The sequence below is a fragment of the Stutzerimonas stutzeri genome (assembly GCF_009789555.1).
GTDB lineage: Bacteria > Pseudomonadota > Gammaproteobacteria > Pseudomonadales > Pseudomonadaceae > Stutzerimonas > Stutzerimonas stutzeri_R.
In genome coordinates, this window is the sequence record NZ_CP046902.1 from 2,285,880 (window position 1) to 2,514,332 (window position 228,453).

The 228,453-nt window shown below is 61.9% G+C and carries 203 protein-coding genes, 6 tRNA genes, 1 other RNA gene and 1 pseudogene (2 of these 211 running past the window's edge); 129 read left to right on the forward strand and 82 right to left on the reverse strand.

Annotation, left to right across the window (positions count from 1 at the left end; translation table 11 throughout):
- The 4 genes in view from fliP to flhB are tightly spaced (at most 36 nt apart) and all read left to right on the forward strand, a layout consistent with a single transcriptional unit that may run on beyond the window.
- Positions 1-733, forward strand: the 3' portion of a protein-coding gene (gene fliP, locus GQA94_RS10635; RefSeq protein ID WP_158187992.1) for a flagellar type III secretion system pore protein FliP. 44 nt of this gene lie to the left of the window's left edge; the window shows 733 of its 777 coding nt (coding positions 45-777); the start codon falls outside the window, past its left edge; the stop codon is at positions 731-733.
- Between the two features lie 10 nt (positions 734-743).
- Positions 744-1,013: a flagellar biosynthesis protein FliQ gene (gene fliQ / locus GQA94_RS10640; RefSeq protein ID WP_158187993.1), complete on the forward strand. Its 270-nt coding sequence runs from the start codon at positions 744-746 to the stop codon at positions 1,011-1,013.
- A 36-nt stretch (positions 1,014-1,049) separates the two neighbouring features.
- The gene (fliR, locus tag GQA94_RS10645; RefSeq protein ID WP_158187994.1) at positions 1,050-1,829 is read left to right on the forward strand and encodes a flagellar biosynthetic protein FliR; all 780 of its coding nucleotides are present in this window, start codon (positions 1,050-1,052) and stop codon (positions 1,827-1,829) included.
- Positions 1,830-1,865: 36 nt separating this feature from the next.
- Complete coding sequence (gene flhB, locus GQA94_RS10650; RefSeq protein ID WP_158187995.1) at positions 1,866-3,002, forward strand: flagellar biosynthesis protein FlhB; 1,137 nt, start codon at positions 1,866-1,868, stop codon at positions 3,000-3,002.
- Between the two features lie 86 nt (positions 3,003-3,088).
- On the opposite strand, the gene sodC is transcribed toward flhB, so the two are convergent.
- Positions 3,089-3,610, reverse strand: a complete 522-nt coding sequence (gene sodC / locus GQA94_RS10655; RefSeq protein ID WP_158187996.1) for a superoxide dismutase family protein — start codon at positions 3,608-3,610, stop codon at positions 3,089-3,091.
- Between the two features lie 240 nt (positions 3,611-3,850).
- On the opposite strand from sodC, the gene flhA reads away from it, so the two are divergent.
- The 15 genes from flhA (at position 3,851) to GQA94_RS10730 (ending at position 18,635) form a co-directional block, all read left to right on the forward strand.
- A complete protein-coding gene (gene flhA / locus GQA94_RS10660) occupies positions 3,851-5,971 on the forward strand; it encodes a flagellar biosynthesis protein FlhA (RefSeq protein WP_158187997.1) in 2,121 nt (706 codons plus the stop codon).
- Positions 5,972-5,987: 16 nt separating this feature from the next.
- Positions 5,988-7,268, forward strand: a complete 1,281-nt coding sequence (gene flhF / locus GQA94_RS10665; RefSeq protein ID WP_158187998.1) for a flagellar biosynthesis protein FlhF — start codon at positions 5,988-5,990, stop codon at positions 7,266-7,268.
- An 88-nt stretch (positions 7,269-7,356) separates the two neighbouring features.
- On the forward strand, positions 7,357-8,184 hold the full coding sequence (gene fleN / locus GQA94_RS10670) for a flagellar synthesis regulator FleN (protein WP_158187999.1): 828 nt from the start codon (positions 7,357-7,359) through the stop codon (positions 8,182-8,184).
- Positions 8,181-8,927: an RNA polymerase sigma factor FliA gene (gene fliA, locus GQA94_RS10675; RefSeq protein ID WP_158188000.1), complete on the forward strand. Its 747-nt coding sequence runs from the start codon at positions 8,181-8,183 to the stop codon at positions 8,925-8,927. Before fleN ends, fliA begins: the two co-directional genes overlap by 4 nt.
- Before the next feature lie 116 nt (positions 8,928-9,043).
- Positions 9,044-9,418: a chemotaxis response regulator CheY gene (locus tag GQA94_RS10680; protein ID WP_172830728.1), complete on the forward strand. Its 375-nt coding sequence runs from the start codon at positions 9,044-9,046 to the stop codon at positions 9,416-9,418.
- Between the two features lie 23 nt (positions 9,419-9,441).
- Positions 9,442-10,236: a protein phosphatase CheZ gene (locus GQA94_RS10685; RefSeq protein WP_158188001.1), complete on the forward strand. Its 795-nt coding sequence runs from the start codon at positions 9,442-9,444 to the stop codon at positions 10,234-10,236.
- Positions 10,237-10,248: 12 nt separating this feature from the next.
- Positions 10,249-12,420, forward strand: coding sequence for a chemotaxis protein CheA (locus tag GQA94_RS10690; protein WP_158188002.1), 2,172 nt, complete (start codon positions 10,249-10,251; stop codon positions 12,418-12,420).
- Positions 12,421-12,466: 46 nt separating this feature from the next.
- Positions 12,467-13,564, forward strand: a complete 1,098-nt coding sequence (locus tag GQA94_RS10695) for a protein-glutamate methylesterase/protein-glutamine glutaminase (RefSeq protein WP_158188003.1) — start codon at positions 12,467-12,469, stop codon at positions 13,562-13,564.
- Positions 13,564-14,304 carry a flagellar motor protein gene (locus tag GQA94_RS10700; protein ID WP_158188004.1) on the forward strand — a complete coding sequence of 247 codons (741 nt, stop codon included), beginning with the start codon at positions 13,564-13,566 and terminating at the stop codon, positions 14,302-14,304. The genes GQA94_RS10695 and GQA94_RS10700 overlap by 1 nt, the downstream gene beginning before the upstream one ends.
- A gap of 157 nt (positions 14,305-14,461) precedes the next feature.
- A complete protein-coding gene (gene motD, locus GQA94_RS10705) occupies positions 14,462-15,289 on the forward strand; it encodes a flagellar motor protein MotD (protein WP_158188005.1) in 828 nt (275 codons plus the stop codon).
- A gap of 89 nt (positions 15,290-15,378) precedes the next feature.
- Positions 15,379-16,167: a ParA family protein gene (locus GQA94_RS10710; protein ID WP_158188006.1), complete on the forward strand. Its 789-nt coding sequence runs from the start codon at positions 15,379-15,381 to the stop codon at positions 16,165-16,167.
- A gap of 86 nt (positions 16,168-16,253) precedes the next feature.
- Positions 16,254-17,078, forward strand: a complete 825-nt coding sequence (locus GQA94_RS10715; protein ID WP_158188007.1) for a CheW domain-containing protein — start codon at positions 16,254-16,256, stop codon at positions 17,076-17,078.
- An 85-nt stretch (positions 17,079-17,163) separates the two neighbouring features.
- Positions 17,164-17,643: a chemotaxis protein CheW gene (locus GQA94_RS10720; protein ID WP_158188008.1), complete on the forward strand. Its 480-nt coding sequence runs from the start codon at positions 17,164-17,166 to the stop codon at positions 17,641-17,643.
- Positions 17,644-17,646: 3 nt separating this feature from the next.
- Positions 17,647-18,060, forward strand: a complete 414-nt coding sequence (locus GQA94_RS10725) for a DUF2802 domain-containing protein (RefSeq protein ID WP_158188009.1) — start codon at positions 17,647-17,649, stop codon at positions 18,058-18,060.
- A 134-nt stretch (positions 18,061-18,194) separates the two neighbouring features.
- Positions 18,195-18,635, forward strand: coding sequence for a rhodanese-like domain-containing protein (locus tag GQA94_RS10730; protein WP_158188010.1), 441 nt, complete (start codon positions 18,195-18,197; stop codon positions 18,633-18,635).
- On the opposite strand, the gene GQA94_RS10735 is transcribed toward GQA94_RS10730, so the two are convergent.
- The gene (locus GQA94_RS10735) at positions 18,616-18,939 is read right to left on the reverse strand and encodes an EscU/YscU/HrcU family type III secretion system export apparatus switch protein (protein WP_158188011.1); all 324 of its coding nucleotides are present in this window, start codon (positions 18,937-18,939) and stop codon (positions 18,616-18,618) included. The two genes, GQA94_RS10730 and GQA94_RS10735, sit on opposite strands and share 20 nt — an antisense overlap.
- The gene (locus tag GQA94_RS10740) at positions 18,936-20,456 is read right to left on the reverse strand and encodes a flagellar hook-length control protein FliK (RefSeq protein ID WP_158188012.1); all 1,521 of its coding nucleotides are present in this window, start codon (positions 20,454-20,456) and stop codon (positions 18,936-18,938) included. The genes GQA94_RS10735 and GQA94_RS10740 overlap by 4 nt, the downstream gene beginning before the upstream one ends.
- A 132-nt stretch (positions 20,457-20,588) precedes the next feature.
- Here GQA94_RS10740 and ccmA point away from each other — a divergent pair, with 132 nt between their 5' ends.
- From ccmA to GQA94_RS10815, 15 genes are all read left to right on the forward strand, one after another.
- A complete protein-coding gene (ccmA, locus tag GQA94_RS10745; RefSeq protein ID WP_158188013.1) occupies positions 20,589-21,224 on the forward strand; it encodes a cytochrome c biogenesis heme-transporting ATPase CcmA in 636 nt (211 codons plus the stop codon).
- Complete coding sequence (ccmB, locus tag GQA94_RS10750) at positions 21,221-21,892, forward strand: heme exporter protein CcmB (protein ID WP_158188014.1); 672 nt, start codon at positions 21,221-21,223, stop codon at positions 21,890-21,892. The genes ccmA and ccmB overlap by 4 nt, the downstream gene beginning before the upstream one ends.
- 154 nt (positions 21,893-22,046) lie before the next feature.
- Positions 22,047-22,799, forward strand: a complete 753-nt coding sequence (locus tag GQA94_RS10755; protein WP_158188015.1) for a heme ABC transporter permease — start codon at positions 22,047-22,049, stop codon at positions 22,797-22,799.
- Positions 22,796-22,972: a heme exporter protein CcmD gene (gene ccmD / locus GQA94_RS10760; protein WP_158188016.1), complete on the forward strand. Its 177-nt coding sequence runs from the start codon at positions 22,796-22,798 to the stop codon at positions 22,970-22,972. Before GQA94_RS10755 ends, ccmD begins: the two co-directional genes overlap by 4 nt.
- Entirely contained in the window at positions 22,969-23,436 is a 468-nt protein-coding gene (gene ccmE / locus GQA94_RS10765) for a cytochrome c maturation protein CcmE (protein ID WP_158188017.1), read from the forward strand. The genes ccmD and ccmE overlap by 4 nt, the downstream gene beginning before the upstream one ends.
- Positions 23,433-25,406, forward strand: coding sequence for a heme lyase CcmF/NrfE family subunit (locus GQA94_RS10770; RefSeq protein ID WP_158188018.1), 1,974 nt, complete (start codon positions 23,433-23,435; stop codon positions 25,404-25,406). The genes ccmE and GQA94_RS10770 overlap by 4 nt, the downstream gene beginning before the upstream one ends.
- A 1-nt stretch (position 25,407) precedes the next feature.
- Positions 25,408-25,938, forward strand: coding sequence for a DsbE family thiol:disulfide interchange protein (locus tag GQA94_RS10775; RefSeq protein ID WP_158188019.1), 531 nt, complete (start codon positions 25,408-25,410; stop codon positions 25,936-25,938).
- On the forward strand, positions 25,935-26,405 hold the full coding sequence (locus GQA94_RS10780) for a cytochrome c-type biogenesis protein (protein ID WP_158188020.1): 471 nt from the start codon (positions 25,935-25,937) through the stop codon (positions 26,403-26,405). Before GQA94_RS10775 ends, GQA94_RS10780 begins: the two co-directional genes overlap by 4 nt.
- Positions 26,402-27,619, forward strand: coding sequence for a c-type cytochrome biogenesis protein CcmI (gene ccmI, locus GQA94_RS10785; protein WP_158188021.1), 1,218 nt, complete (start codon positions 26,402-26,404; stop codon positions 27,617-27,619). The genes GQA94_RS10780 and ccmI overlap by 4 nt, the downstream gene beginning before the upstream one ends.
- A gap of 90 nt (positions 27,620-27,709) precedes the next feature.
- Positions 27,710-28,081 (forward strand): hypothetical protein, encoded by a 372-nt coding sequence (locus GQA94_RS10790; RefSeq protein ID WP_158188022.1) that lies wholly within the window; start codon positions 27,710-27,712, stop codon positions 28,079-28,081.
- 140 nt (positions 28,082-28,221) lie between these two features.
- Entirely contained in the window at positions 28,222-28,518 is a 297-nt protein-coding gene (gene fliT, locus GQA94_RS10795) for a flagellar protein FliT (RefSeq protein ID WP_158188023.1), read from the forward strand.
- A gap of 407 nt (positions 28,519-28,925) precedes the next feature.
- Entirely contained in the window at positions 28,926-30,395 is a 1,470-nt protein-coding gene (locus GQA94_RS10800; RefSeq protein WP_158188024.1) for a sigma-54 dependent transcriptional regulator, read from the forward strand.
- 147 nt (positions 30,396-30,542) lie between these two features.
- Positions 30,543-31,718: a sensor histidine kinase gene (locus GQA94_RS10805; RefSeq protein ID WP_272870218.1), complete on the forward strand. Its 1,176-nt coding sequence runs from the start codon at positions 30,543-30,545 to the stop codon at positions 31,716-31,718.
- A 5-nt stretch (positions 31,719-31,723) separates the two neighbouring features.
- Complete coding sequence (locus GQA94_RS10810; RefSeq protein WP_158188026.1) at positions 31,724-33,130, forward strand: sigma-54-dependent transcriptional regulator; 1,407 nt, start codon at positions 31,724-31,726, stop codon at positions 33,128-33,130.
- 70 nt (positions 33,131-33,200) lie between these two features.
- Entirely contained in the window at positions 33,201-33,860 is a 660-nt protein-coding gene (locus GQA94_RS10815) for a thiopurine S-methyltransferase (protein ID WP_158188027.1), read from the forward strand.
- Positions 33,861-33,966: 106 nt separating this feature from the next.
- Here the strand turns inward: GQA94_RS10815 and htpX are convergent, their stop codons facing one another.
- The 3 genes from htpX to GQA94_RS10830 form a co-directional block, all read right to left on the reverse strand.
- A complete protein-coding gene (htpX, locus tag GQA94_RS10820) occupies positions 33,967-34,839 on the reverse strand; it encodes a protease HtpX (RefSeq protein ID WP_158188028.1) in 873 nt (290 codons plus the stop codon).
- Between the two features lie 113 nt (positions 34,840-34,952).
- Entirely contained in the window at positions 34,953-35,396 is a 444-nt protein-coding gene (locus GQA94_RS10825; protein WP_158188029.1) for a hypothetical protein, read from the reverse strand.
- A 6-nt stretch (positions 35,397-35,402) separates the two neighbouring features.
- Positions 35,403-36,614, reverse strand: coding sequence for a pyridoxal phosphate-dependent aminotransferase (locus GQA94_RS10830; RefSeq protein ID WP_158188030.1), 1,212 nt, complete (start codon positions 36,612-36,614; stop codon positions 35,403-35,405).
- Positions 36,615-36,804: 190 nt separating this feature from the next.
- Here GQA94_RS10830 and msrB point away from each other — a divergent pair, with 190 nt between their 5' ends.
- The 3 genes from msrB to GQA94_RS10845 are packed head-to-tail and all read left to right on the forward strand — an operon-like array spanning position 36,805 to position 38,656.
- Entirely contained in the window at positions 36,805-37,203 is a 399-nt protein-coding gene (gene msrB / locus GQA94_RS10835; protein WP_158188031.1) for a peptide-methionine (R)-S-oxide reductase MsrB, read from the forward strand.
- Between the two features lie 33 nt (positions 37,204-37,236).
- Positions 37,237-37,734: a glutathione peroxidase gene (locus GQA94_RS10840; protein WP_158188032.1), complete on the forward strand. Its 498-nt coding sequence runs from the start codon at positions 37,237-37,239 to the stop codon at positions 37,732-37,734.
- A gap of 43 nt (positions 37,735-37,777) precedes the next feature.
- Positions 37,778-38,656 (forward strand): ATP-binding protein, encoded by an 879-nt coding sequence (locus GQA94_RS10845; protein WP_158188033.1) that lies wholly within the window; start codon positions 37,778-37,780, stop codon positions 38,654-38,656.
- Between the two features lie 641 nt (positions 38,657-39,297).
- Here GQA94_RS10845 and GQA94_RS10850 read toward each other — a convergent pair.
- Both GQA94_RS10850 and GQA94_RS10855 read right to left on the reverse strand, forming a co-directional pair.
- Positions 39,298-39,981 (reverse strand): glutathione S-transferase family protein, encoded by a 684-nt coding sequence (locus GQA94_RS10850; RefSeq protein ID WP_158188034.1) that lies wholly within the window; start codon positions 39,979-39,981, stop codon positions 39,298-39,300.
- Positions 39,982-40,102: 121 nt separating this feature from the next.
- A complete protein-coding gene (locus tag GQA94_RS10855) occupies positions 40,103-40,870 on the reverse strand; it encodes a hypothetical protein (RefSeq protein WP_199270128.1) in 768 nt (255 codons plus the stop codon).
- 213 nt (positions 40,871-41,083) lie between these two features.
- On the opposite strand from GQA94_RS10855, the gene GQA94_RS10860 reads away from it, so the two are divergent.
- From GQA94_RS10860 to GQA94_RS10870, 3 genes are all read left to right on the forward strand, one after another.
- A tRNA-Glu gene (locus GQA94_RS10860) sits at positions 41,084-41,159 on the forward strand.
- Positions 41,160-41,176: 17 nt separating this feature from the next.
- Positions 41,177-41,252: transfer RNA gene (locus GQA94_RS10865), tRNA-Gly, on the forward strand.
- A gap of 350 nt (positions 41,253-41,602) precedes the next feature.
- Complete coding sequence (locus GQA94_RS10870; RefSeq protein WP_158188035.1) at positions 41,603-42,532, forward strand: ZIP family metal transporter; 930 nt, start codon at positions 41,603-41,605, stop codon at positions 42,530-42,532.
- Between the two features lie 91 nt (positions 42,533-42,623).
- Here GQA94_RS10870 and GQA94_RS10875 read toward each other — a convergent pair whose 3' ends face one another.
- Positions 42,624-43,610 (reverse strand): NAD(P)/FAD-dependent oxidoreductase, encoded by a 987-nt coding sequence (locus GQA94_RS10875; protein ID WP_158188036.1) that lies wholly within the window; start codon positions 43,608-43,610, stop codon positions 42,624-42,626.
- Positions 43,611-44,112: 502 nt separating this feature from the next.
- Here GQA94_RS10875 and ffs point away from each other — a divergent pair.
- The 3 genes from ffs (at position 44,113) to efp (ending at position 46,181) form a co-directional block, all read left to right on the forward strand.
- Positions 44,113-44,209: signal recognition particle sRNA small type (ffs, locus tag GQA94_RS10880), an RNA gene on the forward strand.
- A gap of 222 nt (positions 44,210-44,431) precedes the next feature.
- On the forward strand, positions 44,432-45,571 hold the full coding sequence (earP, locus tag GQA94_RS10885; RefSeq protein ID WP_158188037.1) for an elongation factor P maturation arginine rhamnosyltransferase EarP: 1,140 nt from the start codon (positions 44,432-44,434) through the stop codon (positions 45,569-45,571).
- A gap of 43 nt (positions 45,572-45,614) precedes the next feature.
- Positions 45,615-46,181, forward strand: coding sequence for an elongation factor P (efp, locus tag GQA94_RS10890; RefSeq protein WP_158188038.1), 567 nt, complete (start codon positions 45,615-45,617; stop codon positions 46,179-46,181).
- 135 nt (positions 46,182-46,316) lie between these two features.
- Here the strand turns inward: efp and GQA94_RS10895 are convergent, their stop codons facing one another.
- Positions 46,317-47,765 carry an SLC13 family permease gene (locus GQA94_RS10895; protein ID WP_158188039.1) on the reverse strand — a complete coding sequence of 483 codons (1,449 nt, stop codon included), beginning with the start codon at positions 47,763-47,765 and terminating at the stop codon, positions 46,317-46,319.
- 308 nt (positions 47,766-48,073) lie between these two features.
- Positions 48,074-49,423, reverse strand: coding sequence for a class II 3-deoxy-7-phosphoheptulonate synthase (locus GQA94_RS10900; RefSeq protein WP_158188040.1), 1,350 nt, complete (start codon positions 49,421-49,423; stop codon positions 48,074-48,076).
- A gap of 117 nt (positions 49,424-49,540) precedes the next feature.
- Between GQA94_RS10900 and GQA94_RS10905 the strand changes: the two genes are divergently transcribed.
- Positions 49,541-50,290 (forward strand): spermidine synthase, encoded by a 750-nt coding sequence (locus GQA94_RS10905; RefSeq protein WP_158188041.1) that lies wholly within the window; start codon positions 49,541-49,543, stop codon positions 50,288-50,290.
- A 1,142-nt stretch (positions 50,291-51,432) separates the two neighbouring features.
- Positions 51,433-53,094 carry a DEAD/DEAH box helicase gene (locus tag GQA94_RS10910; protein WP_158188042.1) on the forward strand — a complete coding sequence of 554 codons (1,662 nt, stop codon included), beginning with the start codon at positions 51,433-51,435 and terminating at the stop codon, positions 53,092-53,094.
- Positions 53,095-53,566: 472 nt separating this feature from the next.
- Here GQA94_RS10910 and GQA94_RS10915 read toward each other — a convergent pair whose 3' ends face one another.
- Positions 53,567-54,013, reverse strand: a complete 447-nt coding sequence (locus GQA94_RS10915; RefSeq protein ID WP_158188043.1) for an REP-associated tyrosine transposase — start codon at positions 54,011-54,013, stop codon at positions 53,567-53,569.
- A gap of 511 nt (positions 54,014-54,524) precedes the next feature.
- On the opposite strand from GQA94_RS10915, the gene ihfB reads away from it, so the two are divergent.
- From ihfB to GQA94_RS11005, 18 genes are all read left to right on the forward strand, one after another.
- On the forward strand, positions 54,525-54,809 hold the full coding sequence (gene ihfB / locus GQA94_RS10920) for an integration host factor subunit beta (protein WP_045164450.1): 285 nt from the start codon (positions 54,525-54,527) through the stop codon (positions 54,807-54,809).
- A 145-nt stretch (positions 54,810-54,954) separates the two neighbouring features.
- Complete coding sequence (locus GQA94_RS10925; protein WP_158188044.1) at positions 54,955-56,232, forward strand: Wzz/FepE/Etk N-terminal domain-containing protein; 1,278 nt, start codon at positions 54,955-54,957, stop codon at positions 56,230-56,232.
- 956 nt (positions 56,233-57,188) lie between these two features.
- Complete coding sequence (locus GQA94_RS10930) at positions 57,189-58,472, forward strand: Wzz/FepE/Etk N-terminal domain-containing protein (RefSeq protein ID WP_158188045.1); 1,284 nt, start codon at positions 57,189-57,191, stop codon at positions 58,470-58,472.
- Between the two features lie 130 nt (positions 58,473-58,602).
- The gene (locus tag GQA94_RS10935; RefSeq protein ID WP_158188046.1) at positions 58,603-60,150 is read left to right on the forward strand and encodes an MBL fold metallo-hydrolase; all 1,548 of its coding nucleotides are present in this window, start codon (positions 58,603-58,605) and stop codon (positions 60,148-60,150) included.
- A 145-nt stretch (positions 60,151-60,295) separates the two neighbouring features.
- On the forward strand, positions 60,296-61,609 hold the full coding sequence (gene wbpA, locus GQA94_RS10940) for a UDP-N-acetyl-D-glucosamine 6-dehydrogenase (protein ID WP_158188047.1): 1,314 nt from the start codon (positions 60,296-60,298) through the stop codon (positions 61,607-61,609).
- Between the two features lie 62 nt (positions 61,610-61,671).
- The gene (gene wbpB / locus GQA94_RS10945) at positions 61,672-62,619 is read left to right on the forward strand and encodes a UDP-N-acetyl-2-amino-2-deoxy-D-glucuronate oxidase (RefSeq protein WP_158188048.1); all 948 of its coding nucleotides are present in this window, start codon (positions 61,672-61,674) and stop codon (positions 62,617-62,619) included.
- A 49-nt stretch (positions 62,620-62,668) separates the two neighbouring features.
- Positions 62,669-63,256: a UDP-2-acetamido-3-amino-2,3-dideoxy-D-glucuronate N-acetyltransferase gene (gene wbpD, locus GQA94_RS10950; protein ID WP_158188049.1), complete on the forward strand. Its 588-nt coding sequence runs from the start codon at positions 62,669-62,671 to the stop codon at positions 63,254-63,256.
- Positions 63,253-64,338: a DegT/DnrJ/EryC1/StrS family aminotransferase gene (locus tag GQA94_RS10955; RefSeq protein WP_158188050.1), complete on the forward strand. Its 1,086-nt coding sequence runs from the start codon at positions 63,253-63,255 to the stop codon at positions 64,336-64,338. The genes wbpD and GQA94_RS10955 overlap by 4 nt, the downstream gene beginning before the upstream one ends.
- Positions 64,328-65,545 (forward strand): glycosyltransferase, encoded by a 1,218-nt coding sequence (locus tag GQA94_RS10960; RefSeq protein ID WP_158188051.1) that lies wholly within the window; start codon positions 64,328-64,330, stop codon positions 65,543-65,545. Before GQA94_RS10955 ends, GQA94_RS10960 begins: the two co-directional genes overlap by 11 nt.
- A complete protein-coding gene (locus tag GQA94_RS10965) occupies positions 65,532-66,950 on the forward strand; it encodes a lipopolysaccharide biosynthesis protein (protein WP_158188052.1) in 1,419 nt (472 codons plus the stop codon). Before GQA94_RS10960 ends, GQA94_RS10965 begins: the two co-directional genes overlap by 14 nt.
- Before the next feature lie 125 nt (positions 66,951-67,075).
- Positions 67,076-68,380, forward strand: coding sequence for an O-antigen polysaccharide polymerase Wzy (wzy, locus tag GQA94_RS10970; RefSeq protein WP_158188053.1), 1,305 nt, complete (start codon positions 67,076-67,078; stop codon positions 68,378-68,380).
- Positions 68,380-69,264, forward strand: a complete 885-nt coding sequence (locus GQA94_RS10975; RefSeq protein ID WP_199270036.1) for a glycosyltransferase family 2 protein — start codon at positions 68,380-68,382, stop codon at positions 69,262-69,264. The genes wzy and GQA94_RS10975 overlap by 1 nt, the downstream gene beginning before the upstream one ends.
- 113 nt (positions 69,265-69,377) lie before the next feature.
- Entirely contained in the window at positions 69,378-70,379 is a 1,002-nt protein-coding gene (locus tag GQA94_RS10980) for a glycosyltransferase (protein ID WP_158188055.1), read from the forward strand.
- Positions 70,379-71,527, forward strand: a complete 1,149-nt coding sequence (locus tag GQA94_RS10985) for a glycosyltransferase family 4 protein (protein WP_158188056.1) — start codon at positions 70,379-70,381, stop codon at positions 71,525-71,527. Before GQA94_RS10980 ends, GQA94_RS10985 begins: the two co-directional genes overlap by 1 nt.
- Positions 71,524-72,114, forward strand: a complete 591-nt coding sequence (locus GQA94_RS10990) for a sugar transferase (RefSeq protein ID WP_158188057.1) — start codon at positions 71,524-71,526, stop codon at positions 72,112-72,114. Before GQA94_RS10985 ends, GQA94_RS10990 begins: the two co-directional genes overlap by 4 nt.
- Positions 72,114-72,734 carry an acetyltransferase gene (locus tag GQA94_RS10995; RefSeq protein WP_158188058.1) on the forward strand — a complete coding sequence of 207 codons (621 nt, stop codon included), beginning with the start codon at positions 72,114-72,116 and terminating at the stop codon, positions 72,732-72,734. Before GQA94_RS10990 ends, GQA94_RS10995 begins: the two co-directional genes overlap by 1 nt.
- Before the next feature lie 8 nt (positions 72,735-72,742).
- The gene (locus tag GQA94_RS11000; protein ID WP_158188059.1) at positions 72,743-73,927 is read left to right on the forward strand and encodes a DegT/DnrJ/EryC1/StrS family aminotransferase; all 1,185 of its coding nucleotides are present in this window, start codon (positions 72,743-72,745) and stop codon (positions 73,925-73,927) included.
- A gap of 25 nt (positions 73,928-73,952) precedes the next feature.
- Positions 73,953-75,965, forward strand: a complete 2,013-nt coding sequence (locus GQA94_RS11005) for a polysaccharide biosynthesis protein (RefSeq protein WP_158188060.1) — start codon at positions 73,953-73,955, stop codon at positions 75,963-75,965.
- Between the two features lie 475 nt (positions 75,966-76,440).
- Here GQA94_RS11005 and GQA94_RS11010 read toward each other — a convergent pair whose 3' ends face one another.
- Together GQA94_RS11010 and GQA94_RS11015 are read right to left on the reverse strand one after the other, a co-directional pair.
- Positions 76,441-77,379 (reverse strand): hydroxymethylglutaryl-CoA lyase, encoded by a 939-nt coding sequence (locus GQA94_RS11010; RefSeq protein ID WP_158188061.1) that lies wholly within the window; start codon positions 77,377-77,379, stop codon positions 76,441-76,443.
- Between the two features lie 206 nt (positions 77,380-77,585).
- On the reverse strand, positions 77,586-78,788 hold the full coding sequence (locus GQA94_RS11015) for a CaiB/BaiF CoA transferase family protein (protein ID WP_158188062.1): 1,203 nt from the start codon (positions 78,786-78,788) through the stop codon (positions 77,586-77,588).
- Positions 78,789-78,966: 178 nt separating this feature from the next.
- Between GQA94_RS11015 and GQA94_RS11020 the strand changes: the two genes are divergently transcribed.
- Positions 78,967-79,866, forward strand: a complete 900-nt coding sequence (locus GQA94_RS11020) for a LysR family transcriptional regulator (protein ID WP_158188063.1) — start codon at positions 78,967-78,969, stop codon at positions 79,864-79,866.
- A 147-nt stretch (positions 79,867-80,013) separates the two neighbouring features.
- Entirely contained in the window at positions 80,014-81,015 is a 1,002-nt protein-coding gene (locus GQA94_RS11025; RefSeq protein ID WP_158188064.1) for a DctP family TRAP transporter solute-binding subunit, read from the forward strand.
- Between the two features lie 1,041 nt (positions 81,016-82,056).
- Here GQA94_RS11025 and GQA94_RS11030 read toward each other — a convergent pair.
- On the reverse strand, positions 82,057-83,376 hold the full coding sequence (locus GQA94_RS11030) for a DUF2254 domain-containing protein (protein ID WP_158188065.1): 1,320 nt from the start codon (positions 83,374-83,376) through the stop codon (positions 82,057-82,059).
- Positions 83,377-83,624: 248 nt separating this feature from the next.
- Between GQA94_RS11030 and acs the strand changes: the two genes are divergently transcribed.
- Positions 83,625-85,580, forward strand: coding sequence for an acetate--CoA ligase (gene acs / locus GQA94_RS11035; RefSeq protein ID WP_158188066.1), 1,956 nt, complete (start codon positions 83,625-83,627; stop codon positions 85,578-85,580).
- Between the two features lie 47 nt (positions 85,581-85,627).
- On the opposite strand, the gene GQA94_RS11040 is transcribed toward acs, so the two are convergent.
- The 3 genes from GQA94_RS11040 to GQA94_RS11050 form a co-directional block, all read right to left on the reverse strand.
- Positions 85,628-86,749, reverse strand: a complete 1,122-nt coding sequence (locus GQA94_RS11040) for a mechanosensitive ion channel family protein (RefSeq protein ID WP_158188067.1) — start codon at positions 86,747-86,749, stop codon at positions 85,628-85,630.
- Between the two features lie 140 nt (positions 86,750-86,889).
- Entirely contained in the window at positions 86,890-87,243 is a 354-nt protein-coding gene (locus GQA94_RS11045; RefSeq protein ID WP_158188068.1) for a rhodanese-like domain-containing protein, read from the reverse strand.
- Between the two features lie 715 nt (positions 87,244-87,958).
- Positions 87,959-88,048, reverse strand: a tRNA-Ser gene (locus GQA94_RS11050).
- 226 nt (positions 88,049-88,274) lie between these two features.
- On the opposite strand from GQA94_RS11050, the gene GQA94_RS11055 reads away from it, so the two are divergent.
- The 5 genes from GQA94_RS11055 to GQA94_RS11075 all read left to right on the forward strand — a co-directional run bounded on the left by GQA94_RS11055 (position 88,275) and on the right by GQA94_RS11075 (position 93,094).
- Positions 88,275-89,579, forward strand: a complete 1,305-nt coding sequence (locus GQA94_RS11055; protein WP_158188069.1) for an HD-GYP domain-containing protein — start codon at positions 88,275-88,277, stop codon at positions 89,577-89,579.
- Positions 89,580-89,708: 129 nt separating this feature from the next.
- A complete protein-coding gene (locus tag GQA94_RS11060) occupies positions 89,709-90,404 on the forward strand; it encodes a crotonase/enoyl-CoA hydratase family protein (protein ID WP_158188070.1) in 696 nt (231 codons plus the stop codon).
- A 118-nt stretch (positions 90,405-90,522) separates the two neighbouring features.
- Complete coding sequence (locus tag GQA94_RS11065; RefSeq protein ID WP_158188071.1) at positions 90,523-91,743, forward strand: aspartate aminotransferase family protein; 1,221 nt, start codon at positions 90,523-90,525, stop codon at positions 91,741-91,743.
- Between the two features lie 69 nt (positions 91,744-91,812).
- Complete coding sequence (locus tag GQA94_RS11070; protein WP_158188072.1) at positions 91,813-92,100, forward strand: topoisomerase II; 288 nt, start codon at positions 91,813-91,815, stop codon at positions 92,098-92,100.
- A complete protein-coding gene (locus tag GQA94_RS11075; protein WP_158188073.1) occupies positions 92,072-93,094 on the forward strand; it encodes a succinylglutamate desuccinylase in 1,023 nt (340 codons plus the stop codon). Before GQA94_RS11070 ends, GQA94_RS11075 begins: the two co-directional genes overlap by 29 nt.
- 557 nt (positions 93,095-93,651) lie before the next feature.
- Here GQA94_RS11075 and GQA94_RS11080 read toward each other — a convergent pair.
- Together GQA94_RS11080 and GQA94_RS11085 are read right to left on the reverse strand one after the other, a co-directional pair.
- Entirely contained in the window at positions 93,652-94,011 is a 360-nt protein-coding gene (locus GQA94_RS11080; RefSeq protein WP_158188074.1) for a YgaP family membrane protein, read from the reverse strand.
- Between the two features lie 131 nt (positions 94,012-94,142).
- Entirely contained in the window at positions 94,143-96,176 is a 2,034-nt protein-coding gene (locus GQA94_RS11085) for a S9 family peptidase (RefSeq protein ID WP_158188075.1), read from the reverse strand.
- A 448-nt stretch (positions 96,177-96,624) separates the two neighbouring features.
- On the opposite strand from GQA94_RS11085, the gene fadB reads away from it, so the two are divergent.
- From fadB to GQA94_RS11110, 5 genes are all read left to right on the forward strand, one after another.
- Positions 96,625-98,772 carry a fatty acid oxidation complex subunit alpha FadB gene (gene fadB / locus GQA94_RS11090; RefSeq protein WP_158188076.1) on the forward strand — a complete coding sequence of 716 codons (2,148 nt, stop codon included), beginning with the start codon at positions 96,625-96,627 and terminating at the stop codon, positions 98,770-98,772.
- A 108-nt stretch (positions 98,773-98,880) separates the two neighbouring features.
- Entirely contained in the window at positions 98,881-100,056 is a 1,176-nt protein-coding gene (gene fadA / locus GQA94_RS11095) for an acetyl-CoA C-acyltransferase FadA (RefSeq protein WP_158188077.1), read from the forward strand.
- Positions 100,057-100,137: 81 nt separating this feature from the next.
- Positions 100,138-100,365, forward strand: a complete 228-nt coding sequence (locus GQA94_RS11100; RefSeq protein ID WP_021210141.1) for a DUF1653 domain-containing protein — start codon at positions 100,138-100,140, stop codon at positions 100,363-100,365.
- Between the two features lie 287 nt (positions 100,366-100,652).
- Complete coding sequence (topA, locus tag GQA94_RS11105; protein WP_158188078.1) at positions 100,653-103,265, forward strand: type I DNA topoisomerase; 2,613 nt, start codon at positions 100,653-100,655, stop codon at positions 103,263-103,265.
- A 71-nt stretch (positions 103,266-103,336) separates the two neighbouring features.
- Positions 103,337-103,855 (forward strand): DUF6586 family protein, encoded by a 519-nt coding sequence (locus GQA94_RS11110; RefSeq protein ID WP_158188079.1) that lies wholly within the window; start codon positions 103,337-103,339, stop codon positions 103,853-103,855.
- Positions 103,856-103,891: 36 nt separating this feature from the next.
- Here GQA94_RS11110 and GQA94_RS11115 read toward each other — a convergent pair whose 3' ends face one another.
- Positions 103,892-104,731: a DMT family transporter gene (locus GQA94_RS11115; RefSeq protein ID WP_158188080.1), complete on the reverse strand. Its 840-nt coding sequence runs from the start codon at positions 104,729-104,731 to the stop codon at positions 103,892-103,894.
- 204 nt (positions 104,732-104,935) lie between these two features.
- Between GQA94_RS11115 and GQA94_RS11120 the strand changes: the two genes are divergently transcribed.
- Positions 104,936-105,172: a hypothetical protein gene (locus GQA94_RS11120; protein ID WP_158188081.1), complete on the forward strand. Its 237-nt coding sequence runs from the start codon at positions 104,936-104,938 to the stop codon at positions 105,170-105,172.
- A gap of 70 nt (positions 105,173-105,242) precedes the next feature.
- On the opposite strand, the gene sulA is transcribed toward GQA94_RS11120, so the two are convergent.
- Together sulA and lexA are read right to left on the reverse strand one after the other, a co-directional pair.
- The gene (sulA, locus tag GQA94_RS11125; protein ID WP_158188082.1) at positions 105,243-105,722 is read right to left on the reverse strand and encodes an SOS-induced cell division inhibitor SulA; all 480 of its coding nucleotides are present in this window, start codon (positions 105,720-105,722) and stop codon (positions 105,243-105,245) included.
- A 60-nt stretch (positions 105,723-105,782) separates the two neighbouring features.
- On the reverse strand, positions 105,783-106,391 hold the full coding sequence (lexA, locus tag GQA94_RS11130) for a transcriptional repressor LexA (protein ID WP_158188083.1): 609 nt from the start codon (positions 106,389-106,391) through the stop codon (positions 105,783-105,785).
- Positions 106,392-106,583: 192 nt separating this feature from the next.
- On the opposite strand from lexA, the gene GQA94_RS11135 reads away from it, so the two are divergent.
- The 8 genes from GQA94_RS11135 (at position 106,584) to GQA94_RS11170 (ending at position 113,552) form a co-directional block, all read left to right on the forward strand.
- Entirely contained in the window at positions 106,584-107,291 is a 708-nt protein-coding gene (locus GQA94_RS11135; RefSeq protein WP_158188084.1) for a TetR/AcrR family transcriptional regulator, read from the forward strand.
- A gap of 39 nt (positions 107,292-107,330) precedes the next feature.
- Entirely contained in the window at positions 107,331-107,855 is a 525-nt protein-coding gene (locus GQA94_RS11140; protein WP_158188085.1) for a L,D-transpeptidase, read from the forward strand.
- 16 nt (positions 107,856-107,871) lie between these two features.
- The gene (gene nagZ, locus GQA94_RS11145; RefSeq protein ID WP_158188086.1) at positions 107,872-108,870 is read left to right on the forward strand and encodes a beta-N-acetylhexosaminidase; all 999 of its coding nucleotides are present in this window, start codon (positions 107,872-107,874) and stop codon (positions 108,868-108,870) included.
- Positions 108,871-108,883: 13 nt separating this feature from the next.
- Positions 108,884-109,621, forward strand: coding sequence for an S-methyl-5'-thioinosine phosphorylase (locus GQA94_RS11150; RefSeq protein ID WP_158188087.1), 738 nt, complete (start codon positions 108,884-108,886; stop codon positions 109,619-109,621).
- Positions 109,622-109,772: 151 nt separating this feature from the next.
- Complete coding sequence (locus tag GQA94_RS11155; RefSeq protein WP_158188088.1) at positions 109,773-110,270, forward strand: LEA type 2 family protein; 498 nt, start codon at positions 109,773-109,775, stop codon at positions 110,268-110,270.
- 8 nt (positions 110,271-110,278) lie between these two features.
- Entirely contained in the window at positions 110,279-110,470 is a 192-nt protein-coding gene (locus GQA94_RS11160; RefSeq protein WP_158188089.1) for an SEC-C metal-binding domain-containing protein, read from the forward strand.
- A gap of 7 nt (positions 110,471-110,477) precedes the next feature.
- Positions 110,478-110,942 (forward strand): DUF2489 domain-containing protein, encoded by a 465-nt coding sequence (locus tag GQA94_RS11165; RefSeq protein WP_158188090.1) that lies wholly within the window; start codon positions 110,478-110,480, stop codon positions 110,940-110,942.
- 72 nt (positions 110,943-111,014) lie between these two features.
- The gene (locus tag GQA94_RS11170; RefSeq protein WP_158188091.1) at positions 111,015-113,552 is read left to right on the forward strand and encodes a penicillin acylase family protein; all 2,538 of its coding nucleotides are present in this window, start codon (positions 111,015-111,017) and stop codon (positions 113,550-113,552) included.
- A gap of 110 nt (positions 113,553-113,662) precedes the next feature.
- Here the strand turns inward: GQA94_RS11170 and tsaA are convergent, their stop codons facing one another.
- The 3 genes from tsaA to GQA94_RS11185 form a co-directional block, all read right to left on the reverse strand.
- Entirely contained in the window at positions 113,663-114,361 is a 699-nt protein-coding gene (gene tsaA, locus GQA94_RS11175; protein ID WP_158188092.1) for a tRNA (N6-threonylcarbamoyladenosine(37)-N6)-methyltransferase TrmO, read from the reverse strand.
- Between the two features lie 135 nt (positions 114,362-114,496).
- The gene (locus tag GQA94_RS11180) at positions 114,497-115,474 is read right to left on the reverse strand and encodes an isopenicillin N synthase family dioxygenase (protein WP_158188093.1); all 978 of its coding nucleotides are present in this window, start codon (positions 115,472-115,474) and stop codon (positions 114,497-114,499) included.
- An 81-nt stretch (positions 115,475-115,555) separates the two neighbouring features.
- A complete protein-coding gene (locus tag GQA94_RS11185) occupies positions 115,556-116,638 on the reverse strand; it encodes a BMP family ABC transporter substrate-binding protein (RefSeq protein ID WP_158188094.1) in 1,083 nt (360 codons plus the stop codon).
- A 416-nt stretch (positions 116,639-117,054) separates the two neighbouring features.
- Here GQA94_RS11185 and GQA94_RS11190 point away from each other — a divergent pair, with 416 nt between their 5' ends.
- Positions 117,055-117,573 carry a nucleoside 2-deoxyribosyltransferase gene (locus GQA94_RS11190; RefSeq protein WP_158188095.1) on the forward strand — a complete coding sequence of 173 codons (519 nt, stop codon included), beginning with the start codon at positions 117,055-117,057 and terminating at the stop codon, positions 117,571-117,573.
- A 63-nt stretch (positions 117,574-117,636) separates the two neighbouring features.
- On the opposite strand, the gene GQA94_RS11195 is transcribed toward GQA94_RS11190, so the two are convergent.
- The 14 genes from GQA94_RS11195 to GQA94_RS11260 all read right to left on the reverse strand — a co-directional run bounded on the left by GQA94_RS11195 (position 117,637) and on the right by GQA94_RS11260 (position 131,179).
- The gene (locus GQA94_RS11195) at positions 117,637-118,563 is read right to left on the reverse strand and encodes an ABC transporter permease (RefSeq protein WP_158188096.1); all 927 of its coding nucleotides are present in this window, start codon (positions 118,561-118,563) and stop codon (positions 117,637-117,639) included.
- 54 nt (positions 118,564-118,617) lie between these two features.
- Positions 118,618-119,721 carry an ABC transporter permease gene (locus tag GQA94_RS11200; RefSeq protein ID WP_158188097.1) on the reverse strand — a complete coding sequence of 368 codons (1,104 nt, stop codon included), beginning with the start codon at positions 119,719-119,721 and terminating at the stop codon, positions 118,618-118,620.
- Positions 119,722-119,731: 10 nt separating this feature from the next.
- Entirely contained in the window at positions 119,732-121,276 is a 1,545-nt protein-coding gene (locus tag GQA94_RS11205) for an ABC transporter ATP-binding protein (protein WP_158188098.1), read from the reverse strand.
- A gap of 261 nt (positions 121,277-121,537) precedes the next feature.
- On the reverse strand, positions 121,538-121,993 hold the full coding sequence (locus GQA94_RS11210; RefSeq protein ID WP_158188099.1) for a carboxymuconolactone decarboxylase family protein: 456 nt from the start codon (positions 121,991-121,993) through the stop codon (positions 121,538-121,540).
- A gap of 9 nt (positions 121,994-122,002) precedes the next feature.
- A complete protein-coding gene (locus tag GQA94_RS11215) occupies positions 122,003-122,740 on the reverse strand; it encodes an SDR family oxidoreductase (RefSeq protein ID WP_158188100.1) in 738 nt (245 codons plus the stop codon).
- A gap of 122 nt (positions 122,741-122,862) precedes the next feature.
- The gene (locus tag GQA94_RS11220) at positions 122,863-123,333 is read right to left on the reverse strand and encodes a nucleoside deaminase (RefSeq protein ID WP_158188101.1); all 471 of its coding nucleotides are present in this window, start codon (positions 123,331-123,333) and stop codon (positions 122,863-122,865) included.
- A 63-nt stretch (positions 123,334-123,396) separates the two neighbouring features.
- Entirely contained in the window at positions 123,397-124,170 is a 774-nt protein-coding gene (locus GQA94_RS11225) for an ABC transporter permease (RefSeq protein ID WP_233270147.1), read from the reverse strand.
- Complete coding sequence (locus GQA94_RS11230) at positions 124,160-124,957, reverse strand: ABC transporter ATP-binding protein (RefSeq protein ID WP_158188103.1); 798 nt, start codon at positions 124,955-124,957, stop codon at positions 124,160-124,162. Before GQA94_RS11230 ends, GQA94_RS11225 begins: the two co-directional genes overlap by 11 nt.
- A 4-nt stretch (positions 124,958-124,961) precedes the next feature.
- A complete protein-coding gene (locus GQA94_RS11235) occupies positions 124,962-125,942 on the reverse strand; it encodes an ABC transporter substrate-binding protein (protein WP_158188104.1) in 981 nt (326 codons plus the stop codon).
- Between the two features lie 42 nt (positions 125,943-125,984).
- The gene (locus tag GQA94_RS11240; RefSeq protein ID WP_158188105.1) at positions 125,985-126,746 is read right to left on the reverse strand and encodes an alpha/beta fold hydrolase; all 762 of its coding nucleotides are present in this window, start codon (positions 126,744-126,746) and stop codon (positions 125,985-125,987) included.
- On the reverse strand, positions 126,739-127,719 hold the full coding sequence (locus GQA94_RS11245; protein WP_158188106.1) for an isopenicillin N synthase family dioxygenase: 981 nt from the start codon (positions 127,717-127,719) through the stop codon (positions 126,739-126,741). Before GQA94_RS11245 ends, GQA94_RS11240 begins: the two co-directional genes overlap by 8 nt.
- Positions 127,720-128,120: 401 nt before the next feature.
- On the reverse strand, positions 128,121-129,059 hold the full coding sequence (locus GQA94_RS11250; RefSeq protein WP_158188107.1) for a LysR family transcriptional regulator: 939 nt from the start codon (positions 129,057-129,059) through the stop codon (positions 128,121-128,123).
- A gap of 46 nt (positions 129,060-129,105) precedes the next feature.
- Positions 129,106-129,771, reverse strand: coding sequence for a TetR family transcriptional regulator C-terminal domain-containing protein (locus GQA94_RS11255; protein WP_158188108.1), 666 nt, complete (start codon positions 129,769-129,771; stop codon positions 129,106-129,108).
- 28 nt (positions 129,772-129,799) lie between these two features.
- A complete protein-coding gene (locus GQA94_RS11260) occupies positions 129,800-131,179 on the reverse strand; it encodes a uracil-xanthine permease family protein (protein ID WP_158188109.1) in 1,380 nt (459 codons plus the stop codon).
- A gap of 710 nt (positions 131,180-131,889) precedes the next feature.
- Here GQA94_RS11260 and GQA94_RS11265 point away from each other — a divergent pair.
- The 7 genes from GQA94_RS11265 (at position 131,890) to GQA94_RS11295 (ending at position 139,322) form a co-directional block, all read left to right on the forward strand.
- Complete coding sequence (locus GQA94_RS11265) at positions 131,890-132,912, forward strand: ABC transporter substrate-binding protein (protein ID WP_158188110.1); 1,023 nt, start codon at positions 131,890-131,892, stop codon at positions 132,910-132,912.
- Positions 132,913-132,979: 67 nt separating this feature from the next.
- The gene (locus GQA94_RS11270; protein WP_158188111.1) at positions 132,980-134,005 is read left to right on the forward strand and encodes an aromatic ring-hydroxylating oxygenase subunit alpha; all 1,026 of its coding nucleotides are present in this window, start codon (positions 132,980-132,982) and stop codon (positions 134,003-134,005) included.
- Positions 134,006-134,119: 114 nt separating this feature from the next.
- Entirely contained in the window at positions 134,120-135,142 is a 1,023-nt protein-coding gene (locus GQA94_RS11275) for an ABC transporter substrate-binding protein (RefSeq protein WP_158188112.1), read from the forward strand.
- A 1-nt stretch (position 135,143) separates the two neighbouring features.
- Positions 135,144-136,166, forward strand: a complete 1,023-nt coding sequence (locus tag GQA94_RS11280; protein ID WP_158188113.1) for an isopenicillin N synthase family dioxygenase — start codon at positions 135,144-135,146, stop codon at positions 136,164-136,166.
- On the forward strand, positions 136,160-136,999 hold the full coding sequence (locus GQA94_RS11285; protein ID WP_158188114.1) for an ABC transporter ATP-binding protein: 840 nt from the start codon (positions 136,160-136,162) through the stop codon (positions 136,997-136,999). The genes GQA94_RS11280 and GQA94_RS11285 overlap by 7 nt, the downstream gene beginning before the upstream one ends.
- Positions 137,000-137,009: 10 nt before the next feature.
- On the forward strand, positions 137,010-137,813 hold the full coding sequence (locus GQA94_RS11290) for an ABC transporter permease (RefSeq protein WP_158188115.1): 804 nt from the start codon (positions 137,010-137,012) through the stop codon (positions 137,811-137,813).
- Positions 137,814-137,885: 72 nt separating this feature from the next.
- Entirely contained in the window at positions 137,886-139,322 is a 1,437-nt protein-coding gene (locus GQA94_RS11295) for an amidohydrolase family protein (protein ID WP_158188116.1), read from the forward strand.
- Between the two features lie 216 nt (positions 139,323-139,538).
- Here GQA94_RS11295 and GQA94_RS11300 read toward each other — a convergent pair whose 3' ends face one another.
- The 28 genes from GQA94_RS11300 to GQA94_RS11435 all read right to left on the reverse strand — a co-directional run bounded on the left by GQA94_RS11300 (position 139,539) and on the right by GQA94_RS11435 (position 168,624).
- Positions 139,539-140,354, reverse strand: a complete 816-nt coding sequence (locus tag GQA94_RS11300; RefSeq protein ID WP_158188117.1) for an outer membrane protein OmpK — start codon at positions 140,352-140,354, stop codon at positions 139,539-139,541.
- A gap of 411 nt (positions 140,355-140,765) precedes the next feature.
- On the reverse strand, positions 140,766-142,091 hold the full coding sequence (rimO, locus tag GQA94_RS11305; RefSeq protein WP_158188118.1) for a 30S ribosomal protein S12 methylthiotransferase RimO: 1,326 nt from the start codon (positions 142,089-142,091) through the stop codon (positions 140,766-140,768).
- Between the two features lie 326 nt (positions 142,092-142,417).
- On the reverse strand, positions 142,418-144,376 hold the full coding sequence (locus GQA94_RS11310; protein WP_158188119.1) for a response regulator: 1,959 nt from the start codon (positions 144,374-144,376) through the stop codon (positions 142,418-142,420).
- Positions 144,366-145,223 (reverse strand): sensor histidine kinase, encoded by an 858-nt coding sequence (locus GQA94_RS11315; RefSeq protein WP_158188120.1) that lies wholly within the window; start codon positions 145,221-145,223, stop codon positions 144,366-144,368. Before GQA94_RS11315 ends, GQA94_RS11310 begins: the two co-directional genes overlap by 11 nt.
- Complete coding sequence (locus GQA94_RS11320; RefSeq protein WP_158188121.1) at positions 145,216-146,226, reverse strand: ATP-binding protein; 1,011 nt, start codon at positions 146,224-146,226, stop codon at positions 145,216-145,218. Before GQA94_RS11320 ends, GQA94_RS11315 begins: the two co-directional genes overlap by 8 nt.
- Entirely contained in the window at positions 146,223-146,627 is a 405-nt protein-coding gene (locus tag GQA94_RS11325) for an anti-sigma regulatory factor (RefSeq protein WP_158188122.1), read from the reverse strand. The genes GQA94_RS11320 and GQA94_RS11325 overlap by 4 nt, the downstream gene beginning before the upstream one ends.
- On the reverse strand, positions 146,624-146,986 hold the full coding sequence (locus GQA94_RS11330; RefSeq protein ID WP_158188123.1) for an STAS domain-containing protein: 363 nt from the start codon (positions 146,984-146,986) through the stop codon (positions 146,624-146,626). The genes GQA94_RS11325 and GQA94_RS11330 overlap by 4 nt, the downstream gene beginning before the upstream one ends.
- Positions 146,986-147,837 carry an STAS domain-containing protein gene (locus tag GQA94_RS11335; protein WP_158188124.1) on the reverse strand — a complete coding sequence of 284 codons (852 nt, stop codon included), beginning with the start codon at positions 147,835-147,837 and terminating at the stop codon, positions 146,986-146,988. Before GQA94_RS11335 ends, GQA94_RS11330 begins: the two co-directional genes overlap by 1 nt.
- Before the next feature lie 465 nt (positions 147,838-148,302).
- Positions 148,303-149,904, reverse strand: coding sequence for a sensor domain-containing diguanylate cyclase (locus tag GQA94_RS11340; RefSeq protein WP_158188125.1), 1,602 nt, complete (start codon positions 149,902-149,904; stop codon positions 148,303-148,305).
- Positions 149,905-150,018: 114 nt separating this feature from the next.
- On the reverse strand, positions 150,019-151,089 hold the full coding sequence (locus GQA94_RS11345; protein ID WP_158188126.1) for an acyltransferase family protein: 1,071 nt from the start codon (positions 151,087-151,089) through the stop codon (positions 150,019-150,021).
- A gap of 46 nt (positions 151,090-151,135) precedes the next feature.
- Entirely contained in the window at positions 151,136-152,134 is a 999-nt protein-coding gene (locus GQA94_RS11350; RefSeq protein WP_158188127.1) for a glycosyltransferase, read from the reverse strand.
- 107 nt (positions 152,135-152,241) lie between these two features.
- Complete coding sequence (locus GQA94_RS11355; RefSeq protein WP_158188128.1) at positions 152,242-152,460, reverse strand: hypothetical protein; 219 nt, start codon at positions 152,458-152,460, stop codon at positions 152,242-152,244.
- A gap of 23 nt (positions 152,461-152,483) precedes the next feature.
- Positions 152,484-152,813, reverse strand: coding sequence for a hypothetical protein (locus GQA94_RS11360; RefSeq protein ID WP_158188129.1), 330 nt, complete (start codon positions 152,811-152,813; stop codon positions 152,484-152,486).
- Between the two features lie 33 nt (positions 152,814-152,846).
- Positions 152,847-154,064: a glycosyltransferase family 4 protein gene (locus GQA94_RS11365; RefSeq protein WP_158188130.1), complete on the reverse strand. Its 1,218-nt coding sequence runs from the start codon at positions 154,062-154,064 to the stop codon at positions 152,847-152,849.
- A gap of 120 nt (positions 154,065-154,184) precedes the next feature.
- On the reverse strand, positions 154,185-155,303 hold the full coding sequence (locus GQA94_RS11370; RefSeq protein WP_158188131.1) for a glycosyltransferase family 4 protein: 1,119 nt from the start codon (positions 155,301-155,303) through the stop codon (positions 154,185-154,187).
- A 44-nt stretch (positions 155,304-155,347) separates the two neighbouring features.
- The gene (locus tag GQA94_RS11375) at positions 155,348-156,670 is read right to left on the reverse strand and encodes a hypothetical protein (RefSeq protein WP_158188132.1); all 1,323 of its coding nucleotides are present in this window, start codon (positions 156,668-156,670) and stop codon (positions 155,348-155,350) included.
- On the reverse strand, positions 156,667-158,001 hold the full coding sequence (locus GQA94_RS11380; RefSeq protein WP_233270149.1) for a hypothetical protein: 1,335 nt from the start codon (positions 157,999-158,001) through the stop codon (positions 156,667-156,669). The genes GQA94_RS11375 and GQA94_RS11380 overlap by 4 nt, the downstream gene beginning before the upstream one ends.
- Positions 157,946-159,205: a glycosyltransferase family 4 protein gene (locus tag GQA94_RS11385; RefSeq protein ID WP_158188133.1), complete on the reverse strand. Its 1,260-nt coding sequence runs from the start codon at positions 159,203-159,205 to the stop codon at positions 157,946-157,948. Before GQA94_RS11385 ends, GQA94_RS11380 begins: the two co-directional genes overlap by 56 nt.
- A 15-nt stretch (positions 159,206-159,220) precedes the next feature.
- Positions 159,221-159,751, reverse strand: coding sequence for a transcription/translation regulatory transformer protein RfaH (gene rfaH, locus GQA94_RS11390; protein WP_158188134.1), 531 nt, complete (start codon positions 159,749-159,751; stop codon positions 159,221-159,223).
- A 52-nt stretch (positions 159,752-159,803) separates the two neighbouring features.
- On the reverse strand, positions 159,804-160,544 hold the full coding sequence (locus tag GQA94_RS11395) for a WbqC family protein (RefSeq protein WP_158188135.1): 741 nt from the start codon (positions 160,542-160,544) through the stop codon (positions 159,804-159,806).
- A 19-nt stretch (positions 160,545-160,563) separates the two neighbouring features.
- The gene (locus GQA94_RS11400; protein WP_158188136.1) at positions 160,564-162,774 is read right to left on the reverse strand and encodes a polysaccharide biosynthesis tyrosine autokinase; all 2,211 of its coding nucleotides are present in this window, start codon (positions 162,772-162,774) and stop codon (positions 160,564-160,566) included.
- Between the two features lie 57 nt (positions 162,775-162,831).
- A complete protein-coding gene (locus GQA94_RS11405; RefSeq protein WP_158188137.1) occupies positions 162,832-163,761 on the reverse strand; it encodes a glycosyltransferase family 2 protein in 930 nt (309 codons plus the stop codon).
- Positions 163,762-165,288 carry a lipopolysaccharide biosynthesis protein gene (locus GQA94_RS11410; protein ID WP_158188138.1) on the reverse strand — a complete coding sequence of 509 codons (1,527 nt, stop codon included), beginning with the start codon at positions 165,286-165,288 and terminating at the stop codon, positions 163,762-163,764.
- 23 nt (positions 165,289-165,311) lie between these two features.
- Complete coding sequence (locus GQA94_RS11415; RefSeq protein ID WP_158188139.1) at positions 165,312-166,493, reverse strand: DegT/DnrJ/EryC1/StrS family aminotransferase; 1,182 nt, start codon at positions 166,491-166,493, stop codon at positions 165,312-165,314.
- Positions 166,494-166,559: 66 nt separating this feature from the next.
- Positions 166,560-167,333: a hypothetical protein gene (locus GQA94_RS11420; RefSeq protein ID WP_199270037.1), complete on the reverse strand. Its 774-nt coding sequence runs from the start codon at positions 167,331-167,333 to the stop codon at positions 166,560-166,562.
- Positions 167,334-168,061: 728 nt separating this feature from the next.
- A tRNA-Met gene (locus GQA94_RS11425) sits at positions 168,062-168,138 on the reverse strand.
- 155 nt (positions 168,139-168,293) lie between these two features.
- Positions 168,294-168,370 (reverse strand) — tRNA-Met (locus GQA94_RS11430).
- A 68-nt stretch (positions 168,371-168,438) separates the two neighbouring features.
- Positions 168,439-168,624 (reverse strand): hypothetical protein, encoded by a 186-nt coding sequence (locus GQA94_RS11435; RefSeq protein WP_158188140.1) that lies wholly within the window; start codon positions 168,622-168,624, stop codon positions 168,439-168,441.
- 155 nt (positions 168,625-168,779) lie between these two features.
- On the opposite strand from GQA94_RS11435, the gene GQA94_RS11440 reads away from it, so the two are divergent.
- The 3 genes from GQA94_RS11440 (at position 168,780) to GQA94_RS11450 (ending at position 170,460) form a co-directional block, all read left to right on the forward strand.
- The gene (locus GQA94_RS11440; protein WP_158188141.1) at positions 168,780-169,082 is read left to right on the forward strand and encodes a hypothetical protein; all 303 of its coding nucleotides are present in this window, start codon (positions 168,780-168,782) and stop codon (positions 169,080-169,082) included.
- A gap of 26 nt (positions 169,083-169,108) precedes the next feature.
- Positions 169,109-169,402, forward strand: a complete 294-nt coding sequence (locus GQA94_RS11445) for a hypothetical protein (protein ID WP_158188142.1) — start codon at positions 169,109-169,111, stop codon at positions 169,400-169,402.
- 83 nt (positions 169,403-169,485) lie between these two features.
- Positions 169,486-170,460, forward strand: coding sequence for a tRNA dihydrouridine synthase (locus GQA94_RS11450; RefSeq protein WP_158188143.1), 975 nt, complete (start codon positions 169,486-169,488; stop codon positions 170,458-170,460).
- 23 nt (positions 170,461-170,483) lie between these two features.
- On the opposite strand, the gene GQA94_RS11455 is transcribed toward GQA94_RS11450, so the two are convergent.
- Positions 170,484-171,230: an SDR family oxidoreductase gene (locus GQA94_RS11455; protein ID WP_158188144.1), complete on the reverse strand. Its 747-nt coding sequence runs from the start codon at positions 171,228-171,230 to the stop codon at positions 170,484-170,486.
- Between the two features lie 116 nt (positions 171,231-171,346).
- Here GQA94_RS11455 and GQA94_RS11460 point away from each other — a divergent pair, with 116 nt between their 5' ends.
- On the forward strand, positions 171,347-171,793 hold the full coding sequence (locus GQA94_RS11460) for an Hsp20 family protein (protein WP_158188145.1): 447 nt from the start codon (positions 171,347-171,349) through the stop codon (positions 171,791-171,793).
- A gap of 89 nt (positions 171,794-171,882) precedes the next feature.
- Here the strand turns inward: GQA94_RS11460 and GQA94_RS11465 are convergent, their stop codons facing one another.
- Both GQA94_RS11465 and GQA94_RS11470 read right to left on the reverse strand, forming a co-directional pair.
- Entirely contained in the window at positions 171,883-174,777 is a 2,895-nt protein-coding gene (locus GQA94_RS11465; protein WP_158188146.1) for a sensor domain-containing protein, read from the reverse strand.
- 129 nt (positions 174,778-174,906) lie between these two features.
- On the reverse strand, positions 174,907-175,773 hold the full coding sequence (locus tag GQA94_RS11470) for a LysR family transcriptional regulator (protein WP_158188147.1): 867 nt from the start codon (positions 175,771-175,773) through the stop codon (positions 174,907-174,909).
- Between the two features lie 181 nt (positions 175,774-175,954).
- On the opposite strand from GQA94_RS11470, the gene leuC reads away from it, so the two are divergent.
- The 13 genes from leuC (at position 175,955) to GQA94_RS11535 (ending at position 191,960) form a co-directional block, all read left to right on the forward strand.
- Positions 175,955-177,382 carry a 3-isopropylmalate dehydratase large subunit gene (leuC, locus tag GQA94_RS11475; protein WP_158188148.1) on the forward strand — a complete coding sequence of 476 codons (1,428 nt, stop codon included), beginning with the start codon at positions 175,955-175,957 and terminating at the stop codon, positions 177,380-177,382.
- 10 nt (positions 177,383-177,392) lie between these two features.
- Complete coding sequence (leuD, locus tag GQA94_RS11480; protein WP_158188149.1) at positions 177,393-178,040, forward strand: 3-isopropylmalate dehydratase small subunit; 648 nt, start codon at positions 177,393-177,395, stop codon at positions 178,038-178,040.
- 74 nt (positions 178,041-178,114) lie between these two features.
- On the forward strand, positions 178,115-179,197 hold the full coding sequence (gene leuB, locus GQA94_RS11485; RefSeq protein ID WP_158188150.1) for a 3-isopropylmalate dehydrogenase: 1,083 nt from the start codon (positions 178,115-178,117) through the stop codon (positions 179,195-179,197).
- A gap of 179 nt (positions 179,198-179,376) precedes the next feature.
- Complete coding sequence (asd, locus tag GQA94_RS11490; RefSeq protein ID WP_158188151.1) at positions 179,377-180,489, forward strand: aspartate-semialdehyde dehydrogenase; 1,113 nt, start codon at positions 179,377-179,379, stop codon at positions 180,487-180,489.
- Positions 180,490-181,069: 580 nt separating this feature from the next.
- Positions 181,070-183,811, forward strand: coding sequence for a FimV/HubP family polar landmark protein (locus GQA94_RS11495; protein ID WP_158188152.1), 2,742 nt, complete (start codon positions 181,070-181,072; stop codon positions 183,809-183,811).
- A gap of 2 nt (positions 183,812-183,813) precedes the next feature.
- A complete protein-coding gene (gene truA / locus GQA94_RS11500) occupies positions 183,814-184,683 on the forward strand; it encodes a tRNA pseudouridine(38-40) synthase TruA (protein ID WP_158188153.1) in 870 nt (289 codons plus the stop codon).
- 131 nt (positions 184,684-184,814) lie between these two features.
- Entirely contained in the window at positions 184,815-185,438 is a 624-nt protein-coding gene (locus tag GQA94_RS11505; protein WP_158188154.1) for a phosphoribosylanthranilate isomerase, read from the forward strand.
- A gap of 222 nt (positions 185,439-185,660) precedes the next feature.
- The gene (accD, locus tag GQA94_RS11510; protein WP_158188155.1) at positions 185,661-186,554 is read left to right on the forward strand and encodes an acetyl-CoA carboxylase, carboxyltransferase subunit beta; all 894 of its coding nucleotides are present in this window, start codon (positions 185,661-185,663) and stop codon (positions 186,552-186,554) included.
- Positions 186,551-187,855, forward strand: coding sequence for a bifunctional tetrahydrofolate synthase/dihydrofolate synthase (folC, locus tag GQA94_RS11515; protein WP_158188156.1), 1,305 nt, complete (start codon positions 186,551-186,553; stop codon positions 187,853-187,855). Before accD ends, folC begins: the two co-directional genes overlap by 4 nt.
- Positions 187,839-188,468 carry an SPOR domain-containing protein gene (locus GQA94_RS11520; RefSeq protein WP_199270038.1) on the forward strand — a complete coding sequence of 210 codons (630 nt, stop codon included), beginning with the start codon at positions 187,839-187,841 and terminating at the stop codon, positions 188,466-188,468. The genes folC and GQA94_RS11520 overlap by 17 nt, the downstream gene beginning before the upstream one ends.
- Before the next feature lie 127 nt (positions 188,469-188,595).
- Positions 188,596-189,108, forward strand: a complete 513-nt coding sequence (locus tag GQA94_RS11525; protein WP_158188158.1) for a CvpA family protein — start codon at positions 188,596-188,598, stop codon at positions 189,106-189,108.
- A gap of 87 nt (positions 189,109-189,195) precedes the next feature.
- Complete coding sequence (gene purF, locus GQA94_RS11530; RefSeq protein ID WP_158188159.1) at positions 189,196-190,701, forward strand: amidophosphoribosyltransferase; 1,506 nt, start codon at positions 189,196-189,198, stop codon at positions 190,699-190,701.
- Between the two features lie 47 nt (positions 190,702-190,748).
- A complete protein-coding gene (locus GQA94_RS11535) occupies positions 190,749-191,960 on the forward strand; it encodes an O-succinylhomoserine sulfhydrylase (RefSeq protein ID WP_158188160.1) in 1,212 nt (403 codons plus the stop codon).
- 46 nt (positions 191,961-192,006) lie between these two features.
- Here GQA94_RS11535 and gspD read toward each other — a convergent pair whose 3' ends face one another.
- Together gspD and GQA94_RS11545 are read right to left on the reverse strand one after the other, a co-directional pair.
- Complete coding sequence (gspD, locus tag GQA94_RS11540) at positions 192,007-194,277, reverse strand: type II secretion system secretin GspD (RefSeq protein WP_158188161.1); 2,271 nt, start codon at positions 194,275-194,277, stop codon at positions 192,007-192,009.
- Positions 194,278-194,280: 3 nt separating this feature from the next.
- Positions 194,281-194,916, reverse strand: coding sequence for a type II secretion system protein N (locus tag GQA94_RS11545; protein WP_233270150.1), 636 nt, complete (start codon positions 194,914-194,916; stop codon positions 194,281-194,283).
- A gap of 358 nt (positions 194,917-195,274) precedes the next feature.
- Between GQA94_RS11545 and GQA94_RS11550 the strand changes: the two genes are divergently transcribed.
- The 5 genes from GQA94_RS11550 (at position 195,275) to GQA94_RS11570 (ending at position 198,660) form a co-directional block, all read left to right on the forward strand.
- Positions 195,275-195,351, forward strand: a tRNA-Asp gene (locus GQA94_RS11550).
- A 364-nt stretch (positions 195,352-195,715) separates the two neighbouring features.
- Positions 195,716-197,155 (forward strand): cytochrome ubiquinol oxidase subunit I, encoded by a 1,440-nt coding sequence (locus GQA94_RS11555; RefSeq protein WP_158188162.1) that lies wholly within the window; start codon positions 195,716-195,718, stop codon positions 197,153-197,155.
- A 2-nt stretch (positions 197,156-197,157) separates the two neighbouring features.
- Entirely contained in the window at positions 197,158-198,165 is a 1,008-nt protein-coding gene (gene cydB, locus GQA94_RS11560; protein WP_158188163.1) for a cytochrome d ubiquinol oxidase subunit II, read from the forward strand.
- 24 nt (positions 198,166-198,189) lie between these two features.
- Positions 198,190-198,348 carry a DUF2474 domain-containing protein gene (locus GQA94_RS11565; RefSeq protein WP_158188164.1) on the forward strand — a complete coding sequence of 53 codons (159 nt, stop codon included), beginning with the start codon at positions 198,190-198,192 and terminating at the stop codon, positions 198,346-198,348.
- 138 nt (positions 198,349-198,486) lie between these two features.
- Positions 198,487-198,660 (forward strand): hypothetical protein, encoded by a 174-nt coding sequence (locus tag GQA94_RS11570; RefSeq protein ID WP_158188165.1) that lies wholly within the window; start codon positions 198,487-198,489, stop codon positions 198,658-198,660.
- A gap of 10 nt (positions 198,661-198,670) precedes the next feature.
- Here the strand turns inward: GQA94_RS11570 and GQA94_RS11575 are convergent, their stop codons facing one another.
- Positions 198,671-199,708 carry an AraC family transcriptional regulator gene (locus GQA94_RS11575; protein ID WP_158188166.1) on the reverse strand — a complete coding sequence of 346 codons (1,038 nt, stop codon included), beginning with the start codon at positions 199,706-199,708 and terminating at the stop codon, positions 198,671-198,673.
- Positions 199,705-200,712 (reverse strand): carbon-nitrogen hydrolase, encoded by a 1,008-nt coding sequence (locus GQA94_RS11580; RefSeq protein ID WP_158188167.1) that lies wholly within the window; start codon positions 200,710-200,712, stop codon positions 199,705-199,707. The genes GQA94_RS11575 and GQA94_RS11580 overlap by 4 nt, the downstream gene beginning before the upstream one ends.
- Before the next feature lie 219 nt (positions 200,713-200,931).
- Here GQA94_RS11580 and GQA94_RS11585 point away from each other — a divergent pair, with 219 nt between their 5' ends.
- The 5 genes from GQA94_RS11585 to GQA94_RS11605 all read left to right on the forward strand — a co-directional run bounded on the left by GQA94_RS11585 (position 200,932) and on the right by GQA94_RS11605 (position 207,085).
- Entirely contained in the window at positions 200,932-202,962 is a 2,031-nt protein-coding gene (locus tag GQA94_RS11585; protein ID WP_158188168.1) for an NADPH-dependent 2,4-dienoyl-CoA reductase, read from the forward strand.
- 48 nt (positions 202,963-203,010) lie between these two features.
- The gene (locus GQA94_RS11590; RefSeq protein WP_158188169.1) at positions 203,011-203,442 is read left to right on the forward strand and encodes a nuclear transport factor 2 family protein; all 432 of its coding nucleotides are present in this window, start codon (positions 203,011-203,013) and stop codon (positions 203,440-203,442) included.
- A 194-nt stretch (positions 203,443-203,636) separates the two neighbouring features.
- Entirely contained in the window at positions 203,637-204,998 is a 1,362-nt protein-coding gene (locus GQA94_RS11595; protein ID WP_158188170.1) for a chromosome partitioning protein ParA, read from the forward strand.
- Positions 204,999-205,003: 5 nt separating this feature from the next.
- Positions 205,004-205,957: a 1-aminocyclopropane-1-carboxylate deaminase/D-cysteine desulfhydrase gene (locus tag GQA94_RS11600; RefSeq protein WP_233270151.1), complete on the forward strand. Its 954-nt coding sequence runs from the start codon at positions 205,004-205,006 to the stop codon at positions 205,955-205,957.
- A 21-nt stretch (positions 205,958-205,978) separates the two neighbouring features.
- Complete coding sequence (locus GQA94_RS11605; RefSeq protein ID WP_158188171.1) at positions 205,979-207,085, forward strand: cyclic nucleotide-binding domain-containing protein; 1,107 nt, start codon at positions 205,979-205,981, stop codon at positions 207,083-207,085.
- Positions 207,086-207,102: 17 nt separating this feature from the next.
- Here the strand turns inward: GQA94_RS11605 and chrA are convergent, their stop codons facing one another.
- On the reverse strand, positions 207,103-208,323 hold the full coding sequence (gene chrA, locus GQA94_RS11610; protein ID WP_158188172.1) for a chromate efflux transporter: 1,221 nt from the start codon (positions 208,321-208,323) through the stop codon (positions 207,103-207,105).
- A gap of 90 nt (positions 208,324-208,413) precedes the next feature.
- Positions 208,414-209,346: a DUF1853 family protein gene (locus GQA94_RS11615; protein ID WP_158188173.1), complete on the reverse strand. Its 933-nt coding sequence runs from the start codon at positions 209,344-209,346 to the stop codon at positions 208,414-208,416.
- A 206-nt stretch (positions 209,347-209,552) separates the two neighbouring features.
- On the opposite strand from GQA94_RS11615, the gene GQA94_RS11620 reads away from it, so the two are divergent.
- The 8 genes from GQA94_RS11620 to GQA94_RS11655 all read left to right on the forward strand — a co-directional run bounded on the left by GQA94_RS11620 (position 209,553) and on the right by GQA94_RS11655 (position 219,960).
- Positions 209,553-210,440, forward strand: a complete 888-nt coding sequence (locus GQA94_RS11620; RefSeq protein WP_158188174.1) for an NAD(+) kinase — start codon at positions 209,553-209,555, stop codon at positions 210,438-210,440.
- Positions 210,440-211,399 carry a metallophosphoesterase gene (locus tag GQA94_RS11625; protein ID WP_158188175.1) on the forward strand — a complete coding sequence of 320 codons (960 nt, stop codon included), beginning with the start codon at positions 210,440-210,442 and terminating at the stop codon, positions 211,397-211,399. Before GQA94_RS11620 ends, GQA94_RS11625 begins: the two co-directional genes overlap by 1 nt.
- Positions 211,400-212,275, forward strand: coding sequence for a rhomboid family intramembrane serine protease (locus GQA94_RS11630; RefSeq protein ID WP_158188176.1), 876 nt, complete (start codon positions 211,400-211,402; stop codon positions 212,273-212,275).
- A 71-nt stretch (positions 212,276-212,346) separates the two neighbouring features.
- A complete protein-coding gene (locus GQA94_RS11635) occupies positions 212,347-212,622 on the forward strand; it encodes a YeaC family protein (protein ID WP_158188177.1) in 276 nt (91 codons plus the stop codon).
- Positions 212,622-213,455 (forward strand): DUF2797 domain-containing protein, encoded by an 834-nt coding sequence (locus GQA94_RS11640; protein ID WP_158188178.1) that lies wholly within the window; start codon positions 212,622-212,624, stop codon positions 213,453-213,455. Before GQA94_RS11635 ends, GQA94_RS11640 begins: the two co-directional genes overlap by 1 nt.
- Positions 213,456-213,560: 105 nt before the next feature.
- Positions 213,561-216,218, forward strand: a complete 2,658-nt coding sequence (pepN, locus tag GQA94_RS11645; protein ID WP_158188179.1) for an aminopeptidase N — start codon at positions 213,561-213,563, stop codon at positions 216,216-216,218.
- 280 nt (positions 216,219-216,498) lie between these two features.
- The gene (locus tag GQA94_RS11650) at positions 216,499-217,593 is read left to right on the forward strand and encodes a WD40/YVTN/BNR-like repeat-containing protein (RefSeq protein ID WP_158188180.1); all 1,095 of its coding nucleotides are present in this window, start codon (positions 216,499-216,501) and stop codon (positions 217,591-217,593) included.
- A 12-nt stretch (positions 217,594-217,605) separates the two neighbouring features.
- Positions 217,606-219,960 (forward strand): efflux RND transporter permease subunit, encoded by a 2,355-nt coding sequence (locus tag GQA94_RS11655; protein WP_158188181.1) that lies wholly within the window; start codon positions 217,606-217,608, stop codon positions 219,958-219,960.
- 133 nt (positions 219,961-220,093) lie between these two features.
- Here GQA94_RS11655 and cobA read toward each other — a convergent pair whose 3' ends face one another.
- From cobA to GQA94_RS11670, 3 genes and pseudogenes are all read right to left on the reverse strand, one after another.
- Positions 220,094-220,831: a uroporphyrinogen-III C-methyltransferase gene (gene cobA / locus GQA94_RS11660; protein ID WP_158188182.1), complete on the reverse strand. Its 738-nt coding sequence runs from the start codon at positions 220,829-220,831 to the stop codon at positions 220,094-220,096.
- Positions 220,832-220,901: 70 nt separating this feature from the next.
- Positions 220,902-223,601 (reverse strand): nitrate reductase, encoded by a 2,700-nt coding sequence (locus GQA94_RS11665; protein WP_158188183.1) that lies wholly within the window; start codon positions 223,599-223,601, stop codon positions 220,902-220,904.
- 74 nt (positions 223,602-223,675) lie between these two features.
- A pseudogene (locus GQA94_RS11670) lies at positions 223,676-225,001 on the reverse strand (NAD(P)/FAD-dependent oxidoreductase); the annotation flags it as partial.
- Positions 225,002-225,485: 484 nt separating this feature from the next.
- Here GQA94_RS11670 and GQA94_RS11675 point away from each other — a divergent pair.
- On the forward strand, positions 225,486-225,797 hold the full coding sequence (locus GQA94_RS11675) for a class I SAM-dependent methyltransferase (protein ID WP_158188185.1): 312 nt from the start codon (positions 225,486-225,488) through the stop codon (positions 225,795-225,797).
- Here the strand turns inward: GQA94_RS11675 and GQA94_RS11680 are convergent.
- Both GQA94_RS11680 and GQA94_RS11685 read right to left on the reverse strand, forming a co-directional pair.
- On the reverse strand, positions 225,794-227,467 hold the full coding sequence (locus tag GQA94_RS11680) for a bifunctional protein-serine/threonine kinase/phosphatase (protein ID WP_158188186.1): 1,674 nt from the start codon (positions 227,465-227,467) through the stop codon (positions 225,794-225,796). The genes GQA94_RS11675 and GQA94_RS11680 overlap by 4 nt on opposite strands.
- A gap of 88 nt (positions 227,468-227,555) precedes the next feature.
- Positions 227,556-228,453: the 3' portion of a nitrate/nitrite transporter gene (locus GQA94_RS11685; RefSeq protein WP_158188187.1), read on the reverse strand. 314 nt of this gene lie beyond the right edge of the window; the window shows 898 of its 1,212 coding nt (coding positions 315-1,212); its start codon lies beyond the right edge, outside the window — the gene reads right to left on this strand; it ends in the stop codon at positions 227,556-227,558.

Here is a 228,453-nt window from a genome sequence, read left to right on the forward strand (position 1 = left end):
GTTTGCCGTGGGCCAGGATGCCGGGGGGCTGATCACTCAGGGCGACAACCCGCTGTCGATACCGGCAATCACCCTGAGTACCGACGCCGAGGGGCAGCAGGAGTATTCGGTCAGCCTGCAGATTCTGCTGATCATGACGGCGCTGAGTTTCATTCCGGCGTTCGTCATGCTGATGACCAGTTTCACCCGGATCATCATCGTCTTTTCGATCCTGCGTCAGGCGCTGGGCCTGCAACAGACGCCGTCGAACCAGATTCTTGTCGGCCTGACGATCTTCCTCACGCTGTTCATCATGGCGCCGGTGTTCGAGCGCATCAACAGCGAGGCGGTGCAGCCCTATCTGAACGAGCAGTTGTCTGCGCCGGAGGCGATCGCGAGGGCCGAGGTGCCGCTTAAGAACTTCATGCTCGCGCAGACCCGCGAAAGCGACCTGGAGCTGTTCGTGCGGCTGTCGCGGCGGACCGATATCCAGACACCGGATGCCGCGCCCTTGACCATTCTGGTGCCGGCCTTCGTGACCTCGGAGCTGAAGACCGCCTTCCAGATCGGCTTCATGATCTTCATTCCGTTTCTGATCATCGACATGGTGGTCGCCAGCGTGCTGATGGCCATGGGCATGATGATGCTCTCGCCACTGATCATTTCGTTGCCGTTCAAGATCATGTTGTTCGTTCTGGTCGATGGCTGGGGGCTGATCATCGGTACGCTCGCCAGCAGTTTCGGCACGCTTTAGGGAGCCCCGCATGACACCCGAAGTCGCGGTTGACCTGTTTCGAGAAGGCCTGTGGATGACCGCGATGATCGTCGGCGTGCTGGTGGTGCCGAGCCTGCTGGTCGGCCTGGTGGTGGCGATGTTCCAGGCCGCGACGCAGATCAACGAGCAGACCCTGAGTTTTCTGCCGCGCCTGCTGGTGATGCTGATGACGCTGATCTGGGCGGGGCCCTGGCTGGTGCGCGAGCTGATGGAGTACACCGAGGGCCTGATCCAGAACATTCCGCTGATCATCGGGTAGCCGTGATGAATCCTGTCTTCGGCATGGTCCGCGCGGATGCTTGAACTCAGCGATGCGCAGATTGGCGCCTGGGTCGGGCAGTTTCTGCTGCCACTGTTTCGTATCGCGGCGCTGCTGATGAGCATGCCGATCATCGGCACCCAGCTGGTGCCGATGCGTGTGCGCTTGTACCTCGCGCTGGCCATCGCGGTCGTGCTGGTACCCGGATTGCCGCCGGTCCCGGTGGTCGAGGCGCTGAGCGCGCAGGCGCTGGTGCTGATCGCCGAGCAGATATTGATCGGCGTGATGCTGGGTTTCGTGCTTCAACTGTTTTTCCAGGTGTTCATCGTCTCCGGGCAGTTGCTGGCAATGCAGATGGGGCTGGGCTTCGCCTCGATGGTCGATCCGGCCAACGGGGTCTCGGTGCCGGTGATCGGGCAGTTTTTCAACATGCTGGTGATCCTGTTGTTCCTGGCGATGAACGGTCATCTGGTGGTGCTGGAAATCCTCACCGAAAGTTTCACCACGCTGCCCATCGGTGGCTGGATGGTGGGCACCCATCATTTCTGGGACGTGGCCGGCAAGCTCGGCTGGGTGCTGGGCGCCGGTCTGCTGTTGGTGCTGCCCGCGATCACCGCGCTGCTGGTGGTCAACCTGGCGTTCGGCCTGATGACGCGCGCGGCACCCCAGCTGAATATCTTCTCGATCGGTTTTCCGCTGACCCTGGTGCTCGGCCTGGTGATCGTCTGGATCGGCATGGCCGATATCCTCGCGCAGTACCAGACCTTCGTCAGCGAAGCGCTGGGCATGCTGCGTGAACTGATCGGGCTACGCTGATGCAGTCCGTTTCCCCGATGCGGTCGGAGTTTGCGCATGGCTGAGAGCGAAAGCGGTGCCGACAAAAGCGAGGAACCCACGGAGAAACGTCTCCGTGAATCCCGAGAGAAAGGACAACTGGCCCGCTCCCGCGAACTGAACACGGTGGCGGTCACGCTGGGCGGCATCGGTGGCTTGCTGGCCTCAGGCGCCGGCCTGGCCGGCAGCCTGATGGCGATGATGCAGGACAGCTTCGAACTCAGTCGCGAAACGCTGCTGGACGAGAGCGCCATGGTGGGCCTGCTGATGAGCAGCGGCATGATCGCGCTCGAAGCCATTATGCCGCTGCTGATCGTGTTGCTGATCGTCTCCATCCTCGGGCCGATTTCGCTGGGCGGCTGGCTGTTTTCGGCCAAGGCGATGGCGCCCAAGTTCAGCCGCATGAACCCCGGTCCCGGCCTCAAGCGAATGTTCTCGACCAAAGCCCTGGTGGAGCTGCTCAAGGCCCTGGGCAAGTTCCTGGTGGTGCTGCTGGTCGCACTGGCAGTCCTTGGCGCCTATCAGGACGACCTGCTGTCCATCGCCAAGCAGCCACTGGATCTCGCCATCATGCACAGCGCCGAGATAGTGGGCTGGTGCGCGCTGTGGATGGCCTGCGGACTGATCCTGATCGCCGCGGTCGACGTGCCATTCCAGCTTTGGGACAACAAGCAGAAGCTGATGATGACCAAGCAGGAAGTGCGCGACGAGTACAAGGACAGCGAAGGCAAGCCCGAAGTCAAGTCGCGGATTCGTCAGTTGCAGCGTGACGCCGCCCAGCGCCGGATGATGCAGGCGGTGCCGGATGCCGATGTGGTCATCACCAACCCGACCCACTTCGCCGTGGCGTTGAAATACGATGGAACCCGCGGTGGGGCGCCGATGCTGGTGGCCAAGGGCGGCGACTTCGTTGCCCTGAAGATTCGCGAGATTGCCCAGGAGCATCAGGTGACGGTGCTCGAATCACCGGCGCTGGCGCGAGCCGTCTTCTACTCCACCGAACTCGATCAGGAAATCCCGGCGGGGCTTTACCTCGCCGTGGCGCAGGTGCTGGCGTATGTCTATCAGTTGCGCCAGTACCGATCCGGCAAGGGGACGCGGCCCGACCCGCTGGGCAGCCTGCCGATCCCGCCGGACCTGCGCCGGGACGAATAGCCTGCGAAGGGCCTGCGCCGGCGTGGCCGGAACACACCGCGCAAGGCGCAGGACGACATCCGACGCCCGCCCGGCTTGGCTTGCCGTTACTCGATCACGCCGCAGGCGACCCGGGCGCCACCACCGCCGAGCGGCTGTGGATGGTCGGAGTGGTTGTCGCCACCCTTGTGAACCATCACTGCCAGGCCCTTGATGTCGCCGAGGCTTTTCAGGCGCGGGGCCAGCACCGGCTGATTGGCCTGGCCTTCACCGTCGACCATCAGTGCCGGTAGGTCGCCCATGTGGCCGTCGCCCCAGGGCTCGCCGTGCTTGCCGGTGTTCTGCGGGTCCCAGTGACCGCCGGCGGCGCCCGCGGCGAGGGTTTCGCCGTCCTTCTCGGCCGGATCGCAGCTGCCCTTGGCGTGAATATGGAACCCATGCGCGCCGGAATCGAGGCCCGAGAGGTCCGGGCGGAATACCAGCCCGTACTCGCTGCTTTCGATCTTGACGGTGCCGATGGACTCGCCGACCCCTTGAGCCGTGACCGCGTTGATCGGCACGCTGAGGGTTTCGGCTTGCAGGCTCACGGCCGTGCAACTGGCGAGGGCCACGATGATCCACTGTTTCATGGCAAAAACTCCTGTGCTGTGTACGACGGCCGTAGCCGCCCGGGGAGTCGTCGTGCGATCGAGCCGCCGCGACGACGCTTCCCGTGAGACTGTCCGCTGCCCGGTCGGTTCGGACCGACCTGCTCCGCAAGCGTCTGGCATAGCGGATACGCACGCTCGACGAAGTTGGACCCCTTCTTGCTATAGCCCCGGCAGGGCGCGTTTTGCGTCAATTCTTTGTTCTGTTCTGACGGGGTCTACGTGGATCGCACGCAACTCATCAATGTTCGCAATGGCCTGACCGGCGCGGGACGCGGCAACCTCGGCGTGCCGCTGCTGCTGCTGGTGATGATGGGCATGATGATGTTGTCGGTGCCGCCGTTCCTGCTGGACTTGCTGTTCACCTTCAACATCGCCCTGTCGATCGTCGTGCTGCTGGTCAGCGTCTACGCGTTGCGGCCGCTGGATTTCGCCGTATTCCCAACGATCCTGCTGGTCGCGACCCTGATGCGTCTGGCGCTGAACGTCGCTTCCACACGGGTGGTCCTGATCAACGGTCACGACGGCGGTGCCGCTGCGGGCCATGTGATCGAGGCGTTCGGCAATGTGGTGATTGGTGGCAACTACGTCGTCGGTATCGTGGTGTTCGCGATCTTGATGATCATCAACTTCGTCGTGGTCACCAAGGGTGCCGGGCGGATCTCGGAAGTCAGTGCGCGCTTCACCCTCGATGCCATGCCCGGCAAGCAGATGGCGATCGACGCCGACCTCAACGCGGGGCTGATCGATCAGTCCGAAGCCAAGCTGCGTCGGGTGGAAGTAGCATCGGAGGCAGACTTCTATGGCTCGATGGACGGTGCCAGCAAGTTTGTCCGGGGCGACGCCATTGCCGGCCTGTTGATCCTGTTCATCAACCTCATCGGCGGCATCGGCATCGGGATGGCCCAGCATGGCATGAGCTTCAGCGAGGCGGGCCAGGTCTATGCGCTGCTGACCATCGGTGACGGCCTCGTTGCCCAGATCCCCTCGCTGCTGCTGTCGACCGCTGCCGCGATCATGGTGACCCGCGTCACCAGCTCCGAAGACATGGGCCAGCAAGTCAACCGGCAAATGTTCGCCTCGCCCAAGGCGCTGGCGGTGGCTGCCGGCATCATGATCGCCATGGGTCTGGTGCCGGGCATGCCGCACCTGTCGTTCCTGGGGCTCGGCGCGGTCGCCGCAGGCGGTGCGTACTGGATCTGGCATCGCCAGAAACAGGCCAGGCAAGAAGCCGAGCAGGACGTCCAGAAACAGCAGGAAATGCTCCCGGCGCAGCGCGCGGCGGAAACCAAGGAGCTGGGCTGGGATGACGTGACCCCGGTGGACATGGTCGGTCTGGAAGTCGGCTACCGGCTGATTCCGTTGGTCGATCGCAACCAGGGAGGGCAACTGCTGGCGCGAATCAAGGGCGTGCGGAAAAAGCTCTCCCAGGACCTCGGCTTCCTCATGCCGTCAGTGCATATCCGCGACAACCTCGACCTGCTGCCCAATGCCTACCGATTGACGCTGATGGGCGTGAGCCTGGCCGAGGCGGAGGTCTACCCGGATCGGGAGCTGGCAATCAATCCGGGCCAGGTGTTCGGACCGCTCAACGGCATCGCCGCCAAGGACCCGGCGTTCGGCCTGGAAGCGGTGTGGATCGAGGCCAGCCAGCGCGACCAGGCGCAGTCGCTCGGCTACACGGTGGTGGACGCCAGTACGGTGGTGGCGACGCACCTCAATCAGGTGCTGCACAAGCATGCCCATGAGCTGCTGGGCCATGAGGAGGTTCAACAACTGTTGCAACTGCTGGCCAAGAGTTCACCGAAGCTCGCCGAGGAGTTGGTGCCGGGCATGATTTCCCTCTCCACGCTGCTCAAGGTCTTGCAGGCACTGCTGCAGGAGCAGGTGCCCGTGCGCGACATCCGCACCATCGCCGAGGCGATCGCCAACGTCGCGGCCAAGAGTCAAGATCCCGCCGCGATGGTGGCGGCAGTGCGGGTCGCGCTCTCTCGCGCAATCGTGCAAAACGTTGTGGGACTAGAGCCGCAGCTGCCTGTGATCACGCTTGAACCCAGGTTGGAACAGATATTGCTCAACAGTCTTCAGAAGGCGGGTCAAGGGTCCGAAGATGGCATTCTTCTGGAGCCGGGCATGGCCGAAAAGTTGCAACGTTCCCTGGTAGAGGCGGCACAGCGTCAAGAAATGTTGGGCAAGCCGGCGATTCTGCTGGTGGCAGGTCCGGTCCGCGCGATGTTGTCGCGATTCGCCCGGCTGGCCGTACCGAACATTCATGTGCTCGCCTATCAGGAAATTCCGGATAACAAGCAGGTCACCATCGTTTCCACGGTGGGTCAGAATTAACCGAGGGTTATAGGCCATGCAGGTCAAACGTTTCTTCGCAGCCGACATGCGTATCGCCATGAAGATGATTCGTGACGAGCTGGGCGCTGACGCCGTGATCACCGGGAACCGTCGGGTTGCCGGTGGCGTCGAGCTGACCGCTGTGCTTGATTATCCGATGGAGACTGTGACCCCCAAGCAGCCGAACCCGGCCCTCGAAGCCGAGCTGCGCAAGACTCAGGCGCGTATCGCCAGTGCCCATGCCGAGCTACAGGCACCGTCGCGTGTGCAGGCGGGCAAGGATCGTCAACTGCTTGACGAGAAGGCGTCGGCGGCCGTTGTTCCAGAGCCTGCCGCCGCACCTGCCGCGGTGGATTCGAGAACGATCCAGGCGATGCAGTCGGAATTGCAGGGGCTGCGTGAGCTGATCGAAGTGCAGCTGGGCTCCATTGCCTGGGGCCATGAGCAAAGCCGCCGGCCGCAACAGGCCGGCCTCTGGCGCCGCCTGCAGCGCATCGGCTTGCCGGCTGAACTGTCACGCGCATTGCTGGAAAAGGTGTCGACGGTATCCGAGCCTCGCCAGGCCTGGCGCATGTTGCTGGCCCACCTGGCGCAATCGATCAAGGTCAGCAAGGTCGAGCCGCTGGAAGAGGGCGGCATCATTGCGCTGGTCGGCCCGGCTGGCGCCGGCAAGACCACCACACTGGCCAAGCTGGCGGCCCGCTACGTGCTCAAGCACGGCGCCCAGAGCATCGCCCTGGCGAGCATGGACAACTATCGCATCGGCGCGCAGGAGCAACTGAAGACGCTGGGGCGCATTCTCGACGTGCCGGTCATTCAGATCGACCCCAGCCAGCCATTGAGCAAGACCCTGGCGCCACTGGCCCGCAAGCGCCTGATCCTCGTCGATACGGCAGGCTTGCCGACCGGTGATCCGATGATGCGTGCCCAGCTCGAAGCGCTGGCTGACCGCGGCGTCAAATCGAAGAACTATCTGGTGCTGCCAGCCACAAGCCAGAGCCAGGTCCTCAAGGCGACCTGGCACAACTACCGTCGCTGCGGGCTGGCGGGCTGCATTCTGACTAAACTGGATGAAGCGGGGAGCCTGGGCGATGTGCTCGGGCTTGCCATCAGCCAGCACCTGCCCATCGCCTATCTCGCCGATGGCGCTCGTATCCCCGATGATCTGCATCTGCCGCGCAGTCACCAGCTGGTCAGCCGTGCGGTCAGCCTGCAATCGGAGGAAAATCCCAGCGAGGAAACCATGGCCGACATGTTCTCCGGTCTGTACAACGGTTCTTCACGGAAGGTCGGATGAACGCGTCGCTCCGTGATACAACACAAGACGCGTTCGGGCTGAACGCATCGATGGCCCTCGGGCTCCAGCAAGAGATAGGCGTGTGAAAATGGGTATTCATCCCGTACAGGTTATTGCAGTGACCGGCGGCAAGGGTGGCGTCGGCAAGACCAACGTGTCGGTCAATCTGTCCCTGGCGCTGGCCGAACTCGGTCGCCGGGTGGTGTTGCTCGATGCCGACCTTGGACTGGCCAACGTCGACGTGTTGCTGGGTCTGACCACCAAGCGCACGCTGGCCGACGTCATCGCCGGAGAGTGCGATCTGCGCGACGTCATGATTCAAGGCCCGGGCGGCATCCGTGTCGTGCCCGCGGCGTCCGGCACCCAGAGCATGGTCCAGTTGTCTACCCTGCAGCATTCGGGGTTGATACAGGCATTCAGCGATATCGGTAACGATATCGATGTGCTGATCATCGACACGGCGGCGGGTATCGGCGACGGCGTGGTGAGCTTCGTTCGTGCGGCGCAGGAAGTGTTGCTGGTGGTGACCGATGAGCCCACCTCGATCACCGATGCCTACGCATTGATCAAACTGCTCAATCGCGATTATGGCATCAGCCGTTTTCGTGTGCTGGCGAACATGGCGCACGCACCGCAGGAAGGCCGCAACCTGTTCGCCAAGCTGACCAAGGTCACCGAGCGCTTTCTGGATGTGGCGCTGCAATACGTCGGGGCGATTCCCTACGACGAAGCGGTGCGCAAGGCGGTACAGAAGCAGCGCGCCGTGTATGAGGCCTACCCGAGGGCCAAGTGCTCGCTGGCGTTCAAGGCCATCGCGCAGAAAGTGGATACCTGGCCGCTGCCGGCAACGCCGCGCGGTCACCTGGAGTTCTTCGTGGAGCGCCTTGTCAGGCCTGCCGCAGACTCTGACGAATGACAGCGGCTGGACTCGGTATGTATTACAGCAAAGCTCAGGCAAAAGACTCGCAGTACCAGCTCATCGATCAATACGCGCCATTGGTCAAACGCATCGCCTATCACCTCCTGGCGCGTTTGCCCGCGAGCGTGCAGGTCGATGATCTCATGCAGGCCGGCATGATCGGTCTGCTCGAAGCGTCCAAGAAATACGACGCGGGGAAAGGCGCGAGTTTCGAAACCTATGCCGGGATTCGAATCCGTGGCGCCATGCTCGATGAGGTTCGCAAGGGCGACTGGGCGCCGCGTTCGGTGCACCGCAATTCGCGCATGGTCAGCGAGGCGATTCGCGCAATCGAGGCCAGAACCGGCCGCGACGCTAAAGATCAGGAAGTTGCGGCCGAACTTAAATTGAGTCTCGATGAGTACTACGGCATTCTGGGCGACACCCTGGGCAGCCGCCTGTTCAGCTTCGACGACCTGTTACAGGAAGGCGAGCACGGGGAGTTCGAGGAAGATGCTGCCAGCACCCATCCGGAACCGTCCCGCGATCTGGAAGACGAGCGTTTTCAACAGGCGCTGGCGGAGGCCATCGGCAACCTGCCTGAACGTGAAAAGCTGGTGCTTTCGCTGTATTACGACGAAGAGTTGAATTTGAAGGAAATCGGCCAGGTGCTGGGTGTCAGCGAATCGCGGGTGAGCCAGCTGCACAGCCAGTGCGCGGCCCGTCTGCGGGCTCGCCTGGGCGAGTGGCGCGCGCGCTGAAGGGTCGTTCGCAAAAAAGCATAGAGGCCGCTTACGAGCTTCATTCATGAGGCCCGCAACAGACCGTGAGCAGGTTCTGGGATTCGGGATTTACGGAGGTGTACTTGGACAAGAATATGAAAATCCTCATCGTCGATGATTTTTCGACCATGAGACGGATCATCAAGAACCTCTTGCGCGATCTGGGTTTTACCAACACCGCCGAGGCGGATGACGGCACCACGGCGCTGCCGATGCTCAAGAGCGGCAGCTTCGACTTCCTCGTCACGGACTGGAACATGCCCGGCATGAGCGGCATCGATCTGCTGCGCGCGGTGCGTGCCGACGAGCGCCTGAAGCACCTTCCGGTATTGATGGTCACCGCCGAAGCGAAGCGCGATCAGATCATCGAGGCCGCGCAGGCGGGCGTAAACGGTTACGTGGTCAAGCCATTCACGGCTCAGGTGCTCAAAGAGAAGATCGAAAAGATCTTCGAGCGCGTCAACGGCTGAAGCAGTAACGCCGCGAGGGCACTATGACGCAAGCTGACCAAAGCCTGGCAGAGTTCGAAGCGACTCTGAGGGCTCATGCACCCCAATTGATCGAAAGTCTGCAGCAGGGTCGCTTCGACGAAGCCACGCAGATGTTCAACGAGCTCAACCAGGTGCGCAACCACGGGCTCTATCAGGAAGTGGGCAAGCTCACCCGTGAGCTGCACAACGCCATCGTCAAACTCGAGATGGATACCTGCGCCACTGGTGGTGATCCGTCACCGATCACCGACGCCACCGACAGGCTTTCCTATGTGGTGGAGATGACCGAGAAAGCGGCCAACCGCACCATGGACCTGGTGGAAGAATCGGCGCCGCTGGTGAATTACGTCAGTTACGAGGCCCAGAGCCTGACCGCCGACTGGCAGCGCTTCATGCGCCGCGAAATGAATGCCGAGCAATTCAGGGATCTGGTCCGTCGCATCGATCAATACCTGCAACGCTCGATGAACGACAGCAGCCAGCTGTCGCAGAACCTCAGCGAGATCATGCTCGCCCAGGACTTTCAGGACCTGACCGGCCAGGTCATCAAGCGGGTGACCCGCCTGATCAGCGAGCTTGAAAGCAACCTGCTCAATCTCGTGCTGATGGCCGGGCAGGTCGATCGTGTGGCGGGCATCCAGCATGACCGTGAAGCGATGCGCGCCGAGCAGGAAAAGAAAAAACAAGAAAAAGAGCCTTCCAACGGTGAAGGTCCGCAGATGCATGCCGATATACGTGAGGATGTCGTATCCGGGCAGGACGATGTCGATGATCTGCTTTCGAGCCTGGGCTTTTAGGGGAAGGTGAATATGAGCTTCGACGCCGATGAAGAAATCCTCCAGGACTTCCTGGTAGAGGCCGGCGAGATTCTCGAACTATTGTCAGAGCAACTGGTGGAGCTGGAAAGCAGCCCCGACGACACAGCCTTGCTCAATGCGATTTTTCGCGGTTTCCATACGGTGAAGGGGGGTGCCGGCTTTCTCCAGCTGCATGAGCTGGTCGAGTGCTGCCACATCGCCGAAAACGTCTTCGACATCCTGCGCAAGGGTGAGCGTCGCGTCGACTCGGAATTGATGGATGTCGTGCTGCAGGCACTGGACGCCGTCAATGAAATGTTCACCCAGGTGCGAGAGCGCACCGTCGTCACGCCGGCCACGGCTGAACTGCTGGCGGCGCTGTCGCGCCTGGCCGAGCCAGCCGGGACGCCGGCACCGGTCGTCGTGCCCACGGCAGAGCCCGAGGCCGCAACGGCGGACAACGAGTTCGAACAGTTTCTCGGTGCCCTGGATCAGTCGGCCGGGACTTCGCCTGCCGAAGCCGCAGACGAGATCACCGACGAGGAATTCGAGTCGCTGCTCGATCAGCTTCATGGCAAGGGCCAGTTTGCGGTGGAGCCGACTGCGGCACCCGCAGCGCCGTCCGCCGAGATGCCGGCCGGCGACGAGATTACCGACGAAGAGTTCGAGGCACTGCTCGATCAGTTGCATGGCAAGGGCGCGTTCGCCGAACCGGCTGCCGCTGCGCCTCGTGCCGAAGCTCCGACCACGCCGGCGGGGTCCGCAGGCGATGAAATCACCGATGACGAATTCGAAGCGCTGCTGGATCAACTGCACGGCAAGGGCAAGTTCGAGCCGGAAGCGGCCGCGCCCGTAGCGCCTGCTTCGGCTGGGGTAGCCAAACCCGAGCCGGCCCCTGCACCGACCGGAAGTGCGCCGGCCAGACCGGCCGCGCCGGCAAGCAAGCTGGTCGCCGCGCCTGGCAAAGCCGAGACCGCGGTCCGGGCCACTCCGGCGCCGGAGAAACCGGCGAGCGAAGCCGAGACGACCGTACGGGTCGACACCGCGCGGCTCGACGAGATCATGAACATGGTCGGCGAGCTGGTGCTGGTGCGTAACCGCCTGGTCCGCCTGGGTTCCAACAGCGGCGACGAGGCCATGGCCAAAGCCGTGTCCAACCTGGATGTGGTGACGGCGGACCTGCAGAGCGCGGTGATGAAAACGCGCATGCAGCCGATCAAGAAGGTGTTCGGCCGTTTTCCGCGGCTGGTCCGGGATCTTGCGCGCAGCCTGAAGAAAGAGATCAACCTGGAACTGGTCGGTGAGGAAACCGATCTGGACAAGAACCTCGTCGAGGCCCTGGCCGACCCGCTGGTGCACCTGGTGCGCAACGCGGTCGATCATGGTATCGAGACGCCGGAAGAGCGCGAGGCAGCCGGTAAACCACGCACCGGCAAGGTCGTGCTGTCGGCCGAGCAGGAAGGCGATCACATCCTGCTGCTGATCACCGATGACGGCAAGGGAATGGACGCCGATATCCTGCGCGCCAAGGCGGTGGAAAAGGGCTTGCTGGAGCGGGATGCCGCCGAGCGTCTGAGCGATCTGGAATGCTACAACCTGATCTTTGCGCCGGGTTTCTCGACCAAGTCGGAGATTTCGGACGTGTCCGGCCGCGGTGTCGGCATGGACGTGGTCAAGACCAAGATTTCGCAGCTCAACGGCACGGTCAACGTGTTTTCCACCAAGGGCCAGGGCTCGCGCGTGGTCATCAAGGTGCCGCTCACGCTGGCAATCATGCCCACCCTGATGGTGATGCTGGGCAACCAGGCCTTTGCCTTCCCGCTGGTCAGCGTCAACGAAATCTTCCACCTCGACCTCTCGCGCACCAACGTGGTTGACGGCCAGGAAGTGGTGATCGTGCGCGACAAGGCGCTGCCGCTGTTCTACCTCAAGCGCTGGCTGGTGCGCGGTGCCGAGCACGAAGAGCAGCGCGAGGGGCATGTGGTCATTCTGAACGTCGGCAACCAGAGCATCGGCTTTGTCGTCGATCAATTGGTTGGGCAGGAGGAAGTGGTCATCAAGCCGTTGGGCAAGATGCTCCAGGGCACGGCGGGCATGTCCGGTGCGACCATCACAGGGGACGGTCGTATCGCCTTGATCCTGGATGTCCCCAGCATGCTCAAGCGCTACGCGCGCCGGGTCTGATCTGTAGGCAGCGGTTTTGACCGACCGCTGCCGCTAGGAGTGTTTTATGGCAGTCAAGGTCCTGGTGGTCGATGATTCCGGTTTCTTCCGCCGCCGTGTTTCGGAGATCCTTTCCTCAGACCCGAATATCCAGGTGATCGGCACCGCCACCAACGGGCGGGAGGCGATCGATCAGGCACTGGCATTGAAGCCCGACGTCATCACGATGGATTACGAAATGCCGATGATGGACGGCATCACTGCCGTACGGCAGATCATGCAACGTTGTCCGACGCCGGTGCTAATGTTCTCCTCGCTTACCCACGAAGGCGCGCGGGTCACCCTCGATGCGCTGGACGCCGGGGCGGTGGACTTCCTGCCGAAAAATTTCGAGGACATTTCCCGCAACCCGGATAAGGTCAAGCAACTGCTCTGCGAAAAGATCAACACGATCTCGCGCAGCAATCGGCGCTACAGCAGCACCGCCAGCGTTGCGGCCCCCCTGGCCACGGTCAGTCGTGGCGCCTATGCGCCTGCCGTTACGTCTCCCGCCGCATCCCGTGCAGGGCAGCCCACGGTGGTGACCGCCGCGCCCCGGCGCAAGTCGTACCGGCTGGTGGCCATCGGTACCTCGACCGGTGGGCCGGTCGCGCTTCAGCGCGTCCTGACGCAACTGCCGGGGACTTTTCCCGCACCCATCGTGCTGGTCCAGCACATGCCCGCCGCGTTCACCAAGGCCTTCGCCGAGCGGCTGGACAAGCTCTGCAAGATTCGCGTCAAAGAGGCCGAGGACGGCGACCTGCTGCGCCCCGGTCTTGCGCTGCTGGCGCCGGGTGGCAAGCAGATGATGGTCGACGGGCGCGGAGCGGTGCGCATCCTGCCTGGCGACGAGCGACTGCATTACCGCCCCTGTGTCGACGTCACCTTCGGCTCTGCCGCCAAGGCATTCGGCGACAAAGTACTGGCGGTGGTGCTCACCGGGATGGGCGCCGATGGCCGGGAAGGCGCGCGCATGCTCAAACAGAGCGGCAGCCAGGTGTGGACGCAGGACGAGGCCAGCTGTGTGATCTATGGCATGCCGATGGCGGTGGTCAAGGCCAACCTCAGCGACGCCGTCTATGGCCTCGATGATATGGGCCGTCACCTGAGCGAGGCGTGCCTCTGATGGATGTGCTCAGCCTCATCGGGCTGGTCCTTGCGTTCGTCGCCATCGTCGGCGGCAATTTTCTCGAGGGCGGTCACCTCTCGGCACTGCTCAATGGGCCGGCGGCCTTGATCGTGCTGGGCGGAACGCTCGGCGCCGTGCTGCTGCAGACGCCCATGGCGGTGTTCATGCGCGCCATGTCGATCGTCGGTTGGATCCTGTTTCCGCCTCGGATCGATATGGCGCACGGGATCAGCCTGGTCACGGGTTGGAGTGCCACGGCGCGCAAGGAAGGGTTGCTGGGCCTCGAACCGATCGCCGAGACCGAGCCCGATCCGTACGCTCGCAAAGGCTTGCAACTGCTGGTGGATGGCGCTGAGCCCGAAGTGATCCGCAGTATTCTCGAGGTCGACCTGTACACCCAGGAAACCCGCGATCTACGCGCAGCCAAGGTGTTCGAGAGCATGGGCGGCTATTCGCCGACGGTCGGCATCATCGGTGCGGTGATGGGATTGATACACGTGATGGGCAACCTTGCCGATCCCGGCCAGCTGGGCAGCGGAATTGCCGTTGCGTTCGTCGCCACTATTTACGGCGTGGCCTTCGCCAACCTGCTGGTCCTGCCGATGGGCAACAAACTCAAGAGCGTGGTGCAGACGCAGACCGCCTACCGCGAGATGTTGCTCGAAGGCGTCCTGTCGATTGCCGAAGGCGAGAACCCACGCTCGATCGAAATGAAGCTGCAAGGTTTCATGGATTGAGCGACACGAGATCGGCGGCGCGCCTGTGCGCCGCCGAGGATACGGGAACGAACATGGCCAACCTTCAAATGACCGCCGCACTCCGCCACAGCGCCGCCGCCTTGCGTGCGTGCGTGCAGGCGATCGTTCGCGCGCCTGTGCCGGCAAGGGGCTGATCATGGGCCGCCGCAGAGTTCACGAGGAGCCGGAGAACCACGAGCGCTGGCTGGTTTCCTACGCGGACTTCATCACCTTGCTGTTCGCTTTTTTCGTGGTGATGTACTCGATTTCCTCGCTCAACGAAGGCAAGTACAAAATCCTTTCCGATTCGCTGGTGGGCGTGTTCAACCAGGCGGATCGCGCGGTCAAGCCGATTCCGGTCGGCGATGAGCGGCCTCGCACCACGCAGCCGGACGTGTCGCACGTGGACGAGCCGCACGCCGCGCAAGAAATCATCGATCCGCTGCAAAGCATCATGCAGAGCATGCACGAGGCCTTCGCCGATCTGATCGATGCGAAACAGCTGACGGTCCGGGGCAACGAACTCTGGGTCGAAATCGAGTTGAATTCGAGCTTGTTGTTCCCTAGCGGGGACGCGCTGCCCAATGACCACGCCTTTGACTTGCTGGAGAAGGTCGCCAGGATTCTGGCGCCCTTCGACAATCCGATTCATGTCGAAGGCTTTACCGACAACCTGCCCATCAATACCTCGAAATTCCCGACCAACTGGGAGTTGTCTGCTGCGCGGGCCGGCAGTGTCGTGCGGATGCTGGCGGCCGATGGCGTCGACCCGGCGCGCCTGGCCGCTGTCGGCTATGGTGAATTCCAACCCATCGCTGACAACTCGACGGTCGAAGGCAGGGCGCGCAATCGTCGGGTGATCCTGGTCATTTCGCGTAATCTCGATGTTCGCCGCAGCGTCAGTGGGGTGGGGAGCGGTAACGCGCAGGCGGTTGGCGCGGCGCTGGTCCCTGGCACGCAACGTGCTATCCCTTCAGGTCGTTAGGTGCCGCGCGCGGTGCCGTCAATTGTCCGTCGTCGGTCGTCCCGGCACGGCCGTTCCCGGTCGGGTTCGATCCGGATGGAAAGAGAGTTATGAGAGTCTGGGCTGTAGCCAATCAAAAAGGCGGAGTGGGCAAGACCACCACCTCAATCGCACTTGCCGGATTGCTGGCCGATTCGGGCAAGCGGGTCGTGGCGCTGGATCTCGATCCTCACGGTTCGATGACGAGCTATTTCGGACACGATCCGGACAACCTCGAGCACAGCGTATTCGATCTGTTCCAGCATCAGGGCACTGTGCCTGAAGGGCTGCCGTGGCAATTGCTGCTGCCGACCAGTCACGAGCGTGTGTCGCTGCTGCCTTCCAGTACGGTGCTGGCGACCCTGGAACGCCAGTCGCCCGGGCAGAACGGCCTTGGCCTGGTGATTGCGAAGAGCCTTTCGCAGCTCTGGCAGGATTTCGATTACGCCATCATCGACAGCCCGCCCTTGCTGGGCGTATTGATGGTCAATGCGCTGGCCGCCAGCCAGCAACTGGTCATCCCGGTACAGACGGAGTTCCTGGCGATGAAAGGCCTGGAGCGGATGGTCAGTACGCTTTCCATGATCAACCGTTCGCGCAAGCAGGCGTTGCCGTACACGATCGTGCCGACCATGTTCGACCGGCGTACCCAGGCCTCGATGAACACGCTCAAGGTCTTGCGTAACGGCTATCAGGCCAATCTCTGGCAGGCCTTCATTCCGATCGACACGCGCTTGCGCGATGCCAGTCGCGCAGGCGTTACGCCTTCGCAGTACGATCCCAACAGCCGGGCGGTGCTCGCCTACCGGGCCTTGCTCAAAACTCTGCTGGCAGCCCAGGCTTCGCCACAGGTTGCCTGAATGACGACGTACGGGCGCGATCGCGGTTCAAGTTCGCGGCGGTTGCGGCCGATAGCCTATCCAGTGGGTTCGCACGAGTTGGTGTCATGAGTCGTACCGTTCTTAAAGAAAGCCGATCGCAACAGACGCTGCAGTCCTATCTCGATGCGCTCTTGCAGGATGCCGTCATGGAGTTGACCGAATCGGTCAGCCATGACGAGTTCCAGGCCGCCGTGCTCGAGGAGCAACAGCGTGATACCCAGCGGGTGGTTCCGCTGCGGCAGGTGGCGGTGCCGGATACCGTGGCCGAACCCGTACCGGCTCTGCTATCGGTCATCGCCGAGCCGGAGGCGTTGCTGGAGCTGCAACCCGAAGCGCCGAGCCAGCCAGCCGCTGCCCGGGTCGAGCCGATTGCCGATTTCCAGCTGCCAGGCGGTCCGCCTGCGCGCCATACGGGCCAGCCGGAGTGGGGCGAGGAGCCGTTCGAATGCCTGCTGTTCGACGTCGCCGGGCTGACGCTGGCGGTGCCGCTGGTCAGCCTTGGGTCGATCTACCCGCTCGCCGGGCATGACCTGACGCCGCTGTTTGGTCAGCCCGCATGGTTCCTCGGCATATTGCCGAGCCAGGCCGGCAACCTGAAGGTGCTCGATACCGCGCGCTGGGTCATGGCTGATCGCTATCGTGATGACTATCGCGAAGGGCTCCAGTACGTGATTTCGGTTCAGGGCTATGAATGGGGGCTGGCGGTGCATCAGGTCAGTCGCTCGATCCGCCTGGACCCGAAGGAAGTCAAATGGCGTTCGCAGCGGACCCAGCGTCCGTGGTTGGCCGGGACGGTGATCGACCATATGTGCGCGCTGGTGGATGTCACCGCCCTCGCCGAGCTGATTGCCACCGGCGCGACCCGTCATCTGAAGGGCGTGCCGTCGTAAGTGAAATGAACAACCATGGGTGCGCGCAAGCGTCCCGAGTACCGATAGAATCGACCGCCACAGCGGTATATGAAGAGGTGGGGCTATGAAGATGACTTCCGCGCAGGGTTCCGATGATCCGGTTCTGCAGTGGGTAACCTTCCGTCTGGATAACGAGACCTATGGCATCAATGTGATGCAGGTCCAGGAAGTGTTGCGCTATACCGAAATTGCGCCTGTGCCGGGTGCGCCGAGCTACGTGCTTGGCATCATCAACCTGCGCGGTAACGTGGTCACCGTGATCGATACGCGCCAGCGCTTCGGTCTGGACGCGGCGCCTGTGTCGGACAACACCCGTATCGTCATCATCGAGGCCGACCGCCAGGTGGTCGGGATTCTGGTCGACAGCGTTGCCGAGGTGGTCTATCTGCGCCAGTCGGAAATCGAAACCGCACCCAATGTCGGGAATGACGAGTCGGCGAAGTTCATCCAGGGCGTGTGCAACAAGAACAACGAATTGCTGATTCTGGTCGAGCTGGACAAGATGATGAGCGAAGAGGAATGGGCTGAACTTGAGAGCATCTGATTCATGATCGCATCGCTGGTCGCGGCGGTCGTCGCGCTTGCCCTGTGTTGCCTTGCCTTGCTCGGCTGCTGCATCTGGCTGTTCCGGCGCCAGCGGCAGCTGGCCGAATCGCTGGCCAGCGAAAATGCCGTCCGGGACAAACAGATCAAAGCCCTGGGGGCTCGCCTGGATACCTATCTGCAAGGCAGCGTGCGCATGGGCAAGGACCTGCAGGAGCTGTCGCGCCTGGTGGCGCCGTTGCCTGAAAAGCTGAGCCAGCTGGAGCAACGCGACCCGAACAATATTTCCTTTTCCCAGGCCGCCAAGCTGGTCGGCATGGGCGCCAGTGTCGATGACCTGACGCAATCGTGCGGCCTTTCCCAATCGGAAGCCGAACTGATGCGCAAGCTGCATCAGGCTCGACGCAACCCGGAGTAGCGACACCTCCTGGCGGCCGTGCACTGCCGCCAGGCCGGCGCACTGAACGATCTGACCATTGCTTCCTCCAATCTGGACAAGGCCTTGCCGTGTCTGGTGCAGGCCCGTGCCCGTCGTCGGGCGAGGAGGATGTGATGCTGCGCATTCTGATGCTGTGCCTGCTCTGCGGCCCGACCTGGCTTTACGCGGGGGAAGCACCGGCCGAGGTGGAAGGCGCGATGACCGTCAATGTGTACCAGGCCAGGCAGCTTCACGAGCTTGGCGCGGTGTTCGTGGATGTGCGTCCGAGCCGTGAGTGGAGCTGGGGGCATATCCAGGGCGCGGTGCATATGGACCTGGCGCGAGATTTTCTGGGGCTGTCACAGAACGAGTTGCCCAGAAGCGTTCCGCTGGTGGTCTATTGCGACAGCGAAGTATGCCCGGCCAGTGCCGAGGCGGTTCGCCTCGCGGTGGCGTGGGGCTACGAGCAGGTGTTCTATTTCCGCCAGGGCTACTTTGCCTGGGTGCTGGCTGATTTCCCCCAGGAGAAGGGCCACTTCAACGCCGTCACGACCCTCAACGCTCAGGCCCATTGAGGCGCGGCAACCCCGCATCGGCGTGTTGCTCGGTAAAACCCGGCGGACATTTGCCTTTCAGATACCAGGCAAACGCGATGATCTCGGCGAGGGTGCGATACAGCGCTTCGGGGATGGCATCGCCCAGCTCCAGGCGCGCCAGCAGCTTCACCAGCTCGGCATTCTCATAGATCGGCACCTCGTGTTCACGGGCGATCGCCAGTATGGCTTCGGCCAGCTCATCGTCCCCCTTGGCTGATAGGGTGGGGGCATTCGTACCGTCATAGGTGAGCGCAATGGCTTGACGCGGTGTGCTGGCGGTCATGCGGTTTCATCCACGAAACGTTGTTCAACTGAGGTTCGAGGACCTTGGGGCGGGGTGCCTTGCCGACAGGCGAGGTCGCCGACAGTGAGCCCGGCTGTGACCAGGCGCTGACGCAGATGATCGAGCTCGGCGGCAATCAGGTCGGCGGTACGGCTGCGTTCTGCCCATATCTGGCTCGACAGGCTGCCCCGCATCAATTGCGCCTGAACCTGCAGCGGGCCGAGAGGCGATACATCGAACGCGAGTTCGACTTTCCAGAGCACATCGGGCGTTTCGCTTCGGCTGTGCTGGGAGGCTTCTTCGCGCTGGAACTTAACCTGCAGCGCAAGGATGTCCCGTTGATCGCGCATCGGTACCTCGATCTGCCAGGTCGTCACCTGGGTGCCGTCCGGGTTGGTCTGGGTCTGCGCGAGGCTGGACAGCTGATGCGTTTGCAGGCGCGATACCGCCGCCGCTGCGAGTTTCAACAGCAATTCCAGGTCAGCCTCGTCGTCGCTGTTGGGCAACAGGCGGCTCGGCAACGGAAAATGCTGCGCCAACTGGCGCGCGTTCGGTTGTCCCGACGCGCCAAGCGCATTGCGGGCGAAGGCGGGCAGTGCCTGACCGAGGCCCGTACCGGCCTGCGCGCTGGCCAGCGCGCCGCCCGGCAAACCGGGTAGCTGTGCAATCAGGCGGAGCAGAGCGGCTTTCATATCGTTCGGCAGACTGTCGTTCGGATCGCTCAACAGGCCGCTTTCAAGGAAGACGCCGCTGCGCGCGAGCGCTTTAGCCAGCGTCCTGGTATCGCCCAACTGCTGCATGTCCGGAACCAGGCCGAGCAGACGCTCGGCCGCGCCACGCAGTTGGTCGGGGAGGGCCAGGCCGGATCCGAGCGCACCCAGCAGCCCTTCGATCGATCCCTGGCGCCCATGCTGGGCGGTCAGTTGCTGGCCGAGCATCAGCTCATCGAGACGACCGCTCAATGGCATGAACGACAGTGATTGGTCTCCCTGGACGCGCGCGGTGATCAGGCTGCCCAGCGCAAGCGGCAGGCTGGATTCGACATTCAGCTTCTGTCCGGCCAGCGGTGAGCCAAGCAAGCTGATCACCGCCTTGAAGAGGACTTTTCCGTCCTGCTGAATCTGCTGACTGGTTACCACTTTTCCCTGGATCACCGAGCCCACCGGAAGCCGCTCGAGATCGATGCTGCTGTGCGGCTGACGGTTGCCGGGTTGCAGAGCGGCAATCAGGCGGGTGTCTGAGACGGCCGTGATGAGCAGGGCCGTGCCAGGTGCTGCGGCTTTCTGGCTGCCGGCCTCGACGGTGGCCTGCCGTCCATTGCTCAGGGTCAGGCGCAGCGTCAGCTGAAAGGCCTGCAGCGCTTCCTTGATGCTGACGACTTCGGCCTCGGCGCTTTCTCCGGCCAGCAGCAGTCCCTGCATCGGTTGCAGCAGTTTCAACGCCATCTCGGTGGGGCTTGTCGTCGGGCGAGACGGGCCGGAGGCGGGGATTGCCTGGGTACTCTTGATCTCGGTCATTCTTACTTAAATGCTCTTACAACCTTTCGCCGTTGTGGCCTTTGGTGCGGGGGCTCGGCATGTATAATTCCGGCCGCCCGGCTCGCTATCGGTGTAGCGGCCGGGCTCCTTCCATCTTGAGGTAGCCCTAGCGTGTCCAGTCCCTTTCTAGAAGCTGTGGCGCTTTCCTGTGAACGGGACTGGCGTCTTCTGTTCGAGAGGTTAGACCTGCGGATCGCAAAAGGGGAAATGTTGCAGATCGCCGGCCCCAACGGCAGTGGCAAGACCAGCCTGCTGCGGTTGCTGTCCGGGCTGATGCAACCGACCGCGGGCAAGGTTCTGCTCAATGATCGCGACCTCGAAAGCCAGCGCGATGAACTGGCCCGCAATCTGTTGTGGATCGGCCATGCCGCGGGTATCAAGGGGCTGCTAACCGCCGAGGAAAACCTGACCTGGCTGTGCGCGCTGCATCAACCGGCACCGCGCGAGGATATCTGGCGTGCACTCGAAGCGGTGGGGCTGCGCGGTTTCGAAGATGTGCCCTGCCATACGCTTTCCGCCGGCCAGCAGCGGCGTGTCGCGCTGGCCAGGCTGTTTCTGTCGCCTCCGCCCCTGTGGATTCTCGATGAACCCTTCACCGCGCTGGACAAGCACGGCGTGGCCCAGCTCGAACGGCACCTGGCGAGTCATTGCGAGCAAGGCGGCATGGTCATACTGACGACCCATCATTCGCTCGCCGAAAAACCGGCGGGCTACCGTGAAATCGATCTGGGGCAGCGGGCCGCATGAGTAACGTCTTTACGCTGCTGCTGGCTCGGGAAACCCGCCTGCTTTTCCGCCGCCCGGCAGAACTGGCCAACCCGCTGGTGTTCTTCGCCATCGTCATCGCCCTGTTTCCGCTGGCGGTGGGGCCCGAATCGCAATTGCTGCAGACCCTCTCACCGGGGCTGATCTGGGTGGCTGCGCTATTGGCTGTACTGCTTTCGCTGGATGGCTTGTTCCGCAGCGATTTCGAGGACGGCTCACTCGAACAGTGGGTCGTTTCGCCGCACCCCCTGGCACTTCTGGTTCTCGCCAAGGTACTGGCACACTGGCTGTTCTCGGGCCTGGCGCTGGTTCTGTTGGCCCCTTTGCTGGGGCTCATGCTGGGGATGCCGGCCAGCACGCTTCCGGTGCTGCTGGTCTCGCTGTTGCTGGGCACGCCGGTGCTCAGCCTGCTGGGTGCGGTGGGGGCGGCGCTGACCGTTGGCCTCAAGCGCGGCGGGCTGCTGCTGGCCCTGCTGATCCTGCCGCTGTATATCCCCGTACTGATCCTGGGCAGCGGGGCGTTGCAGGCGGCGCTGCAGGGGCTGCCTGCGCTTGGTCATCTATTATGGCTTTCCAGCCTGACTGCCCTGGCAGTTACCCTGTCACCCTTTGCGATAGCGGCCGGCCTGAAGATCAGCGTCGGCGAATGACGGATAGCACGATGTTTCTACCCGATAGCGAAACCCGAATCGCCACTACGAGACGAGCGGCGTCGACAATGAGCCGGTTACCGATCGCCAAAAAGACCCGTTGGTCCGGTTTCGGCTTGATATCGGCTTGCGTGGGTGAAGTGAGGCAGGTGCCATGAACTGGACATGGTTCCACAAACTAGGTTCGCCCAAATGGTTCTACGAGATCAGCGGCCGCTGGCTGCCCTGGTTGGCCTGGGCTGCGCTGGTTCTGCTGGGTGTCGGTCTCGTCTGGGGCCTGGCATTCGCGCCGCCGGATTACCAGCAGGGCAATAGCTTCCGGATCATCTACATACACGTGCCGGCTGCATTTCTGGCGCAGTCCATCTACGTGATGCTGGCCGCGGCTGGAATCGTCGGGCTGGTGTGGAAGATGAAGCTGGCCGATGTCGCGTTGCAGCAAGCCGCGCCCATTGGCGCCTGGATGACATTCATCGCGCTGCTTACCGGTGCGGTATGGGGCAAGCCGACCTGGGGCGCGTGGTGGGTGTGGGACGCACGCCTGACATCGATGCTGATTCTGCTGTTCCTGTACTTCGGGATCATTGCGCTGGGGCAGGCCATCAGCAACCGGGACAGCGCCGCCAAGGCCTGCGCGGTGTTGTCCATCGTTGGCGTGGTCAACATCCCGATCATCAAGTATTCGGTGGAGTGGTGGAACACCCTTCACCAGCCCGCCACCTTCACCGTGACGGAAAAGCCCGCCATGCCGGTGGAGATGTGGTTGCCGTTGCTGGTCATGGTGCTGGGTTTCTATTGTTTCTTCAGCGTCGTGCTGCTGATGCGCATGCGCCTGGAAGTGCTGCGCCGTGAGTCACGCAGCAGTTGGGTCAAGACTGAAGTGAAGGCGCGGATGGGCAAGGCATGAATTTTTCGTCTTTTTCCGAATTCATCGCCATGGGCAACCATGGTGTGTATGTCTGGACTTCCTATGGCGTCAGCCTGGCGGTCCTGATTCTGAACGTGGCGCTGCCGATCATGGCACGCCGGCGTTACCTGCAAGACGAGGCGCGTCGTTTGCGCCGGGAGGAAATGAAGTGAATCCTGTGCGCAAGAAGCGTCTGTTCATCATATTGGCCATTCTGGCGGGCGTAGGCGTTGCGGTCAGCTTGGCGCTGTCAGCCCTGCAAGAGAACATCAATCTGTTCTACACGCCGACGCAGATTGCCGCGGGCGAAGCGCCGGAAGGGACTAGGATTCGTGCCGGTGGGCTGGTCGAAGCCGGGTCGGTGACGCGCAGCAGCGACTCGCTCACCGTCTCGTTTCGCGTCACCGACAACAACGAAACGGTGACCATCAGTTACCAGGGCATCCTCCCTGACCTGTTCCGTGAAGGGCAGGGCATCGTGGCGCTGGGTCGCGTCAATGCGCAGGGCGTTCTGGTGGCGGACGAAGTGCTGGCCAAGCACGACGAAAACTACATGCCCCCGGAAGTCACCCAGGCACTGGAGAAAAGCGGAATGATGAAGCATTACGAAGGCGACAAGCAGGAGTATGCGAAATGATTCCAGAACTGGGCCATCTGGCGATGATTCTGGCGCTGTGCCTGGCGGTCGTTCAGGGCACGCTTCCGCTGATCGGCGCCTGGCGGGGCGACCGGCAATGGATGGGGCTGGCACAGCCGGCCGCCTGGGGTCAGTTCAGCTTCCTGGCGTTTTCCTTCGCCTGCCTGACCTACGCCTTCATGGTGGATGATTTCTCCGTCGCTTATGTGGCGCAGAATTCCAACAGTGCGTTGCCCTGGTATTACAAATTCAGCGCCGTGTGGGGCGCGCACGAAGGGTCGCTGCTGTTGTGGGCCTTCATCCTGTCGGCCTGGACCTTCGCGGTCGCGATCTTCTCCAGGCAGTTGCCGGAGGACATGCTCGCCCGGGTGTTGGGCGTGATGGGCCTGATCAGTATCGGTTTCCTCCTGTTCCTGATCGTCACTTCGAATCCATTCGAACGTCTTCTGCCGCAGGCACCGATGGATGGGCGTGACCTCAACCCCTTGCTTCAGGATTTCGGCCTGGTCGTTCATCCGCCGATGCTCTACATGGGCTACGTCGGATTCTCGGTCGCCTTCGCATTCGCCATCGCCGCGCTGCTGGGCGGTCGCCTCGACGCGGCTTGGGCACGCTGGTCGCGGCCCTGGACGCTGATCGCCTGGGCCTTTCTAGGCATTGGTATCGCGCTGGGCTCGTGGTGGGCCTATTACGAGTTGGGCTGGGGAGGCTGGTGGTTCTGGGACCCGGTCGAAAATGCCTCCTTCATGCCCTGGCTGGTAGGGACCGCGTTGATTCATTCGCTGGCGGTGACGGAAAAGCGGGGCGTATTCAAAAGTTGGACGGTATTGCTCGCCATTGCCGCCTTCTCGCTCAGCCTGTTGGGCACCTTCCTGGTTCGTTCCGGCGTGCTGACATCGGTCCATGCCTTCGCCACCGATCCGGAGCGCGGTGTCTTCATCCTGGCGTTCCTGCTGTTGGTCGTCGGTGGCTCACTGACCCTGTTCGCGCTGCGCGCACCGGTTGTGAAAAGCCAGATCGGCTTCGGCCTGTGGTCGCGTGAGACGCTGCTGCTGGTCAATAACCTGCTGCTGGTGGTCGCCACGTCGATGATCCTGCTCGGTACGCTGTATCCGTTGCTGCTCGATGCGCTGTCGGACACCAAGCTTTCGGTCGGGCCTCCCTACTTCAACGCGATGTTCCTGCCGCTCGTTGGCGCGTTGATGCTGGCGCTAGCCGTGGGTGTCCTGGTGCGCTGGAAGGACACTCCGGTGAAATGGTTGATGGGCATGCTGACCCCGGTGTTGATCACCAGCGCCGTTCTGGGCGGATTGGGCTCGATGCTGTTCGGCGATTTCCACTGGGCCGTGCTGGCGGTGTGCCTGCTGGCCGCCTGGGTGGTAACGGCCGGTGTGCGCGACGTGCTGGACAAGACCCGCCACAAGGGCCTGATAAAGGGCGTGCGAAGCCTCGCGCCGAGCTACTGGGGCATGCAGCTCGCGCATTTCGGCCTGGTGGTCTGTGCGCTGGGTGTGGTGCTGACGAGCCAGCAGAGCGCCGAACGCGACCTGCGTCTTGCTCCTGGGGAGTCGCTGGAATTGGGCGGCTACAGCTTTGTCTTCGAGGGCGCGAAGCATTTCGATGGCCCTAACTTCACCTCCGACAAAGCCACCATTCGCGTGTTCGAGGGCGACAAGCAGATCGCGATGCTGCATCCCGAGAAGCGCCTCTACACCGTGCAACAGATGCCAATGACCGAAGCGGGCATCGACGCGGGCTTTACCCGCGACCTCTACGTCGCCCTGGGCGAGCCGCTGGAAAATGGAGCCTGGGCGGTGAGGGTGCACATCAAGCCTTTCGTGCGCTGGATCTGGCTGGGCGCATTGCTGATGTCCCTGGGCGGTGTGGTTTCGGTCTGTGACAAGCGCTACCGGGTGAAGGTCAGGACCCGGGTCCGCGATGCGCTCGGTTTGGCCCAGCAAGGAGCCTGAGATGAAACGAATATTGATGCTGCTTCCGCTGGCCATCTTCCTGCTGGTCGCCGTGTTCCTCTATCGCGGCCTGTTTCTGGACCCGACCGAGCTGCCCTCGGCCTTGATCGGTAAGCCACTGCCGTCGTTCTCTCTGCCCTCGGTAGAAGATTCGCAGCGACTGATCAGTGCCGAGGACATCAAGGGCAAGCCGGCGCTGGTCAACGTATGGGCCACCTGGTGCGTGGCCTGCAAGGTCGAACACCCGGTACTCAACAAGCTCGCGGCGCAGGGCGTGAACATTCATGGCGTGAACTACAAGGACGACAACGCCGCTGCCCAGAAGTGGCTCAAGGATTTCCACGACCCCTACGAACTGAACATTCGTGACGAGCAGGGCAGCCTGGGGCTGGATCTGGGTGTCTATGGCGCGCCCGAGACGTTCATCGTCGACAAGCAAGGCGTCATTCGCCACAAGTACGTCGGGGTGATCGATGAGCGCGTATGGCGCGAGCAACTCGCCGCCCTTTATCAGGAACTGGTGGACGAATGAAACAGCTGGTCCAGGTATTTCTGCTGACCCTGTGCCTGGTGGGTGGCGCACGGGCGGCGATCGACGCCTATGAGTTCAAGGACGAAGCCGAGCGGGAGCGATACCGTACGCTGGTCGAAGAGCTGCGTTGCCCCAAGTGCCAGAATCAGAACATCGCCGATTCCAACGCGCCGATCGCGATGGATCTGCGCCGCGAAATCTACCGCATGCTGGAGGAGGGGCAGAGCAACGATCAGATCGTCGACTACCTCGTCGCCCGTTACGGTGATTTCGTGCGCTACAAGCCGCCGGTCAACACCAAGACGCTGGTGCTCTGGTACGGCCCGTTCGCCTTGCTGGTGCTCGGGTTCGGCGTGTTGGCGTTCATCCTGATCCGTCGTCGCCGGGCCACCGACCCTGCGTCGAACACCCTTTCCGAGGCCGAGCGCGCGCGCCTCGCCACGTTGCTGGATAAAAAAGAGCCATGATCGATTTCTGGATAGGTGCGGGCCTGCTGTTACTGGCCGCCCTGGGGTTCCTGCTGCTCCCATTGTTGCGCGGGCGCCGCGTACAGGCCGAAGAGGACCGGACGGCGCTGAATGTCGCCCTTTACGAGGAGCGACTCGGTGAGCTGGCGGCGCAGCACGCGGCTGGCACCCTGACCACCGAGCAGTTCGAGACGGGGCGCGCCGATGCCGCGCGCGAACTGCTCGACGACACCGAGGGCGGCGAAACCCATCGCAGCAGCAACCTGGGGCGTGCCGTTCCGCTGATCGCGGCGATCCTCGTGCCGTTGGTCGGCTGCGGCCTGTATCTGCACTGGGGAGCAAGCGACAAAGTGCAGCTGACGCGCGAATTCGCCGTGCAGCCGGGGTCCATGGAAGAGATGACCGCAAGGCTGGAGCGCGCGGTACAAGCCCAGCCGGAGTCCACCGAAGCGTGGTATTTCCTCGCCAGGACCTACATGAGCCAGGAGCGACCCGCCGATGCGGCCGCCGCGTACGAGCAGCTCATTGAACTGGCTGGCCGCCAGCCGGAGCTTCTCGGTCAATGGGCGCAGGCGCTTTATTTTGCGGATGATCGAAAATGGTCGGCGCAAATGCAGCAACTCACCGACGAGGCGCTGGGCGGTGACCCCCATGAAGTCACCAGTCTCGGCCTGTTAGGCATTGCCGCATACGAAGAGGGCCAGTTCGAGCAAGCGATCGGATACTGGGAGCGCTTGGTGGCGACCCTGCCTGCCGAGGATCCGTCGCGAGAGGCCATCCAGGGCGGCATCGCCCGCGCCCGCGAACAAATGGGCGAATCGGCTTCGAGCGCGGCAGAACCCATCGAACCGGCAGCGACGGCGTCGCAAGAAGCGGGGCTGACCGTTGTTGTGCGGCTGGACGCAGCCCTGGGCGAGCAGGTGCAACCCACCGACACGGTGTTCGTGTTTGCCCGTGCGGTCTCCGGACCGCCAATGCCATTGGCGGTCAAGCGGCTGACCGTCGCCGATCTGCCTGCTACGGTCAGTTTGAGCGATGCCGATGCAATGACTCCGCAGCTTCGCTTGTCCAACTTCGAACAGGTCAGGCTGTTCGCTCGTATTTCCAGGGACGGGAACGCCACTCGCGGCGAGTGGCAGGGCAGCAGTGAGCCGCTGGCGTTGGACAACGACGGCGCGGTCAAACTGACTATCGACCAACCTGTGACGCCCTGATCGTAGAGGGCGCTGAGGAGGCCAGTGATAATGGTGACGGACCCGGTTTCGACGGTTGTATTCCGCCTGTCCAGAGCAGGCGGTGCAACAATGCTGGCGCTGCTGCTGGGCGCCTGTGCAGGCAACCCCTATCAATCGTCGGAACCGGCACCGCCGCCAACGCCGCCCGTGGTGACGGAGCCTCGCGAGCCGGTCACCACTCCGCCGCCGGTCCGCACCCCGCCGGCACCACGACCACCGGCCACGCAAAAAAGTCACCCGCGCTACGCGCCACCGCCGCATGCCGCCGCGCATTGGGACAATCGGCTGGGCGTGTATGTCGTGGAAGGCAAGAACATGTTCTATCGAGAGCGCCTGTACTACCGCTGGGATGGTGACTGGTATTGCGCGGGCCGTCCGGAAGGTCCGTGGGAGCCGGTCGCACCGCCGAGTGTTCCGACCGGCCTGCGGGGTCTGCATTGAACGCCTAGGCCTGGCTGCGATTTTTACCGGGTACGCTAAAGGCCGGTCCGCCATGGCCGATAAAGACTTCAGGTGCGGCTCGCCGTACCGGGGAAGTCGTCCAGGCCTGGCCTTTGTAAGCGTTCATCCGGAGTGGATTCATGAGTGCGGCAGTCAAATACCTCGAGGAAACCGGCAATGCATTGCGCCATGCGCTGATGCAGCAGGACTGGACGGCCATCAGCGTTCTGGATCTGCAATGCCGAAACGTCGTCGAAGCCGCCATGCAGGAGCCGCGGGAGGACGAGCAGGCGATTCGTCAGCGCCTGCAGGAACTGGTGGCGCTTTATCGCGAACTGGTCATGACGTGCCAGGCCGAGCAGCGGCGGGTCGCCGATGAGCTGGTCCAGCTCAACCACTCGCAGCGCGGTACCAATGTTTATAAGCTCTTCGGCTGACGTACAGGCGCGGGGTCTGCGCTACCATTGGTCAGACTGACCCCAATGATCGATCAGCCCTCAGTTCAGAGTCACCGATCCCGCCTGGCCACATTGTAAAGTCGATTAAAAAAGACAGGCCCGCCGCCATTCCTCGCTCGATGTAATACCAATCGCATCTTTTCCCCGCACACTCTGCCCCGTGTCGCGACAGCGCCTGTATGGACGCTCAACGGGTTGCGCCTCTCGCCTTTTTGCTCGCAAATTCAAGGCCAGGGACATTCTCCGATGTTTTGTCGTTGAATCACGTCATAAATTTGACTCAAGGCCTTTTTTTTAATTAACTACTGGCTATCTGCCGGTGACATTGCCGTTTCTGCCAGGGAACGGGTGCAGGCCTTCTTTCAGCCAATAGAGCTATAAACAAGATGTGGCGTGAAACCAAGATTTTGTTGATAGATGATGATCAGGATCGTCGCCGGGATTTAGCGGTCATCCTCAGTTTCCTGAGCGAGGATCATCTGGCCTGCGCCAGCGGCGATTGGCGGGCGGTTGTGGACGGCCTGGAGTCGAGCCGCAGCATTCTTGGCGTGATGCTTGGCGATGTTTCTGCCAAGGGCGGCGCGGTGGAGTTGCTCAAGCAGCTCAGCAAATGGGATGAGAACCTGCCGCTCATGTTGATTGGCGAACCGGTGCCGGGCGACTGGCCGGACGAGATCCGGCGACGGGTACTGACCAGCCTCGAGATGCCGCCGAGCTATAACAAACTGCTCGATTCGCTTCACCGGGCTCAGGTCTATCGAGAAATGTACGACCAGGCAAAGGCACGCGGCCGGCAGCGCGAGCCCAACCTGTTCCGCAGCCTGGTCGGTACTAGCCGCGCCGTGCAGCACGTGCGACAGATGATGCAACAGGTCGCCGACACCGAGGCGAGCGTCCTGATTCTCGGGGAGTCCGGGACGGGCAAGGAGGTTGTCGCACGCAACCTGCACTACCATTCCAAGCGCCGTGGCGGCCCCTTCGTTCCGGTCAACTGCGGGGCTATCCCGGCCGAGCTGCTGGAAAGCGAATTGTTCGGCCATGAAAAGGGCGCTTTTACCGGAGCAATTTCTTCGCGCGCCGGCCGTTTCGAACTGGCCGAAGGCGGAACCCTGTTCCTCGACGAGATCGGCGACATGCCGCTGCCCATGCAGGTCAAGCTGCTACGCGTGTTGCAGGAGCGCACCTTCGAGCGCGTCGGCAGCAACCGCACGCAGAATGCCGATGTCCGGATCATCGCGGCGACCCACAAGGATCTGGAAAAGATGATCGTGGACGGCAGCTTTCGCGAAGACCTGTATTACCGCCTCAATGTTTTCCCCATCGAAATGGCCCCGCTGCGCGAGCGCATCGAGGACATTCCGTTGCTGATGAACGAACTCATCTCGCGCATGGAGCATGAGAAGCGCGGCTCCATTCGCTTCAACTCGGCGGCCATCATGTCACTCTGTCGCCATGACTGGCCGGGCAACGTTCGTGAGCTGGCGAATCTCGTCGAGCGTATGGCGATCATGCACCCCTACGGGGTGATCGGCGTGATGGAGTTGCCGAAGAAGTTCCGCCATGTCGACGATGACGACGAGCAGTACGCGATCAGCGTGCATGACGAGATGGAAGAGCGGGCCGCCATCAATGCACCCATCGTCGCTGCCGACGCGCATGCGATGCTGCCGGTGGAGGGCCTCGATCTGAAGGATTACCTGGGTAATCTTGAGCAGGGGCTCATCCAGCAGGCGCTCGAAGATGCTGGCGGTGTCGTCGCGCGTGCCGCCGAACGGCTGCGTATCCGCCGAACGACGCTTGTCGAGAAAATGCGCAAATACGGGATGAATCGTCGCGACGACGACCTGGACGAGTGAGTCCTCGCGCTCGCCGCTTCAGCAGCGGCGAGCCCTCTTGTGCGTTTCTTTCATTGCCGCCAGGCATGATCCTTGCTGATGTCCACTTCACCGACCATCTTTTGACGGATACGTGTGCCAGTGACTTCAGCGCTTTCTTCATCGGCCTTGACCCAGCGGCCTGCCGAGACTCCGACCAGCCGTGAGCTTGAGCAGTCGCTTGAACGCTTTACCCGCATCTCCGGCCGACTGAACGAATCCCAGCAGTTGCTGCACAGCCGTGTGGCCGAGCTGAAAGACCAGTTGGCTGAGACAAGCGCACAGCGCAGGCGTGAGCTTGAGGAGAACGAGCGCCTGGCCAATCGCCTGCAAAGCCTGCTGGACTTGTTGCCTGGCGGCGTCATCGTGATCGACGGTCAGGGTGTGGTTCGCGAAGCCAATCCGGTGGCGCTGGAGTTGCTCGGCGGACCGCTCGACGGCGTCCTCTGGCGCGAGGTGATCGCTCGCAGCTTCGCCCCGCGCAAGGACGATGGCCATGAAATCTCGCTGAAGGACGGACGCCGCGTATCCATCGCTACGCGCTCGCTGAATGGCGAGCCGGGGCAACTGGTATTGCTGACCGATCTGACCGAGACGCGGCGGCTGCAGGCGCAGCTGGCGCGTCACGAGCGCCTCTCCGCGCTGGGACGGATGGTCGCTTCGTTGGCTCACCAGATACGGACACCGCTTTCCACGGCACTGCTTTATGCCAGTCATCTGGAGCAGGGCGGGTTGTCGGTCGAGCATCAGCAACGCTTTGCCGGGCGCCTTAAGGATCGTCTGAATGAGCTGGAGCACCAGGTTCGCGACATGCTGGTATTTGCCCGTGGCGACTTGCCGCTGGAGGATAGGCTGACGCCCGCCGAGTTGCTGGCCGCGTTGCGGGCTGCTGCCGAAGCGAAACTGCAGGGCGTCGCCGTTCGCTGGCAGTGCGACGTGCCGGCCGGCGCGCTGCTGTGCAACCGTGACACGCTGGTCGGCGCACTGCTCAACCTGATCGAGAACGCGCTACAGGCGGCGAACGGCGAACCACGACTGAAAATTCATTTCTACGCACGAGACGCTGGGCTGCGCATCAGCATCAGCGACAACGGTGCCGGGATCGATGCCGCGACTCTGGCTCGCCTCGCAGAGCCGTTCTTCACCACGCGTGCGACGGGCACCGGCCTGGGCCTCGCCGTTGTCAAGTCGGTGGCGCGCGCGCACTCAGGCGAGCTCGCGTTGCGCTCCAGGCCAGGCCGAGGCACCTGTGCCACTGTTCTGCTTCCGCTGCTCACGGCTTCCGCGCCGGGTCTGAAGGAGTGATGCGCATGGTTGCCAAGATCCTGCTGGTCGAAGACGACCGCGCCTTGCGCGAGGCATTGGGCGATACCCTCGAACTGGGCGGTTACGCCTACCGAGCGGTCGATTGTGCCGAAGCCGCCCTGCTGGCGTTGCAGCACGAGGCCTTCGGCTTGGTGATCAGTGATGTGAACATGCCAGGCATGGACGGTCATGCCCTGCAGGCGCTTATCCGTCAACGTTACCCGCACGTGCCGGTGCTGCTGATGACCGCATACGGCGCCGTTGAGCGCGCGGTCGAGGCGATGCGTCAGGGCGCCGTGGATTATCTGGTCAAGCCGTTCGAGCCGAAGGTCTTGCTTGGTCTGGTCGCGCGGCATGCCTGCGGTCAGCTTGATCCTGCCGAGGGAGACGGCCCTGTAGCGGTCGAGCCGGCCAGCCAGCAACTGTTGGCATTGGCCGCTCGCGTCGCGCGCAGCGATTCGACCGTGCTGGTTTCCGGTGAGTCCGGTACCGGCAAGGAAGTGTTGGCGCGTTACATCCATCAGCAATCATCCCGCGCGACAAGGCCGTTCGTTGCGATCAACTGCGCGGCCATCCCCGACAACATGCTCGAGGCGACCTTGTTCGGGCATGAGAAGGGGGCCTTCACCGGGGCCATTGCGACGCAGCCCGGCAAGTTCGAACTGGCCGAAGGCGGCACCCTGCTGCTCGACGAAATCTCTGAAATGCCGTTGGCCCTGCAGGCCAAGTTACTGCGCGTACTGCAGGAACGCGAAGTCGAGCGTGTCGGCGGACGCAAGCCCATCGCGCTCGACATCCGCATCATCGCGACCACCAACCGCGACCTGGCTGACGAGGTCCGCAACGGGCGGTTTCGAGAAGACCTGTTCTATCGCCTTTCCGTGTTTCCGCTCGCCTGGCCGGCGTTGCGCGATCGACCTGCGGACATCGTGCCGCTTGCCGAACGCCTGCTCGCCCAGCATGCGCTGAAGATGCGCCAACCAGGCGTCAGGCTCACGGCACAGGCCCGCCAGCACCTGCTCGGCCATCCCTGGCCCGGCAACGTTCGCGAGCTGGATAATGCCATTCAACGCGCATTGATTCTGCAACAGGGCGGTTCGATCCGCCCTGAGGATCTTTGCCTGACCGGTAGCGCGGGTTTCGCATCCTTGGCACGCGACCCGGCCGGTCGCAGCGAGCCGGCAGGTGCATCGCCTGACGCCCTTGCAGCGCCCGCCGAGGCGGTTGGAGCGTTGGGTGACGACCTGCGCCGTCGCGAGTTCCAGGTAATTCTCGACACCTTGCGTGCGGAGCGTGGCCGTCGCAAGGAAACCGCCGACCGGTTAGGGATCAGCGCTCGCACCCTGCGTTACAAACTGGCACAGATGCGTGATGCCGGCCTGGACCCCGAAGCTGCCCTGCACGCCGGCTGATTCGCAGCAGGGCAATAGGCGCGGGCGCCTCTGATAAGCTCCGAGCCTCATCGTGCATGAGGGTTTGGCTATGGATGAAGGCTTCTGGAAACGACGTTGGGCACGCAATGAAATCGGGTTTCACCTGAACGAGGTCAACCCTTATCTGCGCCGGCACTGGTCACGGATGAACCTGACCGAGGGCGCGCGCGTCCTGGTGCCCCTGTGCGGCAAAAGCCTCGATATGGCGTGGCTGGTCGAGCAGGGCTTCGCCGTGCTCGGCGTCGAGCTGAGCGAGCGTGCGGTGGAAGATTTCTTCTCCGAGCAGGGGCTGATAGCCGACGTCAGCCAGCAGGGTGGATTCAAAATCTACCGTGCCGGCAGCCTGGAAATCCGCTGTGGCGACTTCTTCGCGCTTAGCCGCGACGAGGTGGGTGACTGCCAGGGATTGTACGACCGCGCTGCGTTGATCGCGTTACCGGTGGAAATGCGCCAGCGTTACGTCGAGCATCTGACCCACATCCTCGTGCCCGGCTGCCAGGGGCTGCTGGTCACCCTCGATTACGAGCAGCAAGAGATGCCCGGTCCGCCGTTCGCGGTGAGTGATGCAGAGGTTCGGCAGCGCCTTGGGCGCTGCTGGGATCTCGAATTGCTGGAGCGAGCGGACGTGCTGGAGGGTAACTGGAAGTTCCTGCAGCGAGGATTGTCCCGGCTGGAGGAAAGCTGCTACCGACTCACCGTACGCGGTTAGCGGAGCAAGACGGACGCTTCGCGGGTCACCGGGACAGTTGCCGGTTGGATCAGCCCTGAACGGTTATGGGCGAGGGCGGCGCTACCGCCCTCGTCGGTCCTTACGCTCAGGCGCGCTGGCGAAGGGCCTCGATGCGGTCTTCCAGCGAAGGGTGGGTCATCAGCAGCCCGGCAAGGCCATTGCGCAGGGCGCCGTTGATGCTGAAGGCCTTGAGGCTGTCCGGCATGTCCACCGGCACGCCCTGTTCCGCCCGCAGACGCTGGAGGGCGCCGATCATGGCGCTGGTGCCGGCCAGTTGCGCGCCAGCCTCGTCAGCGCGGAATTCACGTTTACGCGAGAACCACATCACGATGATGCTGGCGAGAATGCCGAGCACCAGTTCGGCAAAGATGGTAGCCACGAAATAGCCGATGCCGTGGCCGTCTTCATTCTTGAGAATCGCCCGATCGACGAAGCTGCCGAAGATCCGCGCGAAGAACATGACGAAGGTGTTCACCACGCCTTGAATCAGCGCAAGGGTGACCATGTCGCCATTGGACACGTGGCCGATCTCATGGGCCAGCACCGCCTTGACTTCGTCCGGCGAAAAACGCTCCAGCAGGCCCTGGCTGACGGCGACCAGCGCGTCATTCTTGTTCCAGCCAGTGGCGAAGGCGTTGGCTTCGTAAGCGGGGAAAATACCCACTTCGGGCATCTTGATGCCGGCATCGCGAGACAGTTGCTCGACGGTTTGCAGCAGCCATTGTTCGTGACGCGTGCGGGGCTGACTGATGATCTCGGTGCGGGTGCTCATCTTCGCCATCCATTTCGAGATGAACAGCGAGATCAGCGCACCGGCGAAGCCGAACACCGCGCAGAACGCCAGCAGGCTACCGTAGTTCTGACCGGTGTAGCGATCCACTCCGAGTAGCTTGAGGGTGATGCTGGCAACGACCAATACAGCCAGGTTGGTGGCCAGGAACAAGAAAATGCGCATCATGTTGCGGCAGACTCCAGAGGGAACAATAAGGAACGATAGGCTATATAAGGTGCGGGCCGGCGCTATTCAACCGGGCGACTATTTCAAGCTATGTCGCTTGCGCGCCGATTCGTTCAGGCTTCGCTCGACAGGCTGCAGCCGAACAGCGGGCGGGTCAGTTGCGCGAGTCGTTCGCCGTGCCCCTGGTTGAGTGCCTGGCGAAGCTGGTGAGCCAGGCTCGAGCGGACTCGGCGCACGCTGGCGGGCAGGGTTTGGATGTCGTCTGCGCTCTGGTCGAGCGTGCGGGTCAAGCGCAGGAAGGCTTTCTCGGTCAGTACCGCCTGGTCGATGGCCAGGAACTGAAGGGTGCTGTCGAAGCGCAGATAGCCTTCCTCGGCCAACCACAGCAGCGCGCCGAGGCAGCTCTGGTGCCGCTTGCTGGGAAGGCCGAACTCGTCGGGTTCTTCGTGGCCGATAAGGTCTTCGACGTACAGCGTGATCTTTCTCGGGAACGCCTGGTAGAGCATCAGCAGGCCGGCTGCGGCGTCCCGGTAGAAGTCGTCGATCTGCAGGTCCATCGAAGGCTACTGGCTGTAGGTCTTGAGGAAGCTGCCGATCCGACCGATCGCCTGTTCCAGGTCGTCCACGCGGGGCAGGGTGACCACGCGGAAATGATCCGGCCACGGCCAGTTGAAGGCGGTGCCCTGGACGATCAGCAGTTTCTCGGACAGCAACAGGTCGAGCACGAACTTTTCGTCGTTGTGGATCGGGCAGATCTTCGGATCGATGCGTGGGAAGGCGTAGAGCGCGCCCATTGGCTTCACGCAACTGACGCCGGGAATGTCATTGAGCAGTTCCCAGGTCCGGTTGCGTTGCTCGAGCAGGCGACCCGGTGGCAGCACCAGGTCGTTGATGCTCTGGTAGCCGCCGAGGGCCGTCTGGATGGCATGCTGTGAAGGCACGTTGGCACACAGGCGCATGTTGGCGAGGATGTCGATGCCCTCGATGTAACTCTGTGCCTTGTGCTTGGGCCCTGAAATCACCACCCAGCCGGAGCGGAAACCCGCGACCCGATAGGACTTGGACAGGCCGTTGAACGTCAGGCAGAGCACGTCCGGGGCCAGGGATGCGGTGCAGATGTGCACGGCATCGTCATAGAGAATCTTGTCGTAGATTTCATCGGAGAACAGCACCAGCTTGTGCTGACGCGCCAGCTCGACCATGCCTTCCAGCACTTCACGCGGGTAGACCGCACCGGTCGGGTTGTTCGGGTTGATCAGCACCAGTGCCTTGGTGTTCGGCGTGATCTTGGCCTTGATATCGGCCAGGTCAGGCCACCAGTTGGCCTGTTCGTCGCACAGGTAATGCACGGGTTTGCCGCCCGCGAGGCTGACAGCGGCCGTCCACAGTGGATAGTCCGGCGCCGGAATCAGCACCTCGTCGCCGTTGTTGAGCAGCGCCTGCATGGACATCACGATCAGTTCGGAGACGCCATTGCCGAGGTAGATGTCCTCGATGGTCACGCCTTCTACCTGCTTCTGCTGGTAGTACTGCATGATCGCCTTGCGCGCGCTGAACAGGCCTTTGGAGTCGCTGTAACCTTGCGCGGTGGGCAGGTTGCGGATCACGTCCTGGAGGATTTCCTCCGGGGCTTCGAAACCGAACGGCGCCGGGTTGCCAATGTTCAGCTTGAGGATGCGATGGCCTTCCTCTTCCAGGCGTTTGGCGTGCTTGAGCACTGGCCCACGGATGTCGTAGCAGACATTGGCGAGCTTGTTCGATTTGCTGACCTGCATGATCCTGAGTGTCCCGAAGTGAAGACGCGCCCGGCTTGTCGAGGCTGGCGGCGTTTGGCATGAACCCGGGCGCCTTGGCAGCCTGAAACCTCGCTGCCAGACTAGGCGTCTAAGAGCAACGCATCATACGTGCGGCCCGACCACCGGAAAAGGTACAGATCCGCCTTTTTTGAAACCATGAGGTGTACCGATGGACAAGCTTGAAAAACCGCTCGAGACCTGGCGCGAAGAGCTCTCTGACGAGCAGTTTCAGGTCTGTCGGCTGGGTGCGACCGAGCGCCCGTTCTCCGGCAAGTACAACGCGACCAAGACGCCCGGCATCTATCATTGCGCCTGTTGCGACGCACCCCTGTTCGATTCCGACGCCAAGTTCGATTCCGGCTGTGGCTGGCCGAGCTACTTCCAGCCGGTCAACGACACGGCCATCGCCAGCGTCGACGACTTCAGTCATGGCATGCACCGTATCGAGGTCAAATGCGCCCGCTGCGATGCCCACCTTGGCCATGTGTTTCCCGACGGCCCGGCGCCGACCGGTCTGCGCTACTGCATCAATTCGGCATCACTCAACCACAAGCCGCGCGCCGCCTGAGGGCGTTTCGCAAGGCCCCTGCGAGATACCGCCATGCGCGATCCGCTGTTGGAAATTCCCTGCGTGACCATCGATGGCCAGGAAAAGACCCTGGCCGAATTCGATGCGAAGGTTCTGCTGGTGGTCAACACGGCCAGCGAGTGCGGCTTCACACCCCAGTACAAAGGGCTCGAGGCGCTCTGGCAGCGTTATGGTCCGCAGGGGCTGGTCGTGCTCGGGTTTCCCTGTGATCAGTTCGGTCACCAGGAACCGGGTGACGAGGCGCAGATCGCGGCGTTCTGCGAGCGCAACTTCGGCGTCAGCTTTCCTCTGTTTGCCAAGGTCCAGGTCAACGGCGGAGACGCCCATCCGTTGTTCGTTCTGTTGAAGAAGCGCGCACCGGGCCTGCTCGGCAGCAAAGCGATCAAATGGAATTTCACCAAGTTCCTGATCGCCGATGGCGGTCGGTCGGTCGAGCGCTTCTCGTCGCGTACCGAGCCGCAAAAGCTGGCCGCGCATATCGAAGCTCACCTTAATCGCGGCACGGCCTGAGGGCCTGTCGCGCCTGTTGATCCGAACATCTGGAGTCGTTTGAGTGGATGCTGAGCTGAAAGCCTTTTTGCAGCGCGCCGATGCGCTGATGATGCGCCTGGAACCCTTGCTGCCGGCGCCCCGTGCGCCAATCGACTGGGCCGACAGCCTGGCCGCGCGCTGGCATCGTGAGGGGCAGGGCGGCTACCTCCAGCCGCTGAGCGTGTCGCTCGATCTGAAGCTGGACGACCTCATCGGGATCGACCGGCAGCGCGAACTGTTGGCGAACAATACCCGCCAGTTCGTTTCGGGGCTGCCGGCGAACCATGTCCTGCTCTGGGGCGCGCGCGGCACAGGCAAATCATCATTGATCCGGGCGCTGTTGGCCGAGCATGCGCCCGCCGGCCTGCGCCTGATCGAAATCGAACGCGATCACCTGGCAGACTTGCCCAAGGTGGTGGAGCTGCTCGCGGGTCAGACGCAGCATTTCGTGGTGTTCTGCGATGACCTGTCGTTCGAGGCGGGCGAGGGCGACTACCGCGTGCTCAAAAGCGTGCTGGACGGCTCCCTGGAACGCGCGCCGGAAAACGTCCTGTTGTACGCCACATCGAATCGCCGGCATCTGGTGCCCGAGCGGCAGAGCGACAACGAGAACTGGCAGATGATCGACGGCGAGCTGCATCCCAACGAAGCGGTGGAAGACAAGATCGCCCTGTCGGACCGGTTTGGCCTCTGGCTGTCGTTCTACCCCTTCAGCCAGGAGCACTATCTGAACGTGGTGCGGCACTGGATCGGCTCGCTCGCCGAACAGGCGGGGCTGAGCTGGAGCTGGGACGAAGCCCTGGAGAAAGACGCGATTCGCTGGGCTACCGGGCGCGGGAATCGCAACGGCCGCTGCGCCTACCAGTTCGCCCGCCAGTGGGTGGGGATTCGCTTGCTCTGAGAGGCGGGGCTACGGCGGCGATTGCCGGATCGGGTTTCCAGGGTCCAAAGCCTTTCGCCGCGAGGGCGCGCCTCCCACAAAGGCAAGGACAAGGGCAAGCAAGCGAAAGCACAGGCATACGCACAAGCACACGCAGCGGGGCCCGCCAGTAGGTGGGGATTCGCTTGCTCTAAGAGGCGGGGCTACGGCGGCGATTGCCGGATCGGGTTTCCAGGGTCCAAAGCCATTCGCCGCGAGGCGCGCCTCCCACAAAGGGCAAGGGCAAGCGCAAGCAAGCGAAAGCACAGGCATACGCACAAGCGCACGCAGCGGGGCCCGCCAGTGGGTGGGGATTCGCTTGCTCTGAGAGACGGGGCTACGGCGGCGATTGCCGGATCGGGTTTCCAGGGTCCAAAGCCATTCGCCGCGAGGGCGCGCCTCCCACAAAGGGCAAGGGCAAGCAAGCGAAAGCACAAGCAAGCGAAAGCACAGGCATGAGCACGCCAGTGGGGTCTGCCAGGGGAACGCACCTGGGCGCTGCGCTGACCGCTTTTATTGTGGGAGGCGCGCCCCGCGGCGAACGCGGACCACAGGCACGTCCGGCCTCAAGCACGTAGCCCGGCGGCGAAGTTTGGCGCTCCCGCAGGGCGGGGTGCGCCGTGTCACTCGGGCTGGGTCGACCGCTTTGCCATTTCGATGAGCTTGCCGATCATCCGCTGCTCGCCTGGAAGCAGGCTCTGCAGCGCGGCGGACGCCTTCATCTTGGAAAAATGTGCGGCCAGCGCGGGCCAGCGACCGGCGTCGATCGGCTCTCCACCGTACTCCATATTGAGCAACTGGCACGTGACGGCGATGTCGGCCATCGAGAGCCGTTCGCCGACGAAGTATGTGTTCTGGCCCAACTGACGCTCCAGATAGTCGAAATGCGGTGGCAGCTTCTGGTTCAGTGCGGCCTGTACGCTTTCTTCATTGCAGGGGTGACCCGCGCTGGGTTTCAACACGCGGTTGCGGAAGACCCCGAAGGTGGTCAGCGGCGCGAGTTCATAGTCGGCGTACTTCTCCAGCCAGCGAATCCGGGCTCGCTCCACCGCGTTACTTCCGTACAGGCGGGTGGTCTGGTCGTACTGCTCCTCGAGGTACTGGCAGATGACACTTGAATCGGCCAGGCAGAGTTCGCCGTCCTTCATCGCCGGGATACGGCCGAGCGGGTTGAGTTGCAGATACCACTCCGGTGGCGTGAAAGGCATGACTATTTCGAGCTGGTAATCCAGGCCTTTCTCCAGCAGGCAAAGGCGAGCCTTGCGAACGAAGGGTGACAGCGGTGCGCCGAACAGGGTCAGGGTCATCGAAAGTGCTCCAGAACGTAATTGGAGTCGCCAGGGTGTGAGTCAGCGTCGTCTGCCGTCATGCGGATGCGGATGCGAATGCGCCTTGCGACTCAGCCAGTTGCCAGCGCCCCGGCGATGGCTAGTAGATGTTGTTCTTTTTCCAGTCATCTTCGCTTTCAAGATGCTTCAAACCTTCGGCCAGCTCGTTGGGTTCGTCAAGCTTCGGTTGCCGTTGAGTCTGCTCCAGCTTGTTGGCATGGGTGTAGCTCGCTTCGAGCTGCTGCAGTTGGGGCTGAAAATCGGTGGGGTTGGGCTGCTTGCGGATGTGCTGGATGCCACGCTCGAAGGCGAGGCGTGCCTTGTGCGCGCTGCCCTGCTGCAGCGCCAACTGGCCGACGTTGGTGAAATAGTCGATATGCAACATCACCATCATCCGTTGGATATGCTGGACCCAGCGTTTAGCGGCCGTGGTGTCGAGCAGGTTCTGCTTGTTGGCCCAGATGATCTGGGCGTGCAGGTCTTCGAGCAGCAGGCGAATTTCCTTGGCCTGGGCTTCGGTGACCACTTTGCCCGGCGCATTCGGCACCGCAATCTCATCGCCCGAGGCGACGGCACTGCGCAGCGCGCCGACACGGGCGTTGAGGGCGGCGTTGTTCTTTTCCAGCGGCAACAGCTGCTCACCCAGGTGCAACTCCAGGCGCGCCAGTAACAGCTTGAGCGCGGGCGTCATCATCTGACCAGGGAAGCTGTCGGAGAGATTGGCGCAGCGGCGCATCCGATCGCTGAGTTCGGCCCGCCTGCGAGCCTTTTCCAGATTGTTTTTTTCGACGATCTGATTGATGACGCCGATTGCTATCAACACGAATAGGCCGGCGGCGACCAATCCTGTAATCAGAACTGGGGACACGAGACGCACCTCTCTCAGGGCGGTTTTTAGAGGCGAGTGTAGAGCGTTGGATGGCAAGCTGATAGCTCAATGCCGCATCCGGATTCAGGCATGAAAAAAATTTCACATGGCGCTTGACGACCCTACATGGGCTCCATAGAATGCGCGCCACTTGCAGCGTGAAGCACATCGCAAACGCTGGAAGCCGGAAGAAAGCTGTAGTTTCCGGGCAGCGTCCCCTTCGTCTAGTGGCCTAGGACACCGCCCTTTCACGGCGGTAACAGGGGTTCGAGTCCCCTAGGGGACGCCATTTTTGTTGTAGACACCGCGGGAATAGCTCAGTTGGTAGAGCACGACCTTGCCAAGGTCGGGGTCGCGAGTTCGAGTCTCGTTTCCCGCTCCAAATTCGCAGGCGAACGGTTACGGCCAATCGTCAGCACAAAGAAAGCGACCTTAGAGTCGCTTTTTTTGTGCCTGCATTTCCTGTCCCGATGCTTCGAGCTCCGTTCCGCAGTCAGCGTGCGGGCGTGGCGGCCGCTTCATTCCAAGAGCGGTCACGCCCCTTTGGCTCGCTGCCACGCATCGTCCCGCGCCTGTGCATCAAAACTCAACGAGCCGGCCACGGTCTTATGCATAGACGCTCGTCGCGCCTTGTCCGTGAGGGTGCCTGCGGCTGCGGCTGCTGCTGGCGGCTGCAGGCCGCTTCCGTCGGTCAGGGCAGACGACCAAAAGAATCAAATCGGGGTTTTTCGTATGGCTAGCACTCAAAGTGCCGCAGCGACACTGCGCTCGGCATGGATCGCCCATGCACAGGCAAATCCCGTCATCGCGCTGGGTCTGGTCGGCGCGGGGCTGGCCGTATTGGTGCTGCTGATCGCCAGTGGTTACAGCGCGTTCCAGAACGGTGACGAAAGCAACATCCGCTACGCGCTGCTCGGCGGTACGGCAGGCTTCGGGGCGACGGCGTTGGGTGCGCTGATGGCCATCGTGCTGAACAACGTGTCCACTCGGACCCAGGACAGCATGCTGGGCTTCGCGGCCGGCATGATGCTGGCAGCCAGTTCGTTCTCGCTGATTCTGCCAGGGCTGGCGGCGGCCAGAGACCTGTTCGGCAGCGGGCCTGCCGCTGCGTTGACCGTGGTGGTGGGGCTCGGGTTTGGTGTGTTGTTGATGCTCGGACTGGATTACTTCACCCCGCATGAGCACGAGAGTGCAGGTGCGTTCGGTCCTCAGCATCAGCGTGTCAGCCGGGTCTGGCTGTTCGTTTTCGCGATCATCCTGCACAACATTCCTGAAGGCATGGCGATCGGTGTGAGCTTCGCCAATGGCGATCTGAATGTCGGGCTACCGCTTACCACGGCTATCGCCATACAGGACATTCCGGAAGGGCTGGCCATCGCGTTGGCCTTGCGAACCACCGGCCTTTCTGCCTGGCGTTCGATATTGGTCGCCGCCGCATCGGGCCTGATGGAGCCGCTCGGCGCGCTGGTCGGCTTGGGGATATCCAGCGGGCTGGCGGTCGCGTATCCGGTCAGCCTGGGATTGGCGGCGGGCGCGATGATCTTCGTGGTATCGCACGAGGTAATTCCCGAAACCCACCGCAATGGCCATCAGACCCCCGCAACGGTCGGTCTGATGGGCGGTTTTGCGGTCATGATGTTTCTCGATACGGCGCTGGGCTAGGGAGCGTGGCGCGAAGGGCTGCGAGGCGCGCCTGACGGGGTGGGGTAGCGGTGGTGCCGCCGCTCTATCGGCGGCACGTATGGACGATGCGTCAAAGCTGTTCGAGCAGCCGCCGTGCGGCTTCCTGGCCGCTCAGCCATGCGCCTTCGACCCGCCCTGACAGGCACCAGTCGCCGCAGGCATACAGCCCCAGGTGTGCATCTGCCAGCGCGCCCCACTCATGGGATTGGCTCGGCCGGGCGTAGAGCCAGCGATGGGCCAGGGTGAATTCCGGTGCCGTTACGACGCAGTCGATCAGTTCGGCGAACGCGCCGTGTAGCCGCTCGATCACCCAATCCCTTGACGAGTCGAGGTGCTGGCGGCTCCAGGCGCTGCTGGCATGCAACACCCATATGTCGAGGGGGTCGTCGCGTCCGGGCCGGCTGTGATGCCGGGCCAGCCAGTCGAGCGCGTCGTCCTGGACGAAGCAGGCTTCAAGGTTGGTTTCCAGCGGTTTGGCAAAGCCCAGGGCGACGGACCACGTCGGCTCCATCGCAACGCTGGCCGCGACGGCGGCCAGCTTCGGTGCGGCGGCCAACAGCGTGCTCGCCTGGGGCGCGGGAATGGCGACGATCACCTGGCTGAACGGGCCGTGGCTGTTCCCGTCGGCATCGACCAGTTTCCAGTATTCCTCGCCTCGAAAGACCTCAGTGATCCGGCAACCGAGCGTGACGGGCAGCTCGCCGAGCAGCCCGGCGGCAATCGAACTCATGCGCGGTACGCCTACCCAGCGCAGTTGCTCATCGGCGGACGGCGATAATTGTCCGCCGCGCGACTGATAGAGATGGGGTGACCACTCGGCGACCCAGCCCTGGGTCTGCCACTGACGTACGGTCTCGGTGAAACGACGATCACGCGCGGTGAAATATTGGGTGCCGAGGTCCAGATGACCCGACTCGGTGCGCTTGCTGGCCATTCGTCCGCCCAGGCCACGGCTCTTGTCGAACAGCTGGACGGACTGCCCGGCGGCATGCAATGCATGGGCTGCGGAAAGCCCGGCAATACCGGCGCCGACAATGGCAATGGGAGCTTTGCTCATGCTTACCTCTTTCGATAGCGCCGCCAGTCTCCGCTGCGCGACCACTGCGCTGGTTCGTTCGGTCCTGGTGCCGTTTCGAGAAAGAAACGACTACGCTGATGCGTTCGTTATCCTCAAACAGACCGTTGGATTTGCATAGGGGTTCGGGTCGATACAAGACACATGGCAGCTATATTTCCGTATCGGCTGACGGGCGGTGGCGAGGCGGGCAAGTCCGTCAGCCGGGTGATGCCCGGCCTGCATGCGGATGCGGGCGCTTAGGGGCGGCGGGGCGTGCGCCGAAGGCGAACGTCAGGCGGGCAACCGGCAACGGTCGCGCTTGTCCGCATATGGCGGGCCAGGGCTGCGGTGCGACTGTCGGTACGGCCCAGAGGCCAGTGCGGTGCGGGCGTGATGCCCGATCAGCCAATGCATCAGCGCCTGCACGGATTGGTTGTAAGTTGGGAATAAGCCGGTACAATGGCGCCGCTCGCCGCCAGGCGGGTTTTGTTATGGTGGGCCCTGCCGGTCCCCCCGCAACGATCAGCCGTGAACCCGGTCAGGCCCGGAAGGGAGCAGCCGCAGCGGTGACATTGTGTGCCGGGGTGTGGCTGGTAGGGTTCACCTCCATGACGTTCCCCCCCCTTTTTTGAATAGCAGCCGACAGGCATTGGCATTGCACCAGCCAAGCGAACCCGCGTGCCTGGTCGATCCGCCGGGCAGGTGACGGTCGCACCTCCGGATTTTTTGGCGATTGCAGCGGCAACCGGGCTGTACTCGGTATGCTTTGCCAGCGGCGGTCCGTGCGAAGCAGCCATCAATCGTGTTCGAGGAGTGTGGGTTTGTCGGTCAGAGCGAGCTGGGACATCTTTTGCGTCGTCGTCGACAATTACGGCGACATCGGCGTGACCTGGCGCCTGGCGCGGCAGTTGGTCGCCGAGCATGGGCAGCGGGTGCGGCTGTGGGTCGATGATCTGCAAACCTTCGCCCGGCTTTGCCCGGGCACCAGTGCCAGCGCGAGCCAACAGTGGCACGACGGTGTCGAGGTGCGGCACTGGTCGCCCGACTGGCCAGGAGCCGAGCCGGCCGACGTAGTGATCGAAGCCTTCGCCTGCCAGCTGCCCGAGGCCTATATAGAAGCGATGGCCCACAGCGGGCGCCGCATCCTCTGGCTCAACCTGGAATACCTCAGCGCCGAAGACTGGGTGGTGGGATGCCATGCGCTGCCATCGATGCAGGCCGATGGGCTGCAGAAATACTTTTTCTTCCCGGGATTCGAGCAAGGTACCGGGGGGCTGATTCGCGAGGGCGATCTGCTGGCGCGACGTGAGGCGTTTCAGCGCGATCCGCTGCTGCGCGACGCATTCCTGCAGGGCTTCGACCTGACGGTCGAGCCCGGCGCGCGCCTGCTTTCGCTGTTCGCCTACGAAAACGTTGCCGTTGCCGGTTGGCTCGACGCCTTGGCCGCCGACACGCGCGCTTCGCAGTTGCTGGTGCCGGAAGGCCGGGTGCTGGGTGATGTGGCGCGGTGGCTCGAGCTGGAGCGACTGCAGGCGGGTGACCGCCATGTCCGAGGCGCGCTGCAGATCGCCGTGCTGCCGTTCATGACGCAGAACCAGTACGACATGCTGCTGTGGTGCTGCGACTTCAACGCCGTGCGCGGCGAGGAGTCCTTCATTCGGGCGCAATGGGCCGGGCGCCCGCTGGTCTGGCACATTTATCCGCAGCAAGAAAATGCGCACTGGCACAAGCTCAACGCGTTCCTCGATCTATACCTGCGTGACCTGGCGCCGGGACCTGCGGCGGCGCTGCGTGGGTTCTGGCGTGCCTGGAACGATGGGCAAGCTAGCGGGGCGGCCTGGACCGCGATGCTCGAATTCGAGCCCGCGTTGAAGGCTCACGCCGAATGCTGGACCCACAAACAGGTCGCCAACGGCGATCTGGCCGGAAAGCTGGTGTTTTTTTACACAGATTGGCTATGATACGCGGCCTGTTTTTTGTCTCTAATCCCATTCGGATATTCGTATGAAAACCGCACAAGAGTTCCGTGCCGGCCAAGTGGCCGTTATCAACGGCGCACCCTGGGTCATCCAGAAAGCCGAGTTCAACAAGTCCGGTCGTAACAGTGCCGTCGTCAAGATGAAGCTGAAGAACCTGCTCAACGGTTCCGCCACCGAGACTGTGTACAAGGCTGACGACAAGCTGGAGCCGGTAATTCTCGAGCGCAAGGAAGTGACCTATTCCTACTTCGCCGACCCGCTCTACGTCTTCATGGACGAGGAGTTCAACCAGTACGAGATCGAAAAAGACGATCTCGAAGGCGTGATGACCTTCATCGAAGACGGCATGACCGATGTCTGCGAAGCCGTTTTCTACAACGACAAGGTGATCTCGGTTGAACTGCCGACCACCATCGTTCGCGAAATCGTCTACACCGAGCCGTCCGTACGTGGCGACACGTCCGGCAAGGTCATGAAGACTGCCCGCCTGAAGAACGGGGCTGAGCTGCAGGTTTCCGCCTTCTGCGAAATCGGTGACTCGATCGAGATCGACACCCGTACCGGCGAATACAAGTCGCGCGTCAAGGCCTGATCGCCCCGCTCGCAGACTGCTCGCAAAAAAGCCCGGCTCAGTGCCGGGCTTTTTCGTTTCTGGTGTCGTCTGCTGGGACGGTTGGCCGCTCCGGGACGGCAAGCCGATCCTCGGAGCGGGAAGGGCGCTGGTCGATCAGCCGGCCCAGATCCAGCCCACCAGCAGGTAGCAGAGCACCGTCACCAGCACGACGCCAAAGAGGTTCAGCGCGAAGCCGGCCTTGATCATGGACTGGATGGGCACCTGGCCTGTCCCGAACACGATGGCGTTGGGTGGCGTAGCCACGGGCATCATGAAGGCGCAACTGGCCGCAACGGCGGCGGGAATCGCGAGCATCTCGGGCGACATGCCCTGTGCGACTGCCAGTGCGCCGAGCAAGGGCAGAAACGCCGCCGCGGTTGCAGTATTGGAGGTGATTTCCGTAAGGAAGATGATCACCAACGTGACCAGCCCGATCATCAGAATCAGCGGCAGCGCCCCGAACGCGCCGAGGCTTCCGGCGATCCATTCGGCCAGGCCCGACGCGCCGATCACGCCGGCCAGTGACAGGCCACCACCGAACAGCAGCAGAACGCCCCACGGGGCCTTGTTCGCTTGCTCCCAGTCCATGAGGAAGACCCGCTCGCGCAGGTTCACCGGAATCAGGAACAGCGCCAGAGCGGCCGCAATCGCGATGTTGGTGTCGTTGACACCCTCGACGTATTCGGCGAGGAAGGGCTGCAGAATCCAGGCGGCGGCGGCCAGTGTGAACACCACCGCGACCATCTTCTCGGCACGGGACATGGGGCCCAGCTCGGCCATTTCCTTTTCCAGAAGTCCTCGGCTGTCTCCACCGGCGAGTTTGAAGCCGCCGCGCGTCAACCACCACCAGATGAACATGAGCATGCCGATGCTCAGCGGCAGGCCCAGCAGCATCCATTGGCCGAAACCGATCTGCACGTCGTAGTTCTCGCGCATGAAGGCGGCCAGCAAAGCGTTCGGTGGCGTGCCGATCAGCGTCGCGATGCCGCCAACGCTGGCCGCGTAGGCGATCCCGAGGAGCAGGGCGATGGCGAAACGGCCGCCTTCCTTTTCGTCGCTGCCGGCCACCAGCAGACCGATCACCGATAGCCCGATGGGCAGCATCATGATGCTGGTCGCGGTGTTGCTGACCCACATGCTGATGAATGCCGTGGCAATCATGAATCCGGCGATCTGCCGACTGGGCTGGTTGCCGACGGCCAACAGCGTCGCCAGGGCGATTCGCCGATGCAGGTTCCAGCGCTGCATGGCCAGGCCGAGCACGAACCCACCGAAGAACAGGAAGATGGTCGGGTTGGCATAGGGCGCGGTGGCCTTGGCCAGAGTGTCGATGCCCAGCAAGGGAATCAGCAGGATCGGCAGCAGCGAAGTGGCGGGGATCGGTATCGCCTCGGTCGACCACCAGATCGCCATCAGGCCAGCCAGGCCCACCGTCAGCCAGGCCTCGTTCGAAAGGCCGCCCGGAGGGTCGGTCAGAATACACAGCAGCAAGACTGCAGGGCCTAGCAACAGGCCGATGGAAGCCGCGATGGCGGCGCCCTTGTTCTCGGGTGAATCGGACATGCAAAGGGTTCCTCAATGGGGCGATCCGGCTGCGAGAGGGCGTAGGAATACCCGGATCAAAGCGGCGCGAATTCTAACAGCCGTTGCACGCCTGACGGTTTATTAATGCCCCTAATCATTAGTGGCCTATTGATGTTGCGCGGTCGAACTCGCGTCGGGTGTCGCCAGGGCAATGCCCGGCGCCGCGTCGGTCGTCAACGCCACTGTCAGCGCAGGCCAGCCTATGAACCTGATGGTTGGACCCCTGGAAAGGCCCGAGGTTTGGCGCGGATCGTCCAGCGACTCCGCGCATCGTTTGGGTCGGGAAGTCAGCTCGGGCGTACCTGTTTCAGCGTCTCGGCAATCAGGAATGCCAGCTCCAGCGATTGATCGGCGTTGAGTCGCGGGTCGCAGTGGGTATGGTATCGGTCGCTGAGACCGTCTTCGGTGATCGGGCGCGAGCCGCCGATACACTCGGTGACGTTCTGCCCCGTCATTTCGATATGAATGCCGCCCGGATAGCTGCCTTCGGCACGGTGCACCTCGAAGAACTGCCGAACCTCGGCCAGCACCCGCGCGAAGTCGCGGGTCTTGTAACCACTGGAGGCCTTCATCGTGTTGCCGTGCATCGGATCTGAACTCCACAGCACATGGCGGCCCTCGGCCTGCACCGTCTGGATCAGGCGTGGCAGTCCCTCCTGAACCTTATCCGCGCCCATTCGCACGATCAGGTTCAGGCGGCCGGGGTCGTTGTCTGGATTGAGGATGTCGATCAGGCGGACCAGCGCATCGCTGTCCATGCTCGGACCGACCTTCACACCAATCGGGTTGCCCACCCCGCGCAGGAACTCGACATGCGCGCCGTCCAGTTGGCGGGTGCGGTCACCGATCCAGAGCATATGGGCGGAACAGTCGTACCAGCCGCCGCTGAGGCTGTCCTGGCGCACGAACGCCTGTTCGTAATTGAGCAGCAGGGCCTCGTGAGCGGTGAAAAAACTGGTCTCGCGCAGCTGGGGTGCGTTGTCCATGCCGCAGGCCCGCATGAACTTCAAGGCCTGATCGATTCGTGCGCCCAATTGGTGGTATTTCTCGGCCATCTGCGAATTGGCGATGAAGTCGAGGTTCCACTGGTGGACCTGGTGCAGATCGGCGAAACCGCCCTGGGCGAAGGCGCGCAACAGGTTCAGGCTGGCGGTGGACTGGTGGTAGGCCTGCAATAGCCGCTCCGGGTCCGGTACACGGCTCTTCTCGTCGAAACCGATGCCGTTGACGATGTCGCCCCGATACGCCGGGAGGGTGACGCCGTCGATGGTTTCGTTGCCGGAGGAGCGCGGCTTGGCAAACTGGCCCGCCATGCGACCGACTTTGACCACCGGGCAGCCCGCCGCGAAGGTCATCACCACCGCCATTTGCAGCAGCACCTTAAAGGTGTCGCGGATCTTCGGCGCGGAAAACTCGGCGAAGCTCTCCGCGCAATCGCCGCCCTGCAGCAGGAAGGCGCGGCCTTGGGTGACCTCGGCGAATTGCCGGCGCAATTCACGCGCCTCGCCGGCGAACACCAGCGGAGGCAGACTCGCCAGCGTCTGCTCGACGCGCTGGAGATGGTGGGCGTCCGGGTAGTCGGGCTGCTGTTGGATCGGTTTGTTTCTCCAGCTGGTAGGGCTCCAGGCGTGGCTCATCGAAGTGATTCCGTGCGCGATAATAAGTGTTCCGATTTTACCTGATGCGCTGAGGTGGCGCTGATAGCCCTGCCCATCGGGCTGTTAAGATGCGTCGACCGGTTTGGAGTGAGTGCAATGGACAAGCAGGAAGTGTTGCTGGCCGAAGTAAAGGATGCCTTTGGCCTGATCCGCGTGCTGGAAGTCGGGGAGTACCGGTTTCTCGAGTTTGGCGCGGCGGTCGAGCAAAGCTGTGTCTTCACGCCGGACCCCAGTTGGCTTGAATACGACTACACGCGGGCCATGCTGATGGGCGGCCTGTTGCACGAAGCGCCCGAGACCGCGCTGTTTCTCGGCCTCGGCGCCGGCACCCTGACCCAGGCGTGCCTGGAATTCCTGCCGCTCGAAGACGTCGAGGCCATCGAACTGCGCCCGGACGTACCGGAGCTGGCGATGCGGTACCTGGGCCTGCAGAACGATCCACGGCTCTACATCCGCATCGGCGATGCCGTGCAATTGCTGGATACCGCCGAAACCGCCGATCTCATTTACGTCGACCTCTATACGGACGTCGGGCCTGCTGCCGCGCATCTGGCGTGGCGCTTCCTCGAACGGTGCCAACAGAAGCTGAATCCGGGCGGCTGGCTGGTCATCAACCAATGGGGCACGGACGAAGACAAGCCGCTCGGCGCGGCGCTGCTGCGCGGACTGTTCCATCGTCACTACTGGGAATGCCCGGTGAAAGAGGGCAACGTGGTGCTGTTCGTCCCCGCTGACCTAGAGCAGACGCTCGATGTGCCGACCCTGCGCGAGCGTGCCAGCGCCCTCGCGCCGCGCCTGGGTTATTCACTGGACTCGCTCATCAACGCGCTGCGCCCGGCCAGCTAATGCGCCCGGCCAGCTAAAGCGTTGCCAACCCGCTTCGCCCCGAGGTCGGGCCTCCCACCACAGCGGCAAAACCCAACCCCACACGTAAAGCACACCGCCTTACCCTGTGGGAGGCGCGCCCCGCGGCGAATGCAGGCCGCAGGCCTGCCAAAACGACAAGCTTCGCCCCGAGGTCGGGCCTCCCACCACAGCGGCAAAACCCAACCCCACACCTGAACACCCCGCCTTACCCACGTGGGAGGCGCGCCCCGCGGCGAATGCAGGCTGCAAGCCTGCCCAAAAGGCCAAAGCTTCGCCCCGAGGTCGGGCCTCCCACCACAGCGGCAGAACCACCCCACACGTGAACACACCGCCTTACCCATGTGGGAGGCGCGCCCCGCGGCGAATGCAGGCTGCAAGCCTGCCCAAAGGCCAAAGCTTCGCCCCGAGGTCGGGCCTCCCACCACAGCGGCAAAACCCAACCCCACACGTAAAGCACACCGCCTTACCCTGTGGGAGGCGCGCCCCGCGGCGAATGCAGGCCGCAGGCCTGCCAAAACGACAAGCTTCGCCCCGAGGTCGGGCCTCCCACCACAGCGGCAAAACCCAACCCCACACGTAAAGCACACCGCCTTACCCCATGTGGGAGGCGCGCCCCGCGGCGAATGCGCCTCTGCAAGCCTGCCCAAAAGGCCAAAGCTTCGCCCCGAGGTCGGGCCTCCCACCACAGCGGCAGAACCACCCCACACGTGAACACACCGTCTTACCCCATGTGGGAGGCGCGCCCCCGCGGCGAATGCAGGCTGCAAGCCTGCCAGCACGACAAGGCGCCGCACGAGGTCGGGCCTCCCACAACGGTCCTCTCTCTATTGGGTACGCATCCCGCCGGGAAGAAGAACCTAACCCCACAGACAAATTGCACGCACAGGTTCACATAATTCCGGTATAGTACGCGCCGGCTGAAACTCAGCCTGCGTTCAGGTACTGCAACACACGAAGCGCTGCTTCGGCTGCTATCCGCTTCCAGCGGCTATCCTTGACGATTCATCATCCATTACGTTTTCGCAAACCCCGCCGACCAGGCTGCCAGGGTGACCTTCGGGTTTTGCATGGCATGCGCAGCTTCGGAACATGGGTCTTTGCGGAGCATCAGGAAAAGACCCATGACCCAGGAAATCGGCGGCTTTGCCGCACTCGGTATTCATCCCTCTGTACTCGCTGCCGTCGTCGCGGTGGGCTACGAAGAGCCTTCGGCGATCCAGAGCCAGGCGATCCCGGTAATTCTCGGCGGCCACGACATGATCGGCCAGGCCCAGACCGGTACCGGCAAAACCGCAGCGTTCGCGCTGCCCATCCTGTCCAAGATCGATCCGGCCAAGCGTGAACCGCAGGCGCTGATCCTCGCGCCGACCCGCGAGCTGGCCTTGCAGGTAGCCACGGCGTTCGAAACCTATTCCAAGCAGATGCCGGGCGTTGGCGTCGTAGCCGTCTACGGTGGCGCCCCGATGGGCCCGCAGCTCAAGGCCATTCGCCAGGGCGCGCAGATCATCGTGGCCACTCCGGGCCGTCTCGTCGACCACCTCAGCCGCAACAGCACGCTGCTGTCGACCATTCAATGCCTGGTGCTCGACGAAGCCGACGAAATGCTCAAGCTGGGCTTCATGGACGACCTTGAAGTCATCTTCGAGGCCATGCCGGAAAGCCGCCAGACGGTACTGTTCTCCGCGACCCTGCCGCATTCCATCCGCGCGATTGCCGAGAAGCACCTGCGCGAGCCGCAGCACATCAAGATCGCCGCGAAGACCCAGACCGTTGCCCGCATCGAGCAGGCGCACCTGATGGTCCATGCCGACCAGAAAATCCCGGCCGTGCTGCGTTTGCTCGAAGTGGAAGATTTCGACGCGCTGATCGCCTTCGTGCGGACCAAGCAGGCCACCCTTGATCTGGCCGCCGCGCTGGAAGCCAAAGGCTACAAAGCCGCTGCGTTGAACGGCGACATCGCCCAGAACCAGCGTGAGCGCGTCATCGAATCGCTCAAGGATGGTCGTCTGGATATCGTTGTCGCCACCGACGTTGCCGCTCGCGGCCTCGACGTGGCGCGCATTACCCACGTGTTCAACGTGGACATGCCTTACGACCCGGAATCCTACGTGCACCGTATTGGCCGTACCGGTCGTGCCGGTCGCGAAGGCCGTGCGTTGCTGCTGGTTACGCCGCGCGAGCGCCGCATGCTGCAGGTCATCGAGCGCGTCACCAACCAGAAAGTCGCCGAAGCCCGCTTGCCTAATGCGCAGCAGGTGCTGGACGCGCGCATCAAGAAACTCACCAACAGCCTTGCGCCGCTGGTAGCGGATGCCGAAGCCAGCCATGGCGAACTGCTCGACAAACTGGTCGCCGACATTGGCTGCAGCCCGCGTGCCTTGGCCGCTGCGCTGCTGCGCAAGGCGACCAACGGCCAGGCGCTGACCTTGGCCGACGTGGAAAAGGAGCAGCCACTGGTCCCGACCAGCAGCCCGCGCGAGCGTTCCGACCGGCCAGAGCGCAGCGGTGATCGCGAGCGCCGTGCGCCGATTCCGCTGGCCGAAGGCCGTGCCCGCTGCCGCACTCCGCTGGGTGCACGCGATGGCATCGCCGCCCGCAACCTGCTCGGCGCCATCCTTAACGAAGGCGGCCTGGCCCGCGAAGCGATTGGCCGCATCCAGGTCCGCGACAGCTTCAGCCTGGTCGAGCTGCCCGAAGAGGGCCTCGAGCGCCTGCTGGGCAAACTCAAGGACACCCGTGTCGGCGGCAAGCAGCTCAAGCTGCGGCGCTATCGCGAAGACTGATCGCGGCTAGCTAAGCAAAAGGGTGGGCTTTGATAGCCCACCCTTTTTTTTGGCCTCCCAATAGTCAAAAGCTTCGCCCCGAGGTCGGGCCTCCCACAAAGCATCAAAAAGCACAAAGCTAAAGGAAGAGCACTGCTTTCCCTGTGGGAGGCGCGCCCCCGCGGCGAAGGGGCAGTGACCCTACCAAGCAGTCAAAAGCTTCGCCCCGAGGTCGGGCCTCCCACAACAGCATCAAAAAGCACAAAGCTAAAGGCAGAGCACCGCTTCCCCTGTGGGAGGCGCGCCCCCGCGGCGAATGCAGGCTGCAAGCCTGCCAAAGCGTCAAAGCTTCGCCCCGAGGTCGGGCCTCCCACAAAAGCATCAAAAAGCACAAAGTTAAGGCAGAGCACCGCTTTCCCTGTGGGAGGCGCGCCCCCGCGGCGAATGCAGGCTGCAAGCCTGCCAAGCTCTAGGCGCTAAACGATCAGCCTCATCACACCCACACTGCATCCCAGTGCGGGTAATCGCCAATTCTCTCCACCAACCCTGCCCGCCATGGGTTGGCGATGACATACCGTGCCATCGCACGCAGGTCTTCCTCCTTGCGCAATGCACGATCATGAAAACCGTCTTGCCAAACCTGACTGCCGATACGCCTTGCGGATATCGACTTCACCCGGCCTACGAGCCGCGAAAGAGATTCCTGCCGCAGCTCCAGCAGCCAATGCAGGTGATCTGGCATCACCACAAAGGCTAACGTCTGGTGCGAATCGCGTAATGCATCCTCTCGCATGACTTGAATCAGCTCACGAGCGGCAAAGAAATCCTGAAATACCGGACATCGATGTCTTGTAACAGTCGTGACCAGATAGACCTGCCCTGCAGCAGACCAGCGACCCGTGCGGAGCCGGTTAGAGGAAAAATAAGCGTCCTTGCTCATTCGATATCTCCCTGAATCCAGCCGGCACAATAACCCCAAAGCTTCGCCCCGAGGTCGGGCCTCCCACAAAAGCATCAAAAAGCACAAAGCTAAAGCCAAAGCACCGCTTTCCCCGTAGGAGGCGCGCCCCCGCGGCGAAGGGGCAGTGAGCCTACCAAGCAGCCCAAAGCTTCGCCCCGAGCTCGGGCCTCCCACAAAAGCATCAAAAAGCACAAAGCTAAAGCCAAAGCACCGCTTTCCCCGTGGGAGGCGCGCCCCCGCGGCGAAGGGGCAGTGAGCCTACCAAGCAGCCCAAAGCTTCGCCCCGAGGTCGGGCCTCCCACAACTGCATCAAAAAGCACAAAGCTAAGGGCAGAGTCACTTTCCCTTTAGGAGGCGCGCCCTCGCGGCGAAGGGGGCTGGCGATGCGGTTGAGGACCCGTCAAACGTCCAGGCTGTTCAAACTCTGAACAACATGCTACAAACGACCGCAACCCAGATGATCTAGCCGCTTGAAAACGAAGGGAAAACCATGACCAAGTCGGAGTTGATCGAACGTATCGTCACCCAGCAAGGCCTGCTTTCGTCCAAGGATGTCGAGCTGGCGATCAAGACCATGCTCGAGCAAATGGCCCAGGCACTGGCGACCGGGGATCGCATCGAAATCCGTGGGTTCGGCAGTTTCTCCCTCCACTACCGTGCCCCACGCGTGGGCCGTAACCCGAAGACTGGCCAGTCTGTCCCGCTCGACGGCAAGTTCGTTCCGCACTTCAAGCCGGGCAAGGAATTGCGCGACCGTGTCAACGAAGAGGAGTAGGGGCCGTCGGACAGATTGTCAACGCTGCGGGCTACTTCTAAAAAGTTGTTAAAAATCATCAGCTCATGGGAACTTTTTGCTGTTGTGGTGTACAAATTCCGATTCGCTTGCCTTGCATTGAAGCGTCAAACAATAAGGAATTCGGATGTCCGTGCAGCCCCAACCCTCCTCAGCTGAAGAAATCGACCTGGTTGAACTGTTTCGTGCCCTTTGGCGACAGAAGCTGCTCATCGTAGGCGTAACGCTCATCGTCACGCTTATTGCAGCGGCCTACGCTTTCCTCGCAACGCCCTACTATGAAACCCGAACCTACCTGCGGCCAGTACCGCAGAGCAGCCTCGATCAGCTCAATGAAACCGGTATCTACAAGCTCACGCCGGAAGAGGCGGTTAATCGGGTGGCGGGCGCGTTATCGTCCTACGACAACCGTCTCGAGTTCTTCCTGAACAATCAGGCGCTGTTTGAGCGCATCCCCAAGCGCGGTGATTCGCTTGAGCAGACCTTTGCCGAGTTCAATGAACGCTCATTCGAGATGCTCCATCCCGACCCAAAGCGTACGGACAACCGTAGCGCGTTCGTTGGCCTGGAGCTCACCTACCCGGAAGGGATGGACGGCGCGTCGGTCGTCAACGGCTTTGTGGCCTATGTACTGGACATGGAGCGTAGAGAGATCGCCGATGACCTGGAGAGCCTGATCAATAACCGTCTGGCCAGTCTGGATATGAACATGCAGGCGCAGCGAGCGAATTACAACGCCGCCAAGGAGGCGAAAATCGCCGCACTGCTGGAAGAAGACGCGCTCAAACGCGCTCAACTCCAGGACGAACTCTCCGCTCTGCGCGAGGAGCTGAAAACACGCCGTACCAACCGAATTCAGGAGCTCAGCGAGGCCATTTCCATTGCCGAGTCGCTGGGGATTCGCACGCCTACCAGCCCATATGCCATGACGGAATCAGCCCGCGGCGGCGCGCAGGTCATTCGCACCGAAGTGACCAACCAGGAAACGCCGCTGTATTTCATGGGCACCGAGGCGCTTACTGCCGAGCGCGATGCTCTGCTCAATCGTAAGTCCGATGATTTCATCGAGCCTCGTATCGCCGAGATTCAATCCGAACTCGCCCTGCTTGAGAACAACCGCGAGGTCGAGATCCTGCAGGAGCGGGAGAGCGAAGACCTTTATCTGACCAAACTGGCGGAACTTCGTGAAGAGGCTGCTCGGCTCAAGGGTATCAAGCTCGACACCGAGCGGCTGAGACTCGTTCGGCTGGACCAGCCAGCGCTGCAATCGGTCACGCCGATCAAGCCCAAAAAGGCCATGATACTGGCGCTGGGGCTTGTGCTGGGCGGCATGCTGGGCGTCTTCATTGCGCTGGTGCGCAGCCTGATGAATCGCGGCGCCGAACAACAGCCAGTCTTCAGATAGCCTGAATCTCCCGGGGTTTTCTCATGTAGGAGGCGCGCCCCGCGGCGAATGCAGGCCACAGGCCTGCCCCGGCCTCAAGCCGTTCGCCCCAAGGTCGGGCCTCCCACAACAGCAGCAGAAACCCAGCCCCCATGTGAACACACCGCTTTCCCATGTAGGAGGCGCGCCCCGCGGCGAATGCAGGCTGCAAGCCTGCCCAAAAGGCCAAAGCTTCGCCCCGAGGTCGGGCCTCCCACAACAGCAGCAGAAACCCAGCCCCGTAGTCAAACCGAGCCGCTTTCCCCAATGTGGGAGGCGCGCCCCCGCGGCGAATGCAGGCCACAGGCCTGCCCCGACCTCAAGCCGTTCGCCCCGAGGTCGGGCCTCCCACAGCGGCGGTAGAAACCCAACGCCACGGTCAAATCGAGCCGCTTCCCCATGTGGGAGGCGCGCCCCGCGGCGAATGCAGGCCACAGGCCTGCCCCCAGCCTCAAGCCATTCGCCCCGAGGTCGGGCCTCCCACAACAGCGGCAGAAACCCAGCCCCCACGTGAACACACCGCGTTCCCCATGTGGGAGGCGCGCCCCGCGCCGAATGCAGGCCACTGGCCTGCCCGGCCTCAAGCCGTTCGCCCCGAGGTCGGGCCTCCCACAAAAGCGGTAGAAATCCAGCCCCGTAGTCAACCGAGCCGCTTTCCCCAATGTGGGAGGCGCGCCCCCGCGGCGAATGCAGGCCACAGGCCTGCCCCAGCTTGAAAAGCAATTCGCCCCGAGGTCGGCCCTCCCACAACAGCGGCAAAAACCCACCCCCACATTTGAAATTTCCAGCACTTATCAAGCGTCGTTCCGCTTGTTTTTTGTGAACCTGGTGGCAAAATGGCGCCTCCGTAAATTTGTACGGAACAATTCCAGGGATATGGTGTCGTTGCGCCTCTTGGCATTGACGCCTGTGCTGTAACCGACGAGACGGAATTCGACATGAACGCTATAACCACACCGCAACACCTACGCCCAACCATCGCCGAGGGCGAGGTCGACCTGGTTCAATTGATTGGCGCACTCTGGAAGCAAAAAGCGCTGATCGCCGGTGTGACCGCCCTGGCTGGACTCATCGGTCTTGTCTACGCATTGCTCGCGCCTCGTTACTACACCGTCCAAAGCGTCCTACGGCCAGCAGCGATCAAAGACCTCGATGAGCTCAACCACTTGGGGATCTACAAGCTGTCGCCCAAGCAAGCATTGGCTCAGGTCGGTGCCGCGCTGGATTCATATGAAAATCGGCTCAGCTTCTTCCGCGACAACCAGCCGCTGTTTGGGGATCTGGCCAAGCCCGGTCAGAGCCTGGAGCAAACCTTCGAAGGCTTTAATGATAAGGCGTTCAAACTGCTGCAGCCCGACGCCAAGAAAGCCGAGGGCACTACACCCTTCGTTGGCATTCAGCTGACCTATCCGCAGGACCTCGACGGCGTGCAAATCGTCAACGGATTGGTCCAGTATTCGCTCAACAATGTGCGGCAGCAAATCGCAGGCGACCTCGACACGCTGATTGACAACCGGCTTAGCCAACTGGACAAGAACATGGCCGCTGCTCGCGCCAGCTATGAAGCGTCCAAAGAAATCAAGATCGCCAAACTCAGTGAAGCGGATGCACTCAAGCGCGCGCAGCTGAACGATGAACTCGCTGCCCTGCGCCAGCAATTGAAAACCCGTCGCGACAATCGCATCAATCAATTGAACGAGGCGATCCGTATTGCAACATCGTTGGGCATCAGCAAGCCCACGACACCTTCCTCGCTGGGAGCGTCCGAAATCACCGCTCAAGGCAGCGTGATCCGCACCGAGGTCAACAACCAGCAAATCCCGTTGTACTTCATGGGTAGCGATGCGCTGGAGGCCGAACGTAAGGCACTGTTGGCACGCCGCTCCGATGATTTCACCGAGCCGCGCATCGCGCAGATCGCCAGAGAACTCAAATTGCTGGAGCACAACCGCCAGATAGAAGTGCTTAACAGCCGCGAAAATGAGGACCTGTTCCTTAAAGACCTCGCCGGATGGCGTGAGGAAGCGGCGCGGCTGCGCGCACTGCAGATCGACACGGATGCGCTCAGGCTGGTCTCGGTCGACCAGAGCGCTGTCGAACCGAGCCGCCCGATCAAGCCCAAGAAGGCACTGATCGTCGTGCTTGCCCTCATTCTCGGTGGCATGCTCGGGCTGTTCATCGCACTGGTGCGCAATCTGCGTCGTCCCGTCGCAGCGAACTGACCATCGATCCGTCGAAAGATGGCTGATAACTCAGCGCCGTCGAAAGTCGGTAGAATCCCTGCTTTATTTTTTCAGTGGCTCGTGTCTGGATTGCCGCGAGTGCGTGGGTGACATCGTTAAAGGAATAACCATGCGCTATCCGATCATCGAACACCATGGTGCCAAGGATGGCGTGACCGCCTCCTGCCACCAGCTGCACATGAACGCCTCGGCCAGCGTACTGATCGACTGCGGTCTGTTCCAGGGTAACGACGCCACGCTGCCAGGTGGCTCGGCGGCGGATCGCCTCGCCATCGAGTTCGCGCTCGACACCGTCAAAGCGCTCATCGTGACGCACGTTCACATCGACCATGTCGGTCGCATCCCTTATCTGCTCGCGGCGGGTTTCGACGGGCCGATACTGTGTAGCGAGCCTTCGGCAAAGCTGCTGCCCATCGTGCTTGAGGATGCATTCAAACTTAGCATCAGTCGCGACCATGCACAGGTTGAACGCTACATCGAGCGCATCGAAAGTCGGCTCATTGCCTTGCCTTACCAGCACTGGTTCACGCTGCACGACAGCGACGAGCTGGTGGCCCGCATCCGGTTGCAGCGCGCGGGCCATATCCTCGGCTCTGCCTATATAGAAGTCGACCTGAACTACCCGCAGCAGAACGAAAGCAAGCGCGTCGTCTTTTCCGGCGATCTGGGCGCACCCCACGCCCCCTTCCTGATGCCGCCGCAGCCGCCCGAACGCGCCGATATCCTCGTGCTCGAAAGCACCTATGGCGACCGCCTCCATGAAGACCGCCAGAGCCGTCGGCAGCGTCTCGAAGCCGTCATCGAGCAGGCGCTGCGTGATCAGGGCACCGTACTGATCCCGGCATTCAGCATCGGCCGCACCCAGGAACTGCTCTACGAGCTGGAAGACATCATCCAGAACAAACAAAGCCTCGGCGCCACCCAGTCCCCTGATGCCTCCGGGGACCGGGCGAATACGGGGCAAACGACCCTGAACGGCAATGCCCGCTCCGACCATCTACAGCATCCCCGAGGGGAAAGGGCAGGGGTGAGGGGAGAAACGCCCCACACCGAAACCAACTGGCCGGAACTGCCAGTCATCCTCGACTCGCCCCTCGCGAGCCGATTCACGGACGCCTATCGGACCCTTGAGCCGTTCTGGAACCAGGAGGCACGCGAGCGAGTCGAATCCGGGCGCCGCCCGTTGGCCTTCGAACAATTGATCACAATCGACAGCCACGGCGACCACCAGCGCATCGTCAACCACTTGGCCCAGACTGCTCGACCCGCCATCGTTATCGCTGGTGGTGGTATGTGCAGCGGCGGTCGCATCGTCAATTACCTGAAGGCCATGCTCGGCGATAAGCGGCACAACGTTCTGTTCGTCGGTTACCAGGCGAAAGGCACGCCCGGCCATGCAATCCAGACCTACGGACCGAAAGGCGGCTACGTCGACCTCGACGGCGAGCGCATCGACATTCGCGCCGGGATTACGAGCATCGGAGGCTATTCGGCCCATGCGGACCAGAAAGGGTTGGTAGAATTCGTAACCGGCATGCATCAGTGGCCGACCGAGATACGGGTGGTGCATGGGGAGGAGGGGGCGAGGAGAGAGTTGGCCAAGCAGTTAGGCGTTCGATATAAGCGGCATGGGAGGACAGCACCCGTGCTCCGATAATCCGCGCTCTCCGATCACTGAATAATGGAGTGGGGGTTCGCAGAGGTAAGCTCTGCGAATTGTTATACCGGATGAGACGCTTACCTGCTTAGATTTCCGATTAATGCGGAATCAATTACCTATATTGCAACTGGAGTGTTCATTGATGTCCCAGCAAAAACTGGCCAGCGTAGCGAAGTTCAAAAGCAAGGAAGCCTTGATCGGTATCGTGGGCCTCGGCTATGTCGGTCTTCCGCTTATGCTGCGATATAACGCCATCGGTTATCGTGTGCTGGGTATCGATATTGACCAGGATAAGGTCGCCAAGCTCAACGCAGGTGAAAGCTATATCGAGCACATCCCCGGCGAAAAAATCGCCACGGCTCGGCAGAGCGGCTTTGAAGCCACCGCTGATTTCCAGCGTGCCAGTGAATGCGATGCCTTGATTCTCTGCGTACCGACACCGCTGAACAAATATCGCGAGCCGGATATGAGCTTCGTGATCAATACCACGGACGCACTCAAGCCGTACCTGCGGGCTGGCCAAGTCGTTTCGCTGGAGAGCACCACCTATCCCGGCACCACCGAAGAAGAGCTGCTGCCGCGAGTGCAGGAAGGCGGTCTGGTTGTCGGTGAGAACATCTTCCTCGTCTATTCGCCCGAGCGCGAAGATCCGGGCAACCCCAACTTTGAAACCCGCACGATTCCAAAAGTCATTGGCGGCCATACACCTTCCTGCCTGGACGTGGGCGTCGCGTTGTATGAGCAAGCCATCGATCAAGTGATATCCGTCAGCTCAACTAAAGCGGCGGAAATGACCAAGCTGCTGGAAAACATCCATCGCGCCGTAAACATCGGTCTGGTAAACGAAATGAAGGTTGTCGCTGACCGCATGGGCATCGATATCTTCGAGGTAGTCGACGCCGCTGCGACCAAGCCCTTCGGTTTTACCGCCTATTACCCAGGCCCTGGCTTGGGCGGTCACTGCATTCCTATCGACCCGTTCTATCTCACTTGGAAAGCCCGTGAGTACGGTCTGCATACCCGTTTTATCGAACTGTCTGGCGAAGTCAACCAAGCCATGCCTGAGTACGTACTCAGCAAACTGATGGACGGTTTGAACAATAGCGGTAAGGCGCTGAAGGGGAGCAACGTGCTCGTTCTAGGCATCGCCTACAAGAAAAACGTAGACGATATGCGCGAGTCGCCTTCTGTGGAAATCATGGAGCTAATCGAAGCCAAAGGTGGCGTTGTCGCCTACAGCGATCCGCACGTTCCGGTCTTCCCCAAAATGCGTGAACACAACTTCAAGCTGAATAGCGAAGCGTTGACTGCCGAGAACATTGCCCGTTTCGATGCAGTGATATTGGCTACTGACCATGACAAGTTCGATTACAACTTAATCAAGCAGCATGCCAAGTTGATCGTTGATAGTCGTGGCAAGTACCGCACCCCGGCTTCGCACATCATCAAGGCTTGAACCAATATCTAAACATGACCCGGCTGGTATTCCAGTCGGGTTTTGATGCGTTAAGGACCCCGATGAAAAATTTTGCCCTGATCGGCGCTGCCGGTTATATCGCTCCCCGCCATATGCGCGCTATCAAAGACACCGGCAACGTATTGGTCTCTGCCTACGATATCAACGACTCGGTCGGCATCATCGACAGCATCTCGCCGCAGAGCGAGTTTTTTACCGAGTTTGAGCGCTTCCAGGAGCATGCCTACCGCCTCAAGCGTGACCCATCGACCGCGCTTCATTATGTCTCGGTTTGCTCGCCAAATTACCTGCACCAGGCGCACATCGTTGCTGGCCTGCGCTTGGGTTGCGACGTGATTTGTGAAAAGCCGCTGGTGCCTACACCGGAGAGTCTGGACGAACTCGCGTTGGTCGAGCGGGAAACCGGTAAGCGCCTTTACAACATTCTGCAATTGCGTCACCACCAGGCTATTCTCAACCTGAAAGACAAAGTGGCCCTCGAACATTCAGAGCACAAGTACGACGTAGACCTTACCTATATCACTTCGCGTGGCAAGTGGTACATGGAGAGCTGGAAAGGCGATCCGCGGAAATCCTTTGGTGTGGCGACTAATATTGGCGTGCACTTCTACGACATGCTGCACTTCATCTTCGGCAAGCTACAACGCAATGTCGTGCACTTTGTTTCGGAATACAAAGCGGCGGGTTATCTGGAATATGAAAAGGCACGCGTTCGCTGGTTCCTTTCCATTGATGCCAATGACCTTCCCGACTCGGTAAAAGGCAAGAAGCCGACCTATCGCTCCATTACGGTAAATGGTGAAGAAATGGAGTTCTCCGAAGGCTTTACCGATCTGCATACCACCAGCTATGAGGAAATCCTAGCAGGCCGTGGTTACGGTATCGAAGATGCACGTCATTGTGTGGAGACGGTAAATACCATCCGCTCTGCGGCTGTCGTGAGCGCTCAGAATGCAGAGGGGCACCCGTTCCTGGCTCGCTTGGTCTGAACGACATAGGCCAGCTTGCTGCCCATCTTATTTTATACAGGACACCCCCATGGCCTATTACCAGCACCCTAGCGCGATTGTCGATGATGGCGCACAAATTGGCGAAGGGTCCCGCGTTTGGCATTTCGTACACATATGTGCTGGCGCACGTATCGGCAAGGGTGTCTCCCTTGGCCAGAACGTATTCGTGGGCAATAAAGTTCTCATTGGTGACAACTGCAAGATACAGAACAATGTGTCCGTCTACGACAACGTGACGCTCGAAGAGGGCGTGTTCTGTGGTCCCAGCATGGTCTTTACCAATGTCTACAACCCACGCTCATTAGTTGAGCGTAAAGATCAATACCGCGACACCTTAGTGAAAAAGGGCGCCACGCTCGGTGCCAATTGCACAATCGTATGCGGTGCGACAATTGGCGCCTTCGCTTTTGTTGGCGCGGGAGCGGTGATCAATAAAGATGTGCCTGCCTATGCGCTCATGGTTGGAGTACCCGCGCGGCAGATCGGTTGGATGAGTGAGTTTGGTGAGCAACTTGCACTGCCAGTTCAGGGTGAAGGACAGGTTACGTGTCCGCATACCGGTGCTCGTTATGTATTGAGTGGCAACACAGTGACCAAAGTGGATGCGCAGCCATGATTGAATTCATCGACCTTAAGACTCAGCAAGCACGCATCAAGGATAAGATCGACGCAGGTATCCAGCAGGTGCTTGCCCACGGCCAATATATTCTTGGCCCGGAGGTCGCGGAGCTGGAAGAAAGGCTGGCAGCTTTCGTTGGCGCTAAATATTGCATTACGTGCGCCAACGGCACCGATGCGTTGCAAATTGTTCAAATGGCGTATGGAATTGGGCCGGGGGATGAAGTCATCACGCCTGGCTTTACCTACATTGCTACCGCTGAAACCGTAGCCTTGCTGGGCGCGAAGCCGGTGTATGTGGATATTGAGCCACGAACCTACAACCTTGACCCGCAACTGCTGGAAGCCGCTATTACGCCGCGTACCAAAGCGATTATTCCAGTATCGCTGTATGGTCAATGTGCGGACTTTGATGCAATCAACGCCATCGCAAAAAGATACGGTATTCCGGTTATCGAAGACGCTGCGCAGAGCTTTGGTGCCAGCTATAAGGGCAAACGCTCCTGCAATTTGACGACTATCGCCTGTACCAGCTTCTTTCCCAGCAAGCCGCTCGGCTGCTATGGCGACGGTGGCGCCATCTTTACAAACGATGAAGAATTGGCAAAAGTTATCCGCCAAATCGCCCGGCATGGTCAGGATCGTCGCTACCACCACATTCGGGTGGGTGTGAATAGCCGGCTAGATACGTTGCAAGCGGCCGTTCTGCTACCGAAGCTGGAAATATTTGCAGAAGAAATCGAACTTCGTAATCGCGTAGCCCAACGCTATACCGAACTGTTGAACGGAGCCGGTATCACGAGCACCCCATTTGTCGAGTCGCATAATCTTTCTGCGTGGGCGCAATACACCGTTCGGGTTGAAAACCGTGATCAAGTTCAGAAGCAGTTGAAACACGCCGGTGTTCCCACCGCAGTGCATTATCCGACGCCGTTGAACAAACAGCCTGCTGTAGCTGATGGTAATGCACGTTTGCCGGTAGGGGACGGGGTGGCGGAACAGGTGATTAGCCTGCCTATGCATCCCTATATCGAAGAAGCAGATATCCAAATGGTGGTCGGAGCGCTACATGGAGCCTAGGGAAGATCGTCACTCCAACAAACGAACTCACGTTCTTGTGCTGCCTTCATGGTATCCCTCCTGCATTGGAGATATCAACGGGAGCTTTTTCAGAGAGCAAGCTCTGTCGTTGAGCAAAAGAGGCTATCAAGTTGGTGTTATTTATCCGCAGGTACAGCCGTTATGGAAGTGGAAAGAAGCGATAACAGTTAAGTATGGTTTCGAGTGCAGCGACGATGGGGGTGTTAAAACGTATCGATGGCGCTTCCTGAACTATACTCCAAGAGTACATTCCATAAATAAAAGAAAATATGTCAACGCAGGGCTTAAACTATTTGACAAGTACGTGCAGGAAAATGGCTGTCCTGACATCTTGCACGTGCACTCGCTGATAAACGCGGGTTTTCTAGCATACGCAATTCATAAAAAGTACAATGTCCCATATGTGGTTACTGAACATAGTACGGCCTTTGCTAGAAATCTTGTTGGCGCTAGGACAAAAAAAGACTTGGGGAAGATTGTAGAAGTATCGAAAAAAAACATAGCAGTTAGTAATGAGTTTAAAAGCTTGCTAGAACGTGAGTTGGCGCACTCTGAATGGGTGTCTGTTCCCAATATTGTAGCGGATGACTTCTTAGCAAGCCCAATGAACGAGGAAACTTCGTCTGATTTCAAGTTTATAAACGTATGTTTTTTAACAGAAAAGAAAAAAGTTGATATTTTAATCAGAGCTTTTTCAAAATCGTTTAAAAAAAACAAGAACATTAAGCTTGAAATTGGCGGAGACGGCCCCTGCCTTCCGGAGCTAAAGAAGTTAGCCGAGCAGGAGGGGATTGCCGATCAAGTAAGCTTTCTCGGAATGTTGCAGCGTCATGAAGTACTATATCGGGTCTCAAAAGCAAACGCTTTCGTTCTGTCCAGTGAATATGAAACATTTGGGGTTGTACTTGCTGAAGCTTTAGCGCTGGGCAAACCCGTTATCGCTACACGTTGTGGCGGGCCGGAATCTATAGTTACGGCAGAAGTCGGTTTTCTTGTTGAGAAGAATTCTGTTAACAAGTTGTCGCAAGCGATGATTAGTTTATTTGAAAGAAAAGACCAGTTCGTTGCGCGGCGTATAAGAAAATACTGCGAGATTAATTATAGTGAAGAAAGCGTTATCCAAAGGTTAGGAAGAATTTATCAAGAAGCATTGCTATTGCCCGAAGACCAAGATGACAAAAAATAAAATCATTGCTTATGCTATGGGGCCGATTAGTTCTGCTGTGATAGGCCTGATTACCCTGCCCATAATTACTTGGTTTTATTCAGTAGACGACGTAGGTCGTATTTCCATGTTGCAATTGGTAGCTAGCCTCGCCGTGCTGCTTTTCTGCCTCGGATTGGATCAGGCCTATGTTCGAGAATATCACGAGATCAAAAATAAGCCGCAGCTATTTAAAATAACGTTTTTGCCGGGTCTTGTTTCATTGGGGTTGGTTATTATCCTTTTGATTGCTATAAGGCCTGAACTAATATCCGAACTACTTTATGGTATAGATAGTGTTTTTTTGGGAATGATTAGCCTTGCATGTTTTATGCTCGCGTTTGTAATACGTTTCCTATCGTTAATTTTAAGAATGCAAGAGCGTGCGCTGGCTTATTCAATGAGTCAACTGCTTTCTAAAATGTTATTCCTCCTTTTGATTTTAAGCTTTGTCTGGATGGGTACGGATAAAGATATCTATTCGTTAATAGCAGCACATGTGCTGTCTGTTTTAGTGGTTTTTGTTGTTTTTGGATGGAATACCCGAGAAGAGTGGCGCTCCTCTATTTTTACTAAAATAGATAAGAGTCTTTTGCGAAAGCATATGGCTTTTGGTTTTCCATTAATTATTGGAGGGCTTGCATCCTGGGGTTTGACGTTTATGGATAAGCTGTTCCTTCGCGGTATGGCGACATTTGCGGAGTTGGGTGTTTATTCCGTTGCTATGAGTGTCGCTGGCGTCGCTACGGTATTGTCAGGAGTTTTTAACACCATTTGGGCCCCTATGGTATTTAAATGGATCGGCGAAGACGATCAAGTTCAGATAGATAAGATTGACGATATATCCGAGCATTTGCTGGCAGCAATCTTCTTTATTATCGTTTTGTCAGGCTGCTTTTCTTGGTTGCTACCATTTTTTCTTCCAAAGGAATATTCGGCAACCCAATTTTTAATAACGGCTTGTTTGTTAGGCCCGTTGTTATATACGCTTTCAGAAACTACAGCGATTGGTATAACAATAGCCCGTAGAACCAGCTTTTCTATGCTGGCATCAATAGGTGCGATGCTAATGAATGTCCTCGGAAACTATCTTCTTGTACCGAGCATGGGAGCGGCAGGTGCGGCAATATCCACCGCTGTTGCTTTTAGCGTCTTTTATGTATTAAGAACAGAATTTTCGCGCTTGGTTTGGCGTAAAATCCCTAGGTTTAAAAGCTATCTTGTACTGCTTTACATGCTGCTAGCCACATTGGGTAGCTTGGTTATGCAAAATGCAAGTGCTACTGTCGCTATCTGGTTAGCCATTTTGGTGAGTGGCGGATTTATCTTCCGCCCATCTATTGTCTTGGCTTTAAGGTATATAAGGCATGGAGCGCATAATGGCTGACCCGTTTTTTTATAAAGTTCAAGTTGTCGGGGGTGGAATTGTATATAAAAGACTATAAGACTTTAATGCTGGCGCCTTTTGTGTTGGTTTTGCTATGCGTATTGTATACAAATGCAGGCGCTGTCATGCAATATATGGAGGTTCGTCATCTTTCATATGTTGTCTTTCTGTCTCTTGCATACGTCTTTTTAACTTTTGTTATGTCTGGGTATCGCGCGGCGTCCGTCACAATATTGTTTTTTATTTCTTTGGTCGTCTTTATATATGGGCGATATATTGCTTTCCTCCTCTCCCCTGAGGTGGATATATTTGTGGTTGATTACTTTGCCGATTATCAGCTAGATGAAACTGATTCGGCACGGCTAACTTTTATGGTTCTAATTTTTTTGTTCTCTTTTTTTTATGGGGTGCTTTTGGCTAGTGGATGCGATCATTCCAAATTCGCCAAACCCCATAGTGTTCCTAAGTTAAGTAGATTCCTCTCCCCGGTTTTTCTTGTTCTTACCTTAGTTATTTGTGCCGTTAATATATATACGGGATATTTGGAGTACAGGTTAGTATCGAGTGAAGGTTATTTGTCGTTGTACTCTTTTCAGGGTGAAGCTTATTCCGGTGGTAAGTTTTATTCCACTTTGTTTTATGTAATATTTGGAATTAGCTATAGTTATTCGTTGAAGCGGGAAAAAACCATAATGATTATTTCCTTAGCTATTGTGGGCGTGCTTTCGTTGCTGGCAGGCCAAAGAAGTGGTTTTGTAATGGCTTTGCTTGCTCTTGTCTGGGCGTATGGGGTTAGAAGCCGTCTAAGTTGGGTTGCTGTTTTTGGTCTTCTTTTTTTGTGCTTCATCAGCATGGTTTTTTTGGGATCGTTAAGCGCCAGAAATTTGGGAGTAGAAGTTGATCAAGGTTTTTTTACTTTTGTATCTGGTTTTTTATACAATCAGGGCATCTCTCTAATGGTTTTTGATGTTTCAATGAATATCTCGGATTACCCTATTTTTGCCTTGTTACAGAGCTTTTTCCCTGGAATATCGAAGGTTGGTTCGCTATTTTTTGACTTAAAGATGCAAGATGTAAGTTATGCAGACTATTTAGCTTATACTCTAAATCCTGAGATGTATATCAAGGGGCAAGGCTTGGGGTGGAGTTTGCCAAGTACATTCTATGTATGGTCTTTCGGTAATTTGATTTTATTCGTCGCGTTGTCAATGGGCTTTGGTTACTTGCTAAGATTGATAGATGTTAAGTCTTTTGAACGTCCATTTTTCCTTGGGCTTTGCGCTTGTTTAATATCTTCTTTGGTTATCTTACCTCGGAGCCAGTTTTCCAATGTTATTCCGTTGGCGTTTTATTTTGGCGTTTTTTATACTCTATTTTTCGGTTTGAATAGCTGCTTAAGGTTTATTAGATTTAGATTTTCGGAGGAATGATGCAAGTCTCCATATTGATGCCCGTTTATAATGAAAAGTTATATTTGTCAGAGGCGGTTGAAAGCGTTGCAAGGCAAACAAAAGATTTATCTTTAGAGGTAATTTGTGTTGACGATTGTTCAACCGATGATACTTGGGGTTTAATGGTTGAGCTTCAAAAAAAATATAGCTTTCTAAAGTGTTATAAGAATGATAAAAAAGGAAAGAATAACGCGTTTAACTATGCTTATCAGAAATCATGTGGGGCAGTGATAATTCTTCTTGCTGGCGACGATAAGCTAGTTGAAGAAACTCTACATCTTCGGATTGAGCCTGTAATTATGGCGAACGAAGCTTCTATAAGCTTGAGTAAGTATAAAACCTTTTCAAAGGTCGCTTATTTAAACGGTATGGTCGTGCCAAAAAAATCAGAGCTTGGCTCTTTGTCTGGGGGCACAATTGCGTTTAATAGGCGATTTGCTGATTTAATATTTCCAATTCCTCCCGTCCTTAGTAATGAGGATATGTGGATAAATTGTCATGTTAAATATAACAGCGATGTAAGGATTGTGCATGTTCCTGTTGTGGCTTTGTTGTATCGATTGCATGAGAATAATTCTCTAAAAAGAAATGTAAGTTTTAATGAAAAAAATAGGATGATATCTACGAGGTCAATCGTATACAGCGTTTTTTTGGAGAAATATCGTTGTTTTTTGCCTGACCAAGAGCGAGAGTGTTTGGCTAGGCTTGCTGCTTTGGAAACCCTAAGAGCTAATAGGTCGTTAATAAGTATTTTGTTTTTTAAAAATGTGGCATTGCTTGATCGGATAAGAGCTCTAGTCTATGCGTCTCCCTTGTTGCATTGGATACATATGCGTATGCAAAAATGGACCGCTGGAAACTAGCTGAGGGACGATTGTAATTGGGCTGGATTTGTCTGGAGTTGCTTCTTTAATTTTGATCTTCGCGCTAAGAATTTATGGTGTAGAAAAGGGTCTGATATGTCTTGGCATTATATATGAAACTCGCTTTGATCTCGCAAAATTGCTCTCCCGGTCTTTTGATATTTCGTAAAGATTTCATAAGATATATGGTTGCGAGTGGATATGAGGTTTATTGTTTTGCTATTGATTATACTGCGGAGACGAAAGCTTTAGTCGAGCAGCTAGGTGCTATCCCTGTTGATTATGCCTTAAGCAAGGCGGGTCTGAATCCCTTTCAGGACCTATGTAATATGTTAGCCTATAAGCTAACAGATTCGCTTGCAGATATTTCAACGAATGTAAGTGTCAACGCTGTTAAAGAATTTGAACGAAGAAATGCGGTACGAGAAGGTCGCATGATTCCAGTTCTAAACGGTGTTGATGTATCAAGATTTGTAGTTGATCTTGAGGCGCGCGATAGACTAAGAAACGAATATTCAGTTTCAGATAAGAGGCTTCTGATTGCGGTAGGTCGATTATTTGAGGAAAAGGATTACCCGACTCTCTTGGATGCTTTTTCTTTTGTTTTAAGGACGGAAAAAGACGTCTGTTTATGGATTGTAGGAGGGGGGCACCTTGAGCAAAAATTGTTAACGTTATCCGATAAGTTAAATTTGACCGGAAATGTTCAATTTTTGGGCGTCCGACACGATATTCCTCAGTTGATGAATGCAGCTGATATTTTCGTTCTTTCATCAGCCTGGGAAGGCTTTGGGTTAGTCGTGGCGGAGGCAATGGCAACCGAAAGGGTTGTTGTTGCGACTGACTGTGGAGGGGTTGCAGAGGTAGTCGGTAATGCTGGCTATCTTGTCCCCCCAGGAAACGCTGAAAAGCTTGGTGAAGCTTTGACGCTGGCTCTTTCGCTTACCGAAGAGCAGGCTATTGCTCTCGGAGCTAAAGCTCGAAAGAGGATCATCGAAAAATACAGCTTAGACGCGATCCTATATGACTGGTTGGAAATATATAATGATCCTCAGGCAGCGTTGGAAAGGGGTTTCTCCGCTCTTGGCTCAGACAGTCATGGGGGCGATTTGTAATGGATGATAAAAAGCTTCTTATTGTCACAACTGTTCCTGAAACCTTTTTGACAATATTAGATGGCCAGTCTGGCTTCCTCAATAAACATTTTTCAGTTTCTTTAGCTACCTCCCCAACACAAGGATTTGAGCAGCTTAAGAGTTGTGAGGGGGTTCCGGTATATCCGTTACTCATGAAAAGAGGAATAAGCCCATTTCGTGATGTTCACTCGCTGCTATTGATGATTTTGTTAATAAGGCGTTTGCGGCCTGATGTGGTTCATTCTTATACTCCTAAGGCTGGTTTGATTTCCATGCTAGCAGCTAGGTTATGTTCGGTTCCCACTAGGGTGCATACATTTACCGGCTTAATATTTCCTACAAGGGTGGGGATTAGTCAGCGGATCCTTATTAGTATTGATCGACTTATTTGTAGCTGCGCTACGAAGATCGTGCCTGAGAGCAACGGCGTGAAAAAAGATCTCGTAAAGTTCGCTGTTACGAATAAAGAGTTGAATGTTATCGGTAATGGAAATATAGCAGGGGTGGATGTAGGCTATTTTAATAGGGGCGCCGTAGGTGTTAGTTCTGCCGCGAATGTTATGCGTAATGCGTTAAATATTTCATCAAGTGATTTTGTTTTTTGCTATGTAGGGCGATTGAACAAGGATAAGGGCGTAGCAGAGCTGGTTAAGGCTTTTGCCAGTCAGCCTGATAATGCTAGGTTGATTATTGTGGGTGGGTTGGATGAAAGCGCGCCAGTTTCAAGTGAGACGCTCAGGATCATAGAAGCTGATAAGCGCATCCATATGCTTGGGTTCCAGGTTGACGTTCGGCCAATATTGTATTTGGCCGATATTTTAGTTTTACCTAGCTATCGCGAGGGATTTCCGAATGTTATCTTACAGGCGGGGGCGATGGAACTTCCAGTTATTGCTTCAGACATAAGCGGATGTAATGAGGTTATTGAGTCTTTTAAAAACGGTTGGCTCATTCCTCCGAAAGATATAGTGGCTTTGGCTGAAGCTATGCAGGTCGCTATTAATACTCCGCGGAATATAAGGGAGCACATGGGGGCTTTTGCTCGTAACATTATAGAAAATAAATTTGAGCGACGTGCTCACTGGAATCGTATGCTTGGCTTTTATAAAGAGCAAATAGAGCTATGAAACGCATATTGGATATACTTGCTTCTAGTGTTGCGCTTGTGTTCTTTGGTCCAGTAATATTAGCCATTGCGTGGCAGGTACGGCATAGACTAGGTTCCCCTGTTTTATTTCGTCAACTTCGGCCTGGGCTCAATGGGAAGCCATTTGAGATGATCAAGTTTCGGACCATGCGTGATGCGCTGGATGCAGCGGGTAATCCATTGCCGGACTCTGAGCGCATGACGCCGTTTGGTAGCTTCCTTCGCTCCAGTAGCCTTGACGAATTACCCGAACTTTGGAACGTTCTCAAAGGTGATATGAGCCTGGTGGGGCCTCGCCCGCTGCTGATGGAGTATTTGCCGCTTTATAGCCCTGAGCAGTTTAGAAGGCATGAGGTGCGTCCAGGCGTTACTGGCTGGGCGCAAATTAACGGCCGTAACGCGCTGAGCTGGGAAGAAAAGTTCAAGCTGGATGTCTGGTATGTCGACAACCAGTCGTTATGGCTTGATTTGAAGATCATCTTTCGGACAATCAAGAAAGTTATCGTCCGGGATGGCATCAGTGCGGCTGGTGAGGCGACAATGCCAAAGTTTACAGGTCGCAAATGATGAAGATGCTTGCGGTTTTGGGCGCCAGCGGTCATGGACGGGTCGTTGCGGATACCGCTGAGTGCTGTGGTTGGGAAACTATCGTTTTTTTCGACGATGCGTGGCCTGAGTTGCAAAACAATGGAGTTTGGCCGGTTGTGGGTAATACGGCTGCTCTCATGGAGCGACTGGCGGATTTTGATGGGGTGCTGGTTGCTATCGGAAGCAACCGAACACGCTCCGCAAAATTGCATGAACTGGAGTTGGCGGGTGGTCGTTTAGCGACGCTGATTCATCCCTCTGCCACTGTTAGCCGTTACGCCGAAGTTGCTGAGGGCACAGTCGTGTTGGCTGGTGTGGTAGTCAATGCGGGAGTGAATATAAAGCGAGGCGTCATTCTCAATACTGGATGCAGTGTCGATCATGATTGTGTGTTAGGTAGCGCTGTGCATATCAGTCCAGGTGCTCGGCTTGCCGGGGGCGTCTGTATAGGGGACGAAAGCTGGATAGGGATCGGTGCTAGCGTGCGCCAGCAGATATCTATTGGGCGTAATGTGGTTGTGGGGGCGGGCTCGGCAGTTGTCAGCAATATTCCTAATGACGTGACGGTCGTCGGTGTGCCGGCGAGAAGACTGAGGTAATACTTTTTATGCTTAACACTCCGTTCGCTCCCTGGCCGAGCTTCACCGAAGAAGAAGCCAACTCGGTCCGCGACGTCATCCTTTCTAATAAGGTCAACTATTGGACCGGACGGGAATGTCGTGAATTCGAGAAGGAATTTGCATCATGGGCTGGTACCGAGTTTGCCATCGCCATGGCCAACGGTACTGTTGCGCTGGACGTGGCACTGCAGGCGTTAGGTATTGGGACGGGTGACGAGGTTGTCGTTACACCGCGCACATTCCTTGCCTCGGTTTCCAGCATCGTTAACGCGGGTGCGGTTCCGGTGTTTGCGGAGGTTGATCGAGACTCGCAGAACATCACTGCTGAAACGATCCGTGCGGTGCTCACACCACGAACGCGCGCGGTGATCTGCGTGCATCTGGCCGGTTGGCCTTGTGACATGGACCCGATCATGGCGCTAGCCGACGAGCACGGCCTGAAGGTGATCGAGGATTGTGCGCAGGCTCATGGCGCACGGTACAAGGGACGGTCGGTGGGCTCCATTGGCCATGTCGGCGCTTGGTCGTTCTGCCAGGACAAGATCATGACCACAGGTGGCGAAGGTGGGATGGTCACAACCAATGACCGTGTCCTGTGGTCGAAAATGTGGTCAATAAAGGATCACGGAAAAAGCTGGGAGGCTGTCTATGAGCGCGAACATGCGCCGGGCTTCCGTTGGCTCCATGAGAGCTTTGGCACCAATTGGCGAATGATGGAAACACAGGCGGTCATAGGTCGTATTCAGCTGCGCCGGATGGCTGACTGGCACGCTGCGCGCTTGGCCAATTGCGGGCGTATCTGGAGCACTGCCAAGGCGCTACCGGGGCTACGTGTACCTGAGGCGCCTCAAGATCTCGTTCACGCAGGCTACAAATGTTATGTATTCGTTGAGCCCGACGAACTGGCCATGGGTTGGAGCAGGGATCGGATCCTTGAGGAAGTAGCATCTAAGGGCATTCCATGCTTATCCGGATCGTGTTCCGAGGTGTATCTGGAGAAAGCGTTTGACGGCACGGGTTGGCGCCCTGCTGAACGTATGGAGGTTGCCCGCGAGTTGGGTGAGACTAGCTTGATGTTTTTGGTGCACCCAACGCTGACCGCAGCCGAGATTGACAAAACCTGTTCTGTGCTCAAGCAGGTGATGGTGGCCGCTACGAACAAGGTTGTTTGATTGCTCAGTCGGACGTGAGGTTGGTGTGCTAAGACTTGCTGAAAAACTACGAGCTGGATTGGTGTCGTTGCCGCGGCGTTATAAACGACTCATTCAGGTTGCAACTGACGTGGTGCTCGTTTGGGTCGCACTCTGGTTGGCGTTCGTGGTTCGTTTGGGCGATGCGCGAAATATCGAGCCGCTTGGCGGTCATGCCTGGCTGTTCGGCATCGCTCCGCTTATCGCCGTCCCGTTTTTCGTCCGCTTCGGCATGTACCGCGCGGTGATGCGTTACTTCGGCAACGATGCGTTGATGGCGATCGCCAAGGCCGTGACGCTCTCGGCGTTGCTGCTTTCGTTGGCGGTGTATTGGCGCACTGATGCACCAAAGGTCATCCCGCGCTCGATGGTGTTCAACTATTGGTGGTTGAGCCTGGTTTTGATCGGTGGGTTGCGGTTGGTGATGCGCCAGTACTTCATGGGCGACTGGTTTTCCCCGGATTCGCTCACCAAGTTCAAGGGGCGTGATGCGAGCCTGCCGAAGGTGGCGGTGTACGGTGCCGGTGCCGCTGGCAATCAACTGGTGGCGGCGTTGCGCTTGGGGCGAGGCATGCGCCCGGTCGCCTTTATCGATGATGACCCGAATCTGTTCAATCGTTCCATCGCGGGGCTGCGCGTTTATTCGCCCAAGCATATCCAGCAGATGATCGACGAGACGGGCAGCGATGAAATTCTGCTGGCCATCCCTTCGGCGTCGCGTGCGCGGCGGCGCGAGGTGTTGGAGATGCTGGAGCACTATCCGCTGCACGTACGCAGTGTGCCGGGCTTCATGGACCTGGCGAGTGGGCGGGTAAAGGTCGAGGACATCCAGGAAGTGGACATTGCCGACCTGCTCGGGCGCGACGCCGTGCCGCCGCAGCAGGCGCTGTTCGAACGGTGCATTCGCGGCAAGGTGGTCATGGTGACCGGCGCGGGTGGTTCGATTGGTTCGGAGTTGTGCCGGCAGATTCTTTCGAACAAACCCAAGGCGTTACTGCTGTTCGAGCACAGCGAATTCAATCTCTACAGCATTCATATCGAGCTGGAGCGGACGATCGAACGCGCCTCGCTGCCGATCAAGCTGGTGCCGATCCTGGGGTCCATTCGCAACCCTGAGCGGCTGCTGGATGTGATGCGCACCTGGCAGGTGGAAACGATCTATCACGCGGCGGCCTACAAGCATGTGCCGATGGTGGAGCACAACGTCGCCGAAGGCGTGTTGAACAATGTGCTGGGCACGATGAACACAGCCCAGGCCGCCGTGCAGGCGGGCGTAGCCAACTTCGTGCTGATCTCCACCGACAAGGCTGTTCGGCCCACCAATGTGATGGGCAGTACCAAACGGGTTGCGGAAATGATTCTGCAGGCGCTGAGCCGAGAGACCGCGCCCGTGCTGTTCAATGCCGACGGGGCGGTGCATCACGTCAACAAGACCCGTTTCACCATGGTGCGGTTCGGCAATGTGCTGGGTTCGTCCGGGTCGGTCATTCCGCGCTTCTATCAGCAGATCCGCAGCGGTGGGCCGGTTACGGTGACCCACCCGAAGATCACCCGTTATTTCATGACCATCCCGGAGGCCGCGCAACTGGTCATCCAGGCTGGGTCCATGGGGCAGGGCGGTGATGTGTTCGTGCTCGACATGGGGCAGCCGGTACGCATCGCCGAGCTGGCTGAAAAGCTGATTCATCTGTCCGGCTTGAGCGTGCGCTCTGAAAAGTGCCCGCACGGGGACATTGCCGTCGAGTTCACGGGCTTGCGTCCGGGGGAAAAGCTGTACGAAGAGCTGCTGATCGGCGACAACGTGAGCCCCACCGAGCACCCGATGATCATGCGGGCCGACGAGGAGTATTTCACCTGGGATGTGCTGCGCGGTGTGCTGACGAAGCTGCTCAAGGCGGTCGAGCAGGACGATTACCCTCAGGTTCGGGTGCTGCTGCGAGAAGTGGTCAGTGGCTATGTACCGGAAGGGGAAATCGTCGACCTGATCTATCAGCAGCGGCGGATGGGCCCGACCGAGTAGCGGTGGGACCCGCATTCGCCGCGAGGGGGTTTGATCTTACTCCGGTGTGGGAGGCCCGCCTCGGGGCGAAGGCTTTGGCTTTGCTGGCAGGCGTTGCCTGCATTCGCCGCGAGGGCGCGCCTCCCACGGGGTGGTGGGGTGCTAAGCGGGCGTGTCTGGTTTTTGAGTTGATCCGGGTTTGATCTTGCTCCGGTGTGGGAGGCCCGCCTCGGGGCGAAGGCTTTGGCTTTGCTGGCAGGCGTTGCCTGCATTCGCCGCGAGGGCGCGCCTCCCACAGGTAGTGGGGTGCTAGGCGGGCGTGTCTGGTTCTTGAGTTGATCCGGTTTTGATCTTGCTCCGGTGTGGGAGGCCCGCCTCGGGGCGAAGGCTTTGGCCTTTTGGGCAGGCCTGCGGCCTGCGTTCGCCGCGAGGGCGCGCCTCCCACAGGGTGGTGGGGTACTAAGCGGAGTGTCTGGTTTGCTTTGACCCAGCCTGCTTATTGGGTCGGGTCCGCCTGCATCCATTTGGGTTTTGGGTAGCGGCGGTCGGATTTTCCGGCTTTGAGTACGGCCCCCGGTACGTCATGGCCAACCAGCTCGGGTAGGCGGGCGGCACATTCCAGCAGTTTGTCCAGATCGACGCCGGTATCCATGCCCATGCGCTGGAACATGTGCACCAGGTCCTCGGTGCAGATATTGCCGCTGGCGCCAGGGGCATAGGGACAGCCGCCGAGGCCACCAAGGGAGGCGTCGAAGCGGTCGATGCCCGCGTTGAGTGCTGCCAGGGCGTTGGCCAGCCCCATCCCGCGGGTGTTATGGAAATGGGCAGTGAACACCGCCTCGGGCCACCGGGCGATCGCTTCGTGGCAGATGCGCTCGACCTGCGCTGGGTCGGCCATGCCAGTGGTATCGCAGAGCGTGATGCCCTGTACGCCGATTTCCAGGAGACGCTGCACCAGCTCATGCACGCGCCGTTCGGGGACCTCGCCTTCGAAGGGGCAACCGAAGGTCGTCGATAGCGAGGCGTTGACGAATACGCCACTGCTACGGGTGGCTTCGATGATCTCGCGGAACTGAACCAGCGATTGCTCGGGTGTCATCCGCAGGTTGGCCATGCCATGGGTGTCGCTGGCGGACATGACCAGATTGATCTCGTCCACCCCACAGGCGAGGGCGCGCTCGCATCCCTTCACGTTGGGAACCAGCACGGTGTACTCGACACCCGGCACCCGGCGAATGCCACGCATGACTTCTTCGGCGTCGCGCAGGTTCGGGATCGCTTTTGGCGAGGTGAAGGAGGTCACTTCTATTTTCGCCAAACCGGTTTCGGACAGGCGGTCGATCAGAGCGATCTTGTCCTCGGTCGGGATGAAGTTGGGTTCGATCTGGAAGCCGTCGCGGGTCGCGACGTCCTGGATGTAGAGGCGTTTGCTCATGATTCTCTCCGTTCGCAGCCAAGCGCCGCGTTGTTGTCTTTTTGCTGGGAGGCGCGTCTCGCGGCGAATGGCTGTTCAGCCGATCCCCGCTTCGCCCCGAGGGCGGGCCTCCCACAGCGCCAAGTCTGTCGTCTGAAACGCCTGAATCCACCGCCGCACCGCTTTGTCTTTTTGCTGGGAGGCGCGCCTCGCGGCGAATGGGCTGTTCAGATGATGCCCCGTTCGCGCAATCCACAAACCTGTTCTTCGGTCAGGCCAAGGCCGGCCAATACGTCTTCGGTGTGTTCGCCCAACTGGGGGCCGCCGGCACCGATGCGGCCCGGGGTGCGGCTGAGTTTGGGGAGCACGCCCGGCACCTTGAGCGGTCCGGCGAAGGTGTCGACCTGCTCGATCATCTGACGTGCCAGGTAGTGCGGGTCCTTGACGATGTCGGCGGCGGTGTAGGGGTAGCCGGCCGGCACTCGCGCTTCTTTCAGCGCCTCGATGACTTCGTCTCGGCTGTGCCGTGCCGTCCATTCGCCAATGGCCTTGTCGATCAGTTCAGCCTGTTGGGAGCGACCGTCGTTATGCGCGAAACGCGGGTCGTCGGCCAGATCCTGGCGCCCCATGAGCATCATCAGCCGCTTGTAGATGCTGTCGCCATTGCCGGCGATCAGCACGTATGCGCCGTCGTTGCACAGGTAGGAATTGGAAGGCGTGATGCCGGGCAGGGCGCTGCCGGCCGGCTCGCGAACATAGCCGAAGGCATCATATTCGGGCACCAGGCTTTCCATCATGGCGAACACCGACTCATAGAGCGCGACGTCGATTTCCTGGCCCTGGCCACTGCGGTTGCGCTCCTGCAACGCGAGCAGCACGCCGATGACCCCATAGAGCGAGGACAGCGAATCCCCGATGCTCACGCCCACCCGTACCGGCGGCTGGCCCGGATACCCGGAGAGGTGGCGCAAACCGCCCATGGCTTCGCCGATCACGCCGAAACCGGGCAGATCACGATAAGGGCCGGTCTGGCCGTAACCGGAAATGCGCAGCATGATCAGGCGCGGATTGAGCCTGGACAGCTCATCCCAGCCCAGCCCCCATTCCTCGAGCGTGCCCGGGCGAAAGTTTTCCACCAGCACGTCGGCTTCGGCGACCAGCTGGCGGACGATCTGCTGGCCTTCGGCGGACTTCAGGTCCAGCGTCACGGACTGCTTGTTGCGTGATTGCACGTGCCACCAGAGCGAGGTGCCGTCCTTGAGCTTGCGCCACTTGCGCAGCGGATCGCCGACGTGCGGGGGCTCGATCTTGATGACCTCGGCACCGAATTCGCCGAGCATCTTGCTGGCGAAGGGGCCGGCGATCAGCTGTCCCATTTCGATGACCTTGAGGCCTTGCAACGGCAAGCTGTTTTCATTCTTCTCGTTCATCACAACAACACCTGTGCCGGGTCGACTCATGTGAGGAGGATGACCGAGCGCCGCGCAACGGACAATTGCCGAATAGCCAAGGCTGGTTTCGTCAGCCACGAAGGCAATTCGCGGATGTCTTTCTGTGCGGCCCGGTTTATCGTTGGCGCTTCGTCACTTGCGAATACGAGAGCCAACCATGCGGCGTGTCGATTTCGTTACCCTGCGCCTCTTCGTGGCCGTTGCCGATGAGCGCAGCCTGACCCGTGCCGCCGAGCGCGAGCACCTGGCACTCGCGGCGGTCAGCAAGCGCATCAGCGACCTGGAGGGGCAGCTCGGCGTCAGCCTGCTGTACCGTCAGCCCAAGGGCGTTGAACTCACGCCCGCCGGCCATGCGCTGTTGCACCACGCACGCAATCTGCTCGATGGCCTGCAGCAGATGGACGCCGATCTCAGCGAGTTCAGCCAAGGTGTGAAAGGGCATGTACGTATCCATGCCAACACCTCGGCGGTCATCGAGTTCCTGCCTGAAGATTTGAGCGCCTTCGCGCGCCTGCACCCCGAGGTGAAGATCGATCTGGAAGAGCGCGTCAGCAACGATACGCTGCGTGCGCTGCGGGAGGGGCTGACCGACATTGGTATTTTCGCCGGGCACATGCCGGCCGACGATCTGCAGGTGTTCGGTTATCGCGAAGACACGCTTGTGCTCGTCACGCCCCGTGAGCATCCCCTGGCGTCGCTCAAGCGGATCGCCCTGCGCGACGCCGCCGGTTTCGATTTCATCGGTCTGCAGCAGGACGCGTCGTTGCATGTACTGCTGCACCAATCGGCGCAGCAAATGGGCACGTCCTTGCGATTGCGGATTCAGGTGCGCAGCTTCGAGGCGATCTGCCGGATGATCCACACCGGCATGGGTATCGGGGTATTACCCGAGCAAGTGGTGCGCAACTATCTGCCGGCGCTGGATGTTGCGATCGTCCCGCTCACCGATCCGTGGGCGCGACGCGAACTGAAGATCGGCGTGCGCAACCTTGAAAGCCTTTCTGTCACGGCGCGGCAGTTGCTGGAGCACCTCACGGCTCGCGAAGGCAATCGGTGAAAACAGCCTGTAGACCGCATGGTTTCGTCCAGGCCTTCGCGAGCAACGAAGCCTCGCTTGCTCAAATATGAATGTCAGTGAGAAACGGCGCCGGAGTAGAGTCGAGCCAGCTACATGGCTCACACAACTACAAAACGGAGCTTCTCCATGGCACGACTTACCCGTGGTATCACTCATCTGCTTGCCGCTTCGGCCCTGTTCAGCGTGTTCGCCGCCCAGGCGGCCGATCCGATCCTGATCAAGTTTTCCCATATCACCGCTGACAGCACACCCAAGGGGCAGGGCGCCCTGATGTTCAAGAAGCTGGTCGAGGAGCGCCTGGCGGACCAGGTCGAGGTGCAGGTTTACGCCAACTCCTCGCTGTACGGTGATGGCAAGGAAATGGAAGCGCTGTTGCTGAACCAGGTGCAGATGCTGGCGCCTGCACCGTCGAAACTGGAGCAGTACACCAAGCAACTGCAGTTATTCGACATGATGTTCCTTTTCGATGACATGGCGGCGGCGCAGCGCTTCCAGCAGTCCGAGCAGGGCAAGTCCATGCTCAAGTCGATGGAAGACAAGGGCATCACCGGGCTGGCCTATTGGCTCAATGGCATGCGTCAGTTCACGGCCAACAAGCCGTTGCGCGAACCGAGCGATGCGCGCGGGCTGAAATTCCGCGTACAGCCGTCGGACCTGCAAGCCGCCCAGTACACGGCCTTGCGTGCAGTGCCGCGTAAAATGGCGTTTGCCGAAATCTACCAGGGACTGCAAACCGGCGTGGTCAACGCTCAGGACAACCCGTGGTCGAACATCTACAGCCAGAAGTACTACGAAGTGCAGCAGTACATGACCGAATCCAATCATGGCATCGGTAATTACCTGCTGATCACCAACACGCAGTTCTGGAACGGCTTGCCAGCCCCGGTGCGTAGCGAACTCGAGCAGATCATCGATGAAGTCACCACCGAGGTGAACCGCCAGGCTGAGGCGCTGAACGATAAGGCCAAGCAGAACATCATCGATACCGGCAAGAGCGAAATCCTGGTGCTGACCGAAGAGCAGCGCAGCGCCTGGCGCGACGCGGTTCGTCCGGCCTGGAAGAAGTTCGAGGCGGAAATCGGGCCCGATCTGATCAAGGCGGCCGAAGCGGCGAACCAGACACAATAGGTTCGGCGCTGCCTGACGGTTCGCTTGTTGTGCGAGGCGCGCCTCGCACCGCTTTTTTGTGGGAGCCCCAACGGACCCAACAGACCCGAGCCTCGCCGCTTTTTTTTGTGGGAGGCGCGCCTCGCGGCGAAGGGGACTTTCCGCCGGCTCCGCGGCCAAGCGATTCGCCCCGAGGGCGGGCCTCCCACAAAAGCGGGCGCAGCGTTTCCCCAATAGACCCGAACCCTCGCACCGCTTTTCTGTGAGAGCCAACAAAGCCGAGCCCTCGCACCATTCTTTCTTGTGGGAGGCGCGCCTCGCGGCGAAAAGGACTTTGCACCGACTCCACGGCCCAGCGATTCGCCCCGAGGGCGGGCCTCCCACAAAAGCGGACGCAGCGTTTCCCCAATAGACCCGAGCCTCGCACCGCTTTTTTCTGGGAGCCCCAACAAAGCCGAGCCTCGCCGCTTTTTTTTGTGGGAGGCGCGCCTCGCGGCGAAGGGACTTTCCGCCGGCTCCCCGCCGAGGCGATTCGCCCCGAGGGCGGGCCTCCCACAAAAGCGGGCGCAGCGTTTCCCCGACAGACCCGAGCCTCCACACCATTCTTGCTTGTGGGAGGCGCGCCTCGCGGCGAAGGGACTTTCCGCCGGCTCCGCGGCCAGGCGATTCGCCCCGAGGGCGGGCCTCCCACAAAAGCGGGCGCAGCGTTTCCCCGACAGACCCGAGCCTTCGCACCGCTTTTCTGTGACAGCCCCGACAGACCCGAGCCCTCGCACCGCTTTCTTTGTGGGAGCCTCAACAAAGCCGAGCCTTCACACCATTCTTGCTTGTGGGAGGCGCGCCTCGCGGCGAAGGGACTTTCCGCCGGCTCCGCGGTCAGGCGATTCGCCCCGAGGGCGGGCCTCCCACAAAAGCGGGCGCAGCGTTGCCCTAATAGACCCGAGCCTTCGCACCGCTTTTCTGTGAGAGCCCCAACGGACCCAGGCCCTCGCACCGCTTTTTTGTGGGAGCCCCAACAAAGCCGATCCCTCGCACCATTCTTTCTTGTGGAAGGCGGGCCTCCTACCGATTGTCTGGCAGAAGCGCTACGGTGGGCTGGGTGCTCTGGACGCGCGCCAGCCGCTTGAGCGCTTCGTTCACTGAGCGGCGGTCGTGCGGGTTGTCGATGTTTGCGTGGGCCTCGTCGCGTATCGCATGGATTTCACCATGAAGCGCCTCCCGTTGTGCCTTGCTCGGGTCGCCGTGCAGGGCGTTCTTCATGCATTGCAACAAGGTAATCAAGACCTGTGGGTCGTGGGCTCCATAAATGCGAATCGGCGCGATGACGGTCTGTAGCACGCGCTTCATGCCGGGTTGTGGATAGAACAGGCGCGGCCGATCGCTATCGACGCAGCCGATGTCATAAGGCCTCAAGCCACCGAGCCTTTTCAGCAGCACGCCGATCAGGTTCACGGCCCGTGTCGCCGTGCCCGGGTCGTTGATGGCCGGGCTGATGGCCTTGACCGCTATCTCCGAGATTTGCCGCAAGCCGTAGGCAACGTTCTCGCCGGCGAACTCCTTGTCGTGGAAGTCGAAACAATCCAGGGCTTCGGCGGCTTCCTTTTCGTTCAATGGCTCGCTGAACTTGATCAGGGGGTGCCCCTCGATGAGGAAGAACCCCGGCTCCACCTGGACCATGGCGATCAGGTCGCGCTTGCGCAGCAGCTTGCCCAGGCGCCGTTCGTTCACGTCGCGCAGGTAGCCTGGACGGGCTGCGGGCAGGCACCACCAGTCGGTGGCGTCGGGAATCTCGTGGACCCCGGCCATGCGCCGCCGGCGGCTGGCCAGATTGGCCGATGCGCCGTTATAGAGCTCGCTGAGGATCCAGTCGACCTGGATCGACTGCGACACCGAGCGGATGAACACGACGAACAGGGCCATGCACAGCATGCCGAACAGCACGGCGAGCGCCAACCCGAGGGCGGGGACGCTGGCCGGATCATTCTTGTTCAGGGTGCCGATCATCAGCAGGTAATAGACGATGCTGCCCAGGTAAATGCCCAGAATCACCTGATTGCGCGTGTCGCTGACCAGGCCGGGGAGAACGCGCGGGGACAGGCGCGCCGCGGCACCGTTGAGCACGACCATCACCATGGAAAAGCTGAACACGGTGAGCGAGATGATGCCGGTGATCAGCGTTCCGAGGATCTCACGGCTGTTATCGGCGTCGAGCAGTCCGGCTGGCAGGTCGTCGCGCAGCGTTTCGGCCAGCGAGGTGGATTCGAACAGCAGCACCAGCGCGGCCACCGCGACGTAGAGGGCGGGTATCAGGACCGGATAGAAGGCAATGCTTTCCTTGATGCGTGTGACGACACGAAAGAACACGTTGGCTGGATCAGACATCCTCGAACCCCGAGATGACGGGCACAGGCCCTGGCCTCTCTATGACCACAAGGGGCGCCGAAGTACGCCTCGGCGTGAGCGTCTATGCTTAGGTGAATCGGTTCTCGATGGCCGCAAGCCAGCGGAACGCTTTGACCCCGCGCTGCTCGAACGTGAAGCCGCCAGGCGTTTGGTTTGATTCGTATGGTTCGCCTGTGGGGCAGGAGTATTCGAAACGAAAACAAGACCGACGAGTGAGGTAATTGTCCATGACTGCTGCGTCCCTGTATCCCGTGAAACCGGAAGTTGCGGCTCGGTCGCTGACCGACGAGGCCGCCTACAAAGCCATGTATCAACAATCGGTGGTCAACCCAGACGGCTTCTGGCGTGAGCAGGCGGAGCGGATCGACTGGATCAAACCCTTTTCGAGGGTCAAGCAGACCTCCTTTGACGATCATCATGTCGATATCAAGTGGTTTGCCGATGGCACCCTGAACGTGTCGGCCAATTGCCTGGATCGTCACCTGGAAACGCGGGGTGACGAGGTCGCGATCATCTGGGAAGGCGATGATCCGTCGGACCAGCGCAAAATCACCTATCGCGAGTTGCATCACGAGGTCAGCAAATTCGCCAACGCCTTGCGCGGGCAGGATGTCCACAGGGGCGACGTCGTCACCATCTATATGCCGATGATTCCCGAGGTCGCGGTAGCGATGCTGGCGTGTGCGCGCATTGGGGCCATTCACTCGGTGGTATTCGGCGGCTTCTCCCCGGAGGCCCTGGCCGGACGGATCATCGATGGCAGCTCGAAGGTGGTGATCACCGCCGACGAAGGGTTGCGTGGCGGCCGGAAGATCCCGCTGAAATCCAATGTGGACGAGGCGCTGACCAATCCGCAAACCAGCTGCGTACAGAAGATCATTGTGGTGCGCCGTACCGGTGGCGACATCCGGTGGCACCCGCACCGTGATATCTGGTACGACGATCTGATGCGCGTGGCCGGCGACGTGTGCGCGCCCAAGGAGATGGGCGCGGAGGAGCCGCTGTTCATCCTCTACACCTCGGGCTCAACCGGCAAACCCAAGGGCGTGATGCACACCTCGGGCGGCTACCTGCTTTACGCCGCGCTGACGCACGAGCGCGTCTTCGACTATCGTCCCGGCGAGGTCTACTGGTGCACCGCCGACGTGGGCTGGATCACCGGCCACAGCTACATCATCTATGGGCCGTTGGCCAATGGCGCGACGACGCTGATGTTCGAAGGCGTGCCCAACTATCCCGATGTGACGCGCATCGGCAAGATCATCGACAAGCACAAGGTCAACATCCTGTATACCGCGCCCACGGCGATACGCGCGATGATGGCCGAGGGCAGCGCGGCGATGGAGGGGGCCGATGGTTCGAGCCTGCGCCTGCTCGGCTCCGTCGGTGAGCCGATCAATCCGGAAGCCTGGCATTGGTATTACGAGACCGTCGGAAAATCGCGCTGCCCGATCGTCGACACCTGGTGGCAGACCGAAACGGGCGGCATCCTCATCAGCCCGCTGCCTGGCGCGACCGGGCTGAAACCGGGTTCGGCGACACGGCCGTTCTTCGGCGTGGTGCCGGGGTTGGTGGATAATCTCGGCAATCTGCTCGAAGGCCCGACCGAGGGAAATCTGGTCATCCTCGATTCCTGGCCGGGACAGATGCGCAGTATCTATCGCGACCACGACCGCTTCGTCGATACCTACTTCAAGACCTTCCGCGGCATGTATTTCACCGGAGACGGCGCGCGCCGGGATGAGGACGGTTATTACTGGATCACTGGGCGGGTGGACGATGTACTGAACGTTTCCGGTCACCGCATGGGGACGGCGGAAATCGAGAGCGCGATGGTGGCGCACCGCAAGGTGGCCGAAGCGGCGGTCGTCGGTGTGCCGCATCCGCTCAAGGGCCAGGGTATCTACGTGTACGTGACCCTGCTGGCGGGCGAGGAGCCGTCCGACCAGTTGCGCCAGGAGCTGCAACAGTGGGTGCGCAAGGAGATCGGGCCGATTGCCGTGCCGGATGTGATCCAGTGGGCGCCAGGTTTGCCGAAGACGCGTTCGGGCAAGATCATGCGGCGCATCCTGCGCAAGATCGCCACCGACGAGTACGACGCGCTAGGCGATATCTCGACGCTGGCCGATCCTGGCGTGGTGCCGCAGTTGATCGAAACCCACAAGCAGATGCGCCTGCGTTGAGCTGAGCCCATCCGCGGCGCCCGGCGTTCCGGTCGGGCGCCGCCGCGTCAGCCGTTTGGCACCGCGCTCGGGGCGTCCTGGTTGGCTGCCGGCTTTTCCTGCGGCATGCCGGCCACGGTCAGCTCGGGAAAACTGCCGCCGATGAACTCCACGCTGCGGGTCGGGAAGGCGAACTGCACCTCCATCTCGCGCAGTCCGTCGAGCAGCTGCAGATTGATCTCCTGCTGGGTATCCATGTACGCGTTGTAGTCCGAGACCTGCATGATGTAGACGACCTCGAACGTCAGCTGGCTGTCGTCGAAAGCGAGGAAGTGCGCGCGGTCGAATTTGGCATTGTCCAGGCCGTCGACGATTCGCTTGACCAGCGCCGAAACCTCACGGACCTTAGCCGATGGCGTGTTGTAGGTGATGCCGAACTTGAACACGATGCGCCGTGTGTTCATTCGCTTGTAGTTATGCAGCGTCTGCTTGAGCAGGTCGGCGTTGGCACAGACGATCTGCTCGCCGCTCAGCGCGCGGATGCGTGTGGTCTTCAGGCCGATGTGCTCGATGTTGCCCGCAACGTCGCCGAACACGACGAAGTCGCCGATTTCGAAGGGCTTGTCGACGCCAATCGACAACGAGGCGAAGACGTCACTGAGCAGCGTCTGCACCGCCAGCGCGATGGCGATACCGCCGACGCCGAGGCTGGCGACCATGGCGGTGATATCCACGCCGAGGTTGGCGAGGATCGAAAGCAGCATCATCGTCCAGATGACGATGCGGATCATGATGCCGATGATCGTCGTGGTGACCGGATTGCGCGCTTTGCCGTCGCGATTCAGGCTTTCCATCCACAGGCGAACGGCAGTGTCCATCCACAGCGCGATCTGAAAGGCGAGGGCGATGAACCAGCCATGCGACATGGCCGCTTCCCAGCGATCCGGCAGCTCGACCACTTTCAAGGCGATCAGTACGGAAAGCGCGATCAACAACAAATGGCTGGTGCGGCTGAGCATTTCCGCCGCGATGGCGACGAAGCCGCTGCGTGAGCCTTTGCTCATCTTGCGCAGGCGGTTGGTGATGACCCTCACGAGGGTCTGCAGGACGAGATAGCTGACAAGGGTGACGCCAGTGATTATGGCGATGTTGATCCAAAGCCTTTCGTTCAACACCACATCCCAATTCATCAATTCGAGTCCTCCGGTCTATGCGCGGGCCAGGCGCTGAAGCGGTAGCTCCTTTTTCAGTAGCCACCGCAGCACATTAGTTCCGCGATAAACGAAGGGGGGATGAGGCGGGAGCGGCGCAGCGGATGTGGATCGCCTCGTCAGTGCGACGCAATCACGGCCTTGAGGTCCTGATAGCCGCCCGCGTTGACGACGTGGGTGTAGCCCAGGTCCAGCAGTAGATCCTGGGCGGCGGCCGAGCGACGACCGCTGCGGCAGTAGAGGACGACGGGCGTGTCCTTGTTCGGTGCGACGCTGGCGATGCGCTCGGCCAGATGCTGGGGCTCGATGCGCGTTGCGCCGGGCAGGGCGCCTTCGGCGTATTCCGGCGCCGTGCGAACGTCGATCAGGATGCTGTCGGCGCGTTGCAGGGCGGCCAGGGCGGCTGGCTGATCGATCTCGGCGGCGACCGCACCGGTGGTCATCGCGATCAACATCAAAAACACGCGGTACATAAGCGTTCGCCCCTTATCTCGTCTCGAAGGCTCAGCTTACCAGACGGGTCAGATTGGGCAGGATCAGGATGACCGCCGTGGCGAACAGAATCATGGTGGCCTGTCTGACTTTCTTGTGCTTGAACATGGGCGCGGCCTTTTGTGTTCGGGTGCGAGGTTCGGCTGTTCGGGCAATCCGTCGCGCCTTGCTGGCGACGCTGTTGCCTTTGGTCGATCCGATGCACAGCCGGGGGCGCGGCGACGCAGGTCTGATCCGCTTTACCGTCGTGCGCTCGGCCCGGCAATCGTTCTCCTTGATGGACGTCTCATCTGCTCCAAGCAATATATGAGCCAGCACATACCTGGCCGCCCGCCCGCCGGTAGAAGAGGGCCGCGTTTCGCAAGCGGCGACCTGTTTTCGCCGGGCGTGCCGCGCCTGCGCCGTTGGACCGCTGGTCAGAACGGCCGTATCGCGGCCACGGACAGTCCGATGATGGGGGGCGTGGTCGTCGAACTCGACCGAATGATGGATCGAATGGAAACGTCGACTTCCGGAACGAGCTGGGACGCGGGTGAAAACGGAACATGTCGGTAACGCGCCGAGCTGCGTGCGGCAGCCGTAGCGGAGCCCTTGGCAGGGCGGTGCGTCCAATCCAGAGGCGTTGTGCGCGAGGGGCATTTCCCGGCGTCAGAAACGACAAAGCCCCGATGGTCGGGGCTTCGCGTATTTCGAGTCTGGCGGTGAGGGTGGGATTCGAACCCACGATACGATTTCTCGTATACACACTTTCCAGGCGTGCTCCTTCAACCGCTCGGACACCTCACCGGATCTCGACGGGTTGATGTCCGTCGAGGCGCGCTAATGTAGCCGAACAGCTTACGGATGGCAAAAAGTTTTTTAGTTTTTTCATGCGGTTAAGGGGCCGTTGGAAAACTGGCCAAGCGGTAGTAGCAATGAACCTATCGTTACTCTAGGGTTCCAACCTCTATGGCATCGGTACCCGCTTCAACGCCATCGAACCGAGTGAATATGTAGAGCCGGGAAAGGCTTGATGAAGTTATTCAAAAGCAAGCGTAAGCGGCCGGACGCGGTAGAGGTCGCTACCAAGCGTCGTCTGCACGTCAGTCATCTTGAACTCGGCATGTATATCTGCGAGTTGGATCGACCGTGGCGTCACACCGATTTTCTGTTCCAGGGATTCCCCCTGCTCAAGCTCGAACATATTCAAGCGGTGCGTGAGCGCTGCGACTACGTGTTCGTCGATGACACCCGACGCGTGTCGCTCGACCAGGGCCAGATGATCGCACCTTTGGCAACACCGTTACGCGTGAAGCGTACGATGAGCCGCATTCCGCTTTCGCTTGAAGTGCATGAAGCCCGTGAGGCCTATCGCAGCAGCGCGCTGGTACTGGATCAGGTGCTGCAGGACGTGCAGCAGGGGCGGGCGATCGATACCAAGGCCTGCCAGGCGCTGGTCAAGCGGAACCTGGAAAGCATGCTGCGCAACGAGAGCGCCATGCTGTGGCTGACCCGTCTGAAGTCACAGGACGTCTACACCAGCCTGCACTGTTTGTCCGTGTCGATCCTGGCGATGGGCTTCGGTACGCACCTCGGCCTGCCCGATGAAAAGATAGAGCTGCTGGGTATCGCCGGGCTGTTGCATGATGTGGGCAAGATGAAAATCGACCCGGCGATCCTCAATAAGCCGGGCAAGCTGACCCAGGAGGAGTTCGACCACATCAAGCTCCATCCTGGCTTTGGCTATCAGGCATTGTGCAACCAGGATGACATTCCCGCCGCGGCCGTTCACGCCGCACATGGGCATCATGAGCGGCTGGATGGCAAGGGTTACCCGCAAGGCCTCGCCCAATATCAGATTCCGTTCACGACGCGGGTGGTCACTATCGTCGATGCCTTCGACGCGATCACCAGCCATCGCGCCTATGACGATGCGCGCCCGATCCAGGCAGCCTACGACGTGCTGCGCAGCGGTGCCGGGCAGCAATTCGACGAGGCTCTGGTGCACGAGTTCATCCGTTGGCTCGGTGTGTTTCCGGTGGGCACGCTGGTCGAGCTGCACACCGGTGAGGTCGCGCTGGTACTGGAGAAACACCCGCAGTTGCACTTGCGACCCAAGGTGGTTGTCCTGCGCAATGCCGACAAGCAGCCTTGCGAGCCGCGCTATCTGGACCTGTCCCAGCTGACCGTCGACGCCGATGGAACGCCCTACCGAATACGCAGCGGTATTTCCGACGGCGCCTACGGCCTGTTCATCGCCGATCCGCAATTGCAGACGATTCTGCATCCCGAGCTGCTGGCCGTGCTCGAACTCGAGCCGGATGCCGCCGAGGGCTGAGCGGGCTCGCTTCGGGCCCGTCCGAGGGCTGTTCGATCGACCGATCATGACTTGTCAGTCAGTCACGGCGCTTTACCTGGCGAGTCGCGCTGGGTAACGTCTGGGGACTTCTAACAAGGAATATTCGTCATGAGTGATCTGGTTTCCTACGAACTCGAAGACGGCATCGCCACGCTGACCCTGAACAACGGCAAGGTCAACGCATTGTCTCCGGCGGTATTCGGCGCGCTCAACGCTGCGTTCGACCGTGCCGAGCAGGACCGCGCCGTCGTGATTCTTACCGGCCAGCCGGGAATTCTCTCCGGTGGCTATGACCTCAAGGTGATGACCGCGGGTCCCGAACACGCAATCGCGCTGGTGACTACCGGTTCGACGTTCACCCGGCGGATGCTGGCTCATCCGTTTCCGATCATCGTTGCCTGCCCCGGCCATGCCATCGCCAAGGGCGCGTTCCTGCTGCTGTCGGCGGACTACCGCATTGGCGTCGAAGGTGCCTTCAATATTGGTCTCAACGAAGTGCAGATCGGCATGACGATGCATCACTCCGGCATCGAGGTGGCGCGCGATCGCCTGACCAAACCAGCGTTCCAGCGGTCGGTCATCAATGGGGAGATCTTCAACCCGCCAGCGGCGCTGGACGCCGGATTTTTCGACAGGATCGTTCCGGCAGGCGAGTTGATGGATGTCGCCAGGGCGACCGCAGCGCAGCTGAAAAAGATCAACATGACGGCCCACAAGAACACCAAGCTCAAGGCCCGCAAGAGCCTGCTCGATACCCTGGACCGCGCCATCGTGCTGGATCAGCAACATTCGATCGCGCCCTGAAGAGAATTTTCGCCGGATCGCCCATTCCCGCAGGCCTGCGTTTACACTGCGCTTGCAACGCCCCGCCATGGCGGGGCGTTTTCATTTTCCATTCGTGTCGCATCGCAGGAGAGCCCTGATGTCCGTCCCGCACACCCCGGTAGAACGCGCTGATTTCGACCAGGTCATTGTTCCGACTTTTGCACCCGCTGCTTTCGTTCCGGTGCGCGGCCTGGGTTCGCGAGTATGGGATCAGAGCGGGCGAGAACTGATCGATTTCACCGGCGGCATCGCCGTGAACGTGCTCGGCCATGCCCATCCGGCACTGGTCGCAGCGCTGACCGAGCAAGCGGGCAAGCTCTGGCACATCTCCAACATCTTCACCAACGAGCCGGCGTTGCGGCTGGCGAAGAAGCTGGTCGCCGCGACCTTCGCCGATCGCGCGTTCTTCTGCAATTCGGGCGCCGAAGCCAACGAGGCGGCCTTCAAGCTGGCGCGCCGCTATGCGCACGACAATCACGGCCCGGAGAAATGCGAGATCATCTCCGCGGTGAACAGCTTCCATGGCCGGACGCTGTTTACCGTGACCGTTGGCGGCCAGCCGAAGTACTCGGATGGATTTGGCCCGAAGATTCAGGGTATCAGCCACGTCCCCTACAACGATCTCGATGCGCTCGCTGCCGCCATCTCGGACAAGACCTGCGCCGTGGTGCTGGAGCCGATTCAAGGCGAAAGCGGCGTATTGCCTGCCGATCAGGCGTATCTCGAAGGTGCGCGCAAGCTTTGCGACGAGCACAACGCGCTGCTGATCTTCGATGAAGTCCAGACCGGGATGGGCCGTACCGGTGAGCTGTATGCCTACATGAACTACGGTGTCATGCCGGACATCCTGACCAACGCCAAGAGCCTGGGCGGCGGTTTCCCGATTGGCCTGATGCTGACGACCGAAGAGGTCGCGAAGCACTTTAGCGTCGGTACTCACGGCACCACCTATGGTGGCAACCCATTGGCCTGCGCGGTGGCCGAAGCGGTGGTCGACATCGTCAACACGCCGGAGGTGCTCGACGGCGTCAAGGCGCGGCATGAGCGTTTCAAGCGCGGGCTGCTGGAAATTGGCCAGCGTCATGGGCTGTTCAGTCAGGTACGTGGCATGGGCATGCTGATCGGCTGTGTGCTGGATGAGGCGTGGAAAGGGCGCGCCCGCGAGATATTCGATGCGGCCGAACGAGAAGCGCTGATGATCCTGCAGGCCGGTCCCGATGTGATCCGCCTCGCGCCGAGTCTGATCATCGATGAGGTCGATATCGCCGAGGGCCTGGCCCGCTTCGAGCGCGCGGCCGCAAAACTGACCCAGGCCTGAAGCGAAGGCCGTAAATTCCGGCAAGGACCGCATCGGTCCTGCCGTCTTTCCTTTATCGAGAACCTGACCATGAGCGATAGCCTGCAACTGATCCTGGAAGATGTAGACGGTACCCAACTGGAGACGTCCTGCACCCGTTTTGCCGTCATGTGGCAGGGGCGGGAAGTCTGGATTCAACAGGTCGGCAACAACCAACTGATGATCGGCGTCGACGTGGAAGATGGCGACACGGAGTACGCCAATCTGCTGCTGCGGCCCTTGGCGACCAACCTGGTCAGCCTCGAGCTTGAGATGGAGCCGGTCGAGGCGGCCGAGGACGATCACGTTCATGGACCGGACTGCAACCACGACCACTGAGGTTCGCACGCAGGGGCTTGGCAACCTGCTGCAACTGACGCTTGCCGGACGTGAGCCGGACGAGTGCGTTCAGCTCACCGCGGATGGCGTGATGCTGCGCTGGCTGGGCGAGGGCGCGCTTGAGGTGACGCCGGCGGCTGGTCAGGATACGGGGCTCGATCTGCTGCTGTCGGCTGGCGTGCACGGCTGCGAGACCGTTCCGATCGAGGTGCTCGACCGCCTGGTGCAAGCGATCGGTCGCGGTGACATCCGTCCTCGGGTCCGGCTGCTGCTGCTGTTCTGCAACCCGCCGGCGATGCGCCAGGGCGTGCGCCGTGTAGCCCATGACCTGAATCGGCTGTTCTGCGGCAAGCATGCGCAGGCGCGCGGTGACGAAGCACGTCGCGCGGCGTGGTTGGAAGCGCTGGTGGCAACATTTTTCTGCGACCCGGATCGACGCCGCTGGCACTTCGACCTGCACTCTGCAATGCGCGGGTCGGTGTTGCCCCAGTTCGCCATCTGTCCCTGGGTGGCTGATCGCGAAGTATCCCCGCTCAGCCTGATGCGATTGCGGCATGCGGGGGTCGATGCGGTGCTGTTGCAGGAAAAGCCTTCCGGAACCTTCAGCGCTCATACGGCGACTCGACACGCTGCCGACGCCTTTACCCTCGAGCTGGCCGAAGCGCCTGACGGCGTCTGGCCGGGTTGTCTGTTCGAGTTGCTGCAGGCTGCGAAACACTGGATCGAGGCGACGGAGCCTGTGCCGGCAACGCCGCCACGCCCGCTGCTGAAATTTCGGCTGGCCCGCGAAATCATCAAGGGCAGCGAGCGATTCGCCCTGCGACTGCCGAGCGAGATCGACAACTTCACGCCGCTACCGCCCGGCACGCTGCTCGCGGAGGACGACGGCGTCCGCTGGGTGGCGCACGAGCGGGGCGCACGAATCCTGTTCCCCATGGCCGACGTCGCGATTGGCGAGCGCGCCGGCCTGATCGTTGTGCCTGTGAGCGAATAGAGGCCCGCCCTCGGGTGAAGGGGTTGCCTTGAGCGGGCAAGGCGTCCGCTTTCGCCGCGGGTCGCGCCTCCCACAGGCCAGTGGTGTTGAAGCTGTTGCTATAGGAGGCCCGCCCTCGGGGTGAAGCGTTTGCCTTGAGCGGGTAGGACGCCCGCTTTCGCCGCGGGTCGCACCTCCCAGGCCAGTGGTGTTGTAGCTGTTGTAGGAGGCCCGCCCCCGGGGCGAAGCGTTTGCTGTGAGCGGGCAGGACGCGGCTTTCGCCGCGGGTCGCGCCTCCCACAGGCGAATGGTGTTGTAGCTGTTGTAGGAGGCCCACCCTCGGGGCGCAGCGTTTGCCTTAGGCGGGCAGGACGCCCGCTTTCGCCGCGGGTCGCGCCTCCCACAGGCCAGTGGTGTTGAAGCTGTTGCTGTAGGAGGCCCGCCGTCGGGGCGAGGCGTTTGTCTTGGGCGGGTAGGACGCCCGCTTTCGCCGCGGGTCGCGCCTCCCACAGGCCAGTGGTGTTGTAGCTGTTGCTGTAGGAGGCCCGCCCTCGGGGCGAAGCGTTGCTTTGATCGGCTCAGACGCCGGCTGGTGGGTTGGTGAGCGAATCGTTGCCGGTCACCGTCGCAGTGCCGGTGGCCGCCTGGGCATTGGTTTTCAGGCGTTGGTCATCCGCTTCGCTGCGCTCCAGAGGCATGCTCCGGGAGTTACCTTCGGCCATTTTGGCCTGCTCGTTCACCTCGCACAGCACGCGCTTGGCCTCGCAATGGCCGGTGACGCCTCGGGCAAGCGCCATGCCGCCCATCGCCAGTTGCAACAAGCCGCCCACGCCGCCGCGGCCGATGCCCTTGCCTAGGAAGTACAGCCCGCCCGCAATCGATACCGCGCGCTCCCAGCCATGCACGTTCTGTGAAGCCTGGTTTGATGTCCTGGTCATGGGTAATCACTCCGAAACAGTGGTGTGACAGATGACCCCGGCGCGTGTGGGCCGTTCCGACCGCAAGTCGGCAAACCGCCGTCGTTGGTGTCGACCGTGCGGGGCGCACAGCGCCCCAGCGGGGAAGAGCCTCAGCGTGCCGTCATGGCGAAGACCTTCAGGACGAAGGCGTATTCCAGCGCCACGTCCTTGAGCGCCTGATAACGACCGCTCATGCCGCCATGCCCGGCGCCGAATTCGGTCTTGAGCAGCAGCAGATTATCGTCGGTCTTGCTTGCGCGCAGCTTGGCGACCCATTTGGCCGCTTCCCAATACTGCACGCGGCTGTCGTTGTAGCCGGCCACTGCAAGGATCGCCGGGTAGGGCTGGTTGCGCACGTTTTCGTACGGGGCGTACGCCTTGATGCGCGCATGCACGTCGGACTGGTTCGGGTCGCCCCACTCGTCGTACTCGGTCACCGTCAATGGCAGATCGGCGTTGAGCATGGTGTTCAGCACGTCGACGAAGGGCACCTCGGCAATCGCCGCACCGAACAGGTCCGGTCGCAAATTGAGCACGGCACCGATCAGCAGGCCGCCGGCGCTGCCGCCGCTGATGGCCAGCCGGGCGGGTTCGGTATAGCCGTCGGTGATCAGTGTCTCGGCGCAGGCGATGAAGTCGTTGAAGGTGTTGGGTTTGTGCTCCAGTTTGCCGGCGCGGTACCAGGCCTCGCCCAGGTCGCCGCCGCCGCGTACGTGGGCGATGGCAAAAATGAAACCCCGGTCGAGCAACGACAGGCGTGCGTGGGAAAACCAGGGGTCCAGGCTGTGGCCATACGCGCCGTAGCCATACAGGTAGAGCGGCGCGGGCTGGCCGAAACACTCGCGGCGACCGACCAGGCTGATGGGCACCTGCGTGCCGTCTGCGGCCGTCGCCCAGATGCGCCGACTCTCGTAGGCATCGGCGTCGAAGGGGCCCTCCACCGGGGTTTCCTTGAGCACGCGCTGTTCGCCGTCGGCGAGCTTGAGTTGGCGAATCTGTGCGGGACGGTTCAGCGCCTCGTAGCGCAGGCGAATCACCGGGCTCTCGAACTCAAGCGTGTTGTGGACGTGCAGGCTGTAGGCGGCGTCCGGGAGTTGCAGTCGGTAGGGCGCGCCAGCGTCTGGGCGCACCTCGATGATCGGCAGCCCGGCTTCGCGCAGGGTCAACGTAATGGCGTCGGCGTTCAAGCTGACGTCTTCGAGCATCACCGAATCGCGGTGGCCGATCAGCTCGCGCCAGTGCTCGCGTTGCGGCGTGGCCTCCGGTGCCTGGTACAGCGCGAAATTGATACCGGCCTGGTTGCTGCGTACCAGCCAGCACCATTGCCCGTCGAGCAGGCCGTGGTCGGGGAAGTATTCATGGTCCTCCTGGCGCGGCGCCAGGCATATCCAGCGGCCTTCCGGCTCGTCCGCCGAGAGGACCCAGGCTTCGCTGGTGGTCTTGCTGTTGGACAGAATCACCAGTTGCCGTTCGCTGCTGGCGCGGTAGCAATGGACGAAGTAGCGACCGTCCGGATCGTGATAGACCTCGGTGCGGCCGCTCTCACCCAGGCGATGCCGAAAGATCTTGTGCGGACGGTGGGTGTCGTCCAGTTCGCCGAAGAACAGGGTCTGGTGGTCGTTGGCCCAGGTCATGCTGCCGTCGCAGTTCTCGAATGGGAGGGCCGTGACGTCGCCGGTGGCCAGGTCTTTGACGAACAGCTGGTAGATTTCGTTGCCCTGGGTATCGAGGCTGTAGGCCAGTTTGCCGTGGTCCTGGCTGACGCTGAAAGCGCCCAGTGACAGGAATCCGCCGGCGGCCAGTTCGTTGGGATCGAGCAACAGTTGTTCGGCGCGTTCGTCCACGGTGAAGGAGCCGTCCGCAGGCCGTGGGCATCTGTAATGACGCGGATACTCATCGCCTGCGGTGGTGCGCTGGTAATAAAGCCAGGGGCCCCAGGGTGAAGGCAGCGACAGGTCAGTTTCGCGGATGCGGCCCTTGATCTCCTGGAACAGCGTCTCTCGAAGCTCGAGCTGATCGGCCAGTCGATCGTCCAGATACGCGTTTTCAGCCTTCAGGTAATCGAGCACCTCGGGGGCGTCGCGGTTCTCCAGCCACTTGTACGGGTCCTGGCCTGTGTCGACGCGGGCAATGGGGGCAGACATGCATAACTCCTGAAAGGCGGCGCGCACTGGCGCAGCTGGACGAGGTTGGAACAGGCGCCGAGTGTACTAGGTGCTCGTCAGTGTGTGACGGCGGGAAAGCGATCCGGGTTCATCGCTCGGGTGCGGGCGATCACCTGCGTGAATGGCGATCGATGGGGCTGAGCGATGCCCGTCATGCTGCAACATGACGGGCCTTGGCTAGGCTTAGTGATCGGATTGCAGGTGAGCCCCTTCGACTACCCGGCCAGCCGATTGACAATGCATCGCTTTTGCATGAAGGTGTGCTCACCCAAATCAAACGGGCGTATGAATCGAGCGTTTGCCACGCAAATGCCGTCAGCCCGGTTTATCGTGTCGGTGGGTGTCGTTTCACCTGAATCGGTGACGGTCTTCGGGCCGATGACGTGCGACACGTAACGTTCAGCTTCCATACCGTGGAGATCAGTTGATGATTTACGAAGGTAAAGCCATCACGGTTAAGGCTCTTGAGAGCGGCATCGTCGAATTGAATTTCGACCTCAAGGGTGAGTCCGTCAACAAGTTCAATCGCCTCACCCTCAACGACCTGCGCCAGGCAGTCGACGCCATCAAGGCCGACGCTTCGGTCAAGGGCGTGATCGTTACCAGCGGCAAGGACGTGTTCATCGTCGGTGCCGACATCACCGAATTCGTCGACAACTTCAAGCTGTCGGACGAGGAGCTGGTAGCCGGCAACCTCGAAGCGAACAAGATCTTCAGCGACTTCGAAGACCTGGGCGTGCCGACCGTCGCGGCCATCAACGGCATCGCGCTCGGCGGTGGCTTCGAGATGTGCATGGCTGCCGATTACCGCGTCATGTCCAGCAGCGCCAAGGTCGGCCTGCCGGAAGTCAAGCTGGGCATCTACCCAGGCTTTGGCGGGACCGTTCGCCTGCCGCGCCTGATTGGCGTCGATAACGCCGTCGAGTGGATCGCCTCCGGTAAGGAAAACCGTGCCGAAGAGGCGCTCAAGGTTCACGCCGTTGACGCCGTCGTCGCGCCAGAGCAACTGCAAGCCGCCGCGCTGGACCTGGTCAAGCGCGCCATTTCCGGCGAGTTGGACTACAAGGCCAAGCGCCAGCCGAAGCTGGACAAGCTCAAGCTCAATGCCATCGAGCAGATGATGGCGTTCGAAACCTCCAAGGGCTTCGTTGCCGGTCAGGCTGGCCCGAACTATCCGGCGCCGGTCGAAGCGATCAAGACCATCCAGAAAGCCGCCAACTTCGGCCGCGACAAAGCCATCGAAGTCGAGGCCGCGGGCTTCGTCAAACTGGCCAAGACCTCGGTTGCACAGAGCCTGGTTGGGCTGTTCCTGAGCGACCAGGAGCTGAAGAAAAAAGCCAAGGCCTACGACAAGCAGGCGCGTGAGGTGAAGCTCGCGGCCGTGCTCGGTGCCGGCATCATGGGTGGCGGTATCGCTTATCAGTCGGCCGTCAAGGGTACGCCGATCCTGATGAAGGACATCCGTGAAGAAGGCATTCAGATGGGCCTGAACGAGGCGTCCAAGCTGCTCGGCAAGCGTGTCGAGAAAGGCCGTCTGACTCCGGCCAAGATGGCCGAAGCGCTCAATGCCATCCGCCCGACCATGTCCTACGGTGACTTCGGTCACGTCGATATCGTGGTCGAGGCGGTCGTCGAGAACCCGAAGATCAAGCAATCGGTGCTGGCCGAAGTGGAAGGGCTGGTGCGTGACGATGCGATCATCGCGTCCAACACATCGACCATCTCGATCAGTTATCTGGCGCAGGCGCTCAAGCGTCCGGAGAACTTCTGCGGTATGCACTTCTTCAACCCGGTGCACATGATGCCGCTGGTTGAGGTGATCCGCGGCGAGAAAACCAGCGAAACCGCCATCGCCACCACCGTTGCCTATGCCAAGAAGATGGGCAAGAGTCCGGTCGTGGTTAACGATTGCCCGGGCTTCCTGGTCAACCGCGTGCTGTTCCCGTATTTCGGTGGCTTCGCGCGTGTAATTGCCAACGGGGTGGACTTCGTCCGCGCCGACAAGCTGATGGAGAAGTTCGGCTGGCCGATGGGCCCTGCGTACCTGATGGACGTCGTCGGCATGGACACCGGTCATCATGGCCGTGACGTCATGGCCGAGGGTTTCCCGGACCGCATGAAGGACGACACCAGGACGGCGGTCGACGCCATGTATGACGCCAATCGCCTGGGCCAGAAGAACGGCAAGGGCTTCTATGCCTACGAGCTGGACAAGAAGGGCAAGCCGAAGAAAGTGGTCGATCCCGAGGCCTACGAGGTGCTCAAGCCGATCGTGCGCGAACAGCGCGAGCTGAGCGACGAGGACATCATCAACTACATGATGATCCCGCTGTGCCTGGAAACCGTGCGTTGCCTGGAAGACGGGATCGTCGAAACCGCTGCCGAGGCCGATATGGGCCTGATCTACGGGATTGGCTTCCCGCCCTTCCGGGGTGGTGCGCTGCGCTACATCGATTCGATCGGTGTGGCCGAGTTCGTGGCGCTGGCCGACAAGTACGCCGACCTGGGCCCGCTGTACCACCCGACTGCGAAGCTGCGTGAGATGGCTGCCAACGGCCAGCGCTTCTACGGTTAAAAGGCCTTTGAACGCATAGCGAGCGCAGGCGAGGGCGAGACTGATCTCAGCAACGCCCCGCCTGGCGCAGTGGCTTTCAGGGGTTTTCCAAGAGAGGAATAGAGATAAATGAGCCTTAATCCGAGAGACGTCGTCATTGTCGACTTCGGCCGTACCCCGATGGGTCGTTCCAAGGGCGGCATGCACCGCAACACCCGCGCCGAGACCATGTCCGCGCACTTGATCGATGGCTTGTTGGCACGCAATCCGAAGATCGATCCGGCCGAGGTGGAAGATGTGATCTGGGGTTGCGTCAACCAGACCCTGGAGCAGGGCTGGAACATCGCCCGCATGGCGTCGCTGCTGACGCGCATCCCGCACACCAGCGCCGCCCAGACGGTCAGCCGACTCTGCGGGTCATCCATGAGTGCGCTGCATACGGCCGCCCAGGCGATCATGACCGGCAACGGCGATGTGTTCGTCGTCGGCGGTGTCGAGCATATGGGCCACGTCGGCATGATGCACGGTGTCGATCCGAACCCGCAGTTGTCGCTGTACGCCGCCAAGGCGTCGGGCATGATGGGTCTGACCGCCGAAATGCTCGGCAAGATGCATGGCATCACTCGTGAACAGCAGGACGCTTTCGGCGAGCGCTCGCACCGTCTGGCGCACAAGGCGACTGTCGAGGGCCTGTTCAAGGATGAGATCATCCCCATGCAGGGTTACGACGAGAACGGCTTCCTCAAGGTCTTCGACTACGATGAAACCATTCGTCCGGAAACGACCCTCGAGAGCCTGGCGGCCCTCAGGCCGGCATTCAACCCCAAGGGTGGCACCGTGACCGCCGGTACGTCCTCGCAGATCACCGATGGCGCGTCCTGCATGATCGTGATGTCGGCTCAGCGTGCCCAGGACCTGGGTGTCCAGCCGATGGCCGTGATTCGCTCCATGGCGCTGGCCGGTGTCGATCCGGCGATCATGGGTTACGGCCCGGTGCCCGCCACCCAGAAGGCGCTCAAGCGTGCCGGTCTGACCATGGATGACATCGATCACGTCGAGCTCAACGAAGCCTTCGCCGCTCAGGCGCTGCCTGTGCTCAAGGATCTGAAGCTGCTCGACAAAATGGAACAGAAGGTCAACCTGCACGGCGGCGCCATTGCGTTGGGCCATCCGTTTGGTTGCTCCGGAGCGCGTATCTCCGGCACCCTGCTGAACGTGATGAAGCAGAACGGCGGCACCCTGGGCGTGGCCACGATGTGTATCGGCCTGGGCCAAGGTATCACCACGGTGTTCGAACGCGTCTAAGCTGTCCGGTGACACGGAACCGGGGCCTCGTGCCCCGGTTTTTCATTTGTTGGATATGAAGTTATTTCAGAGGCATTTCAGATGCAGGTCACGCCAGGCCGTTATCGTCATTACAAAGGCCCCGAGTATCGGGTATATGCCGTTGCCAGGCATTCCGAAACGGAGGAGCCGGTGGTGTTCTATCAGGCGCTGTACGGGGATTTCGGCCTTTGGGTGCGTCCGTTGTCGATGTTTACCGAAACGGTGGAAGTCGATGGGGAAACGCTTCCTCGTTTCGCACTGATCGAAGCCGAACCCAGCCGTTTTTGAGCGTCCTCAGGGCAGATTGGCTTAACCCTTGCGCTTGACCTCGGCTCGGTCGCCACTATATATAGCGGTGCTTTCGAACCAAGTGAAAGCGATTCCACCTGGCTTCGGTCAACGAAACGCGCGCCGGGCGACCGCGCTACGCACGTTTGCGGAGCAATCGGACGCTCTTTGCAGTCCTCTAGACGGGCTGCTTCGCTTTTTGCCGACAAACCGAGCGTCGTGTTGCGGCGTTCGGTACTGGCGGCTCAATTTCTCAGTTATCTCTCGATTCAGGAACTCTCCTCTCCATGGGTAAATCGCTGGTCATCGTGGAATCACCGGCCAAGGCCAAGACAATCAACAAGTATTTGGGCAACCAGTACGTGGTGAAGTCGAGTATCGGCCACATCCGCGACCTTCCCACCAGCGGTTCCGCGGCCCGCGAGCCGGCCAAGCGGGGCAAGGCGGCCGCCGGCGACGCCCCGGCGCTGTCGCCGAAGGAAAAGGCCAAGCGGCAGCTGTTCACGCGTATGGGGATCGACCCCGAGCATGGCTGGAAAGCCAAGTACGAGATTCTGCCGGGCAAGGAAAAGGTCATCGACGAGTTGCGTCGCCTGGCCAAGGAAGCTGACACCATCTATCTCGCGACCGACTTGGATAGAGAGGGAGAGGCCATCGCCTGGCACCTGCGCGAATCCATCGGGGGTGACGACACTCGCTACAAGCGCGTGGTCTTCAACGAAATTACCAAGAAGGCCATTCAGGAAGCATTTTCCAAGCCTGGCGAGCTGGACATCAACCGGGTCAATGCGCAGCAGGCACGGCGGTTCCTCGACCGGGTCGTGGGCTACATGGTGTCGCCCCTGCTGTGGCAGAAGATCGCCCGTGGCCTGTCCGCCGGTCGTGTGCAATCGGTTGCGGTCAAGCTGGTCGTCGAGCGTGAGCGGGAGATTCGCGCCTTCGTTCCCGAAGAGTATTGGGAAGTCCATGCCGATCTCGCCACCGCCGGGCAGGCGAAGGTGCGTTTCGAGGTCGCGCGTGAGAATGGCGAGGCATTCAAGCCGTTGAATGAAGGCCACGCCATGGCCGCGCTCGAACAGCTGAAAGACGCTCGCTACAGCGTGACCAAGCGCGAGGACAAGCCGACCAGCAGCAAGCCCTCGGCACCGTTCATTACCTCGACCTTGCAGCAGGCGGCGAGCAATCGCCTCGGCTTCGGCGTGAAGAAGACCATGATGATGGCCCAGCGGCTCTACGAGGCTGGCTACATCACGTATATGCGTACCGATTCGACGAATCTCTCGGCCGACGCGCTGGGCATGGTGCGCGGCTTCATCGAGGATGAATTCGGCAAGAAGTACCTGCCTGAAAACCCCAATTTCTACTCAAGCAAAGAGGGCGCGCAGGAAGCGCACGAGGCGATTCGCCCCTCCGATGTCAATCTGCGCCCGACGCAGCTGTCGGGCATGGAACGCGACGCCGAGCGCCTCTACGACCTTATCTGGCGCCAGTTCGTCGCCTGTCAGATGCCACCGGCGCAGTACCTGTCGACAAGTGTGACGGTCACCGCAGGCAACTTCGAACTCCGCGCCAAGGGTCGCATTCTCAAGTTCGACGGTTACACCAAGGTCATGCCGCAGCAGAGCAAAAGCGGTGAAGACGATGTGCTACCGGAAATGAACAAAGGCGACGGGATGACGCTGATCAAGCTTGATCCGAGCCAGCATTTCACCAAGCCGCCGGCACGTTATTCCGAAGCGAGCCTGGTAAAGGAAATGGAAAAGCGCGGCATCGGTCGCCCGTCCACCTACGCGGCGATCATTTCGACGATCCAGGATCGCGGCTATGTGTCCTTGCACAATCGCCGGTTCTACTCGGAAAAGATGGGCGACATCGTCACCGAACGCCTGTCGGAAAGCTTCGACAACCTGATGGATTACGGCTTCACCGCCGGCATGGAAGAGAACCTGGACGACGTTGCCCAGGGCGAGCGTGAGTGGAAGCATCTGCTTGACGAGTTCTACGGCGACTTCAAGAAAAAGCTCGAGGTGGCCGAGGCCAGTGACAACGGCATGCGTGCCAACCAGCCGACCCTGACCGACATTCCCTGCAAGGTCTGCGGCCGGCCGATGATGATTCGCACGGCCTCGACGGGCGTGTTCCTCGGCTGCTCTGGTTACAGCCTGCCGCCCAAGGAGCGCTGCAAGTCCACCGTCAACCTGATCCCAGGGGACGAAATCGCCGCCGATGACGAAGGTGAGTCCGAATCACGGGTACTGCTGGGCAAGCATCGTTGCCCGATCTGCAGTACGGCAATGGACGCCTATCTGCTGGACGAGACCCGCAAACTGCACATCTGTGGCAACAACCCCGATTGCAGCGGCTATGAGATCGAGGAAGGGCAGTACCGGATCAAGGGCTATGAGGGACCGAGCCTGGAATGCGACAAGTGCGGCAGCGAAATGCAGCTCAAGACCGGCCGCTTCGGCAAGTTCTTCGGCTGTACGAACGCTGAATGCAAAAACACTCGCAAGCTGCTCAGAAATGGCGAGGCGGCACCGCCGAAGATGGATGCGGTGAAGATGCCGGAGCTCAAGTGTGAAAAAGTCGACGATACTTACGTTCTGCGCGATGGTGCATCCGGGTTGTTCCTGGCTGCCAGCCAGTTCCCGAAGAACCGCGAGACCCGTGCGCCGCTCGTGGTGGAGCTGATTCCACACAAGGACGAGATCGATCCGAAGTATCACTTCCTGTTGAGTGCGCCGCAGAAGGATCCGGAGGGCCGCCCCGCCGTGATCCGCTTCAGTCGCAAGACCAAGGAGCAGTACGTGCAAACCGAGGTCAACGGCAAACCGACCGGGTGGAAAGCGTTCTTCGACGGCGGCAAATGGAAAGTGGAAGACAAGAGCACCGGTAAATAAGCGGCAGCGCCAGGTCGACGTCGGCCCTCTGGCTTCGACCTGGTGCGTTTCAACCCTTGGAGATCGTCGCCATGGCTCATGAGCTGTATACCCGAACCAATCAGAAACTCTACTTCGCCGGCCTCGCGCTCGAGAACTGGCGGCGGGCCGACGAAAAAGGCACGATGAATGCGCCGGGGCTGATCCAGGCGGAGCGAGAGGCCGCCCTGTTCCATCTGTACGGCGCCTTGCTGGGGCTGTGTCACGAGATTGCCGGCTACTACCGTCTAGCCAATGCCGGCGCGCCGCAAGCGGAGCTGTTGCTGCTGCGCTCGCCGCAACAGGACTCGCCCAGTCCGGAGCTGGCCGAGCTGATCGAGTTGGCCGAGCATCGCGAGACCTGGCTTGCACAGCTGTTGAAGGCCTATGCCGGATTGTTCGAGCCACCTCGTGCACCCGCCAAGTCCAAGACCGACCCCACCATGCCCTTGATCGAAGCGGTCAGCGTAGGCGAAGAAGTGCCCGCGCTGACACGCGAAGAGGTGGAGTCCTGGCGGCGCAACCTGAAGGATCTGGCCTTGCGCTTTCGCGAGTCGCTGACCGAGTGGTAAGCGTGGCGCAGCGATTACTTGCACCGTTCCCGTGCCTCACGTCCGGTATTTGAAGCACATGACCAGGGCGATGCCGCCCAGTATCGCAAGGGCGGCAGCCAGCAGCCTGGCAGTCAGGGGTTCCCCCAGCAGCAGGCTTCCGGCGAGCGCGGTAAGCAGCGGTACGCTCAATTGCACGCTGGCCGCCTGGACAGCCGCAAGGCCCGGCAGCGCGGCATACCAGATGGCATAGCCGATGCCGGACGTCAGCCCGCCGGACAACACTGCATAGATCACACCGGCGCTGTCCCACTTGAGGCTGTTCAAGGCCACCAGGCACAGCCCGGCAACGATAGGCAGGCCGCGGATGAAATTCCCGGCCGTGACGGCCAGCGGGTCAGGCAGCCCTTTTCCCAGCAGCGAATAAGCCCCCCAGGCGGCGCCTGCCACTGCCATCAGCAACGAAGCCGGCACCGAGGGCGCGCTCGTGCCAGGAAGCAGAAGCGCCACCAGGCCGCCAACCGCGAGCACCAGGCCCACCAATTGCCAGCGATGCAGACGTTCACCGTTGAACAGTCCCCAGGCGATCATGCTGAGCTGCACGGCGCCGAACAGCACCAGCGCACCGGCACCGGCATCGAGGTACTGGTAGGCATACGAAAAGGCTGCCGCATAGGCGAAAAGCGCGAGGGCGCCGTACCAGTTGCCGGACATCGCCCTGGGCCCCTTGCGCAGGTACAGCAGCAGCCAGAGCACCAGTGCCCCGGCGAGCAGGCGTAACGCAGTAAAGCTGGCGGGGTCGATCTGACTGTCACGCAGTGCGGCGCGGCACAGCAATGAATTGCCGGCGAAGGCGAGCATGGCCAAGGTGGTCAGCAGCAGGGTTCTTGCAGTCATCCTGGAATCCTTCGCGCGGCGGGTGTCCGGACGGCTGCCTGGACGATGTAGGGGGCCATCCTACTGTGCCATCAGCAAGTGCCGCACCTGATTTGGCGAAACCACCCGCCACGATGCGATGCATTCAATGCTCCGCGGCGAAGCCAAAGGCTGTCCACAGGTCGGTCGGCTGTTACAATGCGCCGTTTCACGGGGAGCAGACTCATGCCAACGTCTTTTCTGGAAATCGTCGAGCTACCCGACGGCAGCATTGTGCTGCGTCGCGCTGAGGATGAAGGCGTGCTGGTCACGTTGGATTTTTCCGAAGACGCCAAGGCGTTCCTGCAAGGCCAGCATGTCGAAATCGCCAAGGCGATGTTCAACGTCGGCGTGCAGATGGCCGGGCGGGTGTCCGAGGGCGAACTGGAGCGAGAAGAAGAGGGGCCGCGCGTCCTGCATTAAGACCCACGATGCCGGTTGGCCATTGCGACGCCGGTCGGATTCGGCACATCCATATGCCGAGCGGTTCGATTCAATTACCCAGGCGTATATTCAGGCTTTGTGCGTTGCCCTGGGATGCCGCCTCGCGCAGTTTCAGCCGGCTGGCCTTGTCGAGCCGCGCGAACCAGGTGATGACCGTATGGCTGCAGCCTGACATCAGGGCCTTGCACGCCAACTCAAGCGCACCCTGGGTTTCGCGGGCCTGCAACAACAGGATGCGATCGCGATTGAGGCCGGTTTCACGCAGCCAGCTCTGCGACAGCGACGCTGGGGGAGCGATCAGGGTCAGCCAGCGCGTGTCGGCCGCCTCGCTGAGCTCGCGCAGAATGGGGGAGAGCAGTAGCCGGCAGTGATCGTTGCTGCCGCTCAGGGTCATTTCACTCAGGCAATCATCGGCAGGTTGGGGCAGGTGTATGCCCTCTGCGAACGGTGCCAGGCGATGTGCGATCAGCCCTTCGAACAAGGGGAGTTGTGGTGGATTGCCTGCGCTGGGTTGAGGGTGGTACTGCATGAGCCTCTCCTTTGGCAGGCGGTCTGGCCACCTGCATGTGCCAATACGTTAAGCGATCTGCTAGCGGCGTATCACGCCGACGCTCAAACCTTCGATGACGAATTCCTGCTGCTCGAGATCGACCTCGATCGGCGCAAATTCCGGGTTCTCGGCCAACAGCCAGACTTTGTCGCCCTCGCGCTTGAAGCGCTTGACGGTTACCTCATCATCGATACGGGCCACCACGACCTGGCCGTTACGCGCCTCGCGCGTGGTATGGACGGCGAGCAGGTCACCGTCGAAAATCCCGATGTCTCGCATGCTCATGCCATGCACACGCAGCAAGTAGTCCGCCTTGGGGTGAAAGAAAGCCGGGTTGATCTGGCAGGATTCTTCTACATGTTGTTGCGCAAGAATGGGCGCGCCGGCGGCGACCCGGCCGATGACGGGCAGACCGCTGTCTTCGGCAGCGGGTTCGAAACCAGGAATACGTATCCCGCGCGACGCGCCGGGCGTCATCTCGATAGCGCCTTTGCGGGCCAGCGCCTTGAGGTGTTCCTCGGCGGCATTGGGCGATTTGAAACCCAGCTCCTGAGCGATCTCGGCACGCGTCGGCGGGTAGCCGTTGTCTTCCAGGCAGCGCTTGATGAAGGCGAGTATTTCCGACTGGCGTGGGGTGAGCTTGATCATGAGAGGTCTCTGTTCTTTTATACAGTGACTGGGATTATATACAGTGCCGGTCGCTTGGCAATCGTTGTTTGGTTGAGGGCCGGGCTGGCTTGGTGCAAGCTTGTCGACCAGAAGGCCTTCGGGCGCTTTCGTGGTTGACTTGAGGTGGGTTGAAACGTAAGTTTCAAACGAGTGTTTGTCAGGGGAGTGGGCATGGCGCAGTCTGAAACCGTGGAGCGTATTCTTGATGCAGCGGAACAACTGTTCGCTGAGAAAGGCTTCGCCGAGACTTCGCTGCGTCTGATCACCAGCAAGGCCGGAGTGAACCTGGCGGCCGTGAACTACCATTTCGGGTCCAAGAAAGCCCTTATCCAGGCGGTCTTCTCCCGTTTTCTGGGGCCGTTCTGTGTGAGCCTCGAGCGCGAGCTGGACCGGCGCGAAGCCGCGTCCGACAGGAAGGAAAACCTCGAGGAACTGTTGGAAATCCTGGTCGAGCAGGCGCTTGCGGTAACGCCCCGCAGCGGTGACGACCTGTCGATCTTCATGCGTCTGTTGGGACTGTCCTTCAGCCAGAGTCAGGGCCACCTGCGCCGTTATCTTGAAGACATGTACGGCAAGGTGTTTCGCCGTTACATGCTGCGCGTCCATGAAGCGGCGCCCTCCATTCCGCCAATCGAATTGTTCTGGCGTGTGCACTTCATGCTGGGTGCTGCCGCGTTCAGCATGTCAGGCATCAAGGCGCTGCGGGCCATCGCCGAGAACGACTTCGGGGCCAAGACGTCCATCGAGCAGGTCATGCGCATGATGGTGCCGTTTCTGGCGGCTGGCATGCGCGCCGATTCCGGCGTGGCGGACCCAAGCCTGGTAAAGGCGCATCCCATCGCTCGACGCAATGCCCTTGCGATGCCTGCCAAGGGTTGAGGTGCATGGTCAGGGGTTGATCGGCTAAGCTTGGTGCCCATGTCCGATCTCGATTTCCTTCACATCTCCATCGCCGACCAGATGCTCTACGGATTTTCCGAAGGCAGGCTGTGCAGTCGGCTGCCGGTTTCCACCGCGCGTAACGGTGCGGGAGAACTCAACGGTTCCAATTGCACGCCACGGGGGCGTCATCGGGTGCGCGCGCGCATCGGTGAAGGGTTGCCATGCGGGGCGGTCCTTCGTGGTCGGCGCTGGACGGGAGACGTGTGGAATCCGGAACTGCATGCCCGGTTCCCCGGCCGTGACTGGATCCTGACCCGTATCCTCTGGCTCAGCGGCTGTGAGCTTGGCTACAACCGTCTCGGCAAGGTCGACACCTTCCGTCGATACATCTATCTGCACGGCACGCCCGATCCCGAGCCCATGGGCGTACCGCTTTCCCATGGTTGCATCAGGTTGCGCAATGCCGACTTGCTCGATCTGTTCGCTCGCGTGCCGGTTGGTTGCGCCGTGCAGATAGACGAGGCGGCCTGTCCGCAATGGTCGAGCGCACCGCTCATTTAAGGATTTGCTCACTATCATGCAAGGCTCATTGATGCTGGACATCGCCGGCACCTGGCTGACCGCCGAGGATCGCCAGTTGTTGCGCCAGCCGGAAGTAGGCGGGCTGATTCTGTTTGCTCGCAACATCGAAAACCTGCGTCAGGTCGAGGACCTGTGCCGTGCGATCCGTGCGGTACGGCCCGATATCCTGCTGGCTGTCGACCAGGAAGGGGGGCGCGTGCAGCGCCTGCGGCGCGACTTCGTTCGATTGCCGGCGATGCGTGAATTCGCTTCGCGTGCCGATGCGCCGGCGCTGGCTGAAACATGCGGCTGGGTGATGGCGACCGAGGTGCTGGCCGCTGGACTGGATTTCAGCTTCGCGCCGGTGCTCGACCTCGATCACCAGCGCAGCGCAGTGGTGGGCTCTCGTGCATTCGAGGGTGATCCGGTGCGTGCGACCGAGCTGGCCGGGGCGTTCATCAAGGGGATGCATCGGGCCGGCATGGCCGCGACGGGCAAGCACTTTCCCGGTCACGGTTGGGCCGAGGCGGATTCACACGTCGCCATCCCGGTCGATGAACGGGCGCTGCAAGCGCTTCGCGAGCGTGACCTGATCCCGTTCCAGCGCTTGGCGAGCGCGCTCGATGCGGTCATGCCGGCGCATGTGATCTACCCGCAGGTGGACGACAAGCCGGCCGGTTTTTCTCCGCGCTGGCTGCAGCAGATCCTGCGCAAGGAACTCGACTTTCGTGGCGTGATCTTCAGCGACGATCTGTCGATGGCCGGAGCGCATGTCGCCGGCGATGCCGCGGACCGTATCGAGGCGGCTCTGACGGCAGGCTGCGACATGGGGCTGGTATGCAACGACCGGGGCGCCGCCGAGCTGGCGCTGTCGGCATTGCAGCGCTTCGGGGCGCAGCCATCGCCGGCGCTCGCCAGGATGCGCCGCCGCACGTCAGGCACGCTGGAATACAAACAGGATCCGCGTTGGCGCGCGTCCGTCGACACGCTCAAAGCAGCGCAACTGATCGTTTGACAAGGAAACCAAGATGACTGTCCACGCCATCATCGGCGGCACCGGCCTCACCGAGCTGCCCGGGCTGACCCTGCACGAAGCCGTTCCCATGCAAACGCCTTATGGCCCGCCATCGGCAGACGTGCTTCGTGGTGCGTATGCCGGACGAGAAGTGCTCTTTCTTGCCCGCCATGGCCACCCGCATCGGATCCCACCGCATCAGGTGAACTACCGCGCCAATCTGTGGGCCCTGAAAGAAGCCGGGGCGCAGGCGATCATTGCCGTGAACGCGGTTGGCGGCATCCATTCTGCGATGGGCGCGGGGCATCTGTGCGTACCGCACCAACTGATCGACTACACCTACGGGCGCGACCACACCTTCTTCGAAGGTGATATCGAACATGTCACTCACGTCGATTTCAGCTTTCCCTATGACGAGTCGTTGCGCCAACGACTGATTGCCGGACTGGCTGCCGAGGGCTATCTGTTCAGCAGCCATGGCGTCTATGGTTGCACCCAGGGGCCACGGCTGGAGACGGTCGCGGAAATCGCCAGGATGGGGCGCGATGGCTGCGATATCGTGGGGATGACCGGCATGCCCGAGGCGCTGCTCGCCCGCGAGCTGGACTTGCCGTACGCCTGCCTGGCCCTGGTGGTCAATCCGGCCGCAGGCAAAACCACGGACATCATCACCATGGCGCAAATCGAGGCGGCGCTGTCGGAGGGGATCGTCAAGACCCGCGCGGTGCTGGCGCGCGCGCTGACAGGTTGACGAGGACGGCCGGCGGCTGCGTCTACGCCAGCGCATGGTCGGCACAATGAAACGGTCGTAAAGACGTAGCAGGGACGTGCTAATTTCGCCCGACAACCCATTGCAGGCAATCTGCCGCTTGCTACACTTGGCCGTCCATTGGAGTACCGGAATGCTTTGCCACGCACCTATAAGAAGAATATCGAGAGCAGTGGTTTTGCTGGGGTTGTTGTCCAGTCTTGCGGGTTGCTCGACGTGGTTCAGCGGCGACTTCCAGGACCCGCGTGTCCAGCTCACCGACGTCGAGATCATCAAGGCGAGACTTCTTGAACAGCAGTTCATGCTGCGCTTTCGCATCGACAACCCCAATGAGCGGAGCTTGCCGGTTCGCGGCCTCATCTACACCGTGCATCTGAACGATGTCGAGCTGGCGAGCGGTGAGTCCAGCGGCTGGACGACCGTGCCCGCTCATGGGTCCGACTATTACGAGGTGCCGATCCATACCAACCTCTGGCGGCACATGAAATACATCGTGCGGTTGCTGGAAAAGCCGGACCGGCCCATTGCCTATCGTCTGGAAGGCGAGCTGAAAACGGGCATGCTGCTCGGCCGACGCGTGCACATCGCCACCAATGGCGAGATAATCCCCGGCAACTTTATCCCGGAGTAGCGACACCGATGAACCACGAAACTCACGTGCACGGTCCTGATTGCAACCACGACCACGACCACGATCATGACCATCACGTCCATGGCCCGCACTGCAACCACAGCCACGACCCGGTTCGCAATCCGCTGAAGGATGTCGGCCGCAACGACCCGTGCCCCTGCGGTAGCCAGAAGAAATTCAAGAAATGCCACGGGGCCTGATCTACTCATGACGCCGCTTGCCATCGCGCTGCTGATAGCCGGACTGCTGCTGATCGCGGCGTTGGGCTGCTACGCATTGCATTTATGGCGCAGGGTCTGGAGCAGGGAGCAGCAGCTTGCCGACATGCAGGCGCAGCAGCATGCGGCCCTTGCCGCGGACCTGCGGGTGCTCGCCGGGAGCCTGCTCGATGAGCAGGTACCGCTGATCGAGGGCGCGATCCGCATCAAGGTTCTGCTGGACAACTACGATTCGAACCTGGGGCAGGACCCGCGCTGCCAGGTTTTCCAGTTGCTCTTCGAGGCCACCGAACAGGTGCCGACGCATGCCGCCTGGAAGGCTCTGGACAAAGCCGAGCGCCGTCGTCACGAAGCGAACTTCAGTGCCCTCGAACTGCAACACAAGGCCGAGGCGCGCCGCTCCGCCCGCTGGCTACTTGACGAAGTGCTGCCGAACAATCGCGAAGCCGCCTGAACGCGGCGGTTTTCGCTGCATACCCATCTATTCTCTCCATTTCTCTGCTGCCCTGCCTGTAAGGAGCCGTCGATGTCCCTGCGTCTGCCGTCTGTTCTGGTCCGTCTGGCCCTTGGTGTTGCATTGGCAGGCGGTGGGCTAGTGGGGTGTCAGGCCTATCTGGACAGCCGTTACAGCGACAGCCTGCCGCCCGCGCAAGGCGTTCAGGCGGTCACCGGCCTGGACAAGAGCGTAAGCATTCGACGCAACAGCCTGGGGACGCCCCTGATCGAGACGGCGACCTTTCACGATGCGCTGTTCGGTCTCGGATATGTACATGCAACCGATCGTCTGAGCCAGATGGTCAGCCTGCGGCTCATGGCGCAAGGGCGTCTGGCTGAGATGGCGGGTCCGGGTGTGCTGGAAATAGATCGGTTCATGCGCGCCGTCAATCTCCGGCACAGCGCCGCCGTGCTGTACCAGGAAAGCTCGCCGCGCATGAAGCGCTTTTTCGAGGTCTACGCCCGGGGCGTCAACGCTTACCTGTTCCGCCATCGCGACCGATTGCCAATGGATTTGGCCGCCACGGGTCACAACCCGGAGTATTGGAAGGCTGAAGACTCGGTACTGGTGTTCTGCCTGTTGAACTTCGGGCTGGCGGTCAATCTGCAGGAAGAAATCGCCTCGCTGGTGATGGCGCAGAAGGTCGGCAGCGACAAGCTCGCCTGGCTGTTGCCAACCTATCCTGATGAGCCGCTGCCTTTTGCCGAAGCCGACAAGCTCAAAGGTTTGAAGCTCGACGGCGAGATAGCCGGGCTTGCCGCACTCGACAACGCGGCCTCGCAGGTCGCTTCGCTGAATATGCTGGGTGTAGCCGCTTCGAATAACTGGGCGATATCCGGCAGCAACACCCGCAGCGGCAAGCCTCTGATGGCCAACGACACGCACCTTCCATTGTCGATGCCCTCGTACTGGAACTTCGTGCAGATTCGCTCGCCGAAATTCCAGGCCGCCGGGGTCACCCTCGCAGGCGTGCCCGCAGTGGTCGCCGGTTTCAACGGCAAGCTGGGCTGGGGCATGACCATGGTCATGGGCGATACCCAGGACCTGTTCCTGGAGCAGGTGCGCCGCGAAGGCGGACGTTTGCTGTATCTCGCCGATGGCACTTGGACGCCGGCGCGCGAGCGGCATGAGACGTTCTTCATCAAGGGCGAGCGCCCGATCCGCGAAACCGTCTATGAAACGCGCAACGGACCACTGCTCAACAGCGTGCTGGGTGAGCGCAAGCATCCGTTGCAGCCGCTGCAACTGAGCAGCGGTTATGGCCTGGCACTGAAGACCACGGCGTTCGAAGCTGACCGGACGCTGGATGCGTTTTTCGACCTGACCCGGGCCCAATCGGTGGATCAGGCGTTCGAGGCGACGCGCGACATCCGCGCCGCGGCGCTCAATGTCCTGTTTGCCGACGAGCAGGGTACGGGCTGGCAGGTGACCGGGCGTTACCCGAACCGTCGCGAGGGTTTAGGCCTGATACCGTCTCCCGGTTGGGCGGGGCAGTACGACTGGGATGGGTTCGCCGATCCCATGCTGCATCCTTACGACCAGGACCCGGCGCGGGGCTGGCTGGCCACGGCCAATCAGCGCACCGTGCCCAGGGGCTACGGTATGCAGCTGTCCAATTCCTGGTATTACCCGGAGCGAGCCGAGCGTATCGACGAACTGCTTGCGAAGGGCAAGCACGACAGCCGCAGCGTGATTGCGATGCAATACGACCAGACGACGACTTTCGCCGCCAAGCTGCAGGCAATGTTCCAGGCGCCAGGGATGGCCGGGCCGCTGAGCGCGGCGGTCGACGCGCTGGCAGAACCTGACCGGGGCCGGGCACGCGAGGCGTTGTCGCGGCTGACCCGCTTCGATGGCAAGCTCAGCGCAGACTCCGCCGATGCCGCGCTGTACGAAAGCTTCCTGATGGAGTCAGCGCGACAGATCTTCCTCGACGAGCTCGGGCCGGAAACCAGCCCTGCATGGAAGGCGCTGGTCGAAACCGCCAACACGTCCTATTCCGCGCAGGCGGATCATCTGCTGGGGCGCGACGACAGCCCGTTCTGGAACGACGTGAGTACGCCCCAGCAGGAGGACAAGCCGACGATACTTGCGCGCTCGCTCGCAGCGGCGGTCAGCCGCATGGAGGCCGCTCAAGGCTCTGATCGAAGCGCCTGGCGGTGGGGGCGGTTGCATACCTATACATGGCAGACGGGTACGACGCAGCTCGCACCCTACATGCCGGCCAGCCAGCGAGGCGGCATCAATGCCATCAGGGATTACCTGGATCGTGGTCCGTTCGAAGCCGGGGGCGACCACAGCACGCTGAATGTGTCGGCCTATCGCTGGGGTGAAAATTTCGATACGTGGCTGGTCCCGGCCATGCGCATCATCGTCGACTTCGGGCGTGACGAGCCGATGATCGGCCTCAACAGTTCGGGTCAGTCGGGCAACCCGGCCAGCCCGCACTACGCCGATGGTATCGAAGCCTGGTTGAAGGGCAGTTACATGAGCTTCCCATTCAAGTCCGAGAACCTGGACAAGGTCTACGGAACCCAGCGTCTGCTGCTGACTCCGGCGCCCCGCTAGCCGCGCCGCAGCAGCGTCAACCGCTCGCGCCGCGTTGCCATGGATGGGCAGTCCTGGCGGCTGAGCGCATCTGCCGCACAGCTCGGCTCGACGATTTCCTGGGCGATGGCCTAGCGCGGTTCCCGCAGCACTTCCAGGACGGTGATGGTGGACGGGTCCGGATAGTGCCAGCGCACCTCGACATCCCATAGACGGGTGCCGTAGCGGCGCTCCGCTGTCGGCGTCTGATAGGCCGGCCGGGGGTCTTGCGCCAGGCATTGCTCGATCAGCTCCTGAAGCGGTTCGCCTAGTCGCAGCGCTTCGCGACGAGCCTGCTGCAGACTGGCTTCGGTCCAGTGCACGTCGATGACCGGCGGCGGGTCGCTGGCCAGGCCATTGCGCGCTTCGGTGACGGCATCGGCGTACGGAACGTAAGGCTTGACGTCCAATACGGGCGTGCCATCGAGCAAGTCGATGCCTGCCAGGTGCAACCGCCCAGGCTCGATCCGTTCGAGCCGCACCACCGATTGGCCAATACCGTTGGGTCGATGCGTCGAACGCGTGGCGAACACCCCAGCCATGCGGTTCCCGCCGAGGCGCGGTGGACGTACCCGCAGGCGGGGCTCGGTTTCCAGCGACTGGTGAAAGAGGAACAGCAGCCAGACGTGACTGACCTGCTCAAGCCCTTCGAGGGCATGGGCCTGATCGTAGGGCGGGATCAGCTCCAGGATGCCGCGCGCCGCGGGCGCCAACTGCGGTTGTCGCGGAATGGCGAATTTTTCCTTGAAGCAGGAACGGACGAAGCCGATGGGCGATACGGAGTAGGTCATGCTCGAAGCTGCGGCGCGAAACGTGGACGGCCATCTTACCGCGCCAACGATCCGGTAACGATCGAAACACGACGCGGCAGAATCGCCGTCGGTTTCAACGCCCGGCCGGCCTGGCGGCGAAACCGACGACCCGGGTCAAGCGTTCGGCTCGCAGCGCTCGAGTTCTCGGCGATAGGCATAGGTTTCGGCGAAGCGCGAAAGCATATAGGCGCTGCAGGTCGTGTCCGGATACCTGGCCGGGTTATCCGGACCCTGGCAGCCCGGCAGGCAACTGATGACGGTGTCAGGGTTCGGCTCGGCGAAGAACGGCATGGAGTAGCGGTCGACGCCCAGTGGGCTGATCACCCGGTGCGGCGTTGACTTGTACCGGTCGTTGCTCCAGCGCGCCATCATGTCGCCGATATTGACCACGTAGGTGCCTTCGATCGGCGGCGCATCGATCCATTCGCCACGCACGTTCTGCACCTGCAGGCCGCCGGCCTGGTCCTGGTAGAGCAGGGTGATGCAGCCGTAGTCGGTATGCGCGCCCGCGCCTTGTTGCTCCGGCGCGGTTGCGGTCTGCCGGGGCGGATAGTGGATCATGCGCAACACGCTGATGGGCTCGGCAAAGCGCTCGTCGAAGAACGACTCTTCCACGCCCAGCGCTTGGGCTATGGCACGCAGCAAGGTGCAGGCCAGGGCATGCATGTCCTCGTAATGCTGTTGCAGCAGCGGCTCCCAGCCCGGCAGATCAGGGTGCCTGTTCGGCCCACGCAGTGGCTTGCCGGCAAGCACGTCCGGGTGATCGGCGGGCATGTGAAACCCCATGTCGAAGGTTTCCTTCAGATCGCTCGGCTTGCCGGGGTCGAGCTGCTCGGTGGCAATCGCACCATAGCCGCGGTGATGTCTGCTGCGGGTAATGTCGATCTGGAGCTTCTGCTCGGTGGGCAGGGCGAACAGGCGTTCGGCGGCCTCCTTCAGCTGCTGGATGCGCGCGACGCTGATGGGATGGTTGCGGATATAGAAAAATCCCCAGTCGCGACAGGCCGCGTCGATCTGCCGTGCGACCTCGCTCCGGCCCCGAGGGTCTTCGGCGTAAAGCGGAGCGATATCAATGATGGGTAGTTGATTCATGCGAGTTGTCCCGGTAAGAGCCTGAAGCCGGCACGACGCCGCCGGCTTCTGCTTGCGGCGTCAAGCGGTCAGCTTGTTCCGCTATTTGGGCAGTTCGGCGGTGATGCCTTCTACGTAGTAATCCATCGAGGCCAGCTCGCCGTTGCTGGCGGTTGCGCCCTCAGCGATACGCACCGTGCCGGCCTGGTCCTTGATCGGGCCGGTGAAGGGATGGAATTCACCGCTGCGGATGCGCGCGATGATGTGTTCAGCCTCGCTCTTTACGTCCGCCGGCACCAGATCGCTGATCGGCAGGCTGATGGTGTTTTCGGCCAGTCCGCCCCAGAAATCCTGCGGCTTCCAGCTACCGTCGATCACCGCTTGTGCCGACTGGGCATAGTGTGGGCCCCAGTCGTTGACGATGGAGGTCAACACCGCCTTCGGTCCGAAGTGGGCCATGTTCGAGGCGTAGCCGACGGAATAGACGCCACGACGTTCGGCGGCCTGGATCGGCGCGGGACTGTCGGTGTGCTGGAAGACCACGTCCACACCCTGATCGATCAGCGCGTTGGCGGCGTCGGCTTCCTTGCCCGGATCGAACCAGGAATTCACCCACACCACCTTGATCTCGGTGCCGGGGTTGTAGGTGTTCAGCGCCAGCTGGATGGCGTTGATGTCCCGGATCACTTCTGGAATCGGGAACGAGGCGATGTAGCCGACCTTCTTGCTTTTGGTCATCTTCGCCGCGAGGAAGCCACCGACGTAGCGACCCTCATAGGAACGCGAGAGGTAGGTCCCGAGGTTCTTGTCCTGCTTGTAGCCGGTGGCATGCTCGAAGGTAACCTTGGGGAATTGTTTCGCCACTTTCAGCGTCGGGTTCATATAACCGAAGGAGGTGGTGAAGATGAGGTCATAGCCGCCCTTGGCCATGTTGCGAATCACCCGCTCGGCGTCGGCACCCTCGGCAACGTTCTCGACAAAGGTGGTTTCGACCTGATCGCCGAGTTGTTTTTCCAGATACTGACGGCCCATCTCGTGCTGGTAAGTCCAACCATGGTCGCCGATCGGGCCCACGTAAACGAAGCCGACCTTCAATGGGTCGGCTGCAACGGCGGTAAGCGTAGCGCTGAAACCGACTGCCGCGGCGAGACCGCGAAGCAAGGATTTCCTGATTGTTTTGTGCATGCGTGTTGCTCCTGGTTTGCAAGTCTTTTGCGAATCCGCCGTAAGGCTGCGATTCGGTTTGCAAAAAACTGACCAACTGGACAGCTACCTGCTGCAGCCGCGACGCGCCGTTGCCAAGCCGAGCGCCCAGGGCCAACGCTGATCCGCCAAGGTGCGGCGGATAGCGCCCGTGCTGCAGGGTGGTGCGCCAAACGCTTTTGAAAGTGCCGACCGGAGCCATGCCCGCGCGTGTCGAGGGTAGGCTGGGGTTGTATAGTGGCAGCTGTTGCGGATGGCGATGACAATGCATGCCGGCCCCAACCATCAATCCGAACGGCGCATGTCGGATTCGATCGTTTTGCGTCCCGTTCCGTGCCGTTCGGCACCGTCATGACGTGGCGTCGATGGCCTTTTCAAGAACGACGCGGATGGAGTCCATGAACTCACGTATCTACCTCGCCGGTCCCGGCGTGTTTCGACCCGATGCGCTCGAGCACGGCGCGTGGCTCAAGTCGCTTTGTGCCACGTTCGGTTTCATCGGCCTGTACCCGCTGGACAAGCAGGTACCGACGCACGTCACCGCCGCTCGCGAACAGGCGGCCTGGATCTATCGTGCCAACCTCGACCTGCTGGAGCAGGCCGATGCGGTGCTGGCCGATCTGAACTTCTTTCGCGGCGGCGAGCCGGACAGCGGCACCAGTTTCGAGGTCGGCTACGCAGTGGCACGCGGCAAGCCGGTAATCGGCTACCTGGACGGGGAGGGCAGCTACGCCGAGCGCTTGCGCCGTCAACATCCGCACCTGTGCGGGCAGCCGGGATTCGACTGCGACGGTCTACAGCTGGAGGCGTTCGATCTACCGCTGAACCTGATGCTGGGCGTGCCGGTGATGCTGGTCAATGGCGGTCCGCGCGAGGCTTTGCAACGCCTCGCGGATGAACTCGCGAGACGTCGCTAGGTACGTTTTGGCTGATCTCCATAGCTGTCGACCCGGCAGCTCCAGCCCAACGCAGCGTTGCGCTCAGTGGCCCGCTTTCCACGGCTGGCCAAGTGATACCGGTGCGTACAGCCGGGTACGGATCGCATCACGCGAAAGCAGCACGAGAACGATGATGGTCGCGACGTACGGCAGCATCGCCAGCAGGTTGCCCGGAATCGACAGCCCGATGCCCTGGGCGACCAGATGCAGGATGCTGGCCAGGCCGAACAGATAGGCGCCGAGCAGCACACGGCCCACCCGCCAACTGGCGAAAACCACCAGCGCCAGAGCGATCCAGCCCCGTCCTGCGGTCATGTTTTCCGCCCACATCGGCGTGTAGGCGAGCGACAGGTAGCCGCCCGCCAACCCGGCCATGGCGCCGCCGAAGAGTACCGCCAGCGTCCGTACCCGCAGCACCGGCAGGCCCATGGCACTGGCGGCATTGGGGTTTTCGCCGACCGCCTGGATGATCAGGCCGATGCGACTCTTCGACAGTCCCCAGGCGACCAGGGCGAACAGCGCAAAGGACAGATAGATCAGCAAATCCTGGGCGAACAGCATGCGACCGATCAGTGGGATTTCGCTGAGCAGTGGAATCGCAATCGGCTCGAAGCCCGCCAACGGCTTGCCCACCCAGCCGGCCCCGATAAACGACGACAGGCCCACGCCAAAGATGGTCAGCGCCAGTCCGGTCGCGACCTGATTGGCATTGAATCCCAGCGCTACCAGCGCGAAAAGCTGCGACAGCAGCATCCCGCCGAGGCAGGCGAACAGCACGCCGAGCCAGAGGTTTCCGGTGGCGTAGGCGGCAATGAAACCGGCCACCGCGCCGAACAGCATCATGCCTTCCTGACCGAGATTGAGCACGCCGGTCTTTTCGCAGACCAGCTCGCCGAGCGCCACCAGCAGCAGCGGTGTGCCGGTGCGGATCATGGCGTAGAAAATGTTGCTCAGTAGATCGATATCCATGGGTATTTCACCTTGCGGCTGAACGCAGCCGCTCGAAGCGGGGAGAGCGGAAGGTCAGGAATGAGTGGCGGGCTTCAGGATTCCGGCATTGCGCTTCCAGCTCCAGGCCAGGCGCGGCCGATACAGAATCAGCACGTCGCATGCGAGCAGGAAGAACAGCACCATGCCCTGGAACAACTGGGTGATCGATTGCGGCAGGTTGGCCGCCATCTGAGCGTTTTCACCGCCGAGGTAGAGCAGCGCCATCAACAGACTGGCGAAGACGATGCCGAGCGGATTGAGCCGACCGAGAAATGCCACGGTAATGGCCGCATAGCCGTAACCGGGCGACACCTGTGGTACCAGTTGCCCGATGGGGCCGGTGACTTCGGCGACTCCGGCCAGTCCGGCCAGCGCGCCGCTGATCAGCAGGGCGATCCAGACCAGATGCTTTTCACGGAAGCCGACGAAGCCGGCGGCGCGCTTGTCGAGTCCGAGCACCTTGATCTGGAAGCCGAGAAAACTCTTTTGCAGCAGCACCCAGACCACTACCAGCGCCAGCAGCGCGAAGTAGAAACCGGCGTGCACGCGCAGGTCTTCGAACAGCGGCGGCAGCCGCGTGGCGTCGCCGAACATCGCCGATTCAGGGAAATTGAAACCCTCCGGGTCCTTCAGCGGCCCATGTACGGCAAACAGCAGCAGGTTCAATGCAATGTAGTTGAGCATGATGCTGGTGAGAATCTCGTTGGCGTTGAACTGCGTACGCAACCAGGCGCAGAGCCCGGCCCAGGCCGCTCCGCCGAGCGTGCCGACCGCCAGCGTGAGCAACAGCGCCCAGCGCGAGTCCCACTCGATGATGTGCACCGCCAGTGCGCTGCCGGCCAGCGCGCCGATGAGCAATTGGCCTTCGGCGCCGATGTTCCAGATGCGCGCGTTGTAGACGACCGCCAGGCCCAGTGCGCAGAGCAGGATCGGCAGCGCCTTGACCAGCAGTTCGGAGACGCCGTAGAGGTCGCTGACCGGATCGATCAGCAGCACGCGAAGGGTCTCCAGCGGCGGATGGCCCAGCGCGGCGAACAGCAATGCGCCGCTGATCAGCGTCAGAAGGGCGGCGAGCAGCGGCGAGAGCCAGAGCATCGGGCGCGACTGCTGGCCGCGCGGTTCCAGGGATAGCAGCATGCGAAAGGTCTCAGGCAGCGGTGGGCGTGGGATGATCGAACTGGCCGGCCATCCAGCGACCGACGTCGGCAGTGGTGGTCCGGGCGGTCGCCTTCAGCGGCGACAGTTGGCCGTGACTCAGGGCGGCGATGCGGTCGCTGATCTGGAACAGTTCTTCGAGGTCTTCGGAGATCACCAGGATCGCGGCACCGGCGTCGCGCAACGCGATCAGTTCACGGTGAATCGCCGCAGCCGCGCCGACATCGACGCCCCAGGTGGGGTGCGCGGCGACCAGCAGTTTCGGTTGCTGGAGGATTTCCCGACCAAGGATGAACTTTTGCAGGTTGCCGCCGGACAGGCTGCGTGCCGGCGTATGGGTGTCCGGTGTCTTCACCGAAAAGCGCTCGATGATGCGCCGCGCGAAAGCTTCGACCCGGTGATGACGGATCAGCCCGGCGCCGACCAGTCCGTCCTGCTGAAAGCCGGTAAGCAGGCCGTTGTCGGCCAGGCTCATGTCCGGCACCGCGCCGTGTCCAAGGCGCTCCGCGGGTACGAAGGCCATGCCGTGACGCCGTCGTGCATCGGGACGCAAATGCGCCACCGGCGCGTCGAGAAAGCGGATGCAGGCGCCGTGCTCGCGGGCCAGTCGCTGTTCGCCGCTGAGCAGCGCGAGCAGTTCGTCCTGACCGTTGCCGGCGACCCCGGCGATGCCGACGATCTCTCCGCTGCGTACCTCCAGCGCGAGATTATCCAGCGATACGCCGAACGGATCGGCGTTGTGCCAGGACAGCCGCGAGACCCGCAGGAACGGCGCGCCGCCCTCGACTTTCGGGTACTCGGCTTCCAGGCCCTCGGCATCGCCGACCATCAGGCGCGCCAGGTCCATGTCGCTGCATTCGGTCGGTACGCAGTCCCCCGAGACGCGTCCGCCTCGCAGTACCGTGGCGCTTTCGCAGAGCGCGCGGACTTCGTTGAGCTTGTGGCTGATGAACAGGATGCTGCAACCCTCGGCGGCGAGCCGGCGCAGCACCACGAACAGGTCGTCGGCTTCTTGCGGGGTGAGGACCGACGTCGGTTCGTCGAGAATCAGCAGCTTGATGTCCTGCATCAGGCAGCGCACGATCTCGACCCGCTGGCGCTCGCCAATCGACAGGCTGTGCACCAACCGTTGCGGCTCCAGGGGCATGCCGTAGCGCTGCGACACCTGGCGAATCTTCGGCTCCAGCTGTTTGGGCGTACCGGCTGCGGCGCCCATCGCCAGCGCGATGTTCTCGGACACGGTGAGGGTGTCGAACAGCGAAAAGTGCTGGAACACCATGCCAATGCCACGTTCACGCGCTTGCGCCGGATCGCGCATGATGACCGGCTGTCCGTCCCAGCGGATTTCACCGGCATCCGGCTGCGTCACGCCGTAGATGATTTTCATCAGGGTGCTTTTGCCTGCACCGTTCTCGCCCAGCAAGGCGTGGATTTCGCCTGGGCGGATCGACAGGTCGATGCGGTCGTTGGCCAGGCAGCCGGGGTACCGTTTGGTAATGCCGGTCAGCTGCAGGCGTGCGGTCTGTTGTTCGGGCATGGAGGCGTCCGCTGGATTCATGCCGAGGGTCATAGCAAAAAGCTGGCCAGATAGTCAGGTATCTGCGTTGGTGCGGGATGCGGCCCCGGGGGGCAATCGGCGGCGACGGCCCGCGCATCGCTTTGGTGCCTCCCGCCGCCGTGCCAGGGGCGTACGCACCGGGTTGGGGCGCGGCGCGCGGCGGGTTCGATGACGAGGATGCCGAGCGAACGCTGCGAAACCAGGCGATGCGGCGTCCGTTCGACCCCGCATCATCGAGGCTTACCGCACGGTCGGGTCCGGAACGTCGCGCAGTGCCTGAGCCGCGTCGATGGCCCGTGGGAAACCGGCCGTGACGGTGGTCAGGTAGATCACTTCCTTCAGCTCGTCACGGGTCACCCCGAGCCGCAGCGCATAGCCGGCATGCACCTTCATGTACGGCAGGTTGCCCTGCGCGGCAAAGGCAGCGACAGCGGCCAGTTGCCGGGTACGGTCGTCCAGTCCCGTGCGGCCCCAGACGTCCCCCAGGGCGTAAGCGGTGATGCCTTCGGCGAGGAACGGGTAGTCTTCGCGGAGCGCGTCGAGCACCGGTTGTCCGGCGCCACCGGAGAGGCGATCCATGACCTGCAGGCCACGTTCGTGCCGTTCGTTGCCGAGCGCGTCCAGCGAGGCGAGCGTAAGGGGGCCCAGCAAACCCAGCCAGGCAGCGATCAGAGTGTTGCCAGTGAATGATTTCATGGCGTGGCCTCAGTAAGGGCTGGCGGTGGGGCGAACCACCAGCTCGCTGACATCGACGTCGGCAGGCTGATCGACGGCGTAGGCGATGGCGCGCGCGATGGCTTCGGCGGGAATGGCGATGCGCCGGAAATCGTCCATGACTGCACGGGCGCCCTCGTCGGAGATGCTCTCGGCGAGTTCCGATTCGGTGACGCCCGGAGAAACCAGGGTGACGCGGATGTCGCCGCCTACCTCCTGACGCAGCCCTTCGGAAATGGCCCGCACCGCGTATTTGGTGGCGCAGTACACCGCTGCGGTAGGGCTGACCGCGTAGGCGCCGATCGAGGCGATGTTGATGAACTGGCCTGAGCGCTGGCGCTGCATGAGGGGCAGGCCGGCGGCGACGCCGTGCAATACGCCGCGGATGTTCACGTCGATCATCCGGTCCCATTCCTCGACCTTTAGCGCGTCGAGCCGAGAAAGGGGCATCACCCCGGCATTGTTGATGATCACGTCGACGCGGCCAAAGCGCTGCTCGGCGAAGTCGACGAAGGCCTGGGTATCTTCGCGCCGGGTAACGTCCAGCGCCCGGCAGACGGCCACGCCACCGGCTTCGTTGATGTCGGCGGCAAGCCGCTCCAGACGCTCCAGGCGGCGAGCGCCCAGCACCACGCGGGCGCCCCGTGTGGCCAGCAGGCGCGCCGTGGCTTCGCCAATACCGCTGCTGGCGCCGGTGATGAGTACGATTTTTCCTTCGGTGTTCGACATGTTGCCCTCCACGGATTCATCGGTTCGGCGCCGGTGGGCGCCGTGGGATGAATGCTAGGGAGGCGAGAGGCCCCGACGTTATGTCGATCCTGCCGGGCGCTTGCCTGATTCTGGACGGCGCGTTACCAGATGCCTTCGTGCAGTTCGGCCGCTTCTGCTTCAAGTAGTGGACCGATCACTTCGACCTGGCGCTGACCCGCTTCGAAGACGACACGGCAGGGCAAATCGAGCGTCGGGTTCTCCGGATGGTTGCCGGTAATCTCCTTCAGGCTGCGTTCGGACAGGCCATAGACCACTCGCCCCAGCCCTGCCCAGTACGCGGCGCCAGCGCACATGGCACAGGGCTCGGCGGAGGTATACATGGTGCAGCGCGAGAGGAATTCCGGCGTGTAGCGTGTCGAGGCACGGGTCATCAAGACGCGTTCGGCGTGGCCGGTCATGTCGTGATCGGGCATGTAGGCGTTGCCCTGTTCCAACAACACTTCGCCATCGGGCCCGACCAGGATGGCGCCGAACGGGTGAGTGCCTTCGGCGAGGGCGCGGCGGGCGACATCGAAACTTTTGCGCAAGAGGGCGGAGTCGTCTAGTGGCATATCGAGGTGTCCGAATGTTGGGGCGGGAGAGCTTGCCCGCGTCAATGAAAAGGCAAGCGGGACTCAGTGTTCACCCTTGGGAATGCTCCAGGTGAACAGCAGCCGTTGCGCCAGGCCGACCAGCTGAAACAACGCCAGGCTGATGATCACCAGCATCGTCAGTGCGGCAAAGGCTTGCGGAACCTGGAACATCGACGTCGAAAAGTTGATGAAATAGCCCAGGCCCTTGTCGGCCGCGACGAATTCGGCGACCACCGCCCCGATCACCGCCAGCGTGATGGAGATGCGCAGCGCTGAAAACAGATGCGGGACCGCATAGGGCAGGCGAATGTTGCGAAACTCCCGCGTCCGTGAGGCGCCAAGCGAACGCGACAGCTCGATCAGCTCGGGCGGCGTCGCCAGCAGACCGGTGACGGTCGAGACCACGATCGGGAAAAAGGCGATCAGAAAGGTGATGAACACGCGCGGCAGGTCGCCGGCGCCCATCACCACAACGATGATCGGGGCGACCGCGACGATCGGCGTTGACTGGACGATCACCAACAGCGGGTAGAGCGTGCGCGACAGCAGCCTGGAGGACGCCAAGGCGATTGCCAGCGGTATCCCGATGAGGATCGACAGGCCGTAGCCGAGCAAGGTGACCCGCAACGTCGCGAAGATATGCTCGAACCAGATGGCCGGGTCGAGCTTCCAAGTGGCCGTCAGGATGGCACTCGGAGAGGGCAGTACGAACGCGGGCAGGCTGAACAGCCAGCACGCGGCTTCCCAGATGAGCAGCAGGCCGAGCAGTGCCAGCCCAGGGGCGAACCGTTCGCCCATGATGCGATTAAAGGCCATGGCGGCTGAAGACCTGTCGGCGGATGTGGTTGGCGAGCTCATTGAAACGGGGCTCCGTAAGGGTATCCAGCGACCGTGGCCGGGGCAGATCGACATCGATGATTTCGGTCACCCGGCCCGGTCGCGCCGACATCACCAGGATGCGGTCGGCCAGCAGCAGGGCTTCGGGAATCGAGTGGGTGATGAACAGCACGGTTTTCGGGCGCTGGGTCCAGATGTTCAGCAGCTCCAGACTGAGTTCGTCGCGGGTCAGCGCGTCCAGTGCCGAGAAGGGCTCGTCCATCAGCAGGATTTCCGGGTCGTGCAGCAAGGCCCGGGCGATTCCGGCGCGTTGCTGCATGCCGCCGGAGAGTTCGTCCGGGTGCTTGCTGCCGAACTCCTTGAGGCCGACCAGTTCCAGCAGCTCTTCGCCGCGCTCGCGCTCAAGCGCCGTGACCCGACCGTACTTGTGCTTCATCGGGAAGGTCAGGTTGTCGCGGATCGTCAGCCAGGGCAGCAGCGTCGGTTTCTGGAACACGATGCCGACTTCGTCGCGCGGGCCTTCCAGCGCTTTGCCGTAGATGCTGACCTGACCCGAGGTCGGACGGATCAGCCCGGCGAGGATGCGCAGCAGCGTCGACTTGCCACACCCCGAAGGGCCGAGCACGGCGATGAACTCGTGGCGGCCGATGGCGAAGCTGGTGTCGTCGAGGGCGACCACTTCACTGCCGTCCGACGAGGTGAATACCTGCCGGACCTGTTCAAAGACGATGCTCGGCCGTGTCGCGCGGGGTTCGGTCTGATTCATGGGTTCACTCGACGAAGCCGTTGGCGACTACCTGGCTCGGGTCCAGGCTGTCGGTCTCAAGGTTCTGGGCGCGAGCGACCCATTGCCAGGTGGTCTCGAGGCGCTTCGGATCGAACCGAACGGTGCCTTCGGCAGCGCTGATCTCGTTCTGCATCAACGGGACCGACGCGGTGAACTGCTCGACCGCCTGCTGCTCATCGACCTCAGGAACGATTTTCTTCAACGCGGCGGCTGCGGCGGCTGGGTCGGCGATGGCCATCTCCTGCGCCTGGAGATAAGCCTTGATGAATTTTTTCGCGACCTCGGGGCGTGTCTGCAGAAAGCGTTCGGAGGCGATCAGCGACAGGCCGTAGCCATCGAAGCCGAAATCCGACCAGGCAATCACCTTGAGCTGCTTACCGGCGTCCTGCATGGCGCGGGCGAAGCCGGGTGCCACGGTCACCCAGTTGATGGTGGCGTCTACCTTGCCGGTCGCCAGCATCGGTGCCAGCGCGCCGGGGTCGAGCTTGAGCAGCTTGACGCCGTCGCGATCGATGCCATTGGCTTCGAGGACCAGCGGGAAGACCACGTTCGAGGCAGAGAATGTCGGGGTGGCGACCGTCTTGCCGGCGATGTCTTCGAAGCGCTCGATGCCCGAGCCTTCGGCGGTGAAGAAGGCGTCCGGCTGCTTGTTGTAGATTGGCGCCACGGCCACCACCGGCACGGGGCCCTGGGCCCGCGCCTGCAGCACCGACGCCAGCCCGGCGCTGCCGAAGTCGGCACTCGCGGTGGCCAGCTTGGTGACCACGTCGCTGCCGCCACGGGCGCTGGAGATTTCAACGTCGATGCCTTGCTCGGCGAACAGGCCCTTCTCGACGCCGAGATAGATCACCGCCTTGTCGCCGGCCGGTAGCCAGTCGTTCAGCCAGCGCACCGTGTCGGCGGCCAGCGCGCCTTGTGCGAACAGGGCCAGCAGTGAACTGGCAAGCAGGGTTTTCTTGATCATCGGGAGTCGCTCCTGGGTGGGCATCGCTAGGGTAGGTATCGGTCAGAAAACGGGGGCGGGGTGGCGCGTGAAAAACGACAGCAGCGCGGCGAGCAGCGCTTCGGGAGCCGCCAGCTGCGGCACATGTCCGCACTCGAGCGTGACCCGCTCGGCTCCCGGCACATGGGTTTGCATCCACCGCTGGACGGCGGGCACGACCGAACGGTCGGCGCTGCATTCGACATACAGGCGCGGCAGGCGCCCGAAGCGCTCGGCGCTCCAGTGCACCACGGCGACGCGGCCGCCGTCGGGTTGCGCGCAGAGTCGCTGCGCAGCGGCGAGCGCCTGCGGCTGCGGCACGTCGTGGAAGAACAGCGCGCAGGCGCTCTCGACGGGCACGCAGGTGCCCAGTCCATCGACGCTGCGTTGCAGAAACGGGCCGATTCCCACGGCGTCAGGTGTTGTCGGGAGCAGTTCGGCGCACGCCTCGGCGAAGCCGATGCCGCTGGGCAGCATCATGCCGGCGACGTAAGCGATTCCTGCGATGCGCTCGGCACGCCGTTCGGCGACCGCCGTAGCCGTCAGCCCGCCGCCGGAGTGCGCGACCAGATGAACGGGCCCGTCGAGGCGGTCGATCAGGTCGCTGACATGCGCCACGTAGGCCTCCAGCGTCACGTGCGCGGCCCGTGTGTCGTCGTTGCCATTACCAGGCAGATCGACAGCATGCGGGACGTAGCCGGCCGCGAGCAGTGGGTCGATCAATCCGTCCCAGACCCAACTGCCGGCCCAGGCGCCATGAATCAGCACCACATGACGGTCAGTCATAGGTTCTCCGGTACATCTCCCGGTAGTGCTGCTCGACCGTCACGCTCGGGTAGCGCGGCGTCTCGCCGGGCGCCAGGCAGGTGGGGATACAGGCCACGCGATGATCAGGGTTGCCGCCGAAGAAGAACGGCACGCTGTAACGCTCCCGACCTGACCGATTGACCACGCGGTGCAGGGTCGAGCGATAGCGGTCGTTGGTCCAGCGGGCAATCATGTCGCCGAGGTTGACCACATAGGTACCCGGCAGCGGCGTGGCTTCGATCCAGGCCTGGGTCGTGTGGTGCCACACTTGCAAGCCGGGATTTTCGTCCTGCAACAACAGCGTCAGGCCGCCGAAGTCGGTATGCGCGCCGCAACCCTTTTCGCCGGGCGCGGCGTTGACCGGCTGTGGCGGGTAATGCAGCAGTCTGAGCGTGGCCATGGCGTCTTCACAGAATGGCGCGAAGTAGTCCTCCGGCAACGCCAGCGACAGTGCCAGGCCCGCCATGAGGCGTTCGGCCAGCTGCGTCATGGCGTGATGGTAGCGTTGCATCACCGGGCGAAATGCGGGCAGCACCGCCGGCCATTGGTTAGGGCCATGATTGAAGCGCCCGGCCAGCACGCGCGGATCGTCAGGCGCCAGTTCGCGGCCTAGATAGAAGCCTTCCTTCAGGTCGGGCGGTGCGTCCGCTTCCAGGCACTGGCCACGCAGTGCTTCATAGCCACGGTTTGCAGGCGAAGCGGCCTTGTCGAGCGCCCGTTTGGCGTCGTCAGGCAGCTCGAACAATCGCTGTGCCTGTTGGAAAACGGCCGCTTGCAGCGCCGGGTCGATGCCATGGTTGTGGATGTAGAAGAACCCGGTATCGCGACAGGCTCGACCGATCTGCTCGGCGACCGCGGCGCGCGTCCGTGGATCGTCACCAAGCAGTCCTGTGAGATCGATCAGCGGCAGGCTGGCCTCATTTATCAGGTCGGCGTGAAATGCGTCGGACATGCTGCAAACCCTTCGAGAGCTAGGGCGCTTAGCCCGTTGTGGCGCAGTATCCGGCCCTCTTGGGTGTGCGCAAAAGCAGAGAATATCGAGCATGCCGATGCCTTTTCGGCATCAGGGTTGGGTGCGTTTCGGTGGGGCGGCCAGTGCACTGCGATGGCGCTTCGCCAGGCCCCGGTTCCCAAGGTTTTCGCTTTTTTCGACTGGCTCGGGACGAACGATGTGCACCGATTTGGCGCGGGAGCGCGGTCCGATTCGGCTTAAAAAAAAATCAACAAGCGGTCCGGATGCGCGCCCGGCGGCGAAGCGTGACGCCCTTGCGCTTCATTCCAGCTTGGCCAACGGGGGGTTGAAACGGATGTGTGAGGCATCGATGCAATTGCCTCGATGCGCGGCGCGACGGATCAGGCGGTTTCGGCGCGCTCGCGGCTTTCGCGGTCGGCGATTTCCTCGCACAGGGCGCGGACGAATGCGTCCACCGCCACGGGCAGGTAGCGTGAGCTGCGGACGTACACGCCCAGGTCGCTGAGCACCTGGCCGTTGTCGGTCAGTGGCAGGTGAACCAGGCTCCCGGCCGCCAGTTCCGCCTCGATGCCGATGCGGGTCTGGAAGGCGATGCCTGCGCCACGTTTGGCCATCTGCGAGGCCAGTTCCACCGAGCTGGTTTCCAGGGTCGCCTTGTGTGGCGAGCGAGTCCGGGCGATCACGGGCGCCAGCAGGTGGTGAATCGACAGATCGCTCTTGGCCAGGATCAGCCGATGTTCGGCGCAGGTGGAAAAGCTCACCTCGCGGCGCCCGGCCAGTGGATGATCCGCCGCGACGATGGCACCGAGGCGAAAGTGCCCCACGCCGAGCTGCTGCAAGTCGGCGGTGCGGCGTAAGGCAAAGGCGATGCCGATGTCAGCCTGGCCGCTCGTCACGGCGTCTGGAATGCCTTGTGAGCCCAGACTGGTGACGCCCACGGTGATATGGGGATAGCGCGCGTTCATGCTTTCCAGTACGCCTGGCAGCAAGTCGACCGTGACACCCGATACGGTGGCGATTTCGACATGGCCGGTGCGCAATCCTTGCAGCGCATCGAGTTCGGAGCTGGCTCGCGCGGCGTCCTGCAATACGACCAGTACGTGGCGTGCGAACACTTCCCCTGCGGCGGTCAGGCGCAGCCCAGCCGGCAGGCGCTCGAACAGCGGGGCGCCGATCTCCCCTTCGAGTTTCAGGATCTGCCGGTTGACCGCCGATGAGGCCACATTGAGCCGCCGGGCCGCTTCGCGGATCGAATGGCAGCGACGAACCATGTCGAAGTAATGGATAGCGGGGGAATGGATGCGCAGGCGACGTGACATACCGGGCTTGGCCTCAGGGAACGGACGCGATCTTCGCGACGATCGATCAGGTGGGCAGCGTCAGGCCGCAACCCTTGAGAATGATCTGGATCAGGGTCTCGGTGCCGCGCGTGAAATCGTCCCTGGTGACCCGGCGCTGGCCGGTGACGCGGCGGATCTGGTCGGAAAAGTCGGCGTAGTGCTGCGTGCTGCTCCAGATCAGGAAAATCAGGTGCATGGGATCGACGGGGTCCATCTTGCCCGCGTCGCTCCACGCCCTGAACACGGCGGCGCGACCGCGGAACCAGTCGCGATAATCCTCGTTGAAGTGCTCCGACAGGCATTCGCAGCCGCTGATCACTTCCATGGCGAAGATTTTCGAGGCCTGCGGCTGCTTGCGTGAGAACTCCATCTTGGTGCGGATGTAGGCTGCCAGGGCGGTGGCCGGGTCATCCTCGGCGGTGAGATGGTCGAAGGCGTTGTCCCACAGTTCGAGGATGTGCCGCATCACCTCGACGTAGAGGCCCAGCTTGTTGGTGAAGTAGTAGTGCAGGTTGGCCTTGGGCAGGGCTGCGCGCAAGGCAATCGCGTTCATGCTCGTGCCCTTGTAGCCGTAGCGGGCGAATTCCTCTGCGGCGGCCGACAGGATCAGTTCTTCGTTTTTCTGGCGAATCCGGCCGCCGCGTTTGCTGGACAGGGACGTCTGGTTGAGCGTGGCGTCGAAGGTATTCATGGGTCCTCTCCTCTGGACGGCCGGCCTGTCAGGCTCGGTGGGGTTCTTGGATGCTAGCGCAGGTGGTGTCAGCCGTCTTTTCGCGCGGCAGCAGCAGATCCAGCAGGATGGCGGTGAGCCCGCCACAGGTGATGGCCGAGTCGAACAGGTTCTGGACCAGCTTGGGCATCTGATGCAGCAGCTCCGGCTGCGCGGCAATACCCAGACCGATGCCGAGCGAGGCGGCGATGATCAGCATGTTGCGGCGGTCCAGCTTCACTTGCGAGAGGATGCGAATGCCGGCTGCCGCGACGCTGCCGAACATAATCAGGGTTGCGCCACCGAGCACCGGCTTGGGGATCTGCTGAAGCACCGCGCCGAGCAGCGGAAACAGGCCGAGGGCGAAGAGCAGGGCGCCGATATACAAGCCCACGTGCCGGCTGGCCACGCCGGTCATCTGGATCACGCCGTTGTTCTGCGCAAAAGTGGTGTTGGGGAAGGCGGAAAAGGTCGAGGCGATCAGACAGCTGACGCCGTCGCCGAGGATGCCGCCACGCAGGCGTTCCAGGTAGCTCGGCCCTTCGATCGGCTGGCGCGACAGCATGCAATTGGCGGTCAGGTCGCCGACCGTTTCGATGGTGCTGATGACGTAGATCAGCGCCACCGGTACAAAGGCCGTCCAGTCAAAGGCAAAGCCGTAGTGAAAGGGGAGCGGCAGGCTCATCAGCGGCAAGTCCGGTAGCGGTTGCGGGACCAGTTTGCCGCTGAACCAGGCGGCAACGCTGCCGACGGCAAGGCCGATGACGATGGCCGAAAGACGAATCCATGGTTGTTTCGAGCGGTTCAGCAGAATGATCGTAAGCAGCACCAGCGAGCCGAGTGCCAGATTGCCTGGCGCGCCGAAGTCGTCGGCCTTGAAGCCGCCGCCCAGATCGGTGATGCCGACCTTGATCAGGCTGACACCGATCAGGGTGATGACGATACCGGTGACCAGGGGGGTGATCACCTTGCGCAACTGACCGATGAAGCGGCTCAGGATGATCTGCACGAAGGCACCGAAGAAGCACACGCCGAAGATCATCGCCAGGATGTCCTCCGGGCTGCCGCCGCGTCCCTTGACCAGCAGACCGGCCGATAGCACCGCACCGAGAAAGGCAAAACTGGTGCCTTGCAGGCAGATCATGCCGGCACCGATGCCCCAGGGACTGCGCGCCTGGATGAAGGTGCCGACGCCGGAAACCATCAGCGCCATGCTGATCAGATAAGGCAGGTGATCGCCGAGTCCGAGCACGGCGCCGATCACCAGCGGTGGGGTGATGATCCCGACGAAGCTGGCAAGGATGTGCTGCAGGGCGGCGAAAACAGCGGGTAATGGGGCAGGGCGATCGTCCAGACCATGGATCAGGTCGGCTTCGGCGTGTTCTTGCATGGCAGGTGACCTCGAATGAACAACGATTGGCGCAGGCTGGAACGCCTGTCTCGTGTCTCGGCCAGTGCAAGAATCTGACCACTTGCTTAGGTTTTTTGGCGTGTCGGTCGCTGCAGGTCCTGCAGCGCCCGGAGCCTACCGGACAAGGCAGCTTCGGTTGCCGTTCGCCTGTCGCCAGGTCTCGTGGCGATTGCTGCCGCGGAGGCGCCCGATGTGCACCAAAACACTGCGCCAAGGAACGCGTCTTGCCCGCTTTTGTCGCGTTGGTCCGGCCATGATTGCATCAGATTCGACGCGCTTGCCAGCTCCAGCTGCCGTTTGGTTAAAGCTGGCCAATCCGTCAACTATCGGTGTTTGCGCGGCGCCAACCGGCGCGATGCATCAGGTCAGGCTCAATCTGGCACAGCTTCTGCTACGTGACCTCTCGAGTAGAAGCGGTTAGCGCCGTCGGTTCGCCCGGTGGCGTGGGACATTGCTCTTGCGGCCCATACGGCCGCACGCCCTGTTCGCGGGGTGCTTGTTCACGCCCGCCAGGGCTCGACAGGAGAGAGGTCAACCGCCATGCGTCATGCCGCGTCGCTCGTTCCCTGCTGCAGCAATCCGGTGCCGATGAGCCGGATGCCTTCGCCTCGCTTTCCTGTGCTTCGTTCGCCTGCCGGTCGCCTGTGCAACTGGCGGCATCCCCGTGCTTTGCCAATGGAGTTCTCCCTATGAAAACGACGGAATCGGGACGCGCTGCGCCCGTGCTGTGCAAGTTGGTCCGCCAGGCGTTGTTGCCCGCCACGTTGCTGGGCACCGTGCTGCTCGGCGCTCCGGCACACGCCAACGAAAAAATCACGCTGCTGACGTCCTGGTACGCCCAGGCCGAACACGGCGGTTTCTATCAGGCGGTGGCGGAGGGCATCTATGAAAAGCACGGGCTGGATGTGACCGTGAAAATGGGTGGCCCGCAGGTCAACGGCATGCAGCTGTTGCTGGCGCGCAAGGCTGACGTGATCGTCGGTTATGACTTCCAGATTTTGAAGAATCTCGAGCAGGGGCTGCCGGTAGTGGCCATCGGCGCTTGTTTTCAGGGTGATCCGCAGGGCTTGCTGACCCATGGCGACGTCGAGGGCCTCGATGGTCTGAAAGACAAGACCATTCTGGTGGCGACGTCCGGGCAAACCTCATGGTGGCCCTGGCTCAAGGCCAAATACGGGCTGACCGACAGCCAGACGCGGCCTTATACCTTCAACCTGCAGCCGTTCTTCGCTGACCAGAACACCGCGCAGCAGGCGTATGCCAGCTCCGAGCTGTTCCAGGCCCGGCAACAGGGCGTGGATGCCCGCTTCTACCTGTTCGCCGATCACGGCTATCCACCTTACGGCTCGACACTGGTGACCCGTCGCGACCTGATCGAGTCGCGGCCGGAGGCGCTTCAGCGTTTCTACGACGCCACCATGGAAGGCTGGAAGAGCTACCTCGCCAACCCCGCACCGGGTAACGCGCTGATCAAACAGGACAACCCCAACATGACCGATGCCCAGATCGCCTGGGGCATCGAGCGGATGAACGAATTCCAACTGGTCACCGGCGGTGAGGCGGCCACCGGCGGCATCGGCGTGATGACCGATGCGCGCTGGCAGAACACCCGCGATTACATGGTCGGCGCCGGCCTGCTCGACGAGGCGGTGGACTTCAAGCAGGGCTACGACCTGCGTTTCGTCGAGGGCGCCCAAAAGGTGCTGCCGTAACCCGCTTGCAGAATTTACGAGCCCGGTGCCTGGCAACCGGGCGACGTCAGACTGATGAGGACACCACATGCTGGTCACCAAACAACCCGTACTGCGCCGTTTCTGGTACGCGCTCATGCCCACCGCGAGGCTCACCGAAGGCCCGCAACCCTTTACCTTGCTCGGCGAACCACTGGTGTTGTGGCAGAAGCCGGACGGCACGCCGGTCGCCATGCGCGACCGCTGCTGCCATCGCACGGCCAAGCTGTCGAAAGGCTTCATCAGCGACGAGGGCAACCTGGCCTGCGGCTACCACGGTTGGGAATACGACTGCAGCGGTACCTGCGTGAAGATTCCGCAGAATCCCGAAGGCATGATTCCGCCGGGCGCCAAGGTCGAGACGTTTCACTGCCAAGACCGTTATGGCTATGTCTGGGTCGCTCTGGACGATCCGCTGCAGCCGATCCCGGAGTTTCCCGAAGACGGCGCGCCCGGCTATCGGCGCATCTTCCAGTTCTACGAAGAGTGGAAAACCAGCCCGCTGCGGGTGATGGAGAACTCCTTCGACAACTCGCACTTTTCCTTCGTGCACAAGGCCAACTTCGGACTGTTCGACCAGCCCAAACCGTCGAGCTACGAATTCCGCGAAACCGGTTACGGCTTCGAGGCCGAAACCCTGGTGCCGATCCGCAATCCCGAGGCGAGCTTTCGCATCACCGGGACCACCGAGCCGATCACCAACCGGCACCTGATCAACCGCTACTACCTGCCGTTCTCCCGCCGCTTCGGCTGCATGTACCCGGACAGCGGCATCCACCACATCATCTACAACTGCGCGACCCCAATCGACGACGGCAGGCTGATGCTGGTGCAGTGGCTCTACCGCAACGACAGCGAGGAACAATGCTCAACGCAAGAGCTGATTGACTGGGATGCGGCCATCACGGCTGAGGATCGCGACATCCTCGAGGCGACGGACTACGACGCCTGTGTCGATACCCGGCGCCGAGTGGAAATGCACATGCCGTCGGACAAGCCTGGCCTGGTAATCCGCAAGCAGCTTGTGGCGCTGCTCGAAGCGCACGGCGAAAGCGAAGTGTTCATGACTGCCTGAGTTCGACCCGCAACGCCCGCAATCCCCGCGGACAGCCTGCACAGACGGGCACTCCGCGGTTACGGATCCGCCGCAATGAGGCGTCGGACCGCGAATAAGCCTTGGAGACCGTGCATGAACGCCACCGCTTCGATTGCTACCCCCGTGCGCCGCGCACTCACGGCCCTCGCCATTGCGTTGGGCCTGCAGGCTGTGCCGACACATGCGGCCGAACCCCTGCGCTTCGGCTTGAACTGGTTGCCCCAAGCCGAGATGTGCGGTTTCTACCAGGCCCAGGCGACCGGGCTGTATGACAAGCTCGGGCTGGCCGTCGAGCTGGTGCCTGGCGGGCCGGACCGCAACATCGCGCTGCAGGTTGCCACTGGCGACCTGCAGATGGGGATGGGTTCGAGCTTCACCACACTGAACATGATTCAGCAGGGCATCCCGGCGCGCACGGTCGCCGCCTTTCTACAGAAAGACCCGCAGACCCTGGTGGCCCATACCGACCAGGGTGTCGAAACGCTGGATGACCTCAAGGGGCGACCGATCATGGTCGCCAAGTTCTCGCAGGCCGAGTTCTGGCAGTTTCTCAAGCAGCGCTACGGTTTCAGCGACAGCCAGCTGCGGCCCTACGCCTATTCCTCGGTGCCCTTCCTGGCCAACCCCAAGGCTGTTCAGCAGGGCTACATAACGGAAGACGCGCACTTGCTCGGCAAGGAGCTCGACAAACCACCGGTGTCGATCCTGCTGGCCGACTACGGCTACGACAACTACGCGACCACCGCCTTTGCCAAGCAGACATACCTCGATGAGCACGGCGATGCCGTTGCCCGCTTCGTCGACGCCAGCCGGCAGGGCTGGCGCGACTGCGCGACCGGCGATTACGCACCCGCGATGAAGGCGATCCTCGCGGCCAACCCTCAGCACGGCGAAGACCTGTTCCACTTCAAGATGCAGCAGATGCGCGAACGCGGGCTGATCGACAGCGGCGATGCGGTCAGCTTCGGCCCCGGTGCGATGAGTGACGCCCGCTGGCGGGGTTTCTTCGAGACCATGAGTGCTGCGGGTGTGTACCGGACCGATCTCGACTACCGGCAGGCCTACACGCTGGACTACTCCAATGCGGCGCCGGCCATCGCCGACCGGGAGCAGTGACATGAGCCTGGACACCATTCCGGTCGTGGACCTGGGGCCGCTGCTGACGGGCGATGCGGCATCGCAGCACGAAGTGGCGCGGCAGTTCGGCGAAGCCTTGGAGACCTGCGGCTTCGCCAGTATCGTCAACCACGGCGTCGATGCTTCGTTGATCAAGCGCATGTATGCCGAGGCCGAATGTTTCTTCGCCGGGCCGCTCGCCGACAAACTGGCCTGGACGCCACCGGAGCAGACCAAGGGCCGCGGGTACCTGCCCGTGGGGATCGAAAGCGTGGCCGCGACGCTGGCCGGCGAGACACCGCCAGATCTGTGCGAGGCGCTGGTATTCGCCTCCTTGCAGCGCGAGCGGGCCGGGCAGGGCTTGCCCAATATCTGGCCGACCGAACCGCCGCGACTGGGCGAAACCGTCAATGCCTGGTTCGATGCAATGTACGCGTTGTGCCAGCGGCTGATGCGGCTCTCGGCCGTGGCTTTGCAATTGCCGGACGATTATTTCGCGGCGAGCTACCGCGAGCCGTCGCTGACGCTGCGTTTCGTCAACTATCCGGACCAGCCCGATGCGCCGTGCGCCGGGCAACTGCGCTACGGTGCACACCACGATTATGGAGGCCTGACCATCCTGCGGCCGGATCAGGCGCCGGGCGGTCTGCAAGTGTGCAGCCTCGACGGGCAATGGCGCGACGTCGGTGCGCCGGCCGATGCCTTCGTCATCAATGTCGGTGATCTGATGGCCCGCTGGACCAACGACCGCTGGCGTTCGACGCTGCACCGAGTGGTCAACCCGCCACGCACGCTAACGGGCTCGACCCGACGGCTGTCACTGGTCGCGTTTACCGGTCCATCGTGCGACACCGAGGTCGCCTGTCTGCCGAGCTGCTGCAGTTCCGAGCAACCTCCACGCTACACCCCGGTGGCGGCAGGGGCCTATATCCGCGCCAAGCTGGACCAATCCATGCAGCTCTCCACGCCAGCGGCGGACTCGCTCCCCGCCCACGCAACCAATCGGAGCACGCGATCATGTTGATGCAATCGATAACCGTCGACACGGCCCGTCCCGAGCCCGGCGCGCCCGCCAACGGGGCGATTCCGGTGTTGCTGGCCAATCAGGTCGAGAAAACCTACCCCAACGGTACTCAGGCGTTGCAACGGCTAAAGCTCAGCATTGGACGCGGCGAATTCGTCTCGTTGCTCGGCCCGTCCGGCTGCGGCAAGAGCACCTTGCTGAAAATGTTCGCCGGGCTCGAAGCACCGTCGGCCGGGCATGTGCGCTGGTGGGGCAAGGGCGACCTGGATGCCGCCGAAGCCGGCCAGCGTCTGGCCATGGTGTTTCAGGAGGCGACGCTGATGCCCTGGGCGAGGGTCGCTGACAACGTCCGGTTACCTCTGGACCTTGCAGGCGTGCCGAAATCCGAGGCGAACGCGCGGGTTCAGTCCGCGCTGGGACTGGTCGGACTAGGTGAATTCGGCGGGGTCTATCCGCGCGAGCTGTCGGGCGGTATGCAGATGCGTGCGTCCATCGCCCGCGCGCTGGCGATGCAACCGAACCTGTTGCTGATGGACGAGCCGTTCGGTGCGCTAGACGAGTTCACCCGCAATCGCCTCGACAGCGACCTGCGTGATCTCTGGCGCGCCCGTGACCTGACCGTGGTGTTCGTCACCCACAGCATTTACGAGGCGGTGTTTCTGTCATCTCGGGTGGTGGTGATGGGCGCGCGGCCGGGCCGGGTATTGGCCGATGTGGCCATCGAGGGGCCGGAGATGCGTGACGAGGCGTTCCGCACCAGCCCCGACTTCATCGAACAGTGCGCGCACCTGTCCCGGTTGCTCGCCGAAGCCAACGCCGACGCAGACCACTGAGGTGATGACCATGGACAAGCGCTCCCAACCCCTGTTGGCCGATCCGCGTTTTCAGCGCATCGCCGCACCGCTACTGGTCGGTCTGGTACTGCTCGGTACCTGGCAGTTTCTTTGCGTCGCCCTGAATGTGCCGACCTATCTGGTGCCTACTCCGCTGGAGATTGGCCGAACGCTGGTCAGCGATGGGCCCATGTTGTTTGGCGCGCTGCTGGTGACGCTGAAAATCACCTTTCTGTCGTTTGCGATGGCGGTCGTGCTCGGGGTGATCGCCGCGTTTCTGTTCGTGCAGAGCCGAGTGATCGAGGCCAGCTTGTTTCCCTACGCGATCCTGTTGCAGGTAACGCCGGTGGTGGCCATCGCGCCGTTGATCATTATCTGGGTCAGCAACACCACGCTGGCGCTGACGATTTGCGCGACGCTGGTGGCGATCTTTCCGATCATCTCCAATACCGTACTCGGGCTGCGCAGCGTCAACCCGGGATTGCTCAATCTGTTCCGGCTGAACCGAGCGAGCCGCTGGCAGACGCTGGTGCGCCTGCGCATCCCCAGTGCGTTGCCATACTTCTTCGGCGGCTTACGCATCGCGTCGGGCTTGGCGCTGATCGGCGCGGTCGTTGCCGAGTTCGTCGCCGGCACCGGTGGTACGGGAGCCGGGCTGGCGTATCAAATCCTGCAGGCCGGCTTTCAGCTGAATATCCCGCGTCTGTTCGCCGCGCTCTTTCTCATCGCCGTGACCGGCGTGCTGCTGTTCAGCCTGATGGCCGCCTTGGCGCGCGTCAGCCTCGGGCATTGGCATGAGAGCGAGCAGGGATAACGCAGCCCGGCCCACCCTGCCTTCTATTGCCGTACCGCGGCTGCTCGCTCTTCCATTCACAGGATTTCAACCATGCACACCAACACCAACTGGCTGATTCGCAATGCCAGCGCCATCCTCACCGGCCTGTCCGGCGACGCGGCGCGTCACGCCGGGCCTGATATCCGTATTGTCGATGGCCGCATCGCGGCGCTTGGCCAACTCGAGCCTCAGCCGGGCGAACAGATCATCAATGCGCGTGACTGCGTGGTTTATCCCGCGTGGGTCAACACCCATCATCACCTGTTTCAGTCGCTGCTCAAGGGCGAGCCCCAAGGACTGAATCAGACGCTGACGCCCTGGCTGGCCGCCACGCCGTATCGTTTTCGCGGTGCCTTCGATGAGGACAGCTTCCGTCTGGCCGCCCGCATCGGGCTGGTCGAACTGGTGCGCTCGGGCTGCGGCACCGTGGCCGACCACCATTACCTGTATTACCCCGGCATGCCGTTCGACAGCGCCGCAATCCTGTTCGAGGAGGCCGAGGCATTGGGGGTGCGCTTCGTGCTCTGTCGCGGCGGCGCGACGCAGACTCGTCAGCTCGAGGCCGACCTGCCGCAGGCGCTGCGCCCCGAGCGTATCGAGAACTACCTTGCCGACGTGGAGCGCTTGGTCGCGACCTACCACGACCCGGCTGCCGATGCCCGGCGGCGGGTAGTCATGGCGCCGACCACGACATTGCATTCGACCACACCTGAAGAGTTGCGCATGACGGCAGAGGTCGCGCGCGGCCTTGGCATTCGCCTGCACAGCCATCTTTCCGAGACCGTCGACTATCTCGACGCGGCGCGCGCCAAGTTCGGCATGACGCCCGTGCAGTTCTGCGCCGAGCAAGGCTGGGTCGGGTCTGACGTCTGGTTCGCACATATGGTGAAGCTGCTGCCCGACGAGATTCGTCTGCTCGGCGAAACCGGCACCGGCATCGCCAGCTGCCCGCAGAGCAACGGCCGGCTCGGCAGCGGCATCGCCGATCTGCCCGCGCTGGAAGCGGCCGGCGTAACGGTGTCGCTGGGCGTTGATGGCGCCGCGTCCAACGAGGCGGCCGATATGCAATCCGAAGCGCATGCCGCCTGGCTGTTGCAGCGAGCGCGCAAGGGCGAAAGGGCGCAGCCGCGCTATGACGGCGGCACCTTCGAAGGCGGCGCCGATGCGGCGAGTATCGAGGACGTGCTGCGCTGGGGAACTGCTGGCGGGGCCAGGGTCCTGGGGCTCGATGGCGTCGGCACGTTGCAGGTCGGCCAGGCCGCGGATCTGGCTGTTTATCGGCTCGACGACCCGCGGTACTTCGGCCTGCACGACCTCGCCATCGGCCCGATCGCCAGCGGTGGCCGTGCCCATCTACAAGCGCTACTGGTGGGCGGACGCCTGGTCGTCGAAAACGATGGCATTCCGGGTTTCGACATGGCTGAGCTGGGCCGGCAGGCGCGGGAGGCGGTGGCACGCCTGGTGCGGCGGGCGGAATCGCTGGCCTGACGGGTTGCGGTGCAACGGGCCCTGCGCAATGCGGCGCAGGACGCCCTGGCCTTGAGCCAGGGTAGGCGTCGGCAAGCAGGCTGCGAGAGCGGGGAAACTGCTCACTCGAGTGATCGGGTGGGGTTGGCGTGTCGAAGAGAAGGCGGGCGGCTGGTATTGCGCAACGGCTGCCCGGAGGGATGCTACGCCGCCCGACGAGGCCGGGCGGCGTGATCGTCAGAAATGAGCTTTGACGATGGCGCTGAAGGTGTTCTGGTCGGTCGGGCCTACGAAGTTTTCGCTGACGAAGCCGCCGTCCTCGATGCCGTACTTGTTCGACCAGTAGTCGTATTCGATACCCACATAAAGCTTGCCTGGCGTGTAATCCAGCGCCTTGCCCAGGTCGTACTTGATCTGTGGGTTGAAGTGGAAATTGCGCTTGAGCTCGTTGCCGTTCTTGCTCTTGTCATTGACTACCCAGTCGATGTAGCCGTCAAAGAGTATGTCCGACTTACCCACGGGAATGGTCATTGCCCATGTTGGCGTGATCTGCCACTGGCCGGAGGGCTTGCCGGTCGTGCCGTCGGGCTTGCGGTAGTAGAAATTGACGTTAAACCGATCGAAACCTGGGACGCTCAGGTCAACGGCGGGGCCGAACAGGTAGTTCTGGTTGGGCGTGCCGTCATCCTGGCTCTCGCCGCGTTCATAGGTAAACGCCAGCAGCACATCCTTGATCGGACCAAAGGACAGGTCGGTTCCGGTGATCTTGCCGAAGGACAGCCGCGGGCTGAACTCGCCGTAATAGGTGTGGCCGTCATTGCCGGACAGACCGTTGTACCACTTGTTGTCGACGAACAGGAACATGTCGCCCCAGGTCCAGCCGCTGGCATGCTCGAAAGTGACGGTCTGCTGGATTTCTCCGGCATCGACCTTGAAGTCCTTGCCGTAGAGATAGGTCAGGCTGTTGTTCTGCCAAAGCATCGGGGCCGCCATCGCCTCGCCTGCGAGCATCAAGCCGCTCGCAAGTGCGGCGGTGGTCATAATGGATTTCATGGGAGTGCTCCTGTTGCGTTATGTGTGCGTGTTTTCTTGGCCGAACGGTCAGGTGTGACAGACGAAAAGCAAGTCCTGCGCCAAGTCGAACGAGGCGCTGTCAATTTGCGATATATCGTTATCTATCAAATACATACCGATTCGGTTGTTCTGCGTGGGTGATTTCCGCCAGCGTTTGCCGAGGGTCCTGCCCCAGAAAAAACCTGACCGTCCCGACAATGCCTCATCTTGATGCAAGCAGATGGCCACCGGGCCGGGCCCGAATTGAGCCGGACAGTGCGGTCGCAGCCAATGAATGAAGGCCGCACGCCGGAGGCGTCGGGCGCTGGAGCCTGGCTTTGCTTCGCGATGCCGGTCGAGCATGAAAAAGCCCCGCTGATGCGGGGCTTTTCGGCTTTCGGTGGGCGCCGATCAGATCGTCTCGGCCCAGAGGTCGTACTCGTCGGCGTTGGTCACCCGGACCCAGACCTTGTCGCCGGGTTGCAGCGGATGTTCGCTATCGATGTAGACCATGCCGTCGATTTCCGGCGCGTCGGCGTAGGAGCGACCAATCGCGCCGTCGTCATCGACCTCATCGATCAGCACTTCGATTTCCTGGCCGACCTTGCGCGCCAGGCGGGCCGCGCTGATGGCCTGCTGATGGGCCATGAAGCGGTCCCAACGGTCCTGCTTGACGTCATCAGGTACCGGCTCCAGGTCCAGCGCCTCTGCCGGCGCGCCCTCGACCGGGGAATACTGGAAGCAGCCGACGCGGTCCAGCTGTGCTTCGGTCAGCCAGTCGAGCAGGTATTGGAAATCCTCCTCGGTCTCGCCGGGAAAGCCGACGATGAAGGTCGAACGAATGGTCAGTTGCGGGCAGATCTCGCGCCACTTCTTGATGCGCGCCAGCGTTTTGTCCTCGAACGCCGGCCGCTTCATGGCCTTGAGCACCTTCGGGCTGGCGTGCTGGAACGGAATGTCGAGATAGGGGAGCAGCTTGCCTTCGGCCATCAGCGGAATCACATCATCGACGTTCGGGTACGGATAGACGTAATGCAGCCGTACCCACACGCCCATGCTTGACAGCGCCTGGCAGAGTTCCAGCATGCGGGTCTTGACCGGCTGGCCGTTCCAGAAATCGGTCTTGTATTTCACGTCGACGCCGTAAGCGCTGGTGTCCTGGGAAATCACCAGGACTTCCTTGACGCCCGCCTTGACCAGACGCTCGGCTTCGCTGAGTACATCGCCCACCGGACGGCTGACCAGCTTGCCGCGCATGGACGGGATGATGCAGAAGCTGCAGGTGTGGTTGCAGCCTTCGGAAATCTTCAGATAGGCGTAGTGGCGCGGGGTGAGCTTGATGCCCTGCGGCGGCACCAGATCGACAAAGGGATCATGGTCGATGTTGGGCGGCACCACTTCATGCACGGCATTGACGACCTGCTCGTACTGCTGGGGACCGGTCACGGCGAGCACGCTGGGATGCACGTTGCGGATGTTGTCTTCGGCCACGCCCATGCAGCCGGTGACGATCACCTTGCCGTTCTCGGCAATGGCCTCGCCGATGGCGTCCAGCGATTCAGCCTTGGCGCTGTCGATGAAACCGCAGGTGTTGACCACCACCACATCGGCGTCCTGGTAGGTGGGCACGATCTGGTAACCCTCCATACGCAGCTGCGTCAGGATGCGTTCGGAGTCCACCGTGGCTTTGGGACACCCAAGCGACACGAACCCTACACTAGGAGCTTTCTTAGACATAGCAGGCCGCCTCGGCAATACGGCATGAAAAAAACAGCGCGCGAGTATACAGCGATCCGCGGGTTTACGAGCCCCATCAGGTTGCATGAGGCCGTGCCGACCGTCAGCTGCAACAGGCCCGAGGGGCGATGAGCACGGCGGCTCGCTGAGGGGCCCGCGGCGGAGCCACGGGCGTGCCGATCGGGCATCAGGCGATGCGGGACGCTTCGATGCCTCGTGCGGGCGAGTCGCGCTACGGCCGGTGGCCCTGGCGTCTCGATGCTGCTCGCCCTGTGACTGCCAGGCCGGGCGCAGCCCGATGCCGCGCGGTGCAGGTAGATGTTCGACTAGAGATTACGGCTCGCGGCGGTGTCCAGCATCTTGCGCACCTTTGCGAGCAACTCACCGATCTGAAACGGCTTGACCACCAGATCCATGCCCTCGGCCAGAAAGCGATCCACACGCACCGCATTTTCGGCATAACCGGTCATGAACAGGATGGGCAGCGTCGGCCGGTAGCTGCGCGCCGTGTCGGCCAGCTCGCGTCCCGACAGTTGCGGCAGGCCGACATCGGTCAGCAGCAGATTCACGCTGTGATCGTCCTGCAGTACCGATAGCGCGGTCGCCGCGTCGCCGGCTTCGCTGCAACGGTAGCCCGCCTCACCGAGCATCTCGGCGACGAGCATGCGCACCGCCGGCATGTCTTCGACGATCAGGATATGCTCACCGTTGCCCATCGGCAGGTCGTTCACCGAGGGCGACACCGCCTGGGTCGCCAGGGCTGCTGGCAGTACCAGCGAAACCTCGGTGCCCTGGCCAACGGTGCTGGTCAGCCGGGCTTCCCCGCCGGATTGCCGGGCGAAGCCATAGATCGAGGACAATCCCAGCCCTGTTCCCTGGCCAAGCGGCTTGGTGGTGAAAAACGGGTCGAAGACCTTGCTCAGAAATTGCGGGGCGATCCCCGTGCCGTCGTCCTTGACGGTGAGCACGACGTAATCGCCATCGGCGAGGTCGGCATGGCCCTGCGACTGCAAGGCCGCGGTGCCGATGGTGATGTTGCCGCCGCGGGGCAGGGCGTCGCGGGCATTGATGACCAGATTGAGGATGGCGCTTTCGAGCTGGTTGGCATCGACCTGGGCGACGGCCGCGTGATCGGTGAGTTGCAGGTGCAGGGATATCTGTTCGCCGATGGTGCGTTGCAGCAGTTCTTCGAGTGATCGAATCTGCTCGTTGAGGTCGGCGGGCCGGGCGTCGAGCGGCTGTTGTCGAGCGAACGCCAGCAGGCGATTGGTCATCGAGGCGGCGCTGCGAGCAGAATTCAGTGCCGTGTCTGCAAAGCGCAGGACCGCATCGCTACGGCCTTCATGCATGCGCTTCTTGAGCAGCTCGAGGCCGGTGATGATGCCGGTCAGCAGGTTGTTGAAGTCATGCGCGATGCCGCCGGTCAGCTTGCCCAGCGCGTCCATCTTCTGCGCCTGCATCAGTTGCGCTTCGGTGCGAACGCGTTCGGCCACCTCGCGGGCCAGCTCCGTGTTCGCGGTCTCGAGCTGCTGGCGTTGGGATCGTTCACGTTGTTGCTGCTCGGTGATGTCCTCGATGAACACCAGCCCGCGCTCCGAATCCCGGTACGGCGAGACCTGCCACTTGGTCTCGCGCCGCTCGCCGGCCGCGGCGTGCATGATCAGGGTGTCCTGCCAGCGTCCGCCGCTTGCCAGACGCTCGCGCAGCGTCTCCAGTTTGGTTTGCTGGCCCTCGGCGATGCGGGTGACCAGTTCGGTTGGCTCTGCGAGGTCGCCGAGCAGCCGCGACAGGGCACGGTTGCTCTCGTGAATCCGCAGCTGGGGGTCGATGACCGCGATTGGCGCTGCGACCTGGGAGAAGATTTCCCTGAAGCGTGCTTCGCTTTCACGCAGCGCGTGCTCGGTGTCGCGGACGCGCAACAGGGTGCGCAAGGTGGCAAGCAGGACGTCCGGGTCGACAGGGTGAATCAGATAGGCATCGGCCCCGGCCTCCAGACCGGTGATGATGTCGCCCGTCTGGATGGATGCCGCCGAGACATGGATGACCGGTAGCAAGCGGGTACGATCATCGGTTCGCAACTGGCGGACAATGTCGAAGCCGCTCATGTCTGGCAGGTTCACATCGAGAATGATGGCGTCGATGTCTGTCGTGGCGATCAGGTCCAGCCCTTCGGTGCCCGTGCCCGCCTCGAGAACCGCATAGCCGTGCCGCTCCAGCACGCGGCGTATCGCATAGCGCGTCGCAGCGTTGTCGTCTACCACCAGCAGCTTGCTATCAGTGTTCATCGACCGGCTCCGCGCAGATGGCGACGGGTATGACCACGAAGAACGTCGAGCCGACGCCAGGCGTACTGTCGACGCCGACCCGTCCGCCGAGCAGCTCGGCGAAGCGTTTGCACAACGACAGGCCCAGGCCGGTGCCCCGCAGGCGTTTCTGCAAGGGCGAATCGATCTGGACGAAATCCTCGAAGAGGTTGCCGTGCAGGTCCTTGGGTATGCCGATGCCGGTGTCCTGCACGGCGAAGCGCACCGCCTGGTTGCCTTCCGGACGCACCGAAACCCGGACTTCCCCGGTCTGCGTGAACTTGAGTGCGTTGGAGATGAAGTTTCGCAGGATCTGCGCCAGCTTCTTGTCGTCGGTGTACAACCGCGGCATATCCTGCGGTTCCTCGAAGATCAGCGCAACCGCGTTGGCCTCGACGATGGGGCGAAACATTCCTCGCAGGGCTGCGAACAGATCGAGCATGTCGAACCAGGCGGGCGAAATGGTAATCCGGCCTGCCTCGATCTTGGCCAGGTCGAGCAAGTCGTCAACCATGTCGCTGAGCTCGGTCGCCGCGGCGCTGATGAACAGGACCTGTTTGTGCTGCTCATCGCTGAGCGGCCCATCCATTTCGTCGTTGAGCAAGCGTGTGATGCTGCGAATGGAACCCAGCGGCGTGCGGAACTCGTGACTCATGTACGACAGAAACCGGCTCTTCAGATCGGAAGCCTGGCGCAGCGCCTCGGCTTGCGTGTCAAGCTCGGCATACAACGCCAGGACCCCCTGGTTGGTTTCTTCGAGCTCGGCGCGAAGTGACTCGTTTTCGCTGCGCAGCCGTTCGATGAGTTCAGGTGCGGTTGGATCAATCACGGGCTGCCTCCAGCGCAATTACCATAACAGTCACGTCATCACGCCCGCGGCAGAAGTCTCTGTGCAGCAGTGTCGCGATCGTCGACGGATGACGATGTATCAGGCCCGGATAGTCGCGCAGATTCCAGCGTGATTGCAGACCGTCGCTGAACATGATCAGCAACTGACCGTCATCCACCGGATAATCGAAACCCTGGCCCTTGCGGTACTGAGAGCCGACGATGCCGGGATGGGAGGCCAGGCCTCGGCTTTTCTCCGCATTCAGCACGCAGGCACCGATATTGCCAATCCCGGCGAAACGCAAATTATTGGTTCTGGCATCGTAAAGGGCCACCGCCGCCGCGCCGCCACGCGTACCCATCATCGCCTGATGCATCTCGAGCATGCTGATCGTCGGCTCCGAGAACGGCGCGGCGGCGAACACGGCGGCGCCGGCAAGACCGGCCTGTTCAGCTTCTTCACCGTGCCCGATGCCGTCGATCACCAGCGCGCTGATCCTCGACCCGTCGACAGCCAGGTGCCAGACATCTCCGCAAGCCGGGATGTCATGCAGCGAATGCTGGCTGACGCCGAAGCGAACGGGCGCCGCCGATACATGGCGGGGGTACAGCTGCGCGAGTAAGACCGAACCTCGGCTGTCGGAATAGAGGTCGAATACCTGTGCCTGGCGCACCAGCGCCCCGAGTCCGGTGCCCTGGGTACCGCCCGTGGAAAAGCCATCGGCCAGGCATTCGCCCGCGTTGAAGCCGGGGCCCCGGTCCACGGCAACCAGTTCGATGCCGCTGCCGCTGCGTGCCGGAATCGAACGAAGGTGAAGCGCGCCATGATGGGCGTGCTTGAGCAGGTTGGTGGCCAGTTCGGTGGCCGCCAGCGCCACGCGACCGGCATCGGTCGCATCGAATCCCAGGTCATTGGCCAGCGATTGTGCGATGCGACGAGCATGTCCGACCTGGCTCGGGTCCTCGATCGGCAGCACGGTGGTTTTGGTCCCTTGCAGGTTCATGACCATTTGGTGATGCTGATTCGAGTGCCCTGTCCCGGCGAGCTGTCGAGTTCGAACTCATCCACCAGGCGTTTGGCGCCCGTCAGGCCGAGGCCTAGACCGCCGCCGGAGGTCCAGCCGTCGGTCATGGCTAATTTGATATCGGCGATACCGGGGCCTTCATCGCGAAAGATCAGGCGGATGCCGGAACGCGGCCCCTCGTCGAGAAGCGTCCAGTCCATGTCGCCACCACCGCCGTAGACGATGGTGTTGCGAGCCAACTCGCTGACGGCGGTGACCAGCTTGGTCTGGTCGATCAAGCGCATGCCGCAGCCCTGCGCAAGCTTGCGGACAGCCTGCCGGGCCAGCACGACATCCTGCTCGATGCGTACCGGCAGGCTCCCGCTGGTGGGCTCGGTCATTGATCGGCCATCCGCTTGTGAAGCAGTTGCATGCCTTTCTCGACATTGAGCGCGGTGCTGACGCCCTGGAGCGTCAGGCCCAGTTCGACGAGCGTGATCGCGACCGCTGGCTGCATGCCGACGACCACGGTTTCGGCGTCCATGATCCGGGAAAGCCCGGAGATCGAACTGATCATTCGGCCAATGAACGAATCGACCATGTCCAGTGCGGAAATATCGATCAGTACGGCGCGGGCCGAGGTTGCGCTGATCCGTTCGGCCAGGTCGTCCTGGAGGGTCAGTGCCAGTTGGTCATGCATATCGACCTGGATGGTGACGAGCAGGAAGTCACCCATCCGCAAAATCGGAATACGCTCCATTAGACCGCCTTGCTGACAGTGAGCCCGGAGCGGCGCAGGGCAAGCGCCAGCGCGTCGGCGAGCGAAGCCTTGGTGACAATCCCTTGCAGGTCGAGGCCCAGGTGCACGATGGTCTGGGCGATCTGCGGCCGCACGCCGCTGATGATGCAATCGGCACCCATCAGGCGAATGGCCGTTACGGTCTTGAGCAGGTGCTGGGCGACGAGGGTGTCGACGGTTGGCACACCGGTGATGTCGATGATGGCAATTTCCGAGCCGGTATCGACGATGCGTTGCAGCAACGATTCCATCACGACCTGGGTGCGTTGCGAGTCGAGGGTTCCGATCATCGGCAAGGCCAGCACGCCGTCCCAGAGCTTGACGACCGGGGTGGAGAGTTCCAGCAGCTCTTCCTGCTGACGCTTGATGACCGCCTCGCGCGACTTCTGGAAGGTGCGCACGGTGTGCAGGCCAAGCTGGTCGATCAGCTCGGAAAGGGCCCAGAGCTGCTCGGCGAGCACTGCCGGCTCATCGGCGTATTCGCCCTGCAGCAATGGCATCATCGGGCGCTTGAGGGAAAAGATGAAGCCGGCGGTCTGCTGTGAATCGAAGCCCAGCAGCACGTGGCTGTGGGACAGCTTTTCCAGGAACAGCCGCATCTCTTCCCAGCTCGAAGCCCTGAGATCGTTGGAATCGGTTTGGCTTGCGCCAGCCATCAGCAGGCGGATGAAATCGCTCGTCTGCTGGTGAAACTCGTCGGCCTTGATGTTGCGGTACGCACCGCTGGCCTCGAGATCGGCGGTCCAGCGCTGGAGCAGTTCCTGCTGTTTGGTGGCAATGAGGTTCAGGGTTCGCTGTTGCAATGCGGCCATCGGCGCGGGTCCTTTTAAAGGTGCTGCGGTAGTCGGGTTTGATTCGAATTGCCTGCGGGCGTTCCAGCCTGGCGAGAAAACTGATCGTTTCCCGCCTGGGCCGCCGACGGCAGCCCAGCGCGCAGGCGGTCGTAGGTAAATTCCGGCCCGCTGTAGACGACACTCGCATCCGCTGAGGGCGAGGCGGTTCGCCTCTCATTCGGCGCGGGAGTGTGGTCACTGTTCGATGGTGGCATTTCGCCTCAAGTTTGCTGCTTGGTCAATGTTTTTCGCCCACGTTGGGCACCCCGTGCATATCGGCATGCGGGACCCCATGCGGGGCGAGCCCGCAACGCCGGTCAATACAGCAGGCTGTGAAGGCGGTTGCGGGCCGGCGACGCTCTGTTTCGCGCGGCAAAAAAAAGCCCAGCGATGCTGGGCTATCCACGTCGGGCCACGATGTGACCGTGCTCGAACCGGATCGGCTCATCGGTCGAGGCTGGAAAGGTCCGTCGCATCCTGGTCCAGTTCGGCGACCTCGGAGCGATTTCGTCCGTTCTGCTTGGCCAGGTACAGCGCGCCGTCGGCCAGTTTGAACACCCGCTCGATGCTGTCGGCGTGTATGGGCCAGACCGCGATGCCGAGGGAAATGGTGATGTGCCCCACCTGGGGCATCTGTTCCTGCTCGACGCAGTGGCGCAAGCGCTCAGCGACCCGAAACGCCGATTCAAGGTTGGTGTCGGGCAACAGCATCAGGAACTCTTCGCCGCCACTTCGACACAATGTGTCCGCGCCGCGCGAGCAGGTCGTCATCAGTTGCGCGAGGTGCAGGATGACCTCGTCGCCCACGTCGTGACCGTAGGTGTCGTTGATGCGCTTGAAATGGTCGATGTCCAGGGCAACGACAGCGAACGAATGCCCTTCGGCGCTCAGTGCGTCGAGCGCGAGCGTGAGGCCGCGGCGGTTATGCAGGCCGGTCAAGGGATCGGTCTGGGCATCGAGGTTGAGCTTGCCGATGCGTTGGTGCAGCAGATTGATGCCGATCTGCATGGCGCGTTTGAGTTGAGCGGCTTCGAAGTACCAGGAGCGGATTCGCTGGATGCGTTCCGCGCTGGTTGGCGCATCCATCCCGCCTGCGCTCTTGGCCAACTGCCACAACGGGCGCGAAATCAGTGCCGACAACCACCAGACCGCAACGAAGGTGAGCAGGGCGAGGGGCGCTGTCTGGCGCAAAACTTCGAGCATCAGGTCGTCGAGCGGGTGGAGCGTCGCCGCGGTCGGCCGTTGCGCGACGATGCCCCAACGGGCGGTCGGCACCGCGGCAAAACCGGCGAGCATGTCCTGCCCGCGGCTGTTGATGACCCGCTGGCTGCCCGACTCACCGCCGATAACCCGGTCGATGACCGCATTGTCGCCAACCAGGGTGCCGAGCCGCTTGGGGTCCGGGTGGTAGAGCAGCCGTCGATGCTGGTCGATGGCGTACAGATAAGAGCCGTCCTGGTAGAAATGCTCGCCGAGCATGCTCTTCAGGATGTTCGGCTCCTTGAGGCTGATGACCCCACCGATGTAGCCGAGGTAGGCGCCGTCCTTGCCCAGGATCGGTTGCGAGATCGAGATGACCAGCGTGCCGAGCGCCGAGGTGTAGGGGCTGCTGATGATCGGCTTCTGTTCTTTCAGGGCTTCCACGGCGCCGGGTGTATCCAGCTGATAACCGACCAGCTGCGAGTGGCTGGGCGAGATGGCCCGGACCGTGCTCCGCGCATCGGTGACGACGACGATGTTGAAACTGTTGGTTTGCAACCGCAGCCGTTCGACCTCTCGATCGAGCGTTTCGTCATCGAACTGCTCGGCCAGGATGTCGGCGCTGTATCGCAGTTGCTGCTGTACCGAAACGAAAAAGGTTTCGGTACCGTCGGCCAGCTTGGCCGCATAGGCCCGATTGGCTTCCAGCGTGCTGTCAATGAGGGACTCACGCTGTACCTGGTAGCTCGCGTAGAAGCTGATGCCCAGCGTGACCAGTCCACTGAGGATCGCCAGCATCACTATCAGCCGCCGCAGGTCTACGCGAAACAGAGTGGCAAAGGGCATGAACGGTGGATGTCTGAGGGGAATCGCGATGCATGGTAGGGGGTTTGGTGACGGGGCTCCATAGCCGACACGATTTTTCGGCGGCGCGAGCGTTGCGCTGGGTGCAGCCGGCCGTCAGGGCGCCGGGCTGAGATTCGCTCGGCTGACGCCGTTGCGAGCCCCGGGCAGGTAGCGTTTCAGCCGTAATGCCGGAGATTCCATCCAATGCCAGGACAACACGGCAACGCCAACGCTTGCCAGCAGGCTGATCGCCATGAACGCGCCCAGCGGCAATTGCGGGCTGAACCAGTGCATCAGCAGTTGTTGGATCGGAAAGCTGAAGATGTAGATGCCGTAGGAGAAGTCGCCATATCGTCCGAATCCGGAGAGCGCCGGCACCTGCAGGTGTGCCAGGTAGATCGTCAGGTACGGCAGCGTCAGCACATGGGTATACAGCCACAGCTCCGTTCTGGCGGTCAGCAGCGACAGGCTGAGCAGGCCGAGTGCGATCTTCCAGTTCCATGGCAGATGGGGGCGGTACAGGTACAGCGCCGAGCCGAAAAAAAAGAACATCCCCAGCCGGGTGGACTTGCGCAGAATGTCGCTGTCCAGCCCCAGGCCTGGCGCGAGATGGAAATGAATCAACATCAATGCGGCGGGCACGGCCAGCACGGTGACTCGGCCGAACGCCTTGATCAGGCCCATGACCATCAGCGAGGCGTACATCAGCACTTCGTAGGGCAACGTCCAGACCGATCCGTTGACGGTGACGGGGAAGGGGTTGTCGCTGAAGACGCCGGGTAGATGAAATTGCGTGACCAGCACCATGTTGCCCAGGTAGCGCAACGTCTGGTTGTCGAGCAGGTAGTCGTCCAGCGGCAGGCGGGTCGCCAGCGGGCCGATGACGAGGGTGGTGAACAGGATCGATACGCCCAGCGCCGGGAAAATGCGAAGCGCACGTTTGGCGGCGAAGTCCAGCGCACTGCGGCTGTTCATCCAAGAGCCGGCGATCAGAAAACCGCTCATCACGAAGAACAGGTTCACGGCGATGTCGGCGGTATCCATCGATCCGGTGAACAGCCGTACCGGCTCGATATCGCCTGCCCCCGACAGCCAGTAGCAGTGGCCGATAACGACCGCAGAGGCGGCAAACAATCGCAGGAAGTCGAAGTTGTTCGCGTCACGCTGAGTCGATGTGACGTCCATGAATAATGCCCCCATGAGCCGGGGCGGTGCTAACCGCCCCGGCGGATCAACGCAAAGGAAAGAGCTTGCTCATGCCCAGGTCGCCGCTCTCACCGTCGCGAATGGCTTGCTCGAGGATCGCCAGGCGATCTCGCGAATTGCGCAACCGGGCGATCAGGCGCAGCAGGGTGAGAAAGATGGCGCGATTGAGGCGATGCAGCCGAGGCGACGCGGCCCAGACGTTCTTGTCGAACCAGGCCTGGTTGCGTGCGGCGTAATAGGCGCGGAAGTCCGAGTCGCCGAGCAGGAAGGTTTCGTAGATGTTGCGAGTGCGGGCCTTGATGTTCCAGGACTGCTCGAGTTCGTCGATCACCGCATCGGTGAACATGAACAGGCGCCCGCCACGTGCGGTGATGCGCCGGGTGTACTCGGTGTCGTCGACGTAGAGCACCAGCTCTTTGAGGGGCATGCCGATGCGCTGGTACAGGCTGCGATGCGCAAGCATGCCGCCGTAGGGCGCGAACGGCAGGCTGATGCTCGCGGGCCGCTTGCCGGGCTTCTTGCCCCAAGGGAGTCGGCGCCAGAGCTTGAAGGGCAACTGGGCGATATGAAAGCCGAAATAGCTGGAGCGAGGCTGGAGCACGTAGCGCGCCGGGACACCTTGGGCGATGTCGGCCTGCTGGGTGGCCCGATAGCCCAGTACCGCGACCCGATCCGGACCGAGCAGGCCGCCAAGGCGCGCCAGTTCGCGATGCAGGATCGTCACAGCGGCAGCCGTCGGCGCGTTGTCGTCGTCCATCATCCAGATGTAATCGGCGCCGCCGGCCAGCGCGGCTTCGAGCGCCACGGCATAGCCATTGGCCGAGCCGGTGTTGTGTTGCAGTTCGATCACTCGGACCTTGCCAGGCCAGCGTTCCGGCAACGGGTCCAGCGGCGCGAGGGCCGCGTTGCTCACGACGATCACTTCGTTGATTTCGACGAACGCCAGGGCGCGTTCGATCAGCTGCAGCAGATAGGCCAGCCGATCGCCATAGGTCACGGTCACCACGGTTGTTTTCAGGGTCATGGGGTGTCTCTGCACGAGTCGGGGGAAACGACCGCCGCACCAGCGCCATGAGCGCCATCTGTCGAGGCGGCTGCGGCCCTGCAGCGGTAAGCCTGAGCGCTGGCGAATCAGCGGTCGCCAGCGGCCTCCGTGATCCTGTTATCGGGTGGTACGGCGACAGCGGCGGCATCGCCGCTGTCCCGGTCGGCGGTAAAGAACGCATGAAAGACGCTGATCAGCCGATTGCCGCTGGGCATCCCTGGCAGCTCGGGCGCCTGGAATATTTCCGTGTAGGAATAACCGTCGGCGTAAACCAGCGATTGTCTGTTCTGGTTTGCACTGTCCATGGCACCTCCAAAAAATCGCAGGATTAAAACGAGTAGCGGATGCTGTCGCCGGAGCGGATGTACTGGCCATCGGTTAGCGGCCTCGCCAGGCGCACGGGCGAAGGGGATATCGCGGCGGATCGGGCGCTGTCGTTGCACATGGGTACGAACTGGCGAGTGCCCTGTTCGAGGGTCATCGGCTGGGGCTTCATGCCGGCGCAGCCGAGCGTGTCCCGCGCATGGCTGTCATAGCCCTGAGGGTACGACAGTTCTCGGGATTGGCCGGAGAGCTGGGTAGCGACGGTCGTCGCGCAGACCACCAGGGCGATGCTCAGCGCGCGTGTCGTGCGAATGCAGGGGGTTGCTGTGTTCATCCTTGAAACCTCGCAATTGAGATGAGGTTCTGGTCAGGCCTGCTTCATTGGAACCGCCGCGGGGTACACCGGCGTGACGCTTGCCGGGGTTACGCTGGGTCGATGCAATAGCGCGTCCTGCCCTTGAAGCAACGAAACCTCTCGAACCCTAGTATCGACGAAGGTTTTGATCTCCTGCCTGAATCGTTCGGTTGAAAAACGCTCCGCACTGGTGCGACAGGCGTCGGGCAGAATGTGATGCGCTTCGGACTCGAACTCTGCAATCGCAGCGATCAGCGACTCGGGCGTTTGCTCCGGATAGAACACGCCGGTCGGCTCCACGTGGTCGATACCCCGCACCGTTTCGAGTACACCCCCTCTGCCATAGGCGATGACTGGTGTGCCACAGGCTTGCGCCTCGATGGGCGCGATGCCGAAATCTTCCTCGGCGGCAAACACGAAGGCGCGGGCGCGTTGCATGTAATGCAGGAGCACCGAAAAATTCTGATAACCCATCAGGGTCACGTTCGGCGTCGCGAGTTCTTTTGCCTTTTCCATTTCGGGGCCGGTGCCGATCACGATCAGCTTCTTGTCCGGCATCCGCGAAAAGGCCTCGACGATCATTGGAATGCGCTTGTAGGGCACCATCCGCGAGGCGGTCAGGTAAAAATCCTCTTTTTGCGCGTAGAGCGTGAACTGGCGGGTGTCGACGGGCGGGTAGATCACCGTGGAGGTACGCCGATAGCTCTTGTTGATACGCCGGCCGATGAAATGCGAGTTGGCGATGAATTCGTCCACGCCGCTGGCGGTGCGCTGGTCCCACATGCGCATGTAGTGCAGCAGCATGCGCGCCAGTTTAGCCTTGAAGCCGCGCTCCAGGCTGGCCTCGTGCAAGTACTGGTGCTGCAGGTCCCAGGCGTAGCGGATCGGCGAATGCACATAGCTGATATGCAACTGGTTCGGTCCGGTGAGCACGCCCTTCGCCACGGCGTGACTGCTGGAGATCACCAGGTCATAGGCCGACATGTCGAGCTGCTCGATGGCCAGCGGCATCAGGGGCAGGTATTTCTGATAGTGCGTCTTCGCCTTGGGCAGTTGTTGGATGAAGGTGGTGGTGGCGCGCTTGCCGCCGAGGCTGATCCGATCCTCATCGGACAGAAAGTCGATCACGGCGAACAGGTCGGCTTCCGGCCAGGTTTCGAGCAACCCGGCAAGGACCCGTTCGGCGCCGGCATAGGTCACCAGCCAATCATGAACAATGGCGATTTTCATACGTTAGCCTTTGGTGAAATAGAGAAGAGACAGCGGGGCCGATGGTCGATCGGTCGGCCATGGCGTTTTCGAGGTGGTGGCGGTGCACCGGTGTGGTTGGCGACCCGGTGCTCGCCTGGGCTAATGCTTCGGCGGGCCGAACGGGAGCTGTTGCAAGCCTGCCTTCTTGCCATCCCGCACGCCGGTGAACGCCTGGTCGATGAGCCGTGAAACCTGTCGGGCCGAGGAGTGCCAGCAGTACCGTGCCACGTTCGCCTTGCCGCGCCGGCGCAGGTCCTGGCGCAACGCTTCGTCCCGCAGGACCCGCTGCATGCAGTCGGCGATGTCCTTGACCTGCAACGGATCGAAATACAGCGCGCTGTCACCCAGCACTTCGGGAATGGAGGCGGCGCGTGCCGCGATGACCGGGCAACCACAGGCCTGCGCTTCGAGCGGGGGAATCCCGAAGCCTTCGTAAACGGACGGAAACACGAAGGCCGTTGCGCCCTGGTAGGCCTCGACCAGCTCTTCGTCGGTGAGCCGGCCAAGCATGCGGATGCGGCGGCTGCCGGCGACATCGTGGAGGCTGCCGGAAAAGACGCGGTTCGAGTCGCCGATGATGCGCAGCTCGACTTCCTCAAGCCCTTCGAGTTTCAGGAAGGCGGCGACCATTCTCGCAAAGTTCTTGTGAGCGCTGGGCGATGAGACGGCCAGCAGGTACGGCGCCGAGCCACGCGGGCATCGTTCTGCGCAAAAGGGTTGAAAGCGGGCGTCCACGGCGTTGGGCACCACCCAGATATGGTCTGCCGGGTAGCCGTAGAAGCGAGCTATTTCTTTCCGGGAAAATTCGCTCACGGTGATCAATGCCTTGATTCGCTTGAGTAGCAGGGGTGTCAGGTTGCGATAGGCGGTGCGGAAGGCTTTCGAGTAACTCTCCGGGTGCCTGACATAGGTGATGTCGTGGTGGGTCGCGATCTGGTTGCCGTAGGCCAGCGGGGCCGTGTTGCAGAGCGAGACCAGCGGTGGGCTGCCATTGCGCACGAGCCACAGCGGCAGGTCCAACTGTTCCCACAGGTGGCCTCGGTGGCGGCCGATGCGGCGTACCTGCAACTGCTCGGCACTGTCATGCAGGCGTATGTCGTGCGGCGCAACGAACACCAGATCGTCACGCAGGTGGCTGAGCTGCAGGCTGATCTGCTCCGCGAAACGCTGTACGCCTCGCATTTCCTGGGTCAGAAAGCGCGCATTGATCACAATCATCTGAAATTCCTCTTTTCAAGAAACTGTTCGCAGCGGGACTGCCGCTAGGGCGTGGCGCGTGCCGTCGCGGACCGGCCGAGGCTGATCACTTTCGGAAATCGGTCCAGCTCGACCGTGGCGGTACAAGTGCTTGCGTGGGTCGGGCAGCTCCATTGGGGGTTGTCCCGGCTCCGTCCGTTCTCAGGGTGCGCGGTGTCGATCAGCTCCAGCGGGCCGTGGGTCTTGCCCGCCGACTCGATGCTGACCGAGCGGGGCTGGTCCGTGCTCCAGCCCACCAGAACCTGTTCGCCAGCGCGGGCGAAGCGCATCAGAACGGTGTTTTTGCCGGGTTCACCAACGTGACCCATAAATGCGTAATGCTCGATGATCGGGCTGATCGCCTTGAGCGTTCGATACGCGGGCTTGAGGCCATAATCCTGGCGGAGCAAGCCGAAGTTGTGCTCCCGTTCACGCTTGTCGGTGCCATCGTTTCGCAGGTCGTACCACCACATGCCACGCACGTTGGGGAGCGTTTTGACGAGCAGGAAGCTGCGTGCGAGATAGGCGGCCTGCAGGTTTTCATCGATGCCACAGGAACCCTGATAGGCCGGCCAGCTCATCTCCGTAAGATAAAGAGGCACGGGTTGGCCGGCGGCGCGGGACAGTTCCAGGTCGACCTCGGCGAGCCACTCGATCCAGGCCTCCGGCGTGTTTTTCCCTCGACCGCGACAATGTACGTAGGGGTGCAGCGAGAGGCCATCGATCGATTGCATGACACCGGCCTCGATCAGACGCAGGGCGAAACCCGACTCGATGCCCTTGGTGGTCACCGCGCCGGCCAGCACCTTGGCGTCGGGGTCGTGCTGGCGAATGATGCCCGCCGCATCGGCGATCACACGGGCATAATCCTGGGTGAACTGCGGATCGGTGGGGTCCTCGACGTCCCACTCGTTCCAGACCTCGTAGTGCTTGATGCGGCCCCGAAACTGCTGCGCAACGAAGGCGACGTAACGGTTGAACGCAGCGCGCACCGGCTCGCTGCGCGGTTTTTCCCCGCCGCCATGGAACTGGTTTCCGTAGCCGAGGATGAACAGGCTATCGAGCCCCTTGGCTTCGGTGCCCGCCAGGTAGCGATTCCAGTGCGGCTCCACCTTGAGCCGATCGCGATCGCGCTCCAGGAAGGCCCAGTGGGCATCGGTTCGTACCGACTCGATGCCGGCGTCGCGCATCAGTTCGTTGCCCTGGCTGCGACTGTCGCGCAGATGAAGATCATGTGAGCAGACGCCGATGATGAACGAAGCGTCCGGTTCGAGCGCCGGAGCCTGAAATGCCAGGCCAGAGATGGCCGCGACAAGCGCCAGACGACGAAAACAGTGGCGGGTGTTCATGGCTGTTCATTCCCAGGTTTATACGCATGCGCTCCAAGGCCGCCATGCGCTTGTGCGGTGGTGATGGGGTTATGAGGGGCTCGATACGGCAGCGCTCGTGGCGTCAGGACGTGGGCGATGGCCATGCCCAGAAACAGGGTGGCGGTGGTGACTTCCAGCACATCGGTCGCCCAGCCGATCAGGCAGGTGCAGAAGACGATGGCCAACAGTGCGTCGCGAATGCGCGGGCCGCGATCGTGCAGGCGCAGCAGCAACGGAAACAGCAGCAGATACAGCAGTACCCCGAAGACCCCCAACATGCCCCAGAGATACAGCGCCGTGTTGTCGGCGATGCTCAGCAGCTCCAGCCAGGTCAGCGGAAAGGCGGCCGTGCTGCTGCCGACCGCACCGAACCCGGCGCCCCACCAGCCCCAGCCCTCGTTGACGATGACCTCGATGAAGTTCGGCCAGCTATTGATCAGGCGGTCGTTGAAGGACGCGAAGAGACTGGCGCTATAGGCTTCGCTCTGCGGGATGTTCAACAGCAGGCTGGCAATCGGCAACGCCATTCCCGTCAGCACCGCGATGAGAAACGCCAGCGCGCTCGGCAGGCGATAGCCAGCGAGGAACAGCATCATCAGGGTCAGCAGGTAGGCGGCCGCGGTGGACTTGTTGGTGGTCAGGAAGATGGCGCCGAAGGCCAAGGGATAAAGCATCATCCGCAGCAGCCGCATTTGCAGGAAGGCGGCCAGGAACAGGCTGTACAGCGCGATCATCACGGCCAGATTGGTCGACATCCGGGCGAAACCGGCAAGACGGTCCGTACTGCCGAACGCCCAGGATTTGTTCGCGGTCAGTTCGACGTCACCCATCATGTAGCTGTAGCCCTTCCAGGGCACGCTGGTGAACATGTCCAGCGCGATGCCCAGAAGCGAGGCGACCAGGCACAGGCCGATCACCCCGCCCAGCAGGCCGGTTCGGCGCTCCAGATAGCTGCCGCAGAACAGTCCGAACAGCAGCGGCAGGTAGATGAACACGCTGAAGCCGATGTTGCCCAGCGAGGCTCCGTGAAGCAGGGCCAGCAAGCTGGAAACCAGCAAGGTAAACAGCACGAGCCAGACGCCGGGCTCGCTTCGTGCGCGTGGCAGCTCCAGCGCCACCGCGGCCAGGCAGGCGAGCTTGGGCAGGTAGAGCAGGGCGGAAATGCCGGCCATGTCCAGGTAATAGCGCAGTGCGCCGGCAAAGGTTTCGCTGATCAGCAGCGAGGCGGCGATCAGTGCCAGCAGCGTTGACTTGTCAATCGCCAGCTGGCTCGACCTGGGATGCGTGCGGGGCAGCGAACTCAGGGGCATCGGGGGCTCTCCGGCCGTGTAGCGCGGCATGCAGGATCGATTGGTACTGATCGAGCATTCGCTCCATGTTCAAAAAAGGTGCGACGCTGGTACGGGCCTGCCGGGACAACCGTTGGCGCAGACCGCTGTCCAGATAGAGCCTGAGCATTGCCCGACCGAGCGAGTCAGGGTCGGCAGGCGAGCAGAGCAAACCGTTGAGGTTGTCCTGGATGATCTCCGGCAGGCCGCCCATGTTCGTCGCGATCACAGGCAGGTGCTGGGCACAGGCTTCGACTGCCACCAACCCGAAGGGCTCGGCCCATATGGACGGCACCACGAGCACGTCGATGTTGCGCAGGAAGGTGTCGGCGTCCTGATAGCCGACAAAACGGACCTTGGCTGGATCGGCCATCGCCTTGAGCTGCGCTTCGTAGTCCAGCTTGCCGCGCCCCGCGATTTCCAGGGTGGCGTTGACGGAGAGTTGCTGGAACTGGCTGATCAGCCAATCCACGCCCTTGTTTTCGGACAGCGTGCCGATGTAGCCAAATCGCAGCAGACCGCTGTGGTTCTGGCGCGGTCCGGGCGCCGGGAGATCGCTGCAATGTGTGCTGTTGTGAACCACATGGCGGCTGGCCTGGCTGAAGTACCCCTGCCTGGACACCCGTTCCAGGATGAAGCGGCTGACACCGATCACGGCGGCGACCTGGGCCGAAGCCGCCGGATGCGGCTGACGAAGCGCCGAACACAGGCCGCACTGGCGCTCGCAACTGCGGCCTTTGCTGAACATGGTGTCCTTGGGACACAGCAGATAAAGATCGTGCAGCACCTGAACGATGGGGAGGCCGGCGGCGCTGATCTCGTCCCAGGCCGATACCGACCAGCCCGTCAGGTTGTGGCAGACCACCACGTCCGGCTGTTCGCGGGCGATGACTTCTCGCACGTGGCGGCGCATACCGCGGTTGTAGCGATCACGGTAATGCCAGCCGAGGCGCAGCAAGAGATTGGGTCGGCTCTGGGTGAAGTGCCAGTAGAGGTTATGCAACCCGGCGCGATAAAGCCGTACACCGTCGAGCGTTTCCTCATGCAGGCCTTTTTGCGGGCCGGTGACCAGTACCACCACGTCCCAGCCCCGACGCTGCAAGCCTTCGGCCAACTGACGTACGACGATTTCCGCGCCTCCGCCCACATGGGGGGCGTAGAGGCTGTGCAGGAAAAGAATTTTCATGTTCGCAGCCCTCGATCAATCGGCGCGCCAGCCCAGCCCGACCCCGGAATGTGCAACGCAGCCGCTCAGGTAGTGCGTCGGCACGCGAACCTTCTGCTCACGCTGCAGCAGATTCAGCAGGATCACCGAGCGTGCCTGCCCGTCGGCGCTGACGAAAATCGCCTCGAGTTCGGTGAACCCGCCGCCGTGCAGTCGCACGCGTTCACCGGGTTGGAACTGCGGCAGTTGGGCTGGCGCCGCGAGACGCTGACGCAGGTGCTCGATGAGCTCGTCCCGGACCGGCGTCGGCTCGCCACCGAAGGACACGACCCGGGCCACGCCACGGGTCGAGCGGATGGGGTACCAATTGTCCAGGTGTCGGTCGAGGCGAATGAACAGGTAACCCGGAAACAGGGGTTCCTGCACGGCTCCCTTGCCGGCGCTACGTGCTCGCTGAGGCCGGTAGCACTCGAAGGCCTGGCGCCGTAGATGCTGTTCGGCGCGGGCTTCCTGGCGGGGTTTGGTCTGAATCAGGTACCAGCGTGGGTTGCTGTCGGTCGTTGCCATTTGAAACTGCCTTCCATAGAGAGCGTGTCGATGTCCGTTTTGTCGGTGGGCTTCATGCCCGCAGGGCGGCCTGCTGGTCGATGCCTTCGATCAGGGAGAAGCGCTGAAGCAGCGCCCGTGTGTCCTTGGGGCTGTTGAACATCAACACGTCGATGATCGACAGCGATGGCACGAAAGGTTGGTTGAATTGCCGGTAGCGGATGTCGTCCATGCGTAGAAATCGCAGGGACAGTCCATGGCTGCGGAACTGCGACGGGCAGTACAGCGCCATGCCGCCGATGGGGTTGATATAGAGTTCGGCGCCCAGCTTCTTGGCAATGCTGATCACCCGTTCCTGCTTGTCCATGCGCGCAGGCAGGCCCAGTTCCGAGCCGTTACGAATCGGTGTAGTGATCTGCAGGTAGGCACAGATGCAGCGGATCGAATGCTCGGTGAAGCGCGCCAGGTTGCGTTCCGGGTGGGTCAGGATCTGGCGGATCAGCGCAATCACTTCGGCCTGGTAGGGCGCGCGCGAATAGGCCAGCGCCAGGGTTTTCATCAGCTTTTGGGCTTCACGCGGAAAGTCGTCGCACAGCCAGCGCTGATTGATCGGCTCCAGCTGCCCGCCCTTGCGCAGGGGAAAGGTGACCAGCTTGGGCTGTCCGTTCACCAGCACGCGGTTGCGGTTGATCCACGAACCCTTGGTGTACTGGAGATCGTCGCCCAGCACGAAAACGTCGCTGCGGGCGATCAGCTGAAAGTAACCCAGGTAGGGAAATAGATAAGGTTGCATCATGGCGGCGGTACCGAACACGGCGTGTCCCTCGCATGTGTCAGGGTTTCTGAGAATAGCTGTAATAACCGTAGGCGCCGGTTTCATAGGCAGTACTGGACGCCTTGCGCCTGACCCCATTGAGAATTGCGCCTTTGAGCAGTACGCCGTTTTGCGCCAGGCGACGCTTGGACGCCTCGATCTGGCTGGCGGTGCTCAGCCCATAGCGAGCGACCAGCAGGCAGGTGCCGGCCAGTTGCGCCACCAGCACCGCATCGGTCACGGCCAACACCGGCGGTGTGTCGATAATGACGATGTCGTACTCGCGCTCCGCCTCCTTGAGCAGCCGGGCGAAGTGCTCATGCATCAGCAGTTCGGACGGGTTGGGCGCACAGTGGCCGCTGGCGATGAAATGCAGGTTGGCCTGGTCGGTCTTGTTGACGACCGCTGCGAGGCGCAGGCCGCTGGCCAGGGCGTCGGACAGACCCTGGCGTGGCGCCATGCCGAACATTCCCGCCAGGTAGCCGCGACGCATGTCGGCATCGATCAGCAGCACCCGCTGGCCCGCCTGGGCGATCACCGACGCCAGGTTGCTGGAGACGAAGGATTTGCCTGCCGAGGGGGTCGGGCTGGTAATCACCAACAGTTGATTACGCGCCTCGAGCATGGCGAACTTGAGGCTGGTGCGCAGGCTGCGCAGCGACTCGATGGCAAGATCGGCCGGGTCCGCTGCGCCCAGCAGCTTGCTCCTGCCGTCACGAATCTTTCGCAGCCGATAGAGGTGTTCCTGTTTTCCTGAAAAAGGCAGTGCGGCATACACCGGCACGCCCAGGTGTTCGATCGTCTCGGGGTTCTCGATGCCGCGATAGAACACTTGCCGCACCAGGATGACGACGGCCGATACCAGCAATCCGACGAAGACGGCGATCAGCACCACCAGCGGCTTGATGGGCTTGGCCGGTTTCTCCACCACGGCGTAGGCACTGTCGATGATCCGGACGTTGCCGATGGTGCCGGCGCGCAGGATGTCCTGCTCCTGGGCCTTGTCCAGCAGCAGCGTGTAGGTCCGGGTGGTGACCTGCATGTCGCGGTTCAGGCGCAACAGTTCCTGCTGGGTCATCGGCAGGGTATCGATCTTGCCCATCAGCGCGTTCTTTTGCGCCTGCAACTGGCCGATCTTGGTCACCAGGGTCCGATAGGTCGGATGCTCGGGCGTATAGAGCTGGTTGTATTCGGTGCGCTTGAGGTTGTGCTCGGAGATTTGCGATTCCAGCGCGACGATCTGGTCCAGCACGCTCTTGGTCTCGATGCTGATATCCACCGACTGGGCGCTGGTCTGGTAGTCGTTGAGGGCGGCTTCGGCCTTTTCCAGCTCCTTGCGTACCAGTGGCACCTGCGAGCGTAGGAATTCCAGGCGCTGGGCGGCCTCGGCGGAGCTGCGTTCGATGTTCTGGCGTACGTATAGCCGGCTGATCTGGTCGAGTACCCGATTGGCCTTGTCGGCGTCCGGATCTTCCAGGGTGAGGTAGATGATGCCCGAGTCCTTGCCCGCTTCACCGACCTTCAGACGCTTCTGGTAGTCCAGCGCCGTGGTTTGCGGGCGGCTGCGCACGACCGCGAACTCGGTCCCCGGGCGCGCCTTGAGTTCGGCGATCTGCACGCGAAAGCCTTGCTGCTGGACGGCCTCGTTGGTCTTGCCGCTGAGCAGCAATCGCGCGTCCGAGTCATAGAGGGTGAATGCGCCTGCGCTGCCCGCACGCAGCGTCAGCTTTTCGCCCAGGTAGGCTTCGGGTACGTCCAGCTGGAACACCACCAGTTTTTCGCCGCCCCAGGCGTAGCTGTCCATGCCCAGAAGAGGCGCGGCGAGCTCGCCATCCTTATCCGGGTCGTGCAGCCGCGCCATGTAGCTGCCCAGCAACGGGACGTACTTGGGACGAGTGTCGATGTAGAGCTTCAGGGCGTCGACCGTGCGTCCCAGGACCGAGCGCGATTTGATCAGCTCGATTTCTGTCACCGCCTGGGACACCGAGTTGGGCCGCGCTATGGCTTCCGGAACGCCTGTTATCCCGGCCTTCTTCGGTTCGATCTGGATCATCGCGGTCGCCCGGTAGACCGGCGTGGCGACAATGGCATAGGCGATGCCAAGCAACCCGAAGAGGGCGGTGATGGTGAAAATCAGCGCCTTGTGATCGAAGGCCACGCGCAGAATTCGCGCCAGGTCGATGCGATTGTCCCGGTCGTATTCCAGCGAGGAGTGGGCCATGGCAGTCATTGCGGATCCTTCCTTGAGTGTTGCGCTATCGGTGCGGCAGGTAGCGGTCATGCGCGGTCATGCGCCGGGGGTGAGTCTGCGTAACAGATTGACGCTGATGTTCTGGAACACCTGGCCCAGTGCCTGGAGCTTGCTGAGCGGGGAAATGGAGGCCAGCGCCTGGGCGAACACCTGGACCATGAAGTATTCGTAAAGCGACTGATCGCCTACGCGTTGGTAATAGCGAGCGAGGCTGTAATAGGCGTGCATGGACATCTGGATGCGTTGTTTGCTGCTGCGCATCGAAAAGATCCCACCCTCGTGCACCCGGTAGGCGGCGGGTTTTATCGATGCGATGAACTTGCCCTTGCCGTGGGCACCGAGCAGCGACCACCAGCAGATGTCCAGCACCTCGACGCCATGCAGTTCCGGCGGCAGTTCCTTGACCAGATTGCGAAAGCACACCGTCAGCGTAGAGATCGGGCGCGCCTGCTGCAGTTGGCGGGCACTGGCGTCCCGGCGATACCGGCCTTGCAGGTGCGGGCTGCGAACCACCCCTTGGCTGTTGAACATGAACGCATCGTGGTAGGTCATCACGTAATCGCGGTGGCCTTCGAGGAAGTCGACCTGGATCTGCAGCTTGCGCGGGTCGGTCCAGTAGTCGTCCCCTTCGCAGTAGGCGATGTACCTGCCTTGCGCCTGAGCGAACAGGCGGGTGCTGAACGGCACGCCCAGGCGGTACTGGTTCTCGCGCTGATAGATGGGCTTGATCAGATCCGGGTAACGCGCGGCGTACTCAGCGATGATCGCTGCGGTGGAATCGGTCGATGCGTCGTCGTGCACAATCACCTCGAACGGGAAGATGGTTTCCTGGCGAAGGAAGCCATCGAGCGTGTCCCGTATAAAAGGCGCGTGGTTATAGGCCAGGCAAATGATGGTCACCAGCGGTTCTCGCCGGTTGCTCCAGGCGGCGGTCAGGTCCTGTTCGTTTTTTGGTTGGGTATTCATTCAGGCACTCGACTTGGTCATCAGCACGTAAAGTCGCAATACGACGGGTTTGGAGGTGAACGCGACCAGCGTCAGGCAGATCAAGCCGCTGACGGCCAGTGCGAGGAAGATGTCGAAGCGGCTGTCGCTGGCGATGGCGGAAAACACCGGCTCGCCGATCAGCAGGCCGAGGCCGGTCATGGCCGTGATGCGCAGCAAGTCCTGCAGCCATTGCCGATGCAGGCCGGCGGCGAAGCGCTTGTGCACCATTGGCGGCCAGATCACGAAGGTCAGCATGCGCAGCCCGAACCAGGCCAGCGCTGCGCCGTAGACGCCGTGTTCGAGTGCCGCATGGATCACCAGCGGGATGCTCAGCGCGGCGCTGATCAGGCTGAACCAGACGTGCAGGCGCAACTGCCCGTAGGCATATTGCAGATAGAACTGGAACGCGGTAACCGCCATGATTGCGCTGCCGAGCACGTACCAGGGCAGCACCAGGCGGCTCCATTGCGCGGCTTGCGCGTCGCCGGTCCAGGCAAAAATCAGCTCGGCGGAGTGAAACGCGATGACGCCGGACAGGGGAAACAGCAGGCTGCAGACGAATCGGCTGGCATTCAGGTAAAGCGCCTGCATGTCGGCAATCCGGCCCTGGGCGATGAGCATGGTCATGCGCGGCAGTAACGTCTGCACCAGCGGGTTGGTGAGCGTCATGATGCCGGTCGATATCAGGGCGACCAGCGAGAAATAACCGTACTCCTTGAGCAGCAGCACATTGGACAGCAGCACCTTGTCCAACTGAGTCAGGACGATCCATAGCACCGAGGTCAACGACATGCCGGCGGCAAATGGCAACACCGGCTTGACCACCGCCCAGTCGAAGCCGCTGAGCAGCGTTGGCTTGGGCATCAGCGAATAGGCCTTGACGGCGAACACCAGCATTTCGAACAGCGCGACGGCGGTCTGGAAAACAAAGAAGTCCAGCGGGTCCTGGCTCACGGTTGCCACGAGCAGCAGGCCACCGAAATAGCGCAGGGTGGCGATCAGAATGTTCGCGCCGTTCAGCCATGCATGCAGCTCGAGCCCCTGCAAGCCGCTTTTATAAAGCGTGGCGTACAGCTTCAGGCCAATCATCAGCCCCATCAGGCTGATGCAATGCACGAGGGTGGCCGTGCCGAGATCCTGGGCCTGCAACCAGTGCTGGGCGATCCAGTCGCTCGAGCAATGAATCGCCAGCGCCGTCAGCGATGCCAACGGCAGGAAGATGATCTCGAATGAGCGCAGCAGGTGTCCCGCTTCGTAGCGTTGCGCTGCGTCGTCTCGACGCCCGCGCAAATGCGCGATCTGACGAACCAGCGACGGCGAAAGGCCCGCATCCAGCAGTTGAAGCCAGGCTTGCAGCACCGCGAAGAAACCAATCAGGCCGTAGGCTTCGGCACCCAGATGCCCGAGGTAGAAGGGCAGGATGAGGATGCCGACCAGCAGGGCGTAGGCCTGTCCGGCGTAACTCAGGCTGGTGTTGCGGATCATCGATAGCTTTCGATCGGACATGAAGTCGGGCGCCGAAGGGGTCATCAGTAGGTATTCTTGAGTTCGGCGTCGGGCAGGCTGAAGCGGTGCTCCACCGCCCCGCCGACGTTGAGCTGGGGCCAGAAGCGCTCGGCTGGCCGAGGGCTGCGTTGCGACGATTCGTGCAGCAAGGTCTGGATCACGGTGTTCTGGATGTGTCGCGGCAGGCCTGGATAGATCGGCAGGCAAAGCACCCGGCGGCTCAGGGATCGAGACTGCATCTGCGGCGGCTGCGGCTGTAGATAGCCCAGGGTGTCGAGCGAGGGGTAGAAATAACGCCGGGGATTGATGCCCTTGTCGTTCAGCGCCGCGCGGCAGCGCAGCAGTTGCTGCTCGTGCGCCAGTGCGATCGGGAAGTAGCTGTGGTTGCGTTGGGAATGCGGTTGCTGTCGCTGCAAGTCGAACCAGTCGCCGAGCTGCACTTCGTAACGCCGGGAGATCTCGGCCCGCTGCTCCAGGATGAGTTCGATGTCATCGAGGATGCACAGGCCCATGGCGGCGGCGAACTCGTTGAGCTTGGCGTTGATGCCGATCCCGTCGATGATGTCTGTATCGACGATGCCGAAATTGCACAGCAAGCGGATCCTGGCCGCCAACGCATCGTCGTTCGTGACGATGGCGCCGCCTTCGATGGTGTGGAAGAGTTTGGTCGCATGGAAGCTGAGCACGCTGATATCGCCCCAGCTGAAAACCGAGCGCTCCTTGTAGCGGACGCTGAATGCATGGGCGCCGTCGTAGACGACCTTGAGCCGGTGCCGATCGGCGATCTGGCCGATGGCTTCCACGTCACAGGCATTGCCGAACACATGGGTGGCGACGATTGCGCTGGTATCGCTGTCGATTCTTGCCTCTATGGCCTGCGGGTCCATGTTCCAGCTGGCTTTGTCGATGTCGGCGAAAATCGGCCGGATACCTTCCCACTGCAGCGAGCTGGTCGTCGCCACGAAGCTGAACGGGGTGGTGATGGCGCTGCCCGTCAGGTTCAGCGCACGGTAGGCAATCTGTAACGCCAGGGTCCCGTTGTTGGTGAGAATGATGTTTCGAACGCCCAGGTAGTCTCGCAGACGGGCTTCGAGCTCGGTGACCAGCGGACCATGATTGGTCAGCCAGCCGGACGAATAGATGCTGTCCACATAGCGCATGAACTTGGCTTTGTTACCGAGATACGACTGGGTGACGTTGATCATCGCGATGTCCTTATCGGTAGTCACTTTCGATATCAGGAGGCGAAACGGAGGCCCGCATCGGCCCGGTCAGGCGATCGGCTGCGTGCCAAGCTCGGTTGCGCGCCGGGCGCGGCGCTGGTTCAGCTTGAGGATAAGGCGGGTTGCAAGGCTGCCCGCGTGCGGGTCGCCATAATGAAAGATGGCAGTCGCTCGGCGACTGACGGGGTCGCAGGGCTCGTTTGCATGGAGCGTGCGGTAGCCCCAGAACAGATAGAGATTGCCCGGAACCAGCTGGAGCTTTTCCGGCCGCAGCACATGCTGGCGAATGGCGACAGTGATCAGCATTCGGCTCAACACATTCTGCAGCAGGGCCTTTTCCAATATGTTGAGCAGCACGCTCGAACGTATTTGGCGGAGGTTGGGAAACATGATCAAGTCGCCTCGAGCGACCCCGTCCTGGGGAATCTCGATGGGCAATAGCACGGTCACGAGACTGGCGTCGTAGTGAAAGCAATTTGATTCACGCCTTCCGGTCTTGCCCTGCACGCAACGCAGCACCTTGAGGATCTGGTCGCTGTGAGCGGGTTCGCCAGTGGCTTGCTGATAGATGCTTTCGAGTAGTTTTCGAAACTCCGGCGTAGCGCTTAGCACGCCCAATAGCGAACTTTCCAACGCAATTCCGTCATGGTGAGCAAAGTATCGACTGTTATGTTTCTCAGCGTCGGTCCGGACGTAATCCTGCAGTAGATTTAATTGTTCGGGCGTCAGGAAGTTGGAAACACATGAACTTCCCTTTATGTTCATTTCCCTGACAATTAATTGATGCGCTTCGATATCGATGCTACGGAACAGGGTATTCACGGTGAGCTCCGAATGTAGACAGCATTCAATTGCTGGAACGCGGTACTGCCATGAAAGACGCGAAGCCATGATTGTTTTAACAGTGAGGCTGATTCGATATTTTATATGGCGGCGGCATGTGACTCGCACCGGTTCCTTCAGGCAAAGCTACCGCCATTGGCTGCCTGTGGTGCCGTTGGCTCGGTACTGTCGCAGGGCGATCCTGCCTCGCACCGGTCACGCCGGGCGACCCTCAGGGCAAAGCTACCGCACTCGGCTGAGTTTCGAGAGAGCGTGAGAAAAGAGTGTGTCAGCGCAGGACAGCGACCGAGCTGTAATGAAGAATGCCCATCCCTGCGCATGTACGGCGGCAAACCAGATTTATTGACGGTTTGCGGCTAAACGTCCTGTCTCATGTGTTGTGTGAACGTAGTTATCATTCAGAACCAAGCGGCAGTCAAGGCGCAGTAGCTTTTATTTTCCGCCCGGAGCAGGACCGCTTGTCGCAATCCGTTGATTGATCTAGTACTAACCTAAATCGGTAGATCGACCACCAGCGTTTGTTAAATAACGCTCAATCTTTTGAACTAGGTCGATCGGCCTAGTATGAAACTCGGCAAGTAAAACCGACAAGGTGCCTGGATGTGCGGATTAAAGAGGGTAATAGCTGGGCATGGGGGGAGGGGCGGCAGATGTTTTTTTTCAGACAGAACGAAAAAGGCCACTCGCAAGAGTGGCCTTTTCGTATGTGGTTGCGGGAGCCGGATTTGAACCGACGACCTTCGGGTTATGAGCCCGACGAGCTACCAGACTGCTCCATCCCGCGTCTGTGAGGCGGCATTCTACAGACTGAGGTGTCTCTGTCAACCTCAAGCCGAAAATAAACCGTTTTCATTCAGTCGCTTAGCCGTCCCGCTCGCATCAATGGCACGTGGGGGGCAACGAAAAAAGGCCACTCGCAAGAGTGGCCTTTTCCGTATGTGGTTGCGGGAGCCGGATTTGAACCGACGACCTTCGGGTTATGAGCCCGACGAGCTACCAGACTGCTCCATCCCGCGTCTGTGGGCCGGCATTCTACAGCTTTCGTTGGCCCTGTCACGGCTTAATTGCACAGCGGGCAATCAGGTCAGGCGCTCAGCGAAAGGTTTATCCCGTTCTTCGCCCCTATCGCCCGAACCTGTCGGTCGTGCGGGGCCTGCTGGCTCGGCTTGTGATGATAGCGGGCGATTCGCAACATTCCCCAGAGCATGGCGAACGCGGCGGCGCTCCAGCCAATGATCATCAAGAGGATTACCAGTGCGGGTGCGATCATGTTGGATTCCTTTCTAACCTGACGTCTCTGCCAAGTGGGACCCTTGATTCGATGCAACGGTTCCGCTTGCCATTGGTCGGAGATGCCAATCGACAGCGCACGGCCGATCCTCCGGGTTGCCTAAAGACTGTCGTGACCTTGTAAAAGGAGAGCCTATGCGGACGTTCTATCTGATCGCGCTAGGGCTTGTTGCAATGGCGGGCAGCGCTGCGGTTCTGGCCGATTCGCCGGCGCTCGAGCTGACGCAGAACACCGGTGCGGCTGATCGCACCCTGGGCAACGGGTCCATGGGGCTCGGCCAGGGAATCGAACGACTGCCTGAGCGCCCCGAAGTGGATCGCAGCCAGCCCGAGGCGCCCCGTACGCGCTCGGTGTATGACGAGTCGGGCCACGGCGACAACGATACCGATATGGAGCATCGCCCGCGCCGCACGCTGGGCGACCGTGACGACGATTGAGCGAACCGAACCCGCGGGAGACAACCATGTTGAAGATGATCGTATGGACGAGCGCCAGCCTGGTGTTCGCAGCAGGCGCCGCGCTGGCGGATGCAGAAGGCGACTTGTCGAATCCGTCCACTACGGGCACCGAGGCGATGGAACAGACGACGCCGCAGCGCCGCGACGCAGGGCGCAGTGGCCTCGATGACCGCGTCTTGGATGATGACGACTCGTCCGCATTGGGCACGATGGGCACCGGGGCGACGGGGACCACCGGCGGAATGGGCGCAACGACCGGAACCGACACCATCGAGGACCGTGACGACACGGATCAATAGCCGCCCGGTGGCATGAGCGGGGACGTTCCTAAGCGTCGCCTGGCTCCGTACAATGCGGTCCTTTTTCGATTGGTCCGTTTTTGATGCAAATTGCTCTGGCACCGATGGAAGGCCTGGTCGACGAAATACTGCGCGACGTGCTCACCGGCATTGGCGGTGTGGACTGGTGCGTGACCGAGTTCATTCGGGTATCGGATCGTCTGCTACCGCCATCCAGCTTCCGCAAACTGGCGCCTGAACTCGACAACGGCGCGAAGACCCGCGCCGGCACGCCGTTGCGGGTTCAATTGCTCGGCTCCGACCCGCTGTGCCTGGCCGACAACGCTGCGCTCGCCTGTACGCTCGGCGCCCCCGCTATCGACCTGAATTTCGGCTGCCCGGCCAAGACCGTGAACAAATCTCGCGGCGGCGCGGTGCTGCTCAAGGAGCCTGAACTGCTGCACTCGATCCTGCAGGAAGTGCGCAGGGCGGTGCCGGCGCACATTCCGGTCACCGCCAAGATGCGCCTGGGCTTCGACAGTCCCGATGGCGCTCTCGATTGCGCCCGTGCATTGGCCCAGGGCGGTGCCGGGCAACTGGTGGTGCATGCTCGGACCAAGGTGGATGGCTACAAGCCGCCAGCGCATTGGGAATGGGTGGCCAAGGTGCAGGATGTGGTTGCGGTTCCGGTGTTCGCCAACGGTGACATCTGGTCGTTGGAGGATTGGCGCCGATGCCGCGGAATCAGTGGCGTCGATGACATCATGCTGGGCCGCGGGCTGGTCTGCCGTCCGGATCTGGCCCGTCAGATCAGCGCGGCGAAACGGGGCGAAACGGTCGACCCCATGGGCTGGGACGAGCTTCAGCCGCTGCTCGCTGAGTTTTGGGTGCAGGCGCGGCGCAAGATGTCCCCTCGCTACGCACCGGGCCGTCTCAAGCAGTGGCTGTCGATGCTCACGCGCAGCTACCCGCAAGCCATCTCCCTGTTCGCCCAGTTGCGGCGCGAAAACGATTGCGAGCGCCTCGATGCTCTGCTGGGGCTCGACAGCGCAGCGCCGGGCTTGCGAGCCGCCGGCTAGGCGCTGGCGAAGCGGCAGTGCGATCAGCGGCCGCCGGCGATGTCCAGTAGCGCGCCGCTGGCGTAACTGGCCTTTTCGCTGGCCAACCAGAGAATCGCCTCGGCCACTTCCTCAGGCTCACCGCCACGGCCCATGGGCACGCCGGCCTTGACCCGCTCGACGCGTCCCGGCTCGCCGCCACTGGCGTGAATCTCCGTGCGGATCACGCCCGGTCGTACCGCATTCACCCGGATGCCCTCGGCGGCCACTTCCTTGGCCAGGCCAAGGGTCATGCTGTCGATCGCGCCCTTGGCGGCTGCGTAGTCGATGTATTCGTTGGGCGCGCCGAGTTTTGCCGCGATCGAGGAGACATTGATGATGGCACCGCCGTAGCCGCCATGGCGGGTGGACATACGCCTGACAGCCTCGCGGGCACACAGAAAGCTGCCGGTCACATTGACCGCGAACACCCGCGCCAACCGTGCCGCATCCATTTCGTCCAGACGCATCTGGCGCTCCAGCATGCCGGCATTGTTGACCAGCACGTCGAGCTGGCCGAACTCATCGTCGATCGCGGCGAAAAGCCGGGCGACCTGTGCCTCGTCACTGACGTCGGCCGACACCGCAATGGCGTGGTTGCCAGCGCTTTTGATCTCCTGGAGCAATAGCTCGGCAGCATCCTGGCGATGGTGATAGTTCAGGCACAGGGCATAGCCCTGCGCGGCCGCAAGCCTGGCGGTGGCCGCGCCTATGCCACGGCTGGCGCCGGTGATCAGCATGACTTTATGCATAAAAAACTCCCGACGAACGGTCTTGAAATGGATCGGACAGCGCCAATCTATGGCGATACGGGATGCCGAATTCGGGTCCCGTTGCAACCACTCGCTGAAGATCAGGAGATAGCAAAATGACCAGTTTCTCGATGGCTCCATTGTTCCGCCAATCCATTGGCTTCGATCGTTTCAACGATCTGTTCGAGTCTGCCCTGCGCAACGACGCGAGCAGCAGCTTTCCGCCGTATAACGTGGAAAAGCACGGCGATGATCAGTACCGCATCATCGTAGCAGCCGCAGGTTTCCAGGAGTCCGACCTGGATCTGCAAGTCGAGCGTGGCGTGCTCACGGTCAGTGGCGGCAAGCGCGAAAATGCGGCTGACAACGTCACGTATCTGCATCAGGGCATTGCCCAGCGTGCCTTCAAGCTCTCGTTCCGCCTCGCTGACCATATAGAGGTCAGGGGCGCCGCGCTCAACAACGGACTGCTGAGTATCGAGCTCGAACGCGTCGTGCCGGAAGAGGCCAAGCCCAAGCGCATCCCGATCAACGGTGAGCGCCTGGCGCTGGAAGAGGCCTGACGGCGCAAGGAGAGCCTCGCCAGAGGCCCTCGCTATGATGACCGGCCCCGCCCATTCGGCGGGGCTTTTTTTTCGGCTGCGAGCGCCGCTCAGGCCGTCGGTCGCAGCTTCAAGAGCTCGCTGAACGCGGCCAGCGGCAGCGGGCGGCTGAACAGATAGCCCTGGTACAGGTAGCAACCCTGCAGTTGCAGCAGGTCCAGCTGCGCCTGTTGCTCCACGCCCTCGGCAATCACCTCCAGTCCCAGGCTCCTTGCCATCGCGACGATGGCCCGAATGATCTCGGCGTCGTTGGGGTCGTTCAACGCGTCTCGCACGAACGACTGGTCGATCTTGAGCAGGTTCACCGGCAGGCGTTTGAGATAGGTGAGCGACGAATAGCCGGTGCCGAAATCGTCCATCGCAAAGCTCACCCCGTGCCGGCAAAGGCGGCGCATCTTGGCAATGGTGTCGTCCAGGTTCTGGATCACGATGCCTTCGGTGATCTCCAGCTTGATCATCCTGTGTGGCAGCCCGGTGACGCTCAACGCCTCGAGGATGCACTCGACGAAATCGTTCTGACGGAACTGGCGGGGGCTGATATTGACGCAGAGGCTGAAGCGGTCGGCATGCACGAGCCCGCTGGCTAGCAACGAAGCGCCAATGCGGCAGGCTTCTTTTATGACCCAACGGCCGGCCTCGACGATCAGGCCGCTTTCCTCCAGCACATCGATGAACTGAACCGGAGAGCGCGCGCCTTGCTCCGGGTGATGCCAGCGCAGCAGAGCCTCGGCGCCAATCACGGCACCGGAGCGCGCATCCACCTGGGGTTGCAGGTGCAGCTCGAATTCCTGGCGTTGCAGCGCCAGGCGCAGTTCACTCTCGAGCTTCAGGCGCGCGACCGCAGCTTCCTGCATCGTCGTGCGGAACAGTTGAATGGCATTGCGTCCGGCGTCCTTGGCGCGATAGAGCGCGATATCGGCTCGTTTCAGCAGGTCGGCCGGCGTATCGCCATGATCCGGCATCAAGGCGATGCCGATACTTGGGGTAACCTGCAAGCGGTTGCCTTCGAAGACCATGGGTTCTGCCAGCAGGGTGCGAAGCTTTTCGGCCACCTCGCGGACGTGCCGCGTCACCTCCGAGCGCTTGCCGGTCAGCCCGGTCAGCAACACGACGAACTCATCGCCACCGAGACGTGCGACCGTGTCCTCCCGGCGTGTGCTGGCTTCCAGGCGAGCAGTGATCATCTTCAGCACGGCATCGCCCACCGGATGCCCGAGCGAGTCGTTGATGTGCTTGAAGTGATCCAGATCCAGGAACAGCAAAGCGCCGCGAAGGTTGTGTCGTTTGTGCAGAGAGGTCTGCTGGGTCAGGCGATCCATGAGCAACGCGCGGTTGGGCAGGTTGGTCAGCGGATCGTGATAGGCCAGGTGATGAATCTGTGCGTGGGCCGCCTTCAACTGGCTGATGTCGCGGGCCGATAACAGCAGACAGTCGGTGTCGTTCAGGGCGATCGGCTCGACCGAGAGCTCGATGTGCTTGGGTGTGCCGTGACGATCGTGGCCGATCATTTCCCAGCTGACCACACGACCGTCGCGTTCCAGCCGTTCGAGAATCTCCTGGCGTTGCGCCACGGGCCAGATGCCCAGGTCAGCGGACGTGCGGCCGATGACTTCCTCGGGCCGGTAGCCGTATAGGCGCCGGAACCCTTCGTTGACTTCGATGAAACGCCCGGTGCTGCGCTCGCTGATGATGAGCGCGTTGGGGCTCGAGTGGAATGCCGTGGAGAATTTGGCCTCGCTGACTTTCAGTGCTGCCTCGGCCTGCTGGCGCTTGGTGATGTCGCGAAAGGTGGTGACGATGCACAGTCGCCGGTCGATTCTAATGAAACGGCTCGAGACCACGCAGGTGACATGCTGGCCGGTTTTGGTGCGAAATTGTGCCTCGGCATTCTCCAGTCGCTGATGGCGGGTCAACTGGTGGTAGAGCGCCTGTCGTTGTGCCTCGTCGCGCCATATGCCCACTTCAGGCGCCGAGCGCCCTGCGATCTCGCTGCTGTCCCAGCCGAACACGGCGCTGAAGCTCGGATTGACGTCGATGAAGGCGCCGTCGCGGATGCGCGAGAGCGAGATGGGATCGGGGCTACCCTGGAACAGGGCGGAAAACTTGGCTTCCGAAGCGGCCAGATGCTGCTCGCGCAGGACCCGCTCGGTCGCATCCTTGATGACCCCCACCATTCGCAGCGGTGCGCCATGCTCGTCACGATACAGTTTGGCGGTGCTTTCGAGATGGCGGGTGGTGCCGTTGGCATGGTCGGCCTGATAGGTCGCCTGGTAGGTCTGGCAGCGTCCTGCGAGCAGGTCGCTGTAGGCTTCACGCATGGTCTGGCGGTTATTCGCCGCGACGCTGCGGAAGAACTCGCGGAAGGAGCCATCGAACGGGCCCTCGACGATGCCATGCAATTCGGACGCACGGGTGGAGGCGTAGAGTCGGTCGCTGGGGATATGCCATTCCCAGTTGCCCAGCTCGGCCGAGGCCAATGTCAGCTGCAGCCGCTCCTGGCTGTCCTCGAGGGCTTGGGCCTGGCGGTGCTGGTCGGTGATGTCGCGGACGATGCCCACCAGAACCTGCTGCGCCGTGCCGCTGTTGTGCTGCTGTCCATCGATCTCCAGCCAGCGCACGCTTGAATCGGGCCAGCGCACCCGATGGCGGAAGCTGAAACGCGGTTCGCCGCCCGCCAGTATGGCGCGAACGGCTGCCTCGATCCGGGACCGGTCTTCGGCCGCGACGAGCGCCAGATAGTGGTCCTGTGCGATCTCCACGAGCGGGCTGGTCAGCCCGAAGAGCTTGCCTGTACCGAGCGACCAGTGCACGACGCCGCGTGGCAGGTCCCAGGACCAGACCCCTACACCGGCACCGTCGAGCACCGACAGCAGTCCGGTGACCTCGTGCCAGGGTGTTGCCGATTCGGCTGGAATGGCGTCGCGGGGCGGCTCAGGAGGCAGCATGAGGGGCCTCGATCGAAGACATCGGGACGGTGCGGATCGGGCGATGGCAGGCGATGCTCATGGAATCTCTGATGATCTTGTTGTTGTCCCGCGAACTTATCCGTAGCTGCTGGCAATGTGCAAGTGCGGTTAGTCGGCGTCGAGCAGCGACATGAACGCCTTGGCCGCATTCGACAGGGTTCTTTCGGTATGAGTGATATAGCCGAGCTGCCGCGACAGTTGAACGCCTGCCAGCGGCAAGCGCACCACCTGCGCATCGAGCATGGTGCGGGGCAGCACGCTCCAGGCGATGCCGATGGAAACCATCATCTTGATCGTCTCCATATAGTTGGTGCTCATGGCAATGTTCGGCGTAAGGCCTTCGCGCTCGAACAGCCGATGAGCGATGTGGTGGGTGAAGGTGTTCGCGCCCGGAAACACGGCGGGATAGCCGGCGATGTCCGCCAGGGAGATATCGGCTTTGCGTGCCAGCGGATGCTCCGGAGCGACGACGAAATCGAGGGGGTCGTCCCATACCTTGCTGGCGCGAACCGGGGCAGCCGTATGCGGCGCCAGGGTGATCACGGCAAGCTCGGCGCGGCCATGGAGGACTTCTTCGTAAGCGATTTCCGAGTCGAGGAAGCGAATATCCAGGTTCACGTCCGGATAAGTGCGCGTGAAGGTCCTGAGCAACGGTGGCAGGCGATGGAGTCCGATGTGGTGGCTGGTCGCCAGGCACAGGCGCCCGCTGACATCGCCGTTGAGGTTGGTCAGCGCGCGACGGGTGTCGTCCAGTACATTGAGTATCTGATAGGCACGAGGAAGAAGCGCCCGCCCGGCTTCGGTCAGGCCTATCTCGCGTCCGAGTCGGTCGAACAGGCGTACGTTCAGCTGGGATTCCAGGGCAGCCAGGCGTTTGCTCACCGCCGGTTGGGTCAGGTGCAGCCGCTCGGCGGCCAGGGAGAAACTGCCCATTTCGGCGATGGCGATGAAGGCGTTGAGGCTGGCGAGGTCCATCGAAACTCCCGGTGGCTCACACTGGAGCGGTTGGCTGTGCGAAACAGGTGCATCCTAGCGCTATTCCAGGCGGGAATGGATAGAATGAAAAATATGAATTTGAGTAATTCGAACCAGACCCCTAGCATCAACCCTATAAGCAAAAGGGCTATAAGCCCGACGCACTGATGAGGAAGGTCCGATGGCCGGCAAAACGCTCTACGAGAAGCTCTGGGAAATGCACGAAGTCAAACGCCGCGACGATGGCTCGTCGCTGATCTATATCGACCGGCATATTCTCCACGAGGTGACCTCTCCGCAGGCCTTCGAAGGGCTGCGCCTGGCCAATCGCAAGCCGTGGCGCATCGATGCCAATATCGCGACCCCGGACCACAACGTGCCGACCACCCGCGGCGAGCGTCAGGGCGGTCTGGAAGCCATCTCCGACGAGGTGTCGCGTCTCCAGGTACAGACGCTGGACGAGAATTGCGATGACTTCGGCATTCTCGAATTCAAGATGAACGATGTCCGTCAGGGGATCGTCCATGTCATCGGCCCGGAGCAGGGCGCGACATTGCCGGGCATGACCGTGGTCTGCGGCGACTCGCATACTTCCACCCACGGCGCATTCGCCGCGTTGGCTCACGGCATCGGCACTTCGGAAGTCGAGCATGTGCTTGCGACCCAGTGCCTGGTCGCCAAGAAAATGAAGAACATGCAGGTGCGCGTGGAGGGCAAGCTGCCCTTCGGCGTCACGGCCAAAGACATCGTATTGGCGGTCATCGGCAAGATCGGCACGGCTGGCGGTAATGGCCATGCGCTGGAGTTTGCCGGCAGTGTGATTCGCGATCTGTCGATGGAAGGGCGCATGACCATCTGCAACATGTCCATCGAGGCCGGTGCACGTGTGGGCATGGTGGCGGCAGATGAAAAGACCATCGCTTACGTCGAAGGTCGTCCCTTCGCACCCAAGGGGGCCGATTGGGACAAGGCGGTCGAACTCTGGAAAGGCCTGGTGTCCGACGACGACGCGGTATTCGATACGGTCGTCGAACTGAAAGCCGAAGACATCAAGCCGCAGGTCAGTTGGGGAACATCGCCAGAAATGGTACTGGCCGTCGATCAGAACGTGCCGGACCCGGCGGCGGAGGCCGATCCGGTCAAGCGCGATTCGATCAACCGAGCGCTGAAATACATGGGGCTGCGTGCCAACCAGCCGATCACCGATATTCAGCTGGACCGCGTATTCATCGGCTCTTGCACCAACTCGCGAATCGAAGATCTGCGCGCTGCCGCCGAAGTGGCCAAGGGCCGCAAGGTGGCCGCTACGGTCAAGCAGGCGATGGTCGTGCCGGGTTCAGGCTTGGTCAAGCAACAGGCCGAGGCGGAAGGGCTGGACAAGATTTTCCTTGAGGCCGGTTTCGAGTGGCGCGAGCCGGGCTGTTCCATGTGTCTGGCGATGAACCCGGACAAACTGGGCAGCGGCGAGCATTGCGCGTCGACATCCAACCGCAATTTCGAAGGGCGTCAGGGCGCCGGCGGTCGAACCCATCTGGTGAGCCCGGCGATGGCTGCCGCCGCCGCGGTGACCGGTCGTTTCGTCGATGTTCGTGAATTGATCCAGGCCTGAGGAGACCGACATGAAAGCATTCACCCAGCACACCGGTCTCGTCGCGCCGCTCGACCGCGCGAATGTCGACACCGATCAGATCATTCCGAAGCAGTTCCTCAAGTCGATCAAGCGTACCGGCTTTGGCCAGAACCTGTTCGATGAGTGGCGTTATCTGGATGTCGGGCAGCCCAACCAGGATTGCTCGAATCGTCCGGTGAACCACGAGTTCGTGCTCAACTTCCCGCGCTACCAGGGGGCCAGCGTACTGCTCGCCCGTGAGAACTTCGGTTGCGGCTCATCGCGCGAGCATGCGCCCTGGGCGCTGGAAGAGTATGGCTTTCGCACGATCATCGCGCCGAGCTTTGCCGATATCTTCTACAACAACAGCTTCAAGAACGGTCTGTTGCCAATTGTGCTGAAAGAGCAAGAGGTCGACGAACTGTTCGAGCAGGCCGAAGCCACCGAGGGCTATCAGCTCACCGTGGACCTGAACGCTCAGACGGTCACCCGTCCCGATGGCAAGCAGTACGGCTTCGAGGTCGATGCGTTTCGCAAGCATTGCCTGCTCAACGGTTTGGACGATATCGGTCTCACGCTGCAGGACGCCGACGCGATCAAGGCCTTTGAAACCCGGCATCAGGCGAGTCAGCCCTGGCTGTTCGGCGCGATCCGCTGAGCAGGTAACCCCTACCTATCGATTTCAGGCGGTGGCCGTGGCGACCGCCTCGTTGAATGACTTGAGAAAACAAGATGAGCAAACAGATTCTGATTCTTCCCGGCGACGGTATCGGCCCGGAAATCATGGCCGAGGCGGTCAAGGTCCTGGCGCTGGCCAACGACAAGTTCCAGCTCGACCTCCAGCTCAGCTATGACGAGCTGGGTGGCGCGGCCATCGACAAGTACGGCGTGCCGCTGGCCGATGAAACCCTGGAGCGCGCCCGTGCGGCCGATGCTATTCTGCTCGGCGCGGTTGGTGGTCCGAAGTGGGACACCATCGATCCGGCCATTCGCCCGGAACGCGGTCTGCTGAAAATCCGCTCGCAACTGGGGCTGTTCGGCAATCTGCGCCCGGCGCTGCTGTATCCGCAACTGGCCGACGCGTCCAGCCTGAAGCCTGAGATCGTCGCCGGTCTGGATATTCTCATCGTTCGCGAACTGACCGGCGGTATCTATTTCGGCCAGCCGCGCGAGAGCAAGGTGCTCGATAATGGCGAGCGCATGGCCTTCGATACGCTGCCCTATAGCGAGAGCGAAATTCGCCGGATCGCCAAGGTCGGTTTCGACATGGCGCGGGTGCGTGGCAAGAAGCTCTGCTCGGTGGACAAGGCCAACGTACTGGCGTCCAGTCAGTTGTGGCGTGCCGTGGTGGAAGAGGTCGGCCAGGACTATCCGGATGTCGAACTCAGCCACATGTATGTCGACAACGCCGCCATGCAACTGGTGCGTGCGCCCAAGCAGTTCGACGTGATCGTGACCGACAACATGTTTGGCGACATCCTGTCGGATGAGGCTTCCATGCTGACCGGTTCCATCGGCATGCTGCCGTCCGCTTCTCTGGATTCCAACAACAAGGGCATGTACGAGCCCTGCCATGGTTCGGCGCCGGACATCGCGGGCAAAGGCATCGCCAATCCGCTGGCCACCATCCTCTCGGTCTCGATGATGCTGCGTTACAGTTTCAACCAACAGGCTGCTGCGGACGCCATCGAGCAGGCGGTCAGCCACGTGCTCGACCAGGGGCTGCGCACCGGTGACATCTGGTCTGACGGCTGTGAGAAGGCCAATACCCGGGCGATGGGTGACGCAGTAGTCGCGGCGCTCGCGAAGTTGTAATCTCTCTGGCCCATTTAACCAGCCGTTGATGGCGCTTGCGGGCGACGGCTAGGCGAGAACGCCGCGTAATGGCGAGGCGTGGCTGTCGGAAATGACCGCTCGCCGTCGCTTTCGAACCCGAAAGCGCATTTGTTATCAGCGGCCTGCCAAGCGGGCCACATATATAAGGTGTAGTTGCGATGAAACGTGTAGGTCTGATCGGTTGGCGCGGCATGGTGGGTTCCGTGCTCATGCAGCGAATGCTGGAGGAGCGGGATTTCGACCTGATCGAGCCGGTGTTCTTTACCACTTCCAACGTCGGCGGTCAGGGCCCCTCCATCGGCAAGGACACTGCTGCGCTGAAGGATGCCTACGATGTCGAGGCGCTTAAAACCCTCGATGTGATTTTGACCTGCCAAGGCGGCGACTACACCAGCGAGATCTTTCCCAAGCTGCGCGAAGCGGGCTGGAAGGGCTACTGGATCGACGCAGCTTCGACGCTGCGCATGCAGGACGACGCGGTCATCGTGCTCGACCCGGTCAACCGCAAGGTGATCGACCACCAGCTGGACGCCGGTACGCGCAACTTCATCGGCGGTAACTGCACGGTCAGCCTGATGCTGATGGGCCTTGGCGGCCTGTTCGAGAACGGCCTGGTCGAGTGGATGAGCGCGATGACCTATCAGGCTGCGTCCGGTGCTGGCGCGCAGAACATGCGTGAGCTGATCAAGCAGATGGGCAGCATCAACGCCTCGGTTGCGAACGAGCTTGCCGATCCAGCCAGTGCAATTCTTGAAATCGATCGCAAGGTCGCCGAGTGCCAGCGCTCCGAAGCCTTTCCCGTGGATAACTTTGGCGTGCCGCTGGCCGGCAGCCTGATTCCCTACATCGACAAGGAACTGCCGAACGGGCAGAGCCGGGAAGAATGGAAAGCGCAGGCGGAAACCAACAAGATTCTCGGTCGTTTCAAGAGCCCGATTCCCGTGGATGGGATTTGCGTGCGCGTCGGTGCGATGCGCTGCCACAGCCAGGCGCTGACCATCAAGCTGAACAAGGATGTGCCTATTTCGGATATCGAAGGCATGATCAGCCAGCACAATCCCTGGGTGAAGCTCGTTGCGAACCATCGTGATGCCAGCATGCAGGAACTGAGTCCGACAGCGGTCACCGGGACGTTGAGCGTTCCGGTCGGACGACTGCGCAAGTTGAACATGGGCTCGCATTACTTGGGCGCGTTCACCGTCGGCGATCAGTTGCTCTGGGGCGCGGCTGAGCCGTTGCGCCGCATGCTGCGTATTCTTCTCGAACGATAAGCGTCGACGAAGATCGACCCGAAGCGCCTCGGCACCGCCGCGGCGCTTTTTTTTTGCAGCTGCGGTAGATCGTTGGGTGAACGCGGCGCATATAGAGCGCAACGGTTCGTCGGGTTAATCCTTTATTGCGCTGCGCGAGCGCCCGTATCGGCTACAGTGATGCCCATTTTTCAGCGGCGCCTGCGGCCTGACCACAAATCCGCCCGTGGTCGCCATCTGGTCGAAACATGGCGGAGGGGAAGGGCAATCGGCTGTGGCAGGCGATGAATCGTTCGAGTCGTACAGTGGGCGAGACGATTTGTCGCTTATGTGACGACCGGCCTTAAACACCGGGAGCTAATTTGTGGATTGTGTCTGATAACGTGCGAAAAGGCGCAAGGGGTAATGCCGCGTAGTCTGGTGAGTTGTTGATAAAACACTATCTGTAAAAGATACTTACCGGAAATTCGAAGAACTATTCTAGCTGACGACGCTGTTTAGGCTTATCGCTGACGGGGGACCGCCATCTGGCGGGCGCAGGCAGTGACTATAAGACCCTCTCGAAGATCCGAGAAAAGTTAAAAAACAAGGGATTTACACAATGGTTCGGGTTCGCAATCTGGTGCTGGCAATCGCGGCTGCTACCGCGCTGACTTCCGAAATGGCTTACGCGCTGGGGTTGGGTGAGGTCACGCTGAAATCCGCGCTGAATCAACCGCTGGTGGCTGAAATCGAACTGTTGGACGCCAAGACGCTGGCTCCGGGGGAAGTGGTCCCGGTTCTGGCATCCGTCGAAGACTTCAATCGGGCAGGGGTCGATCGCCAGTATTTTCTGACGGACCTTACCTTCACGCCGGTTCTGCGCCCAGACGGCAAGAGTGTCATCCGGGTGTCGTCGACCAAGCCGGTTCGCGAGCCCTATCTGAACTTCCTCATTGAAGTACTCTGGCCCAGTGGCCGATTGCTGCGCGAATACACGTTGCTGCTGGATCCTCCGCTTTATTCGCCGGAGATCGCCGCATCCGTTGCGCCCCAGCTGCCAATTACGACGCCTGCGACCCGTCCTGCCTCGCCACCGCGCGCTGCGACCCCGCCAGTGCAGGCCTCTCCAGTCCGTTCCGCGCAGCCGGGCGATCAGTACAAGGTCGCGCCCAATGACACGCTCTGGGAAATCGCCGAGCGCACCCGTCAGGGTGGCTCCGTGCACCAGACCATGCTCGCCATCCAGGATCTGAATCCGGACGCCTTCATCGGTGGCAACATCAATCGGATGAAGAATGGGCAGGTGCTGCGCATGCCGAGCGCCGAGCAGATTGCCAGCCGTTCGCAGGCCGAGGCGATTCAGCAGGTTGCCCAGCAGAATGCCAGTTGGCGCCAGGCTGGCAGCGCCGCGACGGCCGGCGCTCGCCAGCTCGACGCGACGCAGCGTGGCTCAGCTGGCGCCGCCCCCTCTCGCAGCGAGCAGGGCGACAATCTTCGGCTGGTCGCGCCGGAAACCGGCCAGGCCACCAGCGGTAGCGACGCGGGTGCCGGTGACGACTCGGCAGCACTGCGTGACAAGCTCGCAGTTGCCGAGGAAAGCCTCGATTCGAGCCGCAACGAGAACCTGGAACTCAAGGATCGCCTCAACGACCTGCAGAGCCAGTTGGACAAGTTGCAGCGCCTGATGCAGCTCAAGGACGATCAGCTCGCCAAACTGCAGGCCCAACTGGCGACCGGTGCCGAGCCGGGTGCGCAGGTATCGGCCTCCGCGGATTCCGCAGCGTCCGAGCCCGCACCGGCCACAGCCGTCGCACCGCAAGAGAACGCGTCGGCAGCCGAAGCGGACGCGAGTGCTGAGCCGGAAGCGGCTGCCGATACCTCGGCAGCGCCCGCGCCCCAGCGCGAGCCCGCCGCTCCTCAAGCGTCGGCCACGCAGCCTGCCGCGCCCGCCCCAGTCGCCACGACCGAGGCTCAGGCGCCCGAGAACGATAGCTACCTCAGCGGTCTGTTGAGCAATCCTGTTCTGCTGGGCGTACTGGGCGGCAGTGCTCTGTTGCTGTTGCTGGTCGGGTTGATGGCGCTGTCACGCCGTAACGCCATGAAGGAAGCCGAGCTGCAGGAAAATCTGCTGGCCGATGACGCGCCGGACACCTTCTATGTGGCGCAGCAGGACCTCGTCTCGCCGGATGCATCGACCGACGAGGCCGCGCACGACGGGGACAGGCATTCGCTCGATTCGCTCGCGGCAGCCGGCAACGACCCGCTTGCCGAAGCCGATGTCTACATCGCTTATGGTCGCTTCAACCAGGCGGCCGACCTGCTGCAGAGCGCTCTGAACGATGAGCCGCAACGCAGCGACCTGCGCCTCAAGCTCATGGAAGTCTACGCCGAGCTCGGTGATCGCGACGGCTTCGCTCGCCAGGAGGCAGAGCTGCGTGAAATAGGCGGCTCGTCGGCAGCGATCGAGCAGACCAGGGCCAGGTACCCCGCGATGGCTGCGGCAGTCGGCATGGGTGCTGCGGCAGCGGCCGCAAGTGGCGACGACTTCGACAGCTTCAGCCTGGACGATCTCGAACTGGATGCGCCTGCGCCTGCTGCGCAGCATGCCGACGACTCCTTCGACCTGAGCCTTGACGATCTGGCACTCGATGACGAACTGAGCAGCACGGTCGCGCCGACCAGCGAAGCCGCGACGGACCTGGATACGCTCGATTTCGACGACCTCGACCTCGACGTGGCACCCCAGCAGCAAGGTGCGGATGACTTTTCGTTCGAGCTGGACGACGAAGTGGCCACGTCGGGCGACGTGTCGCTTGAAGACGAACTGGCGGGTTTCTCGCTCGATCTCGACGAACAGCCGGCCACCCCGGCTCGCGAAGACGAATTCACGCTGAGCCTCGACGACGAACTCTCGAAGCCTGTAGCCGCCGAGACGGCAGACGACTTCGACTTCGAGCTGTCCGAGCCGGCGACGTCCGCCGACATGCCGGACGAGTTCGACCTGTCGCTGTCCGACGATACGCCTGACACGACGGCCCCGGAGAGCTTTGCTTCGGAGCTGGAGGAGGTCGAGGCGGAGCTTGACGATCTGTCGCGCGATCTGGAGCCGCTCGATCAGCTCGCGCCCGAGGTGGCAGTCGCGCCCGCGATCGAACCCGTCGAGCCGTCTTCCGAGGCCCTGGACGATGATTTCGACTTCTTCGCCGACACCGATGAAACCACAACCAAGCTGGACCTCGCCCGTGCCTATATCGACATGGGCGATGCCGAAGGGGCTCGGGACATTCTCGACGAAGTCATGAGCGAGGGCAGCGACACCCAGCAGCAAGAGGCGCGAGAGATGCTCGCCAAACTAGCCTGACCATGACCGAAGCAGTTTCTGACGCGGCAGCCTCATCGGCTGCCGCAGACGTTTTCAGGATCGCCCTCGGGGTCGAATACAAGGGCTCTCGCTATCGTGGATTCCAGCGGCAACGCGATGGCGTGCCGTCTGTCCAGTTATCGCTTGAGAATGCACTGAGCAAAGTGGCCGGCGGCCACCCGGTCGTGCTGAGTTGTGCCGGGCGCACCGATGCGCTCGTTCACGCCTGCGCCCAGGTGGTCCATTTCGACACGCCAGTGACGCGCTCCATGCACGCCTGGGTCATGGGTGCGAACATGAACCTGCCGGGCGATATCAGCGTGACCTGGGCCAAGGAAATGCCCAGGAGCTTCGACGCGCGTTTCAGTGCCATGGCGCGCCGCTATCGGTATGTGATCTACAACGACCCGATTCGCCCCGCGCACCTCGCTGAAGAAGTGACCTGGAACCATCGCCCGCTGGATATCGATCGGATGCGCGAAGCGGCCAGGGCGTTCGTCGGCACCCACGACTTCAGTGCATTCCGGGCGCGCCAGTGCCAGGCGAAATCTCCCATCAAGACGATCCACCACCTCGAGCTGCTCGAGCACGGTCGGCTCATCGTGATCGATGTGCGCGCAAATGCCTTCCTCCATCACATGGTGCGAAACTTCGCCGGCGTGCTGATGACCATCGGAGCCGGCGAGCGGCCGGTCGAGTGGGCGCGTGAGGTACTGGAGTCGCGGATCAGGCGAACCGGCGGTGTTACAGCGCATCCTTATGGTTTGTATCTCGTTCAGGTCGACTATCCCGATCGGTTCCAGTTGCCTGAACGCTACCTTGGGCCGCACTTTCTATCGGGTCTGCGGGATGTTCGAGACCAGCCGATCTGACATTCACGAAGCGACTGGCAGCGGGGCGGGCAGCGCGCTGTCGTTCTGCGCGTCGGTTGGCAGGGCGATGCGGGTTGCAGCCTGTGGCGCTTTTGTTACCATCCAGCGTCTTCTATCGCAGGTACCTGCCGTTGCCCATCGTTCGTAGCAAGATATGTGGAATCACGCGTGTCGAGGATGCGCTTGTTGCTGCCGAGGCCGGCGCCGACGCCATAGGCCTGGTGTTCTACGCCAGAAGCCCGCGGGCGGTGGACGTTCAACAGGCGCGTGCCATCATCGCCGCGCTGCCTCCTTTCGTCACGACCGTCGGCCTGTTCGTCAACGCCTCGCGTTGCGAGCTGAACGAGATACTCGATGCGGTACCGCTGGATGCGCTGCAGTTCCACGGCGACGAAGCGCCGGCGGATTGCGAAGGGTTTCACCGCCCTTGGTACAAGGCGCTGCGGGTCAAGCCGGGTGAGGACATTCGCGCGCAGGCCGACCGCTATGTCGGGGCCAGTGCCATTCTGCTCGACACATTCGTCGCCGGCGTTCCGGGCGGGACGGGAGAGGTCTTCGACTGGTCGCTCGTCCCCACTGATCTTCGCAAACCCCTGATACTCGCCGGTGGGCTGACTGCACGGAACGTGCAACAGGCGGTGGCCGAGGTGCGGCCCTACGCCGTCGATGTCAGCGGTGGGGTCGAGCTGAGTAAAGGCATCAAGGATGCCGGGCGCGTTCGCGAGTTCGTTCGGCTGGTCAGGGCGACGATGTGACGAACCGAGGGTCATTGCCGTCCAGTTACCATTCGCTGGACTGGCGGACCCGCCATTGAAGGCTGTCCTTGACTGGACGGTGGGTCAAGTTTCAGCGACAGCGCCCCTCTGGGCTATCGCATGCGCGACGCAGCACTCCGACGGAGTCTGGTCGCAACGATGAATTTTGCCGGTGCGTGCAGTCGTTACGCGCGGGACTGACAAGCTGTGGAGAATAAAAGCATGAGCAACTGGCTGGTAGACAAGCTGATCCCTTCGATCATGCGCTCGGAAACGCAGAAGAGCTCAGTGCCCGAAGGCCTGTGGCACAAGTGCCCATCTTGCGAGGCGGTCCTGTATCGCCCGGAGCTGGAGAAGACGCTGGATGTCTGCCCGAAGTGTCAGCATCACATGCGCATCGATGCGCGCACGCGCCTGGACATCTTTCTCGATAAGGAAGGGCGCGAAGAGATCGCCGCTGAACTCGAGCCTGTCGACCGGCTGAAGTTTCGTGACAGCAAGAAGTACAAGGACCGTCTCTCCGCTGCGCAGAAGCAGACCGGGGAAAAAGATGCATTGATCGCCATGAGTGGGACCCTGATGCGCATGCCGGTGGTGGCGTGTGCATTCGAATTCTCGTTCATGGGCGGCTCCATGGGCGCGATCGTTGGCGAGCGCTTCGTCCGTGCCGCCAACGTTGCGCTGGAACAGCGCTGCCCTCTGGTCTGCTTCGCCGCATCCGGTGGCGCGCGGATGCAGGAGGCGCTGATCTCGCTGATGCAGATGGCCAAGACCTCCGCGGTGCTGGCCCGGATGCGCGAAGAAGGGCTGCCGTTCATTTCCGTCCTGACCGATCCGGTGTATGGCGGTGTTTCGGCAAGCCTGGCCATGCTGGGCGACGTCATCGTCGCCGAGCCCAAGGCGTTGATCGGCTTTGCCGGACCGCGCGTGATCGAGCAGACCGTGCGCGAGAAGCTGCCTGAGGGATTCCAGCGCAGCGAGTTCCTGCTTGACCACGGCGCCATCGACCTGATCATCCCGCGTGCCGAGCTGCGTGCTCGCCTGTCGCGTCTCCTGGCGCAGCTGCAGCAGCTGCCGACACCCACCGAGCCGGCATTGGTGACGGCCGGCGCATGACCCGGCGGAGCCTGCAGGACTGGCTCGAGTACCTCGAGCAGCTGCATCCGACTGCCATCGACATGGGCCTTGATCGCTGCCGTGCGGTGGCGACCCGGCTTGGACTCAGCCGTCCGGCACCTCAGGTCGTCACCGTCACCGGCACCAATGGCAAAGGGTCGACCTGCGCATTCATCGCGCAGATGTTCACCGAGCAGGGCAAAACGGTGGGCGTCTACAGCTCCCCGCATCTTTTGCGCTACAACGAGCGTGTGCGCCTCAACGGCGTGGACGCCAGCGACGAAGCGCTCTGCGACGCCTTCGAGGCAGTTGAGCGCGCTCGTGGCTCCGTGTCCTTGACCTATTTCGAGATGGGTACGCTCGCGGCGTTCTGGCTGTTCGAGCGTGAGGCGCTGGATGCCGTCGTGCTTGAAGTCGGGCTCGGTGGTCGTCTCGATGCGGTGAACCTGGTCGACGCCGACGTGGCGGTGGTCACCAACATCGGCCTGGATCATGCCGAGTGGCTGGGTACCACCCGCGAAAGCGTGGCGTTCGAGAAGGCTGGCATATTCCGCACTGCAAGGCCTGCCGTCTGCGGCGACCGCTCGCCGCCGGACTCCCTCCTTGAAGTGGCCGCCGGGTCCGGGGTGCCGTTATGGGTGCGTGGCCGCGATTTCGATCTGGTGAAAGAAGCAGGCTGCTGGCACTGGCATGGCAAGGACAGGGCGGGTGAGGCGCTTCGACTGCCGAACCTGCCCCTGCTTGGGTTGCCGCTGGAGAACGCGGCGGTGGCGTTGCAGGCGTTTGTCCTGATCGAACCCTGCTGGCATCCGCAGCGGCTGGTCGAGGCGTTGTGCAAGACCCGGGTCACCGGCCGCCTGGATCGTCGGACGATTCGCTGGCGGGGGCGTGACCTGACGATATTGCTCGATGTCGGTCACAACCCCCACGCAGCGACCTATCTGGCCGGACAGCTCCAACAACAGCGCATCGCGGGTCGTCGACTCGCGGTGTTCGGCTTGTTGGCTGACAAGGATCTGTCCGGCGTGATCGACCCCTTGTTGCCGGTCGTCGATGCCTGGGCGGTCGCGCCGTTGGCCACGCCTCGCTCCCGTTCTGCAGATGAGTTGAGTTTGGCATTGCTGGAACGGGGCGCGACCGTCACTATCTACCCGGAAATATCAGAAGCCCTCGAACGGCAGTGCGATCAGGCGATCGAGGGGGACGAGATCGTGCTGTTCGGATCTTTTTATTGCGTGGCCGAGGCGCTGAACTGGCTCGAGCGGCACGCGGCGAATGGAGGGTATGGACGTGGTGGATAGAGGATTGATGCAGCGTATCGTCGGTGCGCTGGTGCTGGTAGCCCTGGCGGTGATATTCGTTCCGATGCTGTTCAATCGTGAAGATGCCGGCCGTCAGGTGGCCGTGGATGCGCCGCCGATGCCCGATACGCCGGTTGCGCCCGTGATCGAAACGCAGCCTGTGGAGGTTCCCGAGCCGCAGGCCGAGCCCTTCCCAGAGTCGTTCGAGATCATCGAGGAAGGCCCCTCGGCCGAGGCCGAGGCTCCGTCCGCGCCGATCACACCTGCCCCCGTTGAGCCGCAACCCGCCCCGGTGCCGCCTGGACCTGCGGCTGTTCAGTCACCCCCGGTCGAGCCGGCTACAGCGCCAGAACAGCGGCTGGATACGGCCAATCTTCCGGTAAGCTGGTCGGTGCAGTTGGCCAGCCTGTCCAGCCGGGAGAACGCCGAGAAGCTTCAGAAAACACTGCGTGCCCAAGGCTATAACGCCTATATCCGTACCGCCGAGGGCATGAATCGCGTCTTTGTCGGACCGCTCGTGGAGCGGGCCGAAGCCAATCGCCTGCGCGACCAGTTGCAGCGCCAGCAGAAACTGAACGGGTTCGTGGTGCGATTCAAGCCTGAGCAGGGTTGAGTCTGTTGCGACGTCACGCCCGTCGCCGGGGGTTCCGCTCATCCGCCCGCTAGCGCGCGAATGCGTGGTTACTCCCTGGCGGGCGCTCTGCTAAAATACGCCGCCTTTCTCCTTTGCAGGAAACCCTGTGACGCTCACCTGGGTCGATTGGGCGTTTATCGCCGTTGTGGTCATCTCCAGCCTGATCAGCTTGAAGCGCGGTTTCGTCAAGGAAGCGCTTTCCCTGCTCACCTGGATCATTGCCGGTGTGGTCGCCTGGATGTTCGGCGGTGCGCTGTCGCACCATCTTGCCGAATACATCAGCACGCCATCCTTTCAAGTCATCGCGGCATGCGTGATCTTGTTCGTCGTGACCTTGCTGGTCGGCGCATTGGTGAACTTCCTGATCGGGGAGCTGGTACGGGTGACGGGCCTTTCCGGCACGGATCGCTTTCTCGGCATGGTGTTCGGCGCGGCGCGAGGCGGGTTGCTGGTCGTGGTGCTGGTGGGGCTTCTCAGCCTTGCGCCTGTACAGCAGGACCCCTGGTGGCGTGAATCGACATTGCTGCCGCATTTTCTGTTGGTCGCCGACTGGTCGAAGAACCTGATCCTCGGGTTCGGAAGCCAATGGGTGGCCGGCTCGCTCGATGCTTCCGGCTAAGACGAGCATTTTTACAACGGGTGTGCCGAAGGCTTTCGAGTCGGGGTCATGTCCGGATCAGCCTGTAATAACTGAGAGGTTCCTTGCATGTGTGGCATTGTCGGCATCGTCGGTAAGTCGAACGTCAATCAGGCGTTGTATGACGCGCTTACCGTACTGCAACACCGCGGGCAGGATGCGGCCGGTATCGTGACCAGCGACGGCGGCAAGCTGTTTCTGCGCAAGGACAACGGGCTGGTTCGCGACGTCTTCCAGCAGCGGCATATGCAACGGCTGGTCGGCAACATGGGCATCGGTCATGTGCGTTATCCCACCGCCGGCAGCTCCAGTTCGGCGGAAGCGCAGCCGTTCTACGTGAACTCGCCCTACGGGATTACCCTGGCGCATAACGGCAACCTGACCAACGTCGACCAGTTGACCAAGGAAATCTACGAGTCGGACCTGCGTCACGTGAACACCAATTCCGACTCGGAAGTGCTGCTCAACGTCTTCGCGCACGAACTGGCGGTGCGCGGCAAGCTGCAGCCCACCGAGGAAGACGTGTTCGCCGCTGTGGCCAAGGTGCACGAGCGTTGCGTAGGCGGCTATGCGGTGGTGGCGATGGTGACCGGCTACGGGATCGTCGGCTTCCGCGATCCGCATGCCATCCGCCCCATCGTGTTCGGCCAGCGTCACACGGAGCAAGGCGTCGAGTACATGATCGCATCCGAAAGCGTCGCGCTGGACGTGCTGGGCTTCTCGCTGATTCGCGACCTGGCGCCGGGCGAGGCCGTTTACATCACGGTGGACGGCAAGCTGCATACCCGCCAGTGCGCACCGAATCCTCACTATGCGCCCTGCATCTTCGAACACGTCTACCTGGCCCGTTCCGATTCCCTGATGGACGGGGTCTCGGTATACAAGGCGCGGCTGCGGATGGGTGAGAAGCTCGCCGACAAGATCCTGCGCGAGCGCCCGGACCACGATATCGACGTGGTCATCCCCATCCCCGACACCAGCCGTACGGCCGCACTGGAGCTGGCCAACCGCCTGGGTGTGAAATTCCGCGAGGGCTTCGTCAAGAATCGGTACATCGGTCGAACCTTCATCATGCCGGGCCAGGCGGCGCGCAAGAAGTCCGTGCGGCAGAAGCTCAATGCCATCGACCTGGAGTTCCGCGGCAAGAACGTCATGCTGGTGGACGACTCCATCGTCCGCGGCACGACCTGCAAGCAGATCATCCAGATGGCACGTGAAGCCGGCGCGAAGAACGTTTATTTCTGCTCCGCCGCGCCCGCGGTCCGCTATCCGAACGTCTACGGCATCGACATGCCCAGCGCGCACGAACTGATCGCGCATAACCGCAGTACCGAAGAGGTGGCGGAGTTGATCGGCGCCGATTGGCTGGTCTATCAGGATCTGCCTGATCTGATCGATGCCGTCGGTGGCGGCAAGGTCAAGATCGAGCATTTCGACTGCGCGGTGTTCGACGGCAAATACGTCACCGGCGATATCGACGACGTCTATCTGCACAAGATCGAGCAGGCTCGCAACGACGTGAGCAAGAACAAGGGCGTCGCAGGCAGCGCCATTATCGACCTCTACAACAACTGATCGACAATTTGGCGGCGGTGCCGCCTCGGCTCAGGGTGGAAATGATTATGACAACCGACTGGGACGCAGGCCGGCTGGACAGTGATTTGTCCGGCGCAGGCATGGATACGCTGGCCGTTCGTGCAGGCCAGCATCGCTCGCCCGAGGGCGAGCATAGCGAACCGCTGTTCTTCACCTCCAGCTACGTGTTCCGCAGTGCCGCGGACGCCGCCGCGCGTTTTGCCGGTGAAGTGCCGGGCAATGTCTACTCGCGCTATACCAACCCCACCGTGCGGGCGTTCGAGGAGCGCATCGCCGCCATGGAAGGGGCCGAGCAGGCCGTGGCCACTGCCTCCGGCATGGCCGCGATCCTGGCGACGGTCATGAGCCTGTGCTCGGCTGGCGATCATGTCCTGGTTTCGCGGAGCGTCTTTGGCGCGACGGTTTCGTTGTTCGAGAAGTACCTGAAGCGCTTCGGTCTGGAAGTCGATTACGTTCCGCTTACCGAGGTGGCCGTCTGGGAGCCGGCGTTCAAGTCCAACACCCGGCTGGTCTTCGTCGAATCGCCTTCGAACCCTTTGGCCGAACTGGTCGATATCGAGGCGCTGGCCGAACTCTGCCACGCCAAGGGCGCCCTGCTGGCGGTGGACAATTGCTTCTGCACGCCGGTGCTGCAGCAGCCGCTGGCGCTAGGAGCCGATATCGTCATCCATTCCGCGACCAAGTACATCGACGGCCAGGGCCGTTGCCTGGGCGGTGTGGTGGCTGGTCGCGCCGAGCAGATGAAAGAAGTCGTGGGTTTCCTGCGCACCGCCGGTCCTACGCTGAGCCCCTTCAACGCCTGGGTGTTCCTCAAGGGTCTGGAAACCTTGCGCCTGCGCATGCAGGCCCACTGCGCCAGTGCGCAGGCTCTGGCCGAGTGGCTCGAACAGCAACCGGGCATCGAGAAGGTGTATTACGCCGGCTTGGCAAGCCACCCGCAGCACGCATTGGCCCAGCGCCAGCAGAAAGGCTTTGGCGCGGTGCTGAGCTTCGAAGTGGCCGGTGGCAAGGAGGCGGCATGGCGTTTCATCGATGCGACCCGGCTGATCTCCATCACGGCCAACCTGGGCGACAGCAAGACCACCATCACCCATCCGGGCTCGACCACCCATGGCCGGCTGTCCCCGCAAGAGCGCGCCACCGCGGGTATCCGTGACAGCCTGATCCGCGTAGCGGTGGGCCTGGAAGACGTGGCTGATCTGAAAGCCGATCTCGCTCGCGGGTTGGCGGCGCTCTGATATCCGCGCGGCGACCCCCTGGGGTCGTCTCGCGCATCCCGTTCCGTCAGTTGCCTCCCGCGTCGTAATTCACGACAAAGCCGTCCAGGCGCTGCTCTTCGGCCAGCCGGTCACGCAGCCGGCTGGCTTCCTGTCGCTCATCGACCGGCCCGACGAAGACGCGGTGAGTGCGTCCCGTCGTGCGTATATAGGCATCGAAGCCTTCAGCTCCAAGCTTTTGCTGCAGCGCCGTGGCGCTGTCGCGGTTCTGCAGGCTGGCGATCTGCACCGCCCAGCCGGAACGTATGGAAGATTGCGATAGCGGTTGCGTCTGTGGCGCGGTTGTCTGTGGTGCCCGTTGTGTTGCGGGCGCCTTCGGCACCTCGCGACGCTGCGCCGGTTCGTTGGAGCGCAGGTCGATCGCCGGGGCAGGCTGGCCTTGGCCGTCGAACAGCCGCTCGGGCGTGGCGGGCAGGATGCTCGGGCTGTCGGAACCGGTTTCGATGACCCGGATATCGCTGTACTTCTTGCCGGAAAGCGCCGCCAGTCCCGCGCGATCCCGTATGACCGTCGGCCGCAGGAACACCATCAGGTTGCGCTTGATGTGGGTTTCCTGGGTAGAGCGGAACAGCGCACCCAGCAGTGGGATGTCGCCCAGCAGCGGCACCTTGGAATCGGTACGGGTCACGTCATCCTGAATGAGGCCGCCCAGTACGATTACCTGGCCGTCCTCGGCGAGAATGGTGCTCTTGATCGAACGTTTGTTGGTCACAAGATCGACGGCCTGCGCGGACAAGGATGCCGATGGCGCGATGGTGGAAATCTCCTGTTCGATTTCCAGGCGCAGCGTGGCGCCGTCGTTGATGTGTGGGACCACTTTCAACGTCACGCCAACGTCCTGTCGCTCGATGGTCGTGAACGGGTTGTTGGCCCCGGACGAGTCGGTGGTGTAGCTGCCGGTCTGGAACGGAACGTTCTGCCCGACGAGGATTTCGGCTTCCTGGTTATCCAGTGTCAGCAGGCTGGGTGTCGAGAGCAGGTTGCTTTTGCTGTTGGCCGACAGCGCGGTGATCAAGGCGCCAAAGCTGCGCGTGCCGACGCCGATGATGGCGCCGTCGGGGAGATTGCTGGGTATTTCGTTCTCGTTGATCGCGTTGAGCACGCTGCCGATGGAAATGCCTGTATTGCCAAAGCTGACGCCACCGGCGCCACCGGTACCGCCACGCGCATCGACGGCCCACTGGACGCCGAGCGCGTCCGTGATGTCGCCGGAGACTTCGACGATGGCCGCCTCGACCATCACCTGCGCGCGGGGGATATCGAGCTGGCGGACGATCGACTCGAGGGTACCGATCAGTTCGGGCTCGGCAAGCATGACCAGGGCATTGAGACTTTCGTCGGCGCGGATGAGGATGTCTTGCTGGCGACCGCCCTGAACTTCTCCGTCCTGGGGCGCGGCGAGGCCTTCGGAAATATCGCCAAGGGTTTCGGCCAGGGATTTGGCGTCGTTGTGGCGCAGGCGGATGACCCGAGTGTTGGCTGAGCGGGTGCTCGGTGTGTCGAGTGTTTTAGCCAGGCTGGCAAGCTTCTGTCGCGCCTGTTGGGGGCCGGTGAAGATCAGCCGGTTAGTGCGCGAATCGGCAATGATCTGAGCGCCGGCCGTGTCCCGGGCTTCACCGCGGGCCAGCGTATTGCGCAACACCTCGGCGATATCCACGGCCCAGCCGTATTGCAGGTTGACGACGCTGTGATCGTCGGTCTGGGCACGGTCGAGCTGGCGGACCAGGTCTTCGATGCGTGCGATGTTCGCGCTGCGATCGCTGATGATCAGCGCATTGGCGGAGCCGACGGCGGCGAGATGGCCATATTGCGGGACCAGCGGGCGGATCAATGGAATCAACTCGGTGGCGGAGGTGTGCTGGACCTGAATCACGCGGGTCTCCAGCAGATCGCCACCGGCCGGCCCGCCACCGGCCTCGGATTTCGCTTCGGCGTTGGGCACGATTCGCGTGACTTCGCCCTGGGTCAGCACGCTGTAGCCGTGCGTTGCCATCACCGACAGGAAGAGCTGATAGACCTCAGAGAGCGAGAGCGTCGTCGACGACACCACGCTGACCTGGCCCCTGACTCTGGGATCGACTATGAACGTCTGCCCGGTCAGTTGGCTGATCTGGTCCACGAATGCGCGGATGTCGGCATCCTTCAGGTTGATCGTCCAGCCGTCCTGCTGAGTGTCGCTCGGCTCGATGCCCGGGTCGGCCGCCAGCACAGGCAGGGGAGCGGCGAGCAGGCCGGCGGCGATCAATGCAATGAGAGGGCGGGAGGAAAAATGCAGCATCGGTCAGTTGTCTTCCGTGGGCTGTTCATCGGAGGGCATGGTATCTGGCGGGCTGTTGGCCCCTTCCATCTGTTGGCGGAGTGCTTCCATTTGCTGCTGGAGCATCTCGGCTTGCGGGTCTGGTTGCTCCATTGCCGCAGGTTCACTGTAGTCCGGCAGGTCGTCGGGCACGGCCGTCACGGAACGGACGCTCGGAAAATACAGGCTCTCTACGCGACCGCTTCGCATGACTTCCACTCGGTCCGGGTGCACGCTGTGCAGGGTCACGCCCGTTTCCAGCGCTTGCTCGACCCGGTAAAGCTGCGGCGGCTGCCCGCTGATCTGGATGATGGCCGTGGACTGCGCGGGGTCGGCATGAACGAAGCTTCCCAGCAAGGTTAGATCAGAATTCGATGCGCCGGAGGCGTAAGACGGCCCCTGCGCGGCGGGTGTGCCGAACAGGTTCTCCATGCGTTGCAGATCAGGTGCGACGCCGGCTGGCTGGTTGTTCTGCGCGGTTGCGGCCGTCGGCGCCCGAGTGAGCTGCAACCATTCCCCGACCTGGCCAGCCAGATAGAAACCGAAGAGCACGACGATGATTGCGCTGACAATCAGTGGCGCACGCTGGCGAACGTTCTGCAGGGCTGCGGGGGAAGCCAAGCTAGGCACTCCGTGAGGCTTAAGTGATGACGACAGGACGTAGGGCGCGATATAGCCGGTGCCGATGCCCAGAACGGCCAGCCGTTCTGGCAGTCTAGTCCGGGACCATGACAAAGAAGCACCTGAGGGTGCCAGTGCAACTGACTGTTTTTCAGGCAAAAGGTGCCCAACGGACAGTCAATCTTCGGAATGATTGCAAGTGGCCGTTATTTTTTCGTAAAAATGCGCCTCGCGCTGTTGACTTGGTTGGGGTGGATGCGTAAATTGCGCGCCTCGCAAGGCGATCAGCCGGTCACTACAACGGTTGGCTACTGCTTGATTGCAGGCCTTGCGATTCGGACGAAAGTCCGGCCGACGCGCAGCGGTAGTTCAGTCGGTTAGAATACCGGCCTGTCACGCCGGGGGTCGCGGGTTCGAGTCCCGTCCGCTGCGCCATACTCTGCTTCAAGCCAACTGAACGGCTGGGAGCCTCGCTGAAAGCGGCCTTATGGCCGCTTTTTTCGTTTCTGCTGCGTCTTTCCGACGGCCCTGCGCACTGTCAGCGCACCCTCTCGACAGCCCTCACTGTCCCGGTTTCAGGCCGATTCCAATGCCTCGGCCGGATCGTACAACGAACCTTCCCGCCAGCCATCTCGCCCGCGGCGCCAGATCGCTGGCGTATCGTTGCGCAGTCTTGCGGCCCGCTATGCGCGGCAACCGGTCGCTGAAACAGGTCGCACCCTTGCGCTTTCCCGCTGTCACTAATGCGTGACAATATCAACAGGCCAGGGGCAGGCGGCTAACTGACGAGGGGTCTTTAATGTTCGGTTTGGAAGCTCTTGAGCTTGCGCGGATCCAATTCGCTTTCACCATCTCCTTTCACATCATCTTTCCGGCGATCACCATCGGACTGGCGAGTTTTCTCGCCGTACTGGAAGGGTTGTGGTTGAAGACCAAGCGCCAGGTGTATCGCGACCTGTACCACTTCTGGCTGAAGATATTCGCCGTCAACTTCGGTATGGGCGTGGTATCGGGCATCGTCATGGCGTACCAGTTCGGCACCAACTGGAGCGCCTATTCAGAGTTCGCCGGCAGCGTGACCGGGCCGTTGCTGGCATATGAGGTGCTGACGGCGTTCTTCCTCGAAGCGGGGTTCCTCGGTGTCATGCTGTTTGGCTGGAACCGTGTCGGCCCCGGGCTGCACTTCTTTTCCACCATAATGGTGGCCGTCGGCACCTTGATCTCGACATTCTGGATCCTGGCCTCCAACAGCTGGATGCACACTCCGCAGGGCCACGAGATCATCGATGGCATCGTGGTGCCCGTAGACTGGTTCGCGATCATCTTCAACCCGTCGTTCCCTTACCGGCTGACACACATGGCGATTGCGGCGTTCCTCGCCACGGCGTTCATGGTGGGTGCTTCGGCAGCCTGGCATCTGTTGCGAGGACGCGACAACCCGGCGGTGCGCAAGATGCTGTCCATGGCGATGTGGATGGCGTTGCTGGTGGCACCGATCCAGGCCGTGGTCGGGGATTTCCATGGGCTGAACACGCTCGAACACCAGCCGGCGAAGATCGCAGCGATGGAGGGGCATTGGGACAATTCGTCCGGCGAGCCAACGCCGTTGCTGTTGTTCGGCTGGCCAGACATGGAGCGCGAGGAAACGCGATTCAAGGTGGAAATCCCTTACCTGGGTAGCCTGATTCTCAAACACAGCCTGACCGAGCCCATACCAGCGCTCAAGGATTTCCCTCCCGAGGACAGGCCCAACTCGACCATCGTGTTCTGGACCTTCCGCATCATGGTCGCGCTGGGCTTTCTGATGATTTTTACCGGCCTGTGGAGCCTCTTGCTGCGCCGCAGCGGGAGGCTGTACCAGTCGCGGGCTTTCTTGCGATTGGCGCTGTGCATGGGCCCGTCTGGAATCATCGCGATTCTGGCCGGCTGGTTCACCACCGAGATCGGTCGGCAGCCGTGGGTAGTCTATGGGGTGATGAGGACCGCCGATGCCGTTTCCAACCACAGTGCCGAGCAGCTCGGCCTGACGCTGGCAATGTTCGTGCTGATCTATTTCGCGGTGTTCGGCATCGGCTTCGTCTACGTGCTGCGGCTGATCGCGAAAGGGCCGGTGACCAACGAGGGCAACGAGAAGGGCGCTGGAGGTCCTGGCGAAAAACGGACGCCGATGCGGCCGATTTCGGCGGCTGACGAGGCGATTCCCCACGAACACGGCGATCAACTGGGCGAGAGGAATTGAATATGGGCGTCGATCTTTCGCTGATCTGGGCCGTCATCATCATCTTCGGCATCATGATGTACGTCGTCATGGACGGCTTCGATCTGGGCATCGGGATTCTGTTTCCGTTCCTGGCCGACAGCTCCGAGCGTGACGTGGCGATGAATACCGTGGCGCCGATCTGGGACGGCAACGAAACCTGGCTGGTATTGGGCGGCGCCGGTCTGTTCGCCGCGTTCCCGCTGGCCTATTCAGTCGTGCTATCGGCGCTGTACCTGCCGATCATCTTCATGCTGATGGGGCTGATCTTCCGCGGTGTCGCATTCGAGTTCCGTTTCAAGGCGAGCGCTCCGCGCCAGCATATCTGGGACAAGGCGTTCATCGGAGGCTCGCTGGCGGCAACGTTTTTCCAGGGCGTTGCCCTGGGGGCGTTCATACATGGGTTTCCGGTCGCGGATCGTGCCTATGCCGGAGGCGCGCTGGATTGGCTGACGCCATTCTCGGTGTTCTGCGGTCTCGCCCTGATCGTCGCTTATGCCTTGCTCGGCTGTACCTGGCTGATCATGAAAACCAGTGGCGACTTGCAGCGGCGCATGCATGACATCGGCACTCCGCTGGTCTGGGCCGTACTGGCAGTAACCGGCATCGTGAGCATCTGGACGCCACTGACGCACCCGGACATCGCCGAGCGCTGGTTCAGCATGCCGAATCTGTTGCTGTTCATGCCGGTCCCGATCCTCGTGCTGTTGTGTACGTTCGGGCTGTTGCGATCGATTGCGCGCAACGCCCATTATTCGCCGTTCCTCTATACGCTGGCGTTGATCTTCCTCGGCTACAGTGGCCTGGGCATCAGCCTCTGGCCGAATATCATTCCGCCATCGGTCAGCATCTGGGACGCCGCTTCGCCCCCGCAGAGCCAAGGATTTACCTTGGTCGGGGCGCTGCTGATCATTCCGCTGATCCTGATGTACACCGCCTGGAGCTATTACGTGTTCCGCGGCAAAGTCAGCGCTGAAGATGGCTACCATTGAGTGGGTCTCGTTATGGAGCCAGATATGCAGAAAAAGCACGAAAGCAGTGCGCCTGGACCGAAACCCTTGTGGCAGCGCATGACATGGCTCGTGCTGATCTGGTCGGCAAGTGTGCTGCTGCTGGGGGTGGTGGCCTGGATGCTGCGTCAGTTCATGACGGCTGCGGGGCTGGCGACGCCATGACCCCCGTGGCCGCCGCTGGGCCGCAGAGCGTGGCGGGTGCGGCGATTCGGCGCGTTGTGGTGTCCTGGGGGTTGGGCTATTTAATCAACCGGCCAGGGAGGTGCTTCATGGTTCCGTCATGTAGCCGCGTTAGCCTGGATGGCATGGACTTTGTTAGTGCTGTGGCAGGCGCGTGAGAAGGCGCGCCTCGATGGCCCGGCCTTCCCCCAGCAAGAGGACGTTCCAATGGATGACTACCAAGACGAAATACTCGAATGGCACGCCGCGGAGCAGGACAGCCCGGAGCCGGCTGAAGACGCCTTCGAGCTCTAGCGGCGACAAATCACTCGGCGCGCCGCTGTGCGCGCCGATACTCGCCGGGCGTCTGCCCGCTCCAGCGCTTGAACGCGCGCTGAAACGCTTCCGCTGAAGAAAACCCCAATAGCCAGGCTATCTCGCCGAAAGCCGATTCGGTATCCCGGATGTAGGCCATCGCCAGGTCGCGGCGCGTGTCATTGAGAATGACCCGGTAGCTGGTGCCTTCTTCCTCGAGTTTTCGACGCAGCGTCCAGGTCGGCAATTGCAGGCGATTGGCGATCTGCTGCAGGTCCGGCTCCTGTCCCTTCAGCATTGGTCCGAGAATCTGCGTGACCCGTTCGCGCAGGCTGCGCGTACGGGTGCGCTGTTCCAGTTCCGCCTCGCAGAGTTCCAACAGCTGGCGCCAGGTGCCAGGGCAGTGCTCCGGGTTGCGCAGTGCCAGCGTGGCCCGGTCCAGGCGCAGTTGATTGTGTTCGGCGGCGAACTCCACGGGCCGACTGAACAGGGCCTCGTAACAGGCCGCGTAGGCGGGTCGTTCGAATTCGATATGGACTGCGACGGGCACCAGCGCACGAGCCGCCACGGTGCTCAGCTGGGTGATCCAGCTGGCCAGTACCGTATCCACGACAAAGCGGTTGTAGCTGTTGTAAGGGCTGATCGAATAGAACCGCAACCAGGCGCCCTCGGTATCTTCGCGCATTGCCGAGGCGCCACGGTAGTTGGACGCGTAGAGCGGCTCGTAGCGAATCAGCACACGCGCTGCTTCACGCACCGTCGGCGCCTGGGCCGAGGTCACGCCTACCAGGCCGAGGTGGCCCGCCTTGCGCAATCGCCCCATCTCGAGGCCGAGGCTCTGATCGCCGGTCAGCTGTATGGCGGCGTGCCCGAGGCGCATGTAACGCGGTATCGACAGGCGCGCGCGAGGCTCGGAAAGACGTGCCGGGTCCAGGCCGTAGGCGTCCAGCAGCGGCTGCGGATCGATCTGTTTTTCCTGCAGGGCACTGCTCAGGCTGTGCACGAAGCCAACCGAGAGATCGCCAAGGCGTACCCGCTGACGGTTCATGGCGGCTCCGGTAGCCAGACGTTGTCCAGTTGCACGGGCTCGCTGTGGTGTCGCCGGGCCGGCCGTCGGGGCGATCCGAGCAGATTCCAGGGCAGCCCAAGGGTACGAACTTCGATGCGCGGCAGTGTGCTGGACGGCCCCTCGTTGGTCGTGCAGCTGAGGGAGATATCGTCACGTGCGCCCGGCACCACGATCAGTTCGGCCTCGGCAGGAGGTGGGCGGGTATAGCCATCGCAGCCAATCAGCACGCTCAGGCGCCCGGCGGGTGTCGACAAGGCCGGCGATGGCGCGTCTGGGGCCTTGCTGTAGCGGCGTTCATAGCGACTAAGCGCCATCTTGTATTGCAACGGGCCAATCGGTTCGCCATTGGCTGCAAAGCTCAGGCTGACCTGCCTGAGCGGACCGTCGCCGATCAGCACGCGCCCGTTTTCCAGGCGCGGTTCGGGAAGCACGATGGACCCGGCGACCAGGGTTACACCATAGTCGCGCGCGAGCCCGCCGAAGATGTACTGGTAATCCTCGGCCATCTGCCGTCCCTTGATCTTCAGAACGGCCTCGGTACGACGGTCATCGCCCTGGTGATCGAGCAGGGCGCGCAGGTAGTCCCATGGGTTGCTCAGTGCCATCCACTGCATCGCGTCGCGCAAGGTACGTGCTTGCTGCACTTCAAGCTTTTCGCCAAGCGCAAACAGCCCCGTGCCGACATGCTCGGGCAGCACCACCACCGTGCGCGGCCCCAACAGACCGGCGTCACGTGCCTGATCCAGATAGGTCGTGAACTTGAGCTGCAGGCGCTCCCTGCTCTGGTAGTCAGCCGGCATCAAACGCGTTTGCACGGCGAGCAGGTTTCCCGCCGTACCCGGTTGCCCCTGGCTGTTGATCGGCAATGTGCGCAGGTCGGACAACAGCGGTCCGCTGCGCCGATCACGTGTCCAGTCCAGATAGATGATGAGCGCGGTGAGGGCGAGAACCGTCAGGCCGAGCGGTTTGATGTAGCTGCGCATGGATAGATATAGGCAAGGCGTGTGCGCAGAGACTAGGCACAAGGCGGTTGGTTGCCAAGCTTTTTTGCGCACTTGGGTCAGGCAGTTGTCAGTTACGATCATTGAGCGAGCCGCACTGCCTGTTTATCGTCGCAGCATAGTGACCACGACCCCAGGAGGCGTGGCGATCCAACCGCTGACAAGGGCACTAGGCCCGTGCCGCCTGATCGAGGAACGAACATGACCGCTTTTCCGCACCTGCTGGCTCCGCTGGACCTGGGCTTTACGACCCTGCGCAACCGTACCCTGATGGGCTCGATGCACACCGGGCTCGAGGAGATGCCGAACGGCTTCGAGCGCATGGCTGCGTTCTTTGCCGAGCGGGCCCGCGGTGGCGTTGGCCTGATCGTCACTGGTGGTGTGGGGCCCAACGAAGAGGGCTCGGTGCGCGCGGGTGCCGCCAAGTTGTCTACCCGTGAAGAGGCCGACGAACACAAGGTGGTCACACAGGCCGTCCATGAGGCGGGCGGCAAGATCTGCATGCAGATTCTTCACGCCGGCCGTTACGCCTACAGTCCGCAGCTGGTCGCGCCCAGCGCCATCCAGGCGCCCATCAATCCCTTCACGCCTCGCGCGCTGGATGAGGAGGGGATCGAAAAGCAGATTCGCGACTTCGCCAATTGCGCCAGCCTGGCCCAGCAGGCCGGCTATGACGGTGTCGAGATCATGGGGTCGGAAGGCTACTTCATCAACCAGTTCCTAGTTGCGCACACCAATCACCGCAGCGACCGCTGGGGCGGCAGCTACGAAAACCGCATGCGGTTGCCAGTAGAGATCGTACGCCGCGTGCGGGCTGCCGTGGGGCCCGCGTTCATTATCATTTATCGCCTGTCGATGCTCGATCTGATGGAAGGCGGCAGTACCTGGGATGAAGTGGTGCAGCTGGCCAAGGCCATCGAACAGGCCGGCGCGACGCTGATCAATACCGGCATCGGCTGGCACGAGGCGCGCATCCCGACCATCGCCACCAAGGTACCGCGGGCGGCCTTCACCAAGGTGACCGCCAAGCTGAGGGGTGAAGTCGGTATCCCGCTGGTGACCACCAACCGGATCAACACGCCGGAGGTCGCCGAGCAGGTGCTGGCAGAGGGAGATGCCGACATGGTGTCGATGGCGCGTCCATTCCTGGCCGATCCGGATTTCGTCAACAAGGCCGCCGCCGATCGCAGCGATACCATCAATACCTGCATTGGCTGCAATCAGGCCTGCCTCGACCATACCTTTGGTGGAAAGCTCACCACCTGCCTGGTCAACCCGCGTGCCTGCTATGAAACCGAGCTGAACTACATCCCCACCGCAACGGTGAAGCGGATCGCCGTGGTGGGTGCTGGCCCGGCGGGTCTGGCAGCCGCGACCGTGGCGGCCGAACGTGGCCACCAAGTGACCTTGTTCGATTCGGCCAGCGAGATCGGCGGCCAGTTCAACGTTGCCAAACGCGTCCCGGGCAAGGAGGAGTTCAATGAAACCCTGCGCTATTTCAACAGCAAGCTCGAAAGCACGGCGGTCGATGTGCGTCTGAACACCCGGGTCAGTGCGGCGGATTTGCTGGCCGGTGGCTATGACGAAATCATTCTCGCCACCGGCATCGCGCCGCGCACCCCGGAAATACCGGGCATCGAACATCCGATGGTGATCGGCTATCTCGATGCGATCCTGCAACGCAAGCCGGTGGGGCAGCGCGTCGCCGTGATCGGTGCCGGGGGGATCGGCTTCGATGTGGCGGAGTTCATCACCCACCAGGGCCAGTCGACCAGCCTGGACCGGGAAGCGTTCTGGAAGGAGTGGGGCATCGACCTCGCACTCGAGGCGCGAGGGGGTGTCGCGGGCGTCAAGCCGGAACCGCACGCCCCGGCGCGTCAGGTCTACCTGCTGCAGCGCAAGAAGTCGAAGGTCGGCAACGGCCTGGGCAAGACGACCGGCTGGATTCACCGCACCGGTCTGAAGAACAAGCAGGTCCAGATGATCAGCGCAGTGGAGTACCTGAAGATCGACGATCAGGGGCTGCACGTTCGCGTTGCCGAAGGTGAACCGCAGGTGTTGCCGGTCGACAGCGTGATCGTCTGCGCCGGACAGGACCCGTTGCGTGAGCTGCAGGCGGAACTCGAGACAGCGGGCGCCGCTGTTCACCTGATCGGCGGCGCGGATGTTGCCGCCGAGCTGGATGCCAAACGTGCGATCAACCAGGGGTCGCGCCTCGCCGCCGCGATCTGAGTACGCAGGCCCCGCTTCGAGCGGGGCTTTTTTTCACAGGAGTCGCGAATGAACGCTTCCCTTCCGCTTGCACCGGCCGCGGCCGCTACGCTCACGCGCTGGCATCGAATGATCGAATCCAAGGACCTCGGCCAATTGTCGACGCTGCTTCATCCGCAGGCGGTGTTTCGTTCACCGATGGCCTTTACCCCCTACGAAAGTGCAGCGGCAGTCGATCTGATCCTCAGCACCGTGGTAACGGTTTTCGAAGATTTCGCTTACCACCGCGAGCTGGCCAGCGCCGATGGTCTTGACGTGGCGCTGGAGTTCAGCGCTCGCGTCGGGCAGCGACAACTCAAGGGCATCGACATGATTCGCTTCGATGAGACCGGACTGATTACCGATTTCGAAGTCATGGTGCGTCCCATGAGCGGGCTGCAGGTGCTTGGCGAGGAAATGGGCAAGCGCCTGGCGCCTCAACTGGCCGCGCTCAAGCGCTGATCGTTTGTTCCAACCCTGTCACAGTTTGCTGGCTGCACACCGTTGCGAATATGGCGCCCCGACTCGCTGCCAACCCAGTCACATCGCCCGTTGCGATTTTTCCCCTAAACTTGCGCCGACCATGAGACAGCGGCGTCGATGCAGCGGCTGTCTCGGAATTTTCGCTGGCCGACCAAGCCGTTGAGGGCGCGAACATGCAGATCAAACCGCAGACGGTCGAAGCCGTTCTGTTCTTCAACGACGGCGGCATCTGCAAGGAAATGCTTTATCCGGAATTCGAGGCCATGCTCGACGGCATCGTCTGCATGCCCGAGTTCGCCGACCAGCAGATGCGCGTCGCCTATGTCTTGATCAATACCCGCTTGCAGATTCGTGCGGCGGTATTCTTCTATCTTGATTTCAACGAAGACGGCTCGGCCGATAGTGGCTGGAACATCCCGCTGCGCAGCCTGGCCGAGCGTACCGGGCGCGGTCCCGATCTGGGGGCTGGCCCCATACGCCTGGCCTGCCGAAGCCAGTGCCCGGTGTCCTGGCACCAGATGCACCTTTGGGACCCGGAACTGACCCCGAGCAACAACCACTTTGTCCAGCTTCGCGATCGGGTCAAGCGCAACCAGCTCGGTCTGCTGGTCGAGGAAGACCTGCCCCAGGCAGTACCGGCCGAGCGGTTGCAGATGGTCGCCGAGGACACCTGGTATCCGGCCGATTCCGTCAGCCAGGCGACCACCCGAAGAGCCGAGAAGCTCGAGCAGGAACAACGCCTCAAGGCGGCGCAGCTGATCAAGCAACAGCGTTTGCGCATCGCCAGTCTCGAACAGCAGCGCGAGGCCGACATCAATCGACTGCGGGACCTGGCTGCACAACAGCAGGCCAAGTTGCAGGATGAACTCGCCCAATTGCGCCACGAACTGTCGGTCAAGGAGCAGGCGGCCGCGGACCTGCGTTCACAGCTCAACGAGCAGACCGAAGGTTTTCGCAAGACCCGTGAAGAAATGAGCCGTCAGTTGCGTGCACTGGAGCACAACAGCCGCGCCGAAGCCGAGGTCGCCCGCGCGCAGTTCGACCAGGAACTGCAGAAACAGATCGCCGCCGCCGTGGCCGAATACAAGGAGCAAGTGGCGATTCGGGATGTGGAACTGGCCTACCGTAACGAGCTAGACAATCAATTGCAGGATGAAATCGAACAGTTGCGCAAAGAACGTGACGCACTGGCCGAGCAGGGCGGTGATCGCGTGCTCGAACGCCTTTCGGTCATCGGCGTGACGTTCATGGCTTATCACCCCGGCGCAGGGCACCTGACCATTCCGCTTCAGGACATGGCGCGCTATCAGCACAGCCCGCTCGCCTACGCAGCGGCCAAGTGCGCGGTGTCCGAAGACCAGTACGGCCAATGGGTCCAGCACTACCGGCAGCCGACCTGCGTCGCCATGCTGCCAAGCGGGGAGCGCTGCAACATGCCATTGGACAAGGTCGAGGTGCCGGGCCGTTTCCTCGTCGGCGAATCGAATTGTTGTGCCAGGCATCGTTCGCAGGATCGCCTACGCACCGGTAGCTGACGCAGGTGTCCGCGTCCCCGGTGCTCTCGCCAGCGTCTCTGCCTGCGCCCTTGCAGCTCATCGACCTGCCTTGGTTGCGGCGAGCGGACGTGCAGCTTGCCGTGCTGCGGCTGGACTTGATCGATCCCCAGGTGTCTGGAAACAAGGGATTCAAACTCCTTCATCATCTGCGCGCCGCGCGGGCGGCCGATGCGCCGGGATTGATCAGTCTCGGTGGGGCGCATTCCAATCATCTCCATGCGCTGGCGGCGGCAGCCCAGCGGGTCGGGCTGGCCAGTGTCGGCCTGTTGCGCGGTCACCCTCAGCGCACCGCGACCGTGGACGATCTGCAGCGATTCGGCATGCATCTGCACTGGTTGGGTTATGCCGGCTACCGCGAACGGCATCAACCGACGTTCTTCGATGCCTGGCGTGAGCGCTATCCGGGTTACTACTGCATACCGGAGGGCGGCGGTGGCCTCGCTGGTGCCCTGGGCTGCGCTCCCTTGGTGGCCAGGGTGCGCCAACAGCTTGCCACGCTTGGATGGCAAGACCACGACGGCTGGTGGCTGGCGGCCGGAACCGGAACCACGCTGGCCGGACTGGTAATCGGTGAGGCCGGGCAGGGCGGTCGTCGGGTACAGGGTGCGCTGGCCGGTCCCGCCAGCCATGGCGTGGCGCAAACGATTGCCGGGCTGCTGACCGAGGCCGGCATCAGCGGCGCGAACTATGAGCTGATCGATGCAAGTCGTGGTGGTTTCGGGAAGTTCGACGAGGCGCTTCTGCGCTTCATGGTCGAAATGGAGCGCACGACCGGCATGCCGCTGGAGCCGGTTTATACAGCCAAGGCGATGATGGCATTGCGCCTTCACGTGGAGCGCGGGTATGTTGCCGGCGGCACGCGACTCATCTTCGTGCATACCGGTGGCCTGCAAGGTCGGCGGGGTGCACAGGCTCAGCTGGACGAGCTGCTGCGCTGACCCACGTATTGGAAAACATGGATGAACAAACCGCTACTTCCCGATCAGCTACGCAGCCTGATCCCGCTCAACGCGCTCTCGCCTCGCCAGTTGCAGACATTGCGCGACCAATTGATCCCGCGCCCGCTGCTGGCTAACCAGGTTCTGTTCGAGGGCGAGGCGGAGGCCGGATCGAGCTACTTTCTGCTGACCGGCTCCCTCTCGCTGCAAGGTCCGCACGGCGAGCCTCGCCGGTTGGTCGCCGGCACCCCGGAAAGCTGTCATGTGTTCGCGGCGGGCAGTCGGCTGAACCGCGTCTGGGCACTGGAAGACTCCAGCGTGCTGGTGCTCGACAGCGCCCAGCTGGACCGTTTGCTGTCCTGGCGTCAAAGCCATGCCGATCTGCTGCTTGAATTGGCGACCGCTGGCGAACTGACCGACTGGCTGGAGGAACTGCTGGAGAACCCGCTGTTCGCCAAGGTCCCGTCGGAAAACGTGCGCACCATGCTGAACAGGCTCGAATCCATGGACCTGCCTGCCGGTCAGGTGCTGCTGCGTGAGGGCGATGCCGGCGATTGCTGCTATTTCCTCAAAAGCGGCCGAGCGGAAGTGGTGATTGGCCTCGGCAGCGACGAACAGGTGGTGGGGGAGTTGGGCGTCGGCGCCTGCTTCGGCGAGCAGGCCTTGCTGACCGAAGGCCCGCGCAATGCCACCGTGACGTTGCTCGAGGACGCGAGTGTGCTGCGCCTCGCGCGGCAGGACTTCCTCGCCCTGCTGAAGGCGCCGGTGGTTGCCGAGCTGAGCCTTGCACTGGCGAGTGAATGGATTGCCGGAGGCGCGCAGTGGCTGGATGTTCGGCTGCTGGACGAATATCAGCGGGGCCATGCGCTGAAGGCGCTGAACATGCCGCTGCATCTGTTGCGCCTGAAAGCGCGCCTGTTGAAGCAGGATCGGCTTTATCTGTGTTATTGCGACAGCGGCAAACGCAGCGCGAGCGCGGTGTTCCTGCTGACCCAGCTGGGCTTCAATGCCTATTCGCTGCGCGACGGCCTGGATGCCCTGTCGGTCGATGAATATGCCGCTCTGCTCTCGGAACGGGGCAATGGCTATCTGGCGCGCTCCGGCGGTCGAACCGAACGTAGCGGTTGAGGCGGCAAGCCTGACGATCATGCCGATAGCGCGGCAACGGCCCAGCCCGCCAGGCCGCCGACGATCACCACCAGCCAGGGGGGCAATCTCCAGGCCATCAGCGCGACCAGCGCGGTCAGCGCCAGTGCAAAATCGTACGGACCGAATATCGCGTTGGTCCAGACCGGGTCGTACAGGGCCGCCAGCAGCAGCCCGACGACGGCCGCATTCACGCCAGCGAGTGCGGCCTGTACGTGGAGGTTGAGCCGTAGCCGGTCCCAGAACGGCATCACGCCGAAGACCAGCAGGAACGAAGGCACGAACACGGCGACGAGGCATAGGGCTGCGCTCATCAGGCGGGTGCTACCCTCGTTCATCGAGCCGCCGAGAAACGCCGAAAAGGTGAACAAGGGACCCGGTACCGCCTGAGCGGCTCCGTAGCCGGCGAGGAAGGTATCGTTGCTGACCCAACCGCTGGGAACGACCTCGGCTTGCAGCAGCGGCAGCACCACGTGGCCGCCACCGAATACCAGGGCGCCGGTGCGATAGAACGTGTCGAGCAATGCGATCCATTGGCTGCTTGAGGCAGCGGCCAGCGCGGGCAGCACGACCAGCAGGGCGAAGAACAGCAAAAGCAACAGGCCGGCCATCGTGCGATGCGCAACGGGGGGCAGTGGTGCTGCACGGTTCGTCGTCGACGGCCGGAACAGGACCAGCCCGACCAGCGCGGCCAGCGCGATGACGCCAAGCTGCGCCCAGGCGTGGGGCAGCACCAATACCGCGCAGGCTGCAAGCAACGCCAGGCTCGTACGCGCTGCGCCGACACAGAGCGTTTGCGCCATGCCCCACACTGCCTGGGCGACGACCGCCACCGCGACGATTTTAAGACCGTGCAGCAGGCCCTGCGGGAACCCGTCGCCCCAACTGGAGATGCCCAGGGCAAACAGCGTCAGCGCAAGCGCCGATGGCAGCGTAAAGCCGGCCCAGGCCGCCAGGGACCCTCGGTAGCCGCCGCGCAACAAGCCAATCGCGATGCCGACCTGGCTGCTGGCCGGTCCTGGCAAAAACTGGCAGAGCGCGACCAGATCCGCATACCGCGCTTCATCCAGCCAGCGGCGGCGGTGGACGAATTCTTCACGAAAGTAGCCGATGTGCGCCACGGGCCCGCCGAATGAGGTAAGCCCCAGGCGCAGGAACACCAAGAGGATGGTCCAGGGGCTCGAATGCGGGTGGTTGTCAGAAGGCGATTGTGAAGGCATCGGTGACCGTTTGTAGGGTGAATGTTGCGCCTGCGGACGCGACAGTCTGCACGACGCAGATGACGGTTCGATGGCCATCGCCGAGGCGGTTCACCCCGGCCAGCTGTCGGGAACCACGAACAGCCGTTCGCGCTCGACCCAGTGACCGTCGGTGCCCGGTTCGATGCGCGCCAGGAGCCTCGCCTGGCCTTTGCCATCGCCCTCGTCGATCCAGCGATCAACGTCCTCGTCTCGCCAAAGCTCGGCGTGATCCAGCCGCGCCGGCGCCAGCCAGGCCTGACGCTGGAGCGGCTGCCAGCGTGATGCGCCGCGCGTTCCCGTCTCGTTCAGCCAGTCCCGCTGCCGAAGCCAGCGGCCGCGCAGATGCTCCGGGTTGGCGCCCAGCGGTGGTTCACAACCGGACGATGCGGGCTGAAACAGGTAGCCACCGAGCCAGAGCGCGCTGTCGATTTCACAACAGGTCAGCTCGGCCAGCAGTGCCCTGGCATGTGAGTGGGTCGGCAGTTGCAGCTGGTGCTCGCACAGGCGCCTCAGCTTGATGTCCAGTCGGTCGTGACTGCCCGGTCCCAGCCAGTGGTCGTGCCGACGGCGGTCGCCGGCCTCCAGGCCCAGGTAGAGCTTGACCGCCAGTTCGAGATGATGGACGCCTTCGGCATCGTGAAGGATCAGGTCCAGCTCGCCGAGCGTATGGCCTCCCTGGCGGATCGGAAGATTGGCTACCAGCAGGTCGACGTCCGGCGCCTGGCTCAGAGCGAACTGCCACAGGCGTTCGTAGTAAAGGCCCAGACGGCGAATGCTGTGTTGCGCCAGCCAGGCTTCGAGTACGGACGGTTGGGCATCATGCGACAGCAACCAGTCGGCGAGCTCTCCCGGCCGCCATGCCCAGCGACTGGCGGCGAGCGGGTGACGCTGGGGCGAGGGGGGATGACTCAACAAGGGCGGCGATAACAGCACCCAGGCGAGATCCCGCACCTGGGGGTGCAATAATCGGGGCAGCAATTCGGCCAGGCAGGGAAGGGTCATGCAACAAGCATAGCCGGGATGGTTTGCCGCGACTTCGGGCTTTCGCCCATAATCCTCGCGCCGCATCGCAACGGGACGAGACGCCGAGCGCAGGTTGAACTCAACGCCGCCCGCGCGACACCAACCTAGTGCCTGTTACGCTCTGGCCGGCCCGTTTCCTCGACGTATGCCCGCCCGCTACCAGCCACGCCTATCAGGGAGCTTCAATGGATCAGTTCCGCAATATCGGCATCATCGGTCGCCTGGGCAGTTCCCAGGTGCTCGATACCATTCGCCGACTGAAAAGGTTTCTCGTGGACCGCGGTCTGCACGTCATCCTTGAAGAGAACATTGCCGAGGTCCTGCCGGGCCACGGTATGCAGACCTCGTCGCGACAACGGCTGGGCGACTCCTGCGACCTGGTGATCGTGGTGGGCGGTGACGGCAGCCTGCTCGGTGCGGCGCGGGCGATGGCCAGGCACCGTGTGCCGGTGCTGGGGATCAACCGTGGCAGCCTGGGCTTTCTCACCGATATACGCCCCGACGAACTGGAGGAGAAGGTCGCCGAGGTGCTCAGCGGCCAATACACGCTTGAAAATCGCTTCCTGCTGGAAGCGCAGGTGCGGCGCTTCGAGGAGTCCATCGGCGAAGGCGATGCGCTCAACGATGTCGTGCTGCATCCGGGCAAATCGACGCGGATGATCGAGTTCGAACTGTACATCGACGGCCAGTTCGTCTGCAGCCAGAAGGCCGACGGGCTGATCGTGGCTACCCCTACGGGCTCGACGGCCTACTCGCTTTCGGCCGGAGGGCCGATCATGCACCCGCGTCTGGATGCCATCGTCATCGTGCCGATGTACCCACACACCTTGTCCAGCCGACCGATCGTGGTGGACGGCAACAGTGAGCTGAAAATCGTGGTTTCGCCGAACATGCAGATCTATCCGCAGGTCTCGTGTGACGGCCAGAACCACTTCACCTGCGCGCCGGGCGATACCGTCACGGTGCGCAAGAAGCCGCAGAAGCTGCACCTGATCCACCCGCTCGACCACAACTACTACGAGGTTTGCCGTACCAAGCTCGGCTGGGGCAGTCGCCTCGGTGGGGGCGAATAGTGATCCTCGACCCGGCGCGCGCCTACGACCTCATCGGGGACGTGCACGGTTGCGCCCGTACCCTGGCGCGCCTGCTCGATCAGCTTGGCTACAGCCAGCATCAGGGCGTCTGGCAGCATCCACGGCGGCAGGTGATCTTCCTCGGTGACATCATCGACCGTGGTCCGCGCATCCGCGAGGCGCTGCATCTGGTGCACGACATGGTCGAGGCCGGGCACGCCTACTGCATCATGGGCAATCACGAATTCAACGCGTTGGGGTGGTACACGCCCGCTCCGCCGCAAAGCGGCAAGCGCTTCGTCCGTGAGCACACGCCGCGCTATGAGATGTTGCTGCAACAGACATTCGAGCAATTCGAGCGCTATCCGGACGAATGGCAGGCCATGCGCGACTGGTTCATGGAGCTGCCGTTGTTTCTCGAGTGCGAGCGCTTCCGCGTCGTTCATGCCTGCTGGGATACCGCAGTGATCGACCCGCTGCGTCAGCGCTTGCGGCACGGTTGCGTCGATCTCGAGTTTCTGCGTGACGCCGCTTTTTCCGACGGCTTCGCTGCCAAGGCGCTGGATCGCCTGCTGCGCGGCACAGACATGCCGCTGCCCGAGGGCCTGACGCTGACCAGCGCCGAGGGCTTTACCCGCAGCTTCTTCCGCACCAAGTTCTGGGAAGAAAATCCCAAGACCTACGGCGATATCGTGTTTCAGCCCGACGGGCTGCCGGAAAAAGCGGCCCGCCTGCCGCTCAGCGAGAGTCAGAAGAGCCGCTTGTTCCTCTACGGCCCCGACGAGCCGCTGTTGTTCGTCGGGCATTACTGGCGTAGCGGTGAGCCCGCTCCCATACGCCACAACCTGGCGTGCCTGGATTACAGCGCGGTGAAATTCGGCAAGCTGGTGGCCTACCGGCTCGATCAGGAAACCCGACTCGACCCGGCGAAGTTCGTCTGGGTGAACGTGGAGCGCTAGATGGTCGTAGTAGAGGCGTTGCGCCTGCCGTTGTCAGAAGACCTGAGTGGTTTCATCGCATTGCTGCGGCGCCTGCAGGTGCCTTGTCGGGTATCCGAAGAAGCGGGCGAGCAGGTGCTGCGAGTGCCGGCCGAAACCGCCGAGCAGGTGCGCGAGCTGTATCGACGCTATCCGCAAGGCGACGGAGCCGTCGTGGCTGAGCAACCGGTGCGCCGCGGTGGCGGTTTCCTCGCGAGCCTGCGCCGTAGCCCGTTGACCGCAGCGGTCCTGCTGTTGACGTTCGTCGCCGCCGCCATCACCTTGCTTGGCGAAAATTTCGACACCATCCGCTGGTTGAGCTTCAGTGATTTTCGCATCGACGGCGAATACGCCTATTTCGCCACGCTCGAGCAAACGCTCGCCGCCGGACAATGGTGGCGGCTGGTCACGCCGATCTTCGTCCACTTTGGCTTCCTTCACTTGGCGATGAACGCCATGTGGTACTGGGAGCTTGGCCGGCGCATCGAGTACCGCCAGGGTGCCTTGATGCTGTTGGGGCTGACCCTGGCGTTTGGCGTCGTTTCCAACCTGTCGCAATACGTGTTCGGTGGTCCCGGCATTTTTGGTGGCCTGTCCGGTGTGCTCTACGGACTGCTCGGGCATTGCTGGCTGTACCAGAAGTTGTCGCCGGACGAGGCCTACCGCCTGCCGCCCGGCGTGGTCGTGCTGATGTTGATCTGGCTGGTGGTTTGCCTGACCGGCGTGATCGAACTGGTGAGCTTCGGCGCGCTGGCGATTGCCAATGCTGCCCACGTCGGCGGCCTGGCCGCCGGATGCCTGACCGGTATCCTCGGCGGCATGCTGTCGCGTCGCAGGGCTGCGCGGCGGCGCAGTTGAAAGGTCGATCGGGTTTTCCTTTAAGCGTCGGCGCTCGGTAGAATGCTCGCTTGTTTCCCCGGGAGCCGGTCATGTCGTCCTTTATCGAAGCCATCGAAAACATCACCCCTGAAATCTACGAAAGCCTCAAGACCGCCGTCGAGCTGGGCAAGTGGAACGATGGTCGCAAGCTGACCCCTGAGCAGAAGGAAATCTGTCTCGGTGCGATGACCGCCTGGGAAATCCAGAACCTGCCCGAAGAACAGCGCACCGGCTACATGGGCGGCCAGGAATGCGCCTCCAAGAGCAAGAACAAGGCGCCGATCGATACCAGCCTGTTCGCGCCGGCTTCCGGGACCCGTCACTGATGCTCGAACTGGGACGCGGCGCACTGAGCAAAATGTCGGTGCAACTCGGCGCGCCAGCGCAATATGCCTTCTGCCTCGATGACCAGCGGGTGCCGGTCAACCCGCTGATCGGCAAGACGCTGCGGCTCGAAAACCTCGGCGCCATTCATTGCAGCCACTGCGGTCGCAAGACCAACAAGAGCTTCAGCCAGGGCTATTGCTACCCGTGCTTCAAGAAGCTGCCGCAGTGCGACATCTGCATCATGAGCCCGGAAAAATGCCATCACGACTTCGGCACCTGCCGCGATCCGCAGTGGGGCATGGACTTCTGCATGACCGATCATGTGGTCTACCTGGCCAATTCGTCGGGCATCAAGGTGGGCATCACCCGCGCCACGCAACTGCCGACGCGCTGGCTCGACCAGGGCGCGAGCCAGGCGCTGCCGATCATGCGCGTCGCCACCCGCCAGCAATCGGGCATGGTCGAAGACCTGTTGCGCAGCCAGGTGGCTGATCGTACCAATTGGCGTGCGCTGCTCAAGGGCGATGCCGAACCGATCGACCTGGTCGAGATCCGTGAGCGGATTTTCGATGCCTGCGCCGAGGGCCTGCGCGGTCTCCAGCAGCGCTATGGCTTGCAGGCGATCCAGCCGCTGGCCGATGCCGAAGCAGTGGAAATCCGCTATCCGGTCGACGCCTACCCAACCAAGATCGTCAGTCTCGATCTGGAAAAGACACCGGTGGTCGAAGGCACCCTGCGCGGCATCAAGGGTCAATACCTGATCCTCGATACGGGTGTGATCAACATTCGCAAATTCACTGCCTATCAGATTGCTGCAAGCAGCAACGCATAAGCTTCAAGGCTTGTGGGTGGATCCTGTTCGATCGATCCACCAACTGAACCATTGACGCGCAACCTCCAGCTCACCGCTTGAAGTTGCCATGAAGAGGCCAACCCGATGCGCACCGAACAACCGAAAGTCATTCATCTCAAGGATTACCAGGCGCCCGAGTACCTGATCGATGAAACCCATCTGACCTTCGAACTCTACGAGGACCGCACACTGGTCCATGCGCAACTGGTGATGCGCCGCAACCCGGACGCCGGTGCGGGGTTGCCGCCGCTCGAATTGCACGGCCAGGACCTCGAACTGCTGTCGCTTTCGATCAATGACCGCTCGCTTGGCCTGGGTGAGTACGAGGTGGCCGGGGAGTGCCTGACCCTGCAGCCCGACAGCGCCAGCTTTACCCTCGACAGCACGGTAGTGATTCACCCGGAAAGCAACACCGCGCTGGAAGGGTTGTACAAATCGGGCAGCATGTTCTGCACCCAATGCGAGGCCGAGGGTTTTCGCAAGATCACCTACTACCTTGACCGTCCGGACGTGATGAGCACATTCACCACCACGGTCAGTGCCGAGAAGCAGGCCTATCCGATCCTGCTCTCCAACGGCAATCCACTCGCCAGCGGCGAAGAGGAGGATGGCCGCCATTGGGTCACCTGGGAAGACCCCTTCAGGAAACCGGCCTATCTGTTCGCGCTGGTGGCCGGCGATCTCTGGTGCGTCGAGGACAGCTTCACCACCATGAGCGGTCGCGACGTCGCGCTGCGCATCTATGTCGAGCCCGAGAATATCGACAAGTGCCAGCACGCCATGGACAGCCTGAAAAAATCCATGAAGTGGGACGAGCAGGCCTACGGACGCGAATACGATCTGGATATCTTCATGATCGTCGCGGTCAACGATTTCAACATGGGCGCCATGGAAAACAAGGGCCTCAACATCTTCAACTCCAGCGCCGTGCTGGCGCGGGCCGAGACGGCGACTGACGCCGCGCACCAGCGCGTCGAGGCGATCGTCGCCCACGAGTATTTCCACAACTGGTCAGGCAACCGCGTAACCTGCCGCGACTGGTTCCAGCTGTCGCTCAAGGAAGGGTTTACCGTTTTCCGCGATGCGCAGTTCAGTGCCGACATGAACTCGCCAACGGTCAAGCGCGTCGAAGACGTGTCCTACCTGCGCACCCATCAGTTCGCCGAAGACGCCGGCCCGATGGCCCACTCGGTGCGCCCGGAATCCTTCATCGAAATTTCCAACTTCTACACCCTGACCGTGTACGAGAAGGGCGCCGAAGTGGTGCGCATGATCCAGACGCTGCTGGGCGCGGAGGGTTTTCGCAAGGGCAGCGACCTGTATTTCGAGCGCCATGACGGCCAGGCGGTCACAGTCGACGATTTCGTCAAAGCCATGGAAGACGCCAACGGCGCCGACCTGACCCAGTTCAAGCGCTGGTACAGCCAGGCAGGTACGCCGCGCCTGGCCGTCAGCGAGCAGTACGATGCGGCCGGCAAGACCTATACGCTGACCTTCCGCCAGAGCTGCCCCGCGACTCCGGGGCAAAGCGAGAAGCAGCCATTCGTGATTCCGGTCTCGCTGGGCTTGCTCGATGGCCAGGGCACCGAGATCGCGCTGCGCCTGCAGGGCGAGGACGCGGCGGTCGGGACGAGCCGTGTGCTGGCGGTCGATCAGGCCGAGCAGAGCTTCACCTTCGTCGACGTCGCCGAACAACCGTTGCCCTCGCTGTTGCGCGGATTTTCCGCGCCGGTGAAGCTGGAGTTCCCCTATAGCCGCGATCAGCTGATGTTCCTCATGCAGCATGATTCCGATGGCTTCAACCGCTGGGAGGCGGGCCAGCAGTTGTCCGTGCAAGTGCTGCAGGAAATGATCGGCCAGCATCAGCGTGGCGAAGCGCTGCAGCTTGACCCGCGTCTGGTCGAGGCGTTGCGCAGCCTGTTGCAGGATGAGTCGCTCGATCCGGCCATGGTCGCCGAAATGCTCTCGTTGCCCAGCGAAGCCTACCTCACGGAAATCAGCACCGTGGCAGATGTCGATGCCATCCATGCGGCGCGTGATTTCGCGCGTGAGCGCATCGCCACGGCGTTGTTCGATCTTCTCTGGGCGCGTTACCAGGCCAATCGCGATGTATCACGCCAGACGACTTATATCGCCGAAGCGGGTCACTTCGCACGACGTGCGCTGCAGAACATCGCACTGTCCTACCTGATGCTCAGCGGCACGCCGGAAGTGGTCGCCGCCTGTGTCGAACAGTTCGAGCAGGCGGACAACATGACCGAGCGCCTGACCGCCTTGGCTGTGTTGGTCAACTCCACCTATGCCGCCGAGCGCGACAAGGCGCTCGAAGCCTTCGCCGAGCATTTCAAGGACAACCCGCTGGTGATGGATCAGTGGTTCAGCGTGCAGGCCGGCAATACCCAACCGGGCGGCCTGGAGCGTGTCCAGCAGCTGATGCAGCACCCGGCGTTCACGTTGAAGAACCCGAACAAGGTCCGCGCATTGATCGGTGCCTTCGCCAATCAGAACCTGGTCAATTTCCACCGGGCGGACGGCGGCGGTTACCGCTTCCTGGCCGATCAGGTGATCACGCTCAACACGCTCAACCCGCAGATCGCCTCGCGCCTTCTGGCACCGCTGACCCGCTGGCGCAAGTATGACGCCAGCCGTCAGGGCCTGATGAAGGCCGAGCTGGAGCGGATTCTGGCCTCTGGCGAGCTGTCCAGCGACGTCTATGAGGTGGTCAGCAAGAGCCTCGCCTGAGGCTCGATCCGAGGGCCTCGGGCTGACCGATGAGCCTTTTTGAATCCCGCGCCTCGTCGCGGGATTTCTTTTTACGGCGGCCTCGATCACCGGCGTGCAAGCGAAACACAATTCGCCTCGAACCCCCATGCCATAAGGCGTGCCTATCGGGCAACATCAATCAGCCTGGCTTAACAAAACATAACGTCCATTCAATTGCCGCCGCTTTCGAAAGCCCTATAGCATGGCCCAGCTTGATACCAAGCTCAGGCCTTACCTAATAAGAATAAAGGGGGTATGTATGAGTGAGCCCGTCATGTGGCGCACCCAATTCGGCCGTGCGGCAAGATCGCTTCGCACGCCGATGTTCAGCAGTCGCTCATCGCTGGCAAGAACACTCTCGCTCTGCAGTGCGCTCTCGATTCTGGTTCTGGTCGCCGCACCGGCTCAAGCGCAAGGCGCGGCAGAGCCAGGCGCGCGTTATGCGATCGAATCGAACAAAGCCGCCACCTCACTTCTGCTCGATGTCGCCTATGCCGGCGCGCGACTGGTCGCGGCCGGGGACCGGGGGCACATTCTCTATTCCGATGATGGCGGCACCCGTTGGATGCAGGCCAAGGTGCCGACGCGGCAGTTGCTCACCGCGGTTTACTTCGCCGACGACAAGCATGGGTGGGCGGTCGGTCACGACGCGTTGATCCTGGCGACCAATGACGGCGGCGAAACCTGGAGCCGACAGTACGAAAATCGCGAAGGCGAGGTGCCGCTGCTGGATGTCTGGTTCGAAAACCCCCAACACGGTTTCGCGACGGGTGCCTACGGCGTGCTGCTGGAAACCATTGACGGCGGCCAGAACTGGGAAGACGTCGCCGACCGCCTCGACAACGAGGACGGCACGCACCTCAACGCCATCGCGCAAATCCCCGGCTCCGGTCTGTTCATCGTCGGTGAAATGGGCGGCATGTTCCGTTCGACCGATATGGGCGAGACCTGGGAGCGCGTCGAGTCGCCTTATCAAGGGTCGTTCTTCGGCGTCGTCGGCGGGGGCGAGCCCGGTGTGGTCGTGGCGTTCGGCCTGCGCGGTCATCTGTTCCGTTCTACCGATTTCGGAGACAGCTGGCAGCCGATCGAACTGCTCGACGGCGGTGAGGCACTCGAGTCCGGGCTGGCGGACGGCAACCTGCTGCCCGACGGGCGCATCGTGGTGGTCGGACACGGCGGCACGGTACTGAGCAGCGAGGACAAAGGGCAGAGTTTCAAACTGTTCAGCCGGCCGGATCGCCGGTCGCTGTCAGGCGTCGTCGCCAACCCGGAGGGCAACCTGGTCCTCGTTGGGCAAAGCGGCGTAAGGGTCGTCTCGCCGAGCGGCGCGAACCTGCCCGTAAAACAACAATAAGCCGGAGCCAACATGACCAAGCATCAACAGAAGCCGGCCTCTTTCCTCGAGCGCCTGATATTCAACAATCGACCGGCCGTGATCCTGATCTGCCTGTTGATCAGCGTGTTCCTGTTCTACCAGGCCGCCCAGGTTCGTCCGTCGACCAGTTTCGAAAAGATGATCCCGCTGGGGCATCCGTACATTCAGAACATGCTCCAGCATCGCGATGACCTGGCCAACCTGGGCAATACGGTGCGGATTTCCGTTGCGGCCAAGGACGGCGACATCTTCTCCAAGGAATACATGGAAACCCTGCGTCAGATCCACGACGAGGTGTTCTATATCCAGGGTGTCGACCGCTCGAACATGAAGTCGCTGTGGAGTCCGAGTGTCCGCTGGACCGAGGTGACGGAGCAGGGCTTCGCTGGCGGCGAAGTGATCCCGCAGACCTACGACGGCTCGCCCCAGAGCCTGGGCGATCTGCGCAGCAACATTCTCAAGTCCGGGCAGATCGGGCGACTGGTGGCGAACGACTTCAAGTCCAGCATCATCGACGTGCCGTTGATGGAGTCCTATTCGGACCCGGACGACCGCAGCAAGCTGATCAAGCTCGACTACCAGAAGTTTTCCCACGAGCTGGAAGAGAAGATTCGCGACAAGTACGAGGCGCAGAACCCGAACGTGGAAATCCACATCATCGGTTTCGCCAAGAAAGTGGGCGACCTGATCGATGGGTTGGTCGGTGTCGCGCTGTTCTTCTTCGTCGCCATCGGGATCACCCTGGCGCTGCTGCTGTGGTTCACCCGGTGTTTCAAGAGCACCATCGCCGTCGTGATCACGACGCTGATCGCGGTAATCTGGCAGCTCGGCCTGCTGCACACGCTCGGTTTCGGCCTCGATCCCTATTCGATGCTGGTGCCGTTCCTGGTCTTCGCCATCGGCATCTCCCACGGCGTGCAGAAGATCAACGGCATCGCCATGGCCTCCGGCGAAACCGACGATCCGCTGTCAGCGGCGCGCATGGCGTTCCGTCAGCTGTTCATCCCCGGCATGGTGGCGCTGGCATCCGACGCGGTCGGCTTCGTTACGCTGCTGTTGATCGATATCGGCGTTATCCGGGAGCTGGCGATCGGCGCATCGCTGGGCGTGGCGGTGATCATCCTGACCAACCTGATCCTGTTGCCGGTCGCGATCTCCTATATGGGCATCAGCCGGCGCGCGGTCAAGCAGGCCCGCGAGGAAGCGGCCCGTAACCATCCGTTCTGGCGCTTGCTGTCGAACTTCGCCAACCCGGTGGTTGCGCCGATTTCCATCGTGATCGCCTTGCTGGCGGTCGGTGGCGGCCTCTGGTACGGCCAGAACCTGAAGATCGGCGATCTCGACCAGGGTGCGCCGGAACTGCACCCGGACTCGCGCTACAACCTCGACAACGATTTCGTGATCCGCAACTACTCCACCAGTTCCGACGTGCTGGTGGTGATGGTCAAGACCGCGCCTGAGGGTTGTGCCCACTACGACACGCTCGCCGCCATGGACGAGCTGATGTGGAAGATGGAAAACACCGAGGGCGTTCAGTCGGCGGTTTCCATGGTCACCGTGGCACGCCAGAGCATCAAGGGCATGAACGAGGGCAGCCTGAAATGGGAAACGCTGTCGCGTAACCAGTTCGTCCTCAATAGCTCCATCGCGCGTGCCGAAGGCATGTACAACAGCGATTGCTCGCTGGCTCCGGTACTGGTCTTCCTCAACGATCACAAGGCCGAGACGCTGGAGCACGTCGTCTCCGCAGCGCGTGAATTCGCCGAGGAAAATAACCGCGAAGGGCTGGAGTTCGTCCTTGCCGCCGGTAACGCCGGTATCGAAGCGGCCACCAACGAAGTCATCGGCGCATCCGAAACCACCATGCTGATCGCGGTGTACGCCGCGGTGAGTTTCATGTGTCTGCTGACCTTCCGCTCCGTGGCGGCGACGCTCTGCGTGATCCTGCCGCTGGTGCTGACTTCCATTCTGGGCAATGCCTTGATGGCGTTCATGGGCATCGGCGTGAAAGTGGCGACCTTGCCGGTGATCGCGCTGGGCGTGGGCATTGGGGTCGACTATGGCATCTACATCTACAGCCGTCTGGAATCCTACCTGCGTCAGGGCCTGACGCTGCAGGAGGCCTATTACCAAACCCTGAAGTCCACCGGCAAGGCGGTCATCTTCACCGGTATCTGCCTGGCGATCGGTGTGTTTACCTGGGTCTTCTCGGCCATCAAGTTCCAGGCCGACATGGGGTTGATGCTGACCTTCATGTTCCTCTGGAACATGGTCGGTGCGATCTGGCTGTTGCCGGCGCTGGCGCGCTTCCTGATCAAGCCGGAGAAGCTGCAGCACAAGGCGTGATGTTCGCCTAGACAAAAAAACCGCGGCCCTTGAGCCGCGGTTTTTTTTTGCGCCGATGCCGTCCGGCCTGTTGCGCCGCGCGTCGATGGCCATTGGCCGACGGCATCCGGCCCACGAGGTTGGGGTGTGGTGATCAGGCCGTCCGGCTCAGGGCCTGCGTGACGGTGTGTGCCGCGACATCGCCGATCACTAGGATGGCCGGGCTCTTGAGCCCGAAGCTCGCGGCATCGTGACACATGTGTCCGAGTTGCGAACGGCATTCGCGCTGCTGGGGCAGGGAAGCATTCTCGATCATCGCCACGGGGGTGCTCGGCGGCAGGCCGCCTTCGATCAGGCCGGTCTGGATCTGATGCACGCTGCTTACGCCCATGTAGACCACCAGCGTCGTGCCGGTCTTCGCCAGTGCATGCCATTCGGGGCTGCTGCCGTCGAGTGTATGCGCGGTGACCAGCGTCACGCCGCGGGCAACGCCGCGCTGGGTCAGGGATATCCCGCACTGGGTGGCGCCCGCCAGTCCGGCGGTGATGCCGTTGACCATTTCCACCTCGATTCCGCGTGCGGCGAGCCATTCAGCCTCTTCGCCGCCGCGACCGAAGATGCACGGGTCGCCGCCTTTCAGCCGCACGACGCATTTGCCCTGACGGGCGTAGCGCAGCATCAGACGATGAATGAAGGCTTGTGGCGTCGAGCGGCAACCGCCGCGCTTGCCGACCGGAATCACCCGTGCGCTCGGACAATGTTCGAGGACGGCAGGATTGACCAGATCGTCGATCAGCACCACCTGTGCCTCGCCCATGGCCCGCACGGCCTTGAGCGTCAGCAGTTCAGGGTCACCGGGACCTGCGCCAACCAGCCAGACTTTTGCGCTCATGTTTCCACCTCTCGTGCTGCCGTGATCGGGTCGGCGATGCGTGCTGCATGGCCTGTCATTGTGGAATCGCTCAAGCCACCGCCGGCGCTTTGACCAGCAGTCGCTTGATTTCCGGTACGCATGAGCCGCAGCTGGTGCCGCAACCCAGCTCCTGCTTCAAGCCATTCAGATCCAGGCCTCGTTCAATTCCGGTGCAGATCGCGTCCTGGCTGACATTCATGCAATTGCACAGGGTTTTGACGGATTGGAAGTCGCTGTCGCCCGGTGGGTTGCTCAGCGGTGCGAGCATCCAGCGGCGCAGGGCCGTATCGGCCTTGCCGTCGCTCCAGAGGGCTTTCAGCCAGTGGCGCGCGGCCGTTTCGCCGGACAGGCTCAGGGCAACGATACGGCCTTCCTCGATCCGGACCCGCTTGCCGACCCCGCGCCGCGGGTCGTCGTAGGACATCACCGGGCCCTGATCGAGGCCGAGCAACTGATCAATGCGAGCCAGTCGTTCGGCGCTTGGCGCTTCGCGGCAGGCGGCTCGAATGACCAGTGCCGCACGCTCACGTCCGGCCAGGCTGAAGCTGGCATAGGCGAACCCATCGAACAGCGGGCGCAGCGCTTCGAAACGCTGCTGCACCGCGCCTTCCACCAGGGCGAAGAACTGCCAGGGCAGATCGACTCGCTCTACCTCGATGCCGGCGTGCTTGAGCTCGGGTTGTTTCGAGAGTGGGTCGAAGCTGGGCAGGGTGATGACATTCACGCCCAGCCCCTTGAGAAAGCGGTCGCCCCAGTGCATGGGCATGAACGCCTGTCCGGCTCGCAGGCCGTCGTCCTTTTGCACCGGCAACACCAATTCGCCGCGACGGCTACGGATTCTGACCAGTTGACCGTCGAGCAGGCGACGGCGGCGCATGTCGTCGGCGTTCATGCCGAGGATCGCTTCTTCGACATGGCCGAACAATCGCGCGGCGGTGCCGGTACGGCTCATGCCGTGCCAGTGGTCACGCAGGCGACCGGTGTTGAGGGTCAGCGGGAAGCGGGCCTCGCGCTTTTCCTGCGGCGCCTGGTAATGCTCGGCCAGGAAGCGCGCGCGACCATTGTCGGTGGGGAACACGCCGTCACCATAGAGCCGCGCCGTGCCGTGCCGGCTGCCGGCAGGGAAGGGCCATTGTTGCGGGCCGAGTTGGTCGATCAGCGCGTGGCTGAGTCCGGACAGGTCAAGATCGCGGCCCTTGGTGAGCAGCTTGTACTCCTCGAACAGCGCGGCGGCGGAGTCGAATCCGAACAGGCTGGCCTGGCCGGGGCGCAGCAGGGCTTCCAGGCGGCGGGCGAAGTCGCAGGTGATCGACCAGTCGGCGCGGGCCTCGCCTGGCGCGGGGACGGCGGCGCGCACGTGGCTGACACGACGCTCCGAGTTGGTCACCGTGCCTTGCTTCTCGCCCCAACTGGCGGCGGGCAGCAGGAGGTCTGCGTAGCGACAGGTTTCGGTGGTGAAGAACGCCTCCTGCACGACGACGAAGGGGCAGGCGGCCAATGCTTCGTGGATTTTCTGCTGATCCGGCATGGATTGCGCGGGATTGGTGCAGGCGATCCAGAGTGCCTTGATCTGCCCGCTGTGCACCGCATCGAACAGTTCGATCGCAGACAGGCCGGCGGTTTCGGGCAGACTGTCCACCCCCCAGTAAGCCGCCACTTCGGCACGATGGTCGGCGTTTCCGGCTTCGCGGTGACCGGGCAGCAGATTGGACAGGCTGCCGGTTTCGCGCCCCCCCATGGCGTTGGGTTGGCCGGTGAGGGAAAAGGGACCGGCACCGCTGCGGCCAATCTGCCCGGTGGCCAGGTGCAGGTTGATCAGGGCGCTGTTCTTGGCGCTGCCCGAGGTTGACTGGTTCACGCCCATGCACCAGAGCGACAAAAAGCTCGGCGCGTTACCGATCATTCGTGCGCAGCGCTGCAGTTCATTCACGCTGATGCCGCAGAGGTCGGCCACCATCGACGGGTTGTAGTCGCGCGCAAGATTCTTCAGCGCATCGAAGCCGTCGGTGTGTGCGTCGATGAAGGCACGGTCGATCCAGCCTTCGCACAGCAGCAGGTGCAGAATGCCGTGGAACAGGGCGACATCGGTTCCCGGCAGGATGCCGAGGTGCAGGTCGGCCAGCTCGCAGGTGTCGGTGCGTCGCGGGTCGACGACGATGACCTTCATGTCCGGACGCTTCGCCTTGGCTTCTTCCAGGCGCCGGAACAGTACCGGGTGGGCATAGGCCATGTTGCTGCCGACGATCAGCACGCAGTCGCTCTGTTCGATGTCTTCGTAGCTGCATGGCGGGGCGTCGGCGCCGAGGCTGCGCTTGTAGCCGACCACCGCGGACGACATGCACAGGCGCGAATTGGAGTCGATGTTGTGGGTGCCGACCAGTGCGCGGGCGAGCTTGTTGAACGCGTAATAGTCCTCGGTCAGCAACTGGCCGGAGATGTAGAAGGCGACGCTGTCAGGGCCGTGCTCGGCAATCGTCTCGGCGAACACCGTGGCGGCGTGATCCAGTGCGCTGTCCCAGTCGCTGCGGCTACGGGCCAGGCCCTTGCCCAGTCGCAGCTCGGGATAGAGTGCGCGCGCGTCAAGGTCGCCGGTCAGGTGCAGGGTCGAGCCTTTGCTGCACAGCTTGCCGAAGTTGGCCGGGTGGTTCGGGTCGCCGGCGACATCGAGGATGCGCTCGCCGTCGTGTTCGATCAGTACCCCGCAGCCTACGCCGCAGTAGCAACAGGTCGAGGCGGTTGTCTGGCGCATGGCGTCGTTTCCTGGCAATGGGTTCATGGATGGGCTCGCGGGTCGGCTGCTCAGGCGCATGCCGTGGCGCGGTCGTCGTCGACGGACAGCCCCTGCTTCTGACGAGTATTGATGCGGGTGCCCATGCCATGGGGCGCGCTCATCGCCTTGTTCGGGGCCTGATGGGCGGTGTTGCCGAGGGTCCCTTCGCCTGAGCTGGCCGCACCGAACATCAGGTGATCGCGAATCTGCGCCACGTTGTGATTTTCACGAAGCTGACGGAAATACCAGCCGCCATCGGCGGTGTCGCCGTAGAGGCAGGCACCGACGAGGATGTCGTCCTTGATCACCAGTTTCTTGTACACGCCGCCGATAGGGTCGGAGAGGGTGATGGTTTCGGTGCCTTCGCCGCCGATGAAATCCCCGGCGGAGAACAGGTCGATGCCGGTGACCTTGAGCTTGGTCGCGGTGACGGAGCCGAGATAGCGTGAGAAACCGAGCATGGCCAGATGGTTGGCGCAGACCTTGGCCTGCTCGAACAAAGGCGCGACCAGCCCGTAGGCGGTGCCGCGATGGTTGGCGCATTCGCCGACGGCGTACACCCGCGGGTCGTAGGTCTGCAGGGTGTCGTTGACCAGGATGCCGCGGTTGCAGGGAATACCCGATTGTTCTGCCAGTTCGCTGTTGGGACGGATACCGGCGGCCATCACCACCAGATCGGCATCGATCATCTCACCATCGGCGAAGCGCACGGCACGGACCCGGCCCTGGTCGTTGCCGATCAGCTCGGCGGTCTGCTTCTGCATCTTGAAACTCAGACCACGGCTTTCGAGCGCCTGCTGAAGCAGGGTGCCGGCGGTCTTGTCGAGCTGGCGTTCCATCGGCCATTCACCGATGTGCACCACGGTCACGTCCATGCCACGCAACTTCAGGCCGTTGGCCGCTTCCAGGCCCAGCAGGCCGCCGCCGATGACCACGGCATGCCTGTGGGTCCTGGCGGCATCCATCATCGTCTGGGTGTCGGCGATATCGCGATAGCCGATCACCCCGTCGAGCCGGTTGCCAGGGATCGGCAGGATGAAAGGCGTCGAGCCGGTGGCAATGAGCAGACGGTCGTATTCGGCCTCGCTGCCGTCTTCGGCAATGACGCGGCGCCTGGCGCGATCGATCTGTGTAACCTTGCGGTTGAGCATCAGGCGGATGTTGTGTTCGGCATACCAGTCGAGGTCGTTGAGCACGATCTCCTCGAAGGTCTGCTCATCAGCGAGGACCGGCGAGAGCAGGATACGGTTGTAGTTGGGATGGGGTTCGGCACCGAATACCGTGATGTCGTACAGGTCGGGGGCGAGCTTGAGCAGCTCTTCCAGAGTGCGAACTCCGGCCATGCCGTTGCCAATCATCACCAGCTTGAGTTTTTTCATGCCGTTCTCCGCGCCGGGCCGGTGCTGATCGCGACCCGGCCATGCCGTTGAAAAATCCAACAACGAAAAAAGGCGTCCCACCGGTTACCCGGTGAGGACGCCTTTGTCCTTGTTTTCCGTATTCGGAGCCCGGCCCTCTACGTTGAAGGCCCGGCTTGATGTGGAGTCATGCAATGCAGAGGCTGTGCCAACCTTGGGTTACCTGGGTTTTTCGGGTGTTTGGGTGGATTGACAGGGTTTGAAGCGGCTCTTTCTGCACTTATATGATGCGTGTCGCGCAGTGCTGGTGCAGCGGCTCGACGGGTTGTGTGCAATTGACCGTTGACAGCAACCGTGTCGCTTTTTATTGTTTCGCCCATGCGCCGATTTAGTCAGCTACTTGCGGGGCGCCTGGAGCCGAAGGCTTCGAAATACCGCTAAAGCGCTGGTTCGGTGTCGCCTCCCACCGCTGCCCAGCGGAATCCTCGAGGCGGGATCTCTCCCAATGAATGCATTACAACGCGCTCCTCTACGTCTGGCCCCGATTACTGGCGGGCTGGTTCGCAGCAACCCGAAAATCCTCCTTGGCGGCAGCCATCAGCCCTCGCTGCTGCGTTATCTCGACGGTTGGCCCAGGCGCTGGGGCAAGCCGCGGGCGTTTCTCGTTCAATTCGCCGGGGCCGATGAATCGCTGGCGCAGTTCGCGGCGGACAGTTTCGATCTGGCGGTGATCCAGGCCCCCCATGGCGAGCGTCTTGATGAGTGCATTCGGGAGCTGACGCGAGTGGCGCGGCAGGGATTGATCCTGCGGCGCTAGCCGCCTTTGCCCAGCCACACCAGCAAGACCAGATTCAGCAGCAGCGAGAGCAGGGCGAGGCCGCGCCAGACCTTCAGGGGCTCTCGTTCGAGCAGTGGCAAGGTGGGCGCGCCGATCGCCAGGCGCTCGCCCTGTTCGAGCGTGAGTAGCCAGTGTTCCGCCGTTTCGAAGCGCTGTGCAGGCTCGGCCGCGACGGCGCGCCTGAGCAGGTCGTCCAGCCATTGGGGCAGGTCGGGCCGATAGCGGCTGGCCGGGACCGGGCTGCCGAAGCGCGGGCGCTGGAAGGCTTCCACCTCGCCGTAGGGGTAGTGGCCGGTGAGCAGGTAGTAGAGGGTGACACCCGCCGCGTAAAGGTCCTGTTCGCGGCTCGGCCCCACGCCAGCAAAGGCTTCCGGTGCGATAAAGCTCGGCGTCCCTGGCAGGTTGTGCGGCAGGTCCCGGGACAGCCCCGGACAGTAGGCCAGGCCGAAATCCAGCAGGCGAAGCTCGCCATCGTCGTCCAGATGAAGGTTTTCCGGTTTGATGTCGCGATGCAGGATGTTGCGTCGATGCAGCATGCCCAGTGCGCGGATCAGCCGTGGCGCCAGCTGCAACCAGTCGGGCAATGCCATCGGGCCCTGTTGGGCGAACTGCTGGGCGAGGGTCTGACCGCTGTATTCGCGTTGCACGTAGTACAGGTGCTGGCGCTGGGGCAGGCCATGGGTTTCCGGGAAATGACGCCCCGCGACGCGACGCAGAAACCATTCCTCCTGAAGCAGCGCAGGGCCGGCGTCCGGTTCGTCATCGCGGCTGGGTGGCAGTGTCTTCAAAATCCAGGGGTGGCCCTGTTGATCGCGGACCCGATAGACCAGCGACTGGCGCGACTCGCCCAGCAACGCCTCGACAGTCCAGCCTTCGAACGCCTGGCCGGGCCGCAGCCTGGGTGGCAACGGCCAGTCCGCCAGTTGCGCGAGTGCGTCGGCCAGAGCGGTTTCCGGCAGCTCGTCGACCCGCAGCAGCAACGCGCTGGCATTGTCCTGGCTGCCGGTCTGGTGGGCGAGGTTGACGAGTGCCGTGGCCGCATTGGACAGATCCGGCTCGGCGCGCAGGATGTTCTGGATATCGCCCTCGGTAATGCTGGCCCAGATGCCGTCTGTGAGCAGCACGAAGGTTTCGCCGAGGCGAAGTTCGCCGTCCAGATAGTCCACCACCAGATGCTGATCCAGGCCCATGGCACGCTTGAGTACGTGCTGCATGTTCGGCTGTTCCCAGACGTGATCTTCGCTCAGCCGCTGCAGCTGGCCGTCGAGCCAGCGGTAGGCGCGGCAGTCGCCGACGTGGGCGAGGGTGAAGCGCCGACCGCGCAGCACCAGCGCGGTCAGCGTGGTCAGCAGTGGCTGCCCGCCGCCGTTGGCTTGCAGCCAGCGATTGTGCGCGACCAGCAGCCGATCGAGCGACTGCGCGACGGTCCAGGTTTCCGGGGTGGCGTAGTAGTCGGTGGCCAATGCCTGCAGCGTGGCCCGTGCCGCCAGGCCGCCATCGGCGCATTGGCTGACACCGTCGGCGATGGCGAACAGCGCGCCTTTGCTCGCGGCGAGGCCCGGCGTCGGTGTGACGATGCGCAGCGCGTCCTGATTCTCCGCACGCGGGCCGGTTGCGGTGGCTTCGCCGAACGACAGCTGCAAGGGCATTGAGGCATCACTCCGGATCGCGCGCGGGCAGGTGGATGAACGACATCGGCAGGCCCTGTGGCCTGCCTTTTTGTAGTCTGTTCGGGAGTCAGACCCGTGCGGCGGTCATCGCGGAAGAGCCCCAGGTGGTTCTCCAGCGACGCTTGACACCATAAAGGCCAAACCAGGCCAGCGCACCCAGGCTGGCGAACAGCCAGAGGCCCAATTGGTAGTCGCCGGTGGCCTGCTTGACCGCGCCCAGCCCTGCGGTGAGCAGAAAGCCGCCGATACCGCCCGCCATGCCGACCAGCCCGGTCATCACGCCGATTTCTTTGTTGAAGCGCTGCGGCACCAACTGGAACACCGCACCATTGCCAGCGCCGAGGCTGAGCATGGCGACGACGAACAGCGCCAGAGCGGCGGTCGAACTGGGCAGGTTGAACCCCACGATGAACAGACAGACGGCTGCCAGGGTGTACATCACCAGCAGCGAGCGGATGCCGCCGATGCGATCGGCCAGCGCGCCGCCGAGCGGCCGCAACAGGCTGCCGGCGAACACGCAGGCGGCGGTGTAATAGCCGGCCTTGACCGGATCGAAGGCGTACTGGTCATGGAAGTAGCCGGGCAGGGTGCTGGCCAGGCCGAGGAAGCCACCAAAGGTCACGCTGTAGAAAAACATGAACCACCAGCTGTCGCGGTCGCCCAGCGCTTTCATGTAGTCGGCGAAGGACTTGGGCGCGGGGCGGTTCGGCGCGTTCTTGGCGACGCTGGCGAAAATGATCAGGACCAGGACCAGCGGAATCAGCGCCAGGCCGAACACGTTGCTCCAGCCGAAGGTGGAGGCCAGCACCGGGGCGAACAGGGCGGCGAGCACGGTGCCGGAATTGCCGGCGCCGGCGATGCCCATGGCTTTGCCCTGATGCTGGGGCGGGTACCACTGCGAAGCCAGTGGCAACGCGACGGCGAAGGAGGCGCCAGCCATGCCGAGAAACAGGCCCAGCAGCAGT

Bases quoted from the DNA above. Each gene is read 5' to 3' on its own strand.
- GQA94_RS11380 (WP_233270149.1), bottom strand. From the start codon at position 158,001: ATGCCCCTGAGTTCGCTGCCCCGCACGCATCCCAGGTCGAGCCAGCTG.
- tsaA (WP_158188092.1), bottom strand. From the start codon at position 114,361: ATGACCTACTCCGTATCGCCCATCGGCTTCGTCCGTTCCTGCTTCAAG.
- GQA94_RS11620 (WP_158188174.1), top strand. From the start codon at position 209,553: ATGGATCAGTTCCGCAATATCGGCATCATCGGTCGCCTGGGCAGTTCC.
- GQA94_RS10935 (WP_158188046.1), top strand. From the start codon at position 58,603: ATGCGCTATCCGATCATCGAACACCATGGTGCCAAGGATGGCGTGACC.
- GQA94_RS11200 (WP_158188097.1), bottom strand. From the start codon at position 119,721: ATGCTGCTATCCCTGGAACCGCGCGGCCAGCAGTCGCGCCCGATGCTC.
- GQA94_RS11190 (WP_158188095.1), top strand. From the start codon at position 117,055: ATGAACTCACGTATCTACCTCGCCGGTCCCGGCGTGTTTCGACCCGAT.
- GQA94_RS11630 (WP_158188176.1), top strand. From the start codon at position 211,400: ATGGTCGTAGTAGAGGCGTTGCGCCTGCCGTTGTCAGAAGACCTGAGT.
- GQA94_RS10910 (WP_158188042.1), top strand. From the start codon at position 51,433: ATGACCCAGGAAATCGGCGGCTTTGCCGCACTCGGTATTCATCCCTCT.
- ccmI (WP_158188021.1), top strand. From the start codon at position 26,402: ATGATCGATTTCTGGATAGGTGCGGGCCTGCTGTTACTGGCCGCCCTG.
- GQA94_RS11370 (WP_158188131.1), bottom strand. From the start codon at position 155,303: ATGATTGTGATCAATGCGCGCTTTCTGACCCAGGAAATGCGAGGCGTA.
- GQA94_RS11295 (WP_158188116.1), top strand. From the start codon at position 137,886: ATGCACACCAACACCAACTGGCTGATTCGCAATGCCAGCGCCATCCTC.
- GQA94_RS11285 (WP_158188114.1), top strand. From the start codon at position 136,160: ATGTTGATGCAATCGATAACCGTCGACACGGCCCGTCCCGAGCCCGGC.
- GQA94_RS11030 (WP_158188065.1), bottom strand. From the start codon at position 83,376: ATGTCTGATCCAGCCAACGTGTTCTTTCGTGTCGTCACACGCATCAAG.
- GQA94_RS10700 (WP_158188004.1), top strand. From the start codon at position 13,564: ATGGATGTGCTCAGCCTCATCGGGCTGGTCCTTGCGTTCGTCGCCATC.
- GQA94_RS10740 (WP_158188012.1), bottom strand. From the start codon at position 20,456: ATGACCGAGATCAAGAGTACCCAGGCAATCCCCGCCTCCGGCCCGTCT.
- GQA94_RS11045 (WP_158188068.1), bottom strand. From the start codon at position 87,243: ATGTACCGCGTGTTTTTGATGTTGATCGCGATGACCACCGGTGCGGTC.
- GQA94_RS10905 (WP_158188041.1), top strand. From the start codon at position 49,541: ATGGACAAGCAGGAAGTGTTGCTGGCCGAAGTAAAGGATGCCTTTGGC.
- GQA94_RS11070 (WP_158188072.1), top strand. From the start codon at position 91,813: ATGAGCGATAGCCTGCAACTGATCCTGGAAGATGTAGACGGTACCCAA.
- GQA94_RS11450 (WP_158188143.1), top strand. From the start codon at position 169,486: ATGCAAATTGCTCTGGCACCGATGGAAGGCCTGGTCGACGAAATACTG.
- GQA94_RS11060 (WP_158188070.1), top strand. From the start codon at position 89,709: ATGAGTGATCTGGTTTCCTACGAACTCGAAGACGGCATCGCCACGCTG.
- GQA94_RS11460 (WP_158188145.1), top strand. From the start codon at position 171,347: ATGACCAGTTTCTCGATGGCTCCATTGTTCCGCCAATCCATTGGCTTC.
- pepN (WP_158188179.1), top strand. From the start codon at position 213,561: ATGCGCACCGAACAACCGAAAGTCATTCATCTCAAGGATTACCAGGCG.
- GQA94_RS11605 (WP_158188171.1), top strand. From the start codon at position 205,979: ATGAACAAACCGCTACTTCCCGATCAGCTACGCAGCCTGATCCCGCTC.
- GQA94_RS11215 (WP_158188100.1), bottom strand. From the start codon at position 122,740: ATGTCGAACACCGAAGGAAAAATCGTACTCATCACCGGCGCCAGCAGC.
- GQA94_RS10720 (WP_158188008.1), top strand. From the start codon at position 17,164: ATGAAGATGACTTCCGCGCAGGGTTCCGATGATCCGGTTCTGCAGTGG.
- wbpA (WP_158188047.1), top strand. From the start codon at position 60,296: ATGTCCCAGCAAAAACTGGCCAGCGTAGCGAAGTTCAAAAGCAAGGAA.
- GQA94_RS11340 (WP_158188125.1), bottom strand. From the start codon at position 149,904: ATGCCCTTTGCCACTCTGTTTCGCGTAGACCTGCGGCGGCTGATAGTG.
- GQA94_RS11225 (WP_233270147.1), bottom strand. From the start codon at position 124,170: ATGGCCTTTAATCGCATCATGGGCGAACGGTTCGCCCCTGGGCTGGCA.
- GQA94_RS11655 (WP_158188181.1), top strand. From the start codon at position 217,606: ATGACCAAGCATCAACAGAAGCCGGCCTCTTTCCTCGAGCGCCTGATA.
- fliT (WP_158188023.1), top strand. From the start codon at position 28,222: ATGAGTGCGGCAGTCAAATACCTCGAGGAAACCGGCAATGCATTGCGC.
- GQA94_RS11245 (WP_158188106.1), bottom strand. From the start codon at position 127,719: ATGTCCGACGCATTTCACGCCGACCTGATAAATGAGGCCAGCCTGCCG.
- GQA94_RS11415 (WP_158188139.1), bottom strand. From the start codon at position 166,493: ATGATCAACGTCACCCAGTCGTATCTCGGTAACAAAGCCAAGTTCATG.
- GQA94_RS11160 (WP_158188089.1), top strand. From the start codon at position 110,279: ATGAACCACGAAACTCACGTGCACGGTCCTGATTGCAACCACGACCAC.
- GQA94_RS11320 (WP_158188121.1), bottom strand. From the start codon at position 146,226: ATGAACCTGCAAGGGACCAAAACCACCGTGCTGCCGATCGAGGACCCG.
- GQA94_RS11615 (WP_158188173.1), bottom strand. From the start codon at position 209,346: ATGACCCTTCCCTGCCTGGCCGAATTGCTGCCCCGATTATTGCACCCC.
- flhB (WP_158187995.1), top strand. From the start codon at position 1,866: ATGGCTGAGAGCGAAAGCGGTGCCGACAAAAGCGAGGAACCCACGGAG.
- GQA94_RS11260 (WP_158188109.1), bottom strand. From the start codon at position 131,179: ATGCAAGAACACGCCGAAGCCGACCTGATCCATGGTCTGGACGATCGC.
- GQA94_RS11230 (WP_158188103.1), bottom strand. From the start codon at position 124,957: ATGAATCAGACCGAACCCCGCGCGACACGGCCGAGCATCGTCTTTGAA.
- GQA94_RS11265 (WP_158188110.1), top strand. From the start codon at position 131,890: ATGAAAACGACGGAATCGGGACGCGCTGCGCCCGTGCTGTGCAAGTTG.
- GQA94_RS10725 (WP_158188009.1), top strand. From the start codon at position 17,647: ATGATCGCATCGCTGGTCGCGGCGGTCGTCGCGCTTGCCCTGTGTTGC.
- truA (WP_158188153.1), top strand. From the start codon at position 183,814: ATGACCGAAGCAGTTTCTGACGCGGCAGCCTCATCGGCTGCCGCAGAC.
- GQA94_RS10965 (WP_158188052.1), top strand. From the start codon at position 65,532: ATGACAAAAAATAAAATCATTGCTTATGCTATGGGGCCGATTAGTTCT.
- leuD (WP_158188149.1), top strand. From the start codon at position 177,393: ATGAAAGCATTCACCCAGCACACCGGTCTCGTCGCGCCGCTCGACCGC.
- acs (WP_158188066.1), top strand. From the start codon at position 83,625: ATGACTGCTGCGTCCCTGTATCCCGTGAAACCGGAAGTTGCGGCTCGG.
- fleN (WP_158187999.1), top strand. From the start codon at position 7,357: ATGGGTATTCATCCCGTACAGGTTATTGCAGTGACCGGCGGCAAGGGT.
- GQA94_RS11410 (WP_158188138.1), bottom strand. From the start codon at position 165,288: ATGTCCGATCGAAAGCTATCGATGATCCGCAACACCAGCCTGAGTTAC.
- GQA94_RS11350 (WP_158188127.1), bottom strand. From the start codon at position 152,134: ATGACCCTGAAAACAACCGTGGTGACCGTGACCTATGGCGATCGGCTG.
- lexA (WP_158188083.1), bottom strand. From the start codon at position 106,391: ATGATCAAGCTCACCCCACGCCAGTCGGAAATACTCGCCTTCATCAAG.
- GQA94_RS11675 (WP_158188185.1), top strand. From the start codon at position 225,486: ATGAATGCATTACAACGCGCTCCTCTACGTCTGGCCCCGATTACTGGC.
- GQA94_RS10780 (WP_158188020.1), top strand. From the start codon at position 25,935: ATGAAACAGCTGGTCCAGGTATTTCTGCTGACCCTGTGCCTGGTGGGT.
- GQA94_RS11325 (WP_158188122.1), bottom strand. From the start codon at position 146,627: ATGACCGAGCCCACCAGCGGGAGCCTGCCGGTACGCATCGAGCAGGAT.
- GQA94_RS11310 (WP_158188119.1), bottom strand. From the start codon at position 144,376: ATGAACACTGATAGCAAGCTGCTGGTGGTAGACGACAACGCTGCGACG.
- GQA94_RS10915 (WP_158188043.1), bottom strand. From the start codon at position 54,013: ATGAGCAAGGACGCTTATTTTTCCTCTAACCGGCTCCGCACGGGTCGC.
- cobA (WP_158188182.1), bottom strand. From the start codon at position 220,831: ATGAGCGCAAAAGTCTGGCTGGTTGGCGCAGGTCCCGGTGACCCTGAA.
- GQA94_RS10960 (WP_158188051.1), top strand. From the start codon at position 64,328: ATGGAGCCTAGGGAAGATCGTCACTCCAACAAACGAACTCACGTTCTT.
- GQA94_RS11100 (WP_021210141.1), top strand. From the start codon at position 100,138: ATGCAGGTCACGCCAGGCCGTTATCGTCATTACAAAGGCCCCGAGTAT.
- motD (WP_158188005.1), top strand. From the start codon at position 14,462: ATGGGCCGCCGCAGAGTTCACGAGGAGCCGGAGAACCACGAGCGCTGG.
- GQA94_RS10810 (WP_158188026.1), top strand. From the start codon at position 31,724: ATGGTTGCCAAGATCCTGCTGGTCGAAGACGACCGCGCCTTGCGCGAG.
- GQA94_RS11135 (WP_158188084.1), top strand. From the start codon at position 106,584: ATGGCGCAGTCTGAAACCGTGGAGCGTATTCTTGATGCAGCGGAACAA.
- GQA94_RS11180 (WP_158188093.1), bottom strand. From the start codon at position 115,474: ATGAATCAACTACCCATCATTGATATCGCTCCGCTTTACGCCGAAGAC.
- GQA94_RS11020 (WP_158188063.1), top strand. From the start codon at position 78,967: ATGCGGCGTGTCGATTTCGTTACCCTGCGCCTCTTCGTGGCCGTTGCC.
- GQA94_RS11365 (WP_158188130.1), bottom strand. From the start codon at position 154,064: ATGAAAATCGCCATTGTTCATGATTGGCTGGTGACCTATGCCGGCGCC.
- purF (WP_158188159.1), top strand. From the start codon at position 189,196: ATGTGTGGCATTGTCGGCATCGTCGGTAAGTCGAACGTCAATCAGGCG.
- GQA94_RS11535 (WP_158188160.1), top strand. From the start codon at position 190,749: ATGACAACCGACTGGGACGCAGGCCGGCTGGACAGTGATTTGTCCGGC.
- cydB (WP_158188163.1), top strand. From the start codon at position 197,158: ATGGGCGTCGATCTTTCGCTGATCTGGGCCGTCATCATCATCTTCGGC.
- GQA94_RS10710 (WP_158188006.1), top strand. From the start codon at position 15,379: ATGAGAGTCTGGGCTGTAGCCAATCAAAAAGGCGGAGTGGGCAAGACC.
- GQA94_RS11435 (WP_158188140.1), bottom strand. From the start codon at position 168,624: ATGATCGCACCCGCACTGGTAATCCTCTTGATGATCATTGGCTGGAGC.
- GQA94_RS11565 (WP_158188164.1), top strand. From the start codon at position 198,190: ATGCAGAAAAAGCACGAAAGCAGTGCGCCTGGACCGAAACCCTTGTGG.
- GQA94_RS11280 (WP_158188113.1), top strand. From the start codon at position 135,144: ATGAGCCTGGACACCATTCCGGTCGTGGACCTGGGGCCGCTGCTGACG.
- GQA94_RS11255 (WP_158188108.1), bottom strand. From the start codon at position 129,771: ATGAATACCTTCGACGCCACGCTCAACCAGACGTCCCTGTCCAGCAAA.
- GQA94_RS11580 (WP_158188167.1), bottom strand. From the start codon at position 200,712: ATGCGCAGCTACATCAAACCGCTCGGCCTGACGGTTCTCGCCCTCACC.
- wbpD (WP_158188049.1), top strand. From the start codon at position 62,669: ATGGCCTATTACCAGCACCCTAGCGCGATTGTCGATGATGGCGCACAA.
- GQA94_RS10875 (WP_158188036.1), bottom strand. From the start codon at position 43,610: ATGAGCAAAGCTCCCATTGCCATTGTCGGCGCCGGTATTGCCGGGCTT.
- GQA94_RS10870 (WP_158188035.1), top strand. From the start codon at position 41,603: ATGGCTAGCACTCAAAGTGCCGCAGCGACACTGCGCTCGGCATGGATC.
- GQA94_RS11355 (WP_158188128.1), bottom strand. From the start codon at position 152,460: ATGGACAGTGCAAACCAGAACAGACAATCGCTGGTTTACGCCGACGGT.
- GQA94_RS11405 (WP_158188137.1), bottom strand. From the start codon at position 163,761: ATGAATACCCAACCAAAAAACGAACAGGACCTGACCGCCGCCTGGAGC.
- GQA94_RS10770 (WP_158188018.1), top strand. From the start codon at position 23,433: ATGATTCCAGAACTGGGCCATCTGGCGATGATTCTGGCGCTGTGCCTG.
- GQA94_RS11010 (WP_158188061.1), bottom strand. From the start codon at position 77,379: ATGAGCAAACGCCTCTACATCCAGGACGTCGCGACCCGCGACGGCTTC.
- GQA94_RS11150 (WP_158188087.1), top strand. From the start codon at position 108,884: ATGACTGTCCACGCCATCATCGGCGGCACCGGCCTCACCGAGCTGCCC.
- GQA94_RS10685 (WP_158188001.1), top strand. From the start codon at position 9,442: ATGACGCAAGCTGACCAAAGCCTGGCAGAGTTCGAAGCGACTCTGAGG.
- GQA94_RS11570 (WP_158188165.1), top strand. From the start codon at position 198,487: ATGGCATGGACTTTGTTAGTGCTGTGGCAGGCGCGTGAGAAGGCGCGC.
- GQA94_RS11055 (WP_158188069.1), top strand. From the start codon at position 88,275: ATGAAGTTATTCAAAAGCAAGCGTAAGCGGCCGGACGCGGTAGAGGTC.
- GQA94_RS10680 (WP_172830728.1), top strand. From the start codon at position 9,044: ATGAAAATCCTCATCGTCGATGATTTTTCGACCATGAGACGGATCATC.
- GQA94_RS10735 (WP_158188011.1), bottom strand. From the start codon at position 18,939: ATGACCGCCAGCACACCGCGTCAAGCCATTGCGCTCACCTATGACGGT.
- GQA94_RS11290 (WP_158188115.1), top strand. From the start codon at position 137,010: ATGGACAAGCGCTCCCAACCCCTGTTGGCCGATCCGCGTTTTCAGCGC.
- GQA94_RS11585 (WP_158188168.1), top strand. From the start codon at position 200,932: ATGACCGCTTTTCCGCACCTGCTGGCTCCGCTGGACCTGGGCTTTACG.
- GQA94_RS11375 (WP_158188132.1), bottom strand. From the start codon at position 156,670: ATGAACACCCGCCACTGTTTTCGTCGTCTGGCGCTTGTCGCGGCCATC.
- GQA94_RS11170 (WP_158188091.1), top strand. From the start codon at position 111,015: ATGTCCCTGCGTCTGCCGTCTGTTCTGGTCCGTCTGGCCCTTGGTGTT.
- rfaH (WP_158188134.1), bottom strand. From the start codon at position 159,751: ATGGCAACGACCGACAGCAACCCACGCTGGTACCTGATTCAGACCAAA.
- sodC (WP_158187996.1), bottom strand. From the start codon at position 3,610: ATGAAACAGTGGATCATCGTGGCCCTCGCCAGTTGCACGGCCGTGAGC.
- GQA94_RS10775 (WP_158188019.1), top strand. From the start codon at position 25,408: ATGAAACGAATATTGATGCTGCTTCCGCTGGCCATCTTCCTGCTGGTC.
- msrB (WP_158188031.1), top strand. From the start codon at position 36,805: ATGGACAAGCTTGAAAAACCGCTCGAGACCTGGCGCGAAGAGCTCTCT.
- fliQ (WP_158187993.1), top strand. From the start codon at position 744: ATGACACCCGAAGTCGCGGTTGACCTGTTTCGAGAAGGCCTGTGGATG.
- GQA94_RS11555 (WP_158188162.1), top strand. From the start codon at position 195,716: ATGTTCGGTTTGGAAGCTCTTGAGCTTGCGCGGATCCAATTCGCTTTC.
- folC (WP_158188156.1), top strand. From the start codon at position 186,551: ATGACCCGGCGGAGCCTGCAGGACTGGCTCGAGTACCTCGAGCAGCTG.
- GQA94_RS11040 (WP_158188067.1), bottom strand. From the start codon at position 86,749: ATGAATTGGGATGTGGTGTTGAACGAAAGGCTTTGGATCAACATCGCC.
- GQA94_RS10900 (WP_158188040.1), bottom strand. From the start codon at position 49,423: ATGAGCCACGCCTGGAGCCCTACCAGCTGGAGAAACAAACCGATCCAA.
- GQA94_RS11250 (WP_158188107.1), bottom strand. From the start codon at position 129,059: ATGTCACGTCGCCTGCGCATCCATTCCCCCGCTATCCATTACTTCGAC.
- leuC (WP_158188148.1), top strand. From the start codon at position 175,955: ATGGCCGGCAAAACGCTCTACGAGAAGCTCTGGGAAATGCACGAAGTC.
- flhF (WP_158187998.1), top strand. From the start codon at position 5,988: ATGCAGGTCAAACGTTTCTTCGCAGCCGACATGCGTATCGCCATGAAG.
- htpX (WP_158188028.1), bottom strand. From the start codon at position 34,839: ATGATGCGCATTTTCTTGTTCCTGGCCACCAACCTGGCTGTATTGGTC.
- GQA94_RS11075 (WP_158188073.1), top strand. From the start codon at position 92,072: ATGGACCGGACTGCAACCACGACCACTGAGGTTCGCACGCAGGGGCTT.
- GQA94_RS11155 (WP_158188088.1), top strand. From the start codon at position 109,773: ATGCTTTGCCACGCACCTATAAGAAGAATATCGAGAGCAGTGGTTTTG.
- GQA94_RS10995 (WP_158188058.1), top strand. From the start codon at position 72,114: ATGAAGATGCTTGCGGTTTTGGGCGCCAGCGGTCATGGACGGGTCGTT.
- GQA94_RS11300 (WP_158188117.1), bottom strand. From the start codon at position 140,354: ATGAAATCCATTATGACCACCGCCGCACTTGCGAGCGGCTTGATGCTC.
- GQA94_RS11440 (WP_158188141.1), top strand. From the start codon at position 168,780: ATGCGGACGTTCTATCTGATCGCGCTAGGGCTTGTTGCAATGGCGGGC.
- GQA94_RS11590 (WP_158188169.1), top strand. From the start codon at position 203,011: ATGAACGCTTCCCTTCCGCTTGCACCGGCCGCGGCCGCTACGCTCACG.
- GQA94_RS11595 (WP_158188170.1), top strand. From the start codon at position 203,637: ATGCAGATCAAACCGCAGACGGTCGAAGCCGTTCTGTTCTTCAACGAC.
- GQA94_RS11080 (WP_158188074.1), bottom strand. From the start codon at position 94,011: ATGACCAGGACATCAAACCAGGCTTCACAGAACGTGCATGGCTGGGAG.
- GQA94_RS11275 (WP_158188112.1), top strand. From the start codon at position 134,120: ATGAACGCCACCGCTTCGATTGCTACCCCCGTGCGCCGCGCACTCACG.
- GQA94_RS11205 (WP_158188098.1), bottom strand. From the start codon at position 121,276: ATGCCCGAACAACAGACCGCACGCCTGCAGCTGACCGGCATTACCAAA.
- GQA94_RS10815 (WP_158188027.1), top strand. From the start codon at position 33,201: ATGGATGAAGGCTTCTGGAAACGACGTTGGGCACGCAATGAAATCGGG.
- fliR (WP_158187994.1), top strand. From the start codon at position 1,050: ATGCTTGAACTCAGCGATGCGCAGATTGGCGCCTGGGTCGGGCAGTTT.
- GQA94_RS11635 (WP_158188177.1), top strand. From the start codon at position 212,347: ATGTCGTCCTTTATCGAAGCCATCGAAAACATCACCCCTGAAATCTAC.
- GQA94_RS11445 (WP_158188142.1), top strand. From the start codon at position 169,109: ATGTTGAAGATGATCGTATGGACGAGCGCCAGCCTGGTGTTCGCAGCA.
- GQA94_RS11640 (WP_158188178.1), top strand. From the start codon at position 212,622: ATGCTCGAACTGGGACGCGGCGCACTGAGCAAAATGTCGGTGCAACTC.
- fliA (WP_158188000.1), top strand. From the start codon at position 8,181: ATGACAGCGGCTGGACTCGGTATGTATTACAGCAAAGCTCAGGCAAAA.
- GQA94_RS10825 (WP_158188029.1), bottom strand. From the start codon at position 35,396: ATGGACCTGCAGATCGACGACTTCTACCGGGACGCCGCAGCCGGCCTG.
- leuB (WP_158188150.1), top strand. From the start codon at position 178,115: ATGAGCAAACAGATTCTGATTCTTCCCGGCGACGGTATCGGCCCGGAA.
- GQA94_RS11220 (WP_158188101.1), bottom strand. From the start codon at position 123,333: ATGCCACTAGACGACTCCGCCCTCTTGCGCAAAAGTTTCGATGTCGCC.
- ccmB (WP_158188014.1), top strand. From the start codon at position 21,221: ATGAGTAACGTCTTTACGCTGCTGCTGGCTCGGGAAACCCGCCTGCTT.
- GQA94_RS11465 (WP_158188146.1), bottom strand. From the start codon at position 174,777: ATGCTGCCTCCTGAGCCGCCCCGCGACGCCATTCCAGCCGAATCGGCA.
- GQA94_RS11240 (WP_158188105.1), bottom strand. From the start codon at position 126,746: ATGACTGACCGTCATGTGGTGCTGATTCATGGCGCCTGGGCCGGCAGT.
- GQA94_RS11015 (WP_158188062.1), bottom strand. From the start codon at position 78,788: ATGAACGAGAAGAATGAAAACAGCTTGCCGTTGCAAGGCCTCAAGGTC.
- GQA94_RS11025 (WP_158188064.1), top strand. From the start codon at position 80,014: ATGGCACGACTTACCCGTGGTATCACTCATCTGCTTGCCGCTTCGGCC.
- GQA94_RS11270 (WP_158188111.1), top strand. From the start codon at position 132,980: ATGCTGGTCACCAAACAACCCGTACTGCGCCGTTTCTGGTACGCGCTC.
- gspD (WP_158188161.1), bottom strand. From the start codon at position 194,277: ATGCTGCATTTTTCCTCCCGCCCTCTCATTGCATTGATCGCCGCCGGC.
- GQA94_RS11575 (WP_158188166.1), bottom strand. From the start codon at position 199,708: ATGAACCGTCAGCGGGTACGCCTTGGCGATCTCTCGGTTGGCTTCGTG.
- GQA94_RS11335 (WP_158188124.1), bottom strand. From the start codon at position 147,837: ATGGCCGCATTGCAACAGCGAACCCTGAACCTCATTGCCACCAAACAG.
- GQA94_RS10840 (WP_158188032.1), top strand. From the start codon at position 37,237: ATGCGCGATCCGCTGTTGGAAATTCCCTGCGTGACCATCGATGGCCAG.
- GQA94_RS11680 (WP_158188186.1), bottom strand. From the start codon at position 227,467: ATGCCCTTGCAGCTGTCGTTCGGCGAAGCCACCGCAACCGGCCCGCGT.
- GQA94_RS10850 (WP_158188034.1), bottom strand. From the start codon at position 39,981: ATGACCCTGACCCTGTTCGGCGCACCGCTGTCACCCTTCGTTCGCAAG.
- GQA94_RS11455 (WP_158188144.1), bottom strand. From the start codon at position 171,230: ATGCATAAAGTCATGCTGATCACCGGCGCCAGCCGTGGCATAGGCGCG.
- GQA94_RS10990 (WP_158188057.1), top strand. From the start codon at position 71,524: ATGAAACGCATATTGGATATACTTGCTTCTAGTGTTGCGCTTGTGTTC.
- GQA94_RS11330 (WP_158188123.1), bottom strand. From the start codon at position 146,986: ATGGAGCGTATTCCGATTTTGCGGATGGGTGACTTCCTGCTCGTCACC.
- GQA94_RS11520 (WP_199270038.1), top strand. From the start codon at position 187,839: ATGGACGTGGTGGATAGAGGATTGATGCAGCGTATCGTCGGTGCGCTG.
- wzy (WP_158188053.1), top strand. From the start codon at position 67,076: ATGCAATATATGGAGGTTCGTCATCTTTCATATGTTGTCTTTCTGTCT.
- sulA (WP_158188082.1), bottom strand. From the start codon at position 105,722: ATGCAGTACCACCCTCAACCCAGCGCAGGCAATCCACCACAACTCCCC.
- GQA94_RS11210 (WP_158188099.1), bottom strand. From the start codon at position 121,993: ATGAAATCATTCACTGGCAACACTCTGATCGCTGCCTGGCTGGGTTTG.
- GQA94_RS10690 (WP_158188002.1), top strand. From the start codon at position 10,249: ATGAGCTTCGACGCCGATGAAGAAATCCTCCAGGACTTCCTGGTAGAG.
- nagZ (WP_158188086.1), top strand. From the start codon at position 107,872: ATGCAAGGCTCATTGATGCTGGACATCGCCGGCACCTGGCTGACCGCC.
- asd (WP_158188151.1), top strand. From the start codon at position 179,377: ATGAAACGTGTAGGTCTGATCGGTTGGCGCGGCATGGTGGGTTCCGTG.
- GQA94_RS11140 (WP_158188085.1), top strand. From the start codon at position 107,331: ATGTCCGATCTCGATTTCCTTCACATCTCCATCGCCGACCAGATGCTC.
- GQA94_RS11165 (WP_158188090.1), top strand. From the start codon at position 110,478: ATGACGCCGCTTGCCATCGCGCTGCTGATAGCCGGACTGCTGCTGATC.
- GQA94_RS10955 (WP_158188050.1), top strand. From the start codon at position 63,253: ATGATTGAATTCATCGACCTTAAGACTCAGCAAGCACGCATCAAGGAT.
- GQA94_RS11110 (WP_158188079.1), top strand. From the start codon at position 103,337: ATGGCTCATGAGCTGTATACCCGAACCAATCAGAAACTCTACTTCGCC.
- GQA94_RS11085 (WP_158188075.1), bottom strand. From the start codon at position 96,176: ATGTCTGCCCCCATTGCCCGCGTCGACACAGGCCAGGACCCGTACAAG.
- GQA94_RS11065 (WP_158188071.1), top strand. From the start codon at position 90,523: ATGTCCGTCCCGCACACCCCGGTAGAACGCGCTGATTTCGACCAGGTC.
- ihfB (WP_045164450.1), top strand. From the start codon at position 54,525: ATGACCAAGTCGGAGTTGATCGAACGTATCGTCACCCAGCAAGGCCTG.
- GQA94_RS11000 (WP_158188059.1), top strand. From the start codon at position 72,743: ATGCTTAACACTCCGTTCGCTCCCTGGCCGAGCTTCACCGAAGAAGAA.
- GQA94_RS10895 (WP_158188039.1), bottom strand. From the start codon at position 47,765: ATGTCCGATTCACCCGAGAACAAGGGCGCCGCCATCGCGGCTTCCATC.
- GQA94_RS10930 (WP_158188045.1), top strand. From the start codon at position 57,189: ATGAACGCTATAACCACACCGCAACACCTACGCCCAACCATCGCCGAG.
- GQA94_RS10985 (WP_158188056.1), top strand. From the start codon at position 70,379: ATGGATGATAAAAAGCTTCTTATTGTCACAACTGTTCCTGAAACCTTT.
- GQA94_RS10975 (WP_199270036.1), top strand. From the start codon at position 68,380: ATGCAAGTCTCCATATTGATGCCCGTTTATAATGAAAAGTTATATTTG.
- GQA94_RS10925 (WP_158188044.1), top strand. From the start codon at position 54,955: ATGTCCGTGCAGCCCCAACCCTCCTCAGCTGAAGAAATCGACCTGGTT.
- GQA94_RS10830 (WP_158188030.1), bottom strand. From the start codon at position 36,614: ATGCAGGTCAGCAAATCGAACAAGCTCGCCAATGTCTGCTACGACATC.
- GQA94_RS10715 (WP_158188007.1), top strand. From the start codon at position 16,254: ATGAGTCGTACCGTTCTTAAAGAAAGCCGATCGCAACAGACGCTGCAG.
- wbpB (WP_158188048.1), top strand. From the start codon at position 61,672: ATGAAAAATTTTGCCCTGATCGGCGCTGCCGGTTATATCGCTCCCCGC.
- GQA94_RS11360 (WP_158188129.1), bottom strand. From the start codon at position 152,813: ATGAACACAGCAACCCCCTGCATTCGCACGACACGCGCGCTGAGCATC.
- GQA94_RS11400 (WP_158188136.1), bottom strand. From the start codon at position 162,774: ATGACTGCCATGGCCCACTCCTCGCTGGAATACGACCGGGACAATCGC.
- GQA94_RS11195 (WP_158188096.1), bottom strand. From the start codon at position 118,563: ATGGATATCGATCTACTGAGCAACATTTTCTACGCCATGATCCGCACC.
- GQA94_RS11495 (WP_158188152.1), top strand. From the start codon at position 181,070: ATGGTTCGGGTTCGCAATCTGGTGCTGGCAATCGCGGCTGCTACCGCG.
- GQA94_RS10800 (WP_158188024.1), top strand. From the start codon at position 28,926: ATGTGGCGTGAAACCAAGATTTTGTTGATAGATGATGATCAGGATCGT.
- chrA (WP_158188172.1), bottom strand. From the start codon at position 208,323: ATGCCTTCACAATCGCCTTCTGACAACCACCCGCATTCGAGCCCCTGG.
- rimO (WP_158188118.1), bottom strand. From the start codon at position 142,091: ATGTCTAAGAAAGCTCCTAGTGTAGGGTTCGTGTCGCTTGGGTGTCCC.
- fadA (WP_158188077.1), top strand. From the start codon at position 98,881: ATGAGCCTTAATCCGAGAGACGTCGTCATTGTCGACTTCGGCCGTACC.
- GQA94_RS10790 (WP_158188022.1), top strand. From the start codon at position 27,710: ATGCTGGCGCTGCTGCTGGGCGCCTGTGCAGGCAACCCCTATCAATCG.
- efp (WP_158188038.1), top strand. From the start codon at position 45,615: ATGAAAACCGCACAAGAGTTCCGTGCCGGCCAAGTGGCCGTTATCAAC.
- GQA94_RS11470 (WP_158188147.1), bottom strand. From the start codon at position 175,773: ATGGACCTCGCCAGCCTCAACGCCTTCATCGCCATCGCCGAAATGGGC.
- GQA94_RS10730 (WP_158188010.1), top strand. From the start codon at position 18,195: ATGCTGCGCATTCTGATGCTGTGCCTGCTCTGCGGCCCGACCTGGCTT.
- GQA94_RS11235 (WP_158188104.1), bottom strand. From the start codon at position 125,942: ATGATCAAGAAAACCCTGCTTGCCAGTTCACTGCTGGCCCTGTTCGCA.
- fadB (WP_158188076.1), top strand. From the start codon at position 96,625: ATGATTTACGAAGGTAAAGCCATCACGGTTAAGGCTCTTGAGAGCGGC.
- GQA94_RS11665 (WP_158188183.1), bottom strand. From the start codon at position 223,601: ATGCGCCAGACAACCGCCTCGACCTGTTGCTACTGCGGCGTAGGCTGC.
- GQA94_RS11115 (WP_158188080.1), bottom strand. From the start codon at position 104,731: ATGACTGCAAGAACCCTGCTGCTGACCACCTTGGCCATGCTCGCCTTC.
- GQA94_RS11650 (WP_158188180.1), top strand. From the start codon at position 216,499: ATGAGTGAGCCCGTCATGTGGCGCACCCAATTCGGCCGTGCGGCAAGA.
- topA (WP_158188078.1), top strand. From the start codon at position 100,653: ATGGGTAAATCGCTGGTCATCGTGGAATCACCGGCCAAGGCCAAGACA.
- GQA94_RS10755 (WP_158188015.1), top strand. From the start codon at position 22,047: ATGAACTGGACATGGTTCCACAAACTAGGTTCGCCCAAATGGTTCTAC.
- GQA94_RS11385 (WP_158188133.1), bottom strand. From the start codon at position 159,205: ATGAAAATTCTTTTCCTGCACAGCCTCTACGCCCCCCATGTGGGCGGA.
- ccmD (WP_158188016.1), top strand. From the start codon at position 22,796: ATGAATTTTTCGTCTTTTTCCGAATTCATCGCCATGGGCAACCATGGT.
- GQA94_RS11120 (WP_158188081.1), top strand. From the start codon at position 104,936: ATGCCAACGTCTTTTCTGGAAATCGTCGAGCTACCCGACGGCAGCATT.
- accD (WP_158188155.1), top strand. From the start codon at position 185,661: ATGAGCAACTGGCTGGTAGACAAGCTGATCCCTTCGATCATGCGCTCG.
- GQA94_RS11185 (WP_158188094.1), bottom strand. From the start codon at position 116,638: ATGCACAAAACAATCAGGAAATCCTTGCTTCGCGGTCTCGCCGCGGCA.
- GQA94_RS11345 (WP_158188126.1), bottom strand. From the start codon at position 151,089: ATGGACGTCACATCGACTCAGCGTGACGCGAACAACTTCGACTTCCTG.
- GQA94_RS10980 (WP_158188055.1), top strand. From the start codon at position 69,378: ATGAAACTCGCTTTGATCTCGCAAAATTGCTCTCCCGGTCTTTTGATA.
- GQA94_RS10695 (WP_158188003.1), top strand. From the start codon at position 12,467: ATGGCAGTCAAGGTCCTGGTGGTCGATGATTCCGGTTTCTTCCGCCGC.